The sequence below is a fragment of the Anaerococcoides asporogena genome (assembly GCF_029590275.1).
In the GTDB taxonomy this organism is placed as follows: Bacteria; Bacillota; Clostridia; order Clostridiales; family Clostridiaceae; genus JG1575.
In genome coordinates this window covers 1-230686 of record NZ_CP120965.1, presented here as the reverse complement: position 1 = coordinate 230686, position 230686 = coordinate 1, and the positions used below count along the sequence as shown (strand labels likewise).

The following is a 230686-nucleotide window of genomic DNA, read 5'->3' as shown; positions in this document are numbered from 1 at the left end:
CAACCCGCAACTTCTCCCCTCTGTCAGCCCCGGTGATCCGGGAGATCCTCTCCGACTTTACCGGCTGCATCATCAGCGTCTCCCATGACCGACTCTACATTGCCAACGTCTGCGACCGCCAGCTGAACCTCGCGGACCAGCATCTCACGGAGCTTCCCTGAAAAGGTATCCGATCTTCGTGTATTATGGCATCAGATCGGCTGTCGCGGTGGATCCGGCAACGATCTGTCATCACCCGGCAGTTCCCCAAGATGGATGGTGAAAAAAGTCATGGAGAAAAAAATAAAACCAGAAATGGTCTATCGAAGATCCGAAGCGGATTTTGATAGACCATTTTTGAACAGTTGGAGGGGACCTTGTTTGAATACATCCCGAGTGAAGAGGGCATTACTCCGGGGAGTAATCGATCGTTCCAGACATAAGGGCATTCTGAAAGTTCAGGATGGAATGTCCGGGTACGTTCCAGGTTGTGTAATCAGAAACATTGGTTCAAACGGTGAGAAAGGAGCTGCTGCTCCTCTAGTTTCCTAGTTTTGCAACAACTCCTGGTTGGCTCGGTCACGATCCTGACGACTGATCGCCGACAGGATTCGCTTCAGATTTTTTAGTATACTTTTTTTCGTTTGAAGGGATGGGGTTTGTCGGACTGGGGACGGCTGGATCTGGATTTCCGTTTTCCGCTGCCTTCCGCAATGTCCATGGCTGCCTTGCGGCCCAGAAGCTTCTTGCCGGAGCAGGCTTCGATGACCGGAGCGGCCAGATCTTCCTTGATTTCAAAGAAGCTGAACTTCTCCAGGATCTCGATGTCGCCGATGTCCCGTGAATCGACCTTCGTGTTACTCTGCAGGAACTTCAGGAGCTTGAGCGGATTCAGACCGTCCATTTTGCCAACGGTGATGAACACTCTGGCGTTGCGCTGAGCCTGTTCCAGTTTATTCTGGGTGTAATCGAAGGATACTTCATCGCGGTAGCGCATCATCATGAGTGCGGCGGCCACTTCTGCCAGGTTGTAATCCTCGTCCAGTGCGGTGACATGGGGAAGGAAGCGCTTATAGTCTTCTTTCTCCAGCTCTTCCCGAACATCGGTCAGGATATCAGCATACTTGGTTTCGAAAATATCTTCGACGGTCGGGATTTCCTTGCGGCGAATCTTGGAATGGGTCATCTTCTCGATCTGCTTGATGTCCATGTACTCCCGGGGAGTTACCAGGGAGAACGCGGTACCGGTACGTCCGGCCCGGCCAGTCCGGCCGATGCGGTGAACATAGGCTTCCAGATCCTGGGGCAGGTCGTAGTTGATGACATGGGAGATATTCTCCACATCGATGCCGCGGGCTGCTACATCAGTGGCTACCAGGAATTCGATGGTGCCTTCCTTGAACTTGGCCAGGGTACGCATCCGCTGAGCCTGGTTGATGTCGCCGTGCATGCCTTCCACATCGTAGCCCCGGCTCTTCAGGTGATCCGTCAGAGTATCGACGTTGCGCTTGGTGTTGCAGAAGATCAGAACCGTGGAATGGCTCGTGGCATCCAGAATCCGGCAAAGTGACTCAAACCGATCCTTGTGCTTGATTTCAAAGTAGTACTGTTCCACCGTATCAACGGTCAGACTTACTTTCTTGATGGTGATGTGCTCCGCGTCCGGCTTCAGGAACCGCTTGGTCAGATTCTTGATGGCGGGCGGCATGGTGGCGGAGAACAGCATGGTCTGACGATTGTCGGAGGCATGGCTGAGAATCTCCTCAACATCTTCGATAAAGCCCATATTCAGCATTTCATCCGCTTCATCCAGTACGAAGAACTCAATGTCTTCGACCATCAGTTTTTTGCGGTTGATCAGATCGATGACCCGTCCCGGAGTTCCGACTACGATATCGACCCCTTCCTTGAGGGCTCTCATCTGACGGTCAATGGGCGCGCCGCCGAAGACAGGCAGGATGCGCAGGTTTGTCTTGCTGGACAGGCGCGTCAGCTCATCACTGACCTGAACCGCCAGTTCACGGGTCGGAGCCAGCACCAGGCCGGATACCTTGCGCTTGGATTTCCTCAGAATGGAAATCATGGGTGCCCCAAAGGCCAGGGTTTTTCCGGTTCCCGTCTGTGCCTGCCCAATGGCATCGCTGCCTGACATCAGGGTAGGGATGATGGCAGCCTGAATCTGCGAGGGTTCTTCAAACCCCATGTCCTGGATGGCTTTCAGCACTTCCGGCGCCAGCCCCAGTCCGTCAAAGCTGTTCTGCTCCACGGTTTCAATCTGCTCTTCCACGTGTTCACTCGGATTTAAAATGGTTTCTTTCAATCAATTGCCTCACTTTATCTTGGATTTATTTATTAATTCGTATAATAAGACTCTGTATAAAAAATACAGAGTCCGGAATTTCTTCATGTATTAATCATATGCTAGTCCACACATCATTATAGCGTGCAATTTTTCAAATAACAACCCTCCACACAAAAAATATTTGCCGCCGAATGAGAAGGGTTGACCAAGGATACTGAACTGAACATGTAATTTCTAAAGTACATCGCGAAACTGGGAATTTATTGGCAGGTTAAGTGGGAGAGCTTGCGATGGTCTATGTTTCAGATGGGGGTTCCCTGCTCTGTCCATTCGATTCTTTCCGCAGAGGGCCTGGCTGTAGCGGGTTCAAGATCATACCGATCCGGTCCGAATGCTCTTTTTCTCTTGATCTGCCTGGGAATAGAGTATAATAGAAGTCAGAACCCTTTGATTAAGATACTGGAGGCACCTGATATGGAAGAAAAAATGAATTTCCTCGATTTTCGCAGCGACACAGTGACAAAGCCCACCAAAGCGATGTACGATGCCATGCTCGAAGCCGAACTGGGCGATGATGTCTATGGCGATGACCCCACGATCAACCGTCTGGAGGCCCTGGCCGCCGAAATCACCGGCATGGAAGCCGCCCTGTTTGTGCCCAGCGGAACATTCAGCAATCAGCTGGCCATCATGACCCATATCTCCCCGTCGGACGAAATCATCGTGGGCTCCGGCGCTCACATTATCCAGCATGAGTGCGGCGCCTGCGCCAGACTATCCGGCGCCATGGTCCGTGAAGTCGATGATGAAATGGGCTATATGAAGCCGGAAGATATCAAAGCCAAGCTTCGCACCGTCGAAGACATCCATTATCCCAAAACCGGCCTGATCTGCATGGAAACCGCTCATTCCAACGGACTGGTCGCGCCGCCTGAGATCATGCGCGAAACCTGGGAACTGGCCCGGGAGCATGGCATTCCGGTCCATACGGACGGAGCCCGTATTTTCAATGCGGCGGCCTATCTAAAAGTGGACGTGCGGGAACTGACGAGGTATACGGATACTCTGTCCTTCTGCCTGTCCAAGGGACTTTGCGCTCCGGTCGGGTCGGTGCTGTGCGGGCCGAAAGCCTTCATCGACAAGGCTCGGCGCAACCGGAAGCTGATGGGCGGCGGACTTCGCCAGGCCGGTATTCTCGCGGCCTGCGGCATTGTGGCTCTGAACGAAATGCGCCACCGATTGAGCGAAGACCACGAAAATGCCCTGTATCTGGGGGAACAGCTCAAAACCATCGAAGCCTTCCAGGTGTTCGAGTCCAATATCAAGATCAATATGGTCTTTGCCAGCCATAATGGACCCGATGACAGCCGGATGGACGGACTGCAGGACTTCCTGCGCGAGCGCGGCATCCTGACCAACGGCCATGAACATGGCGTTGTCCGCTTCGTCACGCACCACGGCATCACCCGCGAGGACTGCGATACCCTGGTCAACGCCCTGAAAGCCTATTTTTACGGAACCGACGAGGCCCTCCATTTTTAAGCGGAGTTCGTCGGATCCTCCCATCCAGCATCGCAATAACAGGGACTGCCTGACCAACGTCAGGCAGTCCCTGTTCAATGTGGAAATAAAAAACACTTCAGCCCCATAGCGTTTGATTCGCCCGATGTCATCCGGTTACAGATTTTCTTCGTTGAACGCCTCTTCCGGCGTCACCTGATCCCGAACCCAGACGGACACCTGCCCCGCATTGCAGCGGAAGAGGCCATTGCCATCCGGATCGATGGTGACTTTGTCGGTCCGGCTGCCGGTATAATCGGCGTAGACTGCCCCCTGATTGATGGAACCGACATTCATCAGCTTCTCCCCCTCTTCCCCATTGCTGAGGAGGACCGCGCAGCCGTACGGGTGTACTTCATCCCCCAGGCGAACCCAGCCGATGACATTGGGATGATCCAGATAATCGACCTGTTCGCCGTAGGCGTGCTGATTGCGCAGGTAGATCAGTTGATCGAGGATCGCCTGATGGCCCTCAATGGATTCCGGAGCCTTGATGCCGAAGTAATCCCCATAGAATATTTTCGGATAACCATCCTGGCGCAAAAGAATCATGGAATAGGCCAGGGGCTTGAACCAGGGTTCCACCCAGGACTGCAGCGCCTGAGTCGGCTGGGAATCGTGATTGTCGACAAAGGTGACGGCCATGGCCGGATGATTCTGAACCAGCGTACCGTCAAAAATGGTCGTCAGGTCATAGTCCGCCCCGGCCAGACTGGCATGATGGAAATTGAAATGCAGGCGCACATCGAACAGATCCATCTCATAATCCGTCTGGTCGAGGTAATTGTTGACCTCCTCCTCATCCTGATGCCAGTACTCGCCCACAGCATAAAAATCCTGGCGGTATTCACCCCGGATTTTCCGAACCAGATCGCGCAGGAAAAAGTCGTTGATGTGCTTGACCGCGTCGAAGCGGAAGCCGTCCACCTTCGTTTCATTCAGGAACCAGATGGCCCAGCTGCGAATTTCCTTCACCACGTCGGGATGCTTATAGTCAATGTCGTTGAACATCAGGTAGTCGAAATTTCCGTTTTCATAAGTAACGCCCTGGCACCAGCCCTTGTTGATCCCCTCAATCATGTAGACGGAGCGGCGGTTGTCCCTGGCATTGAAGTCTGTTCCGGTAAAATGACTCCAGTTCCATTGGAACGCGGAATACCGGTCACCACGGCCGGGAAAGGTAAATTTAGTCCAGGCTTCAATTTCGTAGGGTTCGGAGATGGGACTGGTGCGATCCGATGGATCAACCTCCCGGACCAGGAAGGTCTCTGTTTCATCGCCGTTGGCCTTATGGTTAAGCACCACGTCGGCATAGACCTGGATTCCATGTTCATGGAGCGCCGCGATGGCTGCCAGCAGCTCTTCTTTCGTGCCGTACTTGGTCTTCACGGATCCTTTCTGGTCAAATTCTCCCAGGTCATACAGATCATAGGTGCCGTAGCCGGTATCCAGGGGGGAAGTCGCCTTGAAGGCCGGCGGGATCCAGACGCTGGAAATGCCCAGACCGGCCAGGCGCGGGGCATCCTCCTTCAGCCGGATCCACAGATCATTCTGCAAATCCTGCATATACCACTCAAAATATTGGAACATGATGCCATTCTGACTCATTTGATTGCCCTGCCTTTCCCGATCCCTTCGGATCATTGCTTGTCTCTCGTTGAAAACCGCGACATCCTAAAACTGGGAAGCCGCGGTATTTTTCATTAGTATAGCCCGAGATTATGTTCTGACTCGAACCAGACTGCGAATATTCTATTAATTTTGAGGATGACACCTGCCAAAAGACCGGCCGGGAAGGAAAATCTGCCGAATTCGACTTTATTTGTACATGTCTGCCAGCTTATTGGCCCGGTCAAGCATCATCTTGGCCAGGGACTGGGGCGCAATCAGGCGCACGCCATCGCCCTGCCCCATGAGCCACATCAGAATGCCTTCCCCGAAGAGCTCCGCTTCCACCAGATATTCATAACCGTCTTTGTTCCAGGGACTGACTTTCGCCCCAGCCAATTTATCGCTGACTGCTTCCAGAGCGAAATCCCGAACCAGCAGGCGGACATGATGCAGCTTCCCACCGTACATAAACTGGATGCGCTTGCGGTATTCGCCTTCCTTAAACCGCTTGGCCTCGGACACCTGATACCGCTCATCCATCAGCTCCAGCTCCTGGATCCGGTCCAGCCGGTACATGGTTGGATTCTCATCGCCTTTGATCTGGAAGTGCTTGTCCTTGTCGATATTTTTAATATTTCCGGCCAGGTAGAAATAGAATTCACTGTAAATGATTCCCAGGGGCTCAATGATCCGTTCCACGGACCCGCCGCTGGATTTGCTGTAGGTCAGGCGCAGGATCCGCTGTTCCTTGATGGCTTTGGCCAATTCCAGAAGCTTTTCCAGGATCGGCTGCCCATGGCTGGGCTCCACGTAGTTATACCATTCATTGATCAAAAGATCCCGGATAAAGCGCTGATCCGCCTTGGAGACGGAAGATGCAATCAGTTTCTTCACGATGGGGTTCATCTCGGATTCAGACAGGCCGCGGGAGTCCATCAGAATCTTCACCACTGCCAGAATCTCAGCCCGGGACATGTAGTTGTTCTCCGCGTTCTTCAGCTGGAACTGAGCCTTGTCCCGCTTGGAGGTATTAGTATTGATAATGTTGAAGTTGTCGCTGCTGGCCAGGTTGTAGTCTGCCAGAAACAATTCAATCCGCTGAAAATCACGCTTGATGGATTTCTCGCTGACCTCGTACTTTTGGGCATACTCCGTCAGACTGACAGCCTCGCCGTTAAGCAGCGCAGTATAAATGTCCAGAATCCGATCCTCTTTTGTGCCAATTTTTCCCGTCAATTATCTCATACCCCTTTCCTGCCAATTCGTCTGACTTCAGTATAATTCTAAATTCAGTGAGATATCAACTACCTGACCGCCTTTCCTGGTAATCGATTGCATAAAATTGATTCCGTCATCTATTCACCTCCGTACTCCTCCACTCCGCCCAGGAAATAAATCACCCCGGAGCCAGCCGGCTCCGGGGTGGTTGGGATATTCGCTGCCAGTCAGGCGACACGGACAATCCGGTAAGATCACCCCTTCGTTTAGGGTCTTACTTCCAGAATGTCGAACTGTTCGCCTCTGGGATTGCCGAAGACTTTCAGGGTTTCGCCCGGCTTGACAAAGACCAGGGCTGAACCCAGCTGCTTGGCGGTGCCTACATAGATGGTGGTGTCATCCTTGGCCCGGATGAAGAAGATGGTGTTGCCGTCAATGACCACGTTCTGGACTTCGTCCACTACAATGGTCTTTTCGTTGGCATCAGCTCCGGGCTGGTTGGAAGTATCAGTCCGCAGATTATACTGGGCGATGACTTCCTGAACGGTATTGCCGACGATGACCTGCTGGTAGTTTTCCGCGTCGACCAGGGCAAACATCTTGGCCAGGCCGGAAGCGTCCTTCAGACCGATCAGGTACGTCGGCCGGTTCTTGATGTTCAGCAGCACCGGGAAGGCCGGTGTGTAGTTCTTCTCCTGAATCTGACCGGCGGCCGAATTCATGGCGGACACTTCATCGGCTGACGGTACCGAGAAGAACTTGGCTTCCTTGGTCCGCAGATTGACAAAGTAGAAGCCCAGGTTGGAGGAGTCGCTGCGGATTGAGGTGACGCCGGTGAACAGATAGATGTCATCATTGAGCGGCACGTAGTTGTAACCCTGAGTTGTCCGGGTGACATTGCGCTGACCAATGATGGAGTTGAAGAAGCCATTGGTGTACATTCCCCGGAAATCCAGCTGCTGGACAATCAAATCCGCCGGATAGACCCGGTCAACCCAGTTTGGCACGTTGGCGATGTCGTAGTACTGGGATTCTCCGTTGGCGCCGTTGGTAACAATGGCCCCCTTGACGTCCGTACCGCCAAAGAAGCCGATACGGCGGGTCAGAACGGAAGTGATGTAGTAGCCATTGCCATTGTCGTCCACTTCGAAATTGGTTTCCCCAAACATCTTGGTGGGATGATTGAACCGATTGTGGCGGGTGATGTCCCGCATCAGGATATCGCTCTTGGAATACTTGAGCGGATTGGCCAGCTTAATCAGATCCGCTTCCTGGGTGGCCATGTCGACTTTGACATAGTAAGGGATACCGTTTCCGGAATTAATGAAGTACTTGACGATGTCAGAGTACGCCAGCGGGGAAACCCGCACCGGGACGTTCTTGATGTTGATCTGGGTATAGTTTTCGTTGATCTCAAACTGCGAGACCACTTCCTGAACCGAACCCATCTGGCGCGCGCCGATAATGGCAGCCGCTTCGCGGTCCACCACCGGGACCTTGTCATAACTCATTTCCTTGACGGAATCGGCGAAGTTCGCATCCTCGACCTGGATCAGTGTGGCATAGCTTTTCGCCCGTAACAGCGGCTGGGAGAAGAAACCCAGGACAGCCGGAATGGCGATTAAAAGCGCAATGGCCACCGTGGAGATCCAGCCCGTACGAAACACCGGCAGCTTTCCGAACAGCAGATTCAGACCATTGAAGATCAGAACCGCGGTAATCAGGAAGGCATAAAATTCCGGAGCCATGAAGTTTAAAGCCGGCAGGGTCAGGAAAAAGTAGATGAACATGGCGATCAGTGTGAACAGAAGGATCAGAAGAGGGTTTAGACCCTTACGCTGATTATCCCACTTGCCGACCTTTCCCTTCAGCTCCTCGAGCCAGGCTTTGAATCCGCTTCGGGACCCCTGAGTCTTGTTTTTTTTGCCAAAATGTATGGTGTTGTTGAACCCTTGGTTATTTTGGTTAAAATTCATATTGAATCACCCCTTGTCTAGGTTATATCAAAACATTATTAACCAATGATTAAAGAAGATATCCCGCCGAATCTGACCTGGTGTCTTTCAACGGCTTTTCTTCTTGCTTTCACAATTACTCCCCTGCCGGCAGACACCTGAACCGCTCGATCTTCCATCGAATTTCCGACGAATTTCCGACGGATTTTCTAAACAAATCTTTTAACGTCATCGTTGTCATTAAGGTGACACTTATCTAAAAAATCACGATGATATGCTTTATCTATCAAATAGGAGGGTACGTGGAAATTGAAAAAGGATTCCGGTGAAAAACTTCTCAAGGTGATACTCTGCACGAACTTCGATGATCGAGTGGAACGTGTTGGTGCTGTTAGAGCATACCAATCCTCGGGCTATTAACGATGGAATTGATAGGGATTGCTCTTGTTGTGATTGCTTACTTCACTGAGTTTCGGATTACCAATGGAGTAACTCCAGCAGGTTTATCAGATGTCATATTTTATGTTTTTGTACTTCTGAGTATTCGATCGATCAGGGCAAAACATTAAATGATCGTATGGACAAGGGAGCAGCTCAAATTGAGCTGCTCCCTTGGTTTGCGAGTAACGAAGAAAGAAATTCTTCATGCTGTGATGGTGCCCCGGCATCCCGCAAGGAATACATTACGCGTTTTGCGTGATCCTGTATGGCAACAACCGCCGTCAACAGAACAGGAGCCGCCGGGCTCCTGTTCTGTTTCGGAATTGGTGAGGCTCCTTATTGTCCCAAGGAGGTACTAGAACACCCTGAAAAACATATTGCCAGTTATTATGGTTTCAGCTCAGCAGTGTAGAACCTGTCGTCAAAACTTACATTTTGCAAGAACCTGCCTGGTGCCGAGGGTGAGTCCAGCAGTCCCGGTTCATAAGTGTCCCCGGAAACGCCATAGAAGAACTGCCTTCCGGTTTCGAGCTTGTAAAAAACTCTGCCCTGAAAAGCGCAGGGATTCCCTTTTTCAGTAGACACATAGGCGCCGTTGAGAGAAACAATCTGGTCCGGTGTCCCCGTCGGATCAGAAAAGGATAAGCCGACATAGAATACCGGCGTCAGAGTATACCTTCTGAACCAGTTCGCAATGTGATAATCCTCCAATGCCAGCTTGTAGTACCTCACCTGGGCAGGAAAGGTGCCGGTTTCGCCTTGTGGCTCTTCGGGCTGATCATCCAGGGGCAGGCCAATCTTTTGCTTGTCCCAGATCATTTCGTCATAGCTTAACCCCTCGCCATAAGATGCATGCGGCAGCTGTTCGATGGTCACTGTCTGGTCAGGCACCGTTTCCTTCGGATCCGAAGAAGTCCACCAGGCAAACGAAACCAGCCCCAGAACCAGCACTGCAAATCCAACCGTCAATCGTCTGTTCATATCCCCCGCTCCCCTCTCTGCTTTGCGCTCCCTCTGTTTCGATGGAGCGTTTTTCACTTTCATTGCCTTCTTTCTGACGGATCAGAATTTTAGCTCTCGTTTCCATCATTTTTCCATTGGAAGCGAAAATTGTCAACGATCGCCTTCATCACCACCGCCTGGACCTGCGGCCGGCGTCATCCCCCCCGCTGGTGTGCCGATTCAGGATCCGGTACGGCGGAAAGCGGGAGTCTGCATTGCTGCCGGACTCCCGCTTTCTTATTTCTTATTTCTTGTTCTGTCCAAGCCCTGGCACGATCCGGATCGGTTGCGGTCCGAATGGCTGAACGGCCTGACTTTGTCTTAAATTCCCTCGCTTTGCAAGTGAGCCAAAGGATCAGTGAGCCGTTGTTCCCAGGTAGGCCTGCTTGACTTTTTCATCGCTGAGCAGCTCCTTTCCGGTGCCATGCATGGTCACGAGTCCTGTTTCCAGAACGTAGGCTTCGTGAGCGATCTTCAGGGCGGCATTGGCATTTTGTTCCACCAGGAGAATGGTCACGCCGGTCTGGTTGATCTCCTCGATAATCCGGAACATATCCCGGACAATAAGAGGAGCCAGTCCGAGGGAGGGTTCATCCATCATCAGAACCTTGGGCTTGGCCATGAGGCCGCGGGCGATGGCCAGCATCTGCTGCTCACCGCCGGACAGCGTTCCGGCTTCCTGCCAGGCTCGTTCCTTCAGACGGGGGAAGAGCTCGTAGCATTTGTCGATGTCTTCCTGAATGCCTTTGGCATCAGTCCGCAGGAAAGCGCCCATTTTCAGGTTTTCCAGTACGGACAGATTGGCAAATACCCGCCGGCCTTCCGGAACCAGGGAAATGCCCTTCTGGACGATTAGACCGGTTTTCGTTTTGACCAGATCCGCCCCGTCAAACTCAATGGAGCCGGACTTGGGCTTTACCAGATTCATGATGGCCTTGAGCGTGGTGGACTTGCCGGCGCCGTTGGCACCGATCAGGGTGACGATCTTGTGATCCGGGACTTCGAAGCTGACCCCGCGCAGGGCCTGGATGCCGCCGTAGGCGACCACCAGATCTTTCACTTTAAGCATCTTCATCCACCCCCAGATACGCAACGATGACTCGCTGATTGTTTTGAATTTCTTTGGCGTTGCCCTCGGCAATGGTGGTGCCATAGTCGAAGACATAGATTTTGTCGGAAATGCCCATGACCACCTGCATGTGGTGTTCAATCATGAAGATCGTCAGATTGAATTCATCCCGGATTTCCCGGATAAACTCCGTCAGATCGTCTGTTTCCTTTGGATTCATGCCGGCTGCCGGTTCGTCCAGCAGCAGGATCTGAGGCTCTGTGGCCAGGGCCCGGGCAATTTCCAGCCGGCGCTGCTTGCCGTAGGGCAGGGATCCGGCTTTTTCAGCCCGCAGTTCCCACAGTCCGACCCGTTTTAACAGCCGTTCGGTTTTCTCGCGGAAGTGAGCTTCTTCCTTGCGGTAGCCGGGAAGTCCGGCGGTGGCGGAAAGAAAACTGCTGCGAATGCGCAGGTGATTTCCGATCAGGACATTTTCATAAACGGTCAGGTCGCGGAACAGCCGGATATTCTGGAAGGTTCGGGCGATGCCCAGCCGGGTAATGGCATCGGGCTTCAGGTCGGTGATATCCTTGCCGTTGAACCAGACCCGGCCTTTCGTCGGCTTGTAGACGCCGGTAATCATGTTAAAGGCGGTAGTTTTGCCGGCTCCGTTGGGGCCGATCAGGGCAACAATCTGGCCTTTTTCCAGAACCAGGTTGAATTCATTGACGGCGGTCAGACCACCGAACTGCATGGTAATGGCCTCCGTTTTCAGAACGACTTCTCCCTGCGGCGGCTTCGGAGCGACCGGCGTCAGGCCAGTTGCTTCGTCCTCCGATCCGACTGGCTTGGCATAGCCTTCCAGGTCCGTCCGCAGAATGGCCGATTTGATATGAGAGTCGGTGATGTTGACCATGGCTCCCTCATCCGGTTTGATTCCGGGATCCAGGAACACATCCGGGTGCAGGTTCTTGTCAGGATGAGGCGTATTCGGCTCTTTTCCCATCTAGCTCACCTCCCCTTTCTTGCGGTTAAACAGTTTGGCCAGGGACTCCCAGGTAAGCTCTCTGGTTCCCATGATGCCGCGCCGGAAGAACAGCACGACCAGAATCAGCAGGATGGAGAATACCACCATGCGCAGGCCGGCAATTCCGGAAATATCATCCAGGATCCGCATCCGCTCCATGCCGAAGGCATACAGGAAGGACGCCAGGATCGAGCCGGTCAGTGAACCCATGCCGCCGATAACGACGATGAGCAGGATCTGATAGGTAAAGACAAACTTGAACTGGACAGGATTGATCGAGGTGCCCCAGGCGGCCAGCAGACCTCCGGCAATGGAGGCAAAGAAGGCGCCAACGGCAAAGGACAGCGTTTTGTGAAGCTGCAGGTTGATGCCCATAGCCTCGGCCGCGATTTCATCCTCCCGGATGGCTTTCAGCGCCCGGCCGTAGGAGGAATCGATGAGTTTACGCAGCAGCAGCAGCGTCAGAAGGAAGAACAGCATCGGCCAGAACGGGCTCATCGAGGCGGTCATGCCGGTCAGGTTTTTCAGTCCCGGAATTCGGGAGAGGCCGGTGGCCCCATTGGTAATGGTCGTCAGATTGGTAAAGATGATGACCAGGATCTCGGAGAATCCGAGGGACGCGACGGCCAGGTAGTCACCTTTGAGTTTCAGCACCGGCAGTCCGATGAGCAGAGCAAACAGGGCGGCGATGAGTCCGCCGATAATCAGGGCGACCCACAGGGGCGTGTTCAGGTTCAGCAAGGGACCGGCAATGGGCTCGATGATGAAGAGCTGCTGCTTATTGGCCGGGCTCAGGGTCAGGATAGCCGTAGTGTAGGCTCCGATGGCCATAAAGCCGGCGTGACCCAGCGAGAAGAGACCGGTAAACCCGTTGATCAGGTTCATGCTCATGGCGCCGATGGCGTAAATCAGGGACAGCGTCAGGAGGCGGATGGTGTCATTGGAGAACATATCCTGTGAGAAGTTCGCAAAGGTCAGAAGTCCTAAAGCAAGCATCAGATTCAGTGCGATTTTAACTTTCTTATCCATAGCTACACCTTCTCCGTGATCTTTTGGTTCGTGATGCCGCCCGGCCGGAACATCAGGATGACAATGAGGAGAATGAATGCGAAGGCATCCTTGTATCCGGATATATCAACCTTAGTAATAAAGCTCGAGGCAACAATGAAGATCTCGCCGAAACCGATGATGAGACCACCCAGAACAGCACCCTTGATGCTGCCGATTCCGCCGACAACGGCGGCGATGAAGCATTTGAGTCCGGGCAGAACGCCCATCAGCGGGATAATGGCAGGGTACTTAAGGCCCCACAGCATGGCACCGATGGCCGCCAGCGAGGAACCCACCGCAAATGTAAAGGAAATGGTCCGGTTCACGTTCACGCCCATCAGGGATGCCGTTTCCTGATCCTTGGACAGAGCACGCATGGCCATTCCCATTTTTGTCTTATCAATGAGATACACCAGAATAACCAGGAAAATTACAGTCACAACCGGGATGATGAAAGTCAGACGCTGGGTCCGCACCGGACCAAGCACCATGACGGTGTTGAATAGCGGAAGCTGCGGAATGCTTTTGGTGATGCCGCCGAATACGACGGTTCCCAATGTCTCCAAAAGGAACGAGGCTCCGATGGAGGAAATCAGCAGGGTAACTTTTGGCGCTTCGCGGATGGTTGAGTAAGCGACTTTCTCGACCGCCATACCCAGGATAGCCGTCAGGATGATGACGCCGAAGAAGGCGACATACCAGGGCAGCTGGAAACGGGTCAGGGCATAAAAGAAGAAATAGGTTGCCACCATGAAAATATCACCGTGGGCGAAGTTAATCAGCTTCAGAACGCCGTATACCATGGTGTAGCCGATGGCCAGAAGAGCATACAGACTGCCCAGGGCCAAAGCGTTGAGCAGGTTTTGCGACAGCCATTCGAACAGGGCTTGGGTACTCATGAAATCACCTCTCTAAAAAATATACTTCCCTCCTCATCAGGGGGTCCCCCCGATGAGGAAGGAAGTGATCGCCTGATGGTCAGGTGATTATTCCGGCTTAACGATATCCAAGAATGTGAACTTGCCGTCCTTGACGGTTTTCAGGACTGCGTCCTTGATCGCATTGCGGTTCGCGTCGAAATTGACGACTCCGGCTGCTCCCTGGAAGTCCTTGACTTTGCCCAGGGCTTCATGGATCTTGGCTGGATCAGCTGATCCGGCAGCTTCAATGGCTTTGTAAGCCATCAGGTAAGCATCGTAGCCCAGAGCGGATACTGCGGCGGGTTCTTTGCCGGGGTATTCTTTCTTCCACTCTTCGATAAACTTGGTGGTTTCTGCGGTCAGCGGGTGATCCTGATCAAAGAAGGTGGAGAATACGACGCCGTCCACTGCCGGTCCGCCGATTTCAACCATCTGAGGAGTCTCCCAGGTGTCGCCGCCGAGGAACGGAACGGTGATGCCCATTTCCTTGGCCTGTTTGATGATGAGGCCGGCTTCCGTGTAGTTGCTGGGAGCAAATACAACTTCTGCGCCGGAGCTCTTCAGGTTCGTCAGGATTGCGTTGAAGTCCTGGTCGCCTGTCTGGAAATTGAAGGTATTGACGATGGTTCCGCCCAGTTTCTTGTACTGTTCTTCGAAGAACTTGGCAAGACCCACGGAGTAGTCACTGTTGACTTCGCGCAGAATGACTGCTTTCTTCAGGCCCAGCTTGGTAAACGCGTAGTTTGCCATAACGGTTCCCTGGAAGGGATCGATGAAGCAGACGCGGAAGTAGTAAGGATTGCCTTCTGTAACCTGCGGGTTGGTCGCCGAGGTACCGATGGCCGGGATCTTGGCATTCTGGAAGGCGACGCCGCCAGCGATGGAGAGTGAGGATCCCCAGCTGCCCAGAACGACATTGACTTTGGCGTTGACCAGTGAAGAGGCGGCATTGGCAGCTTCCACACGGTCCGATTTGTTGTCAGCCTGGACCAGTTCGATCTGCTGTCCCAGAACGGATGGATACAGTTTGTGTGCCAGCTTGATGCCATCGAGTTCGAGCAGTCCGCCTGCTGCATTGGCGCCGGTCAGGGGTTCGAAGACACCGATCTTGATGGTGCCCCCGGCTGGAGCGGTTCCGCCGCTGGACGGGGTCGTTGTCGATCCGCCATTCGAGCATCCTGCTGCAAGTAGAACTGATGTCAACAATAGAGCGGTTAGTTTACTGACTGATTTTTTCATTGCTTCCCTCCTGTAGTTCCCTTCTGTTCATAGATATTCACAAAGATTGAATATTATAGAATGAGTTTAGAACCTGATTATGGGATTGTCAATGCAGTTTTTACAAAATTGGCAATCTAATGAAAAAGCCAATTTTGATTAACAAACCCATTCGCCCCATTCATGGGATTTAGTGTAAAATTATGGAATAGAAACGTTGATTTTACTGGACTTTCACGTTCTTTACATCTACGATTCCGCTTTCTGTAAAGGATTCCACCAGGTCGGCCATCTGTCCACCTGTAAAAGACACATTATTTATAAATTTATATTTGATTCGGATAATTGACGGTTTCAGGAAACACCTTGCATTTCCTGCACAGAAAATGGCTGCATCGACCGGAATTGTCCGGATGTGCTATTCTATAGGTATCAAGAATCAGAGGTTCTGCTTATGGAAATTTATCAGTTAGGCCTGAAGGACAGTACGACGCCATTGAATCTTTCGGCTCAGGATCTGGACAGCGCGTTTTTTGATAATCCCGCCGCTCAGCACCTGGTACTGCTCTCCCCGCGTGAATTTGCCGAGTTCAAGAGCGTTTTCCGCTTTCCCGAACGGGCTTTTGCCGAAACCCTGGATGCCAACCAGTCACCCAATGCCGAGTTCTACGATAATCTCCTGTTCCTGATTATCAACAATATCCTGAATGACCCATCCACTCAGGAAAACCTGATTGCCCGGGAAATTAACGTCTTCCTGGGGCAGTATAACGTCATGATCGTGTATCACGGCGACTTCGAGGAACTGAGCTATGCGTTGAACCGAATTGATAAAAGCTCAATTTACCGGGCCCTCTACACCTTCATCGACGCAGTCCTGGACAACGACAAACGATTGATCCTGCAATTGGAACAGCGTGCCCTGGAGCTCGAAAACCAGATCCTGGAAATCGTCCAGGTGGATGACGCGCAGAAGTACAGGCCGCGCCAGCTGCGGGATCCGGATCAGCATATGGACCTGCTGGTCCGGATGCGCAAGGAGCTGCAGTTCCTCAAAGGCTACATCGAGCCCACCCAGGACATTATCGAAATCCTGGAAATTGACGAGTCTGACCTGATTCCCGAACGGTACGACCGGTACTTCATGAAGCTGTCCCTCAAAGCCGACCGTCTCAGCTCGCAGCTCACCAACCTCCAGGATACCATTGCCCAGGTCCGGGAATCGTGGCAGGCACAGGTTGATCTGAGCTTCAACAAAACAGCCAAGCTGTTCACGGTGATCGCCTCCATCTTCCTGCCCCTGACGCTCATCGCCGGCTGGTACGGGATGAACTTTGAGTTTATGCCCGAGCTGAATCACCCGCAGGGTTATCTGGGCGTCATCTTCCTGTCCCTGATGGTTGTCTTTGGCAGCCTGTGGTGGTTCCGCCGCAAGCGCTACATTTAGAAGAATCCGTCTTCTGCCCGATCAGGGTCTGTGCAGCAAAGCCTCCCAGGAACCGGTCTTTCAAAAAATCCGGATTCGGGCTGACAGACCCTTCGTTTGAAAACATAGAGGAAGCAAAAAAAGTTCAGGGTCAGCGGACCCTGAACTTTTCTGCTTCCTGAACAAATCGCTGGAATATGGTCATGACATGGGGCTGGGATTTATGCATCATCTCCGGATGAAACTGGACGCCGAGAATAAACTGATCCGGATCCTGTAATTCAATGGCTTCCGCCGCTCCGTCCACTGCCCGGGCCGTTACCCGAAAATTCGGCGCGATCCGGTCCAGTGCCTGGTGGTGGTGGGAATTCACCTGGTTGTGATCTCCCAGAAGCTCCCGAATGAGGCTGTTTTCCTCCAGGTTCACGGAATGAGCCGGAACACCGGGCAAACCTCTAAAGTTATGCTGAATGTAAAAATCGGGGGACTCGGATAAATCCTGGAACAGACTGCCTCCGTAAAAACAGTTCAGGAGCTGGAAACCGCGGCAGATGCCAAGAATCGGCAGCTTTCTCTGCTTCGCCTCAGTCAGGATCATCCATTCGCTCCGGTCCCGCTCCATAATGGTCATCCCAAGTCGTTCCCGAGGCTCTTCCCCCAGCAGGATGGGGGAAATGTCGGAACCGCCGGACAGCAGCAGACCATCCAGCCGGCTCACCATTTCGCGGATCACCTCCGGATCCTGGGTCACCGGCAGAATAACCGGAATTCCGCCTCCGGCAGCTACTGCGTCCACATAGTCAAAACTCAGATAATTTCTCTTATAGCCAGAAAATGTCTCTTTGTCGGTTTCCCAGGTCACACTGGCAGTGATTCCAATCAATGGCTTCATTCATATTCTCCTCATGTTCCAGTTGATGCAGCAGCCGATGAGCTTCATTCCCATTGGATCGAATACTCTCATGCGCCACCCTCATTATAGCATTCCATGGAGCTGCATCCCGGACTGCCGGCGCAAAATCCGAACCTTTCATCGGATCGGCAGTTCCGTGATCAGAACAGATCATTATCAGAAATGAGATTTATCGGCGAGGTATAGAGTTTCTTTGCCAGCCAGGACTAGGACAAACGCATCAATTCAAACAACATAACCTTAAAGGAAACTGTCCCCTGGCCATTACAGGCCAGGGGACAGTTTCAGCTTGAAAGGTGATTTTGGAGCGCACTTTCCCCAAGGTTTTTGTCGCTTTCTCCAAGATCCCTATTTTTTATTCAAATTTGCATTTTCTAAAGCGTTTTTCAAGACATTCTCGTCAAAGGAATTGAGCAGCTTAGCCAGATTATCTTCGAATCCCCAGGAGAAATCCTTCCGGATCAGCCGGATACTGCTGTTCTTTTTCATCAGTGGCTGGACCAGTTTGAACAGGGACAAGGCCATCTTATTGAGGATGCTCAAATTGGTGAACGCCTGTCGATCCACTGTCGTGTTGTCGTCTTCGTGGAAGGTATAGTCCAGATGCCAGTGCAGCTGGTTTTCCACACTCCAATGCCCCCGGATCGCGTCTCCGCCGAGTTCAACATCATTGAGACTGGTGATATAGTATCGGATTTCAGTGCTCTCTTTGCCGGTTATTGTGCTGAATATCCTTTTCTCGTAACAGATGAAATTACGAAGCCCCTGCCACTCCTTATCCAGATCAATGGCCTTGGTCATATAGAACTGCCTGGTTTCAATCTGACTGTGAGATTTTTCAGTGGTCTCGAAATAATTCTTTCCAGCTTTTCGAATTCTGACTTTATTCTTCTCCGTGAAGGATTCAGCGGCAGCCAGTGCCAATTTTCCCTGATTACCCTTCAGGGCACCAACATAGTTTCCGCCTCGCTCCATGATGATTCCGATGGTTTTGGTCTGCGTGTGCAGAGCATCAAAGGTGACGATGGCATTTTTGAGTTGGAGCATTTTGAGTGCTTCCTGGGCAGCGGGGATCTCATTGGTTTTGCTGTCGATCTGATGAGAGACTATGCAGACGCCATTGGAGGCATCGTAGATATGCAGAGTCTGCAGATTACGGATCTCCTGATCAGTACCGGCTTTGCGTCCCGTACCGCGTTCTTCTTTCCCATCAATGCACAGTTGACGTACCGATGATTTGATGCCCAAAGACTTCCTGAGGACAGCCATATTCTCCATTAGAAACAGTACAGTAGCCTTTTCCAGCTGCTCCGGGGCAATCAGTGAGAAGACCCGGCGAAACGTGTCATGAGAAGGAATCCCATTGTTCAGCTTCAGGAATTTTTTCAGCCACTTGTGCTTGGCATTGCCAAACCGCTCGATCTCATTCCAACTCGAGGCATTGCCAAGCACCGCCAGAAAGGCGATCACCAGGATCTCCTCGAGCGGGTAGTCGGTCATCGCCTGGATCCTGACATCTTCGATCTCCTGGAACAGGCGAATAAAACGCTTCATGATCTTTTGGGGAGGGGTGTACTCGTCAATGGTTATGCCGGTGGCTTTGATGACTTCCCGGTATTCCAGGATGGGTCTGCAAATCTTGCTCATAGCTGGTCCTCCCACTTCAAGTTATATTTCAATCGTAGTTGTCTGGTGACCTCGGGTTCCGCGGAACGGTAAACCCGGTCATTGATGCTGACCATGTAGACCAGAGGAAAAAGGAGCATCACGGTTGGAAGATCCTCACCAAAGTGTCTAGCCATCGTGTCCCGGATCATCAATTGACTCCGCTGGATCCCAAACTCTTGGGGCTTGGTCAGAACCGCGTCAAAATCAAGGTCTGGGAAGCGCCTGGATAGATAGGATTGTTTGAACAGAAGAGAGTCGTAAGTTCCATACAAAAACGAGAGGATGGATGCTGCCATGACCAGGTCACCAGCTTTGGTGAAAGTACGGCGCAGGCCTTTGTGGATGTTCTCGCAGATGGTAAGAACCGTTGTGGACATGCCAAACTCCAAAACAACCGGTGGCTCATTCACTTTGTCCTTGGGCGGGATCAAGCCATCTTCCTCAGTGATCCGACCCAGATAACCATCACTGACCCGCCGAACTTTGTCTGTACCTTTGATCCGCTCCGAATGGGCGGCATACAGATAGTACTTACCTTTGACGACGTTGATGTAGGTACCTGGTTTCTTATGTTTAAGCACCCAATCGGGATAATCAGCCATGCCTTCACCACCCTTTGTATTACATAGTATGTAATACAATTATGTGCTAAAAACCGACAAATAACAAGGGGAAGTCATTTGTCGGTTAAAATGAAGGCTAATTGATGCGTTTATCCTAAGCCAGGACCCTGATCCATTGACAAATTCAGTGAATGGCCCTAATATTAAATAAGGGTTTAATTTATATTCAAAGATTAAAAAGGTTTACATTAAGCCTGTGCCCCATTCCATCCCGACCCTTCCGCAGGAGGAAAGAAACATGAAATTCCAATTCTATTTGGGATCCAGTAGAGTCGTGGATTTTGTATTTTTCCCCGCATTGGCTCTGTACGAGAAAAGTGAAAAGGCATTCGGCGCCTTGAATTATGAAATCATGGACCCGGCATCCACCGAACGGTGGACGCTGATCGCTGAAGAAATGTCCGGATTGAAAGATGAATTCGAACGCTTCAAGTTTTCCGGCTATTCCTATTACTTTGATCTGATGTATCAGTTTGACCTGCGCCAGCTCAAGGATGAGAATGATTTTTTAGCCAGCGTCAAAGCGCTGAGCAAGGACGCCTTAACCGCGCATCTGAGTTCCTTCCTTGACCGTAAGCTCGATCTGGTCATCCCGACGGCGGAAAAATCCCCCAATTACCTGATGGAAGCCTTCCAGATCCTGTCATCCAGCTCCCTGGAAACCAGTGATAAATGGAAGCTCCTGGAAATTCTGGAGGATCCCGAGCACGTCCGCGATGAATTTGTCGCCTTCATGGAACGGGTAAAGCCCATTTTTCACAAGTTTTACCAGGATGTGGAATATTCCATTTCTGGTTATGCCAAACAGCTGGAGCGGACTCTGGCCAGCGGCGATCACGCCCTGCTGGAGGCGATGATGGAACAGTATGTTTTTACTGAAACCATCGAAGCCCTTCGAAAAAGTGCAACCATCAATTTCTATCTGCTGGGACTGAGCGACTACAGTTTCAATCTGATCACCCATGCAGATTATACGGATATCTTCCTCGGAATCAATGTCCTGGATTATTACTTCCGTCTGACCGAGTTCAGACAACGCAGCAAAGAGGAACGAATCACGGTCTTCAAGAACCTGGCGGATAAAACCCGCTATGAAGTCCTGAAACTCATTGCCCAGGGTGATTCCTCCACGAAGGTCCTGGCTGAAAAGCTTGGAGTGACCAGCGCCGCGATTTCTTATCATTTGAAGCAGCTGACCAATGATCGGCTCATCCAGTTTGATGCCAACCGCCGCAAAAACGGCTACCGGATCAACGAGACTCGAATGAAAGACGCCATCGCAGGCCTCCTGGAGGACCTGAACATTAAATAGCCCCTTCGTTGCCGGCTGCTTGCAGACGGCTTTTTTTATTTGATAAACCTATGAAAAATCCAGTTCCAGTCGCAAAAATAAAGTTGCAGATGACACGGACCGGATGGCTTATGATGTCTTATAATAGAAGAATCACTGTTTTTAGAGAAACGCACAAAGGAGGACAACTATCGTGAAACGAAAGATCCCGGGGGAGATCATTCTGCTTTTGACCGCCATCATCTGGGGCTACGGTTTCGTCGCCGTGGCAAATTCCCTGGACAGCCTGACGCCCCTGCAGCTCCTGTTCCTGCGATTTTCCATCGCATCGCTGATTCTGGCGGGCGTTTTTCACAAGCGAGTGCCTCAGTTAAAAAAACGAACAGTCCACCGGGGAATCATCCTGGGTACATTGTTCTTTATCGGATTCGTGCTGCAGACCTTCGGCATGAAATACACCACGCCATCTAAAAACGCCTTCCTGACCGGCGTCAACGTCATCATTGTTCCCATCATCGCGTACTTTCTGTACAAGCGGAAACTGGCCAGACAGGAAGTATTCGGAGCAGTGCTGTCCATCATCGGCATCGGGCTTCTGACCCTGCGGACCGATGGTCAGGTAAACATCGGTGACCTTCTGACCCTTGGGTGTGCAGTGGCTTTTGCCTTTCACATTTTCTACACCACTCTCTATATGGAAAAAGAACACCCGGCGGATATCGCCATCATCCAGACCGTCACCTGCATGGTCCTGTCCGGGCTGGCTGCCGCCGCAGAAGGAACCCCCTTCGCTCCGTTCAACCAATCAGGACTGGTCTCCGTCCTCTACCTGGCCGTTTTTTCCACCAGCCTGACCACTCTGCTGCAGGCCTACGGGCAGAAATACACCAGTGAAACGCGCTCCGCGATCTTGCTTTCCACTGAATCCCTTTGGGGAACCCTGTTCTCCTTCCTGTTCCTCAATGAAACCATGACCGTACGGCTCATCGCCGGCGGACTCATTATCTTTTCCGCGATCCTGCTGGCAGAAATCAAGCCGGCGAAAAAGCCCGAGCCCGTTCAGGGAAACCATGCCTGATGCCGGGAAACCATGCCTGATGCCGGGAAACCATGCTTGATGCCGGGAAACCATGCTTGATGCCGGGAAACAGTTCATAACCACTGACTGAAACGAGCGAAATCGACACATCCTTCCGGGACGTGTCGATTTCGCTCGTTGTTGATTCAACCTTCATTGGATGACTTGCGCGGCACCGGAATCACCGCGGCACCCGAATCATCGCCGTACCTGGCTTCTGTCGATTCCTTGAATCTGCCGAAGGATCTCGGCTGTGCCGGTCATTCGCGGTACGGTTCAATCCGCAGCATCTTCCAGAACAGGACTTTACTGACGCTGATCCGGAACCTGAGGTCCTCGCCGAAGGTATTCTGCTTGTACATGGTCAGCCCGTCCAGATTCACCGGCGTGAACAGAATGGGCTTGCTGCGGGGTTTTCCCAATGAAACCATTGGTTGCTCAATCGCACCGCATCAGCCCTGGGCACGCATCAGATCCAGCGTGAATTCGCAGTTCCCTTTGGTTTCAATCAGTTCTCTTGCATCCGGGTCAATGATGATGTTCATCATGACACCTCCTCATCATTTGTTAACTATTAATTGTATTGTATCAAATTAATTGGGGAATACAACTCCCCTGCCATCGATTCAGTCCCAGTACAGAATCAGCGCTTGGACTTGGTAAAGGAATGAAGGATCGATTGGATGACTGAAATGACGATGGCGACCAGCAGGGCGGACAGGAAGCCGGAAACTTCCATTCCGGACATGAGCCGGGCCAGCAGGCTGATAATGATGCCATTAATCACAAAGGAAAACAGGCCGAGGGTTAGGAGCGTAATGGGAAATGACAGGATGTGCAGAATCGGCTTGATGGTCACATTCAGGATTCCCAGGACCAGGGCGGCAACAGCCGCGGTGGCTGCCGAATCGACATGGAAGCTTTGGGGCATCAGTTGGGAAGCTCCCAGGATCGCGAGCGTGGTCAAAAGCCAGGATTGTAACAGTTTCATATGGATTCCTCCCAGAATATTGATCTTTTTTTACTATAAAGAATTGGGATTAAGCGAATATTAAAGACCGGACTGACAACATACTCCAAGAGATGCGCCCAAATTCCCAATGATCCAATGAAATAGTTAACAATAGTTAAGCCATTCCATGGAATCATTCCCACATTGTTAAATCGTTGACGAATAAGCCTTGCTATACTATCATTAATCTATACATAAATATACAAATGTAGGAGGTCTTATCATGGAACAACTAGTAAACTTTATCACCCAAGCCAGTGATATGATGTGGTCCAGCGTACTGCTCATCATCCTGGTCTCCGTCGGAATCATTTATTCGGTTTATTTGGGATTCCCCCAGGTCCGTCATTTCGGAGAAGCGTTCAAGAACACCTTCGGCGGTCTTTTCAAAAAGAAAGAATCCGCTGAAGAAGGATCCATGTCATCCTTCCAGGCGCTGGCCACTGCGGTAGCGGCTCAGGTCGGCACCGGAAATGTCGCCGGTGTGGCAACCGCCATCATGTCCGGCGGTCCGGGAGCAATCTTCTGGATGTGGGTTTCCGGATTCCTCGGTATGGCCACCATCTTCGGGGAAGCCGTCCTGGCTCAGAAGTACCGCGAAGTGCGTGATGGCAACTATGTCGGAGGTCCTGCCTTCTACATCAGCAAGGGACTCAAGTCAAAGCCCCTGGCAGCCTTCTTCTCCGTTGCCCTGATCATTGCCCTGGGCTTTGTCGGCAACCTGGTTCAGTCCAACTCTATCTCCGCCTCGGTTACCGCCGCCACCGGTCTGAATCCCCTGATCATTGGACTCATCCTTGGCGTTGCCGCTGCTCTGGTCTTCATGGGCGGCATGAAGCGGATCGCCACCTTTGCTGAAATGGTCGTGCCCTTTATGGCCGTCCTTTACATTCTGGGAACCGTCGTTGTCATGATCCTGTTTGCGGATCAGGTCATTCCGGCCTTCCAGTCCATTTTCGTCGGTGCCTTCAATCCGCAGTCGGTCATGGGCGGAGCGCTCGGTGTAACCGTGCGTGAAGCTGTCCGGTTCGGTGTTGCCCGCGGCCTCTTCTCCAATGAAGCCGGTATGGGTTCCACCCCGCACGCTCATGCGGTTGCTGATGTCAAACATCCGGCCCAGCAGGGACTCGTTGCCATCGTCGGTGTCGTTATCGATACCATCGTCGTCTGCACCAGCACCGCCATGGTGATCCTGGTCACCGGCGCCCATAAGATGGGTCTGGCCGGCCCCCTGGTTACTCAGCAGGCCTTTACTACCGCCTTTGGCGGCTTCGGCACCAGTTTCCTCGCCATCTGCCTCACCTTCTTCGCCTTCACCACCATCATTGGCTGGTATTACTTCGGTGAGTCCAACATTCGCTATCTGTTCGGCAAGAAGGGGCTCCTGCCTTACCGCATTCTGGTCGTTGTCTTTATCATTCTGGGATCCGCTTTGACCCAGAAAGTCGACTTCGTCTGGACCCTGGCCGACTTCTTCAACGGCATCATGGTATTCCCGAACCTTGTCGCTCTTCTGTTCCTGGCCCCCCAGGTCAAGAAGATCCTCACGCACTACCGCTCCGGTCAGGAGTACCATGCCGAGGACTTCAAGTAATCGAACGGTAATCGAACGGAATATGTTCAAGCCTCCCGTGCCTGGCACGGGAGGCTTTCTTTTTCCGGCACGGAAGACTCTCAAAATCAGAGACGGAAGAACTATTGATGGTCTGACTGGAAAGAATGGCTGAACCCCGACGCGGAACAACTTCCCGATGCCCTGAACGGGAAGTTGCTTTGATGCCAGACAAAGAAAAAAGTAATACGGATGCACTGATTTTAAGCATAGATCCGTACCTGCCGTTGTATGTTCAAGCTCTTAGCATAAGCAGAATCCTCTGCGTCCCCGATCCATGAGGTTCGGGGACGCAGAGGATTCATTTGTTGATTCAGAAGATATCAAGGCCTTCGGCCTGAGTCTTTGTTTGTTCCTCCATTAGGTTCGCCTGCGGCAGCATCGGTTCAGTTGACAGCTCCGGAATCGGATTCCTGTTTTTCGCCCCATTTCTTCAGGAAGAAGGCCAGGAGCACGCCGCCGATCATCAGAATGATCCCGAAGCCGAGAAGGACCTTGCTCATGATGGTGACCGGATTGTTGCTGGCAAAGTCTGCGAACATACCGCCGGCCGGTTCCAGGGAAACGCCGGGGAAGTTATCGTCAAATGACCCGAAGGGATTGCTCAGCATTTTACCGGTTATGTAGAGTGCCAGGGCGCTGAGTCCGGTGATGGAAGCCCCGCTCACCGCCAGATGGACACCTGCCAGCCAGCCATAGGACCGGATCATTCTCTTGATCATGCCCGGGAGCGCATCGACCCATTGCGGTTGGGATGCGGTCAGGGTCGGAATTTGGACTGGATCAGGGTCACTCGGTTCAGCCGGCTCATCCGAAAGCAGCCAGTCGGCCGAAACGTCGAAGGCATCCGCCAAACTTTTCAATTTGATCAGTTCCGGCATGGCTTCCCCGGTTTCCCACTTGCTGACCGCCTGGCGCGATACCCCAATCTGTTCCGCCAGTGCTTCCTGAGACAGTCCTGCTTTTTTCCTGCAATACAGCAGCTTTTCATTCAAATTCATGATACCCTCCCCAAAAGTTTCTGTTCTTTCACCTGTAATATACCATTTTCCCTGGTTGCGAAACCATGCTTTCAAGCTGGAAATTGTGCAACCTGCCGTTGCAGCCCCGGCTGATGGCTGGTTTTCGTGCTGTCTGGGTTCCGGTTTCTGCTGCGGCTGCCTTCGTCGGTCGCAGAAAATGAACCGGGAGTCTCCTTCTGCGGAAGACTCCCGGAATGATCTTTAGAACAGGGATCTCGCTTTCTGCCTAACGCTCCTCGCGGAAGTACGGCAGACCCAGACTGGCCGGAGGTTGATTCTCCCGGCGCTTGCGCAGCGAGGTGAAAATCAGGACAGCGATGGTGACCAGGTAGGGCAGCATTTTATAGAGTTCAATGTCACGGCGTCCCAGATTCGGGATGACCAGATAAACCCAGAAGAGCAGGCCGAAGAGGTAGGATCCCCAGATGCTGTTGAGGGAGCGCCAGGTCGCGAAGATAACAAGCGCTACAGCCAGCCAGCCCAGGGACTCGATGGTTCCGTCATTGGCCCAGGTGCCCTTGATGTAATCCATGGTGTAGTAGAGACCGCCCAGACCGGAGATTCCAGCGCCCATGCAGGTAGCCAGGTATTTGTAGCGGGTGACATTGATGCCGGCCGCGTCTGCCGTAGCCGGGTTCTCACCAACGGACCGCAGATTGAGGCCTTTTCTGGTCCGGTTCAGGAACAGACTCATCAGAATGGCCAGGATGATGGCCAGATAGACCATAAAGCCATGACTCAGGAACAGGGAACCGATCACCCCAAGATTGGTGGCATCGGCGATATTGGCCCGGTAGATACCGCTGGTGACCGGTACGGAGATCTGTCCGACTCCGCCGGCCATTCGGCTCAGGTCGCCGCCGAAGAAGTTGGCGACTCCGCCGCCAAAGATGGTCAGGGTCAGACCGGTGACGTTCTGATTGGCCCTCAGGCTGATGGTGAGGAAACTGTAGATGAGTCCCCCCAGGGCAGCGGTCAGGAAGGCCGCCGCAAAACTGATGATGAGACAGATCAGGGCATTGGGCGCGGGATTGTTCAGTTCGTAGAAGAAAGATGCGGCCAGTCCGCCGATGCCGCCCAGGTACATGATGCCGGGGACACCCAGGTTCAGATTGCCCGATTTTTCCGTCAGGATTTCTCCGATGGCGCCATACATGATGACGGTTCCGAACGAAATGGCTGACAGCAGCAGCTGGATCAGTTGTGCGCTTGACATGATGCTAGGCCTCCTTCCCTGTTCTCAGGATCAGTCGGTAGTTGATAAAGAACTCGCTGCCCAGGATGAAGAACAGGATGATCCCGGTAATGATGCTGGACGCGTAGTCATTCAGATTGAACTGAGAAGCGATCTGGACGGAGCCCTTCTCCAGGAACACCAGGAGGAAGGAGATCAGTACCATCACGAAGCTGTTGAATTTGGACAGCCAGGCGACAATGATGGCGGTGAAGCCGCGGCCGCCGGCGGTGGCGGCGGAGATGGAGTGGCTGGCGCCGGCAACGGCGATGAAGCCGGCCAGGCCGCAGATTGCTCCGGAAATTGCCATGGTCCGGATCGTGACTTTTTTGACATTGATGCCGGCATAGCGGGCTGTATTCACGGAATCTCCGACGACGGAGATCTCATAGCCTTGCTTGGAGTACTTCAGATACAGATACATGCCAATCGCCAGGGCTGCGACAATCAGGACATTCAGGCCGTAGACCTGCCCGAAGACTGCCGGGAACCAGCCGTCCTTGGTCTGCTGATTGATGACGCCGACGGTATTGGAGCCAACCGGGTTCTCCCAGAGGGCGACCGCGTAGCTTGTCAGCTGGATCGCGACGTAGTTCATCATCAGGGTGAACAGGGTCTCATTGGTGTTCCAAAGCGCCTTGAACGTGGCGGGGATGACGCCCCAGAGTGCTCCCACCAGAAGGCTCAGGCAGGCCATGACGACCAGGAGAAGCGGGGTGGACAGGTCTCCGCCCAGAGCTCGCATCAGACCGGCTGTCACAATGGCTCCTACCAGGATCTGACCCTCGGCGCCGATGTTCCAGAATCTCATTTTGAAGGCGGGGGCCAGTCCGACGCCGATGCAAAGAAGCATCATGGCGTCACGGATGGTGACCCAGCTGCGCCGGTTGGTGCCAAAAGCGCCATTGAACATGGCCTCGAACACCTTGACCGGATCCAGTCTGGTAACAGCGAAGATGAACAGTCCGCTGACGGCCAGTGCCAGCAGCACGGCGGCAATCCGGATCGTGTAGGCTTTCGGAGCGGCGATGCTGTCCCGCTTCGCGATACGAAGGAGAGGTTCTTTTCTTGTTGTCATCATTCCTGTACAGCCTCCTTCTCAAAGCGTGTCATTAACAATCCCACTTCTTCCTTGGTGGTGGTCCGTCCGTCCACGATTCCGCTGACCTGGCCGCCGCACAGAACCATAATCCGGTCGGAAAGTTCCAGCAGAACATCCAGGTCTTCTCCGACATAGATGACGGCGACGCCTTTCATTTTCTGCTCGGTCAGCAGGTTGTAGATCGTATAGGAGGTGTTGATATCCAGGCCGCGAACGGCATAGGCCGTCATCAGAACCGACGGCATCTGGGCGATTTCCCGCCCGACCAGAACCTTCTGGACATTGCCGCCGGACAGGCGCCGCACCGGCGTATTGATGCCGGGGGTTACGACTTCCAGCTGCTGCATGACGTCTTCCGCCAGTTTCTTGGGTGCTTTGCGGTCAGTGAATCCGATGTGTCCCTTGCGGTACGTGCGCAAAAGCATATTGCCGGTCATGCCCATGGATCCGACCAGACCCATGCCCAGACGATCCTCCGGCACAAAGGCCAGGGAAATTCCGGCTTTCTTGATCTGAAGCGGTGTCTTCCCCACCAGATTGACGGGGGTTCCGTCAATGGGCGTATACCGGATGTGGGCGCCCGGGCTGATGGGCTGAAGGCCCGCAATGGCCTCCAGCAGTTCCCGCTGGCCCGAACCGGCAATGCCGGCAATGCCAAGAATCTCTCCGCCCATGGCGGTGAAGCTGACATTGTCCAGGCGCTTGACGCCCATGGCGTCATAAATGGTCAGATTCTGGACCTTGAGCCGCGGAACGGGATCCACCGGCAGCGGCCGGTCGATATTCAGGGCAACCGCATGACCCACCATCATTTCGGTGAGCTGCTGCGGATTGGTCTGGCTGGTGGCGACGTCTCCAATAAATTTGCCTTTGCGCAGAACGGCTACCCGGTCTGACACATCCATTACTTCGTTCAGCTTATGGGTAATGATGACCATGGCCTTGCCGTCGGCTTTCATGTTACGCATGACATCGAACAGCCGGTCCGTTTCCTGCGGGGTCAGAACGGCGGATGGTTCATCCAGGATCAGGATCTGCGCCCCGCGGTAGAGAACCTTGACGATTTCCACCGTCTGTTTTTCCGAAACGGACATATCATAGATTTTTTTATTGGGATCGATGTTGAACCCATATTTATCACAGATCGCCGTAATTTTGGCGGCTGCTTTCTTCAGGTCCAGCTTCCCTTCATCTTCCAACCCCAGCACGATGTTCTCAGCGGCGGTAAATACATCCACCAGCTTGAAATGCTGGTGAATCATGCCGATGCCGCAGGTGAAGGCATCCTTGGGCGAAGAAATGGTCACGGGTTTGCCGTCTACTTCGATATGGCCCTCATCCGGGAAATAGATTCCCGCCAGCATATTCATGAGGGTGGTCTTGCCGCTGCCATTTTCGCCCAGCAGTGACAGGATCTCCCCTTTCTTGATTTCCAGGGTTATGCCGTCGTTGGCGTTCACCGGCCCAAACCGCTTGGTAATATTTTTCATCAGGACTGCACTGGTTTGTTCCAAACTTATCATCCTTTCATGGGTGGATTTTTTCGCCAGCTGTTCACTGCGAACGGATTTCCCGTTTTCTGATCGAATACGGCCGGCAAAATTTTATGACGGTAAGGGCAAATCGATATTCATCTTTGCTCCTACCGTCATAAAATTTGCATTGTCTACTCCTGTTTCGGCATGCTGACAATTCATAGGGGTCTCATGGATCAAGAAATTGATCTGAAGAAATGACAAAGGGGCTGAAGCTGAGCGCCAGCCCCTTGATATCAATGTTGGTCTGAAACTAGTTGTTGTTGAGCTCCGTGATGGAATCAATGCGAAGCGAGAAGTAAGGTGCCGACCGCAGGGTCGATTCGATAAACGCTCCGTCCACGATGGCTTCTCCCGTGTCATTCACGAAATCACCGTTGCTGTCCAGGGCAAAACACTTGGTAACGTGTCCGTCGGCATCAATTTCATAGGTCGGGGTCTTGCCGGCTGCCTTGGTCTTGTCGAAATCTTTCTTCACGGTGTACTTCGAGGTGTCGAAGATCTTGAGGGAACCATCCTTAAGTCCGGCCCAGGCTGCGTCAACCGCTTCCTTGGTGCCTGCAGCGACTTTGTTTCCGAGTTCGGAAATCATGACGGCGCCGTCTTTGGATCCAGTGGCAAAGTCAACCGGGACTTCTTCGCCCTTGATGAACTTGTCCAGGGTGGCTTTGTACAATACGGCCCAGTTGTTCTGAGCGGAAGTCAGAGCCGCGTCCGGTGCGACTGAACGCATGTCGATGTTGTAACCAACGGAATAAGCGACTTTTCCGGAAGCCAGGGCTGCCTGAATCGCCGAGGGAGCTCCGGTGGAGTCCGCGTGCTGACCGATGATGACGGCGCCTCTGGCCATCAGAGCATTGGCGGCTTCGCCTTCAGCGACTGGATCATACCAGGAATTGGTGTACTGAACATCCATATGAGCTTCGGGAACGATGGACTGGATTCCCAGAAGGAACGCGGTGTAGCCGCTGACCACTTCCGCATAGGGGAATGCCCCGACATAACCGACATACGGATCTTTGACTTTTCCTTCGTCCATGAGTTCCTTCAGCTTCTTGCCGGCAACAACGCCGGAAACATAGCGGGATTCATAGGTATATGGGAAAATATTCTTCAGGTTGGTCAGTTTGGATGGAGCAGCCAGATCGCCTGTCGCTGCGACAAAGGTGATTTCCGGATACTCAGTGGCAGCACGCTGCATGTGCATCTGATGACCGTAAGAGTTGGAGAATATGATGGTACAGCCCTGTTCAGCCAGGTCCACTGCCGTGTCATAAGCTTTTTCATCTTCCGGAATATTGTATTTGAAAATAATCTGAGTGGCCGGATCAACGCCCAATTCCTTGGCGGCGTTGGTTACGCCTTCCAGATGAGCTGCGTCATAACCGGAGTTCGTGTCATGCAGTGCAATAAAGCCGATCTTGATGTTTGGCTTTTCTGCCGTTGTGGTGGTTGGGGTCGTTGCCGGAGTAGTTCCGGGCGTGGTAGCAGGAGTGGTAACGCTCGGGGTTGTAGTACCCGCGGGAGTCGTTGTCGGAGTGGCCGGTCCGCAGGCAGCCAGACTCGAGACCATAGCCAGTGTGAGAAGTGATGTAAAAACCTTCTTCATTTCTTATTTCCTCCTTCTTGCTTATGATCAGACAACTCCCCCTGGAAAAGCTCAAAAAATCCCACGCAAGGTGTTATCGTTATCATATGTATAATGATACAGGCTTTTTGTTAAAGACTCAACATTAATTTTAAAGAACTGTTTACATATCCTTTGATTTGGGTACAATCACCAATTCAAACTATAAAATTATCCACAAGTTGGACAAAAAAATTTTAAACTCGATTCCAAGAATCAGAATTATTGATAAAGTACCAGTCTGACTCCCTCTGAAATCAGAACTATCCAAAAGCCTCACAATTCGTCCGGCCTCCCTAAGAAGATAAAACAGCCGGTTTCAAGGCAGAGTGGCCCTCAGGCAGTAACTGCTCTCCTGACAGAGAAATGCCCTGACAAAATCATACCCCGACAGCTACTTCCCCACTTCGGAAATCGACTTGTTCAAAGTTCTCACTTCACTGCACTGTCATGAGCCTCATGATGCTGGTGACCTTCTTGACCTTCCTGGCCTTCGTTACCTTCGTTACCTTCCTGACCTTCGTTACCTTCGTTACCTTCATGGACTCTTGGACTTCATGGACTCTTGGACTTCATGGACTCTTGGATTTCATGGATTTCATGGATTTCATGGGCTTTTGAACTTCATGAGCTTTATCGCATTTATGTTTTTAGGATGGATCCAGTCTTAAGGTACTTGTATGAGGGTGAAATAATTCCATGAATTTCAAATAGAATGTATAGGGTAGTTTCCATAAATCACCCGGCGCATATTATTCTGTTATATCTCAACTGTTTTTTGATTTTCACTTGATAATTCCAATTCAATTGTTTAAAATTCATATTTTTATACACCCAAATTTTCCCGTATACTGACAATAATTAATAGAAAAAATCTGAGCATCTCCCATTTACATTCTTTTTTCCCTGGAAAATTCCCCTTCCAGTGAAGGAATCCGGCAATCCGCGGAGTTCAGCGATTCTCCGGTCTGATGGTTCGGATCAGACATCCCTTTACCCGGAAGCCGGCTGTGCTTTCAGCTGCCGGCTTGAACAGAGAACGGCCGGCGCTGATTCATCTGCTGCCAAATAATGGTTTGAACCGATTCTGAAGTATGCGAGGAGTGAAGAACATGAATAAACAACCTGCCCGATTCACAGCAGCCTTGGTGTTAAGCCTTATGCTAACTTCCTGTACGCCTGATACCCCCGGTATGACCACGCCCAACGCAACAGTATCCGACACCACGGCATCCGGCACCATGGCGTCCGAAACCACGTCTCCTGCCGCCGGCCCGCTCAGACCCATGTGACCAGTTCCGGCTCAACTGCTGACCCTGTTGTCCCTGCCGCAGATGTGACCGGCATCACCGAGGTAACCAACCAATACTATGACTCCCTGAATCGAAAGGACATCGCGACGTATAACGCCTCCGTTGCAAAGAAGCTGCAAATGGAAGAAACGAGTGAATCCTGGCAGTACATGAAGAAGACTCTGATCAGTGAGAAGGACATTTCACTGGATTTTTCGAAAGCTAAATGGCAAGGCAGCCGGATCATGGTTCCGGTGACTCACACGATCACCATGAGTGAAGATTATATCCCCTCCAATATTGAGCCGGGAGAGAACCTCATTGTGACAGAAATCTACTACGAGAAGAATTCCCAGGGTCACTTCATGATTTCGGACTGGGGCCACAGCATCATCCTGAAGAACCGGTCCAATCCCTGATTCACAGAAGCAAAAACTCAAAAATTCCGGGGGCATTTCCTCCGGTCAGTTCGCCTTCGGTGATTATGTCATCCGGCGATCAATCCGTCATATACGACATGAACGCCAAGGATGCCATTATTAAAAGGGCAATGCCAGTTCTCATGGAACTGCCATCGCCCTTTTTGTGTGCGGATCAAGAAAACCTCATTCAACCCATTCGACCGCCTGTTATGGTCTGGGAGGGGCGCAGTCCAGCAAGTGCAGCTCCATCAGGATGGACTGCTCCCCGTCCGGCTTTGCTCCGATAACTTTACTTGCTCAGATCAAACAGTTCCCGACATTCCAGACACCAGTAGATCTCGCCCCGGATCCTGCCCATGAGGGAGGTCTGTCACTCCGGACAGATCGCCGTCCCCTCAAATTCACCATATGTGACTGGGCCTGCCAGCTGCTTATATCGGGTGATGGTATTCAGGTTCACCAGGACAATCCGGCCTTCCGCCTGATACATCGGGTTTCCTGTCCGAAAATATTCATCGATTGCCGCTTTTAAAAAATCTTTTTCATTCATCTGTCTCACCTCGTCAGTTCGTACATACATTCTACAATGAAGTCCGGACAGAAAAAAAGTCCAGCCCGGAACTGGCGCTGGCTGTGAGTCCGAGGTTCGTTCTGCCGGATGGTATTGACTGACCCCTGGCGGAATGTCAGACGATGTCCGGTTAGCCATCGAATGGTTAATCAATGCCGGTTCTATGGATCTCACGACAAAATCGGTCATATCTTGAAAAAATATGAGCCAAAAGGGGTTGTCATCGATCAGAATCGCAGATATAATCACAACTAATGAACAAAATGCAAACATGAAGAGAAAAGTGCCAGGAAGTGTTTTCAGAGAGCTGATGGATGGTGAGAATCAGCAGGACTTCGGCATGCAATACTGGCTTCATGGCAGCCTGGCGGAAAATCGTGAGATGAGTAGGCCGGGACGGCGCCACCGTTATCAGGATACCGGATGCCTGTCCGGGAATGAGGCAGTTTTTTCTGTAAATTAGGGTGGTAACACGAAGATCCCTTCGTCCCTATGGTTCTGACCATAGGACGGGGGCATTTATTTTTTTTGAGGGGGAAACAAAAGACAATGGCAAAACGAATCTACTTTTTTGACACGACACTTCGTGATGGGGAGCAGTCACCTGGCTGCAGCATGAACAAACGGGAAAAACTCCTGCTGGCCCGCCAGCTGGAGAAAATGGGGGTAGACGTCATTGAGGCCGGTTTTGCCGCTGCCTCGCCCGGAGACTTCGAATCGGTGAAACTGATTGCGGATGAGATCAGGACCTCCACGGTCTGCGTTCTGGCCCGGACGGTGAAGGATGACATCGACAAAGCCTGGGCAGCCGTCCAGGGTGCGGCCCGGCCGAGGATCCATACCTTCATCGCCACATCGCCGATCCATATGGAGTACAAGCTTAAGATGTCCCCGGAGCAGGTGCTGGAACGGGCTGAGGCCATGGTTGGTTATGCCGCTTCGCTTTGCCCGGAGGTGGAGTTCTCTGCCGAGGATGCCACCCGGAGCGATGTGGATTTTCTGGCTCTGGTCTTTGACCGGGTCATTGCTGCCGGCGCTAAAATCATCAACATTCCCGACACCGTCGGCTATACGACACCGGACGAGTTCTATCACTTCATCCAAGCCCTTCGGGAGAAGTCCCGTCTCCTTGACACCGTCCGGATCTCCGTGCACTGCCACGATGACCTGGGACTGGGCGTCGCCAACAGCATCGCTGCCATCAGCGCCGGCGCTGCCCAGGTGGAATGCACAGTGAGCGGCATTGGCGAGCGGGCAGGCAACGCCGCCCTGGAAGAGATTGCCATGATCCTCAAGCTGCGCAGTGATCTCCTTGACACCGAGATCGGCATCGTCACCGAGGAGATCACCCGTACCAGCAGCCTGCTCTCCAGCATCACCGGCGTTCATGTCCAGCCCAACAAAGCCATCGTCGGCGCCAACGCCTTCGCCCATGAGTCCGGCATCCATCAGCACGGCGTCCTGGCCAACCGGGCGACCTATGAGATCATGACCCCGGAGTCTGTGGGTCTGGCGAAAAACAACATGGTGCTGGGCAAGCATTCCGGCCGGCACGCCTTCCGCAACAAAGCCCGGGAACTGGGTTACGATCTGTCACCGGATGAACTCAATGCCGTCTTTGAGGAATTCAAGGAACTGGCCGACCGCAAGAAAGAAATCTTCGACCGAGACATCGAGACCCTGCTCACCCAGGGAATGCAGGACCACCACGATTACTATAAGCTCAAGCGTTTCGTTGTCAACAGCGGCAACACCATCACCACCACTGCCTCGGTCGTCGTCGCCGCTGGGGGAGTCGAGCGGGAAGGCATCTCTTTCGCCCAGGGACCCATTGACGCGACCTTTCGTGCCATCGAGCAGGTCATCGATGTGGACGTTGCCCTGGAGGATTTTTCCCTTCAGTCCGTCACGGAAGGAACGGATGCCCTGGGTTACGCCACGGTGACCCTGCGCCACGGCGACCGTCATTTTATCGGCCGGGACGCCAGCATCAATGTGGTCCAGGCTTCCATCGGCGCCTGGCTCAATGCCATGAACAAAGTAATGCACGCGATCGAAACAGACAAGGGAGAATAAGCAATGGGAATGACAATGACACAGAAGATTCTGGCGGCTCATGCCGGGAAAGATCAGGTTCAGCCTGGGGATTTCATCATGGCGGATCTGGATCTGGTCCTGGGCAACGACATCACGACCCCGCCCGCCATCCGCGAGTTTAACAAGATGGGAGGGGGCAGCGTCTTTGATCGGGCAAAGATCGCCCTGGTTCCCGACCACTTTGCCCCCAACAAGGACATCCTGTCCGCCGGCCAGGCACGGATCATGCGCGAATTCGCCCGGGACCAGCAGATCATCCACTATTTTGAAGTCGGAGAAATGGGCATCGAGCATGCCCTTCTGCCCGAGAAAGGCCTGGTCACCGCCGGGGACGTCGTCATCGGCGCCGACTCCCACACCTGCACCTACGGTGCCCTGGGGGCTTTTTCCACCGGCGTGGGTTCCACCGACATGGCAGCAGGAATGGCCATTGGCCAGGCCTGGTTCCGGGTGCCCTCGGCCCTGTCCTTCCGCCTCAGCGGCAAGCTTTCTCGCTGGGTCAGCGGCAAGGACGCAATCCTCCACATCATCGGCCGGATCGGCGTGGATGGCGCCCGCTACCGCTCCATGGAGTTCTCCGGCGAAGGGGTAGCCAGCCTGTCCATGGATGACCGCTTCACCATGGCCAACATGGCCATCGAAGCCGGCGCCAAGAACGGCATCTTCCCGGTGGATGAGCGGACCCGGGAGTACCTGACATCCCATGGCGCTCAGCCGGCCAGAGTCTATGCCCCGGATCCGGATGCCGTCTATGACGAGGTTTACGACATCGATCTGTCACAGATCCAGTCGACGGTTTCCTTTCCACACAGCCCGGATCATACCTTCGAGGTCCAGGCCATCGACCGCATCGCCATCGACCAGGTGGTCATCGGCTCCTGCACCAACGGCCGGCTGAATGATCTGCGCGCAGCCGCTGAGATCATGGCCGGTAAAAAAGTCGCCCATGGACTGCGCGTCATTATCATTCCCGCCACCCAGCAGATTTACCTCGACGCCATGGAAGCCGGCTACCTGCGGACCTTTATCGAGGCCGGCGCCGTTGTCAGCACGCCTACCTGCGGACCCTGCCTGGGCGGACACATGGGCATCCTGGCGGAGGGCGAGCGGGCCGTGTCCACTACCAACCGGAACTTTGTCGGCCGCATGGGCCACGCCACCTCGGAAGTCTATCTGGCCAGTCCCGCTGTAGCAGCAGCCTCAGCCATCAAGGGCTATATCGCGCATCCCAGTGAATTGGAGGAAAGATAAATGAACGCAACAGGAACTGTCATCAAATTCGGCGATAACGTCGATACGGATATGATCATCCCGGCCCGGCATCTGTCAACGGCCGATCCAAAGGTCCTCCGTCACCATTTCATGGAGGATGTCGATCCGACCCTTGCCGGCAGAATCCAGCCTGGCGACATCCTGGTGGCCGGCCGCAACTACGGCTGCGGCTCCTCCCGGGAGCATGCCCCCATCGCCATCAAAGGCACCGGAGCCGCCTGCGTCATCGCCGAGAGCTTTGCCCGAATCTTCTACCGCAACGCCTTCAACATCGGCCTGCCCATCATCGAATGCCCTGAAGCCGCCCGCGCCATCGCCGACGGCGATCGCGTCGAGATCGATTTCGAAGCCGGCACAATCTATGATCATACCACCGGAGAAACCTTTCCCACTCCGCCTTTTCCCGAATTCATCCAGGGCATCATCAAATTTGGCGGCCTTGTCCAGTACGTCAGCGCGGGAGGTTCCTATCATGACGTATAAGATCATCACCGCCCCGGGCGATGGCGTCGGACCGGAGGTCACCGCAGCAGCGGTCCGGGTCCTGGATCGAGTCGGGGAAGTATTCGGTCATCAGTTCCAGTACGAGGAAATCCTGGTGGGCGGCGCTTCCATCGATGGAACAGGGGTGCCTCTGACCGAAAGTGCCATCACAGCCGCCCGCAGCGGCGATGCCGTTCTGTTTGGCGCGGTCGGCGGCAGCGCCTGGGATCAGCTGACTCCGCCGCTGCGGCCGGAAAAAGCCATTCTCGGCCTGCGCCAGGCCCTGGGCGCCTATATCAACCTCCGTCCCGGCATCCTCTTCCCGGCATTGCGGGAAGCCTCACCCATTAAGGACGAACTCCTGGGCAGGGGCTTCGATCTCATGGTGGTGCGCGAGCTCACCGGCGGCATCTATTTCGGAGAAAAAGGGACACGAGACGGCAAATACGGACCGGAAGCCTATGATGTGGAAGTCTATTCCGAGTTTGAGGTCCGCCGCATCGCGCAGAAAGCCTTCCAGCTGGCACAAACGCGCCGAAAAAAAGTAGTGTCCGTTGATAAGGCCAACGTCCTGGAGAGCTCCCGCCTGTGGCGTCGCATCGTGGAAGAAGTGGCAGCAGACTTCCCGGACGTGGAGCTGTCCCATATGTATGTCGACAATGCCGCCATGCAGGTCATCCGGGACCCCGGCCAGTTCGATGTGCTCCTGACTTCGAACCTGTTTGGCGACATTCTCTCCGATGAGATCAGCATGCTCACCGGCTCCATCGGCCTGTTGCCATCGGCCAGCCTGAGCAGCGGGACCACCGGCATCTACGAGCCCATCCACGGCTCGGCCCCGGATCTCGCCGGTCTGGACAAAGCCAATCCCATTGGCGCCATCCTCTCCGCCGTTATGCTCCTGGAGCATTCCCTGGGCCTGACCCGGGAAGCCCAGGCCATCCGGCAGGCAGTGGATGCCACATTGGAAGCGGGCCATCAGACCGGTGACATTCACCGCAGCGGCGCGACGATTCATGGCACCAGCGACCTTGCCTCCATCATCTGCCGCCGCATCACGAACTGACCGAAAGCACGAAAATCTTTTCTGGATATTTTGCAATCCTGTAAAGATTGGATACAGAATGAATAGGTTTTGTAAATAGACTCCTACAGTACCTGCTCACCCCTGGATTTCCTCTACAATTGATATATGCACTGTGTCCCTGCAGAATGTCCATCCCGTTCCCGAATCATTTGGCATTCGATCTGATCCCCGAACAACTATATTTTGTGGAGGAAGTTACCATGAGTGATGAAACAATGAAAAAAAATCTTGAAGTCGAAGAGATCAAGCCCCTTGGCATGGTCGACGGCATCATGAAGGACGAGACCCATCATGACGTCACCAATCAACGGGTGTCCCTGGACCCCACGACAAAAAATGACATCCTCCAGGAGGAACACGAAAAAAAGCCTGAACTGGAAACCGATTCAAAACAACCTGAAGTGTCCGACACGATGGTTGAACCTGAGATGAAACGCCCGAAGTTGAAGAGATCAAACCAGGCGGAATGGTTGACGGCATCATGAAGGATGAGACCCATTATGGAGTCACCAATCAGCGGGTGTCCCAGGACCCTGCGACAGAAAATGACATCCTGCAGGAGGAACACGAAAAAAAGATTTAACCGCCGCTTTGCCTGCCTGATCAAACGTTCCCACAGAATCCGGCAGATCTGCCGGATCAGTCCCAAAAGACCAAAGCTTGAAACTAGCTTTGGTCTTTTTGATTAGAGATATTGTTAAACCGCATTTTGAAAGATCAGGCCGGACACCTGAAATCGCTGTTTTCTAGTATGGAGGTAGTTGTAAAAAAGGCAGAAGATCAGTCGGATTGAATCAGCACTTTCGATAATGGAGCTGGATCGAGGCTTGAGTGGACTGGTTAAGAGAAGATTCTGGGACAGCTTTTGACAGGTGTCGGTAAAGGGTATCGATGAGATGACAGTTCAGGCGTTCATTGGCTATTCAACGAGATCCAAAAACACCCGTGAGATTAACACCCATCTGAGAAAAGATGATATCAAAGAAAAGATGCTGGAGGCTATCAAATAGCCTCCAGTTTTTATATCCTCTTATTTCTTTGCCTTAGCAGACATTTATTAGACATTTATTTCAACTAAAACAGGTTCCCGGAACATTCCGGGAACCTGTATGTTTGGTGCAGCCGACAAGATTCGAACTCGTGGCCCCTTGGTTCGTAGCCAAGTACTCTATCCAGCTGAGCTACGGCTGCATGTAACTTAATCATAATAGCATGGTTCTTAGTCGATTTCAAGACTGTTCCCGGATTTTTTCAGAGGATGGCGGGATTTTTTGCGGTTCTGACTGGCACTCCGGATCTTAGGCGCTTTCTCCGGAAAAAAATGACCTGAATTGCCATTTCTTTAAAACCCGTTAATATAATTGAGGTATTATATTAGTATTGATTTGATAGGAGCGTACTGCATCATGAATGAAATAACCAAAACGAAATTTGATTATCTCAACCGGGCGAACGGATCCACTTCGCTGCTGGCCTTGTTTGCCATTATTTCCGCGATTCCCGGAGGGATCCGGCTTTACCGGTTCATCCTGGATGCCCAGGATCTGAAAATCGAGCAGGCCAATCTGCTGGGGTTCAGCGACTTTTCCATCCCCTTTCTCAATGTCCAAGTCCGTGAACCCTATGTCAGCCTGTCCATCCTGATTCTGGCGGTAGTGATCCCCGTCCTGGTTCTCCTGCTTCTCCTGTTCAAGAAGAACAGTCTGAATCATGGGCGCACCGGAAGCGGACTCTACTGGCTGATCGCCCTGCTGGCAATCCTTGGAATTCTGATCGGAACCGGTCTGATGAAGAAGCTCTACTACAACGACCTGACCAACCTGACGGCGCTGAATACCGATCCGGAAAATCTGTTCCTCACCGGTGTTTCCGCCCTGTCTCTGATCCTGACCCTGGTTGCCATGACTCAGACACGAAAGGCGGCCAATGCTCCGGATACCCTGAGCGACGACCTCAGTGACGAGGATGCTGACCTGGAAATTGCGGATCGCGATCAGGAACCCGCCATGCCGGCTGAAGCCGCGGTGGCGTTCAACGAGGCCGAGACCTCGCGTCAGTTCGCGCCGGAAGCTGTTTTGACCGAGGACGAGGACCTGCCGTCGGATTCTCCGGACACCTTCCGAGTCAGAACAGCGAAGGAAAATCCGGCACTGCAGGAAGATTTCGCAGCCGTTCCGGTGCAGAAGGCCGGTCTGCCCGCAGCCGCTCCGAAAGTGACCGAACCCGTTTCAGCCAAAGTTTATGAAACACCGGTGAAAACCGAAAGCCGGCCGTCTGCCGCTGCAGCGTCTGCCGCCAAACCCGAGCGCACGATTCAGCGCAAGCTCCTGGCTTACCCCGGTGACGACACCAAGGTCATTGTGATCCTCCGGGAGTCGGTCAACGGCAAGTTCGTCCGGGAATGGTCCGAGATCCGGCTGAAATCCGATTTCACCCGCAAGCCTGCTCCGTCGGAGCGGGAATAGGTTCCATGGCAAGTCTGGGAACCATTCAGGTTCAACCCTCTCTGTGCGTCCTGTGCCGGCTGTGCGACATCAGTTGTCCCACCGGTGCGATTGCGGTGATTGTGGAACAGCGTACCTGGTCCATCCGTCCGGAAGTCTGCACCCACTGCGGCATCTGCCTGCGGGTATGTCCCCGCAGCGCCCTCGTTCTGGGTGAGGACCCGGAACCTGCCCTTTGCGCCCACATCCCGGAGCCGCGCCCAACCAAGCGCAAAGCCCGACTCAGCAGAAAATCGAATCCCGTCTAAAATCAGAACCCTCCGAACCTGGATCATCGTCCAGTTCCGGAGGGTTTTATTGTATGCCCGGTTTTATTCAGTCCAGGGTCAGGGTTCGATCTGCTCCAGCAGTACGATCCCCGACGGATCAGTGTCCACCTGAACCTGTCCCCCGCTCACACGGTAGCCCTTCATGGCATAGGCATCCCGGACCAGACTGCCGTCAGGGAACACCCCGCTGACATCCAGGATGGCAGCTGCAGGCTGATCCAGGGCAACCAGTACGGTATTTTTGATTCCGTCCGCTGCATAATCCCGCTGAAAAATCAGCGGCGACTTGGACCGTTCCGTGTGCGTGCCGGCTCCCACCGCCACATTTCTGGCCCGGAAGCTGCCCAGTTTCCGGAAATGCTCCAACACTGACGCATCCACGCTGTCCCAGTTCATGGAACCCCTGGTTCCCATCATCAGGTCCGATCCGGTATTAATATAGGGGCGGCCGGATTCATCGCCGTAGAATACTTCCACAGCGCCCGGCAGCAGCAGCAGGTAGGTCAGCCCGTCCTTCAGCTTTTTTCTCGGATACAGCCGGGTATCGTGGCTGGACAGGTAGGAGACGGCATTGGTGCCCTGTTCCTTCAGCGTGCCAGCATACCGCTGGAAGATCGATGACATCGTCTTGAGCTGATAGGCCGGTCCGTCCACCCGGTCACCCTGAAAGGAGAAATTCAGCAGAGCGTCAAAGCCGTGGTCATAGTACTCATTGCGCTCAATCCCCTTGCCCCAGACTTCCCCCATCATAAAGAAGGAATCCGAAAACTCGCTGCCCGGCTTGTCCGGATGATCCCGGCGCCAGTCCCGCAGGGCCTGGTCAGCCGAGGCCTTCAGGTTCTGCCAGATCGCGGGCTCGACATGCTTGGCGGTATCGATGCGAAAGCCATCGATGCCGAATTCCCGGACCCAGGCGTTGAGCCAGGCACTGATATAGCCGGCAGGCGGCAGATTCAGGTCCTGCCTCAGATTTGCCGCTGCTGTGATCCGGAAGGGAGCGAATTCCTCGCCGGCTTCCTGGGTCCATTTGGTTTTCAAAAGCGGCGGCAGGCTCACCGGATCCTTCGCTTCGGTGAGAACATCAGGCAGTCCGGCCAGGGTCATGGTGTAATCATCGGAGCCGCCCCTGGAATAGCCGGGCAGACCGGCGCGAACCCAGTCGCTTCCCCACCAGCGCTGCCAGGCTGCTTCCTCCTCATAGTCGATGAATTGCTGAAAGGCGTCGTAGCGCTCACTCTCACCCGGCTGCCAGTCCCCGTTGATGCCCTTCAGTTTGCCAAAGCCGTATTCGCTCATGTCCCTCAGCGTATGGTAGCCGGCATGATTGAGCACCACGTCCAGAATGATCCGGATGCCTTGGGCATGGGCAGCATCGATCAGCGCTTCAAACTCGGCCGCTGTCCCAAAGTTGCGGTCCGTCATGGTCCAGTTCAGGGGATAGTAGCCATGAAAGGCATAGTGGGCAAACTCGCCCTGGCCGCCGGCGACAAAGCCATGAATCTGCTCGTAGGGTGCGGTGATCCACAGGGCATTGACCCCCAGATCGGTGAAATACCCTGCTTCAATCTTCTGGGTGAGTCCCTGAAAATCACCGCCGTGGAAGGTGGCGTAGTCGAGTCCCTTGGCGTCCACTTTCTGCCGGCCGTAACTTTCGTCATTGGCCGGATTGCCATTGGCAAAGCGGTCGGTCATGGCATAGTAGATGGTCGCGTTCTTCCAGTCAAACTGCCCCTGAGCGGCAGGTCCGGCCCCTGCCGGAATTGGCTCCGTAAGCGGTCCGCTCTGTGTCGTGGTGCTGATGGCAGTACTCGCTGTGACAGGGACTGGTCCCAATGTCGCGGGATTGGCTGTCGGGGTGCACGAACTCAGCAGCAGAACCGTCAGAAGGGAGGCTGTCAATCGCTTCATTGGCTGACCTCCCCCCGGAATACCCGGAAAGCCATGGGCTCGAGCTCCAGACGATCTATCTGCCGGGCCGGCTGCTCCCGGTCCGGCGTCACTTCCGTCAGAACGCCGGGTGTCACACTCAGTGTGACCGGATGATCGGAATTGTTGAAGGCGCACAGAAAGATGTCATCCCCGGCCTGGCGCTGAAAAACCAGGGCATGGTCCTGGCGCAGAACTTCGCGGAAGGTTCCCTGGGAAAATGCCGGACTTGATTTGCGCAGCCGGATCAGGGCACGGTAGTGCTCCAGCATTTCCTGATCCTGCTCTTTCTCGTCCCAGATCATGCAGCGCCGGCAGTACGGATCATAGCCTCCGTCCAGTCCGATCTCGTCCCCGTAATAGATGTAGGGGGTGCCGATGTAGAGGAACTGGAAGGCCGATGCCAGCCGGAGTCGGTTGCGCTGCCCCTTGGCGGCCGTCAGGAAGCGGGCTGTATCATGACTGCCCAGAAGGTTCCACAGCTGCTGATTGATGGGATCCATATAGAGCATCCGGTTATGGGCCAGCACATCGAGGAACTGATGCGTATCGCTGACACGCCGGGCAAAGAAGTCCGTCATGGCGTACAGGAAGGGATAGTTCATGATGGAATCCAGCTCCCCGCCCCGCAGGAACGAGCTGGCTTCATGCATGATTTCCCCCACCAGGGCAGATCCCGGCTTTTCCTCATCGCAGGCCTGACGGAATCCGCGCCAGAACTCATGGTCCACTTCGTCACACACATCCAGGCGCCAGCCGTCGATGCCGACCTCCCGGATCCAGAAACGGCCGACCTCATAGAAATACCGGCGCACCTCGGGATGCTCCGTTCTCAGTTTGGGCATGTTGGAAATTCCATTGGCAAAGGTATAGTAATTGCCCGGCTCCAGGCTGACCGGAAGACTGTCCAGGTGGTACCAGCCCAGGTAATCGCTTTGTTCCTGGTTCTCCAGGATATCCCGAAAGGCAAAGAAGTCCGATCCAGTGTGGTTGAACACTGCGTCAAAGAAGACCCGGATCCCCAATGCGTGCGCTTTTCTGACCAGTTCTTTCGCCTCTTCCAGCGTTCCGAACTGAGGATCAATGGCATAATAATCCGAAATATTGTACTTATGGTTGGAAGCGGATTGGAATACCGGCGTCAGATAGAGCAGATTGATGCCCAGCTCCGCCAGGAAATCCAGGCGCCGGATGATCCCGGCCAGATCTCCGCCGAAGCTTCCCCGTCGGTGGGGAATGCCGCCCCAGGGACGGGTGTCCGGCGGATCATTGGCGGAATCTCCGTTGCAGAACCGCTCCGGAAAAATCTGATAGACAATGGCATCACGCAGCTGGTCTCTGCTGTGGTAGACATCCGCCGGTCCGAGAAAGGCGTACTGGAACGCGCTGCGCTCCCGGTCCCGGGTGCCGGAAATCTGGATTCCCCGCTCATCATAGGAAACGGCATGGCCGGTATGATCGGTCAGCTCGAAGAAGTAGCGGTAGCGGTCGCGGGGCAGCGCCAGATCCGCGGTCCAGAAAGCGAACAGGTCGGTTTGGGCCAGGAGGGTCATGTCTTTTCGGCACCAGGGCCCCGTCCAGTCGTAGCGATCCTTGAAGCAGACCGATACCTGATCCATCTCGCCCTGGGCGGTTCGCAGCCGCAGGGTCAGGGTATGCTCATCCCCGGGGTAGGCCCAGGGGAGATCGGGGATATGATATATTGCGTGTAAATTCATCATTCATCATCCTCTGCAGGAAGTAAGTAGGAGGAGGCATCCGTCCAGGCGTCTGATGTTCTCAGTCTCAGTCGGCCGAGGCTGAGAAGGGGCGGCGGCTGATGGCAAAACTGAGACCGGGGATGGAAAAAGCCCCGAAGGGCTTTTTGTCTCTCTGGTTTCGCACCAGTGGAGGCGACTCGACGCAGTTTCCGAGGGGGACCTATCCCAGGGTTGACTTGCGCTTGATCAGCTGATGTTCGATGATTTCGCTGCCGTCGCGCAGACCGTCCTCGATGGCTTTCATCAGCTGCTCCACGCTTTTCTGACCCAGGTCATAGGCTTTGATGTCCACCGTGGTGAGCTGACTGTCAGAGTAGCGGGAAAGAACGCTGTTGTTGAAGGAACCGATGGCGATGTCCTGTGGGATGCGGTAGCCCAGATTGGTCATGGCCCGGGACAGGCCGAAGGCGATGACATCGTCGGTGGCGACAACGGCATCCGGCTTCTGCGGACAGCGGAAGATTTCCTCGGCGATCCGCATACCGGTTTCCTCATCAAAGGCACCGGTAAAAATCTGGCTGTCCGTCAGGGGCAGGCCAGCTTCCGTCAGGGCCTGGCGGAACCCCGCCAGGCGGTCCTTGGTCACCTGAAGCTTCATGGAGCCGGAAGCGAAGCAGAGGCTGCGCTTACCCGTATCCAGGATGTGGCGCGTCAGTTCATACGCGGCCCGGACATTGTCGTTGTCCACGTGATTGACCGGGAAGCCGGCGCTGGATCCGATGACGGAAAAGGGAAAGTCCGTCTTCATCAGATATTTGATATTGGGATCATGCTCCCTGGAGCGCATCAGAACCAGACCGTCGACTTTGCCGCCGCCGATGAAATTCTTAATGTCGTCCAGTTCATCCTTGTTGATGGAATTGGTGGATAACAGCACATCATAATTGTGGCGCGACGCTTCCGTCACGATTCCGCGAAGTGCCTCCGGAAAGAACGGATTGAGCAGAATGTCAGTTTCCTTGGACGGCATGATGACGCCGATGATCCGGGTGCGGGAACGGGCCAGGGAGCGGGCAATGGCATTGGGCTGGTACTGCAGGGCTTCCATTTCTTCGAGTACCCTCTCCCGGGTAGCCTGAGAAATCCGGGGATTGTTGGAAATGACCCGGGAGACGGTGGAGGCGGATACCCCCGCCCGTCTGGCCACGTCTTTCACCGTGGGCTTGGCTTTTTTCATCATGCGGTCTCCTCCTGTGCTGTCAGCTGCATGGTCTAGTCCACCGGATGGATGGTTACATCCGCCGGGGTGCGCTCTTCGATCTGAGCGGCTTTGCGGATCAGCGTCTCATCGACCTGTCCCAGAATCTTGTCGGCCTCGGGATCGGACTTCAGCAGTTCCCGCTTCATATTCAGCAGGTCCTCATTCAGATTGATCCGCTCGCCGGTTTCTGTATCAAAGAAGTGCAGCGCGTCCAGGTCATAGCCGAAGGAATACGTTTTGTCCTCTTCGTAGTTGAGATGGCCGGGCACTCCGATGATGATGTCCTGTCCGCCCTCGAGCTTGGCATAAAGCAGCTTTTCCTTGCCCAGAATTTCAATGACATCCACGAAGGCCTTGAACGTATCGCCGATTTCTCCGCCGTACATGATGCGCTCGGGCCGGATTCCCATGGAGACCGCCTTGCCCTCGTAGGCTTTGAGGAATTCCAGGTCCGATGCCTTCGGCGTGACTTTCACCTTGCCGTTGAGACCGGTGAAGACGCCCTGTTCCATGGTACCCTTGATGATATTCATGGTCGGGGAACCGATGAATTTGGCGACAAAGACATTGGCCGGCATGTTGTACAGTTCCATGGGGGTGCCGAACTGCTGGATCTTGCCGTCATTCATCAGGACAATCTTGGTGGCCATGGTCATGGCTTCGGTCTGGTCATGAGTGACATAGATGGTGGTGGTACCCAGGTTCTTATGGATCCGGACCAGTTCCACCCGCATGTGTTCGCGCAGCTTGGCATCGAGGTTGGACAGCGGTTCGTCCATCAGGAAGACCTTGGGCTTGCGTACGATGGCCCGGCCCAGGGCGACGCGCTGGCGCTGTCCGCCGGAAATGTCGGAGGGCTTGGAATGCAGGTATTTCGTGATATCGAGAATCGACGCAGCTTCCTTGACCCGCTCGTCAATGACGGACTTGCGCTCATGGCGCATGTTCAGGGAGAACGCCATGTTGTCGTAAACCGTCATATGCGGATACAGGGCGTAGCTCTGGAATACCATGGCGATGTCGCGGTCCTTGGACGGCACCTCATTGACCCGGCGGCCTTCAAACAAAAGGTCCCCTTCGGTGATGGAGTTGAGTCCGGCGATCATGCGCAGCAAGGTGGTTTTTCCGCAGCCGGAGGGACCCAGGATGACACAGAAGTCGCGGCTGTCAATATCCAGGTTGATATGACGGATGGTAAATTCCTCGCGCCCTTCATATTTCTTTCCAATGTTGTTCAGTTGAACTTTCATAGTGGTTCCTCCCGATTATTTCACTGCGCCGGACGCCAGTCCGGACACCAGTTGTTTTTGCAGAGCCGTAAAGAGAATGACGATGGGGATGGCAGTCAGAAGACCGCCGGCGGCAAAGGCCGGTTCGTTGATATTGCGCAGGTCGGAGATCAGGAAGAACAGACCCGGCGCCAGTGTGTAGTCGGCCGGCGAGTTGAGCAATACCAGGGGCAGAAGGTAGTCCATGAACGGTCCGATGAAGGACCACAGGGCAATGATTGCCAGCATCGGCCGGGCGATGGGCATGATGACCAGCCGGTAGATCTGCATGTAGGACAGTCCGTCGATCTTGGCCGCATCATCCAGCTCCGTGGAGATGGAATCCAGGTAGCCCTTCAGGATGAAGGTATTGCCCGCGATGCCGCCCCCGGCGTAGATCAGGATGAGCATCATCTGGCGCGAGAAGAACGGCAGCTTGTCGCTGAGCAGCGTATACAGCGTGAAGTACGCCGTGATTCCGGCAAAGGCCGGGATGGTTTGCAGCAGCATGATCGTCATCAGGGAGGCTTTGCGGCCGGAGAACCGGAAGCGCGAATAAGCATAGCCGGTGAAGGAAACGAAGATCAGCGTCAGGATGGCCGTGGCCACGGCGATGAAGATCGTATTCTTGACCCAGGTCAGAAACAGCGTCTTCTGAAACAGGTGATCAAAGTGCACCGTGGAGAAAGTGAAGGGAGCGGACATGTTGAGGCGGGTGGACTGATTGCCGTTGAAGGCCGACTTCACCATCAGGAACAGAGGAACCACGATGGCCAGAACCCAGAGGATCAGGATCAGATAGTTCACGCCCAGCAGGATCTTGCCGCCAAAGGTCAGGGGCATCTTGTCGGACAAATTGAGTTTTTTATCTTTCTTTGCCATTACAGTCTCTCCTCCCGGAACGCCTTGGAGTTCCTGAATCCGATGAAAGTGAAGAACATCAGGGCAAGAGATACGATCATGGTGACCGCGGCACCCATGGCCTGGTAGTTCCTGGTCATGACCAGATTATAGATGTAGGTAATCAGCAGGTCGGAGGATCCGCCCAGGTTGCCGTAGGTCGCCGGGTCAAAGGGTCCGCCGTTGTTGAACAGCCGGATGACGGAGAAGTTGTTGAAGTTGAAGGTGTACTGGCCGACTAAAAGCGGCGCCGTCTGGAACAGCACCAGCGGAATCGTGATCTTGGAGATTCGCTGCCAGCCGGAAGCGCCGTCGATCTGAGCCGCTTCGTACAGGTCCTCGGGGATTGCCTGCAGAACGCCAGTGCTGAGCAGGAAGACATAAGCCGAACCCAGCCAGGTCTGCAGCAGAATCAGGGCAATCCGGGTATACAGCGCCGAGTTTTTGATCCGGATATCCCCGTCGCCGCCGAAGAACGTGGAAACGGAGTTCAGGACATTGGTGATGGCGCCGTTGGGGGCTACCATCAGGGAGAAGAACATGATGGTGATAAAAGCCGGAACCGCCCAGGGGAGCAGATATATGGTGCGGAAGAACGCCTTGCCCTTGATCCGGGGATTGTTGGTCAGAAGCGCCAGGGCAAATCCGGTCAGTATGGCCGATGTGGTGGCCACGAAGGTCCAGATCAGCGTCCAGCCCAGGATGGTGCCGAAGGCTTTGCCGACGGAGCCTTTTCCCTGGGCAATGGCGACATAGTTGTCAAAGCCGACCCAGGAGAATTTGGCCTGATGATTGGGATCCTGGTTGGTAAAGGACAGCAGGATAGTCGTGGACAGCGGCACGATGACGATGAAGAGCAGTGCCAGCAGCGCCGGCAGGCTGACCATGTAAGGGAAGCCTTCCGTCTGAATGCCGGTGCGGGTCTCGAACCAGCTTCGCTCGCGGATGCCTTTGATCCGACCGGTTTCGGTCCGGCGCGCGTCCAGAAAGCTGCCAATGAAGATCGCCAGGGCGATGGCCAGCAGCACCAGGGCGATAATCCCTTCAATCATGAAGATGATGGAGCGCTGCTGGCGGGTGCCGCCTTCTGCCAGGCTGAACAGCCCGAAGAGGCCCTTGCCCATGTAGTTGCCGAAGCCCAGGGCATAAGGCACTGCCGCTCCGTAGGTGAACAGCGTACCGAGAAAGAACAGGAGTGCCTTAACCGGCTGGTTCATCAGAAGCTGAGCCAGTCCCGGAATCGGAAGCGTCACCAGCGACAGCCAGGGAACCTGCTTTTCGGTTTCCACCGGGGTTCTGCGCCGCAGATCGGCAATGTCCTTCTTCATGACATTTTCCATGACCCCGGTTTGAGCTTTCAGCTCGTAGGTTCTGGTCTTGATGAACTCGGCATTGGCCTTCTCCGGATTGAGAAACTCCGCCACTTTCAGGCGGGCATTCATTTCCTTTTTCAGCATCTGCCGGCCGTTGGCCAGGGCCTTCTTCGAGATATTGCCCTCCTGGCGGTTTTTCTGAAGCTGGGCCACGCCGTTCTGGAAGGCCTGGCGGGCAGCCGCCGTCTCCGATTCGAGCCGGGTCTGGCCCTCCCGGATGGCCTCGGGGGTCAGCTTTTTGGCTTCGGCCTGGGCAGTCAGGATCTGCTCCTGCGTGTTCTGACGAAACTCAATGATGCGCGGCAGGTGATACAGCTCCAGCTTTGCCTGGTCAAAGGCCAGCTGTGCCTCATAGTCCAGTTCGGCATAGGTTTCATAGAAATCTGCCCGGGCCTGGGCAACGGCCAGTGCCTTGAGCAGGGCTTTGTTTTTCTCATCAAAGCCCCGGGCCGGATCCGGATCCGGCTGGATCGTACCGAGGGTTCGCTTGAATTCAGCTTCCTTGCTTTGAAACTGACTCAGCGCCTTCAGATACGGATGATCGTTGCGGGTTCTGGTCAGTTCAGTCAGCCGGCGGTTTAATTCCGCCTTGTCTCCCTCGCCTCTGGCAATGGCCCCCTGCAACTGTGCCAGTTCTGCCAGATACTGGTTTTTCCGGGGATATTCCCGACCGATATGGTCATACAGGACCGCATTGAATGACTTCATGCGCCTTCCTCCTTTTGGTTTTGTCGCGGCAGTCGGATCAGTAAAAATAATAAAATCAGATAAAAGAGCACCGTCAGATAATAGAAGATGCTGGTCAGTTCCAGCGTCAGCAGGTGGTAGGCCAGGGCGGCCAGCAGAAACACCGACCAGCTGAACACAAACAGGCGGTTGTAGCCGGTTTTGACAAAGGCAATCCAGGTGTTGAACGCCAGACCGGCCGGAATGATGATCTTGCCCAGGTAGGCAGCGATCAGGCTGGTGACGAATGTTTCGTAGCTGAGAGGGCTGCTGCCCTGCATGCTCAGCGACTGGTTGACGAACTCAAAGTAGTCCAGGTCCTTGGCTTTGGCCAGAACCTCCACGGAGGCCAACAGGATCAGCGCTCCGCACAAAATGATGATCCGGTAGAAATTCTTTTTCGACAGTCTGCCCAGTTGTTCCACACTGCTCTCCTTCCGGTAGATTGATGCCTTTTCCGATGACTGATTGATTCGATGAATCCCTTTTAACTTATCTTTTTCTGGATGAATCTTTTTTGTCTGTTTTTTCTGGATGAATCCCTTTTGTTTGATTTTATTATAAATATAGGAAAAGGCAAAATGCCTTTTCCTATATCCTTTAGTCCATTATGTTGTACGTTATGCTGCGAAAGGATACTTACTGACCGATATTGCCCATCATGGCCTTGAAGGAATCCTGCAGTGCCTTGTAGGCAGCTTCCGCGTTGGCGGGCTTGGAGCTGTTCCAGGAAATCATGGCATCCTGCCAGGTATTCCAGACCTGTCCCCATTCAGCGAACAGCGGACGATTTTCAGCCGTCTTGAAGGATTCAATCGTAGCGGAGATGGTTTTCTTTTCGATGTCAGCCAGTCCGGTAGCTTCGTAGGTTGCGGCCGGAACGTTGGGCATGATCTTGCCGGTTGCCTTGAAGAATGCTTCGGCGTTGGCGGGGTTGAGCAGTTCCTGGATGAATTCCTGAGCCAGGGTCATCTTGGCGGCATCGCCTTCATTTCTGGAGTTGATTCCGAGTCCCCAAAGTCCCTGCCAGTGCTTCAGCGGTGCGCCGTTAACGGTGATATGGGACAGCGGCAGAACATCAAGTCCAGGTACATCCTTGACCAGGTTCGGGGTAGCCCAGGGGCCGTCAATTCTCATGGCGACCTTTCCGCCATCCTTGAACATTTCGTTGATCTTTCCGCCGGCGGTCTGGGTATCCCAAAGTTCCGGGCTGTTGTCATAGACTCTCTTCCAGTAATTGTATAATTCTGTGATGACGCCCTGCTTTTCAGCTCCGAGGTCAGCCCAGTCCTTGATCATGTCAGAAGTAAAGGTGGTGCCGTCCTTGCCCAGAAGATCCAGGCCGACTGCGTTGGCAAATGCTACGCCAAACCAGGCGTTGTATGCTTCGACGGCCAGTTCGTTGCCTTTCTGGTCTTTGACTTCGAAGGGCTTGGTCAGATCGATTCCGAGGTCCTGTGCGTTCTTCGGGTTCACGAAGGTGATGAGGGTTTCAATGTTCATCGGGAACGCGAGGTAGTCATCGCCATCCTTGAGGATGCTGCCGTAGGTTTCGAAATTGTCGTATCCGCCGATGGCTGCGGCCATGTCGGCTGCCGGGATCGGCGTGAAGGCCTGCTTGTTGATCATGCTGGGGAGACGGTCAGCCGGTACTGCAAAGACGTCCGGAACCGCTTCGTTCATCGCGTCGGTGGTGTCAATAATGGTGAGGTTGTCCATCGCGCCGACTTCTACCAGAGTAACGGTGGAATCCGGGAATTTGGTCTTCATATTGGCAACGGCCTGTTCGTAGTACGGCTTCCAGCCGGCTTCTGCCTGAACGGTAATCGTAGCCTTGGGATCCGTGACCGATCCGGTGGTGGTCGTCGGGGTTGTAGCCGGAGTGGTTGTGCCGGCTGCCGTAGTCGACGGCGTCGTGGCGGGGGTTGTGCCGCCGGCGGTGGTGGTCGGAGTGGCCGGGGTACAGGATGCAACTGTCATTGCCAGCATTGAAGTGAGCAGCAGTGTCGCGATTTTCTTCATACAAAATCCTCCAAAAATAAAATAGTGTAGGTTATACGTTTACTTTCCTGTGCTGTGATATTCCGGCATCATCAGATGCCGGAACCAGCACTTGCCTCTTGGATATTTATTTATGCATCCGTTTGCACGAATGTATAAAACTACTTATATTATATTCAACCTGACGTTGCATTCTACCGAATCGTGCTTGATTTAAAACAAAGTTCAACTCTGGTTAACAACTACATCTGCTCCACATTCCAGATTTCCTGCGCATATTCATGTATTGTCCGGTCCGAGGAGAATTTTCCGGCATGGGCCATGTTGAGGAAGCACATCCGGGCAAACCGCATGGGCTCCTGCCATACATCGCAGACGTGGTTATGGGCTTTGCGGTAGGCATCAAAGTCCGCCAGCACAAAGTAGCTGTCCGGCTTTTCCCAGGTATGCCCTTCCAGCAGCGATTCGTACAAATCCTGGAAGGCTCCGGTGCCGTCATCGGAGAAGGTTCCGTCGATGAGGCTGTCTACCACCCGCTTGAGTCCGGGGACCTTGTTGTAGTAATCCTTCGGCTTGTAGGTTTTGCGCAGGGCTTCCACCTGATCGATTTCCAGACCGAAGATGAAGTTGTTCTCGGCGCCGGCTTCCTCGACAATCTCGACGTTGGCTCCGTCCAGAGTTCCGATGGTGGCCGCCCCGTTAAGCATGAATTTCATGTTGCCGGTGCCGGAGGCTTCCTTGCCGGTGGTGGAAATCTGCTCGGAGATGTCGGCGGCCGGGAACAGCAGCTCGGCATAGGATACATTGTAGTTCTCCACGAAGACGACTTCGAGGTACTTTTTCACCGTTTCGTCGTTGTCGATGAGGTGCTTGATTTCATTGATGAACTTGATGATGCCCTTGGCCCGGAAATAACCCGGAGCCGCCTTGGCACCAAAGATGAAAGTGCGTTTGCAGCTTGTGGTTTCCCCCTTTTCCTTGATCCGGTAATACAGATCCAGGATATGGAAGGCATTCATCAGCTGACGCTTGTATTCATGGAGCCGCTTGATCTGGATGTCGAAGATGGAGTCCAGATCCAGGGTGGTTCCTTCGTTGAATTTCACAAAATCGGCCAGCTGCCGCTTCTTTTCCTGCTTGATGGCCATGAACCGGGCGATCACTTCATCGTCGCCGGCAAAGGCCGTGAGACCCTCCAGCTGAGTCAGATCCGTAATCCAGGCATCGGAGCCCAGAAGTTCGGTGACAAAGGCGGCCATTTCCGGATTGGCTTTCAAAAACCAGCGGCGCTGGGTAATCCCGTTGGTTTTATTGTTGAACCGTTCCGGGTAGACCCTGTACCAGTTGTTGAGCTCTGTCTCCTTCAGGATATCCGTGTGCAGCTGCGCCACTCCGTTGGTGGAGTGGGTGCCGTAAATGGCCAGGTAGGCCATCCGGAGCACCTTCTGCTTTTTGTCGATGATCGCCAGGTTTTCGATCTCGTCCACGGTCAGCCGCTTCTGAGTCAACTCCAGGGTCAGCTTGTTCTGAATCTTTTCGATGATGGCATACACTTCGGGCAGTATTTCCTGGAAGAGAGCGATATCCCATTTTTCCAGCGCTTCCTGCAGGATGGTGTGATTGGTGTAGGCCAGGGTCTGCTGGGTAATGTCAAAGGCTTTGGAGAAGTCCAGGCCTTCCTTCATCAGAAGGCGGATCAGCTCCGGTACGGCCACGGAAGGGTGGGTGTCATTGAGCTGAACAGCGTGATACTTGAAGAAATCCTCGAAGTCGCGCCCCGCTGCCTTGTACTTTTTCACCAGATCCTGCAGCGCGGCACTGGTAAAGAAGTACTGCTGCTTCAGGCGAAGAATCTTGCCTTCCCGGGTGCTGTCATTGGGATAAAGAACCCGCGTGATGTTCTTGGCCTCGTTCTTCTCCTTCACAGCTTCCTGGTAGCGGCCGTTGTTGAAATCGTCGAAGTTGAAGTTTTTCAGAGGCTCGGCCACAAACAGGCGCAGGGTATTGATGGTCTTGCCGCCGTAGCCGATGACCGGAGTGTCATAGGGCACGGCATAAACGGTCTGGTCACCGAACTGAATGAGGGACCGTTCGCTTTCCCGGCGCAGGGCCCAGGGATCGGTCATGGCATTCCAGTCATCGCCTTCCTCCACCTGCTCGCCGTTGATGATCTGCTGCCGGAAAATGCCGTATTCATAGCGAATGCCGTAGCCGATCAGCGGATAGCCTAATGTCGCCGCTGAGTCCAGAAAACAGGCGGCCAGGCGGCCCAGTCCTCCATTGCCCAGGCCGGCATCGGCCTCGGCGGATTCTACACGGGCCAGGGAGGCTCCCATGTCCTGCAGAATTTGCCGGACATCGTCCTCAATCCGGAGATTGATCAGATTGTTGCCCAGCGCGCGTCCCATCAGGAACTCGGCAGACAGGTAATAAGCTTTCTTCTTCTCCTGGAAGAACGTTTCGGTTTCGAGCCATTGCGGAATGATGTGCTGCATCACCGCTTTGCTCACCACATGGTACTTCTCTTTATCGGTCAGCTGTTTGAATTCTTTTCCGTAATTCTGATAAGCTGTTTCGATGAGGCTGGCCGCATCGAATCTCTTGTCAGGCATAGTCTACCTCCTGTAGGTCTCGTTTAACCGGGCCAGGTCTGACCGCACTTTTTGAGTCAGCGCCCCTTTCTTCATTCGCCATTTCCAGTTGTCGCCAAGGGTCGACGGGGTATTGAACCGGGCTGAATCGTCCAGACCGAGCAGGTCCTGCATCGGCGCTACGGCCAGATAGGACACGGAGGCCCAGGCCCCTCGGACAAAGCCCAGCGCGGCGCCTTCCTTGTCATCCAGTTTGAGGTAGCGTCTGGCATATTCAACCTCGGATTCCGGCGCAGTCCGAAGATAGCCGGCCACCGTCTGGGTATCGTGATTCCCTGTATACACCACGGAGTTCCGGATGTAGTTATGGGGGAGATAATCCGAATCCTCCCGGGCATCAAAGGCAAAGACCAGGACATTCATGCCGGGGAAGCCGGTGTCCTCGATGAGGTCCACGACGTCCTGGGTGAGAAAACCGAGGTTTTCCGCCATGATGTCCAGTTCGCCCAGTTCCTCGCGGATAGCGCGGAACAGGCTCATGCCAGGTCCCTTGACCCAGCGGCCGGTACCGGCGGTGGCGGATCCGGCCGGGACTTCCCAGTAGGACTCAAAGCCGCGGAAATGGTCGATGCGCACGATGTCGTAAATGCGGAAACTTTCCCGGATTCGCTTGATCCACCAGGCATAGCCATCCTTCTTCATTTTCTTCCAGTCGTAGATGGGATTGCCCCAGAGCTGGCCGTCGGCGGAAAATGCATCAGGCGGAACTCCGGCAACGCATACCGGCGCCAGATCCTTATCCAGGCGGAACATCTCCGGATTGGCCCAGATATCGGATCCGTCCTCGGCCACATAGATCGGAATGTCCCCGATCAGCTGAATCCCGTGGCGGTTGGCGTACTGTTTCAGTCTGGTCCACTGCTTGAAAAAATAGAACTGGGTGAACACCCAAAAGTAAATATCATCCTCATGGTCCCGGGCAAACCGGGCCAGCGCCAGTTCATCGCGCCGTTTGAGCTCCTGCGGCCACATCTGCCAGGAAACCCCTTCGTGATGGTCTTTGATGGCCATGAACAGCGCAAAGTCCTTGAGCCAGTCCTCCCGCTTCAAAAATGCCTTGAGTTTTTGCTCCAGCTCCGGTCTGGCCTTGGCGTAGGCTGCCTTGAGCAGCGGCATTTTATGGTCATAGAGCTTGCCGTAATCCACCCGCTCCGGGTCCCTGCCCAGGTCAGCCCGGGCAATCTGGGCCCGGCTCAGATAACCGGCTTCCACAAATTCATCCAGGTCAATGAAGTAGGGATTGCCGGCGAACGCAGAAAAACTCTGGTAAGGCGAGTCGCCGTAACCAGTGATGCCCAGCGGCAGGATCTGCCAGGTCCGGGTTCCCGTTTCATTCAAAAAATCAGCAAATTCATAGGCCCCTTTGCCCAGATCTCCGATCCCGTAGGGCCCCGGCAGGGAGGAGATATGCATCAATATTCCACTGGCTCTCTCTCTCATGTCACATTCCTTTTCTGCGCAATCGCTTGCACAACTTATTTTCAATATACCACTCTTTTTCAAAAAGTGAAACCGTTCCAATTGTCAGATCTTTGACAGACGACTTCAGACATTAACACATTCTCTCTTTTTTTCGTCATTTCTTAGATATTTCGCTCTCAATTTACGAAACCTCTCAATTAATTGTTTCCAACCAATCAAAAAGTAACAAAACTCTAAAATTAAACTTTTCGTTAACCTGTCCCATCCTTCCCGCTAATCCCAGTACATATCTCCACCCCAGCACCTCATGCCACCGATCCTGATTCCCTGTTCTCACCGGGATTCCCGGCTCCCTCTCTGGCTCCTGTCCTCCCTCCCGGGCACTCAGTTCGTTCCTTGTCCTTCCTCCCGGGCACTCAGTTCGTTCCTTGTCCTGCCCTTACCACGGATCCTCCGTGCTTTATCTGCCAAAAAAGGAAACAGAAGGCCGATTCATCCTGTGATCTAACCCTCTGTTTTCGTTTCTGGTTGCTTTTCAATTTTCTTCTTTTCCATCCGGTTTCGCTGAATCCGTGCCGGGGAAGAGCGTGCTCGCTGATTCTAAACTTTGTACAGCATCCATTTGTGGGATTCCTTCTCGTAGCGGAATTCCGCCAGCGTCTGGCGTCCCTCCAGATCCACCAGACAGGTGAAGACATCCATCCGGTTGCCGCCAAATCGTTCCTCAAAGCGGTTCTGGACTTTGAGAACTTTCCCTTTAAAGGACTCATCTCCCAGCTGAAACCGAAAACTGACGGGATTCAGTTCACCGCGCAGGTCGAACCAGCCGATCATGTCAATGGGCAGGGCTCTGAGCTTCATGTCAGCGCCTCCTTTCAAACATACGTTCTATTTCTGTGATCTAATTATAGAACATTAGTTCGATTATTTCAACTTGTCGCCTGGGCTAAAAAGCGTCAGCCCGGGATCCAAAGAAAACCGGTTTCGGAACTGGTAAGGTTTACAGCATATGCGGTAGAATGGAAGCATGTATAAGGAGGGTTCTGATATGCCAAAAAAAGAACTGCTGCTGGACCTGGTGGACCTGTCCGTCCACAGTGCCGGAGGAAGGATCCGGGAACTGAATTTGTCTGCCGGCCGGGGCAGTCTGCTGCTGATCAGCGCGGAGGACCACCGCCGCCTTGCGTCGTTATTCCGTGTGATCAAGGGGCTGAACCAACCGCTGGACGGCGGCGTCAGCTACCGGGGCGAGCGGATCGGACTGGTTCTGGCGGAAGACGAGCTGCCGGACTACTCGACGCCCCGGCAGGAACTGGCTCTGTATGGCTCCCTCAACGGTCTGGCTATGCCCGAGCTGCTGGCTCAGCTGTCCCGCTGGGATCTGGAAGGCATCCATCATCTGGCCTGCCGATTCCTTTCGCCCTATGAAAAAGAAGCACTGCTGATTGCCATGGAGACCGCCGCACAGCCCGAGCTTCTGCTGTGCGAGGAACCCCTGGCCGGACTGACCCCAAAACAATGTCTCCGCATGCTGGAGGAACTCAGGCATTACGCGGCGGAGCATCTGGTGATCATCGGAACCGTCCAGCCCGATCATTATCCGAAGGATCTTCCCCGAATCAGTCTGGAACACCAGACCCCCGGCCGGGAATTCAGTCAGGCCTGGGTCAGGCAGACATCACCGGCACAATCGGGCAGTTTTGCGGCCAAGGAGCCGCCTGATTCAGCGTCCCTGATTCAGGAAAGTGTCCCAGCGGAATCCCTGCCGCCTGAGACAATGCCGCCGGAATCAGGATCTGTCCGACCGGTTCGGACCCGGAATCCCGCGAAAACCAAGCACCGCCCGATTCCTCAGCCCGGATTGGACGCCGGAATCGGACCCGGTCAGCCCGTCACCGTTCGAATCCGCCTGCCGGTCGACCCGGACACGGACTATCAGCTGCGCCGGATCAGTGAAATCAAGTATTTTCAGCCTTCACCGGATCACTCGGGTTATGAAGTCGATATCCTGGAAGCGGATCGGGAACAGCTGCCGCAACTGCTCAAAGGCCGCGGCCTGGTCATGGAACCGGCTGAGGAGGAACAAGCGTGATTGCCCTGTTTGTTTATAACCTCAAACAGCTGCTGAAAAGCAGCCTCATCTGGGCCGCCGCAGGAGTCTTCCTTCTGGGTGTACTGCTTGTTCTGAGAGTAGCTCCGGTTCAGCCGCCGGCTCCCATCGAAGAACCGCTTCTCACCGCGGTTACGATTCTGGATGAGCGGTTTGAAGCCGCGCCGGAGGAGCGCAGGGCCCTGCGGGAAGTTCGGGAACTGCTGGAGGAACCGCTTGCCTCCAATGAACGGCGCGGTTATGATGCGGACCCGGGCGTTGATCCCGGCCCGGCCGGTCAGATCTGGCGTCTGCTGGAACTGTCTCAGAGCGGTGTCCTGATTCTTCTGACCCTGGCTCTGGGTATGAGTCACGCCCGGTTCCCGTCCAGCCCGTCCTTTCGCCGGGCAGGGACGACGGCGTCTTTGACCGCCCGCTTTGCCGCGCTTCTGGTTGTCCTGCTCCTCCTCTTTGAGGTGCCCCGACTCACCGCCGGCCTCTGGCTGCAGCTGACAACGGGAGCTGAAAGCCTGTATCGCCTCATTCCCTGGAATCCCAGGGCCGGAATTTCCCTGCTGGAAGTCAGCGATAACCAGCTCGCCGGCTGGTCGGCCTACCGGGCCGTTGATGCTGCCGGCGTCGTCTCGCTGGGCGCAGCCTTCCATCTGGCCGTGCTGTATGAGGCCGCCCAGATCTTTTGCTGGCTCAGTCTGGGTCTGCTGCTGGGACAGTATGGGCGCAAGGCCCTTACGCTGACCGGAGCAGCCCTTGGCCTGCTCCTGCTGAAACATCCGCTTCTGGCCCCACTGGCGCTGCCGTTTCGCAGTTTTGCCTTTATCAGCTACCACGATGCCCTGCGCGATACCACTGGCAGCCCCCTGATGATGCGCGGCCTGGTTCTTCTGGAAAATCCGCTGGATTTCACCCTGGGCATCGCGATCCTTCTGGTCTCGGGAATCCTCCTGCTGTATCTGACGGATCTCCGGCTCAAGGGCCGACTGACGCTGAACCGGAAGGGAGGGACAGTCCTTGAAGAGTATTAAGTACTTCTGGCGACGGCTGCATCAGAGCGGCCTCACCTGGCTGATGGCGGTCATGCTGCTGCTGGCTGCGCTGCCGTCTTTGTTTGACCCGCTCCCCCTGTCCCTCCCCTTTGATCAGCCGATATTCGGGAATCCACTTACCCATCAATATCCGCTGCAGCGGGGATTCCCCCAGGAGCTGCGGCTGCCCTATCGGCAGACGGATTACCTGCGGGAACTGACGGGCTACCTGGCTCACCTGAGGCAGGAGCGTTCCTTATGGTCGCCCGAGGATCCGGATCCGATCCAGCGGTTCTACTATCATTTTCTGGCGGAGCAGGAATCCCTGCATCTGGCCCGGCTCAATGAGACCTATGGCAGCCCGGGGCAGGAAGCCTATTACTACGGGCGCTATGCCTTTGCCTGGGCATACGATCTGTTCCCCTGGAGCCAGGGCGAAGCAAAACAGGTGGATCTGCGTGCTCTCACTTTCTGGGAGCCGGCTTTGGAACAGGCGCGCCTGTCCGCTGATCCGGTGGTCCACGCCCTGGGCCGAAACCTGGAAAATCAGCTGCCCCTGACTCTGTCGGGTGATTCCGCTTCCCCGATTTTTCTCGGGCTCTTGGGACTGACCCGGCTGTGGCTGATTGTGCTTCCGCTGGCTGCATTCTTTATCCTGGCCGCTCCCCGGGACCGCAATCTCCGGGAACCGGGCAGCCGTATTCCCCTCCGGCGGAGCCTGGCGGTGTTCACAGCCAGCGCGCTTCTGCTGCTGGGCCAGCGCGGTCTGACGTTTCTGCTGCTGGTGCTGCATCATGGCGATGACCAGGGAGGCATGTACGTTGCCACCCCCTGGGGTCAGTCCATTCCGGGCATCTTTTCCGTGATGACCCTGCGGCAGAGCCTGCTCTGGATCAGCGCGGCGGATCTGGCCTTCCTGTTTCTGGTCTCGGCCCTGGCCGCCCTGTTCTTTGAACTGACCCGCCGGGCCGGTCACGCTGTCCTGGTCACCGCCGGCTGCCTGATTCTTCCGACTCTGGTCCGGCCTGAACTCCAGATCGGGCGCCTCCTGGGCTACACCGCCTGGAACATTTATCCCTCCAACCGGTCCCCTGGCTATCCCATCCTGCCGGAAGAGGCCATGCTGTGGTTCGCGGCAGGGGGACTGCTGTGTCTGGCGCTGATCCCGGGGCTGAGCCGGCTTCGGACGATAGCCGAAAACTGGTACAGAACGAAAAGCCATTCCGGGTAAATATGAAACAGAATTGTAAACTATGTGGTGAAACTGTAAATAAAGCGACAACATTGCCCACGTATTAATTAGTACACCGGATCCTGGGTTACAATGGGGAAAGCATTTGAAAATGAAAGGAGAACCCCATTATGACATCAGAAAAAACCTTTTATAAAATCGAAAAAAGGCAGGATCAAAAGCCCAGTGCTCTGCGCCGCTCCGGATTCATTCCGGGCGTAATCTATGGGGGCCGCCTCGAAAGCGGACAGCCCATTCAGATTTCGCGTCAGGTGGCGGCTGATCTGCTCAAGAACAATACCAAATCCTCGGTGATTGATGTGGACCTGGACGGGGATAAGGGTTCGGTCATTGTCCGCGAAGTTCAGCGCCATGGATCGACGGGTGACATCCTGCACATTGATCTGCAGGCTGTCCGAAAGGACGAGATCCTGACCCTGGAGGTTCCGCTGGTCATTCTCGGCGAAGAGGAGCTGGCTCACCGCCGCCTGATCGTCAATCAGAATCTCTCGCAGATTCAGATCAAGGGTCCGGCGGACCGGATCCCCGAGACCATTACCCTGGATCTGACCGGTCGAATGCCGGATGAGAAGCCCCTGGCCGGTGACATCGAACTGGCTGAAGGCGTCGAACTGGTAACGCCCGCAGACGAGCTTCTCGTCACCATTTCAGAATCCCGGATGTCCCAGGATCTGGAACAGCTGGAGGAAGCAGCTCCGGAACCGGAGACCGCCCCGACGGAAGCTCAGTCCGGCGATATTGCGCCCGAGGCTTAGTCTCGCACCTCCCCAAGCCGGCATACGACCAATCGTCTGATTCATGCGTAATTGCCGGAAGGCTTCGATGCAGAGCACCCCAGCCCCTGAAACCAGGGACTGGGGTGCTCTGTTATTAAAATCAGCCTGTGCTCTGTTGTCAAAATCAGCCTGCTCTCTGGCATGGATCGGGTGCTCCAATACCTCCTGGTCAGCGAAACGATTCGTTGCATGCTCAGGAGCCCACGCTTCCGCTGGTTCGGTCCTGCCTTCCGGGCGAAGGGTTCGGGTTCAATATTCAGGGTCTGTGGCTTGATTTGCCAGGACGATGCTGTGTGTTCCTCGTGTTGTCATTTGGATCTATGTTCCCTGGTTCCTTGTCCTTGTCATTTGGATCTGCGTCCTCGTCGCTGGATCCGGCGATGACTGCCTGGCTGCACCAAAGTTCAGCGCAGGCTCAGGCCGTAGTGAAGCTGGACTTTCAGAAGCGACAGAAATTCCCGCAGCATATATTTATAGAACAGTCCATCGGGACTGGGGGCCGGGATGCTGCGGGGCGACAGCCCGATGGTGCGGGCTATGGCCGAGGAACGGAAGGCGTGAAATTCGTTGGTGACGATGAGAATCTGGGCAGAGAGTCCATTGCTGGCCATCACGGCCTTCGAGTACTCGAAATTACGAATGGTGTCCTGTCCCTGCGGTTCTTCGAAAATCCGGGCCGGTGCAATACCCTGCCCCATCAGATAGCGCCGCATGACGGCGGCCTCGCTGTACTCATCGCCGGGCGCCCGCCGGCCGGACACCACAACCTGAATCCCGGGATACTGCTTCAGAACGGGCAGGGCCGCATCCAGACGGCTCTTCAGATAATAACCGGGCTGATCTCCGATGATTGCACTGCCCGGGATGATCATGGTTTCGGTGCCGGACACCCGGACCGGCTGGATCCGGTCCCGCACCATAAAGAGCAGGATGGCCGATTCCATGACCACCAGGTAGATCAGGCCCAGCAGCAGCACTCGGCGCAGCCAGCCCCAGGACACGTTTTGATTGATTCCCCACCAGAGCAGTCCCACCGGCAGCACCATCAGAAGGCTGGGAGAGGCCAGCACCGCCAGGAGAAAGAGCAGCAGAAACGCTGCGATGCGTCTCCCCTTTGACCGGCCCGGCCAGTCCGGGATTCGACGATGTTTTTCTTGAAGTGCCATTCCAGTCCTTCCTCCTGCTTTCGATCCGGCCTGAGCCAAAGAAAAAAGAGCAATCCCGAATCAGATCACTCTTACAATGCCATCCTTGATGTAGTCCAGAATGAGCAGCTCTCCCTCGATCTCCTTGGAGTCGGGCTTCATCCGGAACAAGCCCCGGAACAGATCATGCTCTCCTTCACCGAATCGGATGAGGATGGATTCTCTTTTCTTGAGATTTGTATAATCAACATGCTGGAGTTCCGAGGAAATCAGTTTGATCACTTCAAAGGGATCCGCATTGATTTTCTTCTCTTCCAAAGCATCCTTCACGGAATTATATACTTCGCGTTCAGTCATCTTCCACACCCCTTCTTTTATAAAGCCATTTTAACATAGAACGGGCAAGAATTGAATGCAGTATGAATTCAGCTGTGTGATGGTATAATAGAAATAACTGTACTGTAAACAATCACAAAGCGTTCAAAGCAAAACATTTAGATTCATTCTAATTTTCACACCTGCTTAACAATTCATTCACGTTTTGTTTACATCGGTTGGATACAATTAATAACGTTGAGGAGTACACAAATGAGTTACTTTATTGTTGCGGATTCCGCCTGCGATCTGCCGGAGGAACGACTGGCCCAGCTGAATGTCGGGCGCTGCCCCTTAACAGCCAATTTTCAGGATGGAACAGTACTGGAAGACAGCTTCCGGGAAATGGACGCCACCGCCTTCTTTGACGGCATGCGCAGCGGCGTTGTTTCCACCACCTCACAGGTCAATACTGCCGTATTTTACGACATGTTTCATAAAGCGCTGCAAACTCACGACCACGTTCTCTACATCGGATTCTCCAGCGGGCTGTCCGGTACCTATCAGGGTGCCATTCTGGCAAGAAACACCCTGGAGGAAGATGATCCGGGTCTGGCGGGCCGAGTGATCGCCATTGATACGAAATCCGCTTCCCTGGGCGTGGGCCTGCTTGTACTGGAAGCCTGCCGTATGCGGGACCAGGGGGCCTCGATCACGGAAGTGGCCGAACACATTGAGAATCAGAAAAATCACATCAATCAGTTCTTCACGGTGGAAGACCTGGTCTACCTCAAACGGGGCGGACGCATCTCCGCCATGAAGGCAGCTGTTGGCCAGCTGCTCAACATCAAACCCATCCTGTGCGTCAATCCGGAGGGTAAGCTGATCCCCATCGGGAAAGCCAAAGGCCGTAAAAAATCAATCCAGGCACTGATGGATCATTTCCGTGAAAATTATGATCCGGCGTATGGTAAAGATTTTGCCATCAGTCACGGGGACTGCCTGGAAGAGGCCAGACAGCTGGCGAATCTGATCAAGTCCGAATACGACATGAACGAACCGGTGATTCATCCGGTGGGCATGGTCATCGGCAGTCATTCGGGACCGGGAACCCTGGCACTGTTCTTCCCCGGAAAACCGCGGGAAGACTTCAATCCAGCTCTTTAACCTCCGGGTTTTAGAAATACAGAGATAAAAAGTGTAAAAGGAGAAACAGATTATGGACTTTAAAGACACCAGAACAGCGGGTAATCTTGCCAAAGCGTTTGCCGGAGAATCTCAGGCCAGAAACAGATATACTTACTATGCCGAGACGGCAAGAAAAGAGGGTCTTGAGCATGTAGCCAACATTTTTGAGGAAACCGCCGGGAACGAAAGAGCCCACGCTGAAATCTTCTTCAATCATCTGCTGGACAACATGGGCGAAGGCATGGGATTTGTTGAAGCAACCTATCCGGTGGGCAAGGCCGATACCGCTGCCAACCTGATGTATGCTGCCACGGGCGAACGCGAAGAATGGGAAGTTCTCTACAAGAACTTTGCGGACATTGCTGACGAAGAAGGCTTCAAGGCCATCGCCGTATCCTTCCGCCAGATCGCCAAAGTCGAAATGGAACACGAAAAGAGATACCTGGAACTCCACGAACTGGTCAAGAACAACAAGTTCTTCGCCAGAGACGAAGAAAAGGAATGGAAATGCATCAACTGCGGCTATGTTTATGTCGGCAAAGAACCGCTGAACATCTGCCCCACCTGCAAATATCCCAAGTCCTTCTGGGAAGTCAACGTCTGCGAACACTAAAATCAGCTGATCCAAGAGGCAGGTCCCTTCGACCTGGCCTCTTTTTTCGCGCAAAAAAGCACCAGTCGCCTGGTGCTTTGGTTTGACGCAGTGGCATGATTGCCCGGTGCTCAGTTCTGCGGATGGACTGCTACGGCCTGAGCTTGAAGGAACACAGCTCCTGCCAGGTGGGTTCCAGTTCGACCAGAGCCACCCGGTCGAATTCGCCGGCCAGCGGTTCAAATTCACTCAGAATCCGGCGGAAGGCTTCCAGCAGCTGCTCACCGTCGCTATAACGGGCCAGGGTCAGGTGCGGCTGCCAGTTTCCAAAGGCATACTGGTCAATATCGTCCTGGGCAAAATGGAAGGTTTCGTGCAGTTCCAGGTGGAAGCTGTACAGGAGCTCATTCAGAACCGGACACAGACAGATGGTACCCGGAGGAACAACACCGACGGACGGAAACCGGGCGGGGATCCGCTTGTGGCGGCGAACCAGCCGGGTCAGTTTTTCCTCGGCTTTGGCCTCATCGATCTGGTTGAACTTGCCCAGCGTCAGATGGAGGCGCCGCTTGCGCCCCAGGACTTCAACGGGCAGCTGTTCCGTCATGTTCTGAATCAGCTTTTCCAGGGTTTTGTCAGGATAGAGCTCAACGGCAACGATCATATCTTCTCCCTCCCTTCGCTGCGATGCGGCTGCGCCAGCTGATATCATTCCCGAAAAAACCGGGGGCTGAATCAGGCTTCGGCATTTTGAAAGTCATGCTCGCCATAAACGGCAATGAGATTCAGGATAACTTCCACTGCTTTCTCCATGCTCTGGACGGAGATGAACTCATACTCGCCGTGATAGTTTTCACCGCCGGTAAAGACGTTCGGGCAGGGCAGTCCCTTGTAGGACAGCTGCGCGCCGTCGGTTCCGCCGCGGACGGGGGAAATTTCCGGTGTGATGCCGGCCATTTCAAAGGCCCGTTTGGCATTCTCGACGATATACATATGCGGCGCAATCTTTTCTTTCATGTTGAAGTAGGAATCTTTCAGTTCGACGGTCACGGTGCCGGCGCCGTATTTTTCATTCAGTCGGGCGGCGGTGGATTCCATCAGGGCTTTGCGGGCCAGGAACTTGTCCATGTCATGGTCCCGGATGATGTAGTCGAGCCGGGTAGAGTCAACATTTCCTTCGATCTCATCCAAATGGAAGAATCCTTCATAATTCTCGGTATATTCGGGCCGCTCCGCTTTGGGCAGACCGTCGTTGAATTCCCAGGCAATGTGAATCGCGTTCTTCATTTTGTCCTTGGCGGAACCGGGATGAACGCTTCTGCCCCTGACCGTCACGCTGGCGGAGGCGGCGTTGAAGTTCTCATACTGCAGCTCGCCCAGCGGGCCGCCATCCAGGGTGTAGCCAAGATCGGCGCCGAACTTCTCCACATCGAACAAAGCCGGTCCCCGTCCGATTTCTTCATCGGGGGTGAACGCCACTTTGATCTCGCCATGGGGAATGGACGGCGTGTCCTTCAGGATGCGCAGCGCGGCCATGATTTCGGCGATGCCGGCCTTGTCATCGGCGCCCAGCAGCGTGGTGCCGTCGGTGACCACCAGGGTCTGACCGATGTAGTCGGCCAGTGCCGGAAAATCGTGGACGGTCATCACTTTGCCGTTGTCATTGAGGACGATGTCGCCGCCCTTGTACTCGACCAGGCGGGGGCTGATGTTCTCGGCGTTGAAATCAGCGGTGTCCAAATGGGCGAGAAAGGCTACGGTCGGGGCTTCATGAGTAAGGTTGGAAGGCAGGGTGCCAAACAGATAGGCATGCTCATCCAGCTCCGTCCGGAGACCCAGCTCCTCCAGTTCCTTCTGCAGCAGTCTGGCCAGATCCATCTGGCCGGGAGTGGATGGGGTGGTCTCGCTGCGGTGATCGCTGCGGGTGTTGATTCTGACATAGCGTAACAGATTGTCTAAGACGTTGCTCAAAGTGACGTTCCTCCTAAATGGTTTCTTCCTGATCAAATTCAGGGCGGTATACTCGTCTGCGGTCCAGGGAAAGAATGAAGTCCGAGAGGGTGCCCGGTTCCAGTTCTTCCTGAATTTTCTTCATGTCATACATGCGGGCATCAATCATATCGATGTGATGCAGCATCTCGGCTTCCGGGAACATGGGCCGTACCGGTGAACCGTATTCCGGCTCATAATGATGGGACAAAACCATGTGCTGAAGCAGCATGACCACTTCTTCGGAGGCTCCGACCTCCCGGCCGACCCGGCCGATCTGCTCCAGACCAATGCTGATGTGCCCCAGCAGCGTACCCGGAATGGTGTACTCCCGGACGATGCCGATGTCCGAGGCATCCATCTCCACCAGTTTGGCCATGTCATGCAGAATGATGCCCGACACCAGCAGATCATGATTGAGGAACGGATACACCTGGGTTATGACATCAGCCAGCTGCAGCATGGTCAGCACGTGATACAGCAGACCGCTGCGGATGGCGTGATGATTCCGCTTGGCCGCGGGATAATACATCAGTTTTTCTTCATTTTCGCGGAACAGGCGCTCCACGATCAGTTTCATATCGATATTTTCCAGTCCCTCGATGTATTTGGTCAGGATCTGGCCATACATATACTCGGGCTCCAGCGGAGCGGAGGGAACCAGATCCGCCGGATCCACGGGATCCTCATCGTTGCGCAGCCGGATCCGTTCAATCTTGAACTGCAGCTGATTCTGGTACAGATTGATCATGCCCCGGACCCGAACTACCATGTTGGCTTCAAAAAAGCCTTCCAGTTCCGGCGGAACTTCCCATAGCTTGGCGGTGATTTCGCCGGTGGCATCGCCCAGGATAAAATCCAGGTATTTCTTACCGTTGGAATTCGTGGTTTTCAGGTCGACCCGCTTGATGATCAGAAAACTGTCCACCCGCTCGCCCACCTGGTAATCGTTGATTTTCTTGTATAAAAGTTCCATTTTGACCTCCATTGTCTCTGTTTTTATTATACACGAGTTTTCCGGCCAGCCAGCCGCACCCGGGATTCGTTCAAGGAAATTTATCAGTACGCCAGCCAAAAAAGACCGCCGCGCTGGACCCGTGGCTCACTCTGCCGCCCGCTTCCTGAAAACCAGCATATCTTTGCTTTCGGGATCGTCTTCTGAGTTGCGGTCACTGCATGATACAGGCAGTAACCCTTATCCAGCGGTCTGGTCATTTCGATTTTTTTTATTCTCTTCGGACTGCCGGAACAGTCATATAGTCGGGTTTCTTAGATATTTCGGCCATTCTCTCCTTGAGACTGGAATACATCTTGCATCGTATGATCAAGACGACAAACTCAATAAATATCTTGGCCGGTGCAGATTCATTGCCGGATCCGTGCAGACTCTCATTTCCAAGATACGTTTTATAGACTTGAAAGATCTTTTCGGACGCATCCCGGCTCTTATCGAATGACAGTGCTTCGGCAGCGGTCGTTTTTCATGATATGACGACAATAAAACATCCGCAAAGGGCAGGTTCTTTTCGATTCTTTTGGTTTTTTTCTCTGCATTCAAAATGTGATTGCCCCGTCAGCTATTTCATACGTAAAAACATCAAAGCATCAACGAAAAGTATCGCCTAACGCAAGGTTTTTTCCTTCCTGCTTCCTCAGAAATTCACTCATCTTCCAGATTTTATTTTCAACCTACGGTCTCGAAATTTATAACGATGGCGGACTAATATCCAGTGACTGGAATAGCTCCTTCTGTATTTTTTTCATTTCACCGATGACTCTTCAAATTGATTAGCGGTAAATGACACCCATAATCTCACATTGTCGTTCTGATGATACTGTTTAACAGTGAATAACCCGCAAAATGCTGAAATCTGGTGGTTTTCAACACTTTGCGGGTTATTCATCGTTACATTGTCCGGGAACGCAGATACCATTTTTATTGGGTATTTTTGACATTCAGCCTACGTTCCCGGAATCTATAACGATGGTGGAGTTATTCCCAACGACAGGAATAGCTCCTTCTGTTTTTTTGTCACTTCACCAATGACTTTTCCGACCTCAGGTGCCTGAAACACTTCAATGAGGTCCACTTCATCCAGTACTCCCTGGAGCGTCCATCGATCGAATAGCTTCGCTTCCTGCATCTTCTTTTTCAAGTAGGACAAGTAGATTAATGCGATAAACCCTACAAATAGCTTGCCATCAAGGGCAAGTTCGGAAGAAACCTGCATTCGTCTGAAGTTTAGACGATCTTTCAAATTGCCGAATCCTTTCTCCACAATGTCTTTGCTGCGGTACAGACAGAGCGCTTCGAAGGGATCGCGAACATCGTTGGACAGCATCGCAAAATAGCCATAGTTGCGGATTTCAGCCTTCATGACGTCTTCCTTTGCCGTTACCTTGACTCCACGCTTTGGTGTTTCGACGACATCAAAGTATTTGGCATAATCTTTGGCGTGATAGTCTTTGCGTTCGTTATGGGTCAGTTCATAGTAGAGCTGCGTGTATAGTTCATTCTGGTCCACTCGGTCCTTTGCGGCTTTCTCATCGTTATAGAACAGGTGCAGGTATGCCCGGCGTTTTTCGGTCAATACGTCGCCCTTACGGGGACGATCCTGCGTATACTCCCATTCGATGGAACGGCAGATCCCATACGTGCCAAATTGAGGATCCAGGTTGCTCCAAAGCTGCAGATTGTCCCGTTCTTGTTCCAGGACCTCTTTCACGTAGTTCAGATTCAAGCGCAGGCCGATCAGAAACTTCTGATGGCTCTGATAGACCCAGTTGATGTTCTCTTTGCTGTAGAACCCCCGATCCAGGACCATGTTGACTTTCTGATACCCCATCACATCAAACTCCTCAATCAGTCGCTTGATGGTTTTCACATCCGTGATGTTACCGGGGAGTTTGCGGTAATAGAATGGTAATCCGGATTCCTCGCCAAACAGCAGAGCCAGGTTGAACTGAGGCAGTCGGTCGCCTTCCTTGTTCTTGCCCATCTTAACCTGCGCCAGGGTGTCTGAGTAACTGGAGATGGAGGTTGTATCAAATGCCCAATATTCCTTCTCGATTCGACGCTTGCCTTGTTTCTTGAAGAAGTTCATCCGCTGATCTTCTGTGATGCTCTGAAACAGCTCACTGGAGCGCTGTGAGGCAATATCTTTACCAAAGGGATGGCGATGCAGTCTGTGCCAATGACTGAACCGGGACAGGGAATTATTCTCCTCCATGATCAGATAGTAGGCCAAAGAGAGGATCTGTTTGTATTCGTTGGGAAAGCAAAGCTTCAAGTCTTCTTCCACACCAGTCTCCTTGCCAATTTGATCCAGCAAGTAGGAAGCCCCCATGAACTTTCGTTCGGTGTTCAAAACAGGAATAGGGCCCTGCTTGGGTTTTTCAGAAGGCTCAGCTGCCCGCTTGCGATAAGGGCGAGTCTGAACGATCTCACCGGTCACGGGGTCTACTTTACCAATCAATTTGCGGGTAGCTCGGGACTGTTTTTTCTCTGGATCCCAATATGGCTTGTTATCATACGCGTAGGTGATTCCAGTCTTCTGATTTTTGCTATAAATGATGCCCATAAGTTTCACCGCCTCGTTCTAATTATAATATGTAACGATGTTGAAGTCAAGAAAAAAGTGCCAAAAACCATTGATTTTCAACACTTCTAGGATTTTTCATCGTTACATAGTTCGGGAATGTAGGATTCAGCTCTGGAGCGAAGAGTACGCATGGTGGTATGCGAGGTCGACAGCTACATGAATCCGCTCCATCCTACCCGAGTATCAATCCCGGGAAGGTAGGCCGCAGTCAGTTATGGCAATAATGGCACCATTATCGATTTTGATAATCATGTCACATATTTCCAAGTCCTCCGGAGCATGACTTGCTATAATCATTGTTTTCCCGCGCTGTTTCTGGGCTTCGAAAATCTCGTAAATGCTTTTCGTGCTTTCTATATCCAGAGCCGATGTGGGTTCATCCAGAAGAAGGATATCGGGATCACGGAAGAAAGCCTGTGCCAATGCAAGCTTTTGTTTCATTCCCAGGCTAAAGGATCGAACTGTCTTTTTTGAGTTGGGGTCCAACCCAACATCTTTCAGCCATGTTATGCATTTTTCTTTTGTGGTTTTATTTGTAAAAGAATTAATGTATTCCAATGTTTCCAAAGCAGTTAGATGCGGCCAGAAATCCATGTTTTCAATGATTACTCCAACCGATTCAGGAAAACGATTTTTCGAATTTATCAACTCTCCATTGATCGCAATGCTCCCACTGGTTGGCAGGATTAAGCCAGCGACAGATCTCAATAACATTGTTTTCCCGGATCCATTTTTGCCAAGCAACCCTACAACGGTCCCGGATTGAATTTCGAGATTGATATTATTTAAAACTAAATTATTCTTGATTTTCTTAGTGTAATTAGTAAACACTATGCTCATACTTTATCCCCTTTGAGATAATCACTTGTGATGATTTTATAAAAAGCAGCTCCAACCAAACCAATACTAACTAATACTGAAATAAGGACATTATATTGAGATACACCGGGAAGAAATGAAGTTATATTAAGTTTACTCAATATCAAACATACACCAGTAACTATAGTTATGTACAAATATATCTCATTTCCCTTTACAAACCCAGCTATTAAATTCAACAGAAAATAAAAAGGCAGTAAACTAATTATCAATTGCCCAAGAAAAAGGGCTCAATCATAAATTCTGTGGGATGGTGGATTCCTTACGTACGTTTTACGACTCATATCGAATAACTTGAGGAAGAAGTATTCATCATCTGGATAGCCATACCCTTGTCGACGTAATGTCTTAATCTTGTTGTTGATCCCCTCGATTTGACCATTCGAAATACGGTAGGTCGCATAAGCTATAATCCCTTCAAAATGTCTGTCCATCAGGCGCCCAAACCACTGCAGGTGCTCATTCTCCGAGGCATAGCATACTTCCATGACCTCCGTGATCAGACTAGCCATTTCCGGCTCACTGGCGGCCTTGTACGCCTCCGAGAGCATCTCTTTGACGAGGTCAACTGTGAACAGAAGCTGGTTCTCCTGGATGAGCTGGTCGTACTTCTCCTCACTGCCAGGACGACGCGTGATCTCTGCCCTTTGGAAGAGCGTACCGCCCTTGGACAAGGGTTTGCCCTCCGCGGCCTCCCGGTCTTTGCGCTGCAGCGTCTCCCGAGAAGACATCAGGATATAGCGGGTCCTCTTGAGGGACTCAGCAGCTTTGTACTCACCCACCGCCTGAAGACGCCTCTGTTCGTCTTTGCGCACTTCAGCGACCACTTTGTCATTGAAATTCTTGATGATGTGGAAATGGTCGAAGACCGGCTGGATGTGGGGGCACTTTTCCTCAAAGGCTTCTTGGAAGTCTGAGTTCATGTCCGAGGCGACTGCTTCAACACCGTCCATCCACTCGAGACCGACGTGCTCAATGAAGTCATAGACGACCTGCTTGCGCTTGCCATGGGCGATCCAGAGGATATGGCCAGTCTCTATGTCGATGATGTGGGTGGCGTACTGGTGGCCTCGGTGAAGCTTGAATTCGTCGATACTGAGGTACTTTGCCTGCCTCTGGGGCTTGGTGAGCTTGCCGTCCAGGGTGTACATTTCCTCCAGGCGTTTCAAGTCGATCGCTTTGACTGTGTTCTTGCCAAGACCAGTAATCTCAGCGACTTGCTTGAGGTTGTAGGTTCCGATGGCGAGAAGATCCCTAGTGTATTGCAAAAGTGGTTGCGAGATCCGATGACCTTGTGCCTGAAAGGGCACCTGCTGGACTCTGGTGATCCCGCAGGTTGGGCACAGTAATTGATTCTTGTCGAATTCCAGGGAAGTATAAGTGTGCCCGAAGTTCAGGTGCCAAAGACTACATGAGGACGTATTGTTAATGTGCATGAAGCCCCCGCAGTTGGGGCAGGCGCGATCGGTGTCATCTAGCTTGAGGACTCCATGAAACTGAATCACACTTTTACCGGAAACGGCAGTATGCTGTGAACTATGCGTATTAGTAAACCCAATAAGAGACGAAGGGATGTGCAGATAATTTTGGGAATCAGTGATTGTATTAGCTTGTTCATCCTGTGTATAATTCATTCAGAGCCTCCGCTGTGCTTGGATTTGTACATCCGTCCAGATGCATTTCCATCATAGCGCGGGGCTCGTTCTATTATCAAATGTTATGCCGGTTTGGGGAATGGATCTAGTCGGTCAATCCCACAGAATTTGTGATTGACCCTTTTTCTTTGCACTTGAATGGATTATTCACTTACATTGCTCTTGGTCTTTGATTCGGCAATTATAAAACAAAAGCGGCAGAATTTTAATTTACAGAATATATATTCCGATAACTTGTACAGCATTCTCCAACCTTCGTACTCATTTCTAAAAATCCCAAAAAAAGAGGACCGTTTCCGGTCCTCAGATGATTGAACTTATTTACGTCTCATCTTTTTCCCAAAGGTCAGCGCCAGTCCACCAAGTGCAAATGCAGCTCCCAGGATGGGGAGTGCGGAGGCAGTTGTTCCGGTATTTGGCAGCTCGCCTGTCCAGGTATTTGTAATCACCATCTCTCGGATGGTTGTCTTGTAATCCTTGACCGGAGCTTCTGAAACGGTGTAGACAATTTCTTTGCCTTCCATCGTGAAGATTGGCACATCCTCAAATCGGTAGGATGTTGTGCCGTTCTTCAGTACAGCCTCTCTAACTTTAACTCCATCTGCCCACAGGTAGATGGTAATGTCAGGCTTCACTTCAGGTCCACCCTGCCAAATCTTGGTAACCACTATATCTCTCTGTCCAAGGACGAAAGTATTGGTTATGGTCATTCCTCTGATGAAGCTGGTGTATCCCTCTGCGTCGACTTCGTGGAGCGTGTACTCGATCATCGTTCCGTTCGAACGATAGATGGGAAGATCTTCGAAGGTATACTCAGTTGTTCCGTTATTCAAGGTAACTTCTCTGACCATTTCACCATCTGCGAGAAGATGAATCGTGATTGACGGTTTAATTGTCGGTCCACCGACCCAAACCTTGATGATCGGGATATCCTGGAGACCTTCATCAAAATCGTTGGTTACAACGAAGCCATCAATGGAGGTGATGTATCCAGGTACCGGATCCTCGGAGATCGTATAGACGATCGTTGAGCCGTCGGAGTTGTAAATTGGTACATCCTTAAAGGAATCAGAAAGCATGCCGTCAGATAGTACCTTATGGGCTACTTCGATGCCATCAGCCCACAGCCGGATTGTGATATCCGGTCTCGGGGTTGGGCCGTCGTCCCAGATCTTGCTGAACGGGATGTCCTTCTTGCCTTCATCAAAGTCGTTCGTCACGGTGAAGCCGTCGACTGAACTGAGGTAACCAGGAACCGGATCTTCCGAAATCGTATAAACGATGGTTGATCCATCCGAATTGTAGATCGGCTTGTCCTTAAAGGAATCAGCTACTGTCCCGTCCTCAAGAACTATGTGATCAACTTCCTGTCCATCTGCCCACAGGCGAATGGTGATGTCCGGTCTCGGACTTGGTCCGCCATCCCAGATTTTTTCAAACGGAATATCCTTCTTGCCTTCATCAAAGTCGTTCGTCACGGTGAAGTCGTCGACTGAACTGAGGTAACCAGGAACCGGATCTTCCGAAATCGTATAAACGATGGTTGATCCATCCGAATTGTAGATCGGCTTATCCTTGAAGGAATCAGCTACTGTACCGTCCTCGAGAACCATGTGGTCGACTTCCTGTCCATCTGCCCACAGGCGAATCGTGATGTCCGGTCTCGGACTTGGTCCGCCATCCCAGATCTTTTCAAACGGAATGTCTTTCTTGCCTTCATCAAAGTCGTTCGTCACGGTGAAGCCGTCGACTGAGCTGAGGTAGCCAGGAACCGGATCTTCCGAAATCGTATAAACGATGGTTGATCCATCCGAATTGTAGATCGGCTTGTCCTTGAACGAATCGGCTACTGTACCGTCCTCAAGAACCATGTGATCAACTTCCTGTCCATCTGCCCACAGGCGAATCGTGATGTCCGGTCTCGGACTCGGTCCGCCGTCCCAGATCTTTTCAAACGGGATGTCTTTCTTTCCTACATCGAACTCATTGGTTACATGGAGTCCTCTGGCAGTTGAAATATAATTGTCAGGTACTGTCGGCTCTTTCACGAAATAGGTGTAAACTTCACCTTTTTCATTCCTGAGCGGCAGATCCTTCCAGGTATAAACCCACTTGTTCATGCCGTCCGGTACAACCACCGGAGTAGCTACTACCTTCTCTTCATCTCCCATACCCACCTTGCGATACAGATCAAGGGTTACTGCCGACCAGTCCTCCGGATCTCCATTGATCCAGGTTTTGCTGCCGATCACGTCTCCCTTGGGAGATGTAAAAGTATTCGTAATGGTAAACGAGTAATTTCCGGATCCATCGACAGAATGCTTTGTATCTGGTGTAAAGAACTCCGGAATGCTGCTTTCTTTCACCTCATAAATCCAGGTTTCCCCGAATTCATTTACTCGTTCCCGACCGTTCCATGTGTGCTTCCAGGAATTTCCGGCATTCAGAAGTTCCGGTAAGCCAACATTTTCCGATGGTTCGCCATCGAGGTGCCGGGTCAGCTGAACAGTAATTTCTGCCCAAAGGCTGTCGCCATTGACCCATTTTTTCTCAACGGATACATCAATGGGTGAAGGAGTGTTAACCACTGTCGCAGCATGCTTGAAGAATTCCCTGGTAATGCCGCATGTTGTGGTTGTCACCTTCTCATCCGTCTGAACTGAGTTCACCGGAGCATTGGATTCGTATCCGGTAATTCCATTCTCAGTAATCTTGTAATGATTGTACATCTGTCCTGTATTGGTCGATACCGGGACATCAACTGTCACTGAAAGATCGGGATAGGTGATTGAGGCTTCTTTCAGTTTATAGTTTGCCGGCATACCATAGATGTTGAAGGTCACTTTTGTTCCGGCCGGAGGATTGATTCCCAGCCACTGCTTGGTGATCATCAGCTTCGTCTCAGGAATTGTCACTTCGATGGTATCAGTAACATCATGGCAGCCGCCGATTCCGTCAACATACATCATATTAGGTGATCCGATGTTGAATGTACTGATGGGCCAGGAATAAATGGTCCAGTGGCTGCCCTTGATGTTGCCGTTTAATCCGGTCAGATCCAGTTCATGTCGATCTACATGTACTTTAATCCAAGGTAGATAGAACTCTTCCAGTCTTCCATCAATGCCATTGACCTGTATATTATCCAAAAGGTGTGTAGACTTAACTGCTACGAATACTCTGCCCCCCTGGACCCACAGCCGTTCCGGTTCTGTGTGATTGTTGGTGGACTGATTTCCGAAGTAAGCACACAATGCAATGTACGAAATATCCGTCGTGTAATAACCTGGATTGGGGTTGCCTCCTGGTGTAACGGCCGTCGGTTCAACGGTGACTAATTGTGGAGCAACTACTGCAGGCTGCACGACTGGCAGTGGATCCTTCTCTTCGCCTTTCTCCGGCACGACCGGAGCTTCAGGCTCTGAAGTTACAGGAATATCTGGTGCAGTTGCTTCAGGAGCTTCAACTTCGGGGACTTCCACGATTTCAGGCTCCTTAACCGGTTTTGGTTCAGCGGGCGACAGCGGTTCTGCGATTGCAGGGACATCTTGGTGTTCCAGAGCACTTTCCGGTTCAGAAACAGGTTCTTTTTCTTCTTCTGGTTCGGACACGGTTGCCTCATTACTCTCTTCGGCAATTTCTTCTACTGGTGCTGAAGGCTCTGCTTCAGTACTGGCCGGCTCTTCTTTTTCTTCTGCAGGCACTTCTGTTGCTGCGTCGGACGAGATCGTTTCCGTAATCTCGGTTTCCGGGGCAGTTTGAACATCATTTACCTCTGCAAAGACTGGAGAAAAGTTTGTGAGAAGAAAAGCGAAAAGAAGAACCAGAGAAAGAAACCCTTTGCGAGACATCTTTTTCATAAGTTTTCTCCTTTTATTCAATATTTATCCGTTAGTGATGGCAAAATCAGAACCTCTGATTGGGTGGGTCCGACAGCAGTATGAGAGAAAGTTAATTGCTTAATTTGATTATACTATTTTAATAGTTGTGATTAACCATGAAACTCGTTAACTATTTTAGTCTAATTATTAATTTTATTCGTTCAATCTTAACACCTTCATTTTTAACAAAATGTTAAATTCTCAATTTGTCATAATAAGTATTATAGGAGTATCCGCAATTTTACTGGCTCAATCACTTTTTATGTGGGATTATGATTTTCCCTGTTTACACGGAGAGGTCGACGTGGTAGCCTGACTGGCCGACTAGCCCAGCATTTATGCAGCCTAGCGGCAAGGCTGGCGGAACCACGCCGACAGAGGCTCCATGTCAACTTGGGAAAATCCCACAGTTTTTGTGATTGACCCCCTATTATTGAAGGAAGTAAAAAAACAAAGGTGAAATTCTCAGTGAATACACTTACAGAAGATGGAGTTCTGGCAAATGGAACTGAGCCAATATAATAATACATATTGTTTACCGCATGATTATCAATTAAAAGGTTTGCTCGGGAGTATTCCAATACTGTTTGCATAACTCCTTGATATATAATCAGAGTAAAAAATATAAAAATGATAGAGATAAAAAAAATCCCACGCATCATACTCTTATTTTTTAAAAATTCCCATTTAAGAAATAACATTATGATAAATACCGCTTATCTGTAATTCCAAGTCCCTGCTGTTCGCTCACCGTTCCATATCGGAGATTTGATTTGTAGTTGAACTTTGTCACCAACTACGGCATCCAACTCAGTGAAAGCCCCAAGCCAATGCGCAGTGGAGGTATTCGTTGACAAATTTACTGAAGGAGAAAATTGGACGGTTTGGCCTGAATTCTTAAATAAAATATTTGTTTTTATACTTAGGAGATCACTTGAAGAAGTAGCAGTATTAAAAGTCAAGTAGCTGCCATTAGTGGTTGTATCTTTTGATTTCCAGTCAACTACCGTTCCCCAGTTTGACCACCATGGAAGACCGGAATTAAAATCAATACTACCCGAGAAGGCAGCTTTAGATGTTAATATTCCTGCAAATAATGCACATGTGAAAATCAAATTTCGACGTTTCATAGTAAAAAATCTCCTATAAGAAATAATTTTCTTAATATTAACATTATTTTCGCAACCGGTCAAGTTCAACGTATGAATTCCGCCAGAACTCCGAATTGTCCGAATTGCAACTTAAAGTGAAATACTTTTTAACTTAAATAAACATAAATGGAGTTTCATTCTGAATGGTGTCCTTCCCCTCGACGATTCCCTTCGGTCAGGGTTGTTACCCCGATCGGGCCTAACCTTGACCGGTGGGCTCCGTCGAAGGATGCTACATCCTGTCAGAATAATCCAGGGCATTTGCCTCGTTTGCTGTCAATCGGATTGGTGTATTGTCCATGGCCCTGAATGCGGCCCAATACAATAAAAAAAGTCCATCAAACATCTGGACGATTCAACATCAAATATTCTGAAGACAAACCTGAAGTAGACGAGATTCAGCATCCTTTAAAATGAAGACTGCGCCATCCAATTAATTGGCGAACAACACCCATTCATTAAACACCTTGTTTGAGTTGATCACCAGGGAAGTCTTCTCATACAGAGAACTGACAAATCGGAAAACTAGGTCAGCCTCTGCATTGGTGACGGACAAAAATTCCACCTCATCAATCACCCCCAGGTCGCAAGGTGGGTCCTGCCGACGCTGGGCAGCCCCAAAAACAATCGAATCTACTTCAAGGAGCGCTGGATCATGGAAAATGACTTGGATCAGCCTTTGGTCGTGACCTATTCCCCTAAATCCAAGCACTACCAAAAGAGCATTCGTGACCAGCAGGTCTTACGAGCCGAGAAGCTCATCAATTCCCCTTTAAGGTGAATCGAAAACGATCGAATGTGGAGGAATGAACTTTCAAAAACTGGTAAACACGGTATACATTCCTGCTTATACCAGAACAGATCTGACAGACCAACTCCATGAGATCACTGGTTTTCACACAGATCAGGAGAGAATCAGCTCAAATATGGAGAGAAATATTTTAGGAAAGGCCTGAAGGCAAGAAATTACGCAGAAAACCCCAAAAAATCTCTGCAGAATGTCTCATAAAGTCACTCTGCAAAGATTTTTCACTCAATTAAGTGTCACAGACGAGAGGATGCATGAGTTATCCGACCCGCCGCTGCGCCTGAGATTGATTCAAGAGAATAAATCAGGGAGGCAGCCTGCTAAAAGACCTGAATCCGAAACCCGCTTTTAGCATCTGCTGCCTGAATTTCAGAACCAAGCAGTCCACTGATAGTTAGTGTAAAGTTACTGTAGGTCGAAAATGAAAGAGAATAAGCCCAAGTGCTAGAATGTTAGTAACAACCAAAAACAAACTACACGAAAGGACTTATTCTCATGCCTATCTTAACAGATTTCAACTCAATGTTCACCTCTCTCAGACAAGGTTTTGATTCAAGAATGGCAAGCGGTACTCTCACCATGGATCAAGTGGTACAGGAGACTCACGAGCTGACGGATCGGATTGCCCGTGAGCAGATCCAGGATTATGTTCAGGTACTCGATGAGCGCCTGAGGAACTCACAGTTACGGAAAAAGGATTACTCCATCGAACGGCGTAATCAAACAAAAACCATCGCTACTACAGCCGGACCTGTGGTCTTTGACCGGACGTACTTTCGGGATAAAAAGACTAATCACCATGTGTGTCTGGTGGATCGTCTTCTGGGCCTTGAGCCCCATCAGAGAATCAGCCGGGAACTAGCCTCGTGTCTTCTCTCCAGTGCTAAAGATATTTCTTACCAGGGGACGGTGGAGCGCTATGCAAGTAGCGGAATTACCAGCCGCACTACGGTAATGAATCTGGTCCATCGACTGGGGAACATTGAGTCTTCTGAGGGACCCCTGCCTCAGAAAAAAGTGGTATCTCGGATCTATGGAAACGCTGATTAATTCTGTTTTCTGTAACTCTGAGGAACGCTCTCACGATATAATTTAAGTATTACGTTACCAGCGAGGTTTTTCTTATGAAGCAGCAGACTTTCAGTGATTTTGAATACGCACATCGCCGCAAGACTACAAAGAGAGAAGAGTTTCTTGATTCTATGGAAACTATCATTCCCTGGAAAGATTGGGTCGAGATGATTCGCCCCTACTATCCTCAGGGAAAACGCGGCAGAAAGCCCATCGAAATTGAAACAATGCTTCGGATGTACCTGATGCAAAATTGGTTTAACCTCTCCGATGTTGCAATGGAAGACGCCATCTATGACAGTTATGCCATGCGCAAATTCATGCGGCTGGACTTCATCTCGCAGCAAGTGCCTGACGCAACCACGCTTCTTCACTTTCGCCATTTAATGGAAAGCCATCTCTTGGGGGAGAAGATTTTTCATGATGTCACCAGACGCTTGGAATCTGCCGGACTAATGATGCATGGCGGCACCATCGTGGATGCCACCATTATTGCAGCCCCCAGTTCTACCAAGAACCAGACGGGAGAACGAGACCCTGAGATGCACCAGACAAAGAAAGGCAATCAGTGGTACTTTGGGATGAAGGTTCATACCGGAGTTTGCGCCGGCAGTGGGTATGTCCATACAGTCACAGGGACTGCGGCCAATGTCCATGACATAAACGAGACACACAAACTGATTCGTCCCGATGATGAAGTAGCTTACGGAGATTCCGGCTATAATGGAGTCGAGTCAAGAAAAGAATTCACCGAGGATCCGCACTTATCTACTATTGAATTTCGCAGCAATGTTCGCCCTTCCAAGATCAAGACCAATAAGAACTATCCCGGGATCCAGTGGGACCGGGCAATTGAACAACGCAAATCATCCATTCGAAGCAAAGTGGAGCACCCATTTTTGATCGTCAAACGGTTCTTTGGTTATGCCAAAGTAGTTTATCGGGGGATCAGCAAAAATTTGAATAGATTCAACATCTTGTTTGCCAGCGCCAATTTGTTGAATTGTATTCGTGCAAAACGAACGAAAGAATTCTGCATGGGATAAGTGCGCCCAAAATTGGGGGTTAGCCCACAAAACGGGCTGAAATCGCACTAAAATCCAGCATTTTTGTGCACCCATGAGCAAAAAAACAACATAATGACCGAACTGGGAAACGTTAACCTCAAATAATCAGTGTTTCCCTATATTGAGGCCGATGAGGATCATGTAGCTATGCAGGACGGTTCCAATCAGCAGATGCGGCTGATCTACGTCCATGAGGGGCAGCAGAGTGTCGGGAAGAGACGCAAGGCCTTGATGGGTGTACGTCGATTTGCAGGCTTTTACAAGGGCAACTCGGATGAACTGTGGTACGAAGTGTTCGATTACCTGAACTCGGCTTATGAGGTAGATAAGATCGAGGAAATCTCCTTATCAGGGGATGGGGCGACCTGGATCAAGATGGGTGCCCAGATTCTGCCTCGATGCAAGCTCTATCTGGATAAGTTCCACCTGGAAAAGGCCCTGCGCCAGGCGGCAACGCCGATTGATTCCTACAAAGGGACAAAGGATGAATATTACTGGTACCTCAAAGACGCCATCAGCATGGACTCCCTTGAGGACATCAACACATTCTTCGAATCAGCGGCGGGATTGCCGCTTAAAAAGACCCAGGAAAAGAAGTTAGGCGAGATGCAAACCTATCTTGTGTCCAACTGGGAATCGATCCAGAACGCGGCCAAGTCGGGCTATCAGGGCTGCAGTGCGGAAGGGCATGTCAGTCATGTGCTTTCCTCACGGTTATCTTCACGCCCGATGGGGTGGAGCACAGTAGGCGCTGAGAATATAGCGCGCATGCGAGTTTTCGTCCTCAATGGCGGGGATCTCATGGGCTACTTCGCTGCCAAAGAGAAAGAAAAGAAGAAGGAAGCCCGACTTGTGAGGCTGGAAAAACGGATCGTGAAGAAGAGCCGGGTCTACCCAGTAAAACAAGGTTCAATCAGCTATGCAACGCCTCATTTTGGGTGGTATAAATCGTAAAACCCGGGCTACTTGGAATCCGCACGGCAGGCTTATTCAGTTTTTGAACCGAAAGTAAGTTGACACTATCCCACTGATATGCGGATTTCCTTTGATCCCATCCAATGGAGTATAATCAAGGAAGAATCATTTGAGCAGCGGGGCAGTGATGCCCTGGCTGGATGTCGAATGCAACGACCTCAACGGAAAGGAGGGAACGGCAGATCCTCCCGCGACATCGCCCCGAAGCCTGACGCGGAGATATTCCTGCCTTGAAATAAGATGGAAATCAAACTGGATCAGGGCTCCCTGAAAATTATCGAAACCCTGCAGGCCAACGGCCATGAAGCCTACCTGGTGGGCGGCTCGGTCCGCAACGCCCTGCTTAATGGCCAGACAACGGATTATGACATCACGACCTCGGCAGAACCCGAAGTTCTGATGTCCCTGTTTTCCCATACCATTCCCACGGGTCTGGCTCACGGCACCGTCACGGTCGTCTTAAACCGGATCCCCTACGAAGTGACGACCTACCGGACCGAAGGAGAGTACCTGGACCGGCGCCACCCCGCTTCGGTTCAGTTCGTGCGGGAGCTGGCCCAGGATCTCAAGCGGCGGGATTTCACCATCAACGCCATGGCCTTCGATCCCACCTCCGGTCACCTGGTGGACCACTTCGGCGGCCAGGAGGATCTGAAGGCGCGGCTGATCCGGGCCGTCGGCAACCCGTCAGAACGCTTCCACGAGGATGCCCTGCGCATCATCCGCGGCATCCGCTTCGCCGCCCAGCTCAACTTCAACATTGAGGCGGAAACCTTCCGGGCCATGACAGAACTGTCCCGCCTGCTCGAGCATATCTCCCAGGAACGCATCTACGCGGAACTGTCACGGATCCTGTTAACCGAACGGCCGTCCGTGGGCATCGGTCTGCTCCTGTATTCGGGCGCCCTGAGCGTCATTCTGCCGGAACTTGTGCCCATGGCCGGATTTCAGCAGTTCTCCCCCTACCATGACAAGGACGTGTTTTTCCATACGATGCAGGTGCTGGACAATACCCGGCCCTACCTGCCGCTGCGCCTGGCCGCGCTGCTGCATGACGTAGGCAAGCCGCCGACCTTCTCCATGGATGAGTCGGGCAAGGGACATTTTTACGGGCATGAGCAGCTCTCGGAAGACCTGGCCCGTCAGATCATGCTCCGGCTGAAGGTGGACAACAGAACGAGGGAGCAAGCTTTGCTTTTAATCCGCCGGCACATGACGTCCATGGACATGAAAAAGCCGCTGAAACTCAAGCGGCTGATCCGGGATTTCGGGCCCGAGGATATTGATCTGTTCTTCGAATTCAAGCTGGCTGACCACTCTGGCAAAGCCGGCGGCGGCGGAATCGATCCCCGCTTCCATGCCATGCGCACCAAGGTGCGCCAGATTCTGGAGGACCATGAACCCCTGAATCTGTCCGATCTGGCCATCAAAGGCAACGACCTGCTCAGTCTGGGCATTCCCCGGGGTCCTCAGATCGGGCGCATCCTGGAGGAACTCCTGGACGATGTCCTGGCGAATCCAGACCTGAACACCCCCCAATACTTGCTTGACCGAGCCCTGCAGCTGAAGGAGAAGACAGATGAACCAAAACGGAATTGACGCCATCACCACCCTGTTTCTGATCATGGGACTCGGCTTTGTGCTGAAGAAGCGGCATCTCATGCAAAAAAGCAGTGAGGACTTCATCGTCATCCTGCTGCAAAAGGCAGCGATTCCCGGACTCATGCTGTACAATGCTTCCACTCAGTTTACTACGCAGTTCCTGAAGGACTATTATCCCGCCATTCTGGCTTCCTTCCTCGCCATCCTGGGCGCGGTCCTGGTCGGTCTTGTGACCGCCCGCCTCTTCTCCATCAGCGACAGGAACCAGGGCGTATTCACCGGAATGTTTGCCTTCTCCAACACCATCTTCATCGGCGTGCCCGTCATCACCGGAATTTTCGGGGAAAAGGGCATCCCCTACTTGATGCTGTATTACCTGATGAATACCCTGCTGTTCTGGACCGTCGGTTCCTGGCTGGTCGGCGGAGAACAGGGCAGCGGACTGCTCTCCCTGTCTTCCCTGAGCAAGATTTTCAACCCTGCCCTCCTGGCTTTCCTGCTGGGGCTTGGCCTGATGATGTATCACATCAGCCTGCCTGCTCCGGCCATGCGGAGCCTGAAATATCTGAGCGATCTGGTGACCCCGCTGTCGACCCTCTATATGGGATCCATCATCGCGGATCTGTCACTGAAAAAATTCCCCGGACTCAAGCCCACTCTGCTCATACTGACCGGCCGTTTCCTCATCTCCCCGCTCCTGGCCTACAGCATTCTGACCCTGTTCGGCTTCTCCGGCCTGTTGGTGGAAGTCCTGGTCATCGCCTCGGCTCTGCCGGTCATGACCCAGATGTCCGTTCTGGCCGGCTACTATGGCAAGGACAAGCAGTACACCGCTTTCATGACCGCCCTGTCCACCATCCTCTGCATCTTTGTCCTGCCCTTCTATCTGAGCTTTTTGCAGCGCTAGCGCCTAGTCCAGGAACAGACAGAATGGATGCCCGGCCGGATCAAACATGACCACAACCCCATCCAGTTCCTGAACGCTGGCTCTGACAGCCCCTGCCGCCTCGGCACGGGCTGCTGCCATTTCCAGGTCATCCACCAGAAAATCCAGGTGAATGGATTTGCCAGGCTGCCCCGGCACATCCGGCCAAACCGGCGGAACATAGCACGGTTCCGTCTGAAAAGACAGCCGGACACCCCCCGCCGGATTCCGGATAATCACAAAGTCGTCATCCGCCCAGTGCGGCACCCAGTCCAGCAGATTAAGATAAAACTCACTGAGCGCGTGGGCATCCGGACAGTCAATATTGATGGTTGCCAGTTCAATCTGTGCCATGGTCAGTTCCTCCTTGCCACAATCAAAGCGTTGCGCCATTCGTCTGTACTCATCGGGTCGGTTAATCATCGAAAGAGATTCGATTGCATCATTCAGCCTCCGGACAAATTTTTCCGGTTGAAAAATCTGGGGTTCAGGCTAATTGATTAGGACCTAAGGTCTATGGTTTCACGTTTCAGGTTATTTTAGCTCCGGAGGTTCCTTTGCGGAGCATTGGACCGGAATCAAAAGCAATTCATGCAAAGGATCCGGGAAGGCGTGCTTCCCGGATCCTTTTGCTGTTGGTTCAGCTTATGTAATGGAAGCCTCGTAGATGGCGTCGGTTGCTTCCTGGAGCATTGCGTTGAATTCATCATCCGTCTGATCCGCGGACAGTCCTTCGGAAAGGGCTCTGGAGAAGGATGCGATGAGGCCGTGGTTTTCAGCCAGCATCTTGTTGGAGTCTTCTCTGGAATAGCCGCCGGAAAGAGCGACTACACGCATGACTTTCGGATGGTTGATCAGTTCGGCATAGGCATTGGCATGGGTCGGGATGGTGAGCTTGAGCATGATCTGCTGGCCTTCCGGCAGCTTGTCGAGCTCTGCGAGGATCTCTTTTTTCAGGAGTTCTTCGATTTCAGGTTTCTTTTCGGAATGGATATCAACCTCAGGTTCGATGATGGGCATGAGTCCGGCAGCCAGAATCTGCTTGCCGACTTCGAACTGCTGAGCCACAACGGCCTTGACGCCTTCTTCGTTGAGTTCCTTGATGACCGATCTCATCTTGGTTCCAAAGATGTGTCTTTCATTGGCTCTGGCGAGCAGTGCATCCAGTTCCGGCATGGGTTTCATGAGCTGAACGCCGTTTTCCTGGTCGGCCAGTCCCTTGTCAACCTTAAGGAAAGGAACTACGCCCTTATTCTCCCAGAGGTAGTCTGCGGTTTTCTTGCCGTCAATGTCACGATCCATGGTCTGTTCAAACAGGATGGCTCCGAGGATGCGTTCCTGGCTGAATGCCGGGGACTTGATGATGCGGGTCCGCATCTGGTGGACCAGGTCAAACATTTCCTCTTCGGTGGAGTATTTGTCTTTGGAAATTCCATAAAGCGCAAGGGCTTTCGGGGTTGATCCGCCGGACTGATCCAGGGCGGCGATGAAACCTTTGCCTTCTCTCATGCGTTTTGCTTGGTTTTCGTTCATTCTTATACCTCTCCTTTATCACTTGTTTTCATGTCAAATCGATATTTAGATTATATCATGCTTTCCAAACGTCCCTGCAGTCCAATTTCACCGGCAGGAAAAATCTTAGTAGCTGAACCGGAATTTATCCTGGACGCCCAGATAGGCTTCGGTATTATGCGCCACCTTGGCAATTTCCTTTTCATTCAGGCGAATGCCTTCCCGATCCATCAGATAGTAAAGGATTTTGAGCTTTTCAAAGACTTCCATATTGGCCTGGGCGTCATTGGCGGCCCGGTGCCGGCCTTCCCAGGGAATCTGCAGGATCTCGGTCAGATGGGACAGTCCGCAGGTGCCCGGCATGAAGCGCCGCGCGAAATGGAGCGTATCAAACACCTGGTTGTCGAAGGAAATGCCCATGGCCTGACCAACCTGGAGCAGGTTCTTCATATCATTGTTGATGAGATCATGACCGACGATGATCCGCTCGCCCACAAACTGCTTGAGTTCGGGCAGCACCTGCCAGATGCTGCGCCGGCCCGACACCATCTTGTCGGAGATGCCGGTCAGCTGGACGATCTCCCGGGGGATTCGGATGCCCGGATTCACCAGCCGGGTGTAAACCCGCTCCTTACGGCCCTTTACCACCAGAACCGCTCCGATTTCAATGATGCGGTTCATGGGGCGGGACGTGGTCTCAATATCCAGACAGACATACGTGTCAAAAAACGGGTGCGAGACGATATTTTCTTTCCGAACGGTTTTTCTGATTGTGTCTTCCAATATAGCACCACCTTTCACAGGCGAAAAAACTTCCTCATGAGCCGGCCGTTCAACTACAGTATATCCTGTTTGGGCTGTAAATTCCAAAAGCCGGCCCCTGGGAGCCGACTTTTAACAAAGTGATAATAAATCGAGGGATTCGATTCAACGCTGCGTGACTCAGGCATCGACGCGCCGGGCGTGTCCGGTCAGATCCCGGGGCAGCACCAGCCAGCCGGTGAGGGCAAAGGCCGCGATGAGGCTGAGCAGAAATAAGCCGGTGAGGGCCAGGCCGTTCAGGAACGCGGGATCCGCCCCCTGAAACGGAGTGGTTTCCAGCGGGCGCAGGCGTAAGCGGTAAAGCAGGGTCAGGGTCACCGTTTCGAGGCCCAGCAGAATATTCTTGCGGCGGATGCGGCCGGCCAGTTCATCGGAAACCCGATAGAGGTCGGATCCGACCTTGAGGAGATGGGGTTCGCCTTTCACCATGACGCCTTTCAGCATCAGCTGTCCGCGGGTCAGCTGTTTCATATCAGTCATTCCTCCTGTTGTTCAGAATGTCGGGCTCCTAGTTTATCCAAGGCGGCGATCAGCTGCCCGGCGGTTCCCTCCTTGACGGCAATGCGCGCATAGCCCGGTCCCAGACCCGGCATATTCGACAGATCCCGGATCAGAATGCCTTCCTGGCGGAGCGCCTGGATCAGACGGGGCATGGCGGGATCAACCACCAGCAGGAAATTGGCGCCGGAGGGATAAATCCGCCGGAAATATCCGCCGGACTGGAGAAGATCAGCGAGTTCCTGCCGGGCCGCCCCATTTTCTTCCCGGGAGCGCCTGCTGAAGTCTTCGTCCTCCAGCAGGATGTGGGCAATGCCCTGGGCAAAGGCTCCCACATTCCAGGTGGTGAGCTGGTGCTGGATGCGCCGGCGCCGGGCATCATCCGCGGCAATCAGATAGCCCAGGCGAACGCCGGGCAGGCCGAAGAACTTGGTCAGCGCCTTGACGACCATCAGGTTATCGTATTCCAGGGTCAGAGGCAGCAGCATGGTGTCCTCTGCCAGATACTCCCCGAAGGTCTCATCCAGCAGGATGGCCACGCCCAGCTCCCGGCAGCTGCCGGCCAGCTCCCGGAAGGCCGATGGATCCCAGCGGGCGCCATCGGGATTGTTGGGATTGCACAGCACCAGGCCGTCCAGCGACCGGTCGGATTCCAGCCGGTCGAGAATGGCACGGGTCAGTTCCCGGCCAAGGATGCCGGTTTCGGACAGGGTCCGGTCCAGGGTCTGGCAGGGAATGCCGTGACGGAGAAAGGACAGCTCATACTCGGAAAAAGCCGGCCGCACCACCAGTCCGTGACGGAAGGCGGCAATGGCTTTATCCAGCAGCTCCACGGCCCCGTTGCCCGGAATGATCCAGTCCGGCGGGATGCTGACCCTGGCCAGGCGCGAAGCGTAGGCTGCCAGATCCCGGCGCAGAGCGCGGTACTCGATGTCCGGATAGGCCCGGGCCTGTTCCAGCAGGCGCGGCAGTTCCTCATACACTCGCGGCGGCAGCGGATGGGGATTGATGTTGGCGGACAAATCCAGGTAAGTGCGGCTGGGATCCGAATAGATGTCGCCGCCATGACCGGAGCGGGTCTTGTTTAATGAATCCATGGCAATCCTCCCATCCAGGCCGCCAGCACCAGGATCGCTGCAAAGGCCAGGACCAGCGCCTGCATCAGGCGGACGGACCGGCGGATGTCGGCGGCCTGAGCCGGCCGGCCTCCCCGGTTGATATAGGGCTTTGGTTCGGTCTTGCCCTCATAGGCGGCCGGACCGGCCAGCTCAATGCCGAGGGCGCCGGCAAAGGCCGCCTCGGGGTGGCCAGAATTGGGGCTGGCATGCTTTGAATGATCGCGAAAGTAGACGCCCAGGGCAGACGCAATGGTTCCGCCGGCAACGGGAGCCAAAAGAGCCCCCAGCAGTCCGGTGATCCGGGACGGCAGGAAGTTGAGGACGTCATCCGCCCGGGCGGAGGCCCGGCCAAAGTAGAGATACCGGTCATTGCGGTATCCGACCATGGAATCCAGGGTGTTGACGGCTTTGTAGACCATGGCTCCGGCGGGACCGAAGATTGCGCCGTAGAACATAGGCGCGATGATGCCATCCGAGGTACTCTCAGCCACGGATTCGATGCACGCCCGAATGATGCCCGGCCGGTCCAGGGATTCCGGATCCCGGCCCACGATGCGCCCGACCTGGCGCCTGGCCTGTGCCAGGGTGCCGTGCTCCACCTGATCCAGTACGCTCAGGGCTTCGCGTTTCATGGTTTCCATGGACAGGCACAGCCAGAAGATCACCACCGAGACCGCAAACCGGAGACTGCCGCGGGTGAGCTGCACCAGGAGCAGAGTCGGCAGGAGCGCCGCGGCGCACAGGCAGAGCAGCAGGCAGACCCCGCCGAGCAGCTGCCGGCGGGGTTCGGTCTGAGGCTGGCGCAGTTTCTTTTCAAGAATCCGGATGAGCCGGCCGAACCCCACCACCGGATGAGGCAGCCACAGGGGATCTCCCAGGATCCGGTCAAGCAGCAGAGCGGCCAGCAGGGCCAGACTGTTTTCAAGCAAGTTGGTCTCCTCCTTCCGTTAGCGGCACAGCCGCAGGTACAGGGGCAGGGCAATGGGATCCTGCCAGCCCTCGGACCACAGACAGACGGTCTTATCCGGACGGGTCAGGCAGCCCCGGACCAGGAGTCCGGGCTGATCCGGCTTTTGTCCCAGCGCCCTGGCCGCTTTCTTCCGGAACCGTTCTGCCCGGACTTCCAGGGACAGCAGTTCGATGGGTCCGGTGCGCGCCAGCAAATCCACCAGGGATCCGCGTGCGTCTTCCGCAGTCAGCGCCTCGGCCTGGGCCACCGGAATCCAGACCCGCTCAAACAGAGCGGGCCGGTCTTCCACATAACGCAGCCGGTCAATCCGCCAGCAGGTCACCGCCTCCTCCAGCTGATCGTTGAACCGGTCGGTCTCCACCGTCGTCTTGAAGGCAAGGACCTCGGTATAAACCCGCCGGCCCTGCCCCAGCAGGCGGGCGGACAGGGACAGCTCTTCCCGCAGGGATTCCCGGCGGCCCGTGGGGAAAGTGCCCCGACCCTTGTGGCGGAACAGGAATCCTTCGGCAACGAGCAGGTCCACTGCCTTGCGCGCCGTCATCCGGGATACGCCAAATTTTTCAGCCAGCTCATTTTCGGAAGGAATGGCCGCCCCTTCCGGATAGCGGCCCCCTTCGAGCTGTTTGAGAATCGATTCGTAGATCAGCCGGTAAGCAGGCTGTTCAGTCATTTATGCCATCTCCCTCAGGAATACTTTGTAAGCACGGTAGGTCTCATACAGATCGCCCTTGGAAATGACTTCCCACGGCGCATGCATGTTCTGAACCGCAACGCCGGCGTCAATGACGGTCATGCCCATGTTGCCCATGATGTAGGCAATGGTTCCGCCGCCGCCCTGGTCGACTTTGCCCAGTTCGGCTGTCTGCCAGGCGATCTCGTTCTTGTTCATGATGCCGCGGATCTGGGCGATGAATTCCGGATCGGCATCATTGCAGCCGCCCTTTCCGCCGGAACCGGTGTACTTGTTGAACACGATGCCGCGGTTGAAGTAGGCGGTGTTCTTCGGCTCATTGACGGACGGGTAGTTCGGGTCAAAGGCTGCCGAAACATCGGAGGACAGCATTTTGGAGTTCAGGATGACCTGGCGCAGTTCGCGGGCCGAGCCTTCTCCCTTGAGTTCCATCAGATCAGCCACCAGGTGACGGAAGAAGTCGGAATGCATGCCGGTCGCGCCCTGGCTGCCCACTTCCTCTTTGTCCACCAGAATGCAGCCGGTGGTGCGCTCCGGGTTCTCCACATCGAACAGAGCCAGCATGGAGGTGTAGGCGCAGACGCGGTCATCGTGGCCGTAGCCCATGACCATGGAGCGGTCCAGGCCGTAGTCGCGGGCCCGTCCGGCCGGTACGATCTGGAGTTCGGCGGAGACGAAGTCTTCCTCCACAATGCCGTATTTCTCGTGGAGCAGCTCCAGGATGTACTTCTTGGCGCGGTCCTTGTCATCTTTCTTGCCGGCCGGTCTGGAACCGATCAGAACATTGAGGTCCTCGCCCTTGACACCCTTGGCCAGGGTCTGTTCCATCTGTTCTCTGGACAGGTGGATCAGCAGGTCGGAGATTCCGATGACCGGATCCGACGGATCTTCGCCAATGGCTACATCCACCCGGGTGCCGTCCTCCTTGAAGATCACTCCGTGCAGTGCCATCGGCAGAGCGACCCACTGGTATTTCTTGACGCCGCCGTAGTAATGGGTCTCCATCAGGCACAGGTTGTTGTCCTCGTACAGCGGATTCTGTTTGATATCCAGCCGCGGGGAGTCGATGTGCGCTCCCAGCAGGTTCATTCCTTCCGCCATGGGTTTCTGACCGATGACAAACAGGAAGATGTTGCGGTCGCGGTTGATCGCGTAAACCTTGTCCCCCGCTTTGAGGCTCTCGAAGGTGGCCACGTTCCGGAAGCCCTTGGCTTCGGCGGCCGCGACGGAATCACGGACGAATTCCCGCTCCGTTTTGGCATCGCTTAAAAAGTCGATGTAGCCCTTGGCAAAGCTGTCGCATTCCTTGAGCTGTCCCTCAGTGTAGCGATCCCAGACCAGTGTAAATTCTCTTTCCAACATATTGCATCTCCTTGTATGGATAGATTTCTTGTGCCGCTTCGGCGATCATCTTATGTTGCAGCGGCGAAGTTCAAACTGCCGCGTCATGATTGGTATGGTTTTCCCAAACTTCATTATACATAAAAAAAACGGCTCTGTGCATAGTCACAGAATACCGTTTTGTACTGGACGGGCCCGGACGAGTCGATCCTGGTCGCCCGGGGCTTTGAGAAAATCCCGGATCGAATATTGGAAATCGGCTCCAGGCCTTATTTCTGCTTCAGTTTATTGCGAAAGTAGATATGCTGAACCTTGCTGTCCTTGCCCGGCGTGATGACATCCATATCGAAATCCCCCAGCGACTCAATAAACTGATTGAGCTTGCTGTAGCCGTAGTTTCTGACATCAAAATCCGGGAACCGCTTGGCCAGCTGATTTCCGATCTTGGACAGGGAAATCCAGCCCTCCTCGTTGGAGCCCTCGCTGATGATTGAACGCAGCGACCGGCGGATCGTGCTGAGTTTGGTCTGAGGTTCGGGGCGGGTCTGCTCAGCTCTGACTGGTTCCGCCTTAACCGATACGGATTTGGAGGCTTCCGGTTTGAGCGGTTCTGGCTTCACCGGTTCCAGCAGAACGGGCAGGATCTTTTCCGCATCCGGGAATTTCGATCCATTATTTACCGGGGGTTTGACTGCCTTGACCAGAGGTTTGCGCCGGGCAGATTTTACCGGGGTTTCTTTGACCAGTTCCCGGGGTTCCTTCTCTTTCTCCTCATAGGATGAGGCGTACAGGATATCCAGATACTTGAACTGGTTGCAGGCAGAAATAAAGGCGGAGGGCGTCTTGGATTCGCCCATGCCGATGACCCGCTTGCCCGATTCTCTCAGCCGGGAGGCCAGCCGGGTGAAATCCGAATCGCTGGACACCAGGCAGAAGCCCTCGACATTCCCGGAATACAGGATGTCCATGGCGTCAATGATCATGGCCGAGTCCGAGGCATTTTTCCCCTGGGTATAGCTGTACTGCTGAACCGGGTTGACCGAGTAATTCAGTAGAACATCCTTCCAGGCGGAATTGGCCGGATTGGTCCAGTCCCCGTAGATCCTCCGGTAGGTCGCCACGCCGTCATTGGACAGCTCATCCAGGATAATCTTAATGTACTTGCTGGAAATATTCTCGGCATCGATTAATAAGGCATAGGTCAGTTCTTCACTCATGTTGTTTTCCTTTCAGGCGGGCAGCCGATAGTTCTTCCTTCGTTCGCCTGATGACCGTCACACGGTTCAGGGCAGGCGACGAAAGTTACAGATCCCTTTGATCCTTCTCTGGTTTCATTATACCATCCGCCGCCCTCCAACGAAAAAAACAGCCGGAGAATCCGTGCTGTTTCTTTCTTCCTATATATAGTAGCCATTTAGGCCATGCCCCGGTGAGGCTCCGGACTGGTGAAGCTCCGGACCAACGAGGATCGGATCTGGGTGATGACCGGCACCGGGGATGCCCCGGATCGGTGAGGATCGGATCAGGCCACCGGTCAGGCGCGATGAGCCGGTTCTGAGCTATTTCTTCTGGTAGCCTTCCCAAACCGGGAACTGGGCTCCCTTGTATACTTCGAGCATGAGGTCGCCGATGGCCTGGGACTGGTATTCCTGAACGATCCGCTTGAAGACCGGGTTGTCCTTGTCTTCGGCCTGAGCCGCGATCAGGTTGAAGTACGGCTGGGAAGCATCGGTTACCGGTTCAAGGAAAATTGCGTCTTCTGCCGGGGAATAGCCTGCATCCACTGCCAGGTCGGTGTTGATGATGGCGGCGGCTACGTCCTTCAGGGAGCGGGCAGTCTGAGCGGCATTGAGTTCGGTAATGGTCAGGTTGAGTTTGTTTTCAGCAATGTCTGCCTGGGTCGGGGTGAGATTGGAAGCATCCTTGAGCTTGATCAGACCGGCGGATTCCAGAACCTTCAGCGCCCGTCCCAGATTGGTCGGATCGTCCGGAATGGCGATGGTGTCTCCGCTCTTGATCTCCGAGGGGGATTTATACTTCTCGGAGTACAGGCCGATGGGGGACAGGAAGGTGTCGCCGATGGATACCAGCTTGTTGCCGTTGGCATTGTTGAAGGAATCGAAGTAGATGTGGTGCTGGAAGGAGTTCAGATCCAGGTCTCCGTCATAGAGCGCCTGATTGACCGGTGTGTATTCGGTGAATTCCACAATCTCAATCTCAATGTTTTCCTTGGCCAGATTGGTTTTGATTTGATCCCACAGTTCGTGCTTGGAGCCGATGACCCCCAGCCTGACCTTGGTAACGGCTGCTGTCTGAGCAGTCGTTGTGGCCGGAGCAGTCCCGGAAGTGGAAGGCTGGGTAGCGGGAGCGGCCGGCGCGCAGGCGCTCAGGAAGAGCTGTCCGGTCAGAAGCAGGGCGGTTGCGAATAAATTAGTTCTTTTCATGATAATTCCTCACTTTTATTTTTATTATTTTTTATTTTTAGTTCTCTTATGGTTTTGGTTGATTGATTGCTGAGGCATGATCCGGTTCGATTCTGCCTTCATACCTGTTGTTTCGATTCTGCCTTCATCCGATCTGAGCTCCGATCGGATGGAGGCAGTCAATGGCTCATTGTTCTGTTTATTGTCTTTACTCTCTGATTGCGTACATTCCCCCTGTCGGCCTTGCCGTCGGCCGGATTGCTGTTTATTCCATAGGATCTAAGTTCGAACATTCCATTTGCTGATGGCTGTTTTGCTTATACTGATGAGGTTTGAATTTTTGATGTTAATGGGTTGTCCGGCGCTCCAGGAAATTGCCGATGATCTGAATGATGAAGACAATGACCAGGATCAGGACGGTGGAGACAAGGATGACATCATTCTGGAAGCGGTTATAGCCGATGGAGATGGCCATTTTCCCGAGTCCGCCTCCGCCGATGGCTCCGGCCATGGCGGTCAGGCCAAGAACGGAGATCAGGGTCAGGGTGGAGACACGGATCAGGGCCGGGGTGGATTCCGGCAGCCAGACCTTCCGGACGATTTCCAGCGGCCCCAGGCCCATGGCCCGGGCGGCTTCGATGACTCCCGGATTGACGGTTGCCATGGCCGCTTCGACCTGACGGGCGAAAAAGGGAGCGGATCCCACGACCAGCGGGACGATGGAGGCTTTGGTGCCGATGGTGGTGCCGACAATGACCCGGGTCATCGGAGAGATGATGGCCAGCATGATGATGAAGGGGACGGACCGGCCGATGTTGACGATTTTATCCAGGATGCCGTACACCCGCCGGTTGGCCAGCAAACTGTTCTCCCGGGTCAGTACCAGGACAATTCCCAGGATGAGCCCGAGGATCCCGGCGATCAGGCCGGTCCAGAACAGCATGTAGAGCGTGGCTCCGGTTTCGGTGATGAACTGCTCCTTCTGCCGGATGACATTTGTAAAATCCATTTTGTTTAATCCTCCTTCAAGCGGATGCGCTGTACTCTGACTCCGTCGGCTTCCATGATGGAAATGGCTTCGTTGATCTTTAAGCGGTCCCCTTCAAAAGCAACCAGCAGATTTCCAAAGGGCGTCTTATTGAGAAACTCGACGTTGCCGGACAGGATGTTGGTGGTAATGCCGTGATCTCGCTGCAGTGTGGCGATGAATGGTTCCCGGAAGCGGTCCCCGACAAAGGTCAGGATATAGATCTCATTGCCGCCCAGCCGGAAGGCTGCCTGGTTTTCCAGGACTTTGCTGACATCCTCGTCCATATTCGTTGCCGTGCGGACGAATTTTTCTGTCAGCGGATTCTTCGGATTGGAAAAGATTTCCACTACCGACCCTTCTTCGACGATGAGGCCGGAGTCCATGACGAACACCCGGGTGCACAGTTCTTTGACAACCTGCATTTCATGGGTGATAACAACCAGGGTCAGATTCAGCTTGCGGTTCAGATCCGCCAGAAGCTTGAGAATCGATTTGGTTGTCTCCGGATCCAGGGCGCTGGTGGCTTCGTCGCACAGCAGGATTTCCGGATTGTTTGCCAGAGCCCGGGCGATGGCCACACGCTGTTTCTGGCCGCCGGACAGTTCGGAAGGATAGGCCAGCTTTTTGCCGGATATTCCCACCAGCGCCAGAAGCTCGTCCACCCGCTGGTCCACCTGATTCTTATCCAGCGCCCCCAGTGCCAGGGCGATGTTGTCCCGCACCGTTCTGGAATTCATCAGGTTGAAGTGCTGAAAGATCATGCCGATCTTGCGCCGGCGGTCTCTCAGTTCCCGTTCACTCATGGCTGTCAGGTCTTCCCCGTTGACCAGTACCTGACCGGAAGTCGGCCGGGTCAGAAGATTTATGGTTCGCACCAGGGTGCTCTTGCCGGCGCCTGAGTAGCCGACAATCCCCACGATCTCCCCTTTTTCAATCGTCAGTGACGCATCGCTGACCGCGTGGAGCTGACCTGAGCCCTGACCAAAGGTCACTGCGACATTCCTTAATTCAATCATTTGCTTCCTCCCAATAAAAAAATCCCTCCGGGTTCCCTAGAACCGGAAGGACGAATCATCGTGTTACCACCTTGCCATCGGAAGACAGGTCACCCTGCATTCCCTCATGGAGTACTATCATACTCCGATGCTGTATCGGGCATTCCCGTTCCCGGTTCGAGAAACTCTCACCGGAATAAGCTCCGCGGCCATCTTCGTGCACCCCCTCATCCGCTGCTCTCACCCTAATGCAGCTTCTCTGTAGAATTACCTGATGCCTACTCACCGTTTCATCGCCTGAGTATTTGATTGTTCTGATGAAAACAAAAAAGCTTCCATCCTTGCCTGAAGGACGAAAACTTCAATTTCCGTGTTACCACCTTGATTTATCCAGACCTCACAGTCCGAACCTTGCGAAGTACGATCATACTTCCATGCTGTAACGTGCATCCACGTAAGAGCCTACTGATACGTTCAGCTCTTCCCTTCACAGGCCATCTTCACCGTTCTTCTCATCGTCCCTTTTCACCAGGCGGGACTCTCTGTCAGATTCAAAGGTTTCGGTTACTCTTCTGCTCAACAGGTTTGTCATTGGTATTACTATACTCAACCAAAAAAAGAAAGTCAAGGCACCGAAAACTTTTACATAAAAAATTCTTCATGTTTTTTTCGATTTTCTCATCAGATTGCTATGCATCCCTCGATATCCTTGCGTAAACTCAAATGATCGTTGCCCTGGAATAGTATTTACTGCTGAATGGAATCAATGAAATGATCAATCACTCCGTTCTCAATCTCGATCAGACGATCACAAACTTCAAGGTCTTCTTTTATGTGGCTTGCGATAACAACAGTACACCCCCGTTTTTTTTCTGACCGAATCAGCTCATAAAAATCAGACCGACTCGCTTTATCAAGAGAATTCGTCGGCTCATCGAATAAAAGTAAATCCGGTTTCTCGAAGATAGCTTGTGCAATGGCCAATTTCTGCTTCATCCCAAGACTAAATTTGAAAACTTTTCGTCTGTCTGCCGGATCCAGCCCACTTTTGACAAGAGCATGATCAATATCCTGCGAGGAAGCCTTTTTTCGGAATGAATTCAGATATTCCAATGTTTCCTTAGCGGTCATAAATGGCCAGAATTCTATATTTTCAATGATTATTCCCATGGAATCAGGAAAGCGGTGTCCCTGCTTGATTGTCTGTCCATTAACAGCAGCCGTGCCTGAAGTAGGTAAAATAAGTCCTGCCATAGCACGGAGCAACATCGTTTTACCTGAAGCATTACGTCCAAGAATACCGATACACTCACCTTTTGAGACACATAAATCAATGTTATTTAAAACAGTCTTTCCCCGGATAATCTTTGTATATTGGTTTAATCTGACCATCTTATCTTCTCCTCATAATATCTTTTGATTGAATCATGTTAAATTCAAGAAAAACTGCATTCACCGCTAAACAGAACAGAACAATGATTTCCCCCGGTGTAATAGTTGTTTTTTCCATTCTCCCATAAAGAAATTTAATGAAATAAAAAGCACTGAAAAATACTGTACTTTGGATCAGTAGGCTGTATTGCTCCGATTGGGTAAGACAAATCACATTTGACCATAAGATTATAACTAAAATAACCATCGTGTAAAAAACGCCGCTGATTATCCAATCAGAATGTGTGCTGCGAATAATGAAGATTTGAATCAAATAAGAAATCCCAACACAAATGACACTTAATATTAAGTGATCCAAAATCATTTCTCCCGGTTTCCGTCTTGTTACTACCGGAACTTTTTCGATATCATGGGAAAGCCGACGCCCTAAAAAAAGGATCAGCGGAAGGTGATAAGAAAGGAAGATAAAGTCTGCGAGATAGCTTCCGGCTTTGGAAATAAATATAGTATGGTATATCCCGTCAACCCCGTATAGAAAATTAAATACAAACAATAAATTTAATTGAATAATTATAATTAGCAAAGGTATGTATATGTATTTCAGATTTCCTTTCATAACCTCTTCAACACATCCTTGGATTCAAAGATGATTAATGAGTACCACAAACCGCATACCAGACCAATGATTAAAATACCCAAAACAACAATCGTCTTTTGATATGACTCAAAACCCAATATATATTTCAGAATAAGCGGCAGGGATTCAGGGATAAACATGACTAACATCATTTCAATTAATTCTCCCACATAACAGACCTTCCATGCCAAAATCATATCCCCCCAAAAGGTGACAATAAACCACATCAGTGAAATTATTAAGTAATAAAAACTTAAATACAAGACATTATGTTCGATCAATTGTCCAAATCTGAAATAATTAATTACGGTCAGGGGAACTGTCAACAGAAGTAAGTTAACCCCCAGGTTCCAACGGATTCTTTTCAACAAAGATTCTTCTCGAATCCGGGCAATCATCTTTTCTGATGCCAAATTATCCAGGCTATTCAATCCAAGCATACCTGGCAGGTAGACGAACATGAGGTGATAAATGTTATATGAAGGGAACACCACGTACATGAGCACAATCAGAAGAATGGGAGTTTTTGCGAGTATTCGAATCTTCATATTTCATCCTTAATTATGAACACCTTCATTCCAATCAAAAGCAGGCCAGTCAGGAAGAAGAATCCGATCATTATGTAATAGGTGCCGCTAAATGGAAAAATGGAGCCGTTTTCAATAAATGCCTGCCTGAGTGGTACCTTCCAGGGAACCAGAAAAACTGGAATTATTGTAAAGATTAACGGGATCGAATATACTGCCCCTTCGATGAAGGGCATCACAACTGCTACACCATAGGTAAAAAATAAGAGAGCGCTGTAATACAAGCTAATCCTGGTCGCTGAATGGATGATTGGTACAATCAATCTCAAAGGAATACCTGTTTTAGCTTCTAGTGGGTTAAAAAATTGCAGTACCCCATAGCCAATGATCGATTGCATGAGAATAGCCATCATAAAGAATCCAAAGATCAATATTGTTATGAAGATAGAATCCACAAGGTAATATTTCAACCTTCCTGTTCTGGTAGTTTGAAGATTGATCACCTTTCCCTTTCGGTCGTTTCGATATCTTCCCGCAAAAAACACTCCAATTAATATAGGAAATATAAACTCCGGCAATAAATTTTCCAGAACGCTCAGACCGGAAAAAACGGTACGACCATGGGGTCGCAGGCCAAAATAATATTGAATCTCTGGATATGTATCCGCTTTAAACAACATACCGGCTCGTCTGTACTCCAATACGGAATACTGTGCTCCCCAGTAATAAGTAAAGGTAAAAAGCCCCAGCATAAGCAGGATGATGAAGAAAAATTTGAATGTTCCTTCATATCTCATCTTTAATAGTATACTTTTCAAATTATGCTCCTCGTAACAATCCTAAGAGATACTTGTACACTCAATGAGTAATAAAATGTTCACCCAAAGCACTTAATTTAGGATAGCGAGGTCACTATTTGTAATCCCATTTTCCAGCGGCGCGATCTCCATTCCATGTGTCAGAGTTGAGAACCAATTGTACTTGATCATTGATATTTGCATTATACTCGCTATATGCTCCCAGCCAATTGTTAATGCCACTTGTGGTACTGATCTTAATCTTAGGAGAAAACTTAACACTTGTTCCACTATTTGAAAAGATGATTTTTGTATAGGCATATACGTATCCACTGCCAGTTGAGGCTGAGTTGAACAATACATTGCTTCCGTCAATACTTGTCGTTTTACGCTGATACGAAGTCGCATTAACTTCTTTGTTTAACCATGGCAAGGAAACATCAAAATCCTTGATACCAGCACTTGCAATCACAGCTAAAGATAGGAATAAAACCGCTCCACTTGCCATAATTTGTTTCTTCATTCTGTACCTCCTAAAATAATTTGTTGGTTAAAGATTAATTCTTTTCATATTTTGTGTCAAGATCTGAAATTTCCTACTTTTTATTAAATATCAATTATTTCTTGATTAAGTTCGATATAACGTCCTGGTAATGTTAATATTGTGGTATGGATATTATCTATTCTAATTTTTATTAATAATATAATCTTTGTCTCCTAATAAATTGATCTTTTTTTGTAACTATTTTGCGCTTCAAAGATACGCCAATCTAAATTCACTTTTTGGATTGCTTCCTGCCATACTGCCCTCAAAGGCTCACATCTTCCGAATCCTCATGCCATCATGCAGGTTCATTCCTATCCAAGCAGGCTGATCATTTCATGCAACATAAAGAGAATGAGGTTCTTAAGGCAAAAAGCAGAAAGACTGAGGCTTCCCTCAGTCTTTCTGCCGGTTATTTGGTTGGATCCACGCCTCGTTCCAGGATTTCGATCCAGTAGCCATCGGGGTCGCCGATGAAGTAGAGATCCATATCACGGTTCTCATAGATAATCACGCCCATTTCCGAGTGGAGCTGATAGGCTTCCTTTTTGTCTTCGACCGCGAAGGCCATGTGGATTTCATTGTCTCCCAGATTATAGGGCTCTGTCCGGTCATTGAGCCAGGTCAGCTCCAGCTCATAATCCGACGATCCGTCCCACAGGTAGACCAGGATAAAGTTGCCTTCGTTGACATAGCGCCGCTTCTCGGTCAGTCCCAGAGCCTTCTCGTAGAAAGCCAGCGATTTGTCCAGGTCCAGGACGTTGATGTTGTTGTGGAGAAATCTTCCTTTAACCATGAGGTTCCCTCCGTTTTCTTTTGATATGATTTTGATTTGATATTTGATTTTGATTTTATTTTAATTTTGATTTCTATGACTGATTGTTAGTTCTGTTCCAGCTCGTCCGTCAGTTTTTCCAGCTCGTCAATGAGGGAGCCGATGTAGCTGACTGTATCGCGCAGGGGTTTGTCGGTGGTGATGTCAACCCCGGCGGCCTTGGCGAATTCGACCGGGGTCAGGGTGCCGCCGGCGCTCAGGACGTTGCGCCAGTCATCTACGGCTGGCTGGCCTTCCTTGAGGATGCGCTGGGAAACCGCGGTGGAAATGGTCAGTCCGGCAGAATAGGTATAGGGGTATAATCCCATGTAGTAATGGGGCTGGCGCATCCAGGTCAGTTCGGCGCCTTCGGTCAGTTCCACGGTGTCCCCCCAGAATTTCTCCAGCGTTTCCCGGAAGATGCGGTGGAAGTCTTCGGTCTGAACGGCCGTTCCGGCATCGATAAGGCGGTAGACCTCTCTCTGGTAGTATCCTTCCAGGAAGTGGGTGACAAAGTTATGGTAATAGGTCCGGGCGATGATGCTGGCGATGACCCAGCGGCGGAACCGGGGTTCGTCACTGCTCTTCATCAGGTAATTGGCCATGAGCATTTCATTCATAGTGGACGGGGCTTCGATGGCGTACAGGGACAGATTGTCATTGAGCGGGGTCTGGCTGCGGTGGGTCAGGAAGCTGTGGCCGGCATGGCCGAGTTCATGAGCCAGCACGAACACTTCGCGCATTTTATAGGTCCAGCTGATCAGGATGTAGGGATGAACGCCGAAGGGCGAAGCGCAGAAGGCGCCGGTGGACTTTCCTTTGTTCTGGACAAAGTCAACCCAGCGGTTGTCCAGGGCTTCGCGCAGCATGCCAACATAGTCGTCACCCAGGATGGACAGGGCGTTGTAGATGTAATCCTTGGACTCCTCAATGGAGATGGACGGTTCGAAGGCCGGATCCAGATCCAGCTTGAGATCGGCGTAAGTCATTTTGTCCAGGCCGTGAACCCGCTGAATCAGCTTGGCATAGCGGCGCATATGGGGAGCCAGCTCCGCCATCAGGACATCCAGCTGACGGTCATACAGCGGGCGGTCGACCTTCTGGCGCATTAAGAGATAATCAAAAACGGAATCATAGTGCTTCAGCTCTGACAGGATCTTTTCCTGCCGGACATTGGAGGCATAGGCCGTTCCGATGGTGTACTGGTATTCCCTGAGTTTTTCGGAGAATGCCCGGAATGCATTGCGGCGCACATCCGTATCCTTGTCATATTCCAGCTCCCCTTCAAAGTTGATGAAGGTCAGCAGATGCTTTTCTCCGTTGGCTTCAAACTCCGGGAAGTTCAAATCCGCCAGCTTGGCTGCTTCGTACACGGAATAGGGGGCGTCAAAGACTTCGCCCAGCCGGGCCAGAACCATTTCGGATTCCGGGGACAGCGTGTGGGGCTTGTAGCGCAGAACATCCTTGAGGTAAAAACTGTAGTTGGGGTCTGCCGCCATGGCTTCGCTCAGGATGGCTTCCGGCACCTGGAGCAGCTCCGATTCAAAGAACGAGAGCTCGCCGACCAGGCCGCCCATCTTCGCCTGGAACTCCATCATGTTCTTCTGATAGAGTGGGTTGGTGCGATCCTCGCTAACATGCAGATGGGCGTAATTACCGCACTGTTCGGCCGTGATCAGGATCTGCTCATAGTCCCTGACCGCTGCGACAATGGCTGCGGCATCGCTGAGGTGACCCCGGTAGCGTCCGGTGAAGGCTGTAATGGCCTGTGCCAGTCGATCCTGGGCCTGATAGAATGCTTCGTCGGATGGGAAGATATCCTTCAGGTTCCAGGTATAGGCCGGATCGACTTCATCCCGCCGCAGTACTTTCTTTTCTTCGTTTGCTTGACTCATGATAACCCTCCGTTGAGTTTCGATTAAGCTGATTCTATCATTGAACGGTGCCTGTCCGATGGAACAGGCACTCGCTTTTTTTGAAAACCACAACAGAATCGCTAAATCAGCCGGATGGTTTCCTGTTTGGAGACCGAGTAAAGATACGCCTCCCGCACCGTCTGACCGGTGATGGCTTCCAGGGCGCGGGCATACAGATCAATCTGCGCCTGATACTTGCGGGCCAGGAAGTCCGGAACATCCGGGGGGATCGAGTCCGTCTTGTAATCGAGAAGAATCAGGCCGTCGCCTTCCCGGAAGAAGGCGTCGATGATTCCGATCAGCGTCATGGGATCGTCGGTGGCCCACTCCGGCCGCAGTGTGCGGGCCGGAACAATGCGGGTAAAGACTTCCTCCTTGTAGAGATCGCCCCGTTGGAAGGCCTCGCGGAAACGCTGGCCCAGGCTGCTTTGGAAAAAGCCCAGGACTCGTCTGGGATCCACCGCGGCCGCTTCCTGCGGCAGCAGGAGCTCCCGTTCCACCACCGACTGAATCTGGGCGCGGACCTCCTCTTCAGTCTGAACCAGGGGACTGATGTGGAGCATGACATTGTGGAAGGCGGTGCCCCGTTCCGCTCCGGTCAGTTCGCGCTGTCCCATCAGGAAGGCCGGCTTGGGCAGACGCTCCACCCGTTCATAGGTCTCTTCCATGATCGACGGGGCGGCCAGATCGGGCGTTTCCTCAATGACCTGCTTTTTGATGACGGAGACCGAAACCTTGGACGGCAGCCGGGTAGACAGTTCATGCGGGTACTCGTAGTCCAGCACCCGAATCAGCGCTTCGTCGGTGAGGGCTTCCCCCTTCCAGAACGGCTCGGTCCGTTCCCTGGCCTGGTCTGCCTGGGCCTGAGCCAGAGCATTGCGGGTGATCAGGGAAATGTCGAAGGATGCGCCGTCTCCCAGATGGTCAATGGTTTCATCGAAACTCTCCATGGCTCCCTGAATGCCGGCGGAGTTCAGCACCACCGGCATGATCCAGTCCAGATAGCTGGAATCCGCCAGCACCTTGCGCGGCCGGCAGGGCAGGTCACTGCCGCCGCGGAACCATTTGCCCATGGTCGAGTTCAGGTTGCGCAGGTTCCCGGTCAGAATCAGCTGCTCCTTCGCCCGGGTCATAGCCACATAGAGCACGCGCATTTCCTCGGAGATCGCCTCCGCGTTGATGCGGGCTTTCATGACCAGCCGGGGCAGGGTTTCCTCCACGGTCCCCCGGCGGAAGTCCCGGTGCTTCACCGCCATGCCCAGGGCTTCATGGAGAATCAGATCCCCCCCCTGGTCGCGGCGGTTGAATCGCTTGCCGCAGTTGGACACAAAGACCACGGGGAATTCCAGCCCCTTGGATTTGTGGATGCTCATGATGCGCACCACGTCCTCACTCTCGCCCATAATGCGGGCATCGCCATAATCGCCGGATTTCTCCCGCATGGCGTCGATGTAGCGGATGAAGCGGTACAGGCCCTTGAAGGCCGTCTTCTCATACTCTCCGGCCCGCTGGAACAGGATGCGCAGGTTGGCCTGACGCTGTATGCCGTTGGGCATGGCCCCGGCATACTCCAGGTAGGCGGTGTCGGTGTAGATTTTCCAGATGAACTCATCCAGCGGCCGGTGGACGGAGTCTTCCCGCCACTGGGCCAGCTGCTGCCAGAAGGCTTCGACCTTGCGGCACAGCTCCGGCGCCTGGCGCGCCAGCAGCACATCGGTTCGGGCCAGCTTCAGGCAATCCAGGAAGAGGGCTTCGCGGTCCAGTCCGCGCAGGCGCAGCAGCTCGTCCTCAGTAAAGGAGAACAGGGGGCTGCGCAGCGTCGCCAGGAGCGGGATATCCTGGCGCGGGTTGTCAACGGTTCGCAGCAGGCTCATCATGGTCCGGATTTCCAGGGACTCGAAATAGCCCGCGCCAGTATCAGTAAAGACCGGGATGGCCACCTCTTCCAGCGCCTGCTGGAAAATTCCGGCGGCGCTGGAGGTGGCCCGCAGCAGGATCACGATGTCGCGGTAGCGCAGCGGGCGCATCGTCTCGCCGTCGGTGACCCGGGTCTCCCCGCTGGTCACCATGTCCCGGATCCGGTTGGCCACGTAGCGGGCTTCCAGTTCGATGCCCGCCAGATCCTCCAGCTCCTCGGCTTCCTGAGCCGGTCCGTCCAGGGGCGTGTTGGATTCCACCAGGTGGATCTGGATGGGCTGCTTCTGCTCCGGATCATAAGCGGCGCCGAAAATTAGGGCCTCCTCTTGGGTGTAGTCCAGCTCGCCGGCCCGCTCGCTCATGATGGCGGAGAACACGGCATTGACGGAATCCAGCACTTCCGGGCGGGAGCGGAAATTGCGGTAGAGCAGAATTTTGCGCCCGGCGCAGTCCCGTTCATCCCCCACGGCGAGGAAACGGCGGTACTTGCCGAGGAATATGTCCGGCTTGGCCTGACGGAAGCGGTAGATGCTCTGCTTGACGTCCCCCACCATGAAGATGTTCTGTTCCTGCCGCGATACGGCAGTCAGGATGGCTTCCTGCACTTCATTGGAGTCCTGATATTCGTCGATCAGAACTTCCTCGAAGCACTGCTGATAGATCCGGGCGGTTTCCGTCGGACCGTCGCCGCTGCGCAGGATGCCCAGGGCGAAGTGCTCCAGATCGGCGAAATCAACCCGGTTGAGTTCCCGTTTTTTGCTCTGGAGGCGTTCATGGAAGGCCAGGGTGACCTCGGCCAGAGCGTTCATCACCGGAGCCATGGTCCGGATCAGGGTCAGGTGACTGGCCTCGTCCTGGCTCAGCAGCTCGCCGATGAGGCTGGTGTAGAGCTTCTTGTATTCGTCGCGCAGGCTGCCCACCCAGTCCTTGTAGGGGGTTTCACCCCGGATGGCGGGCTTGCGGGCGAAGGTCATGGACTTCATCAGGGATTGGAGCTGGGCATAGTCATCGCTTTGCTCCACCTCCCGGGCGATGCGGACCAGTTCTTCCAGCTCGCCGCGCAGGAAAGGTTCCAGCTTGGAGGCTGCCAGCTTATCGTCCAGGGAAGTCAGGCCGACAGCCTTCTGAGCCAGCTCCACCGCTTCCCCGGCTACTTCCCGGACTTCCCGTACAAGATACCGGAACCACTCTGTCTGCTTCCAGTCCTCCTTCGGGAAATCATAGGAAGCTCCCGCAGCCCGGATCCAGGCGCGGGGGTCAGTGCCGGAGCGGGAGAAGCGCCAGAGGCGCTGGATCAGGTCCTCCAGATTGTCATCGGAGCGGTCGCCGCCGAAGCGTTCCGCCAGTTCCAGGAAGGCCGGATCGCGTTTCTCATATGCTTCTTCCAGCACTTCAGCCAAGGCTTCGCTGATCAGCATGTTCAGTTCGTTCTCGTCCAGCAGCTGATAATCGGGATCCAGGTCTACCAGGTGGAAGTTTTCTTCAATGACTTTTTTGCAGAAGGCGTCGATGGTCATGATGCTGGCCTGATTGAGCAGGGCCAGCTGCCGGAGCAGGTTCTCATTTTCCGGTTGGGATTCCAGGGCCAGAGCAATCCGGTTGGCGATGCGCTCGCGCATTTCCGTGGCCGCCGCCCGGGTAAAGGTCACCACCAGCAGGCGGTCAATGTCCACCGGGGGATCCTGAGTCAGCATGGTGCAGATGCGTTCAACCAGAACGGCCGTTTTGCCGGAGCCGGCTGCCGCGGCCACCAGCAGGGACTGATCCCGGTAGATGATAGCCTGTTGCTGTTCATTCGTCCAATTGGGCATGGACCTCACCTCCTTGTTCGATGTGGAGCCAGGCTTGCTCCGGCTTGAGTTTGCGGACTCTGCGGTATTCGTTGCCCGGCTGACCCGGATCAAACTGGCAGATGCTGCGGTATTCACAGTAATCACAGGCGGTGCTCTTGTCGGTTTTCACCGGGGTAATGGAAATGTCCCCGTTGATCAGGGCCAGACTGATGCGCTTGATGGTGCTGGCGACGTAGTCGCGCAAAAGGTCAAACTGAGCCTGGTCGACCAGAAGCTCCTTCTGGTTGGTTCCCTCCGCCGTGACCTCCCCGTCCTTGAGTTTGGCCTGGATGACCAGGGAAATATCGGTCATCCCCTGATCCATGGACCGGACCAGGTGGACATCCTTCAGGATCAGGCCGCGCAGGCGCAGCTCCTTGAGAATGACGATCTTTAGGTCCTCGTCTGACATGGCCGCGCCGTTTTCCACGGTGGGCCGGTAAATCCGGTAATAGAGCACTGCGCCGGGCAGGGTCTCCCCGGCCAGAAAGCGGTGGGCGTTGCGCAGGACAACGTCCAGATAGACCAGGAGCTGAAGCTGCAGGCCATAGACGATGTCGGACAGGGTGAGTTCCTTCATCCCGGATTTGTAGTCGATGATGCGGATGTAGTTGCGGTCTTCCTGGCGCAGCACATCGACACGGTCGATCCGCCCCACGATATTGATTTCCCGGCCGCCGTCCAGATCCAGGACAATGGGCGGGATCATTTCGTTGGGTCCGAAGCCGACTTCGGAATACAGCGGTTCAAATTCCCCCCGGATGATCTGATTCTGAATGACATCAACCGAGGAAGCGATGATGTGCTTGAGCTTGCCGGTCATGTGCTGATAGCGCCGGCTGGAGGCAAGCACCGGGTTTTTCTGCTGGGACAGAGCTTCTTCCATCAGGTGATCCACCGCCTGACGGGTAAAGTCCGGGGTCAGGTCTTTCCAGTCCAGGGCTTCTTCCCGAATTTTCTTGGTAAAGCGGTCCAGGACATCATGCATCAGGGATCCCACATCGGGAGTGGACAGGATGAACTCCTTCCGTTCCTTGGCGCGGAGACCGTACTTGACGAAATAGGCAAAGGGACAGCGGGAGAAGGTTTCCAGCCGGGAAACGGTCAGATAGAGCTTTTTGCCGTAGAGGGCTTCCATGTGTTCGGCGCGCAGCTCAGCCGGGTAGTTCGTATAGCGCAGCCCTTCCTCGACGTGGCGGAGCCGGTCGCTGTAGTCGGGATGTTCCCGCAGGCGGGCATAGACCTCACGCCACACCGGGTCCACCGGCGCACCGTCATGATGGCGGCGCAGCTGGGCAATGAGCTCACGGAACGCTTCGCGTTCACAGGTAATGGTCTCGCGGCCGGGGCTGCCTTTTTCCAGATAGGACTGGCTGATCTCTTCCCGGAGGCCGGGGAACAGTTTTTTCAGCCGGCCGATGATCATGGAGGGGCGCAGGGCTTTGCCCTCGGCATCGGAGGTGGGGTAGGTCACCGTCAGGAAGTCGGTGCCGATGGTCAGGGCATTGTAGACGTAGAACTGCTCATAGAACGCCCGGGTGCGGGAGTCCTTGGACAGGTAGAGCTGGATCTCCTGGAGAGCTTCGCGGTCACTGTCGGTGAAAATGCCGACACTGGCCGGCGTCCGGGGCAGCACCCCGTCGTTGGTGCCGACGATGTAGATGCCGCGCACGGCGCCGGACCGGACCCGGGCGATGTCGCCCACAATGACCTGATCCAGGGTGGCGGGAATTAGGGAAATCCGGATGGAGGAGAGTCCCACCAGCAGCGTATTGCCAAAATCTTCCAGACCCATGGGTTCATCGCCCAAGGCCTCGACCATCTGGTCCAGGACCTGGAGCAGTGAATCCAGAATCTGGCTGTATTCCCGGTGCTGTTCGGAATCTGTCGTCTCCCGCTCGTCAATCCAGGCGGTAAAGGTGAGCAGGGCATGGGAATGAACCAGAAACTCATAGAACAGGGTGGCTTTCTCCCGGACGGTCGGGGCCTGCTCCATGGCCGCAAAGCATTCCTGCAGCGGATCAACGATGGCGTCGCGCAGCTCGTTGAGGTGATTCTTCAGGCGCTGTTCCTCCAGGCCTTCCTCGACCTGGGGGACGGGCCACTGCCAGATTTCCTCCAGCCATTTCCAGCCGGTGATGCCGTTGGCCAGACAGTAATTTTCCAGAAGGTCGATGTCTTCCCGGGGAATGGGAAGCAGGCTGGTCTTCAGATATTTAAAGACCGCCTCGAACTGGAAATTGCGCCGGTGAATTTCAAAGAAACCGCTGATAAAGGCTGCCAGGGGATTGGTGTCGATCTCCTTGCGGGCATCGATGAAGACGGGAATCTCGTACTGGGCCATGACGCTCTGCAAAATGGCGCCGTAGGTATCCAGATCCCGCAGCAGAATGGCCAGGTCCTGGAAGCGCAGCCCGTTGTCACGGACCTGCCGGACTATGTCCCGGGCCACCAGCTCCATTTCCTCATAGGGATTCTGCGCCCGCAGGATCCGGACGGAGGATACTTCGCCAGAGTACACTTCATTGGGATAGTGGTAGAATTCACGTTCCAGGTGAGCCAGCTCGGGATGACCCTGAAAGCGGCCGGTTCCGCGCAGGAAGACGGGTGCTTCCAGGCGGATGCCCTGTCGGGCAGCCATGTCCATGAGCGCCAGGTCCGTATCCACCGTCAGAGCGAACAGGCCCTTATGCTGCTTGTCGAGTCCTTCCTCAAAAGTCAGGGTGATATATACATTGCCCTTGCCCAGCAGCACTTCGATCATTTCCAGCTGACGGGGGGTGAAATCAGAGAACTCATCCACATAGAATTCACTGCCATTGAGATAATCGGAGGCTTTGAGCATCTGAATCGCGGTGTCCAGCTGGTCTTCCGGGTCCACAAAGTTTTGGTGGAGCTGGTCCTCGTAGCTTTGGTAGAGCAGCGCCACGTCCTCCAGCTTGTACCGGAGTTCGCCGTCCGGTAGATTCCCGGCCGCCGCCTGGAGTTCCTGAGGCGTGATCGCGTAGTTTTTCAGTTCCTTGATCGTCTGGCTGACCATCTGGGCAAAGCCGGCGTAGGCAGCGGATTTGCGGAACAGCTTGAGGTCGTTTTTCTGCTTCAGAGCCAGGGAACTGACCAGCATGGACTGGCCCACCGGACTGAGAACCGGCCGGCGGATGCCGCCCACCCGTTCCAGAACGCGCTGGCTCAGGGTCCGAAAGCCCACGACCTGGATCTTGAAGCCGTTCTCCTCGCCGAACTCTTCCAGGATTTTCTTTTCCATCATATACGTAAACTGATCCGGGACGATGACGTACCGCTTGCTGCGGATATCAGCTCCCGCCAGACCAGCTCTCAGCCTGCGAAACAGCTCCGTGGTTTTTCCGGAGCCCGAGCGGCCGTAGATCATTGCCAATGCCATGGCACTACCCTCCCTGTCGTTTAAGTCATTTCAATCGTGCTATCCCGATTATACCATTCTATCCCCCCACCCTGCCGAAGCCCGGCGGCCAAGCTCCCGCCTTTCCCCTCTCCCTCGGGCTGACCGGATCACTCCGTTTAAAAAAACGAAGTTGCATCAGCGCCTCGAAACCGGGAGTTCCCTCCGGCAAGTCTGACCGATGGGGTATCTCATCAGAGCCTGGGCTATGTGTTTATCCCTCAACTCAAATGATGTTTTTTCCCCTCAGTCTGCTAAATAGGTTTGATCCCTCAACCGGTTTTTTCATGTTTGATTCCTCACCCATCTTTCTGCATTTGATCACAGAACTCGAAACGACAGCATTTTGACTGAGCCTGGAGTATGTCGACTATTGATGGGATCTGGACGATCCGTTGAGTCTGAAACGCAAAAACAACGGAATTGAAATCCGTTGTTTTGCACAGTTATATTTATTGTTCAACGCTTCGTCTCAGTTTCAGACGGTATCTGGTGCCGGGCCGCCGCTCAGGTTTGAAGGGACGGACCGGACTTTCAGGAAGAAGGCCAGACCCAGGACAAACAGGATTCCCAGGGAGAGAATGCCATACTGGATATTGCCGGTGACCTGGGTGACAACCCCCATCAGCAGGGGGCCGAATATGGATGAGATCTTGCCAAAGATGTTGAATACGCCGAAGTACTCCGCACTTTTGGTTTTGGGAATGAGTTTTCCGAAGAAGGAACGGCTGAGGGCCTGAATTCCACCCTGGGCTGTGGCAACGAGGAAGGCCAGGATCATGAAGTCAAGGCGCGTATCAAGGAACAGACCGAAGATGGCAATACCTACATAAGTCAGAATACCGACCATGATCATGATTCGGGATCCTAACCGCTTGGACAACCAGCCGTAAAGGATGGCGAAGGGGAAGGCCACCAGCTGGATGACCAGCAGGATCATGAGCAGTTCTGTCTCGGTGAGGCCCAGTTTCAGGTCAATGGCAATGGGTGTCGCCATGGAGATGATGGTATGGACACCGTCGATGTAGAAGAAATAGGCAAGAAAGAACAACAGCAGATTTCGGTCCTGAAAGATCTCCCGGAAGGTTCCGGCCAGTTTTTGGAAAACTTTGGCAGCTTTGGGCGGCTTGCCTTCCAGCCAGTATTTCTGTTCGATGTTTTTAAAGAAGGGAATCGTGAATACCAGCCACCAGACAGCGGTAATAACGAAGGCGATTTTAGTGGCCAGGGAAGCCGGCATGCCGATGGAAGGCGCCAACAGGATCAGTCCCATGGACAGTCCGAAGCCGACGGTTCCTCCCAGGTATCCAAAGCCAAAGCCCTGACTGGAGATCATATCCATTTTCTCATCCGTGGTCACATCCGTCAGGAAAGCATCATAGAAGATGGAGGCGCCGGTGGAACCGAGCACCGTAATAATATAAATGAATAAGGCCAGCCGCCACTGGTTCTCGCCGATGAAGGACAGGGCAGCGGTGGAAAGGATGGCGAGGATCACAAAGAAATTGAAGAATTTCTTCTTGTATCCTTTATAGTCCGCCAGGTTTCCCAGAATAGGTGCCAGGATGACGATGAGAGCCGTTGCGAAGGAGTTGGCATAACCCCAAAAGGCTGTGGCATCGGTGGGATTTAATCCCTTGGCAGCGTACGTCTTGTAGAAGACGGGCAGCAAAGCCGTTGTAATCGCGATGGAATATGCGGAGTTTCCAAAATCCTGCAGGATCCAGCTTCGTTCTTCTCTTGTCATGGCAGTTTCTCCATTCACAAAATATTTGAAATAAGACCTTTGATTCATTATATCGTAAAAACAATCTGAGGCAGGCTGATTCCCGGCTGAACAAGAAAAAATAACATTCTTCGGCCTCGCTGTTCATTCGAACGCACGTTTGTTATAATGGAAGCAAATCTCAGATCCAGGTCGATTCTACAAGGAGGGTTTCCGATGCACGAAGTAGAGGTCAAGGGCATATTGTCTGCCCGAAACGGAATGAACCTGTACCGGGGCTGCAGTCACGGCTGCATTTATTGTGATTCCCGCAGCACGTGCTATCAGATGAATCATGTCTTTGAGGACATTGAGGTCAAGCGCAACTGCCTGGAAGTTCTCGAGTCAGAACTTCGGCGCAAGCGAACGAAATGCATGATCTCCACGGGGGCTATGTCGGATCCGTATCTGCCGCTGGAGAGGACATTGCAGTATACCCGAAAAAGTCTGGAGCTGATCAGGGATCTGGGCTTTGGAGCTACGGTCCTGACGAAATCGGATCTGGTTCTGCGGGATCTGGACGTCATTGAAGCCATCCACCGCTCCACCCGGTTTGTCCTGCAGATGACTCTGACGACCTATGATGAGTCACTGTGCGCCATTCTGGAACCTCATGTGGCGAGTACCCGGCGCCGGTTTGAAGTGCTGCAGCGCTTCCGGGAAGCCGGGATCCCGACGGTGGTCTGGCTCTCTCCCATCCTGCCTTTTATTAATGATACGAAAGAAAATCTGGAAGGAATTCTAACTTATTGCAATGATGCCGGTGTCAAAGGCATTATCTGCTTTGATATGGGGGTGACGCTGCGCAGCGGGGACCGCGAATATTTTTACGCCGCCCTGGATCGTCATTTCCCCGGACTGAAGGAGCGCTATATCCAAACTTATGGGAACGCCTACTCTCTGCTTAGTCCGAATCACCCCCAATTGATGGCGCAATTAAAATCCTTCTGCCGGGAAAACAATATGCTGTGCCGTCCGGATCAGGTGTTTGCCTATCTGTCTGAATTTGAAGAAAAAAACCGACCGGTTCAACTCAGTTTTTTCACTGAGTGAACCGGTCTTTCCCTGTAAGGTTCATGGTCTTATTTCAGAGCCGCGAATGTTTCTTCACTGTAAGGCTGACTGCCAACGAGCTCTCCCTGAACTATAATACGTGATTCTGGCTCTTTCAGGTTAAAGCAGGTGGAAAGAGTCAATATGGGTTTCCCGCGATCTTTGGCCACGGAGTCATAAATCACTTCGATTTCCGTCTCATGGACTTTCTTGCGGGTGTATACCCGATAGGTATAAATAGTTTCCTTATCAGTAATATACAGCATCTGCCCGGCTTTCAGCTCCGGAACCCGGTTGAAGAGAACGCCATAGGACTGAGTGTGGTGAGCTGCCAGGGGATAATTTCTCTGGCCCATGACCTGATCCGATCGCATCGTACCGGCTCCCATGTAGAGATTCCGGTTGAGCACCCCTTTCAAGATCCCCAGTTCCAATCGGATTGCCGGGATTTTAATGATGCCGATGATATATTTCTGAGAGTATTTCTTGAGTTCCGCCTTGGCCTGTTCTTCGGTCATGGTAGAGGTCGGCCCCTTGTTTCCTCCGGTTGTCCCGGGGTTCGTCACTGCGGTTCCCGTGCCAGGGACAGGCTTCTCCGGTTCCTGTGCCAGTACCTGATCCAGAAGGGACTGCCAGGATTCATTGATGTTAATTGCTTCCACCTGATCAAAATCAAAGCGCTCCTCCTCCAGAGGACCCGGAAGGGTTTGCTCAGTATTCTCCTTGATCTGAACCGGCGTAATCTCCATTGCTTCCTTTATGGTGTTCTTCGCCTGATAATTAATATATTGATCATTGATCCGATCAGAGAATATCAGAACAATGCCGACCAGGATCAAAACAACGGCTGCTATTTTTTTCCACATCATCATCGCCTCTTCTCATATTAGTGGCCTAATTGTACCATGAACGCCTGAAACCATCGTTTCAAAACAGTTAAGGTTTTGAAACAAATCCCAGTCATAATCATCAGAACCGTTCAAACTTAACCTATCACCCATCAGATGATCCAAAAAAATCCAGACAAATTGCCAATAACAGCAAATGGAATACCGAATAACAGGCCTCTTTCCCTGGATGACATGAAATACTGCCTGAAATCCAGCCGGCTGCTTCTCTTTTTATTGACTTGGGCGGGTCTGGTTGTTATAATAAAGTTCGTATCAATTTCATACTTTTTTAATTCGGAGATTTACTCAAGAGGCCGAAGAGGCGCCCCTGCTAAGGGCGTAGGTCGGGTAACCGGCGCGAGGGTTCAAATCCCTCAATCTCCGCCAATACAGTACCAAAGAAGAGCTGAAACCCTGTCATATCAATGACTTTTGGGATTCAGCTGTTTTTTATTTTTTGCTTTTACGTCTATGCTTACGTCTATGAGCCTAAAAACGCTGCAAATTTGAGTGCAGTCTCTTCTTTTTTCTGTTCAGTGACATGGGCGTAAATGTTCATTGTGGTTTTGATATCAGAATGTCCCAGACGGTCCTGGACGTCCTTCAGGGTGGCTCCCGCTTCAAACAGAATGCTGCAATGTGTATGCCGGAGTCCGTGCGGAGTGATGTATTTCACCCCGGAGCGCTGGCAATATTTGATCATCATCTGGCCGACCTTCTGAGGATTAATGAACTTGTTCTTCAGATTGGTGAACACCAGTTGATCCGGCTTATTGACATTGAAACCAAGTCCGATCATCTCTTCTGCCTGGATCCGCTTCCAGATCTTCAGCATCTCCATGGTGCCGGGATCGATGGAAACGGTTCTTTTGCTTTTTTTGGTTTTTGGAGTTTGAACGATCAACTTATTATCCAGGCCAATAGTTAAGGTCTTGCTGACTGAGATAGTCAACTTCTTGAAGTTGATATCATTCCAGGTCAAGGCCAGCGCTTCCCCTTTCCGGAAGCCGGAATATGCCAGGACCCGGAAGAAGGTTTTCCATTTTTGCGAGTCAATCCCCTCAAGGAATGTCAGCAGTTCGGCTTTACTGAAGAAGTTTTCAATATCATCCTCATCCTCTACCTGATCCAGCGTAACCGGCATTGTAACAAGTTCGGTTGGATTGCTGCTGATGATCCCCAGCTTCATAGCGTGACGAAATACCAGGCCGGCATAGCTGTTGACGATCCGGAAATTCTTCAGAACCTTGAACCAGTGGTTTACTGCTTCCTGGCAGTGTGTGATCTTGATCCGGTTGATATACATTTTCCCAAACTTTGGAAGGATATGGCAGCGGAATAGCGTCATTGTATTCTGCAGCGTGGATTCTTTGACCGTGTTCTGGTACTGCTGGATCCACAGGTCATAGACTTCCTGGAACGTATACTTGACTACTTTGTTGTTGAACTCCCCGGCTTCGAACTGCAGCTTCAGACGGTAATATTCCTTCTGACAGTCTTCTTCAGACTTAAAGCCGCGCCGTGTGACCCGGATTCGCTTTCCAGTGGCCGGATCTGTCCCGATATAACCTTGCATCTGGAAGAGTGTCTTCCCTTCCTGTTCGTATGTTGTAATTCTCAATTTTGTTTTCCTCCTAAAATCTCATGGGCAATGGCATTTTGGGAGGGTGGTTGGATCTTTAATCTTTGTGTTTATATCGCTTAGAAGATACAAGGTAGGCTGAATAATGAACCAGTTCCTGCTTCCCATCTGAATTTAACTGGTTGTAATTATTATTCAGAAGAGTTTTTAGTCCATTATTTTTTAATTCTGATAGCGACAATTCGCTCGTACTTTCAAAAAGTGTTTCCTTGTCATATAGACTTTCAGGAGTATTTTCAATTACTTCAAAATTATCTAATCCAGTTAATTCCGGTAGCGATACGTTGAAAATTTCACTCAAGATCTTCATTGCAGGGTATTTTGGTACATTAATGCCTTGTTCCCAGTTTCGAATGGTACCAAGTGAAACTCCTAGCTTATCTGCGAGTTGTTTTTGAGTCAAGTTTGCATCTTTCCGAAGGTTTTTTAGGTTAGAAGAGAAATTCAATGCCGTTACACCTCCTTCACTTTTTTTATTATAGTACGAGAAAATAGTATTGACAACTACTAGTAACTAGTTATAATAGTGAGTGAAGATACTAGAAACTAATACAAGGAGGCTAGCTATGAAAATCGACAGTTTAAAAATCCGGATGCTACACAGCGACAAAGGAATGAACCAAGCTGAATTAGCAGAAAAAGCTGGATTAAGCAGGCCGGCGCTTAATGTAATGCTCGGAAAAGGGTCATGTTACGCGATGAGCGCTTATAAAATTGCCAAGGCGCTGGATGTTCCGCTAGAACAGATCATCAAATCAGAATAGGAACCAATACTTTTCTGTGAGTACTAAGAAATTAGTTGTGCCTGAGGAGGTTTTTCAATCATGCCAAATAGACAGAAACAAAGAGAGAGACAGCGAGAAAATAGAAAAAAGAAATTCAACGAAGAACGTCTGAACGGTAAGACGGTATTCGGAATATCCGATCCGGTCCCAATGCTGGCCGTAGAAAATATCAGAAGAAAGGAACAGCAAGAATGGAAAAACAGCCCTTCTATAAAACAATAGAATTTTGGATGGAATTACTGCTGGCCGCTGGATTGATCGGCAGCATGTACCTGACATTCTTCATCTGCATCTTGCTGGAAGGAGTGTAAATGGAACTTATTAAATATCTAAAGAAAGAAAAAAAGAAGCTCGAAGAAGTGGCATCCAAGAACCACCGGCCGGAAATCAGGGACGCATGGCGAGGCAAGGCAGATCTGTATGGCTCAGTCATCGACTGGCTCAAGAACGGAACGGATCCGGCTGAGATCATCAGCATGCTGACAGCCATCGAGGATGATCTGCAGCGCCTAACTGTTATGTCATATAAGGATTTCTACTCTATCGGCAAACGGCAAGCAGTTGCATCACTGCTGAAGATTTTGAAGGAGGATTAAGTATGTCAATGATCTCAATCCCTGTTCCACAGGAAACAGAAAACCAGATCCGGCAGATGTTCGAGGGGATCGCAAGGGAAGTAATTCAGCATGCTGCTGAGAATGAGATGAATTCAAAAGATTTCATGAATTACAAAGAAACGGCCGCTTACCTCGGGATCTCATACGGGACGCTCCGGAGATGGATTGACGAAGAGGATCTACCACAGATAAAGATCTCTGGAATGAAACTGATCTCGAAGGACAGCCTGAAAAAGTGGCTCCATAGCCGGGAAGAAAGCCAATAAAAAAAGACCCTCCACAAGCATCGAGTTTCATTGGGCAATGGCATCTCGACGAGCTTATAAGGATCTTTTTCATGGACGAAATCACCGGACCTGATAAGGGGCATGGCGATTTATATTGATTTAATTATACACGAAAAGGGAGCTGGGGAGCAACCAATTGGAGGTAAAAGGCGTTAGTGCTCAAAAATGCAGACGGAGGAAATAATAATTGAATAAACAGATTTTGACCAATTTGGAGCACTATGAAGGCGCTGCAGATCTGGCCATAAAAATAGCAATCGGAAGCAATGCCCAATCAAAGAGCTGGACGACTGTACCGTTATCCTGGGCACAGCTGGTTAGTGCGTTCAAGATCCCGAAACGAACCAAAGAGACATTCGATGAATATATAAAGTCCGATAAAGCCACACAAGGGAAGATGAAAGACGTGGGCGGCTTTTTAGGGGGTGCATTATCTGGGGAAAGACGTCTTAAAAACGAAGTGACCGGGCGTGATCTTGTCACGCTGGACTTTGACGGCAGCGACGGAAACGGAATGTCCATGTCCCTGGGAGAGCTTCTAGAAACCTATAAAGAAAAATACAATAACGAAGCGTTTATTTATACCACTCATTCCCATCATAAAGACGCGCCGCGTGTCCGGCTTATCATTCCACTTTCCAGGACGCTCGCCCCTGCTGAATATGAGCCTGTGGCCAGAATGATTGCATCGGAGCTGGGCATTAATGAAGTGGATCCCGCATCTTTTGTGATCTCGCAGTTCATGTATTGGCCAAGCGCTGCCAAAGACGGGCACTATCAGCCTGTGCATGTTCCAGGTGTCATCATGGATCCTGACGAAGTACTAGATTGCTATGAGGATCCCACGGACAAATCAGAATGGCCATCAGCGAAACGTGAGGGGAAGGCTGCGCAACCATTGGACTGGGATGGGACCATTTCAGATAGTTCCACAAAAACTCAGTCCAGCATTCCAGACAGAGACGCGATTCGGGCGGTAAAGGACTGGGTAAAGCATGAATGGGATAACCTCCAGGATTATCAAAACTTTATTGCCGCTTTAATGGTGATCGCCAAGGCTGCCCAAGTGAAAGAGATCTCTCCCGAGGTAGGGCGCCAATGCGCTGCTCTTTTGGCTGGAGATCGGGCCGACTGGCAACAAAATAATATCGAAAAGTATGAGAAAGAACTGGCAAACTCTAGCATCATAACTGACTATTCATTCCGAAAAAAGTTTATGCACGATGTATCAACAGCAGCTGAGGACTTCGAGTTTGCTGAAGATGATCTTGTCTGCTATCGAGATATTGAACCAAAGGCCGTTGAATGGCTCTGGGATGGATATATTCCACTTGGTATGCTTACTACCATCCAGGGCGATCCAGGAGGCGGGAAAACATTCGTAAGCACCGGAATTACTGCTGGAATCACTAACGGAGTACTTCCACCCGATGTATTCGGCGTCCCCGGAACAACCGATCCCAGGAATGTACTTTTCATCAATGGTGAAGATTCTCCAGAACACACGATTCGACCACGATTGGATCTTGCAGGTGCAAATCCAGAGAAAGTTTTCACTCTGAAAATTGACAAAGATCCACTTGACTTCAGTCAGATCCGGCGAATTGAAGCAGCCATAAAAAAGATAAAACCGCTCCTAGTTGTTTTTGACCCAATTCAACAATTTTTAGGGGCCGGGGTTGATATGCACAGAGCCAATGAGATCCGGCCGGTCCTAGCAAGGCTCAAAGATCTAGCTGCCGAGTATTCGTTTGCTTGTGTCTTTGTGATGCATATGAACAAGCAATCTGGCGGAAAGGCGCAGTATAGAGGGCTTGGATCCATCGATATTTCCGCGATTATGAGGGCTCAACTCCTAGTTGGAGAAAACCGAAATGTGCCAGGAGGACGTCTGGTTATCCCGATAAAAAATAGCCTTGGTAAGCTGCAGCCAGCCCAAGGATTCACTATTACGAACATTGGTATGACGTGGACCGGACCTGACCTGAAGGCTACTGAAGAGGACGTACTACTGCAGGCAAGCGCAAAAGAAGGTACGGAACTGGATAACGCTATTAAATGGGTACGAGAACAACTTGAAGAAGCTCCATTATGGAGCAATGAATTAGAGGCTGCTGCTGAATCTGAGGGTATTTCTAAAGGGACACTAATTAGGGCGCGGCTTGAATTAAAAGACAAATGGGAAATTGATTGCAAGAAAGCACCAGGAATTAAAAAATGGTACTGGATTAAAACCCATCGAACGGTAATCTTCAAAGAAAATCAGGAACTGGCATATCAGCCTGAATCTGAACCATTTGATTAAATGCCAAAGTTGAGACAGTTGCGAAACATTGTCAAAGTTGAGAAACATGCAGTTGTTGATCGGCATTGTCAAACACAGAAAGTTGAGAAACATAGAAATACTCTAATCGGAATTTTAGAAAGTTAAGTTTCTCAACTTTTGCATGTTTTATATGTATGCGCAACTTATGCAAGTATGTCAATGCTGACCTATGGAGAGAAAGGAGAAAAATGAAAAAAATTATTGAGATCCACAGTTATGACTATGACTGGAACAACAGCACGTTTGTAGAAAAGGGACCCAGGTATATAAATAGCAGCGCTATTATCGAGATCAAACCTAGAAGATCCGGATTTACCTTGGTACTTTACCGGTCAGGAAGAGAGATAAAGGGTTTTTTCACTAAAGAACCCGCAGCAGAACTGGCAGGCCGTATCAACGGAAAGGAGTAAAACAATATGAAAGTATTTATCAAACCATTAGAAAAGCTAGTGGAAGTCACTAGAATGCCGTACATCGAATGTCACATTCTTGGGAATGGCTTCACTCCCGGTCATTACCAGGTGGAAGCTGTAGACGGCCAGATCTATGAAGTGCCGACTCTTCAGGATCTGATCCTTGTTTATGATAGCCAGGACGAACTGATCAGAGAACGCGATCAGAAGGAAGCGTACGAGGCAAAAGCAGCAGCTTACTTTGACTCTTACACAAAGTTCAGAAAAGAGCTCAAGATTACACCGGATGAATTCATGAAGGCAGTGCCTTTTGAAAAATTTTAAAAACCAGGAGGAATATTATGGAATACACGAACAACACACTACCAGCCAAAGATGAACTTGAAAAATGGTTTGATCAGAATCCAGCGGTCAAGTTAACGGATGCCATTTGGAAGCTCGAGAGCAATATCAATTTCATGGAAGATGGATTGTCCATCATGGAGGAATTGATGGAGCCGCTCACTATCGCACGTGCTAATCAATTGAACCTGATTGAGCTGACTCAGAACCAAGCCAGGGCACTATATGGATCACTGACCTATCTGCAGTTGATTCATGAGAAGCTCGCAGCTGACATTCGCATTGCTTATACAGCTTCAAACGATGCTCTGACAGAGGCAGCAGGCGTATCAAAGCCACAAATGACCGAGGCACAGAAGCACAGCGCCGAAGAGATTGAAAGACTCACCCTCTCGATGAGGAAGGCCATGGACAAACTGGAAAAAGAATAAGGTCCCATCCAAAAGGACAGGACCGAGGAGATTTTTATTCATCACCGGGACGACTTTCAAAGCACTTATCAAAGACATTATACCACATGTATAACCCCAGCTGTGGAAGTCTCCCTTCCCCTTCTGCCGACACCATCACCCAACAACTCTCAGAGGAGAATAAAGATGAACAATGTTTCGATCTAGAACATAAGAACCAGCACTGCCTATAACGATATCAATGTCGACTATACCAGGCTTAAGACCGCCATGGAAACGTTGACCGACCCCGTTTTGGACTACCAGAAGTTGGTGGACGACATCAAGACCCCGCCGCTGGACAAATAAACCAGGATGTCGCAGCGGGCATTTCGCCCCCGCGGATCCACGGAGATTAAAGGAGATTAATTATTATGGTGAGAGAAAAAGGATACATCAGGCACCTGAAGATGGGAAAAGGCTATGGCTTTATCGCTAAAGAGATGGAGGACCCTGCCGCCATCTTCTTCCATGCCAATGCATTGATGGAAGCAGAATTTAAGGACCTGAGAGAAGGTCAAACAGTAACATTTGTCAAAGTACCGGCTCCCAAAGGGACAAAAGCCATTGCAGTAAGAATTGAGAATAACGAGGAGAATGAAAATGAATAATCTTGAAGTAATTCAGAATCAGATTAACGACATCATCACCGCCGCCACCAGTGCCGCCGAGGACCTTCAGACTAAGATTGACAAAGCTACACTGGATCGAGGAGCGGCAACCGCCGCCATGCTCACCGCCCAGGGAAAGGGCAATCCGAAGGACTACTCCAAAGCAGCTTCCGAGGTAAGGACAATAGGAGATATCCTGGAACTGTATGCCACTCAGAAAGCACAGTTGGATGCTAAGCCGCTGATCAGTGCAGAAACCTATGAAACCATGGTAAACAACATCATGGTGGAACTCGATCAAATGACGGCCAATGCAAAGGCCGACGCAGCCAAACACCTGGAAGCCCTGAGGGACATCCGCCAAGAGACTCTCGACAATATCAACTTTGGCAACTCATTGCTCCATCAGGTCCAGCATGATCTGTTTAAGGACCCAGCCGAGATGATCACCGCGAATGGGAACCGTGTACACATCGAAGCCATGGAGAAACAATATAAAGACTATGCGCTGCCCGCAGCCATCGACAGAGCCATTGACACAATGAGCCATCTCTACCAGGAGGGTAAATAATATGGACTGGAAAGAGATTGGTTTTAACAGCGAAGAGGAAATGAAGGCCAGCATTGAAAGAGTGCAGCGCGCACGGAGAAACCCACCCAGTCCGATCCAGCAGGGACTTGATAACAAGAGCCGTCTCCAAGAAAACATGGATGAACACGGCCGGCTGGATCTCAATGCTATCTCTGAAGGTGCAAGGCTTGAAGAGCTGGACAAAGTAGTTGCAAGTAGACTTTACCAGGATGAACAGAGAGCCAAGGAACAAAAGAGAACTGACGCAATCAATGACCTGCTTAAGAAAGTAGCAGCAGCAACCAAGGCTGAAAACGAAGCGAAAGCACAAGCGGCCATTGATAAAGAAAAAGCTGAAGCAATCAAGGCTATTGAAGAAAAGCATAAAAAAGAGAATGGCGTTTTTGTGGATCCGCTGGACGATGCATACCGCGCCCTGCTGAAGTAACGGAGACCCGGGGGCCTACCCCCCTCTCCCTCCCCTGCTTGCCCTACAGACGCAATTACTGTACAGATTCTCACGCGTTGACCAAGCACCAAGAAACCATATCACTCATAAAGGAGCCGAAAGATGGCAGATAAACGTTGTCCAATATGTGGTAAGTCCTTCAATACACCTCTGACAAAGAAATACTGCTCTTCTGAATGCATGAAAGAAGGACAACGCCGCACCCGGAAGGATTGGGAAGAGCGGACCGGATACAAGGAGAAAAAACGCCAATGGACGAAGGACTACCGGACCAAACAAAGGGAAGTTAACCAAGGGATCATTGAAAAAGAAGATAAGAAAAGAGCTGCAGCACAAAAGCGGCAGGATACGATCCGGAGGAAGAAGGCCCAGAAAGAGCTGGAAGCTGCAGCAGCCAATGGAGACATTGACGCTCAGATGGATCTGGCCTTGGACCGGGATGACATGCGAACCTATTACACCTTGTACCGGGAGAGCATCATAAAAAATGATGATGAGTTTAACGTGAAGAACCGGTATGGCAGGCATATCATAGCCGGTGCTGATGTGTATGACCCCGACTTTGTAGAAAAGGCCGTTGCAATGGAGGACTACTATGACTCAAAAGACGAATGAGCCCGGGCGAAAAGAACGGCGCCCAGAGATCCAGAGGCCGGCTGGGAAGATCCGGGAAGAACAGACGAAGCGACCGCCTAAACTTTGGAAACAAAGCTAAAGCCTGACAGCAAAACAAAGGGGATGATCCGGGACTTGCTTACAATCGATCCAATGCAGCACACTGGACTTGTACACGCGGTGCTGAACACCCATACCTGGCTGTTCTCGAACAAATCACCCTGGACTTATGATGATGCCTACCAGGAGGGCATGCTGGCCCTCATTGAAGCTCTGCAGACCTATGACAGTGATCAGGGGACCGTTGGCACCTATTGCCTGCCCCGCATCAAGTGGGGGCTCTACAGGGCCCACAGGGAGCAGCAGGGACTGATTAAAAAGCCCGGCCACCTGCATGAGCTTCAGGCCAAATATAAAAAGATCCAGCTGGAATATATCAGATCAAAAAATAGCGAACCTGATGTCAAGTACATGGCCAAGAGGATGAAAATGACGGTCCCGGAGCTGCAGCGGTTCCTGGATCTTTTCTCTCCGGTCCGGTCCCTCGATGCTCCACTCTCAGAGGATGATGACCTCACCCTAGCAGATACGGTTAAAGATGAACGTGACCAATTCAACACTGTGGAGACCCATCTGCATATGGCCAAGCTCCGGAAAGATCTTCAGCGCATGATGGATGAGAGACTCACCGCGCCGGATCAGAAGTTGCTCAAGGAATATTATGCCTGGGACGGCGGAAAACAACCCACAATCAAGGCTTTGGCCGATAAAAACCACTTCAGCGTTGAGGTTACCCGGGGGAAGATCCAGCGGGCGCTCACTGGATTTAATAAGTTCCGCCCTGAGCTTGTCCGGCACTACCCTGACATCATCATGAGTCAGATCTATAAACAAAGTGCTAGTTCCATGGGGGAATTAAGACGGTTAGGCGGGGAAATGCTGCTTATATACCTAAAAATCGGGGATTTGATCCAGGTCAATGATAAGTATGGAGCTGTAATGGCAGTGCTGAACAGTGATAGCTGCTTTGAATTCCGCACCTGTGGACATACGACACGAATTTCAGTTAAGAACGTTTATGACTTTGAAATGAGGGATAACAAAATAACCCGAGTATATACAGTTCAAAAAGAAGCGTGATCCGGATTCAGCAAGTGGCGGCGGGCCCCCACTTCAGTAAAGTGAGGCGTCAGCAATAGAATCAAACAATCCAGGACACTCTTTAATCAGGAGTGTCTTTTTCTCATGCCTGCAGCGCTCCTGCAGAGCTTCCACAGCGGGCGCATAGTTAACTAATGGAATAATTCACCAGGACAGCATAAGCGCTACAGTGTGGCCACAGGATGGGCTGCAGAAACACCGTGGAAGCAGAACCCCGGTTGAACTCCGAGCGAACTCCGGATGAACTCCAAATGACTGGACGATATCCATAATCAGGCGCTGGATCCGTGTTACCAAACGAACAGAGAACGAACAGAGGAAGCAGCGCACCACCTGCGTGCCCTCCTGCGCTGTTCTTATCATTGATTCGAGATATATCCATTCGAACTATTAAAACGTTATATGACCTCCTGAAGCCACATAACAGGGGAAAGACCATTGACGGGATCAAGTTCACACCAGTTCGGGCGGCGCAACCTACAGAACGTTGACCGAGTGAAGCTGGCCATGAAGCTGGAGAGTGTCATAACGGAACAGGCCAGGAAGTATCAAGGGGCCAGAACAGACCTCGAGCAGAATTCTGACCGAGGTTCACAAAGAACAAATACGAAACTATCCGAAATCGCTGGCGTGTCACATGACACCATAGCAAGGTACAAGGATACCCCATAATCAGACTTCTTAATTGATTTATTTTGCAAAAATCATTCCAAGGAGCGAAAACCGATGGTATAATTAATCAAAAACGTTATAATCAAAATAAGGAGGATTATATGAAACCAACTAACTTCATCCCCGATTTGTTACCCATAGACTCTGATTTTTATGTTACTGGACCTATAATGTCCTTATCTCACAAAGCAACTACTCAAATGACGCTTCTGAATGATACATTAAAGAACAGTAAATTTAAATTACAATTGTTATTAACCCCGCTGATAACCGAAGAAGCGGCCTCTTCCACTAGAATTGAGGGAACTCAAGTAGTAGCGCAGGATGTATTTGAAGTCGAGGCATCAGGCAAGAAGAATAATAAGAATATACAAGAAGCAATCAATTATATTAAAGCAATTAGGCATGGAGAAGGCTCGATAAAGGACACCGGTCAAATAACTTCCTTTATGCTTCGTGAGATGCATAAAATCCTGATGTCTGAAGAGGTAAGGGGATCAAATAAAAAACCGGGCGAATTTAAAACTTCTGAAAATTTTATTGGAAAAGAAAATTCTAAACGGGAACAAGCTGATTTTATACCCCCAGGACCGGAACATACTGTAGCTTTTATTGATAACTTGATAGAATACATCAATAGTGAAACTAATGATGATTTCATACTAATAAAGCTAGCTGTCATCCATGCGCAATTCGAAACTATTCACCCTTTTATGGACGGAAACGGGCGCATTGGAAGAGTACTTATTCCACTCTTTTTATTCTTAAAGAAAGAAACTATTGGTCCTATTTTCTTTTTGAGTAGATATTTGGAGAAGAATCAATTCCAATATTATCAAAACCTTAACGAAACTAGGTGGCCCAAGAACTGGGGTAAATGGATTTCCTTTTTTCTCGAAAAAATAATTGAGCAATCTCAAAATACGATAATGATCATTAATGATGTTGAAAAATTATATGGTTTAGATCTTGATATATTACATAAATACCATAAGCATCATCAATGCTCGATTTTCTTGGATGCAATCTATGCGAACCCTATCTTTAAGATTGGAAAAATATCAGAATTGACAGGCATCAAATATGCAACGTGCCGAGAATATACAAAAACATTACTAGAAAATGATAGTATCTACAAAAATAATGTTGTCAGAAATGCGACATATTATAATTATAAATTATTAGATACAATCTCCGCTGCTAAATAAATTCAATCAACAGTCTTGTCCAAGAAAATCCTCGTCTTCCTTAGAGTCACTGATCGAGGGGCTTTTCTTTTTACCGTCATGTCATGATATGATATTTGTAACTTGAAACTCTCGATCCTGGCATTAAAAAAGCCACCGGAGATGATCCGGCAGCTGTATGCTGATGCCCATGAGATCCAAATATGGATTGAAATCTTACGTCTATTCTTACGTCTATTTGATTGTAGACGTATGTAATTATGTGGAATCAATTTTTCGAGAAAGCGAGTAAACAAGCCATTTTTCGAAGTGCGTACAGCCGTGTAAAATAGCCAAATTGCTACCCTCAATCTCCGCCAATCAAATACCTTAAAAATCTGAAACCTTTATCGAATGCACGATATGGTTTCAGATTTTTTTTGAGTCTTATGTCTATCATTATGTCAATGACCCCAAAAAAGTAGCGAGTTTGAGTGCCCCTTCCTCTTTTTTCTTCTGTTACATGAGCCTGGATATTCATCGTACTCTGGACGGGAGTTATTTAATCAACGAAACCGTTGCTCCCATGATCCGCATGGGGATCCCCTGAGGGTCACGCGGCGCTGGCTCAGGCAGCGATGTTGTCTGCCCTTCGAGACCGATCCGACCAATGACTGCCAGCACAAGAGCATCCAGCAGATCATCGGTCTTCCTGGCTAATTTAAGATAGAGCTCCTGAAAGGTTGTCAGGATCCTGGGCGACCGGGGCTCAACAACTGTCAGCAGTTCCAACCGGACGAGGGCCCCCGCAGAGGTCTGCTTGTTTTCAGCTATCGGCATCCCTTTATTCAGAAGGGAAAAACAGTACTCGGGATGGCTCTCCCAAAGACGATCTTTCCATTCAGGGTTCATCTCCAAAAACCGGTCCACCTCCTGGATCTTCGGCATGATGTTGAAGGTTTGGCGTGATAGCCCTTTCCCCAGGTATTTTCGATTCACTGCGCTGGCTGTCGAATGATCCGACTCATTCAGTGCCTGGCGGCAAGGTGCGTTGAAGACGGAGGATGCCTTGCCTTTGAGGTATCGCCGAAGCTCGGGCTCAGGCCGTCTGTCCGCTGGACTTTCCGCCAGTCCGATCGGCATATCAAGCAGAATGCGGTCTGTCTCCCTGAAAAAGGCGCAGATTTCACTGATGTGATCAAAGAGGTGAATGTGATAGGTCTGTTCGGATAACTCGATTCCGAGCCATTTGCCCTTGCAGCCGTCGATCCCGGCTGCAAGGAACTGCTGTACCTGACTCCCCGGAGTGCCGGACTGACTGCCGGGTCCGGATTCATTCCTAGCACTGAACTGCAGTTGAGTGCTTTTTTTCGGGGATCGTTGTTTTACCGGCTCGTGGGGGTTGCTGGAGCAAGGCACACCTGTTTCAGGAGTACCTTGATTCGGATCTCCGTAGATTGTGTTAATCATAAGTGAAGGATGCCCAGTCCAGTACCGCTTTCATGCTCGTACGCAGACTCTGGGTGGTCTTTTTGCCGCCTGGTTCCGTGACAGTGATAAAATGGAAGGGGATGGTTTCCGGATCGTTGTAAGTGATCTTGATGACCTCGTAATTCGAAGTGGTTTTCCAGTCGCGAATGACTTCTCCGGGGATCACGATGCGGTCATCGCCGGTCAGTTTGGCTTTGGCAACTTCCACTGTGGAGCCTTTGACTTTCGTTACCACCAGGAGTTTGGAGGGATAGGGATCCGTCGCGATATTCCAGGAAACAGTTGGGTTAAAGGCCGAAAACTTACCCAGATTGAAGGCAAAAACCAGACCGATGGAGGGTTTGTCCAGTTCCGCTTTCAACGCGGCGGTCTCATCCACTGCAACGTAATTTTTATAGATGTATCCGGTTTTGGTTCCCCAGGTGACTTTGTACCACCCCTTCACCGGACCGGCCAAAACGCGGACAGTTTCCCCTCTGGGGATCTTGGTGATGATGGTACCGGAGAGACTGCCCGAGGAGCGCAGGTTGACCCGACCGGTGATCCGGCCGGTGGAGGTAAACTTGATGTAAGCAGTGGAGATATAGCCGATTTCTCCGGAATCATTGATCTTGGACCATTTGGTGCCATGGCTGATGACATCCACGGGAGTCGTCCCAGGAAGTTTGCGGATGACGGAATAAGTGGTGGAAGGTCCCGTGCGGAAATTAACTCTGGCATTGGTGAGAGCCATGGCAGCCTCGGCAGGCAAAGCACTTACAAGGACGGAAGTGAAAAACAGCCCGGTCAAAAGAGTAAGTGCGGCCAATCTTCTGGCCGTATGTGACGACATTTTTCTTCTCATGACAGATCCTTCCTTTCCTGATTTCAAATCAGTGGTGTGAGTGATGGGCAACGTATTACGGCAAGTAGAGTGTTGCAACATTTACCAGGGCAGAGCTCAATTCATCCTGACGAGGATCAGTTCAATGTTTTCCAAAGCCATGGTGTACGCGACATAGTAGATCCTGCTTGCTATTTCACTGTCACAGGTACGATTAGTGATCAGCTGTTCATAGAGCTCATCGATCCCTTCAATATCATTGCTGTGTCTCCTGCGGATCTCCAGGAGGATGTCTTTGTCAGGCTTTTCCTTAAATAGAATCTTATAGTTCATCGGATCGCTCCCTTCTTTTTATTTTATCCATTGAAACGTTTGATCTCTTGGCTGCATTGAGAGATGGACAGATTTCTAAGAGCCGTCAATTTACTTTGCTTACGCCTCAATTATAGCAAAATGTCAGCATGATTTATTCCTGGAGCAGACGACTTGCAGCGCAGTCAACGGCAAATGAAATACCGCTCAGAATTTTCCGGTGGAACTTTCTGAGCGGTATTTCTTATTCGGCTGATATTGAAGCAGTATCACTGGCGAACGCCGTTCGGATCTTCTCAACTGCCTCATCCAGTTCCTCATAGGTGGTATTGAGGGGCGGAAGGATCCGCAGAACATTGGTTCCGGCGGAGAGGACCAGGAGTTTTTGCGCATGGACTTTTTTGACCATATCAGCGATGGGGATGTTGATCTCAATTCCGATGAGAAGTCCCTTGCCGCGGATGTCAACGACTTGCTCGCTGTCTTTCAGTGCTTCTTTGAGTCTGGCTCTGAAGTACTCGCCTTTTTCGGTGACCTCCCGCAGGAAATCCTCCTGGAAGATCGTATGGAGAACTTCATTGGCCGCAGCCATGGCGATGTAGTTGCCGCCGAAGGTGCTTCCGTGGCTTCCCGAGCCGAACGCATCGATGAAACGCTCATCGCCCAGCAGGGCTCCCACGGGCAGACCGTTGCCCAGGCCTTTGGCCAGGGTCAGGAGATCCGGCTTGATATCATAATGCTGAAAACTGAAGGCTTTTCCGGTGCGGCCGATTCCGGCCTGCACATCATCCACAATGAAGGCCGCGCCGGTCTGGCGACAAAGGTTCTCGATCTCCTTGAGGAATTCCTCACTGGCAGGGATGATTCCGCCTTCGCCCTGAACGGTCTCCACGATGACACCGGCGGTATCCTCGTCAATGTAGTCCTTGAGAATCTCCGGCTGATTGTAGGGGATGTGGAGAAATGTCCCCAGCATCTCACCGAAGCCTTTCTTGATTTTATCCTGCCCGGTGGCGGACATGGTGGCAAAGGTCCGGCCATGGAAGCTGTCCTGGAACGTAATGAATTTGCTCCGGCCGGTGAATTTTCGTGCCAGCTTGATGGCTGCTTCATTGGCCTCAGCGCCGCTGTTGCAGAAAAATACTCGGGTAAAATGAGCTGCACCAGTGAGCTGACTGGCGACGGAATCCTGAACGTCGCTGGGGAACAGATTGGACATATGCCAGAGCGTTTTCACCTGATCGATGACGGCTGCTTCGACATTGGCGGGACAATGTCCCAGGTTCAAAACCGCGATCCCGGCAACATAATCCAGGTACTTATCCCCCTTGTCATCCGTGATGTAGGATCCTTTGCCCTCTACCGGCTTGATATCGTATCTGCTGTAAGTCGGGAATAAATTGCTCATTTACAAATCCTCCGCTGTGATGGCAGTTCCGGAGAAGCTGCCGTTTTTCCAGATGGGTGCCAGGCCGGAACCAATCCGGACTGATTCGATGCCTGACTTCAGTGCATTGAGTGCTCCCTTGACTTTGGGGATCATCCCCCCGTAAATTGTCCCGTCTGCCAGCATCTGGTCAATCTCTTCTTTCGTGACAGAATCCAGGAGATCGCCGTTTTTCATGACCCCTGGCACATTGGTGACAAAGATCAGTTCCTCTGCCTGTAAGCCGATGGCTGCATGAGCGGCGGCAATGTCCGCGTTGATGTTGAGGTGCTCTCCGTTGGGTCCCTGAGCCAGTGGTGTTACCACCGGGATCAGCCCCAACTGCAGCAGTGCTTCCACAACCTTGGTTTCCACTCCGGTCATGATGCCCACCAGTCCGTACTTATCATAGTCCAGCAGGTCGGCCTGGAAAAAATGGTCCGGTCCCTGCATTCCGATGGCCGGAATTCCCTGAGACTTGAGCTTCTGGACGATGTGCCGGTTGGTTTTACCCGACAGCATGACCTCAACAGCAGAGAGGACCGCTTCATCGGTGTAGCGCAGACCGTCAACGAATTTCGTCTCAATGCCTTTGTCCTTGAGATAGCGGGTGATGTCGGGTCCGCCGCCGTGAATGATGAGGATGTGGTAGCCCGATCTCATCAGGTCTTTTATGCTGTCAAAAAAACCTGCCTCCAGTTCATCGGTGATACTCCCGCCGCATTTCAGCACGATTGTTTTCTTCATTTGCTGTTCCTCCTATGAACGGTAGCTGGCATTGATCTCAACATATTTGTAAGTCAGGTCGCAGCCCCAGGCTGTGGCGCTGCCGTCTCCCATATGGAAATCAACCTCGATGCGGACCACTTCGCCCTGGAGATATGCCTTGGCGATTTCTTCATCAAAAGGGACGACTTCACTGTTCTTAAGCATCACGGTATCGCCGATCATGACATCCACTTTGGTGGTGTCCAGGGGCACATTGGCATGGCCGGCGGCGGATACGATCCGTCCCCAGTTGGCATCATTGCCGTACACTGCGGTCTTGACCAGACTGGATCCCACGATCTGTTTGCTGAGGATCCTGGCTGCCTGATCCGTTGCGGCTCCTTTGACATGGACCTCGATGAGCTTCGTGGCGCCTTCTCCATCTCTTGCTATGGCTTTTGCCAGATCCTGTGCCGTCTGAGTCAGCATACTGGCAAAAACAGGCCACTGCGGATGGTCTTCGCTGAGGATCTCATTGCCCGCCATGCCATTGGCCAGCAGCAGCACCATATCATTGGTGGAGGTCTCGCCGTCCACTGTGATCTGATTGAAGGAAAGATCCGTGATAAGTGAAAAAACTTTTTTCAGGGCGTCCGAGTCAACCAGCGCATCGGTCGTGATGTATCCCAGCATCGTTGCCATATTGGGATGGATCATGCCCGAACCTTTGCAGCACCCTCCCATCGTCACTTTGACACCGTCGATCTCGGCTTCATAACCGGTGTACTTCTCAATGAGATCAGTGGTCATGATGGCCTTCTCATACCCTTTGGCCCCTTCCTGAGTCGCTTCCACCACGACGGCGGCAATGCCTTGTCTGATCTTTTCCATGTCAAGAAACTCCCCGATGACGCCCGTGGAGGCCACGGCAACGTAGTGTTCCGGGATGCCGAACTTCTCAGCGGCCAGCCTGCGCATGGTCAGGGCATCTTCCATGCCGCGGCTTCCGGTGCAGGCATTGGCGCAGGCACTGTTGGTGACCACAGCCTGGATCTTCTGCTCGACGGCGATGCTCTGCTTGGTGACCTGATTGGGTGCGGCGATGAACTGATTTAACGTGTGGACGGCCACGGCTGTGGCCGGCACCTGGGAGTAGATCATCCCGAGATCTTTTTTTGCATAGCGCAGTCCCGCGTGGACTCCTCCGGCCAGAAAACCCTTGGGGCTGGTGATGGATCCATTATCTAATTTGCTGATACTAAAATACATGATGCATTCCTCCTATCTTATGGGTACATGGGCACAAGTTCCAGCCCGGTGGCCGGATCCTGTCCTGTCCAGATATTGGCATTTTGGATCGCCTGTCCGGCTGCGCCCTTGACCAGATTGTCCAATACCGCCACGATGAGCGCTTTTCCGGTCCGCGGATTGACTGTTACGCCGATGTCGCAGTAATTCGAACCCTGAACCTCCTTGGTGGATGGGAACTCGCCCAGCGGGCGGACCCGGACAAAGGGAGCATTCTGATAGGTTTCGCTGTAAAGATCATGGAGCTCCCGGGCTGTCATGGGAGACACCAGTTCGACATATTCGGTGACCATGATCCCCCGGTTCATGGGGATCAGATGGGTCTCAAATGTGATCAGGCCGATGGCGGGATCCCACTTGTTGAGCTGCTGTTCGATCTCCGGGGTATGCTGGTGCTGACTGACTTTATATATTTTCAGATTGTCCGCCACCTCACAGAACAGCGAGCCAACGGAAGCACCCCGCCCTGCACCGGAAACACCGGACTTGGCATCGATGATGATGCTGCCGGGAAGGATGAGACCGTTGATGGCCAGGGGATATAGGCCCAGCAGCGATGCGGTCGGATAACAGCCGGGATTGGAAATGAATTCCGCCGTTTTGATGGCTTCAGCCGCCACATCGGCCAGGCCGAAGACCACGCCCTCCAGTTCTTCCGGGGCTATAGCGTCCTTCTTGTACCACGTTTCATATTCATCCGGATCTTCCAGTCGAAAATCCCCCGACAGATCCACAACTTTCAAACCCGCTTCTCTCAGTTTTTTTGACCAGTCTCGAGAAATGCCGGCCGGAACAGCCAGAAAGACCAGATCGGATTTCGCTTTGACCGCGGCCGGATCGATATCATCCATGATCAGTTCACACAGCCCAAGCAGATGAGGAAAATAACTTCGAATGCTTTCCCCGCCCTTTGAATGCGAATAAATGGCATTGAGTTTAAATACGGGATGCTGGTGCAACAGGCGGATCAGTTCCACGCCGCCGTAGCCCGTTGCCCCTACCAGGGATACATTCATTGTCTTCACTCCTGTCAAATAAAAAATTACTTAGTTGCAATTATAGGTTGTATATTTATAAAGTCAATTGTATTTTTATAAAAAATTTCAATCGCCGTTTTTTATTTGGGGCACTTACGGAATCCTTGATAATTCAGTAAAATCAATCGTTTACTTGATCAAAGCTCATATTTTTCAACAAACTTGGTCAAATTACTCCGTGTACCGATTTATTCCATCTAACCATTGGGATTTAATGCTTTATAGTGATACTTCTAAAAAACTCATCGTCCTGGATGATTATGTTTATTAATTGCATAATTATGCATTCCAACATTCACAGACCAGACCCTAACTTTAGTCTAAAGAAAGCTGAGCCTTAAGCCCTGATCCAAGGGGCTGGATCCATTGCGATTTCTTGACCCCTCTTCTGCGTCAAGCAAACATCAAAAAAGCTGAAGCCTTGATCGTATGTACGACAAGACTTCAGCTTTTTTCACTTTGGGAATTACTTTCTGTTGGCCGCTCTGGTTCAATGAACGAGTTATGATGGCAGTACGAAATTTGACAATTTATGTAGGTTTCATTGTTATATTGCACCGTGCCAAAAATAGTTTCAAATTAGATTGCTTGCTATTACTCTTTCAACCAGCCACTGGGACGATGAAGAACCATGAGAATCGCCGCGAATATCAAAAGCAAAACACCTCGGCCCACAAAGCGGGATTCAGACAAAATGAAATACAGCCCTCGGAATAGGAAGAATCCGCCAAGTAAAAAATTGAAAGTTTCATTGGCAATTCTTCTTGTTTTTTGTTTCTTCTTATACGCCTCTTCTTCTGTCATTTTTCAGATCCCCTCTTTCTATGTCCTGAGAACAATGCAGAGCTTTGTGTTAATGCTTTCCATTAAGAACAGCTTATCATAGATAGAGGTTATCTTGAGAATAGGATCCATAATGTTTACAAAATGATGGATCCTATTCGTCATGCTGTGAATCTGTATAAGTAACCACCATGAGGCTGAAATGGGTATGGTTCATCCGTCAAAGATCTATTGTTGCGAGGTTTTTTCCGTGTTATGATCAAACCAGCGTAATCCTTTTGTGGAGTGATGCCAGTTTAAAAGGTTTCTTCACGAATTCAAATCAAACCAGGTGGTGATCGACAGTGAATCAAACAAAAGCAACACCCAGGATAATCCTCAAGAGCCTCATTGATGAGACGGATTTCCGGCGAATCCAGGAACTGGAGCGAGTCTGTACAGACTTTGAACCCATCACGCTGAAGCTCGAACTGGAGTATAAGCTGGCGGATGCACAGATGAAGTCAGATCCGATTGGCATGGGTCCGATCCGTGAGCTGATGTATGAGATTGGCGATGAAATCATCGGATACCTAGGGATTTCAACTTTTGGAGGACAGGACTGGGAGGTCACGGGCATGGTTCATCCGGCGTGGCGCCGCAAGGGTATATTCAAGACGCTCTACCGCTTGATGTGTTCCGAATCAGCCTGCCAGAAACCCGGAGGAGTCCTGCTGCTGTGTGATCGGCATTCGCCGGGCGGAAGAGCGTTCCTGGCAACCACGGGAGCAGTTCTTGATCACTGTGAGCATGAGATGTTTCTGCGGCTGGACTTTCCGGATTCTGCTTTTCAAACACCCATCCGTTTGAGACAGGCAGACCGCTTCGATATCCCGGAAATTCAACGGCAGAACAAAATCTATTTTGACTTTGGGTCTGACCCGATCGACTCGGACAGCGATGTGACGGATCATGGAGACATCGTCCTGATTCCTGAGGAAGAAGAACTGCGCGGAATGACCATCTACATTGCTGAACTGGATCAAATTCCGGTGGGAAAAGTCCACATTCAGAGGGGGAGTGACTTTTGGGGGATCTACGGTCTTGGGGTGCTGCCTGAGTATCGCAGCCTCGGATATGGCCGGGCGATCCTGAGTCTGGCGGTGTCCCGGATGCGATCCCTGGGTGCGCCGGCAGTCATGCTGCAGGTGGATGCCGATAACGATCGTGCGCTTTCTCTGTATCAGTCCTGCGGCTTTGAATCAACTTCCACAATGGACTATTACCGGCTGTGAAGCTGCTTTGTGTGTCAAAACAAGAATTAACTCCGTGAAGAATATATTATTGAACAGGTTCTTAACTGACATTGAATCAAACGATCCTTGTCTCCGGATTTGAGGAAACTGCTTTCCCCTGGGGGCACTGATCCAACATCATACGGATGAAGAGGTGACCGAATGAAACGAGAAGAGTGGCTGGAAAAGCACAGTGAACTATTTGATGAGCGAAGGGCAACAGTGTTCGCAGACGCAAAATACCTTCCCGATGGATCCCATGGACTTTGTGTTCTGAGTGTAAAGGGCAACAATCTGACTGTACACGATGCGGATTTTAAATCACGTGTCGGTGACTTGATTCTGACGATCCCGCTGAGAGAGGTCAGTGATCTGAAAACAAGCTCGTTCCTCTTTAACTCATACCTCAAATTTAAGTACAAGGACTTTTCCTTTGTTTTTGCTGACTTTAAGAGCAAAGACTTCGTGGAGACGGTGAAAGTCGAAGCTGGCAAATAGCCAAAACACCTAAGCAATAATACTCAGACAGGATAGCTGAATTCATGTGGTTCACATGCCACGAGTTCAGCTATTCTTTTTGGGGTGATGCGGTATGCGCAGAGAGGCCGGAAAAATATTTTTTGATACTAACAGCGGCGGTCTGATTGCTCAATCCGAAAACATGCTGGTGCGTATCAAGATTAAATTTTAGATTTTAAACAATTATATCTTAACCAATTGTTGGTTTACTTATTAGTAACTAGATGTACATTGACTTAATATTATCAAGGTGTAATCTGTAACTAGCAGCTGCAAATATAATTATGAGACCAGCTATTTAATGTCAATAGGGATCGTCAAGAAAATTGAATGAGGTAGTGATTTTGAAAAGAAATTCCCCAAAAAGATTTATCTGGAAAATAAGTGCACGCCAACAAGACCCACAGGGATGTGGGCTATCGGAGAGTTATGATGGCTAACTTATGAGATGGTATCCAGATGAACCTCATACGGCTTATTAGCCTTCAGTACAGCGTGGATGGTGTACAGTAGTTTCCGTGATACAGCACCGATGGCAGTCCCATGGGACTTCCCTTCGGATCGTTTCTTCTCATAGAAGGCCTTGAAGACCGGATCATGCCTGGAAGCGGATACAGCAGCCATCCACACTGCCCGCCGAAGATAGGGTGAGCCCTTCTTCGAGAGTCGGTTGTGCAGTCCGGTGAAGTTGCCGGACTGCATCATGGTGGGATCCATTCCTGCAAATGCGACAAGCTTCTTTGGGGTAGAGAAGCGATTGATGTCTCCAATTTCCGCCAGGATCATAGCCCCAGTAGCAGCCCCGACACCAGGGATCGTCTGAATGACGGAGTTGATTTTCTTTAACTGCGTGTCAATCTTATTTTCGATTTCATGAAGCTGGCCTTCTGTGAACTCAATCTGCTCAATCAGGATCTTCAGCTGAAAGGCAAAGGCATCCGAGCAGATGGTAACGCCAACTGACCGGGATGCAGCCTCTTTGAGCTGCTCCGCTTTATCGGCGCTGTGACGACCTCTGCTGGCCTTATTAAGCAAATCAGCCAAAGAATCGGTGTCAACCTCCATCGCCTGTTCAGGAGTTCCATAAGTCTTTAGAAAGGCCTTGGAGCTTTGGCCAAACAGATTCGAGAAGAGCTTGTCATATTCCGGGAATACCTGATCCAGGACTGTGATAACTTGGCGTTTATAGTTTGCGCAGGAGTCTTTCAGAGATTCACGAAAACGAGCGAAATTGCGAAGGACCAGGATATCCTCATCCGCAAGGTGAGTTTCAGTGAACTTGCCAAAGCGGATGACTTCGGCCACCAAGAAGCAGTCCACCGCGTCAGTCTTCTGTTGACGGATGTGGAAGTTTCGAAGACTGTCGGATTGGATCGGATTGATCACGTGCAGAATATAGCCTTGTTCATGCAGAAATGAGTAAAGCGCCAGCCAGTAATGGCCGGTGGCTTCCATCCTACGTTCCCGGAATCTATAACGATGGTGGAGTTATTCCCAACGACAGGAATAGCTCCTTCTGTTTTTTTGTCACTTCACCAATGACTTTTCCGACCTCAGGTGCCTGAAACACTTCAATGAGGTCCACTTCATCCAGTACTCCCTGGAGCGTCCATCGATCGAATAGCTTCGCTTCCTGCATCTTCTTTTTCAAGTAGGACAAGTAGATTAATGCGATAAACCCTACAAATAGCTTGCCATCAAGGGCAAGTTCGGAAGAAACCTGCATTCGTCTGAAGTTTAGACGATCTTTCAAATTGCCGAATCCTTTCTCCACAATGTCTTTGCTGCGGTACAGACAGAGCGCTTCGAAGGGATCGCGAACATCGTTGGACGGCATCGCAAAATAGCCATAGTTGCGGATTTCAGCCTTCATGACGTCTTCCTTTGCCGTTACCTTGACTCCACGCTTTGGTGTTTCGACGACATCAAAGTATTTGGCATAATCTTTGGCGTGATAGTCTTTGCGTTCGTTATGGGTCAGTTCATAGTAGAGCTGCGTGTATAGTTCATTCTGGTCCACTCGGTCCTTTGCGGCTTTCTCATCGTTATAGAACAGGTGCAGGTATGCCCGGCGTTTTTCGGTCAATACGTCGCCCTTACGGGGACGATCCTGCGTATACTCCCATTCGATGGAACGGCAGATCCCATACGTGCCAAATTGAGGATCCAGGTTGCTCCAAAGCTGCAGATTGTCCCGTTCTTGTTCCAGGACCTCTTTCACGTAGTTCAGATTCAAGCGCAGGCCGATCAGAAACTTCTGATGGCTCTGATAGACCCAGTTGATGTTCTCTTTGCTGTAGAACCCCGATCCAGGACCATGTTGACTTTCTGATACCCCATCACATCAAACTCCTGCATCAGTCGCTTGATGGTTTTCACATCCGTGATGTTACCGGGGAGTTTGCGGTAATAGAATGGTAATCCGGATTCCTCGCCAAACAGCAGAGCCAGGTTGAACTGAGGCAGTCGGTCGCCTTCCTTGTTCTTGCCCATCTTAACCTGCGCCAGGGTGTCTGAGTAACTGGAGATGGAGGTTGTATCAAATGCCCAATATTCCTTCTCGATTCGACGCTTGCCTTGTTTCTTGAAGAAGTTCATCCGCTGATCTTCTGTGATGCTCTGAAACAGCTCACTGGAGCGCTGTGAGGCAATATCTTTACCGAAGGGATGGCGATGCAGTCTGTGCCAATGACTGAACCGGGACAGGGAATTATTCTCCTCCATGATCAGATAGTAGGCCAAAGAGAGGATCTGTTTGTATTCGTTGGGAAAGCAAAGCTTCAAGTCTTCTTCCACACCAGTCTCCTTGCCAATTTGATCCAGCAAGTAGGAAGCCCCCATGAACTTTCGTTCGGTGTTCAAAACAGGAATAGGGCCCTGCTTGGGTTTTTCAGAAGGCTCAGCTGCCCGCTTGCGATAAGGGCGAGTCTGAACGATCTCACCGGTCACGGGGTCTACTTTACCAATCAATTTGCGGGTAGCTCGGGACTGTTTTTTCTCTGGATCCCAATATGGCTTGTTATCATACGCGTAGGTGATTCCAGTCTTCTGATTTTTGCTATAAATGATGCCCATAAGTTTCACCGCCTCGTTCTAATTATAATGTGTAACGATGAAAAGGTCAAGAAAAAAGTGCCAAAAACCATTGATTTTCAACACTTCTAGGATTTTTCATCGTTACAGAGTTCGGGAACGTAGGTTCCATCCCGATGCAGAAGGTTTCATCCTGTGGGAGGCGATCCTGAATTAACTGGGTGAGCTTCTCGAAGCCCTCCTGGGTGTTTGTGAAGCGCAGAGACTTGCCCACATGGCTGCCATCCTCCCTGATGAAACCTGCTTCATGGTTGTTCTTGCCGATGTCAATGCCCAGATAGAACATAGATCACCTCTAAGATCAAGATTTACAGGGTGAACCCTCACGCTCCGGCGGCTCACAACCTCCTTGGACAGACGGAGAAGACCCAAAAGTCTCAACATCCAGCTCATTCGTGAACTGCCGCAAGAGGTGAGGCGCCACTCTCATAAACGAGGAAGAACCTCAAGGTGGGAGCCGGCGACACTCACTCTGCATGCTTATATTATGGCAGTTAATTACAGTTACGAAAAACCTATTAACTACTACAACATTATTCTAGCAACTATTGTCGCATTCAGCCTGTCTGTTCCAGTACTAGCTTCAGTCGGAGATCGATTGACACTGACAATTTACCCTGACAGCTGGGGAAAAACTTCCGGCTCAATTCAGCATGCCGATAAGGGTGATTTACGAATCAGCGGTCAAAATTACGGAACGAGCGATAACGATCTTTATTACGAGTTGCGGGAAGATTCTCTGTTAAAACCGGTTATTTTCGAGCGAAGAATGTACATCGGCAAATCCTTCGATTTCAATATTGGTCCTATTAGTACTTCAGCAGGTCATTATTTTGTTCTAAATCCTGCCGGTCCATTGGGAGGAGCATATGGATGGGGATCCATGAGTGACCCTGATTAGCATATTAAAATAAACTTAAATCGACGAATCAGGCAAAATTCTGATTCGTCGATATATTTCATTTACTATGGAGATTCTTATGACATTTATTCATTTAAAAGGGGTCAATCACAAAAACTGTGGGATTTTCCCAAGTTGACATGGAGCCTCTGTCGGCGTGGTTCCGCCAGCCTTGCCGCTATGCTGCATAAATGCTGGGCTAGTCGGCCAGTCAGGCTACCACGTCGACCTCTCCGTGTAAACAGGGAAAATCATAATCCCACATAAAAAGTGATTGAGCCTTTAAAAGAGTTAAACCGGACAAGGTGGATCTACGTATTTCTAGGGCTTGAATTGCTGTTTTATACTTATATTATGTACACAGAGCCGCTTTCGGCTCATGGAATCACATTGTTTCTTCAGGTCAGTTTCCTGTTAAACATGGTGTATGGCGCAAATTTTGCCTTCCGCATGACCAGTGAGGATTATCGTGATGCAATGGCAAGTCTGGGCACCCGGATGTATCGCTATATTTTCGCTTCCTTTCTCACGATTGTCCTGGTCAATCTCATTCATTTTTTTCTTTTAACCGGAATCAGTCTTGTGATGAGGCTTTCCGGGCATATCCCGCCCTGGCTCTTCAACGAAATATTCAGCCTGCATCTGATCTATATCTTCATCAACAATATTACCTGTGCTGTGATCGGATACCTGATTGGTTATTTAATTCAACACCGGATCAAATATCTTGCTCTCCTGTTCCTGTCCTTTACGGTTTCTCCGGTGAGCAAGATTGTATTACCCTATGTCAGCTTGTTCTCATGGCTCAATCTGGGACCCTACAGTGTAAACATTGCTCAAAATCCCCTGTATGGGTTCGATACCGAAGTTACTCGGCTCTTTAAATTCTTAACGATTCTGTTATCACTGCTCCTGTTGCTCACGCTTATCATTACTGCAAGAATCAAAAGCAAGAAATTTCTGCCAGTCACTCTGCTCCTTCTGGCTTCCGTGATCTTTTCCGCATGGCAATGGTCCCAGCCGGCCTGGCTGAGACGCCCCATGGGTTCAAACGGGGATCCGTTGGCAGAGAACAATTATAATTTCAAGTATTACAGTATGGCTCCGCTGCCAAACCCTGAGCTCTACCCCATTACCTACGAAATCAATCATATGAATATAAACGTCGAGTTATCCCGTCAGGCCGCCTTTGTAGTGGATATGACATTGACTGCTGTATCCGACACCACTGCGATCAATGGTTCGCTGTATCACGGCTTCCGCATTCGCGAAGTCCTGGCCGATTCTATGTCGATTCCATTTCACCAGGATGGAGAGGTGTTCAGCATTCCGCTTTCTCTGAAAGAGAGGGAGGTTAAAAAAATTACCCTGAAATATGATGGGCTTAATTCTCCTTATTTCCCGGGAAATTACAAGGCCGCTGCGTTTCCGGCATTCTTCAACTGGCTTCCCCTGGCCAGAATTCAGCCAGCTGCTTTTATTTATGATGGCTATTCGATCAATTTCAGCGCGGCCTATAATACGAATCCCATCGATTATGAGCTGACACTGCAGACCAAATCCGGGAAAGAGATTATTTCCAGCCTGGATCGTTCTTCCGATGGCGTATTCCGAGGGAAATCAAATATGGGGGTCAGTCTCTATTATGGCAATCTTCATCAGCTCGATGCCACTACTGCCTATGTCGCCTCGATTACTCCCACTGAGATCGACTTACTGACCTCTCAGGTTCAACAATCAAATGAAAAATTTCAGGCGGTGGCAGCTAAATATGGTTTGTCTCAGTCTGGAACAGACTATAAATTTCTACACGGTTTATGGCTCAGCACTTCTTACAATCATCTAATCGGATTCGAAGACTTTGGAACCGTCAAGGTTTCCGCACTTGTCAAAGATCAGAGCGAAGAAATGATCCTATACAGCTTGATTAATGGAAGTTTCGCGCTCAGGCGCCAGCCCATTGATGTTCAGGATGTGGTGTTTTATATGATTAGAGGATTGAATGTAACAATTGAGGATCAGGAATATGTGATGGAAACAGAAAAAGAATTAATGCCCTATTTCAAAAAATCGGTGTCTGAGCGAGAGCGCATCGTTCGCGAACTGATCAGCAGCATCCACCAAGGTATGATCAGTCTTGAGACCGTTCACCGGATCATAGGAGAAAGCTAACATGCTAAAAATTGATTCACTGACTAAGAAATATAAAGATAAAGCAGCCGTCCGGAATCTGTCTTTTCAATTCGAGAAAGGTTTGCTGGGGCTGCTGGGACCAAATGGTGCAGGAAAGACTACCTTAATGAAGTGCATCACCTCCCTGGTGGAATATGAAGGTACTATTACTTTTCAGGATCAGCCGATCTCAACGTTGAGAATCGGGTACCTGCCCCAGAAATTCAATTTTTTCGGGAATCTGACCGTGAAGGAAGGGGTCCAGTATGCGGCGATCATGAAGGATGAGCATCGAAATCTGAATTGGTCCCATCTGCTGGAGCAGGTGAATTTAGAAGAAGAAAAGGATCGACTGATCAAAACCCTTTCCGGAGGGATGCTGCGTCGCCTGGGCATTGCCTTTGCACTTATTGGGAAACCGGAACTAATTATTGTCGATGAACCCACAGCGGGGCTTGACCCCCTGGAGCGAGTATCCTTTACCGGATTGATCAAGTCCATTTCAGAAAACACCCCTGTTATTGTCTCAACTCATATCGTGGAAGATATTGAGGACACCGCTGATGTCATTGCAGTGATGAACCGCGGACAAATCGCCCATAGCGGATCTGCTCTTGCCTTGAAAGAGTCCATTGTCCCTCGATTATTCCACATCCCCCGGGGCATGTCCATCGAAGCCCCCCACTGGGTCATCACTCAGGATACCGATCCCATCAGCGGATCAACCAGTCAACGCGTCCTGTTCCAAAACCGCCCGAAGGAACTGAAGAACGAGTGGCGTCGAATTCATCCCACCATTCAGGATGTCTATTTTGACGCAGTCCGGAATGAGGCCGTGAATGAATCGGTTGATTAAGCAGGTAAGGTTTGAGTTCAAAGAGCTACGGGGACTTTGGCTTCTTCCCATCCTGCTGTTCGCCATCATGGCTGCTCTGTCGCCCAATCAGGCGTCCCGCGAATCCAAACGATATGTTATTATGGTCTACCAGCTGATTGCACCCCTGATCGTTTCACTGTCCGTTCTTTATGTCGCAAACAAGTTTTATGATACTCAGACCGGAGAGCTGATCCAGACCTTTCATCCCCAGCATCATCGAACAAAGGTGGAGGTCCTGATTTTCTTTTCAGGCTTTTATCTGATCTGTTCCCTGACGGCACTGCTTGTGATTACCCGGCGGCAGTCTCTGGTTTCGTATCCGGTGTTTCTTCAAGCGCTGTTGCAGCAAATCGTATTTATCGTCATCGGAATTACCGGACTCAAATACACCAAAGATCTTGTCGCTGGTATTTTCCTGGTGATGGGGATCCTTTCGATTCACATCATTGGCAACGTTCCTTTCCTTCTCTATACCCGTCCCGTCATGCTGTATCCCAGCGGATACCTGGAATGGAACCCGCTGCTGCTGCTCATCCTCAGTATGTATCTGCTCGCCCTGACGCTCGTAAATCGATTTCTTCCCAAACGCTGGTAAGTGACGAACTTCCTGGATCGAAATACCGCTGCACCCTGCTTGAAAATCAGCCTTCGAGCGAAGTCGACGTCTCGCATGCCATCCAACACCACCTGACTTCTCCATTCGTTGAGGAATCAGGTGGTGTTTTATTCTATAAAGAAACCATGTATGGTCTGATCGGTGTATTTCGCAGTTCCTGTTCCTGTCTGATCACCTTCAGATACCACTAGAATTCGAGGGTTTTCTTTGATCCAAAAGAACTGCTTAAAATATTATCCATCCATTTTAATTCTTTATTTATTATAATTTTCGAAGAGTGAGTCAACCGGATGAATTATGATGATGAATTCCGCGTCGAACCGATAATAACGGAAATAACAGGGCGGCACCATTTTTATAATAAAACAGATTTAAAGAACTTTATGTGCCGCTTTCGTATCGAAACATTACTTTCATTATCATTCATCCAGAAAAACAGTTTTACTTCTTTCTAATTACCCATCGTAAAATGGAACGTTTTTATCAAAATGATAATTTTAAACTTATTATTAATTTCACAAATTAATTCAGTTTCTGAAATGGTGGATCAAAAGGTTTACAAAAAATCCCCGCCTTAATCCTCAAAGTTATAAACTTGAAAATTAAATCGTTTGAGTTTATTGATTTTATACAATGTATGCTCTAAAGTTCTTATTATGATAAATAACGGTATGTAGAACCGACAGAAAAAGTGAGGTAGTCTTCATGAGTCAACGATCTCTCAACAATGAACTCTTCCGTCTCAACGGGAACCCAACCCTGGGCCAGGCATTCCCCCAGGCACTTCAGCATGTGCTGGCCATGCTGATCGGAAACATTACTCCTCCCATCATTATTGCCAATGCCATCGGATTGCCGGAAGCGGACAAAATCCTCCTGACGCAGGCAGCCATGATCATCGGCGGCCTCACCACATTGCTTCAACTGTATCCGGTCTTTGGATTCGGAATGGGTCTGCCCAATGTCATGGGTGTTGCCTTCGCTTATGTTCCGGTGCTTCTGACCATTGGCAAGACCTGGGGAATCGAAGCGATCTTCGGAGCCCAGATCTTTGGAGGACTGGCATCGATCCTGATCGGTTTGTTTATTGGAAAAATCCGTAAGTTCTTCCCGCCCATCGTCAGCGGTACCGTCGTTCTCGCCATTGGGCTGTCACTTTACGGAACCGCCATCAACTATATTGCCGGCGGGTCAGTCCAGGCGGAAGACTTCGGACTCCCCAAATACTGGCTGGTTGCAGTCATCACCTTGATTGTGACTTTGACCTGCAACCTACGGGGCAAAGGCTATATCCGGATCTCCGGTATGCTGATCGGTATTCTCAGCGGCTATGTCGTATCTGTATTCCTTCTTGGCATTAACTTTGGCAAGATCGGTTCTGCTTCCTGGTTTGCTGTTCCCTCCATCATGAAATGGGGTCTTGAGTTCAATCCCGGGGCCATCGTCCTGATGATCCTGATGTACATCGTCCAGGCCGTTCAGACCATCGGAGACGTCTCCTCAACCACCATCGGCGGCTTCGGCCGCCAGGCGAAGGATTCTGAGCTGGGCGGAGGAATCAAGGGCCAGGGTCTCATGGGCATCATCGGTGCCATCATGGGCGGCCTGCCGACCGACCCCTACAGCCAGAATGTCGGTCTGATTGTGACAACGAAAGTCGTTGCCAAGAAAGTCTTCACCGTCGTGGCTGCCGTCATCCTGATCGCCGGCTTTATTCCCAAATTCGGAGCCGTCATGACGACCATTCCTTACCCGGTTCTTGGCGGAGCAACCATTACCGTCTTTGCTGCCATTACCATGTCCGGTATTCAGCTGATCACCGAACAGCCCATGACCTACCGCAACAAAATGATTGTCGGCATCGCGCTGGCCATCGGCATGGGACTGTACATGCAGCCAAAATCCCTTCAGTTCTTCCCCCAGCTGGTCCGTGACATCATGGGCGGTTCACCCATCGTGGTCTGTTTCCTGATCGCCTTTACTCTGAATATCCTGTTCCCGGCAGGAGCAGAAGACCGCGAACCGGAAGAAGATCTGGTTCCCATTCCAGAGGCCTTTGCTATTGATGATGAGGCTATGGAGACCAGAGAAGAAACGGTTTAACGCCGGAAATCTGATGAAAATGAAAAGTGCACCCGCTCAGGGTGCACTTTTCGTTTTATATGTCAGATTCTGTAAAATGAATCCGGTTCTGCAACAAACAAAAATTGGCGGCCATCCAGCCGCCAATTCGATTCACTGGAGCTGGTGAAGGGAATCGAACCCCCAACCTGCGGTTTACGATACCGCTGCTCTACCATTGAGCCACACCAGCCTGTTCGCTTTTTATCGCGTTACAAATTATAGTCTATCATTTTTCCGGCGTATTGCAAAGAGGTAATTCAATTTTTTTGATTTTCTCCGATTCCAGAAATCACTCAAGGGGTTGCCTGGAGAAGCTGACTGGAGAAATTCGAAAGCCCTCCTTCGGATCACTGAAGGAGGGCTTTCGATTACTCTGTTTCTGACGTCCCGACTGTGTCGGATGGTTTCGAGCCGAGGGCAACATGGTAGGTATTACCCTGGGTCGATTCCATGGTCTGGATCAGGCGCAGTTTCAGGAGTTCGGGGTTCTTCTCCATCATGCGGGCCGTGTTCGCCAGGTTTCTCATGGTAGCCGCTTCTCCGCGGGCCCGTTCCAGGGCTGCCTGCCCTTCCTTGCGGGCTTTCACGACATCGGCATAGACCTTCTTCAAATCGGCCGGAAGCATGAGATCCTTGATTTCAACCGTCGTTACCTTGAGCCCTGGCATGAAGTCGGGTTTCAGGGCCAGGCTGATGGCCTGGGCAATTGAATTGCGGTCGTCCAGCGCTTCGTCCAGCTCCATCGTAGCCATAGTATCCCGAAGAGCAATTTGAAGATGGTGGTAGAGATGGTCATAGTAATCTTCATAGCCAGCCATCAGGATCCTGGGATCCTCGATCTGATACGTGGCCGATAAACTTACCTTAATCCCCACCTTGTCCCGGCACAGCACATCCTGTCCGCTGATCTGGAGCAGAATCGATCTCATATCGAACGACTCCATACGGGTGTTATGGGAAAAATACGAGTATCTGCCCGGTTCAAGCAGTTCCGGCGGTTGGCCGTTCACGTATTTAAGTCCGCGCTGGTAATCGAAAATGATTGTGGTCCGGCGATATCTGAGCCAGAGCAGTCCGATCACAAGGGCGGCGAGCAGAAGAAACACAATTGCAACGATCTGCCAGAAAATTTCGCTCATAACCTGGTACTCCTTTTTTAACTGTAATTATAAACCCACCCTCAGCAGAGCCGGGCAATGGAGGTTCTCCCTGCATGATTGCCGGGATCTGAATGCTGAAGGCGGGTTTACGCTGGGTTTCGAACCCATGGCCTATAAAAGGACCCTTGCCCTATGTAGACAGCGCAAACACGCGAAGTCGCCGGCTGACAGCAGGCGACGGCTGCACTCTGTCTGCCATTATTGTATCAGAATCATCGGACAGATTCACGCCAGGATTCGAAGCGGATGGATCTTTCTAGGATAAACGCATCAATTAGCCTTCATTTTAACCGACAAATGACTTCCCCTTGTTATTTGTCGGTTTTTAGCGCATAATTGTATTACATACTATGTAATACAAAAGGTGGTGGAGGAATGGCTGATTATCCCGATTGGGTGCTTAAACATAAGAAACCAGGTACCTACATCAACGTCGTCAAAGGTAAGTACTATCTGTATGCTGCCCATTCGGAGCGGATCAAAGGCACAGACAAAGTTCGCCGGGTCAGTGATGGTTATCTGGGTCGGATCACTGAGAAAGATGGCTTGATCCCGCCCAAGGACAAAGTGAATGAGCCACCGGTTGTTTTGGAGTTTGGCATGTCCACAACGGTTCTTACCATCTGCGAGAACATCCACAAAGGCCTGCGCCGTACTTTCACCAAAGCTGGTGACCTGGTCATGGCAGCATCCATCCTCTCGTTTTTGTATGGAACTTACGACTCTCTTCTGTTCAAACAATCCTATCTATCCAGGCGCTTCCCAGACCTTGATTTTGACGCGGTTCTGACCAAGCCCCAAGAGTTTGGGATCCAGCGGAGTCAATTGATGATCCGGGACACGATGGCTAGACACTTTGGTGAGGATCTTCCAACCGTGATGCTCCTTTTTCCTCTGGTCTACATGGTCAGCATCAATGACCGGATTTACCGTTCCGCGGAACCCGAGGTCACCAGACAACTACGATTGAAATATAACTTGAAGTGGGAGGACCAGCTATGAGCAAGATTTGCAGACCCATCCTGGAATACCGGGAAGTCATCAAAGCCACCGGCATAACCATTGACGAGTACACCCCTCCCCAAAAGATCATGAAGCGGTTTATTCGCCTGTTCCGGGAGATCGAAGATGTCAGGATCCAGGCGATGACCGACTACCCGCTCGAGGAGATCCTGGTGATCGCCTTTCTGGCGGTGCTTGGCAATGCCTCGAGTTGGAATGAGATCGAGCGGTTTGGCAATGCCAAGCACAAGTGGCTGAAAAAATTCCTGAAGCTGAACAATGGGATTCCTTCTCATGACACGTTTCGCCGGGTCTTCTCACTGATTGCCTCGGAGCAGCTGGAAAAGGCTACTGTACTGTTTCTAATGGAGAATATGGCTGTCCTCAGGAAGTCTTTGGGCATCAAATCATCGGTACGTCAACTGTGCATTGATGGGAAAGAAGAACGCGGTACGGGACGCAAAGCCGGTACTGATCAGGAGATCCGTAATCTGCAGACTCTGCATATCTACGATGCCTCCAATGGCGTCTGCATAGTCTCTCATCAGATCGACAGCAAAACCAATGAGATCCCCGCTGCCCAGGAAGCACTCAAAATGCTCCAACTCAAAAATGCCATCGTCACCTTTGATGCTCTGCACACGCAGACCAAAACCATCGGAATCATCATGGAGCGAGGCGGAAACTATGTTGGTGCCCTGAAGGGTAATCAGGGAAAATTGGCACTGGCTGCCGCTGAATCCTTCACGGAGAAGAATAAAGTCAGAATTCGAAAAGCTGGAAAGAATTATTTCGAGACCACTGAAAAATCTCACAGTCAGATTGAAACCAGGCAGTTCTATATGACCAAGGCCATTGATCTGGATAAGGAGTGGCAGGGGCTTCGTAATTTCATCTGTTACGAGAAAAGGATATTCAGCACAATAACCGGCAAAGAGAGCACTGAAATCCGATACTATATCACCAGTCTCAATGATGTTGAACTCGGCGGAGACGCGATCCGGGGGCATTGGAGTGTGGAAAACCAGCTGCACTGGCATCTGGACTATACCTTCCACGAAGACGACAACACGACAGTGGATCGACAGGCGTTCACCAATTTGAGCATCCTCAATAAGATGGCCTTGTCCCTGTTCAAACTGGTCCAGCCACTGATGAAAAAGAACAGCAGTATCCGGCTGATCCGGAAGGATTTCTCCTGGGGATTCGAAGATAATCTGGCTAAGCTGCTCAATTCCTTTGACGAGAATGTCTTGAAAAACGCTTTAGAAAATGCAAATTTGAATAAAAAATAGGGATCTTGGAGAAAACGACAAAAACCTTGGGGAAAGTGCGCTCCAAAATCACCTTTCAAGCTGAAACTGTCCCCTGGCCTGTAATGGCCAGGGGACAGTTTCCTTTAAGGTTATGTTGTTTGAATTGATGCGTTTGTCCTAGGATCTTTCTGATGTTATAAAAACATTTAACTTTTTCGGTGATACTCTTTTTCGGCGATACTCCTTTTCGACGATACTCGTTTTCGACAATACCCTTTTCGGCAGCGATGTTAAAAAAACCTTATCTTCCTCTTCATTTCTGTGTGATATCATCAGATAAACCGATTCCTCAAAACGCTGGCCTGCTGAAAGTCGCAGGCTGCGGCACTTGAATCGACAGAAAGAAGGTGAAGTCATTGAATGAATGGAAGGATCAACTTAAGCGCTGGGTCGTACTGCCCCTGGTCGGCTTTCTGTTCTTTTTTATGCTGATTGCAATCAATCAGAGCCTGCAGCTGATCAACTGGGGCTGGGCGATCCACCCCTGGTTGGGCGGTGGACTGACTGTACTGATCGTCGCCCTGTTCCTGGGTCTTCTGGTATACCCCCTGTTCTCGATACTGAGGTTCAGGGTCCAGCCTGAGCTGCCAAAGGACCGAACCTCCCCGGAGTACCTCCGGTACGTGGAAGATCTTCATAGGCTGATGCAGAACAATAAGCGGATCATCGCCTTTGGTCTGGCGCTGCCCGGGGACAATAAGGAAAGGGAGCTCCTGAAAGCCTATGAACTGCTGGATCAGGAATCAGACCGCCTCATTAAGAAGGAAGCCACCGATGTTTTTCTCACAACGGCAATTTCTCAGAATGGTTCGCTGGACGGATTGTTTGTGCTCGTATCCCTGGCGAAGCTGCTCTGGAAAATCGTGCACATGTATGAAGCCAGGCCGTCGCTGAAGCGGATCCTGACTCTGTACGGCAATGTTGCGGCCACTGTTCTGATTTCCCGCAGCCTGGAGGACGCCGATCTGATTGAGGATCAGATTGAACCCATCGTCTCCTCCCTGATCGGAGGCAGTGTAATGACCCTGATTCCCGGAGCGGTGCCCCTCACCACTCTGGTGGTCTCCTCCGTCACGGAGGGATCCATCAACGCCCTCCTGACCTTGCGCTGTGGCTGCATTGCTCAGCGCTATCTGTCAGCCCTCACCGAACCCGACCGAGGAAGCCTGCGGCGCAGTGCCAGCCTGGAGGCCACGGCCAAGCTGGGTGAGGTCATGAAAGAGAATACGCTGTTCATCGTCCGATCTTTTGCAGCCGCCACAAAAAATGCCGCGGCCAATGTCACGGTGAACCGGTTCCGCCGCAAACCGGCCGTTCCGGACATCACCGCTCCCTGAGAAGATTCTCCCCGTGCTCCAAAGTGATAATCCAAACAGCTCGGCAGGCCTGCGATTTGCAGGGCCTGCCGAGCTGTTGAGTGAATGGGCTGATCCAAATTCTGTTCAAATTGAAATCTGGAATTTCGATCTTCCTACTTGGTGATGGCCTCCTTGATCCGGCCGCTGCGGTAAGCATCCAGCAGCTGACACAGATCATTGATCTGACCTTTGAGCTCAGCTCCGATATCGGTATCGGCAATGAGCTGGCGCAGTCTTGTTTTTTCGACAATCGTTATGGTGGACAGAATGTCCTTTTCTTCGGAAATAGCGATCTGGGTGCTCTCAAAGGGTTCGTGCATGGCCAGATGCATCCCCTGGGAATTGTAGATCAGGGTGTAGCCGGCGATGCCGGTTTCCTTCTGATAGGCTTTGGCAAACCCGCCGTCAATGACAAACACTTTACCGTTGGCCTTGACCGGACTCTCACCCTTCTTCACCTTGACCGGCACATGGCCGTTGATGATATGGGCTGTTTCATACTTTAGGCCAAAGTCTTCAAAAATGTGACGCAGAACATCTTCCTGTTCTCTCAGGTCGAAGTAGGGATTCTTTTCTTCCACATGAGTCGTTTTGTCATCGACAAAGTACCGCTCGAATGTCGTCATCCGTTTCTTGCCGAAGAGCGGGGATTTTTCGCCGCACCACAGGTACCACATGATGTTGCGGCCCAGTTCGCGGTCCTCTTCCTTGCGCGAGAAATACGCCATGCGGGCCATCTGCTCAAATTTCTCAAAGGCAGCCTGACCGCGGTAGGATGTTCCCTCAATGTTCAGCGCCATGAACGTGCCGTCTTCATTGAGCGGCATGCAGCCATGGAACAGCAGATTGCCGTTGAAGGTCAGGAACATGGATCCCTTGGAAAACAGGAACCGAACATGCTCATCCAGCCGGTTGGAGTTGACGAAAGACTGGGTGATCTTCTTCATCGCCCACTCTTCCTCTTCCGTCAGCCGGTAGGGATCCGATGGATCCACCGTGGGGAAATCCGTATCATTCAAGGGATACTCTCCACCGGCCAGACGGACGGTGCCCTGTGCAAAGTCAATCTTGTCCAGCAGCAGCCGTTCCTCCATATGGAAGTCGGGATTGGCCAGAATCAGCTGCCCCTCCACCTTGAATTGGATGATGGAAATGGCTTTATGCATCTTCGCAATGAGGTCAATCTCCTTGGGACTCTTTTCCGCAATGGAATCTCCCCGGGGCATGAACTTTGCCAGATTCTGACCGTCATACACATCCATGGCCAGCTGAGCCAGCGGCATCAGATTGATGCCGTAGGAATCTTCCAGGACATCGAGATTGTCGTATCTGGCCTGAATGCGCACCACATTGGCGACGCAGCTCTCGGAGCCTGCCGCCGCCCCCATCCAGAGGATGTCGTGATTGCCCCAGGTGATATCCAGGGTATGGTAATCCATCATGGAATCCATGACCAGATCGGCTCCGGGTCCGCGGTCATAGATATCGCCCATGATATGGAGGCGGTCTACCGACAGCCGCTGAATCAGTTCAGAGATGGCCACAATAAAGGCCTTGGCACGATCCAGATCGATGATGGAATCGATGATGCCGTTATAGTACTCCGCCTTGTTCAGCCGGTTTTCATTTTCATGGATCAGCTCTTCCAGGATATAGGCAAAATCCTTAGGGAGAGCTTTACGTACCTTGGAACGGGTATATTTGGTCGATACCAGCTTGCAGACCTGAAGCAGGCGGAACAGAGTGATCCGGTACCAGTCCTTGGACATGGGGCCGTCTTTCTCAATTTCCTCGAGCTTTTCATCCGGATAGTAGATCAGCGTGGCCAGTGTTTTCTTCTCATGCGCCATCAGCGTATTCCCGAAGATATCGTCAATCTTGGTGCGGATAACGCCGGAGGCATTGCGCATGACGTGATTGAAGGATTCCCACTCGCCATGGATATCCGAAATAAAATGCTCGGTGCCCTTGGGCAGGTTCAGAATCGCCGACAGGTTGATGACTTCCGTGGACGCCGTGGCGATATTGGGGAACTGGCGGGACAGCAGCTTCAGATAATCTAAATCCCTGGTTTTCGTAATTTCATAAAGGTTCATTTGCTCTGACATCGGGAGCCTCCTCTGTATCCAACTTGGATTCTTACTCCTATTGTACTCTGTAAACCATTTTACGGGTATCATTTGGCCAAAACAAAACCGCCGGAATCGGCGGTTAAAACAGCTCTTTTATTTCCATTTCCAAGGCAGCAGCAATTTTTTCGAGAGTTTTCAACGAAGGATTCGTCCGTCCCACCTCGATATCCGACAAGTACGTATTGGAAATTCCGGCCCGTTCGGCCAGCTTGCGCTGCGAGATGTTTTTGTGTTGACGGATCGATTTGATATTGGCTCCGATTTCAAACAAGCAATCACCTTCTATTTCGCTTATAGCGTAATTTTCTGTATTAATTTCAATTATATCGAAATTCATCGTGAGAAAAAAGTCAAAATTACGCTCATTACGGAATTCTGCTATAATATATCCAATACGTTTTTTACGGAATATCAGGAAAGGAGAACGGCAGTACCCCGGGAAGCAAAAAACCGTCGGTGGAATGATTCCTGCCCGAAATGGATGAAAGTCGGACGAAAACTGAAAGAACTGAAACAACTGAAGAAGATGAAGCTGAAGGACATCGCCCAGTCCACTGGACTGTCCGTCTCCTATATCTCCGATATTCTGAACGAGAAGACCAATCCCTCCGTGGATACTCTGATGAAGCTGACGGAATCGTTTGGGGTTTCCCCGGCACTGGTAATGGAACCGGAGTCTCCAGCCTACCTCACCGGTGTGGAAGCCGAACTGCACGATCTGCTTCTGGATGTTGCCTTGTGGCCGCCGGCAGACCAGGAAGACCTTCTGGAATTCATCCGGGCGAAAAAGCAGCTTCTTCGCCTTCACGCCAAACAGCACATCAAGTAAATCAGACATCGGCAAATTAGATCACGACCCTTTTTTAATCGCCCACCGATCAAGGGAAAAGCTGCCTTCGGACCAGTGCCGAAAGCAGCTTTTCCCATTTCCACCGGTTGGCCCCGCCGGATCCGGGAAACCCCTAAACACACCGACCGCTCCCGCCGGCTTCCACCTTTTCCTGAACCCGCTGATACGGTATAGTAGAATCATATGAACCAGACCGCTGCGTCTACAGGAGGAGCCATGTCCATGAAAGTTCGAGAGATCCATGAGGAAGAAGTCCCCGTCATTCGGGTAGACCGTACCTTTTCCCTTCCCCCCGCCGCCCTGTGGGATTGGCTGACGCAGTCTGACCTGACTTCTCAGTGGATCGGTCCCTGGCAATATGTTGATCAAAACGAAATTGAAATCATTTGGAACTGGGAAAAGGGTTCCCCGGCGGAACCGGCCCGAATCCTGGAAGTCAACGAAGGTTGCGGCTACACCCTGCAGCTGAAGGGAATGCCCGAGCCCTGGCTCATTTTGGTCAGCATATCCGAACCAAGAGCCGGTTCCTCCCAGCTGACCATGATTCAGCCCATGGAATCAGAGGAACAGTACAAGCTGATTCAGGCCGGCTGGGAATATTATGCCGACTGTCTGAAGGCAGCGGTGGAAGGTCAGCCCTATCCCGATTTTTCCACTTACTGGAACACCAGTGACCCCGAGATTCAATAAGCCGAAAACCGGAGGATCCGAGCCATTGCTCGATCCTCCGGTTTTCCTAGGAGAAGAATTATTGTCATGTTCAGTTCAAGGGAGAGTTGCCGTTCGAATGCGCAGCGACGGTTGAACGGTTATGGCCGGTCCAAGAGTCAGCGCCGGTTCTGACCGACTGCTGGCGGCCTTCGCCGCTTTTAGTCTTTCAGGCTTTCCATGTAGAGCTGGTTAGTCAGATGATTCATCTTGCAGGGACCTGTCTCATAGGCTTTGAGTTTGCTTTCGTCCCCTTCGATCAGATCCTGAATGTACTGGATGTTGGTGAGGAGATCCGTTCGAGTCATCATCTCGCCATGACCCGGAATGATCGCCTCAAAGTCATAGGTGAGGTATTGCTTTAAAGAAGCCAGGTGCTCCTCCAGAAGGAACGGGTTGACGTAGCTTGGAATTGGTTTTTCGCAGTTATCGCCGGCGATCAGAATCCGATCCTTCTCATCATAGATGGTGATCGAATCAACGGAATGACCGGGCGAGTGGAACAGTTCCAGCCCCTCGCCCGACAGGTGAAGTCTGGAGTCAAACGTTATGTCGGGGAGTTTGATGTCCACTTCACCCATGGCGTATTTTTCCAGCTCCTGGAAACCCGGACTGTCCGGGAATTCCACCTGGTCCGAGAAATTGTCGTGGGCGATGACATGAGCGTTTCGGAACAGGGAATTGCCCCAGATATGATCCCAGTCACTGTGGGTGTTAATGACTGCCCAGACCGAATTGGGGTCCCGCTCCAGCGTGACCATGGTCTCTGCCATGATCTGCTCTCCCAGGAAGGTATCGATGACGATGCTGCCTTCCCGGCCTTTGATTACATATATATTGGTTGTACAGCCAAATTCGGTATCCACCAGATCCTGATAAGTTACCATTGTACCTCGCGAACCGACATTTTTTACATCCATCGTTACACCTTCTGCTTGTCTTTGGTTTTTTAGATTCAGCTTATTATATCAGTTTTCCCAATAGTTTTCTCATTTCAGTGGCTTCGATGGTTTGGTGGTCTTAGCGGCATGCTGGACGTTCGAAGGATCGGCTCATCTCTGGACGATCCTTCCGAAATATCTGATATCAACGAAAAATCAGCCGGGAGGCTCTATCTGCGAGGGCTTCCCGGCTTTTGTCTTTTGTATTTGGTTTCTTCCACTCGCCCCAGGGACCAACCGGCAGACGTGGGGGTGGAAATCCTGCGGGGCTGACCCTGATTGGCTGAGGGGCAGGAAATCAGGAATCAGGTCCTCTGGAAACCGGCAGCGAGGAACTCCCGGTGTACTTCTTCAAAAAAGGCATCCTCAGCGATGAGTGCCTGGGCGGTCTGACTCAGCCCCCGAATGATCCGTTCCATGGACTGATTGGCATAGGGGGTTAAAGTCGCATCGCGAAATTCCGGAGTATGGGTATTGCAGGTGCCTGATTCATCAATGGCGAAGAAGGGATTGATCGTGGGCACCGCGTGGGACACATCGCCCATGTCCATGGATCCCGGATTGGACGGATCCGATACCATGACAATGCCCTGATCAGCCATGATTTGGTTGAAGCGGGCGGACATCGTCTGGTTGGTCACCAGATCCTGATAGGGTTCCTCAAACTGTTCCATGGACAGGACGGCTCCGGTGGCCAGGGCTGCCCCCTGGGCCGCCTGGCGGACTCTGGCCGAGACTCCCTCAAGCTCATTCTGAGTTCTGGCTCTGACGTAGAACTCCGCCTCACAATGATCCGGAATGATGTTGGCCGCTTCCCCGCCCTTGGTGATGATCCCGTGAATTCGAACGGTTTCATGGAGCTGCTGGCGCAGCAGGGCAATGGAATTGAACAGAAGGATGATGCTGTCCAGGGCATTGATCCCTTCTTCGGGATGAGAGGCCGCATGGGCCGGCTTTCCCCGGTAAACAAACCGGATGGATTCCATGGCCATGGTCGTTCCGCTCTGGTACCAGGCCCGGTCGGGATGAGTACACAGCGCTGCGTCGACCTGCTGAAACGCTCCGGCCCGGGTCAGAGTGACTTTTGAACCGACGGTCTCCTCGGCCGGCGTGCCGAATACCTGGATCCGTCCCTGCTCGATGAGCCGGGAGGCGGCAATGCCTGAACCGGTGGTTGCCGCCCCCAGGATATTGTGGCCGCAGCCATGGCCAAGTCCCGGCAAGGCATCGTACTCGGAAAGGAAGGCTACGGTTCGCCCCGGCCGGCCTGTGTCGAAGGTGGCACAAAATGCAGTAGCCAGGCCCTTAAACGGCTGTTCCACCGTAAAGCCATATTTTTCAAGAAGCTCGATGTGAGCCCGGGAGGATTCCACTTCTTCCAGCCCCAGCTCCGGATGGTCATACACAAAGCGGGAGAGCCGGATCAGATCCGGCATCAGATCCGGCAGCACTTGCCGGGTCAGATGGTCATCCAGAGTCCGGCTCATCAGATCCGCTCCTCCAGATATTTTTTCAGGAACAGCTGCATTTCCTCGGAATCCGGGGAAGTAAAGATCTTCTCCGGGGGACCTTCCTCGCGCAGCATGCCATCCTTGAGGAATATGATGCGGTCTGAGATGTCTTTGGCAAACCGCATTTCGTGGGTCACGATGATTAAGGTAATGCCGGTCTGGGCCAGATCGCGGATGACCGCCAGCACTTCGTCCACCATCTGCGGATCCAGAGCACTGGTGGGCTCATCCAGCAGGATGACTTCCGGATCCATGGCCAGAGCCCGGGCAATGGCTACCCGCTGCATCTGTCCGCCGGAGAGCCGTTTCACCGACTGGTGCTCAAATTCGGCCATGCCGACTTTTTTGAGCATTTCCCGGGATTTGGCCGTCGCTTCCTCGCGGGTACGCCCGAGGACCTTGATCTGTCCGATGTTGAGATTTTCCAGGACATTCAGGTTGCCGAAGAGATTAAACCGCTGAAAGATCATGCCGACCTTCTGCCGGTAATGCTCCAGGGAAAAGGACCGGTCCTTGATGTTGGTTCCGTTGAACAGGATTTCTCCTTCCTCGTAGTCCTCCAGCAGATTGATGCAGCGCAGCAGGGTGCTCTTGCCGCCGCCGGATGGACCGATGAAGGTGAGGATCTCACCCTTTTGCACCGTCAGATCGACGCCTTTGATAATCTCCCGGCCGTCAAAATATTTATGGATGTTTTTCAGTTCAATCTGGTTCATTATTTCACTTCTCCTATGGGCACCGTCTGGCTTTGCAATGCCTGAACCGGCATATCGAGCCTCTTCTCAATCAGCATCAGAACCCGGGTGACCAGGAAGGTCAGGGCAAAGTAGATGATGGCGATGATCATCATGGATTCCGTAAACTTATAGGTTGTGCCGGCGACGGACATCCCCTGGAAGAACAGCTCCGTCAGTCCGATGACGTTCAGAACAGAGGTATCCTTGATATTGACGACAAACTCATTGCCGATGGAGGGGAACGCATTCTTGATGGCCTGGGGCAGTATGATCAGGCGGAAGGCCTGGCTCTCCGACATACCGATGGTCAGAGCGGCTTCCCGCTGCCCCGAATCCACCGACTGGATGCCGGACCGGATGATCTCCGCCATGTAGGCAGCGGTGTTGAATGAAACGATGATAACGGCCGCAACGGTTGGAGTCCACTGCAGGATCCTGTAAAAATAGTTGTAGAGGAACACACCCTGAACCATCATGGGCGTTCCCCGGACGAATTCAATGTAGGCAGCGCTGAAAAAGCGCAGCAGCCGCTTGATCAGTCTCATCACCAGCGGGTCCTTGTCTGTGATGCGGATCAGCCGCATCCCAGACAGGACAAATCCCAATACCAGTCCAAAAATGGTGCCGGTGAGGGCAACCAGGAGGGTCGTCTGGATGCCCTGCAGATACAGGCTCTGGTATTGGGTAAACAACTTTTGGATTGTTTGTCCCATTTATATTCTCCTTATGGCTGATTCTTGACGGCAGTTTCCATCAGGGCGTCGCGCTTGTCATTGGTAAAGGAAGCCAGGTACTCATTGATCTGAGTCTTGAGTTCTTCATTGCCCTTGGCCAGAGCGATGGAACAGGCAGTCGGGATTCCCGGGAGCGGCTGGAAGCCGTTTTCGGGTGTAAACTCCACCATGGCCAGATCCGGGTTGGCTAATGTGACGGAGATACCGACCGGCTTGTCCAGAACTGTGCCGTCGGCAACGCCGCTGGCAATGGCGTGGATGATAAGCGGAACGGTTCCCAGGGGAGTCTCATGCTTAACTTCTGGAATCTGCGGGATCACCCGGTCATAATTGGTGCCCTTCTGTCCGACAATCTTGGCGCCGGAGAAATCAGCCAGAGCCGTGGCGCTTTCATAGGGGCTGCCTTTCTTGACCAGCATGACGAACCGGGAATCATAGTAGGGATCGGTGAAATCAACGGATTCCAGACGCTCCGGGGTTTCGCTCATGCCGGCGATGATGAGATCAATCGCTCCGTTCTGAAGCGCCGGGATTAATCCTTCCCAGGCAATCTGCTTGATGACGAGATCCCGTCCCAGTACTGCGGCCAGTTCCTTGGCCACTTCCACATCAAAGCCTCCGGCATAGCCGGCCGTTCCGTCAATCTTGACGGCGCCATTGGCATCCGTCGGCTGATTCCAGTTATACGGGGCATAATTGGCTTCCATGCCGACAACCAGGGGGGCTTTCTGGGCCGTGGTCGTTGCCGGGGCGGAAGTTGTCTGGCCCTGAGTACCGGAAGCGGTGGTGGTCTGTGCCTGAGTCGTGGAAGGTGCGGCGGTGGTGGAAGGTGCCGGTGTGGCACAGCCGGTGATCAGCATCAGGCCGGTCATCAAAAGTGCTGAGATTTTCTTTGTCATGTTCATCGTCTCCTTGGACTGTATTTATTAAAAAAAAATAAGAGACCGTGCCAGACGATCTCGTTGTTACGTAAATCAAATCTAGCGCCCTTTCATTCGAAAGGAGTGTTGCAGGTCTTTCCTGCAACCCCACATAAGACCAGTGCCCTGTCTCTTATGTTCGGCGATGGTTACCTTTCCCTGGATTCATTGCCTGCCGGCTCCCCCAGATACTAATTTGCACCGCTACCTCTAAACTTCATCTTATTTTTTTTCAAGTTTAACACAGCCAGTCGGAATGTCAACTGTTAATTCATCAATACTGCATATTTATTCATTCATTTTCTTCGTCAACGTGGCCCTGAAGAGGACTTTTTTTCTTCAATTCTAAATATGCTTCGTTTTCAAAAAGCAAATGCAAAATATTGTCTGGCATTTTCCTTAAAAAACCGAAAAATCGGTCTTTTTCTATTTTTTGCATTTTCCCTGCGGGCACAATACATTTTCCGACCGGCAGTCCCGCTTCGCACCGCGGTGGCGCCGCACATTTTCAACTCCTGCGATCTTTGTATTTTATTCCAGATCTTCCATCATCTGATTCTGCAGCAGACATTGCCGAATGCGCGCTACATAATAATCCAGAGTTTCTCCGGATAAATCCGGCATGGTGGGGTAAACGCCAAACCGTTTGAGATACTCTTCTTCCAGCTGATACAGTTCCTCGTGAAAATCCGACAGGACTGCCTGCACCTGGGAAATGGCAAAATGATTCGAATCCATTGGGGGTTCCTCCAGTCATCTAAAAAATCATCGTGTGCAGCAATGACCCTGTGGCATCTTACCGGAAGGGTCCTCTGCACATTTCATTTCTTCCGATTATAATATAAGAGAAGAAAAACCAAAATAGGGAGAACCTTCCCGTGATTAAAATCTACCTCTATGAGACCAATTCAAAAAAAAGTGAGCTGACCCGCTCCGCTCAGGCTGAATATATGAAACGACTGTCCCGAATTGCCGCGGTTCGCTTCCGGAAACCGGAAGCAGCCCCACCGGAAGCCATCTATTTCCACCCCGCAGGCAAGTCCATTGACAGCCCCGGTCTGGCAGAGCTGTTTGCCCGTCAGCTTCAGAGCGCCAGTGAACTCCATCTGGTTCTGGGCTCTCCGCCGGCAGGAAGCCCGCCCGACGTACAGCTGGTATCCCTGCCCCTGTCCCCGGACATCGAGTCGATCCTGATCCTGGAACAGATCTACCGGGCATTCAAGATCAGCAGCGGGGAACCCTACCATAAATAGATCCTCCCTGCGTCATAAACGGCTTTGACCGCAGGCTAGATCCGGGATGATGCAGCGCCATGCCTCTGGGGATGCAGATTATCCGCCTCTCCCGAACTACCTGTGACCTGTAATCTCCCCGGTCGGTAAGAAGGCAAGACAGACAGCAGGCAAAGGAACGGACCGTCATCCGACGATCCGTTCCCGTTTTGTTTTATGATGTGATCCTGGCTGAATGGGTTTTGGGGCTACGGGTTTCAGGGTTTCACTGCATAACCGGCGTGTTGCGAGCTTGGGTTCCTGGTATTTGGACTAATTGCTCAATCGCTTGATTGCCATAGGTTCCGCTCATTCCATCAAAGGAAGCGATGGAGAGCATCCAGCAGGGCGATTCGGAACAGCTGATGGGGATAGGTCAGGCGGGAAAAGGAGATCCGGTGACGGGATTCGGCTTTGAGTGAGGGATCGATGCCGTGGGAACCGCCGATTAAGAGAACCAGATGGGTCTGGCCGGAGGCTTCCAGATCCTGCTTCAGTCCGGAAAAAAACTGGGAACTGGCCGGTTTTCCATCGATATCCAGGCAAATCAGCCGGGCCCGGGGCGGTATTTTCTCGCGGATCCGCTGTGCTTCCGCCTGCAGGGCCTGAGCAATCTGCAGCGGGGAGGCCGTTTCGGGCAGGGCTTCTTCCTTCAGTTCGATGAGGCGGCAGGAGGCAATGCCCGGTTTCTTCGAAAGAAAGCCCAGGAATTGCTCCTGGGCTTTCTTCAGATAATCTTCCTTCAGCGTGCCAAGGCAGATCAGATGGAGTTCCATCGGTCAACTAGGCCTCTTCGCCGTTGGCTTTGGCCCCGTGACATTTTTTGTATTTTTTGCCTGAGCCGCACGGACAGGGATCGTTGCGTCCGATTTTGCTGTCATTACGCACGATTTTCGTCTCGTTGTAGGCTCTGCGGATTTCTTTTCTCTTTTCATCGGAGAAAATGCCGTCCCACTGGGGCAGCTTGAAGAGGTACTCCGCTTTGGCATCGAGCATGTTGAAATACAGCTTTTCCAGATCGATGTCGAGCTGAACCTGGCTGTTTTCATCCAGTTCCTCCACCGGAAGGGCCTGTTTCAGGGATTCATTGATTCCATCAAGGAAGCCCATGACAAAGTGGGGCGTGGTATTCATTTCCTTGGCGAATTCACTGATATTGAAGGCAATGGCCTGGTCGTGACGGCCCAGGATGTTGCGGTAGATCCGCTCTTCCACGGAGGAATAATCCTCCCAGAAGGCCTGTTCCCCCTTCGTTTTCACATATTCAACGACCAGATCGGTCCACTCTTTATATAAGCTCATATCCTTGATTCCTTTCATTTGAAGTCATTGGGTCTGCGGGCAATCAGATTCCGGCAGAGCCAACTCAATTTTTACTTTATCAGATTACTGTTTTTTGAAGTCAGCGTCAAGCCGCTACTTGATTTCCGTATATGCGGAAGGCCGGATGCGCGAAGCCAGCTTCAGCTCCATCTCGCCGGTCTCACCAATTTCGATCCCGGCATCCTTCAGGATATTTTCAACGGTTTTAAAGGCCAGTTCCGGCACATTGTTTGTCCCCGAGAGGTGTCCCAGAATGATGCTCCGTCGGCGTCCGTCCAGAAAACTCAGGATGGCGGCAGCCGCGTCTTCATTGGACAGATGTCCCAGCTCCGACAGCACCCGCCGTTTCAGATCGTAGGGATACGGTCCGTACTTGAGCATCTCCACATCGTGGTTGGATTCCAGGAGGATCAGATCCGAATCTTTGATACCTTCCCGGATTTCATTGGTAAATACACCCATGTCGGTGACGGTGGACAGGATTCGTCCGGCCCGGTCCTCAATGGTAAAGCCGATGCAGGAAGCCGCGTCATGCGGTACGCGAAATGTCCTTACATTAAGATCATCAATGGAGGCTTCTCCATTGATGATCCGTTTATTATGCACGGCGATCTTGCCCAGGGAACGCTCCATGGCTGCCCAGGTCTTTTCGTTAGCGTAAATCGGAATGTTGAACTTTCTGGACATAACTCCGGCGCCGCAGATGTGGTCTGAATGCTCGTGACTGATCAGGATCGCCTTCACCTGAGCCGGGTCTTCCCCAATGGAATCCATGGCGCTCATGAGGGCTTTCCCCGTCAGGCCCGCATCCACCAGAATGCTGGTATCCTGGCTGGAGACGAACAGAGAGTTTCCGGAAGAACCGGAAAACAGGGAACAAAATTTCATTATTCTTCAACCCTTATAATGTCGGCTCCCAGGGCTTTGAACTTCTCCTCAATGTGAGGGTAGCCCCGATCAATGTGCTCAATGTCGTAGACTTCCGTCGTCCCCTGAGCCATCAGGCCGGCAATGACCAGAGCCGCTCCGGCTCTGAGATCGGTAGCCCGGACTTTGGCGCCTTGCAGGGAGGGCACGCCGATGATGGTGGCGATCCGGTCTGAGAACACTGCCAGCGCCCCCATTTTGTTCAGTTCATCCAGATGCATGAAGCGATTCTCGTAAATGCTCTCATTGACGGTGGATTTCCCCTGGGCGATGGTCATGACTGCTGTCATGGGCTGCTGCACATCCGTCGGAAAGCCGGGATACGGCAGAGTTTTCACGTTGCAGGCTTTCAGGCGCTTATCCGAACGCACGACGATGCTGTCATCAAACTCCTCGATCTGCGCCCCCATTTCGATGAGCTTGGCGCTGATGGATTCCAGATGTTTGGGGATCACGTTGGCGATTTCCACTTCCCCGCCGCAGCCTGCCGCTGCCAGCATATAGGTGGACGCTTCAATCTGATCGGGAATGACCGAATAGGTGCAGCCCTTGAGCTCGCGGACCCCGTTGATGCGGATGACGTCCGTTCCGGCCCCTTTGATGTCGGCTCCCATGGTATTGAGGAAGTTGGCCAGATCGACCACATGGGGTTCCCGGGCGGCATTTTCCAGAATGGTCTGTCCATCCGCCATGGTCGCTGCCAGCATCACATTGATGGTGGCGCCGACGGTGACTACGTCAAAGAAAACGTGAGCCCCTTTGAGATGTTCCGCGGAGGAAATGGTGGCGCCGTCTTCGATGGCGACGGTGGCGCCCAGGGATTCAAATCCCTTGATATGCTGATCAATGGGCCGCTCGCCGATGGGACAGCCGCCCTGAAGATCAACGGTAGCCTGGCCGAATCGGCCGAGGAGAGCGCCGATGAGGTAATAGGAACCGCGCATGGAACGGACTTCTTCCGTTCGGGCATCGGTTCGGTGAACCTGCGTCGGATCGATGGTGAGGGTCTTGCCATCCCTCTGCACCTGACATCCGAGGTGTTCCAGTATTTTAATATAGGAATTGACGTCTGCAATATCCGGCACATTCTCCAGAACACAGACACCGGAGGACATCAGGACACCCGGCAGGATGGCTACCGCGGCATTCTTTGCGCCGTTGATCTCCACTCTGCCCTGCAGTCTTTTTCCGCCGTTTATCACAAATTTTTTCATTTCATCACCTGTATCCAATCCTGATCCATGCTCTTCGCTTTGAATCGATTATTTATTATATCAAATTTAAAGAAACTATGTGTAACGAAGGGGTTTCACATCTGGAATATCCGTTCATAATTCGCCCGAAATAAGCGGCTTCCCGAAAATATTCTTAATAATTACGTTGCCTTTGATTGCTCTTGTCCATCCTGGATAGAACTTGAAGCAGGCTGTGCTCCCTGTGATATACTATGATATATAGAAACTTTGATACCGCGGGCAACTTCCCTCGGGAAAGGAAAAGGCAATGCGCTATTATCTGGTGGCTGTCCTGGACAAAAATTCCAATAAAGAACTGGAATCGATCCAACGGCCCTTACATAAAAAAGGCAAAAACTTCAAAAAATCACCCTACATTTCCATTCCCATCGATTCCATTGAGGATCCGGATCTCCGTCTGCTGGAGAATACGCTCAAGGATCTGTTGAAGCCCTACCGGTATTTCCACGTCAATATTACCGGAAAGTACATCAACCTGGCGGATGAGAAGATCACCGGCCTGCCAGTCAGCAATTTCGGTTACCTGAAAAAGATACAGCGACACCTCAATGAGTACATGCGGCTGCATGGCTTCAAGGTCGCCAAAGAGCGGGAAGACGAACAGGATTTCATTCTGTCCATGTCTCAGGAACGGATTCCCAAGGAACTCGAAAACTCCGCCAACTTATTCAGCGATCCGGACAATACCCGCAAGTTCCTGGTCGATCGCCTGGAACTGTGGAAGTCCCTGAATGCCAAGAAAGAATCCATCGTTTTCTCGATCCCCCTGAAAAACCCCAATATTATCAGCTGAATTTCCCATTAAGATTAATTTTTCACTCCCGGAAAATTTTTCTTTTTTGAAATCATTTACTGAACTTTTCAAAAAAACTTTTTGATACTATGATTAAATATAGTGGATAAAAACAACTTGAAAGGCGGCATTGAAATTGCAACTCAGGGAACTCTTTGCTGTTCAGAAGCAACTAAATGAACGGATCGTGCAGGAACACGGGCTGGACCCGGCCTCACTGAAAAACAAAAAATACCTGGCCCTGCTGACGGAACTGGGTGAACTCGCCAACGAGACCCGTTGTTTCAAATACTGGAGCACAAAACCCCCATCCCATCGCGACAAGATTCTGGAGGAATATGTGGACTGCCTCCACTTCATTCTGACCATTGGGCTGGATCATGGCTTTGAGGAAGTAGAGCCGGACGATTCGGTGGAAACCACCGACCTGACCTCCCACTTCATTGACCTGTTCCTGGCAGTCAACGAACTGGTCTCCTTTTCTTCCATGAATTCCTTCGAGGTCCTGCTGGAGGACTTCTTTGCCCTGGGACGCACCCTGGGCTTTACCCTCGAGGACATCCGCGAAGCCTACCTGGCCAAGAATCAAATCAATCATCAGCGGCAGGACAATCACTACTAAGAAACGGCTCCGGCCGTTTTTTTGTTTCCCCTTCAATGCTATAATAAAAGTAAGAAGCACACTCAAGGAGTAATTAATCAATGGGCAATATCACCATCGGGGGTATCCAGCAAATGACCTGGATCCCATCTTACATCATAAAGGAATTACTGCGGCAAACTCCGGGGGATGACTTCAAAGTCCTGACTGCGCTGTTCCACATCGCCCAGGAAGGCGGTTCGCTGGATACCGAGCAGCTGGCCGGACTGTGCGGGCTGACGGTGATCGATGTCATTTCAGCCTGTGAGTACTGGAATCAGCGCGGCGTACTGACGATTCGGCAGATGGACTCCTCCGGCAGCCTGGACCTGGTCATCAACAGCCAGAGCCATCGGACGGATGAGACGGGACAGATCGAGGCGGCGGCAGTCGATACCCAGGAACACCTGGGCGACCCGGCCTTCCGCGAACTGGTCAGCGCGCTGGAAATGGTCATGGGCAAGCCCATGTCGCCGTCCCTGCTGCGCTTTGTCATGGAACTCAAGGACTCCTATCATTTCGATGATGAAGTCATCATGCTGCTGTTCAGCTCCTGCCGCGGAAAAGAAAACCTCAATTACCTGGAAAAGGTAGCGCTGTCCTGGCGCAGGCAGTTCGTTCAGACCGGAGAGGAAGCTCACCAGGTCATTCGCCGCTACGAAGACCGCTGGCAGAATTACCGCGAGCTGTTCAAGTACATGGGCATGGACCCATCGGTCATTTCCGAGCCGCAGCAGGAGCAGATGGACCGCTGGTTTGACGATTACGGATTCGACCTGGTACTGATCAAGCATGCCGCCCAGCGCTGCATCAATCAGCTCGGGCGAGCCGACCTCAATTATATAGAAGGGATCCTCAAGCGCTGGAAAGCCGACGGGATCCAGACCGTGGCCGATGCCATCAAGAAGGACAAACCGCCCAAGGGCGGACGCAAAGGACCTCACCCCAAGGATGTCACTTCGTTCAACAACTACGAACAGCGCAACGTGGATTATGATTCTCTGGAAAAGAAGCTGTTAGGCTGGGAGGGTGATGATGAATAATCTCCATTCGAAAGTGATGGCCCGTTACGAGGCCATTCGAAAAGAAGAAGAGACCAGACAGAAGGAACGCAAGGCGGAAATCTATCAGCGGATTCCCCTCATTGCCGAGCTGGAAACGCAGATGTCGCTCAATTCCCTGAATGTTGCCAGGGTTCACCTGCGGGATCAGGACAATGCCGACCGCGAGATTGCCCGGCTGAAAGAGGAAAACCTGAACCTTCGGCAGAACAAGATGGAACTGCTGGTCAGCAACGGCTACCCCATGGACTATATGGATCTGAAGCATCATTGCCGCAAATGCAATGACTCGGGGTTCTTCCAGGGCAGGAAATGCACCTGCTACAACAATCTGCTGGCGGAAATTGTCTATGAGGAATCGGACTTTCATGAGATGCTCAATGACAATTCCTTCGAAACCTTCGACGAATCGCTGTTTGATGCCACAACGGTACATGCCGGCTCGAACAAGACGGCGCGGCAGCAGATGCGGGAAAACCTCGAGATCGCCAGAACCTATGTCCGGGATTTCCCGATCCATCTGGACAACCTGTATTTTTACGGTCCATCCGGCACGGGCAAAACGTTTCTGGCCACCAGCATCGCCAAGGCCCTGCTGCAGGAAGGACAGGTCGTCGTTTATCGGACGGCATCTCAGCTGATGGAAGACATCAAGGACATTAAGTTCCGGGACAACAAGGAACTCGAACAGCTCCTGACCGATTCGGACCTGCTCATCCTGGATGATCTGGGCACCGAAATGGTGACGGACCTGGCCAAAACCGAAGTGTTCAACCTGATCAACCTGAGGCTGCTCCATAAAAAGAAAATGCTCATTTCTTCGAATCTTTCCCTGGGAAGCATTCGGGACAAGTACTCGGAACGGCTGTCCTCACGGATCGCCGGCGAATTTATTCTGGTCGCCTTCTTTGGGGACGATTTGCGCAACGCCAAAGGCCAGCGCAAGATTCTGCGCTTTCGGCGCCGGATGAAATAATGCGGGAGGTATGGCGAATGGATCAGACAACCCTTTTTACCAGACAGCATGAAAATGCCCTGCGCATCCTGGATCAGGAAGGCGTATTCCGGATGAAGCCGGAATGGATTCGCCAGAAATACGGCGATATCTCGGCTTATTTCATGAAAAACTATGACTGGCTGTCCCAGGCTTCCGCCCGGCGCATCCCCCGTCCGCCGGGCGTCACCTACCCCATCTGGTGTTCCGTGGATGAAGGGTATATGCTGCGCGAGACACCCGGAGAAATCGTTCTGAAGCTGAGCATTCCCACTTCACAGATCATCTATTTTGACTCCGCCCGCTGGGATCTCATCTTGAACCATATGTATGTCCCGGCCGATCCGGAAGATGAAGCCGCCTTCTACCGGGAGCTGAAACTGCGGGGAATCAGAAATCCCTTCACCCTGCTGGATGATCCGGTGTCGCGCTTCCACCCGGACCTGGTACGCCGCATTCACGATTCCTGGGAGCGCGTCTTTGAAATCAAGGAATGGAACAAGTTCCTGGTCCAGGCCAATATCTGGGAATTCAATACCTCACACATCGTGGAGGTCCGAACATAATCCGGTCTGATCCCTGACTGGGGTTAAAAGGTGCCCGCTCGTCGATCCTCGTCATCAGAGAAGACTGCTGTATGATTCAGCAGTCTTTTTTTCTGTGGCGGCAACTTCTCCAGAGTCTGAAGTTTTTCCAAGGTCTGCCAGGCAGACTCTGGAGTCTGCCTGCTTGCTCCGGATGACCGAAGGACTATAGTCGCGTCAGTATATTGACCGATGAAACCCGGCGCTCCTGGCAGGCATAAACAACACCGGTGATCTTTACTCACCCACGCCAAAAACTGCAGAGCCAAATTGTAGAGCCAGAAAAATACTGCACCTGTTGAAAGACAAAGTAAAAAGCTGTCCTTTACAGAACAGCTTTCGTTAATGGCGACCCAGAAGGGACTCGAACCCTCGACCTCCGGCGTGACAGGCCGGCACTCTAACCAACTGAGCCACTGGGCCGTATTATGGTGGGAACAATAGGGATCGAACCTATGACCCTCTGCTTGTAAGGCAGATGCTCTCCCAGCTGAGCTATGCTCCCAAAATACGAATAAGATATTGAATTAAGAAAAATGGTGACCCCTAGGAGAATCGAACTCCTGTTACCACCGTGAAAGGGTGGTGTCTTAACCGCTTGACCAAGGGGCCATATGTGGCGACCCAGAAGGGACTCGAACCCTCGACCTCCGGCGTGACAGGCCGGCACTCTAACCAACTGAGCCACTGGGCCGTATTATGGTGGGAACAATAGGGATCGAACCTATGACCCTCTGCTTGTAAGGCAGATGCTCTCCCAGCTGAGCTATGCTCCCAAAATACGAATAACGTATTCAATTAAGATAGTGGTGACCCCTAGGAGAATCGAACTCCTGTTACCACCGTGAAAGGGTGGTGTCTTAACCGCTTGACCAAGGGGCCATATTTGATCTTCATCGAGCAATTCCGGGAATTATGAACACCCCCAAAACGCTGACATAGACTATAATAACCTAACCCGCCGGAAGGTGTCAACAGTTTTTTTTCGGAAAAGCGGATTTTTTATCCGGCTGCTGGTTCCGCTTCCATCCGTGGACTCATTATATCAGTCAGGGACGCCGGGTGCAAACCGGAATCGGGGAAAGCTCCTGTGAAATTTTTCAACTTATCCCAGCTTCGATTATCCCCGCAATCCAATCAGGAGATCCGGGATGGATTTCCCGGCTGGTGCGTGCGGCAATCAGCGTCTGGCGCCCGGAAACAATCCGGGCGCAAGACCTGAAGTCAGACTTACCCGTCTGCCCTGGCGGCTTTCTGCAGCTCCACCAGGACACAGCTTTCCAGATACTCCATGTCATGGGCGGCGCAGTAAGCGCGGATTTCTTCGCTTCGGGCACCTGGCTGCGCCAGGACGCGGGGGATGCCGATCTTTTGGGCTTCCTGAACAATTTCGAGGCCTGCCGCTGGATTGACGACCAGATCCAGGACATCAATGGTAAAGGGGATTTCCGTCAGATGACGATACACCCCCGAGCCTTCCTCGGCCTTGGGGTGATAACCCACTGCCAGGTAATCATTCTGCTGCAGCGCCTGCAAAATTTTGTAGGCGTACTTTTCTTCATTGGTGACATTGCCACAGACCACCCAGTTTTTGTGGTTCATAAACTCATGAGCTGCCATTGAATTCTCCTTTTCTTGCTATAATAACTTTATCGGGCAGGCCGGTTCTCTCCGGTCAGTGGACCCGATGGGCACCGATTGCCCATTGAACTATAAAAGCATGGTATCACACACAAACCAACCAATCATCACCAAATAAACAATAAATTGTTAAGGAATTGCGCCATGAAACACTACGAGGTTCTCATCGTCGGCGGCGGAGCCGCCGGCTGTATCGCTGCCCTGAGCCTGAAAGCGGCCGGGGTGGATGCTGCCATTGCGGAAGGGTCCGACCGCCTGTTGAAAAAACTGCTGGTCACAGGCAACGGCCGCTGCAACATTACCAATCAGAAACTGATTGAACCCGAGAATGCGTCCGCAGTCTCGCCCTATTTCACCTGCCATGATCCCTCGTTCGGCTTTGATCCGCTGCTTGCCTACGACGCCGGGCGGATCATCGGGTTGTTCGGGGAGCTGGGGCTGCCCCTGACGACGCTGGAGGAAGGCAAGATGTACCCCAAATCCCTCCAGGCCTCTTCGGTATCGGACTTGATCCGGCTCCGTCTGGAAGAACTGGGCGTCCCGGTCTGGCTGAACTGTCGGGTGAAAAGCATCTCCCGCTCGAACCATGGATTCTCGGTGGTGACACCGACCGAGTCATTCACCGCCAGGTCTGTGCTGATTGCCACCGGCGGCCAGGCCATGCCAGCCACCGGGTCGGACGGCTCGGGCTATAAGCTGGCCCGCAGTCTGGGTCATACGGTGATTCCCCCCCTGCCGGCTCTGGTTCAGCTTAAGACCGACTTCCCACAGGCCCGGGCTCTGGCCGGGGTCAAAACAGAATGCCGTCTGGACCTGTGGACCGAGGGTCGGCTGGCGGCGGCCGAAGCCGGTGAGCTCCTGTTCACGGAATACGGAGTATCCGGTCCCCCCATCCTTCAGCTCTCCCGGTTTGCCTCGGATGCCCTGGCAAAGGGACAGGAAGTCATTCTGGCCATCAACCTCTTTCCGGAACTGTCGGCCGAAAAAGTCCGAGAACTGATTGAGCATCAGCGCCAGCTGTTCTCGCACCGGGAAGCCCAAACGCTGTTCAACGGCATTTTGCACAAGAAGCTCATTCCGGTGCTGCTGCGTCTGGCCGGGCTCGACAAAATGAACCGGTCGGCCCGGGAGGTTGACCAGGCGGTATACGACGCCCTGACCGGCCTCCTGACGGACTGGCGGATGAGAGTATCCGATACCAACGGATTTGCCAACAGCCAGAGCACCCTGGGCGGAGTGGATCTGCGTGAGGTCCATCCCGCTTCTCTCTCCTCCAAAAAGGTTTCCGGCCTCTATTTCGCCGGTGAAATCCTGGATGTCTGCGGAGCCTGCGGCGGCTATAACCTGCAGTGGGCCTGGTCCTCCGCCCTGGCCGCCGCCAGCGCCATCCGCCGGGACCTGGGCAAATAAGGAGCCCCCTGACAGGAGACTCCTTAGCGAGGGATGAACCGCCCAATCGTCCCTCCAGCAGATTGTTCCGATGAAACCCTGGATTGAACCGCTGGATGGGCCTGCTGGAATGATGATCTGCCGCTTTGGCATCTTAGGTTCTCAGAACAGCGGCAAAGTCATAGTCGGTATAATCACCCAGAGATACATCCTTGTCACTCCAGCCCAGCTCAATCAGGGTGAGCAGGTTGTCCTCATTGTCCCAGATTTCATGATAGGAAGTGGTTCCCTCCAGGCGGACTTTCGAACGAACGATGCCGCCGGGGGCCTTTTCTTTCTTGTAGACCACATTGATGGTACTGGGGTATTTCCCTTCCAGCCAGGCTGGATCCATCGCATGGATGGTTTCTGTGGCCCAGCGGGCATAGATGGCATTATTGACATGCTGGTTGGAATCAACGTCGGAGTATAAAACGGGAATCTCCAGTTCAAACGGAAACTCCACGCTTCTTTTGCGAAGGGGCGCCACATCAACCCCCAGGATCCGGTCGCGGATGGATTCGGATACCTCCCCCTGCTGGATGATCTCACTGACCGGTTCAGGAATCCGGCCGATCCGGCGCTTGTTCATGTCAACCGCCACCCACTGGGATACCGCCCGGGCCACTTCATTGCCCTGAAGATCCTTCACCAGGAAATAGCGGTAGCAGTACATATCTTTTTTTAATACGGCCACCGTGTGAACCGTTAATTTCCGGGCATACTGCTTGGGTCGAAGAACTTCAATCTTCCACTGATAAAGAATCCAGGCCATATCCCATTCCATCATGTACCCGGGACGAAGCTTCATCCCCAGGACCTCATGATGGGTGGAGACCGTGCCGAACATCTGCATCAGCGCTTCCGCCTTCAGGTCGTGGCAGCGGTCCACATCGCGAAAGTCGACAATATAATCCATGGTATAGTATTGCAAATTGATCACCTCTTGTTCCTCTCATTATACACCCTCCGGTTTTGCCTGACCTCCGGTAACTTTACACCAACCGTCCCGGTCCGATGATTGGGGACTGGCCTTTCCTGAAAAATGGTAAATAAAAAGCTGAGCCGCTCCCCGTCAACGGACGGGTAAGCAGCTCAGCTTTTATTCCGGGTCTAGCGTTCGATGGTCTCATCCCGGCCGGGACCGACCGAGATGGTTTTCACCGGAACACCGGTCACTTCTTCGATGCAGGTGAGGTAGTCGATTATTTCAGCGGGCAGATCCCTGGCATCCCGGATCTGCGCGACGGATTCATCCCAGCCCTTGAAGTCGCGGTAAACCGGTTGGCATTGAGCCAGATCCTTCAGGGAAGCCGGAACATAGTCGATGATCGTGCCGTTGAACTCATATCCGGTGCAGACCCGGATGGGGTCAATGCCGGCCATGGTATCCAGCTTGGTGACGACAAAGGAGGTAAGTCCCGAGACTCTGGCCGAGGTTTTGAGGATGACCAGGTCCAGCCAGCCGCAGCGGCGGGAGCGTCCGGTCACTGTTCCGAACTCATGGCCCACCTGGCGGATGTGCTCACCGATCTCATTATCCAGTTCGGTGGGGAACGGTCCTTTTCCGACCCGGGTGGTATAGGCTTTGGCTACACCGACCACTTCCCGGATGCGGTTAGGTCCGATGCCCGCGCCGGCAGCGACGCCGCCGGCTGTCGTATTGCTGGACGTAACATAGGGATAGGTGCCGTAATCGATGTCCAGCAGCATTCCCTGGGCGCCTTCAAACAGGACGTTCTTTCCCGCGTGGATCGCCTGATCGATGAGGACAGAAGTATCCTTGACAAAGGGTCTGAGCCGTTCGGCATATTCCAGATACTGCTGCTCCATAGCTGCCGCGTCCATGGCCTCGCCGTTGAGGACCAGGGTGATGTAGCGGTTTTTTTCCTCGAGATTTCGGTTCAGCTTTTCGGAGAACGTATCCCGGTCCATCAGATCGCACATCCGAATGCCGGAGCGTTCGTACTTATCGGTGTAGCAGGGGCCGATTCCTTTTTTGGTGGTGCCGATGTCCTGGCTGCCGCGGGCCAGTTCCTTCAGCCGGTCCAGTTCGATGTGGTAAGGCAGGATCAGATTGACCCGGTCAGAGATTGCCAGTACCTCTGGAGTAACCAGGATTCCGGCCTGAGCCAGGGTATCAGCTTCCCGGAAGAAGGCTGCCGGATCAAACGCAACTCCGTTGCCGATGACGTTCATGCGGCCTCCGTAAATGATTCCGGAAGGAATCAGCTGAAGCTTGTACTGTTTTCCGTCCACCTCGATGGTGTGGCCGGCGTTGTTCCCGCCCTGGAAACGAACAATCAGGTCCGAGCCTTCGGCCAGATAATCCGTCACTTTGCCCTTGCCTTCATCGCCCCATTGGGCTCCTACGACTACTTTTGTATTCATACGAACATCTCCTTGTTCTTGTCATCGAATCGTACGCCTTATTGCGAACACTTGTTTTTTTACACGCATTATTATACGCCCGACACATCGATCCGTATAGCTGTTTCCAAAAAATTTTCAGGGATTGGCTCACTTTTGTGAAACATTACCAAATCCGAATCATCGAAGCGGGGAAAAGATCAGAAATCCGATAAGCAAACGTTCTCACTAATGATATAATCAGAGAAAGAGGAGGTTGTACCGATGAGCATCCCGAATATCATTTCCATTTTCCGGATCCTTCTGATCCCCCTGTTCATTTATACATTCGTGACGGGAACCGGAGACGGGCGGATTATCTACCCGATCATCATCTTTATCATCTCAGGAATCTCCGATGTTCTGGACGGATACATCGCAAGGACCTACCATATGGAAACCAAGCTGGGCGCAGTCCTGGATCCCCTGGCGGATAAACTCATGCTGATCACGGCCCTGATCTGTTTTGCGGTCTATGACTACATTCCCTACTGGATCGTCATACTGGTCGCGCTGAAGGAACTGTTCATGATCGGCGGAGGAATTATTGCCTATCAGCGAGGCATCGTCAACCGGGCCAATGCCTGGGGAAAAATGGCGACCTTCCTGTTCCATATCTCCATTGTGATGTTCCTGGTCTCCAAAACCCTGGCGTTCCTGCTGCTGATTGTCTCCATCGTCATCTCGTTTTCTGCCCTGTTCACCTATGTGCGGCTCACCCTGGAAAAGAAGAAAAAAATGGATGGACCCGCCTGATTCCAGGCAGAATCCTCAAAGACCGGCGAAACAACTGAAGTTTGTTTCGCCGGTCTCTTGTTTTTGTCAGGCTTCCCGATCGGTCCTGTCCGATGATGCATTTTCCTGCGCTTCCACAAAAGCTTGGGCTTTATCCAGCAGCCGGCGATTCGAGTCAAAGGTCAGACGCTGCCTGGCCGCCTCATAGGGCAAAAAGACATAATCACTGACTTCCTCGGCCTGAAGTTCCACCCGCCCGCTGCCCGGGGCTCCGAGGAAGTAGACCACTTCCTTGGGGATCCGGCCGCGAATCAGGTAGTTTACTGTTTCCCGGAATCCCGGCCAGATGGCAGCCGTGAGGCCGGTTTCTTCCAGTACTTCCCGCAGAGCGGTTTCTTCTTCCGTCTCTCCTGCCTCCACGTGGCCCTTGGGAAAATCCCAATGCCCGGCCAGATGACGGATGATCAGATATTCCTTGTTGTCATTGCGCAGGATGATCCCGCATGATTTTTCCGGTTTTTTCATAGCTAAGCTCCATGGATGGTATCGGCGATGCCGAATTTACTGAATTTACCGATCCAGGCCAGATCAACGGTTCCGACAGGACCGTTACGCTGCTTGGCGATAATGCATTCCGCCGTTCCCGGCTTTTCCGTATCCTTATTATAATACTCGTCCCGATACAGGAACATGACAAGATCGGCGTCCTGCTCGATGGATCCGGACTCACGCAAGTCAGACAGCATGGGGCGGTGATCCTGACGCTGTTCCGGAGCCCGGGACAGCTGAGACAGGGTGAGCACGGGCACCTCCAGTTCCTTGGCCAGAACCTTGATCGAACGGGAAATCTCGGAGACTTCCTGCTGGCGATTCTCGCCCTTGCCCGTCATCAGCTGCAGGTAGTCAATGACGATGAGGTCCAGGCCATGTTCCAGCTTGAGCCGTCTGGCCTTGCTCTTCATCTCCATGACCGAGATGCCGGCCGTGTCATCGATGAAGATTTTAGCCTTGGACAGCGGTCCGGTGGCCCGGGCAATATTGTCCCAGTCGGTCTCATCCAGGTCGCCCAGACGCATCTTGTTCATGTCAACGCCGGCCTCTGAGCACAGCAGCTTATAGGACAGCTGATCCGTACTCATTTCCAGACTGAAAATCGCCACGGATTTTCCTTCCCGCAGAGCGGCATGTTCGGCCAGATTCAGGGCGAACGTGGTTTTTCCCATGGAGGGGCGGGCAGCGATCAGAACCATGTCCCCCTTCTGGAAACCGGCCGTCATTTCATCCAGCCGGGGGAAGGGGCTGCGGATTCCGGTAAACTGACCCTTGTTGATGTACATGTTCTCAATGTTGATCAGGCCGCGTTCCACGGCCTGATTCATCGGCACAAAGTCCTTTGCCTGACGCTTTTCCGAAATCTGGAAAATCCGGCGCTCCGCATCTTCCAGCACCATTTCGGGCTCATCCTGCTTGTCGTAGGAATCCCGCTGAATCTCATCGGCGGCCTTGATCAGGCGGCGCAGCAGCGACTTCTCCGCCACCGAATCCATGTACGAGTCCAGCAGCGCTGAACTGTATTCCAATGCAGCCAGGCGCGACAGATAGGCCAGACCTCCGACTTTTTCCAGCTGACCCTTGGAATGAAGATAATCCTGGAGCAGGACGATATCAAAGGGGGTATCCCTGCCGAACAGCTCCACGGCGGCGTCAAAGATCAGACGGTGGGAATCCTGATAGAAGTCCTCCGAGGTCAGGCGCTCAAATACTTTGGGTATATTCTTTTCATCGTAGAACATGATGGCCAATATGCTCTGTTCTGCCTGAACATTGGCCGGCATGGTCCGTATGATGTTGTTTTCCATTGTTTACTCCTTGTTGTACATCAGATCCCGGACTTCCTCAATGGAGGCGCAGGGACACACCGTAATTCCAGTCAGGCCGGACGGGACTTCTTTTGCATTGTCGGATGGGATGATGACGCGTTGAATTCCTTTGCGGATCGCGCCGTAGATCTTTTCATGGATTCCGCCGACGGGCTTGAGCCGTCCGCCCAATGAAATTTCGCCGGTGATGGCCGTATCCTGCCGGACCGGCCGGTTTTCGATGGCACTGAGCAGCGCCAGAGTGATGGCCGCTCCGGCGGAGGGTCCGTCGATGTTCGCCCCGCCGACCACATTGACATGGATATCATAGTCCATCATAGCCCGGCCGGTCACTTTGCGAATGACCGAGGCGGCATTGAAGACGGAGTCCTTTGCCATGGAACCGGCCGTTTCATTGAACCGGATGGTGCCCTTGCCCTTTTCTCTGGCTTCATAAGCCATGGCCTCAATCTCCACGGTGGAACCGATGAAGCCGGATACCGCCAGGCCGTAGGCATGGCCGATCTCCCAGCCGGATACATTGTCCAGCATCTCATAGGCTGTTATCCGGGAGGTTCCGATGGCCTCCTTGACCTGTTCCAGGGAAATGGTGATTCCCTTCAGGCTGGTCTTGCGGTACACAGCCAGGCTGTAGGCGTCAGACAGGATGTTGATGGCTTTGCGCCCTTCGATGGTATGGCGGGCGATCAGCTCGGCAACCCCCGGTTCCAGGCTGGCTTTCAGCTTCCGCGCGGCATCGGTCACGATCTGATGGATATGGTCCGGGGTCAGCGGCTCGAAGAACACCGCGGTGCAGCGGGATTTCAGAGCCGGGCTGATGTCCTGGGGCTCCCGGGTGGTTGCTCCGATCAGAGTGAAATCCGCCGGCGCGCCTTTATCAAAGAGATAGCGGATGTACTGGGGTACATTCTCATCATCGGGATCATAATAGGACGAGGAAAATTCCACCCGCTTGTCCTCGAGCACTTTCAGCAGCTTGTTCTGCAGGATGGTGTCGAGCTCCCCGATTTCATCAATAAACAGAATGCCGCCATGCGCGTCGGTGACCAGGCCGGTCTTCGGTTCCGGAATGCCGGTGTCCGCCAGGTCTCGCTTGGAACCTTGGTAGATCGGATCGTGGACCGACCCCAGCAGGGGGTTCGCGATTTCGCGGGGGTCCCAGCGCAGGGTGGTTCCGTCGACTTCGACAAAACGCGCTTTCTCCCCGTAGGGCGTGAATTTCAGCTTTTTGGCCTCTTCGAGGGCAATCCGGGCCGCTGTGGTTTTGCCGACGCCGGGAGGTCCGTACAGGATGATGTGCTGGGGATAGGGCGAGGCAATCTTGGAGATCAGTGATCGGATGGCCCGTTCCTGGCCGATGATTTCGTTGAACTCCTGAGGACGGAGCTGGTTGAGAATATTGCGGGACAGATGAATCTGATCCAGATCCACCAGATCCTGATACTTCTTTCTGGTTTTTGAGTTTTCCGGTCCCTTCTCCTTGCGGATGACATTCATCCGCATTTCCTCGATGTATTCGTCCTGGCGGTCGATCAGCGCTTCCTGCACCTTTTCCTCGATCCGGTTCTGGACAAAATTCCGGGCAATCTGTTCTGAAATCAGACGGAAAGTCGACTCCATCACCTGATTCAGATCCTGCGCGGCCGGAATCTGTGCGAGATTTACTTGGGCGATCACCCGGTTGAGTGCCCGGGCTTTCTTCAGGGCATCCGGTGAATTGATGTCCTTGCTCAGCTTCAGCCGCTTGATGCGCTGGGTTACTTCTTTCGTCCCCAGGATGTTATGTATGATTTCTTCCTGGATTTTTAATTGTGTTGTCAGATCATCCGGTCGATCCATTATAAAATCAGAATCATTCAATCGATCCATAGTTTCCTCCTGTGGGGGCTAAAAAAGATTCGGTAATCTTTATTATAGCATCTCCCTCTGATATTACACGGTCCAAATCAGCCCTTGCGTCGGGATTCCACCAGCGAGATCCGGGGGCAAACTCCGCCATGATTTTCTATTCTTAATGATCTCAAACAGAACAGGACAGGCGCTGCCAGTTCGGTGGCGTTGCCTGTCCTGTTTCAATCTGGGTCTTGGCCTGCGGCCGGATCCGATCCGGTTCGCCGGAATGATTACTCCGCTTCGACCAGAACTTTGAGCTTGCCCGTCACTTCAGGGTAAAGCTTGATCTCGGCCTCGTACAGACCGGTCCCCTTGATGGTGTCCAGCATGATTTTTTTCTTGTCAATGTCATAGCCGAGCTGATTTTTGATCTCGCCGGCCAAGTCCTTGGAGGTGATGGCTCCGAAGAGACGTCCGCCTTCGCCGGTCTTGACCTTGATCCGGATCTGCTTTTCCTTGAGCTCGGCCGCCAGGGCATGAGCTTTTTCCAGGTCCTTCTGCTTTTGCTTGCGTTCGGCATCCTGCTTGGCCTGGGCTGTATTGAGATTTCCCGTGGTGGCTTCCTGAGCCAGCTTCTTCGGGAACAGGAAATTTCTGGCATAGCCGTCGCTGGCGTTGACTATTTCACCTTTCTTACCGACGTTCTTGACGTCCTGTAGCAGTATCACTTTCATCGTCTTCTTCCTCCCTGATGGTGGTATTCAAAATTTTCTTGATGTTATCCTTGACTTCCTCGGCGGTGGCATCCTTGACCCGGGCACCTGACATCGTCATGTGTCCGCCGCCGCCGAATTTCTCCATGATGACCTGAACATTGACTGTGCCGTTGCTGCGGGCTGAAATCACCACATCCGGGCCATCCTGAGCCAGAACAAAGGAGGTGGTGATCCCCTTCAGATTCAGGAACTCATCGGCTGCCTGAGCGGCAATCAGGGGATCCTTGATCCCGGCCGGACAGACCGCGATGGCAACACCCTTTTCTACCTCGCCGGTCTTGACGATGGCAGCCTTGAGCAAATACAGTTCCTTATCATAGGACAACAGGTTGCGGATGTCAAGGGTGTTGGCTCCGGCCTTGCGCAGGAACGAAGCCGCTTCAAAGGTCCGGGAGCCGGTTTTGTAAATGAAGTACTTGGTGTCGACCATGATCCCTGCCAGCAGGGCATCGGCTTCCACTTTGAGCAGATGGGGCTTCTCCACGATGTACTGGATCAGTTCCGTCACCAGTTCGGAGGTGGAGGAGGCATAGGTCTCGATATAGCTCAGCGTGGCGCCGGTAATGGCATCGGGCGCCCGCCGGTGATGGTCAATAACCACTTTGTTGATGCCGGCCGTGGCTACCTGACGGTTCAGGACATACCCCAGGGAATGAACGTCCACTACGATCAGCAGATCGTTGGGTTTCAGTTCGCTCAGAACGGCGTCCGAAGGCAGGAACACATCGGCATAGGACTCTTCCGCCTTGATCAGCTGAAGAATGTCAGCGACATTGCGGTAAGGCTCGTCCATCAGAATGAAGGCCGGCTTGCCCAGCGACCGGGCAATGGCCGTGATGCCCACCGCGGCTCCCAGGCAGTCCAGATCGGGATTGGCATGGCCCATGATGAAGATGCTGCCGCTCTCATTGATCAGATCACGTAGCGCGTGGGCGATGACACGGGAACGAACCCGGGATTTCTTTTCCACTTCACGGGAGTTTCCGCCGAAGAAGGTCAGCTTTTCTCCCCGCTTGATGACCGCCTGATCGCCGCCCCGGCCCAGTGCCAGTTCCTTGGCCTGTTCTGCCGCCAGTCCGTCCGTCATCAGATAGTCGTTGTCATAGGAGACGCCGATGGACAGAGTCGGTTCAATGGTATTGCCCAGGTTGATGGACTTGATCTGATCCAGGATGGGGAATTTCTTTTTCACTTCATCCCGGAATATTTCATAGGGAGCCATCAGGATGCTTTTGCTATTGGAGTAGCGCTTCATGAATCCCTTCAGCTGAGTGGCATAATCCAGAAGCTGCTTTTCGATGGCGGCGGAGATCAGCGGCCGGCGCGATTCCGGCGCGGAGTTGAGAACCTCGCTGAGATTGTCGACCTCCACCAGCATGGTGATGATCTTGCGATCCTCCGCCCGTTTCACTTCGGTGACGTCGATGAGAAACAGAAAGAGCAGATCCTCCTCAAATTCGCCGTGGGCGGCGGTATACTTCACCGGCGTGATTTTATAGACCCTGTTCTGGAAATTCAGGAATTCCGGTACTTCCCCTTTCCAGAGCTTTTCCGGATCCAGATCAAGTACTTCATCAATATCACGGATGGTGTCCTTGGCAGCGATTTCTCTGAATTTTCGGTTATACCAGCTAATCTGGCCATCCCGGGTAAAGGAGACCAGGGGAAATTCCATCTTCTCCACGGCTTCCACCATGGAAGGTTTCAGCTTCCGGATGGAATCATTGGTGAACTTGTCCCACTCCTTGCGCTTGAACAGATGAAGCTGGTTCAACAGGGCAAAGATCAGGAGCAGCAGCAGGGCGATGACTCCCGCTGCCAGAAACTGGCGCAGATACACCAGCCACAGGATGGCTGCCGCGTTCACAACGATGTAGAGAACCTGTTCCCGCTTGAAACGAGAGTATTTGTCCATGTGCTATTCCCCTTTCCCAGCCCTTGCCGTCAACTGATAGGTCATCCAGCGCCACAGGCTGTGGCCCGAGGCATTCCGGAAGTCCAGCACCGAATCGATAATCGCTGCCAGGATCATCCATTCCCCTGGCAAATAGAACAGAGCCAGAAGCGTCAATAACATTTTAGGAAAGCGCCGGCGCATCCGAAAGTTCACGGACAGACTCCACCAGATGAAGGTCAGTGAGCCGGTCATCCCAAGAAAGAGGGTGACGCCATAGCCGGTATTGAAGAGGAGACTGCCCCAGCGCGGGCTGGAGGCAGCCATCAGGTATCCGCCCATCGCCAGAGAGATGAACCCCATCAGGAGGACGGGGTGGATCCGCAGCATGGCAAACCACGGGACGGACTGCCTGACCGGGAGTGCGGACGGGAGATAGCGGCGGGCAAAGCGCAGCGTCAGATAGCCCCCGATCAGAGACCAGCAGATCAGCAGGGTTGGAATCAGGTCCTGGACCAGTTCCGGAGTCACCGACGCTTTCAGCTGTTCAATCAGCTGCTGCTGGGCCAATGGGATTTCGTAGCCCGAGGCCGCCAGAGCGTTGGTCAGTTCGTTCCGGACATTCTCTGCCACGGATGAGGTTACCCGGAGGATATCCGATCCGCTGATCAGGTAGATGCTGACAAAGGCATTCAGCAACAGTCCGATCAATAACGCCAGGGAAGCTGCCAGGATGGACCACCGCCAGCTCAGCTGGCGCTGCCAGATCAGGTAGACTGCCCCCAGCATGATCAGAACCGGAACCATCAGGGCAAAGCCACTGCTGATTCCCCCCAGCACCAGATACGGCAGGGCGGACGCCAGGGCAGCTGCCAGAAAGCCGCTGCGGCCGGTCTGATGGAGCACATGCAGCAGCAGCACCGGCAGGATGACCGGGGCGATGCTGAACGCCAGCGGACTCATTACCGTCACACTATTCAGGATTAGGAAGAACAGGAAGGTACTCAGGGGATCCCTCAGCCATACCGGTCTTCTGTTTTGATTATTCATGCTATTCCTTCTTTACCTATCACCAGAGGTGATTCATTTGGATCAGAGTGATTCTATTTGATCAGAATGATTTTCGATCAGAATGATTCATTTTTGATCAGAGTGACCCATTATGCTTTATTTTATCGGGTCAGGCCCGCTTATGCAAACAGGGCGCCCAAAGAGAACAGAAACGGACTGTTTCCGGCGAATCACCGGCAACAGTCCGCTGGATTTCTAGATCTGCCATTCTCCATCGGCCAGAAGCACGACACGGGTTCCGTCGGCCTTGACGCCGGTAACCGTGACATCCTTGCCTCCCACCATGAAATCATAGTGGATCAGAGAGTCGTTCATGCCTTCCTTCTGCTTTTCCTCATCGGTCAGGTTTTCCCCGTTTTCGATATTTTCGGAATAGGCAGCTCCCACGGCAAAGTGGCAGGAAGCATTTTCGTCAAACAGGGTGTTCTGGAACAGAATTCCGGTATTGGATATCGGAGAGTTATGAGCCACCAGGGCAACTTCCCCCAGGCGCCGCGATCCCTCATCCGAATCGAGGATCTTTTCAAAGACAGCCTGCTCTTTGTCCGCCCGGAATTCTGTAATCACTCCGTCCTTGAAAACAAATGTCAGTCCTTCCACCAGTTTTCCCATGACGGCCAGAGGCATCGTCGCGCGCAGCGTTCCGTTGACTCTTGCCCGGTCAGGCATGGTAAAGACTTCCTCGGTCGGAATATTGGCGAAGAAGCGATCGCCCTTTTGGGAGTAGCCGGATCCGCCTTTCCAGATATGCTTTCCTGCCAGGTAAACTTCCAGATCGGTTCCGGGTCCCTGATAGAGCAGCTTTTCGAAATGGGCTTCATTCAGGTAATCCTCATGCAGCTTCAGCTGCCGGTCATGTTCTTCCCAGGCGGCTACCGGATCATCCAGGTCCACTCGGGTTGCCATGAAGATATTCTTCCACAGCTTTTCCATGGCCGCATCCGGTTCAAGTCCCGGGAATACGGAAGAAGCCCAGGTCGGATTGGGCACCGCAACGATGCACCACTTGATGAAATTGCTCATGCTGTATTCCATGACTTTCTTCGTCTTCAGATCTTTGGCTTTCTGAGCCGCGGTAATCCGGTCGGAATCAATGCTCTTGAGCAGAGCCGGATTGGCGGCGTGAATCACCAGGCGATGGTAGTTGTGTTCGGCCTGTTCTTCCAGGTAACGCGCCTTGAAGTCCGGGAAATAGGTCACATCTTTGGCTTTTCTGTAATAGGACAGCTGATGTTCCTCATCCGTGAAGTTCAGGATGACATCCCCCACTCCCAGCTCATAGGCCTTGTCAGCCACCAGCCGGGCCAGTTCCAGGCCCCAGATGTTGAAGCTGATCTGCAGGTTGTCCCCTTCCTTCAGGTTCAGACCGATCCTGGTGATCAGGTCTGCGTACTTGGTCAGGTTCTGTTTTAAATCCATAATAATCCTCCCCATTTGGATCTTGGCGGGCATACCCGCACTCTTCTATTATATATCACCGGAGCAGGTCTCCGGAAACCGACTTGCAGTTGGGTTTTGATATTTCCGGGTCCGGTTCGATCTTGCTCTGCTTCATCTGGCCTTCTCCCGGTCAGTCCGGTAATGCGACAGGATGATTCCGGTGATCCGCTGGCCTTCCTGCGGCAGTGAAAAGGCTCCGTCATTCATGGCCCAGTCAAAGGTATGTCCCCGAATCGAACGGATCAGCAGGTTGGTGATTTCTAGAGGATCCCCTGACAGAAAGCCTTGTTCCACAGCCTGTTCGACACATTCAGCCAATATGCTGCGCATGATGTTTCGCAGGGGTGAAGAATCCTTGATTTCCAGCTGATTGCGCAAAAACACGCTGCGATAGGCGGGGCCATTGGCAATAATCGCTTCCAGGTATTTTTCAATCACGCGTTCAATGGTGATCAGGGGCGTGGTATCCAATGATTTCAGATATTGCCGCAGCTCTTTTTCGAAATGCAGGTAGCTTTCATTGAACAAATGCCCCTTGCTGGGAAAGTAATGATAAAACACACCCACACTGACGCCGGCTTGCTCACAGATATCGGCGATTTTGACTTCGTCATACGGACGCCGCTTGAATAGCTCAACGGCGCTTCGATAAATTTTTTGCCGGGTGTCCCATGCCTGTTTCTGGCGGCTGGTCCGCTGTTCTTCCATCAGGTACTCCATTTCAACCTGGGCCTTGCCCGATTGATCCTCCGACATCCGGCCAGGTTCTGACACGGCCTAAGACAAATTCAGGCCGCAGTTACAGTTTCTATTAATAATCTACCAAACTTTCCGGCAGATTCATATCTTGATCAGGGTCCATCCGTTCCGAATCCTCCTGATGTTCTCTCAGCCGAAGTCGTCACGGCCGACCTGAATTTGCTGAAATGATGAAAAATCATGACTTCAACATAAATATTCATAATGAAATCCCCCCCGATGTTAAAACAATTGACTGAATGTTCTCTCTTACTATAAAATCGATTCAACGAGTCAATTCACTGAATTGATTCAATTAATCTATGCCGCCACCTGAGTCAGTGGGGCGAGGAGGAACTATGAGCATTTATGAACAGGCAACCGCCCTGGCAGAGGATATCATCCGCGACAGGCGCAAAATTCACAGCCAGCCGGAATTAGGCTTTGAGACCGTTCAGACGGCAGCCTATGTCATGGAGCGATTGAAAGAAATGGGCTATGAGCCAACTCAGATCTCGCGGAATTCCGTTGTTGCGACCGTTGGTCAGGGCGGCAAAACCATCCTGTTGCGGGCAGATATGGACGCGCTGCCAATGACCGAACTGACCGGGCTGGACTTTGCTTCGACCAACGGAAACAGTCATTCCTGCGGACACGATGCTCATACCGCCATGCTGCTGGGAGCGGCCAGGCTCCTGAAGGATCAGGAAAGCTCGCTGAAGGGAACAGTCAAGCTGATGTTCCAGCCGGCGGAGGAGCTTCTGACTGGGGCTAAGGAAATGATCGATGCCGGCGTATTGAAGAATCCTGATGTGGACTGCGCCATGATGTGCCATGTCAACAGCACCGCTCCCAGGGGAGTTTACATTGGCAGCGGCCCGGGTACAACCGCCAGCTACAACTTCCGCATCACGGTCAAAGGCAACGGCTGCCACGGCGCCATGCCGGAAACCGGAGTGGATCCGGTATTGACCGGAGCACACATTCTGATCGGTCTGCAGGAAATTCTCTCCCGGGAAGTATCCTTCCCCAAAGGAGCGGTTCTGACCATGGGGCATTTCAAGGCCGGCAGCGCACCCAACATTATTCCCGGGGAAGCCATCCTGGAAGGCACCATGAGGACCTTCGACTCTGAAACTCAAGCCTACGTCATGACCCGGATTAGTGAGATTGCAGCCCAGATTGCCCGCACCTACCGCTGCGAAGCAACGGTGGAAGACCTGTCGGCAGTCCCTGTTTCGCTGAACGATCCTCAGTTCACCTCGGATGTCATCCGCTATATTGAAGAGATTCGCGGCAATGAGTTTGAAGTTTATCCGGCAGTGCCGGCCACTGGTTCAGAAGATTTCGCCTGGATCAGTCAGGAAGTACCGTCGTGCATGTTCTCCTTGTCGGCTCCGGTTGAAGGCTCGGAGATCCTGTATCCCCTGCATCACCCCAAAATGGTGCTGGACGAGTCGGCATTTCCCATCGGCAGCGCCATTTTTGCAAAATGCGCCATTCAATGGCTGGAGGAACACAGCCAGGAGGCCTAAGGCCGGATCTCAGGATCGGTTTTCAGGCTCTGCTGCCTGAAGCAGCATACCTGAAAAAATCAATAAGCCACTCCCTCCCCCTTCTGCTTTACTGCATCGGGCGTACTCAGGGAATTCATTCAGCCAGACGGCCGCCGCATACAGCAGACGGCTTTCTGGCTGATTTAACAGGAAAGGGCAATGTATGAACAATCCAAAGAGAAATAAGCTGCATCCGGCCTGGAGGATGGTAGGGGCATCGTTCATGATTATGGCGGTGGCCTGGGGCAGCGTCTACAACTGTGCCGGCATTTTCGTTCAGCCGGTCTCCGCTGACCTTGGATTTACCCGTTCTGAAATCAACGCCACGATGACCATCCGGGCCATCTGCCAACTGGTGATTTCCCTGCTGACCGGAAAAATCTTCAAGTCCTCCAACATCATGAAGATCATGAAGGTCGCCACCGTCATTTTAATTGTTTCCTTCTTTTCTTATTCCAAAGCCAGTTCTCTGATGACCTTTTATATACTTACCGCCATCAGCAGCCTCTGCATCAGCCTGATGGCCATTCTGCCCCTGTCGATTATTCTGAGCAACTGGTTTGAAACCAGCCGGGCCAGCGCGATCGGAATGGCTTTCATGGGCAGCGGTGTCGGCGGCATGGTTCTCAGCGCGCTGACCGGTGTATGGCTCGAGTCCTACGGCTGGCGCATATCCTATCAGATCCTGTCCCTGCTGATGCTGGTCCTGGTCACACCCTGCGTGTTCTTCATTCTTAAGGTCCATCCCCGGGAGGCTGGGCTTCAAGCCTACGGAGCAGCTGAGCCGACACCGGATCCATCCGTTGTACCGGCAAATGAAGGTATGATGCTTTCGCAGGCGATGCGCTCAGGAACCTTCTGGGTGATTACCATCTCCTCGTTATTTCTCGTCATTGCCATCAATGGCTTAATGATGAACGTGGCGCCCCACCTGGCCAATATCGGCTACTCCATTTCCTTCAGTGCGAACGTCGTGGCGCTGACCATGGGATCCCTGGCCTTCGGGAAAGTTGCATTGGGCAAGCTGTTTGACCGGATTGGCGTGAAAAAGGCAGTACTGATTGCCTGTCTTGCCACCACGATTGCGACATTCGGCATGCTGTTCGCCACCTCGCTGTTCGGTCTGATCCTGACCATTGTCTTTGTCGGCATCGGCTGCGCCTATGCCACTGTCGCCAATACGGTCCTGACCATTGAGTTTTTTGGCAAAAAAGACTATAACTCGATTTTCGGTGTCCTGACAGCCATCGGTGCCCTGGGCAGCATGATCAGTCCGATCATTACCGGAATTCTCTTTGACCAGACGGGCAGCTATACCAACAGCTACCAGATATCGCTGGTTCTGAGCTTTCTTGCCACACTGATGTTCATCGGCCTGTTCATGCAGCAAAAAAAGAGTATCGCTGTCTCGCGGAGCCTTGTATAACGAACGGATCTTTTGATCTAAGAATTAATTGCAATCCTTTCCTGCCATGAACCGAAGCTTGCTTGCAACATTAAATCAAAAAAATCAAAAAATTGAAGCAGCCTGCATCAGTTGATGCAGGCTGCTGAATTTCAATTAATCCGTTGTGAACGGAAGCAATGCGATGTTTCTTGATCTCTTGATCGCCTCAGTGAGAACTCTCTGATGTTTGGCACAGGTTCCGGAAATTCTTCTGGGAAGAATCTTGCCTCTCTCTGTGATGAATTTTCTCAGCTTTGGTACATCCTTGTAATCAATGGAATCAACCTTGTCGACACAGAACTGGCAAACTTTCCGTCTGGAACGTCTGACTCTGGGGTTGGCTCTTCTGAAATCGCCTCTGCCATCTCTCTGGCCGGGTCTTGATTCTCTGTTTTCGCTTGATGCGTGATTTTCTCTAGCCATTGTTATCCTCCTTTCATGGGTTCCCTGTTGGGATTATCGGATGAATAACCGTTGGCAGGGTCTCTGCCGGGTTGCGGTTTGGTTTAGAATGGGATATCTCCCTCATCCACAGGAGTCATATCCTCGAATCCTGAGCCAAAGTCGCTTCCAGTGTCAAATCCATTACCGGCGGAACGGGCAGAACCGCTATTGCCTCTTGGTCCGTCTCCCCATTCGAGGAACTGGACTTCTTCTGCAATGACTTCGGTGACATAACGCTTGGAACCATCCTTGGCATCATAGGATCTGACCTGAATTCTTCCGGCTATCCCGATCAATTTCCCTTTGGTGACATACTGGGCAGTCGTTTCCGCCTGCTTGCCCCAGATGACCACGGGAATGAAATCAGCCTCGCGCTGTCCTTCTTTGGAGAATCTCCGGTCGACGGCCAGGGTAAGGGTTGTGACGGCAGTGCCGGCACCGGGTGTGTAGCGCAGTTCAGGATCTTTTGTCAGTCTTCCTATTAATGTTACTTTGTTCATTTTACACCATCCTTATTTTTCTAATACGACGATGATGTGGCGCAAAACTCCATCCGTAATTCTGTAGATACGGTCGAGTTCTTTCGGCAATGCTGATTCACTTTCAAAGTTCATCAGTACATAAGTACCTTCGTTCACTTTGCTGATTTCGTAAGCAAGTCTTCTCTTACCCCATAAATCAACATTAGCGACGGTACCTCCGCCATTTTCGATTACACCCTTGAACCGTTCGATCAGGCCGTTAACGCCTTCCTCGTCGAATGACGGATGTGCAATGAATATGGTTTCATACTTTCTCATAATGTCACCTCCTCCCCCCGGACAAATGGTCATACATTTCGCATGACAGGGATTGCAATTACTAATGCTATCACATTTTCTCCGACATTACAAATTTTTTTTTTCGCCTGTACTGATTACTTTCTTCGCGTCCTTTTCAAACTTGCTTCTTGGCAGCATTACCATACGGCCACATCCGGTACATTTGATCTTGATATCCGCACCCAGTCGGATGACTTCCCATTGCCAGGAACCGCACGGGTGCTGTTTTTTCATTTGGACAATCGTTCCCAGTTCATACTCGCTGATCATTTTGCCATGCCTCCTTCGGAAAACATCCGGACACCTGTTTTTATCCCTGCCTGTGCGAAGCGTTGAAGAATATCCCGTCTCAGGTCATTTTCATAAATCCAGTGATAGACATACTCCGCCCGGCCCTGAACACGCAGGGTTGCTCCCACATCCCGGATGTTGACAACACCCACATAAGCGGGTCCGTCCAGCAGCTGGTCATGGGTTTTCTTGAACTCCTCACTCACTTCCTGCAAAAGGACAGCCGCCTGCTCGACGGCGCCGGTATCGGGGATGAGCACTTCCACCATGAACCGCCGGTCCCCCCGGGATACATTGGTGACTTCCTGAATGTTGCCATTCGGAATGATGTGCATATCGCCGTTAAAATCACGCAGCACCGTTGTGCGCAGACCGATATCCTCTACGATGCCCTGGCGTCCGCCAATGGTGACATACTCCCCGATTTTAAACTTGTTCTCCATCAGAATGAAAATGCCGGCAATGATGTCTTTGACGAAGCTCTGAGCCCCAAAGCCGAGGGCTACGCCGCCGATGGATGTCAGAGTCAGGCCCAGCGGGCCGACAAACAACGTGATGATATAGAGGATTGCGAAAATATAGAGACCGTACGTGGTCAGGCTCTTCAGAATCGAGCGGAGTGTTTTTGTTCGGATATTCTGGGTTACCAGATCCAGTTTCATAAACTTGACGTCCAGGGTTCGATCGATCAGATAATGCAGCAGCTTGATGATCAAGGTTACGGTCAGCAGTACTGCCAGAGAGGCAACCAGTTTCCCGGGAATGGCTGCCAAACCAGGTTTCATGCTGATCCATATTTCTTCCAGATTCATAGGATCCTCCGTCGGAAACAAACTTATTATTCATGCTTCCCTGTTTGTTATACATCTCTTATTATATCTTAATTTGTCCCCGCCCCGGGACAGTTTTCACTCTTGTTCGGGTAATTCATCCTAATTTCAGCAATCCGCTGGTCACTTGATACGCACATCAAAAAACCGAAACCGGCTATCCGGAAATAAAACTTCGCCACTCCCCCCAAAGGGAGCCGCATCATGAGAAATCGTAGCCAGCAAAGGATCTCCGTGTACTGTGATGCAATCCTGTTGATCTGCGGACAAGCAAAAAACGGGATTTCATCCCGTTTTCTGTTTGAATTATTAGTTTTTGGGTGCCAGGATATTGTTTGCCACCACAGCGGCGATCATCCCCGGAAGGGTTGGTTTTTTAGCCGGCTCCGGAATCTTGCTGGGCTTGTCCGACATCGCGATTTCCAGCGCCTCCTTTTCTTCCAGCGACAGGAGGAAGTCTGACTTGCCATCCTTGATCGGCTTGGAATAAACGGAGCAGTTGGATCCGCCGAAGATATTGGTAATGATTACGCCGTCTTTATGAGCATCGAGCAGTGCCAGGGAGAAGGACAGTTCCGGTCCCATATCCTTGAAGGCTCTGTATCGAACCATGCCGACATTCTGAATTGCACGGGCCATATCTGATTCGAGCTTTTCCATTTTAGCTGCAACTTCCTTGGAAACCGTAGAAGCCTCTTCCATTATCTGGAGATTCTCCGCAATCAGATCTTCCAGGATTTTTCCCCGTCCCACCCGGAACGTTCTGCGGTAAGCCGTCTCAATCTTGTTCAGTTTATTATACATTTTATACGATAGAACGCTCAGTCCAATAACAGCAGCCAACAAGAAAACCAATGCCACCGCCACGACCGGTCCCATTTGATTTAATAAATTCATTTTCTCCCCTTATTCCTCTGCCTTCAGTAAGTCGAGAATTCGCTCCAGGTCTTCCTGGTTGTAGTACTCGATTTCGATCTTGCCCCTGTTTTTGGTTTTCTGCCGAAATGTCACTTTCGTGCCGAAATAACCGCCGATTTGCTTCTCCAGATCCGCCAGGAAAATATCCTTTTTCCGTTCTCTGGATCGAAGGTCTTTCATTTTGTCATAATTCTTTATGTAATTTTCGGCATCCCGGACTGACATGCCTTCGTCAATGATCTTCTGACAGATCTTGTACTGCAGATCCGGATCATCGACCCCGAGCAACGCCCGGCCATGTCCTTCAAAAATAACGCCGTCGGCCAGATAATCCAGCACTCTGGAATCCAGCTGAAGAAGTCGAATGGTGTTGGAAATCGCTGCTCGCGACTTTCCCACCCGCTGACTGATCGCTTCCTGCGTCATTTTGAAATCATCCATTAGTTTCTTAAACGCGCCGGCTTCTTCAATCGGATTGAGATCCTGACGCTGAATGTTTTCAATGAGAGATACTTCCATTAGTTCCTGATTGGTCAGATCCATTTCTACGACCGGAACTTCCTTGAGGCCGGCCTTTTTCGCCGCTCTCCATCTGCGTTCTCCCGCTACAATGATATAATCGCTTCCGGCCTTATCCCTGGTAACCAGGATCGGCTGAATGACTCCGTGTTCTTTGATGGACTCGGTCAGTTCAAGCAGCCTTGTCTCATCAAAATGTTTTCTTGGCTGTTCCTTATTGGGTTTCAGTTGGTTGATGCTTACTTTATCCGAAGGCTTAACGGCGGATTCTGTCTTCTTCGCCGGGTCTTCCGTTGGCAATAAGGAATCCAGTCCTTTTCCCAGACCGAATTTTTTGCTCATTATTTCTCCTTATTCTTTTTCAGGAACTCTTTTACCAGATCCTCAAAGGCTTCTGCCCCTTTGCAGCGGGCATCGAACTGATAGATGGGCAACCCAAAACTGGGTGCCTCTGCCAGACGGACATTCTGAGGAATCGTACAGCGGTATACGAGCGCACCGAAATGTTTTTTCAATTCTTTAGCTACTTCCAGATGAAGATTTTTGCGTGGGTCGTACATCGTAAGGAGAACTCCTTCGATTGCCAGATCTTTATTCAAGCCTTTATTGACCCTTTGAATGGTATCAAGCAGATGACTGATTCCCTCCAAAGCATAAAATTCACTTTGCATGGGAATAATCACAGAGTCGGATGCCGTCAGCGCATTGATGCTGAGCAGTCCCAGTGAGGGTGGGCAATCCAAAAAAATATAATCAAACTGACGAGTCTCAATTTCTTTTAAACGTTCAGCCAGAACTTTTTCCCGGTCTTTGATTTGCGAAAGCTCAATATCCGCTCCAGCCAGGTGCATGCTGGCAGGAATTATATAGAGCCCCGGGACAGTTTCAACAGGCTGAATCAGGTCACTGACCGGGATATCTCCCAGCAGCAGATCATAAGTAGAGAGGGTTTGTTCCCGCTTATCGATGCCTAGTCCGGATGTTGTGTTTCCCTGCGGATCCATGTCGATGGTCAGTACCTTTTTCTTCTTCAACGCCAGACCCGCGGCCAGATTGATGTTGGTAGTGGTTTTGCCAACGCCGCCCTTCTGGTTGAATATACTGATTACTTTCAAATGGCATTCTCCCTTACTTTAATTTATTATAACCAAAAGCCGTCCGTCTGAGTGGCTGTGAAAAGCATTTCAGCGAACTTTACAAATGTCGTACAAGTCCATTTTTTTATTTCCAAATCAAGTAAATTTTGAATCTTTTTTTTAGGCATATCCTATTTATCCACTGAATCAGTTGATTATTTTGTCAATATTCCTTCGAAGAAGTTGATAAATCATTATCCCACTCTCGAACATTGATTCGATCTTCATAATCAGTTTGATCAATTCGGAAATTTGGGCTAAAATTTTGTGCTCATAACATGTTTCACGTGAAACATTTGAACCTTTGCTCTACTAATTTTACCATAAATACCAAGTTATTTATGCATCTATCCCGATAAATCGAAAAGAATTTCCAACAGTTCCATTCATGCTTTGGGCTAAATTAGCCCAGCTGTGAAATTACCTGTTCTTCCACTCTTTAAATACTATTCACAGTATGGCCGAATGAATGTTTCACGTGAAACATCCTCGCTCCCCGGGGCTTCTTAATCTACCAATTGACCTGGATTTACTGGATTAGTATTCAATTTAATTCGGGCTTTTTTATCAGTTTTAAGGGATTGTAACAAACTTTAAGAAAAAATGTTTCACGTGAAACATCTTCTTCCATTTTAGCAGGTGTCATAGCTAAAGCCTGGACTTTTGCTGATGACCAGGAATCTTATCAGTATGATTAAGTTCGTTCTAATAATCAATAGTCGTGCTTCTTCACAAAAATTATGCGACCAAATGTTTCACATGAAACATTTGGTCGCTTTCAAAGAACCAATGCAGGTATACTATGATTTATTATTTCATTCCTGGATCCGTACAATGGCTCCTGCATCGGATCATAATTTTGCTGCCTGCCAGTACAATAATAATATGCCCGTCAATTGGTTTTTACCTCTGAGTTTAGCACCTCATACAGCTTTCATTTCCAGTTCATCTCCAAGTTCGATGGAAGATCGTTCATGTGGACTAGATATTTACATTCATTGCGTGTTTTTGTGGATACCTTTACCCATCAATTGATTTTGCTTTGTACTTCAATCAAATAAATGCTCTTTTTTATCATGTTATCCACACCAGTTGGTTTCACGTTGAACTTATATTCTTCCTCATTCCATTATTAAGCAGAAATGAAGATGTGTTATCCACAATGAGAACTTAAAATTGTGGATAACACATAATAGTAACCAAAACAAAACGTTATAATCATTTTTTTCTTCAGAAAACATGTGTGTATCCTGTTGATAAGTACGTTTCCAACGAAGTATTTTAGGGCATTTTTATTAATATTAACAACTTTTCTGAGTAATCCACCGACTTATCCACATTATATGGACCATTTGGGGATAAATCAGTGGATTATTTTGGGAATAGTTTCTAATTGACTCAGATGCTCATAAACCAATGAAAATCATGGACTTATGCACAGATCAAGAATTCGATTCTTGATTACTTCCATTATTCAATGGATAACCTGAAATTATTGTCCAGACAATCTACAAGACTCCTATTATAAAGCGATCAGACTCGAGTTGTCTTCAACTCATATATGATCCGATCTTAGAAAGACGGATCACAAAAAATAGATTACAAAGATGAATTATAACCCAAATTCCCGGGAATTCTATAGTCTACACTTCAAAGTGGAGAATGGTTTGAAGAAATTCCTCCGGTTCGATGGCGAACGCGCTAAGAATGTCCTTTTGTTTCCTGGTCAGTGGCTGGAGCAAACTGCAGCCTGATCCATAATCGGTCCGCTTGATCGTTCCCATCTGTTTGACCAACCGGTTGATGGATTTCTCCCCGCTGTTTTTCCCATGATTGGTCAAATCCGACCACAGAATAAGACTCAAAAAGGCGACAAAGGCTTTCCCTTCTGTCGTCTTTTCTGTGTGCGTCAGAAAGCGGTCATAGTCGATGCTGTTTTTTAAATTCTGGAAGGCCTTCTCCACCGTGTCCCGTCGCCCATAAAGTCGTAGTGCCTCCTCTGCGCTCTTATCCTGGGTATTGCTCAGCAGGCAGAACATGCCGGCCAGCTCAATCATCTCGGTGATCTTCTCGTGATTGCGTTCGTACTCCTCAATCGGTGATGCATTGCGTGTCACATCATAATACTTGTTATACCGAGTAATACTGATGGGCTTCATCTGATTTTGCAGCTCTTCCTCGAGACGATCAACATGCTGGTAGATCCGGGCTTCTTCATCCGCCGCACTGGATGTGTTCAGGTAGATGTGGAGGGTATAGGGCAACTCATTGATCTGGATCACTTTGGACAGTCCATAGCAGCTGGTCTGGGGGATGTGATAACGAGAGTGACGGATCACCGCGGTTGCCTCGATTAATGCCTGACGATAGATTTTCTGGGATTTGGGAGCAGCCATCAGGAAATTGAGTTGGTTCTGGGCCATGAAGCTCAGATTGTCTAGGGTGAGAAAGCCTCGATCCATGATGTAGAACAAATCATTGAGACCGACCAATTCGCCCAATTCCATCATATAGGGGAAAAAGGCCTTGTCCACGATACTTCCGCTGTAGATCTCATAGCAAAGCGGGAGGGCTGTCTTGGTGCCATAAAGCATGCCGATGTTGAGTTGCGGTAGGGTTTCCTGATCCCGATTATAGCCGTACTCTGCCATTTGGATCTCCGCATAGGTCGATATGCTCGTCACATCATAAGCCAGGGTCTGTTCCTCGTCTTTGTGGAAAGCACTCCAGAGCTTAAAAACCGAAAGCGCTGCTCTTCGCTGATCTGTGCAAACAGTTCGCTGCTGCGCTGGGAATTCAGACTGAGCCTTGTAGAAAGTAGGCTCTCCCGGATGAACAGATCCAGATTCATCATGACATTGCCTTCGCAGACCATATAGATGGCCATCGCCAAAAGCTCTTGTGCCTGCAAGGGAAATACCTGTTGTAAAGCCTTGGTCAATCCAATAGCCTCAGCTCGCTGCCACAACAGAGCGATATGACCAGCCGCCAGAACCTCTTGAGGCGGGGTCAGGGAAATGGCATCGACTGGCAGCGGATAGAACTCAGTGAATCGTTCATTGGGGATCATCCAACCGGGACGAGTAGGATCCTCTTTGCCAATGGCAACTTCCTTGGCTGTAGGGGTACCCAATGCGTTTCTGTAGCGTTTTTCGACATGATAGACGCGTCTGGGCTTATCCGGGCCATCTTTTTTGTAGGTGATGCGCTCGGTGGGAATTGGGATTGAAATATTGAGCATTGCCATAATATCCCTCCTCTGTAGACTACTTATATTATAGTCTACAGAGGGGTAATAAGCAAGATAAAAATAAATTAAGTCACAGAGCCATCTCATATGAAATCGGCTCTGTGACTTAATTCGAGGAAAATCCAACATCTATGTCACCCAATTGGGGGATCAAACCGAAGGTGTAGACTATACTATTTCCGGGAATTGGGGTTATAAAACGGCAGCAATGTTTCACGTGAAACATTGCTGCCGTGGAGAATGTTTTTCTGAGTACTGTCTACAGAGAATTAGTTGGATTTTAACTTTTGCCCAGAAGGGTCTTGTATCGTTCCGTGTCTTTTTTAATTTGGGCGAATTTTCTTGGAAAATTCGAGCTGGTTGCGTTGGATTTTTTGATCAATACGAGGTTGTGCTCGTATTCATCTAAATCAGGCACCTGTTCAATTTTGACAAGACTTGAAGACAATTCATGAAACAGCTTGGGATTCAGTTTAACCTCAGCTTCAATACCCGGACCCTTCATAGCGACGAAATAATGATTCGGTGCGACGAAGGGCAAGCAGAATTCCATCAGTGTGGGAAGTACTGCCACCGCTCTGGATACCGCCAAATCATAGTGATCGCGATGAGATGTTTCACGTGAAACATCTTCAGCTCGACCATGAATGAAATGAACACCCGCTAAACCAAGCTGATTCGTTACTTCCTTTAGAAAGATCAGTCGTTTATTCAGTGGATCCAGGCAAGTCAGTTCAATCGAATTATCCAGGATTTTCATCGGAAGGCCGGGGAATCCGGCCCCCGTACCAACGTCAATGACAGATTTCGATTGTTTGACCTCATTCAAGCGGAAAATAGTGATCGAATCTGCGAAATGTTTCAGGAAAATTCCGTCATCATCGATAATTGCTGTCAGGTTCAGGTGTTGGTTCCATTCCTGCAGCAGATTTTTATAAAGAACAAATCGCTCAAATGTTTCACGTGAAACATCCATTTCCATTGGTTCAGCGATCCGTCGGAGCATATCATAGTGCTGGTTCATATTACCTCCTGGATTCCAGATAAATTAAAAGGACATTGATATCAGCAGGGGAGACTCCCGAGATTCGAGATGCCTGGCCCAGGTTCAGCGGTCGTAATTGATCCAGCTTCAGCTGTGCTTCCTTGCGCAGTCCTTTGATTGTTAAATAGTTAACCTCATCCGGAATCAACCGATTTTCCATCTTGCGGAACTGATTGATTTTCTCCTGTTCCTTTTGAATGTATCCTTCGTATTTGATTTGAATATTAATTTCGTCCCGGATATCCTTCCTCAATGGCATGCGGTTCGGATCCAGGGGCGACAGTTTGTCATAATCCAGTTCTGGGCGCTTGATCAGGTCATACAGGCTCGTGGCTTTCTTAATCTCAGTGCTGCCCAGTTTAATCATGACTTCGTTTTGGTCCGCCTTGCCGGTAAGGACCTCTTCCTTCAGCCGGTGTTTCTCCCGACCGATGGCTTCCTTGCGCTCCATATACCGGGCCCAGCGCTCATCATTGACCAAACCAACTTGTCGGCCAAGTTCCGTCAGCCGAAGATCCGCATTGTCCTGTCTTAACTCCAGACGATATTCCGATCGGGCCGTCATCATTCGATAGGGTTCATTGGTCCCCTTGGTGACCAGATCGTCCACCAGTACGCCGATATACCCCTGAGAACGGTCGATCATCACGGGCTCCCGATGCTGTATGGCCAATGCGGCATTGATGCCAGCCAGAATTCCCTGACCGGCAGCTTCCTCATAGCCAGAGGTTCCATTGATCTGGCCGGCACTGAACAAGTTTCGGATTGTTTTGAATTCAAGGGTCGGTTTCAACTGCAGGGGATCAATGCAGTCATATTCAATGGCGTATCCCGGACGGGTGATTTCCGCCTGCTCCAAACCAGGTACAGAACGGAGGAATTCAATTTGGACATCCTCCGGCAGCGATGATGACATACCTTGTATATACATCTCTTGGCTGGATTCACTTTCCGGTTCAATAAAGATCTGATGACGTTCTTTATCCGGAAATTTCATCAGCTTGTCCTCGATCGAAGGGCAGTAGCGCGGCCCGACCCCCTCGATGGATCCATTGTAGAGAGGGGAGCGATGGATATTCCGGCGGATTATTTCATGGGTCAGGGGAGCGGTATAGGTCAGGTGGCAGCTGACCTGGTCCACCCGGTCCAGCGTTTCGGTCAGGAACGAGAACGGGTAAATCTCGGAATCACCGGTCTGCTCCTCCATGACGGAAAAGTCGATGCTTCGCTTATGGACCCGGGCAGGGGTACCGGTTTTAAACCGTCTCAGGGCAATGCCCAGGTCGAGCAGATTCTGGGAGAGGTCCCGAGCCGGCTGAAGTCCGCTGGGGCCAGACTCATAACTGGTTTCTCCAATAATGATTTTTCCTTTCAGATACGTTCCGGTGCACAGGATGACGGCTTTTGCCGGAAGGTATGCCCCGTTCTTGGTGGTGACGCCCTGAATGACTCCGTCTGTCACATTCAAAGCGGTTGCCTCTACCTGATAGAGGGTCAAACCGTCCTGAGCTTCCAGCGTCTTGATCATTTCTTCCTGGTAGCGTTTCTTGTCAGCCTGGGCCCGCAGTGAATGAACTGCGGGACCCCGGGATGTATTGAGCATCCGGGACTGGATAAAAGTCTTATCAATATTCAGGCCCATCTGTCCGCCCAGAGCATCCACTTCCCGGACCAGATGACCCTTGGCTGTTCCTCCGATGTTTGGATTGCAGGGGAGGAAGGCAATAGAATCGATGTTCATGGTCAGCAGGATGGTTTTCATCCCCAGGCGGGCACTGGCCAGAGCAGCTTCCGCTCCCGCATGGCCGCCGCCGATCACGATCACATCGTATGATTGTCCTTGATATGGCATTATTTCACCTACTTTCCGATACAGAAGCCGGAGAAGATCTTGTCAACCAGATCCTCCTGCAGCGTATCACCTGTTATTTCGCCCAGACTGGACCAGGCTGCATGAACATCGATGGTTACAAGATCCATCGGCACAGCCAGCTCGATGGCAGCAACCGCATCCATAAGGGCCTGCTGGGCCTGCATCAGTGCTTCCTTATGTCTGGCTGAGGTAACCAGTGTTTCATCAAAGCCGGAGGCATCCTCCAGGCTCATGGCATGAATGCGCTCCCGCAGCCGGTCCAGCCCATAATTGTTCAGCGCCGAGGATCACAGTGGCATCTTGGAAGGATGTCCTCCGGAATTTCAGCCACCTTGGGCAGGTCTTCCTTATTAAGCAGCAGGATTCGTTTGCGGCCGGCCGTCTGCTCCAGCAGTTCATGATCTTCCTCACTTAAGTGTCTGGACAGGTCCAGCACCAGGATAATGAGATCCGCTTCTTCCAGGCTGCGGCGGGATCGCTCCACACCGATGGATTCCACCAGATCCTGAGTCTCGCGGATCCCTGCCGTGTCGGTCAGACGGATCGGAATCCTCCAGATTGATGTATTCTTCAATGACATCGCGCGTCGTTCCCGGAATTTCGGTGACGATGGCCCGCTGTTCCTCCAGCAGCGCGTTGAGCAGAGAGGACTTACCGACATTCGGCTTGCCGGCAATGACCACCTTGATGCCCTCGCGCAGCAGCTTGCCTTTTTCTGCAGTGGCCAGAAGCTGTTCAATTTCGGTGTAGATTGCCTCCAGTTCCTGCGCCAGCTTCAGATCGGAGGACCGATCCAGGTCATCATCCGGAAAGTCCAGCGTAACTTCAATTTTGGCCATGACGTTCATCAGTTCATCCCTCAGTTCCAGGATGCGCCGGGACAGCTTGCCCCGGCTCTGATCGTTGGCTGAGCGCAGAGCGGCATCGGTCCGGGACTGAATGATGTCCATGACTGCTTCCGCCTGGGAGAGGTCAATCCGCCCATTTAAAAATGCCCGTTTGGTAAATTCTCCGGGCTGAGCCAGTCGAACGCCCTGCTCCAGAATTCGTTCCAGAATGCGGCGGACGGGGAGGGGACCGCCATGGCAGGAAATCTCGATGACATCCTCTCCGGTGTAGCTTCTGGGTCCTTTGAAGTAGCTGACCAGAACCTCGTCAATCACACTGCCGTCTTGTTGAAGAATGTGGCCGTAGCGAATGGAAAACGGCCTGATGTCCGTCAGCTGCCGTCCCCGAATGCCCCGGAAAATCCGGCTCGCAACGGGCAGAGCCGCCTCCCGGATAACCGGATCACGCTGATGGAACTTAAACTGGCCGAAGTGGCTACTCCCACTATGGTCTTATTATCTATCATTACTGTTCACCATATCTTTCTGCCGGTCCCTCGACTCGATGAAGCACGTTCCGGCCGGCTGTTGCTGAGGTTGCCGCGGTGATCCCTGATCGGACCGGCGGTTGACCGTGTATTTTCCACTGTTGGGACTGCTGCATGAACTGCAGCGATCACCCAGAGGAAACTGTTCTTTATCATTATATCTGATCTGTCAAAAAAACGAATGACACCGGCCGTCATTTCTTCCAGGCATAGAACAAAGACATCATCCGGCAGGATAATGTCTTTGTTTTATGCTTCCATTCAGTTGGTTATTTCTGGTCAAGTTCCACAACAACCTTCCGGTAAGGCTCTTCCCCTTCGGAATGGGTTTTAACATTCGGATAATCCTGCAGTCTGGAGTGGATGATTCGACGCTCGTAGGGATTCATTGGATCGAGTTTGATGCTCTTGCCGTACTTGGTGACTTTCCAGGCGGTTTTCTCAGCCAGATGCTTGAGGGTTTCTTCCCGCTTTTCACGATAACCTTCGGTATCAATGATGACTCGGGTGTATTCCTCACGGCTCCGTTCCTTGTTGATTGCCAGGTTCGTCAGATACTGGAGCGCATCCAGCGTTTCCCCGCGGTAGCCGATGATCAGGCCCATCTTGGGTCCGGCCAGGTTGACACGGATATTGCCGTCTTCTTCGCGTACTCTGATCTCCGCCATCAGTCCCATCTTATCAAGGATGGAGCGGATGAAGTGTTTTGCCTTGTCGGTCAGGGGTTCCGCTTTGCGGGTCGCCTGAACGATGAATGGTTTGGCGCCGAATCCGAGGATCCCTTTGGAGCCTTCTTCAAGCACCTGATATTCCATCTGGTCCAATGTGCAGCCTAAGCTGGCTCTGGCAGCTTCTACAGCTTCTTCCAGTGTTTTTCCTGTTGCTTTCAATGCTTCCATTATTTTCTGATCACCTTATTTCTTTTCCTTTTCTTTTCCGGTTCCGGAAGGTCAGGGACGATCACAGGGTTTGGTTCATTCCCTGAACTTTGTTCATGATGAGCTGCTGGAAAATCCGGAAAATGTTTCCGGTGATCCAGTACAGTCCCAGAGCAGCGGGGAGGACCAGGTGAACCAGCCGATCATGAGTGCCATGACGTAGTTCATGGTATTCATCTGCTTGGCCTGAGCCTTTGCTTCGGCTGACATGTTCTTCTCATTGGCTTTCTGAGTAATCCAGGTTGAGAGGAGCATGGTAAGAACGGTCAGAATGGTCAGTGGCAGATTATTGTTGTCTGCCAGATCATTAATCAAGGGTCTGAGGAATCCCATCCCACCGATGGTTCCATCCTTCGCCAGCTGATTAAAGACGTTGAACAGCGCAATGAACAGGGGCCACTGAATCAACATGGGCAGGCATCCACCCCACATGCTGACGTTGTTTTCCTTCATCAGCTTGGACTGTGCTTCCTGAAGCTTGGCAGGATCATTCTTGAAACGCTCCTGGATCTTCTTCAGCTCCGGCTGGATCATGCTCATTTTCTTCGAACTCACCATGGCTTTCCAGTTCAGCGGAAAGACGATGATGTTGAAAAGAACTGTGAAAAGCACAATGGACAATCCCCATCGTGTTCCGGGATCAGCGATATAGCTGCCCAAAAATTGATTCAGGATGTCAAAAACTGTCCTGAACACATTGTTAATACTCTGTTGCAACGGAATTCCTCCTAGTCTTTATCAACCGGATCATAAATGGCTCCCCGATAAAAGGGATGACACCGCAATATCCGTTTCACGGCCATCCAGGAACCCTTGAGAGCTCCATACTTTTCGATCGCTTCCAGGGAATACTGGGAGCAAGTGGGGATGAACCGGCAGCTGGGTCGTGTATTCGGAGAAATATTTCTCTGATAAAACTTAACCAGGCTGATTAGTACTTTTTTCATGTTTAATTCCCGCTTTCTTATACAAATAGCGGACCGATGACAGCACTTCATGATAAGTTTTGCCAACGATGGGGTTTCTGGCGACGAATACCAGGTCAAATCCTTGGACTGTATCTTCCCTGGAAAGTCGTGCGGCCTCCTGGATCAGCCGTTTTACACGGCTTCGGGTAACGCTGTTTCCAACTTTCTTGCTGACGGAGATCCCAATTCGGTTGAACGGTTCTCCATTCAGAACATTTCGTGGATTCTTCAGTTTGTAGAGCACCAGCATATCACTGGCACAAGACCTGCCTCTTCTGTATACGTTCCGGAACTCCTGGTTTTTCCTGAGTCTTTCATGTTTCACAGAAGTGTTCCTCTTCCTTACAGAAAAAGGCCACATAATGCGGCCCTTAAGCTGTTAATCTTTTTCTGCCCTTAAGTTTTCTTCTCTTAAGTACATTTCTTCCATTCTTGGTTGCCATTCTCTTTCTGAAGCCGTGTTCTTTCTTTCTCTGCTTCTTCTTTGGCTGATACGTCATGAACATATATCTACACCTCCTCCGGGTCTATTCGCAATTAATGCATTTTAAGTGATACTAGATTATTATACTCATGTGTTTTTAGTGTGTCAAGAAAGTTATGCCCAAGTGGTCCAGGGTATTTTAGCCCAGATTTCTGTGGATAACTTATTGTTTTAGTAAACCCAACTATGTTATCATTAAAACACGAAAACTGCGGAACCCATTGGAATCACTAGATTCTCAGCGGGTCCTCATTTTATTTTATCCCCATTATATCACAAGATCCTGTGGATAACTTCGGGCCTGTGATTAACTTGTGGATAACATGTGAAATTACTTTGGAGAAAATTTAAGCCACACGACATAAAAATCAAGCATCGCAAAGATGCAGCGGTCATCCGGCCAGTGGAAAAGCATCATGGGTTCCCTGTGCATAGATTCCGAAGAACGAACGCGACCGTAACATTATACACAGCTGTGGATTGAACTTATCAACATAAGATCAAAGGAGACTATCGAACATGAGGGACAATCTGGAAGGCATCTGGCAGGATGTGCTAAAGATTATTGAAGATGAAATAATGGCCCCGGTCAGTTTCAAAACCTGGTTTTTACCGATTCGGCCGGAGAAAATCGCAGACCGAAAACTCACATTAAGTGTACCAAACAAGATGATCCGCGAGATCATTGAGCAAAAATATATGGATCTGCTGAAAAACTCCGTGGCCCATGTAACCAGGCAGGATTTAGCCATCGATATCATCATCGGTGATCTTCCCGATTCTGAGTTGTCCGTCGAGGAGAAAAAAAGCAAGGAAGAAGCCAGACCCCAAAAACCGACAGCAGGCAATGGAAACGGCAGCGATGCAGGCAATCTCAATCCGAAATACACGTTTGAGACCTTCGTCATCGGTAATTCCAACCGGTTCGCCCATGCGGCCTGCCTGGCTGTTGCCGATTCACCCAATGAAACCTATAATCCACTGTTCATATACGGCGGAGTCGGGCTGGGTAAGACCCATCTGATGCATGCCATTGGCCACCGCATCAAGGAAAAGAATCGAAATGCCCGCGTTGTGTATGTCTCCTCGGAAAAATTCATGAATGAAATGATCCATTCCATCCAGAATAACTCCAACGAGGCCTTCCGGGAAAAATACCGCAAAAATGTTGATGTGATCCTGATCGATGACATCCAATTTATTGCGGGCAAGGAAAGCACGCAGCAGGAACTGTTCCATACCTTCAACGAACTGAAGGATTCCAACAAGCAAATCATCCTGTCCTCGGACCGCCCGCCCAATGAAATCCCCACGTTGGAAGACCGGCTTCGCACCCGGTTTGCTTCAGGGCTCATCGCCGATATCGAAGCACCGGATTTTGAAACACGAGTCGCTATATTAAAGAAGAAAGCCGAAGCAGACAAGATTAGTGTACCGGATGATATCCTTATATACATCGCCACCAAAATCAAATCCAACATCCGTGAACTGGAAGGCGCCCTGATCCGGGTCATGGCCTACGCGCGTCTGACGGATGAAGCGATCACGGTGGATCTGGCGACAGAAGCGCTGAAGGATCTAGTCTCCGAGTCACGAAACAGAGAACTTTCTGTTGAACTGATTCAGGAAGTAGTTGCCAATTATTATAATTTATCCGTTGATGACCTGAAGGGGCAGCGCCGTACCAGAAATGTGGCCATGCCGCGCCAGATCGCAATGTATCTTTCCCGTACCCTGACATCCACCTCCCTGCCAAAAATCGGCGAGGAATTCAATAAGGACCACACCACGGTCATGCATGCCTACACGAAGATCCACGAAGCACTGGCAAGTGATTCATCCTTAAAAACCACAGTGGACAACATCACCAAAAGCTCAGCAATTAATCCACAAAACTACGCATAGCCCGCTGTGCATTCCCTGTGGATGGTCTGACAGTCTTTCCAGCCTGTTGATAACCCCCTGTTTTATCCTTCGGTTATCCGAAGCGTCATCCACGGGCCAAAGCCTTGCGCCAGGCCGATAATAACCACATATCAACAAATTCACAGCCCCTACTACAAACTACTGTTTTAGAACAATAAATAATCAATAAAAAAGGGTCAACCCGACACCTGTTGATAACCAAGCGATGGAGGAAAAACAATGATTCTCAAGGTGAATAAAAAAGATCTGGTCGATGCCGTCAATGTTGTCCAAAAGCTGTTGCAGCCAAATCTCCCATTCCGATCCTGGAAGGCATCCTGGTGGAAGCCAAGGGAGGCACATTGACTCTGCGGGGAACCGATGTCGATGTCTCCATGGAGACATCCTTTCCCACGGAAATTCATGAGGAAGGCCGCATCGTCGTGGACTCACGCATGTTCGGAGACATCATCCGCAAGCTACCCAACAACATCATCACCCTGGAAACAGCTGACAACAACACGGTCACCATTTCAGCCGAAAAATCAGTCCTGAATCTGCTCTACATGGATCCCACTGATTTCCCGGTTTTCCCGGAGGTCGAGGAAACCACTTCACTGTCCCTGACTCAGAGCGGACTCAAGAACATGGTTCGTAAAGTCCTGTCCTCCGTAGCCACAGAAGACACCCGGCCGATTCTTATGGGCATGCTGTTTGAAGCAGCCGATGGCAAACTGAACATGGTTGGGCTGGATGGTTATCGCATGGCTATGGTCACGGAAGAACTCGAGACTCCGGTGGAGATCAAGCGGGTTATATCCGGCAAGACCTTACGGGACCTGTTATCCGTGATTCAGGATTCCGACGAGGAAGTCCGGCTTTCCTTCACGGACAATCACGTCCTGTTTGAGCTGGGTAAAACCCGGATTATATCCCGTCTGCTCCAGGGCGACTACCTGAAGTACCAGAACATGATCCCCGATTACTCCAAACTCAGCGTCGTCATAGACAAGAATGAGTTCCGCGATGCGACGGAGCGGGCTTCGGTTATGGCCAATGAAGGCACCTCAAACCTGATTAAATTCCTGTTTGAAGACAATACCCTGGTCATCACCTCCAACTCAAAACTGGGAAAACTCCGGGAAGAAGTCTACGGCGAAATGACCGGGGAATCACTGGAAATTGCCTTTAACGCCAAATACATTATCGACATCCTGAAAACCATGGATGAGGACAAGATCGTGATGGAGATGACCTCCAACATCTCGCCCTGCATTGTTCGGCCGGAAGACAACGACAAGAGCCTGTATCTTGTGCTCCCGGTTCGGATCGCCCGGTAATGGCCATGATCGAAATCAAAATCGATACGGAGTTTATCCGGCTGGATTCTCTGCTGAAACTGGCGGGTCTGGCATCCATGGGCGGTGAAGCCAAGCATTTTATCCAGGATGGGCTGGTCCGGCTCAACGGTACGGTCTGTACTGAGCGCTCCAAAAAGATTCGTCCTGGTGATGTCGTGGAATTCAGCGGACAGAAAGTCACGGTGAAATAGCCCCGGGGTTTTTAGCCCAAAAAAGGCTCAATCACTTTTTATGTGGGATTATGATTTTCCTGTTTACACGGAGAGGTCGACGTGGTAGCCTGACTGGCCGACTAGCCCAGCATTTATGCAGCATAGCGGCAAGGCTGGCGGAACCACGCCGACAGAGGCTCCATGTCAACTTGGGAAAATCCCACAGTTTTTGTGATTGACCCCCAAAAAACACAATTTATTTTTTAGCGCCTTATTTCCTGGACAAAACGCTGACATTCCCTGGTATTCCCAGACATTTCTCTGTGGGTGAGCAGGGGACTGTCTCGCTTTGACATCAGAAAAAAACTGAATTTGACTTAGCCCAGGTTCACAGCTTTTCCAGAGGCCAGGGAATTCGAATGACCATCGAATGATCTGCTCGGCTTGATGTGAACTCCTAATCAGGCAGGTCAGATCACCGTAAGATAACTAGCCTGGTTTATCGAGGATTGCAGGTCAGTGATCTGACCCGGCCTCGGCCGCCGACCTTCTCTTGATCTGCCCCTGATTTCGAAGATCGGCTTTTGGAGATTCTTGCGGGAAATCCGTACGACCCCGCAGACCGATCGACCTCGCGGATCACAACCGAATGATTCCTGGGCTACATCATTGGGTGAGGCTTTCGCCATCCATCCCGGTCACCCTGACAAGGTTCACGGCCGGGTCCGACGACGCTCCTGGCTGATGAAGGTGACACTGGTTTACTGAATCCACCCAGGATAATGTTTTTCTGGCTGTGGCCAGACTCCGTCTGTGCGACCGCAGGATCCGCAAAGGATTCGATGCATCGGTGTCATGGGCTGGCAGCTCCCGAACTGCTCCAGCCCTGACAGGACAATCCGGGGAATCATTCGAACCTCGCCGAGCTTCTCGCCTCTCAGCCAAGCGAGGCAAGAAGCCGAGCACTCCTGTCGGTGCCATGTGTCCGGATAAAGAACAGCTCACGGAAGACTCTTCTTCCGTGAGCTGTCTATAGCCCTATTTAATTTCTATCTCGCGGACATTGGTTTCCGGTTCCTTTTCTTTCTTGGGGAGGGTGATCCGAAGGATGCCGTTGTCCAGGGCTGCAGTAATTTCATCGGCTTTGACATTTTCCAGGATGATCTGACGCTTGCTGGAAGAGGAGTAGCGCTCTCTCATCATGTACCGCTTTTCCTCGTTTTCCTCTTTTTTCTCTTCCGTCTTTTCGGTCTGAATGGTCAGGACATTGTCTTTGTAGTGGATTTTGATATTTTCCTTGGCAATGCCAGGCATGTCAGCTTCCAGAAGGAAATGGTCGCCTTCGTCCTTCAGGTCGATGGCCAGTGAGTTTTTATGATCGGTCAGACTGTCAAAGAATTTTCGGAAGAAGCGGTCTTCCGGCATCAGCGACGGACCGGTCAGCATAGGGAATAAATCAGCCATTTTCTTAACCTCCGTTCCATAAAATTCAAAGCAGGTTCGGCCTGTTCCTAACTTCAATATAGGACGGACTGCCCATGAATGAAATGAGAATCAGGGGATTTTGAAGGCATCTGAACCAGCTGACAGCAGATCTGGGTATAATAGCTGACAAAAGCTTATATTCTCTAAGCAAGGCTTTGATTCTCTAAGTACTTTGACTGGAGACCTGATACAGGGTTGGAAAAAGCAGAAGTCCGGCGACTCTCCAAAAAATGGCAATAAAAATTCGCTTTTGATAGAAAACAACTGGAATTTGCAGCTGTATACTAAGTGGAATGATAAATTTTAAGTCTTTTACAGGATGATTTATCAATGATTTTCAGAGGTCTGAATATGGGCTGACTGCAAGGCTTGCGGGGGTTGATGAAACTGTCCCAAGGAAGACCAAACCACCTCAAACCCTTGCCATATCTGAACTTTCTGCCATTTTATGGTATAATTTTAAGGTAGAGGTTCGTATGTATATTGAAAATTTGGAATTAAAAAACTTTCGAAATTATGAAAAGCTGAATATTGAGCCGGTCCAAGGAGTAAACATCCTTACCGGAGACAATGCCCAGGGAAAGACCAATATACTTGAGGCAGTATTTTTGTGCCTACGGACGGAGCCACCGGACCACCCGGGATAAGGAAATGCAGCGGTTTGACGCGCCGTTTACCCAGGTTTCGGTAAAAGTTAAGCGGGAACCGGTGGACAAGCAAATTGTCCTCCGCTTCAACAGCGAGGGCCGCAAGTTCATTGAGGTCAACGGCCGCAAGATCACGCGGATTCCCGATCTCCTGGGAAACCTGTACGTCATTATGTTCTCGCCGGAGGATCTGAAGATCGTCAAGGAGACTCCCGGAACCAGGCGCCGCTTTCTCGACATGGAGATCAGCGCCCTGGATAAATTCTATTATCACGACCTGGTGAGCTACAACAAAGTGATCCAGGAGCGAAATAATCTGCTTAAGATGCGATCGGTCGACCGGACGGTGCTGGATGTCTATGACACCAACGCCGCCCAGTACGGAGCGCGCATTATCCAGCGCCGGCTGGAATATATCGAACAACTCAATACCAAGGCCCGCCCGATCCATCACGAGATTACCGGGGGCAAAGAGGAAATTGAGATTGTATACCGGACCAGCCTGGATCCGGCGAAGCCTCTGGAAGCTTCGCTGAAACAGCTGCTGACAGAGCACCGGCGCCAGGATATGGAGCGCGCCGCAACCTCCGTTGGGCCGCATCGCGACGATTTCGCCATACTCATTAACGGCGCCGACGCCAGAACCTTCGGTTCCCAGGGGCAGCAGCGCACCGTCATTCTGACTCTGAAATTTGCCTCGCTCTGGATCATCCGCGAGCTGACCGGTGAATTTCCGGTCCTGCTGCTGGATGACGTGCTCAGCGAACTGGATCTGTCCCGGCAGAATTTCATTCTGTCATCCATCGAGGGCATACAGACCATCATTACGATGACAGGTTATGAAAACATAGAAAAACGTCTGATCGAAGGGGCCAGGGTGTTCCAGATCAAGGAAGGCACAGCAGCCATGGAGGTAATCGGATGATCCTGCATTTGGGAGAAAATATATCGGTCCAGCTTCGGGAGATCATCGGGATCTTTAATCTGGAAAACAACGGCAATTCCTCAGACAATCTGTCTTTTTAAAGACAGCCGGTGATGAGGGCTTTATCCACCAGATTTCGGATGATCCGCCCAAGTCCTTTGTGGTGGCCGAGAAGGATCATAAATCCATCGTATACCTGTCACCCATTTCGACACAGACTTTAATCCGGCGGGCTCAGTCCGCCTTCGATCAGGAGGAGACCAATCATGGAAGATAAAACGTTAATGGAACGGGCCGGTCAGTATGACGACAGCCAGATCCAGGTCCTGGAGGGACTGGAGGCCGTCCGTAAGCGCCCCGGTATGTATATTGGTTCCACCTCGCTGGTGGGGCTGCACCATCTGGTTACGGAAATCGTAGATAATTCCATCGATGAAGCCCTGGCTGGATTTGCTACGCACATTGAAGTCTATATCCACCCCGACAATTCGGTTACAGTCCAGGATGATGGCCGCGGCATGCCCGTGGGCATGAATCAGAAACTGGGAAAATCCACCGTTGAAGTCATCCATACCGTGCTCCATGCCGGCGGCAAGTTCGGCGGCGGGGGATACAAGGTATCCGGCGGCCTTCACGGCGTCGGCGCTTCGGTCGTCAATGCCCTGTCTCAGTACATGCGGGTGGAAGTATCCCGCGACGGCCATGTCCACATGCAGGAATTCCGGCGAGGATTCCCGGTGGAACCTCTCCAGGTGATTGGAACCACGACGGGTCATGGCACGAAAACCACCTTCAAGGCGGATGACCAGATTTTGAGGAACGGGTCTACGATTATGATATTCTGGTTGCCCGGCTGCGCGAACTGGCCTTCCTGAACAAGGGTCTGCGCATTACAGTCACGGACGAACGGGAAGACAGCCCGGTCAGCGAGTCCTTCCACTACGAAGGCGGAATCCGGGAATACGTGGAATACATGAACCGGAACAAGGTTCCGCTGCATCAGGAAATTATCTATGTGGATGAGAAATTTGACACCATGGAAGTGGAACTGGCCCTCCAGTACACGGACAGCTATGTGGAAAACATCTCATCCTATGCCAATAACATCGTCACCAAAGAGGGCGGCATGCACCTGGAAGGCTTCCGGCGCGCCCTGACCAAGGTTATCAATGACTACGGCAAGCGCTTCGGCTATGTCAAGGATGGCGAGAAACTGACCGGCGAGGACGTCCGGGAAGGACTCACCGCCATCATTTCCGTCAAGCTGGAAGAGCCTCAGTTCGAGGGACAGACCAAGCAGAAGCTGGGTAACTCCGAAGCCAGAACCGCGGTGGACCAGATTACCACAGCCCAGCTGGCAGAGTACCTGGAGGAAAATCCCCAAATCGGCCGGCTGATTCTGGACAAGAGCTTAATGGCGGCCCGCGCCCGCGAAGCGGCGCGCAAAGCCCGGGAGATTTCCCGAAAAAGCGTTCTGGAATCCACCACGCTGCCGGGAAAACTGGCAGACTGCCGCTCCAAGGATCCCAAGGAATGTGAGATCTACATCGTCGAAGGAGATTCCGCCGGCGGTACTGCCAAGACCGGACGGGATTCCCGCTTCCAGGCCATCCTGCCGCTGCGGGGCAAGATTCTCAATGTCGAGAAGCAGCGCCTGGACCGCATCCTCAGCTCGGGAACCATCCAGAACATGGTTGCTGCCTTTGGCGCCGGCATCGGCAATGATTTTGACCGCAGCAAGCTCCGCTATGACCGGATTATCATCATGACTGATGCCGATGTCGACGGGGCCCATATCCGGACACTGCTCCTGACCTTCTTCTACCGCTATATGCGTCCTCTGGTTGACGAAGGACACGTCTTCATGGCCATGCCGCCGCTGTATAAGGTATCCAAGGGCAAGACGTATCGCTATGCCTATGACGATGCTGAAAAGGATCAGATCCTGGAAGAAATGGGTGGCAAGGAAACCCAGTTTGAAATCCAGCGTTACAAAGGTCTTGGAGAAATGTCCGAGCACCAGCTCTGGGAGACGACCATGGATCCCGAGCGCAGAACACTGAAGCGCGCCAATGTCGACGATGCCAAGGTGGCCGATGAGATCCTGACCATCCTGATGGGTGAGAAGGTCGAACCGCGCAAGGAATTTATCGAAAAAACGCGAACAAAGCCGACATCGACTTATAGGAGGTAGGGAATGAGCGAATTTGAAAATAACCAGGGTCATATCGAGGATATTGAGCTATCCCAGGAAATGAAAAAAAGCTTCATCGACTACTCCATGAGTGTCATCGTCGACCGGGCACTGCCCGATGTCCGCGACGGACTGAAGCCCGTCCATAAACGCATCCTGTTCGGAATGCACGAAGCCGGCATGTATCCGGACAAGTCCTACAAGAAATGCGCCCGTATCGTCGGTGACGTCATGGGTAAATACCATCCCCACGGCGACTCCTCCATCTACGACGCACTGGTACGTATGGCCCAGCCGTTCTCGTTCCGCTATCCTCTGGTCGACGGCCAGGGCAACTTCGGTTCCATTGACGGCGACGGCGCGGCGGCTCAGCGTTATACCGAGTGCCGCATGGACAAGCTGGCGGTGGAAATGGTCCGCGACATTGAAAAGCAGACGGTTGATTTTCGGCCCAATTACGACGGCAATGAGAAAGAGCCCGTCGTGCTTCCGTCCCGCTACCCCAACCTTCTGGTCAACGGCGCCGTCGGCATTGCCGTCGGCATGGCGACAAATATTCCGTCGCACAACCTGGGTGAGACCATCGACGGCGTCATCGCCATGATCGATCAGCCCGACATCAGCGTGCTGGAACTGCTGCATTACATCAAGGGACCGGATTTCCCACCGGTGGTATCATTCACGGTACTACCGGCATCCGGGAAGCCTATGAAACCGGCCGCGGCAAACTGGTGGTCCGGGCAAGAGCTGAGATTGTCGAGGAAAAGAACGGCAGAAGCCGAATTGAAGTAACGGAACTGCCCTATCAGGTCAACAAGGCCAAACTGGTGCAGAGCATTGCCGAGATGGTAAAGGAAAAACGGATCGTCGACATTTCGAACATCGAAGATCTGTCCGACGGGAATGGTCTCCTGATTTCTGTTGAAATCAAGCGGGATGCCAATCCCCATATTGTCCTGAATCAGCTGTACAAGCATACCAAGCTGCAGGATACCTTCGGCGTCAACATGCTGGCTCTGGTTGACATGCGGCCCAAGCTGCTGAACCTGAAGCAGATGCTCTATCATTATCTTGAATTCCAGAAAGAGGTCGTCACCCGCCGCACTCCAGTATGATCTGGCCAAAGCCAGGGAACGGGCTCATATCCTGGAAGGCTTGCTGATCGCCCTGAATCATATCGATGAAGTGATCCGGATCATCCGGGCTTCCACCAGCACCGAAGCTGCCAAGTCAGAGCTGATCGAACGGTTTGAACTCAGTGATATTCAGGCCGTGGCGATCCTGGACACAGGCTGCGCCGGCTTTCTCAGCTGGAAGGCGGCAAAATCCAGCAGGAATTTGACGAACTGCAACGGGAAATGACCCGCCTCATGGGAATCCTGGAAGACAAGGCGATCCTGCTGAATGTCATCCGCACCGAACTGCTCGAGATCAAGGAAAAATACGGCGATCCCCGCCGGACCTCCATCGAAATGCAGGAAAATGAGATTGACTATGAAGACCTCATCAACGAGGAAGACGTCGTCATTACCCTGACCGCTTCGGGCTACATCAAGCGGATCACCACGGACGCCTACTCGGCGCAGCGCCGCGGCGGCAAGGGCATTCAGGCCATGAACATGAAAGAGGATGACCTTATCACCAATGTGTTCATCACCTCGACCCACCGCCATCTGCTCTTCTTCACCAACCGGGGCAAGGTCTACCGGCTGAAGGCCTATGAGATTCCGGATGCCGGACGCAGTGCCAAGGGCATGAACATCATCAATCTGCTGCCCCTGGAAGCGGACGAACGCATTCAGTGCGTGCTCTCCATCGGTTCCATCAAGGACGGCAGCTTCCTGGTCATGGGAACGAAGCTGGGCATCATCAAGAAAACGCCGCTGAAGGATTTCGCCAACCTCAGAAAGAACGGCCTGATTGCCATTCGCCTGCGGGATGAGGATGAACTGCTCCACGTCAAGGCAACCAAGGGATCAGCCGAGCTGATTTTCGTCACGAAAAACGGCATGGCCATCCGCTTCAATGAAAAGAATGTCCGGCCCATGGGACGGAATTCCTCCGGTGTTCGCGCCATTCGCCTGCGCAAGGGCGATGAAGCCGTAACGATGGATATTGCGGTGGAAGGTGAAAAGCTGCTGCTGGTATCCGAAAAAGGTCTGGGAAAACGTACGCCCATCAGCTTGTTCCGCCAGCAGACCCGCGGCGGACTCGGCACCAAAGCCTACAAAGTCACCAGCCGCTCTGGAAAGGTCGCCGCGGCCCGCATCATCAACGATGAGGATGAAGTAATGCTGGTCAACTCCGATGGCGTGGCCATCCGGATCAAAGCCAGCGACATCGCGGTCACCTCCCGCGATGCCACCGGCGTCATCCTGATGAAGAACATCAATGAAACTACCGTCGTCTCCATGGCTAAAATCAAGAAGGCCCAGGAGAGCGAGGAAGAAGTGGATGTCGAGGAAATTGACTCCGAAGAACTGCTGGATCGCGATGAGCGGCACTTTGACAACGAGGAACTGACGGATATGGATGAATTTGAAGACCAGGATCCGCAGGACGATTTCCTCTCCCTCGAAGAAGATGAGCTGGAAGAGGATGCCGACAGCCTGATTGACGACCTGTTCGACGAAGAAGATTCCGACGAAGAATCCGACGAAGAAGACTCAGAACCAGAGAATCCGGAAGAATAATCTATCAGGAATCCTTTCCATAACAAGGCACAACGTGCTTCAACCATAAGAAAAATCAAAACCCTGGCTTCGCAAGATTTGCGAAGCCAGGGTTTTGCAGTCTGATCAACATGATCATTTTTCAGCAATGACCGATCATAGAAACTGTTCATGGCTAAAGCAACCAGAACAAAAAATCTAAAACCGATTAATCTTTTCAGCAGCCACTTTATAGTTAATTAATATAATTGTCACAGTCTGAAAAAAACACCCAAAAATAGCATATTCATGGAAAACTGATACTATGGAGATATGTGCAACATCAATAATGTCATTCAACATGGGATCCGGGAGTGGGAACTTGAGATGCGATATTACCATAATGATATGCTGCAGCCAATTCAGTTGATGGCAAGGCATACAGCTCAGGAAGTGGATTAATGAAGCAGCTGATATTTTAGTATGTGAGGCGGTAATTAGATGGATCGAACAAAAAGACGATTGAAAATAGGTAAAATTACCCTTCTTGTTTTGCTGGCTCTTTTAATAGCTGGCGATGTGTGGAATCATATGAAACCAGCGGCTACATTACTGGATCTGACAGGAATGAATGCTTCCGAGATTGTTAAAATAGAGCTATATAATGGCCATAAATTGGTTAATGCAATTGAGGATGAAGCTTCTAAAAGTGAAGTCATAAATTATCTTCAGCAATCAAAGTTCAAGTATTCATCCGCTCGACCAAAAGGTTACTTTGGTTTCCCATATGAAATGATATTTTATTCAAGTAAATCGAAAAGTGGATTCTGTTTATGCCGGAACCAATCGTCCTATAGTAGCCAGCCTTGCCTGTCCGTAAATAGACGGATATAATGTCCATAATAATATTGTGGAGGACAAAGAGATCCTCCCTGACTCTATGGTTAGCGCCGAGTCATCAGGGAGGATCCTTACTAAGTTATTAGCATGATCAGTATATCAAAATACGTTTTAGAATGGAATCCCGATCAGGTGTTTTGTTCGGAGTATGGAGAAAAGCATATGTCCCATCTGTCATCAGTCGCTTAAGGTCATTGGCTCCCGCAGGAGATCAGTGATCGACGAGAATGGGGATGTCATGATCCTGGTGCTTCGTCGCCTGCGCTGTACCAACCCCGGTTGCGGGAAGATTCATCACGAACTTCCGGATCTCTTAACTCCCTATAAGCGGCAGACCACAACGATCCTGGAGCAGATCATCACCGGTCAACATGAAGCGGTGCCCGTTGAGAATTCGACCATTCGGCGGGTCCGAGCCTGGTTCAACTCCAGAGCCCACGCTTTAGTCGGTGCTCTGCTCAGTACATATGCTACAGTCACTCAGGACTATGGGGTCGACTTTTCCGATCTGCCTCAGTCCATACTCGAGAGGATTTTCTTCTTTGTAGGCGAGCCTGCGGGCTGGCTGAAAAAGGTTGTCCGGATTTTAGTCAACAATCACCGATGGCCACATACCCAGTTGGCATAGGTGTCCACCGAGGAGTCTCTAAAATCATGTCATCACTGAAATTGAATGGAGGCATGACATGAAGGACAAGGAAAAAGCACAGGAAATAGCGACGCAACGGGCGATTCTACTGGCGCCCCTTCTTTCCCATGACTTGGACAAGGGGCAGATCCGGTGCTTAAGGAGCAGATCTGCCGCGAGGCTGGGATTTCCGAGCGGACCTTACGGCGATATCTGGAATAGTTATCTGCAGAAGGGGTTTTCCGGACTGATGCCGCAGGCGAGGGTATCGCAGGATTCAAGAGCCATCCCGGCGCTGGTGTTGGACGAAGCCGTGCGGCTGCGCAAAGAGATCCCGTCCAGAAGTGTGGCTGAGATCATTCGAATCATGGAATGGGAAGGCCTCACCGAAGCTGGCGCGATCAAGCGAAGCAGCCTGCAGGAGAAATTGCAGGAGAAGGGCTACAGCGGGAAGCATATGGCCATCTATGCCGCTGGCGGGGTAGCTACCCGCCGATTTCAAAAACGCACCCGCAACAAACTGTGGCATTCGGATATCAAGTATGGCTGTTACCTGCCGATCGGTCCTGGAAACAAGCCGCAGCAGGTCTATCTGGTGGCGTTTTTGGACGACGCTACCCGGATGATCCTCCATGCCCAGTTCTACTCGAACCTGAGCAGAGCATCGTTGAGGATTGCTTCCGCAAAGCCATCCTCAAGTGGGGAATTCCAGAGCAGGCATACTTCGATAACGGCCGCCAGTTTAAAAATAAGTGGATGTCCAGAGCCTGCGCAAAGTTTGGCATCCGGCTGATCTTCGCAAAGCCCTACTCTCCGGAAGGCACCGGAAAAAATAGAAAAATTCAATCAGAATATCGATCGGTTTCTCGATGAGTATAAATTCGATAACTCGGAACGATCCCTCGAGGTTATGAATGAGCGGTTCTGGATCTGGTTGGAAGAATGCTACCAGAACAAACCGCATACCGCACTCAATGGAACGACCCCGCATCAGGCGTATAATCTGGATCCCAGGCCCTTGAAATATCTGCCGGCGGAGAAGGTCGCCAACGCCTTTTTGCACGCCGAGACCAGAAAAGTCGACAAGAGTGGCTGCATCAACTTTGGCGGCGCGAAGTATGAAGTTGGGCTACCCTATGTGGCTCGCAGCGTGGAAGTGGTCTATGACCCCAGTAACACCGAGGAACTGAGCATTGAGTATCAGGATGACAAACCCTTTGTGGTGAGAAAGCTGGTCATTGGGGAGCGGGTGGCGCCCAAGCCTCAGCTGCCGGAGTTCCTGACTCCAGTCAAGCCAACCTCTTCCCGGTTACTCGATGGTGCCCAAAAGCAGAATCAGAAGCGAAAAGACAAACAGCAGTCTACGGCCATCTCTTTCAAAGACATAAGAAAAGGGGGTGGCAGTGATGTTTGAAGCGTTTTATGGCTTCAAGAAAACTCCATTCTGTCGGGATCTGCCGACGACGGAACTATTCCCCTCCAATACGCTGGAGGAGTCCCTGAGCAGATTATCCTATGTCGCCGAACGGCAACTCTTCTGTGTACTCACCGGAGAGTGCGGCACTGGTAAGACGACCACCATTCGCCGATTCCGCGATCAACTGGATGACACCAGATACACCCTGATCTATCTGGCAGACTCGAAAATGACGCCGAGAAATTTCTACAAAGGGATGCTGGATCAGCTGGGGGCCGAATCAAGATTCTATCGAGGGGATGCCAAACGCCAGCTGCATAAAGAGATCGAGCTGATGAAAGGGCTCCACAATAAGCGTCCGGTGGTCGTTGTCGATGAGGCGCATCTGTTGGATCGAGAAATGCTTGAAGAGGTACGTTTTCTCCTCAACTTCCGGATGGATGCCGTCAGTCCCATGGCACTGGTACTGGTGGGCCAGGTCGAGCTATGGGAGAAGCTCCAGATGCAGTCCTATACGGCGATCCGGCAACGGATCGACATCCAGTGCAAAATGCAATTGATGGACCACTCACAGGTGAAGGGATACATGAAACGCCACCTGGAATATGCCGGGATCGACCATGAGCTCTTCTCAGATGAGGCTACTGGAGGCGATCTATCGATATTCCGGTGGATCCGCCAGGCTAGTCAACCAAGTGTGTACCAGCACCCTGATTTTTGGTTACCAAAGTGGAAAGCGAATCATTGACGACCACATGGTCAAACTGGTCATCAATGGTGAACTGAGCTAAACAAAATGGCAAGTTGAAATTTCTCTCAACTTGCCATTCTTTCCAGCAATTCCCGGACAAGAAATACCATCAACTTCTGGACAAGGAACAATAGCAGTAACAGGATTCTTCTTGGAGCAGATCGATTCGATTGTAACGGAAGACAGTATTTACCTAAAATCTTCTGGAGTATACGATCTTAATACATTGATTTCCTTTTTAAGTAAGTAAATTGCTCCAGCATAAATAGTACAGCCCTGACTTGGCGGTATTGTTCAAGTTGTTTTGGACACACTATTTTCAAAGTAGATCTCTATTTCATGAGTCTGGGAATAAAAATGGCAAAGCCCTTTGAATTCACTTATTTTGAGTGAATCAAGGATTATTTTGTCCTGCTATTTCAAGTTTTTCTATCAAAAAAACTCTTGTTATACTATGGAATTTGGACAAGGCTATATTTTATCCAAGGTTATTGTTCCAGGATCCGTTGCAGGTTCAGGTAAGTATTGATCCTCTTGATGGGAGTCAAGATGGTTTTATACAGGGGTGTTTGATCAAGTTACTTTGGACGCGTTGTTCTCGAAGTAGTTTTGTAAGGGAAAGCCATCTAAAATATATAAGTTCAACAAAAACATAAGTCTCACTCGACTTCGAGTGAGACTTATGTTTTTGTTGATTATTTGAAATCCAGGTCTGGAAATTGACCAGTATCTAAGTCAATGGATCTGCTTTACTTGTAGAAGAAGTTATAGACTTGATTGGCCAGTTTTTGACAGTTCCTGCTGGAAAGCGGGGTTAATGATTTTTTTGACATCACCTGCATGGGAGATGAAGCCGATTTCCGTCAGGATGGATCTGCTGTTGGTATTGCGGAGCATGTAGAGCGAACCGCCGGACATGTCCTTGTCCCGATAAGCGCCGCGGTAGCCCATGCCTGAACTGGAATAAGCAGAGCTCATCATTTCGGATAATTTGCTTTCGCTGAAGGCGGCCTGGGTCGAAGGATTGGCTTTCGCCGAGGGGTAAAGGGTCATCCCGCCGGATACCGTGCTGGAACCGGCGTTGTGATGGACAGAAAACAGCAGGTCGGCATCGGAGCGGTTGGACAGCGAGGCCCGGTCGGCCCGGGGCACGTCATAATCAGTGGTGCGGGTCATCACAACCCGGAAACCGAGCTTGATCAGTTCATCGCGCAGATTGCTGGCGAACTTGATGTCATAATCTTTTTCGTAGATTGACTTGCCGTTGAGACTGCCGACTGCTCCGGAATCACGTCCGCCGTGTCCGGCATCCACCACGATGGTGGGAACCTTGGTCACGGTGAAGGTGCTGGTCTGATAGAGGAGGCCGCCGGGGTCGCAACCTGGATTCTCAGGTCGTTCCTGCCGGGACGGGTCACATTGGACGGAATGGTGTAGTTGAAGGACTGACCGCTGAGGCGTCCAGGATTCAGGTACGTGCCATTCAGGAATACGCTGACTTTGGTCGCGCTGGTATTCTTCACGGAACCGCTGATTTTGATGTCAGTATCCTTGTATTTTGTTGTGGCTGATTTTCACCTGGTCGGACCGGTGCCGCCCAGGGTCTGGACATTGGGGGTGACGGAGCCGGAGCCGCCGGAACCTGAACCGGAACCGCTGCTGCCGGGAGAAGTATACCCTGGGGCTTTTGAGGTGCTTCATGTGGATATAGCCGTCCTTGCCCTGGTAGCTTACCTTGACGAAGTAGCCCCAGTCGTTCAGGACCGTGACTTCCGTTCCTTTGGGCAGGGTCGCCTTCGACTTGAAGTCCGTGTTGGGACCTGCCAGCAGCTTCACCGACTGTTTGGTGGACATGATATGGACGCCGCGGTAGCTGTCCTGCGAAGAGCCGGATCCTTGGGAGGAACCGCTGCCGGAGGTTGAGGAACTGCTTTTGGTATAATCGGTCAGATCTGATTTTTTCACCCAGCTGTAGGATTTGTTGTAGCGGACTTTATACCAGCCGTCCTTCAGATCGATGATCAGAAAATCGGTTCCCTCGGACACGGTGGTCCGGGTCTTGTATGAGGAACCGGCTCCCTGCTTCAGTACTGTCTGGCGTTTGGCGTACATATGGTAGCCATCGGACTGGATGGACTGGCCTTTGCCCGAATCAGACTGGCCTTCACCGGTTGAAGGTTTCTTCTCCGATGAGGAGTCCTTCTGATCGGATCGGTTTGCTGCCAGCGCCTTGTCAGCGGCTGACGTTCCGTAATCCGCCAGGTTTTTTTTATGGACATAGCCATAGCGTTTGTTGACATATACTTTCAGCCAGTCGCCCTTCCGGGAAATGATGAGAACATCGCTCCCGCCGGGGAGACTACCCAGCCTCCGGCTGTCAGCGGAAGCCTCTGACCGGAAATTGACTGTTCCTGATGTGACCATATGGTAGCCGTCACTCTTCACAGACTGGGCGGAACTAGAAGTTTTTTTCGAAGTGGATTCCTTCGCGGACTGACTGGTTTCGGATTTGTTTCCAGTCTTGCTGTAGTCCCGGGCTGAACTGACTGGGATCCAGCCATAGCGTTTGTTGACGTAGATCTTATAGTAGGAGCCTTTTCGATCGATGAGAAGGAAATCGGTTCCCGGTTTCAGCACCGTCAGTTTTTCCGAGGAAGAGGAAGCTGATGTTCGAAGGGTCACGGACTCCGCCGTAAACATGTGGTATCCGTCCGAGCGGACAGAAGAACCGGATTTCGGTGAGGCAGCGGCGGAAGATCCTGAACTTTGGGCCTTGGTCAGATACATCGTGCGGATATAGCCGGTCCGGTTGTTCCAACGCACTTTTGCCCAGGCGCCATTCTGATAGACGCCCAGGATATCGACGGCCTGACGGGAGGGTATTTTGACAATCAGCGTCTCATCATTGCGCATACCGCGGCGCATGCTCGTGGTCACGGTGGTTTTATAGACCGTCTGCGCGTAAACGATGCTGTTTTGCGGTTCGATCTGTGCGCCGACCAGGTACCCTGCACCGGAGACGGAACAAACAAGAGCCGTTTTTAATATGATTTCCTGTGCTCTCTTGTTAAACATCATATACTCCTCCTAATTATCGCTTCAATACTATACTGAAAGCAGTATTATGTTAATGTCAATTGATAAAATGACTGTTTCATAATTGATAACAATTCATCTTAATATTTTTAGCCCATTTTGGATGATAGAACGTAAATTCGAAAATCAAAAATAGAGTAAAAAACGTCGTTTTAAGGATTTCTAGTTTTATAATGATTTTCTTCAAAGAATAACGTATTGCAAGGGTTTTAACCGTTTTGTTACTATTTGCATGACCATTCCCAGGATGTGGATAAAAGATCGCTAAGCTGGGATACAGGCCTGTTATAGCCGTTTTCCTTTCTGTATCAGGGTTAATTTTCATTATTTTAGCCCAAATTCAAAGCGTGAATCCAGTGTTTTCAACGGTTCATGGGGGTGGTTGACATAGTACCGGACAATTGTCTGAAATTTCTATCTAACAAGTTTATCCACAGTTTTTGTGGATAAGAGGAGATAATTGTTCATAACCTTTTATGAAATCGTTAGAGGCCACTTTTTGAACAAAGTTATCCACAGGCCAGGGGTCAGAATTGTGGAACGTTTGTCCGGCTGCGGCTGTGGTAAAATGAAAGAAACGGGAAAAGGAGATATTATGTCCAGAGTCAGGCAGTTTTTCATGGATCTGGCAGCGCCGGTTCGACCGCTGAACGAAGTTTATTTGAAGCAATACCTGATAGAACCGGAACGGCAGGCCGTTGGACAACTGCGTCGAGCCGAGCTGTTGCACACCATTGCAACGGCACAGACGCTGGAACAGCTGCTCCCCGTCGCTGTCACCGGAGAGCGGAAACGACAGCTGCTCCGCGCCGCCCTCCTGCATGATGTCGGCAAAATCCGCTACGGCGCCGGGCCGATCCAGAAAACACTGGTGGTTCTCCTGGCAGGCATTATTCGCCGCGTTCCGGCGGTGGCCGGTCATTGGAAAGCTTGGGACATCTATCAGCATCACCCCGAATACGGCTATGCCATGGTGACTGCCTGGGACAGCTTTGCGTCCGATCCGTTTCTGTACGACCTGATCCGCTTTCATCATGATCCCGAATTGTTTGAGCGGCGGTACGAAGCGAGGGAACGCGACCTTTTCCGATTATTCTGTCAGGCCGATGAAATGAACTAACCAGCACGATGAACCAAGAGAGGGACGAAAGATGGATTATGATGTAGTCATTCTGGGCGGCGGTCTCGCCGGCTGCAGTGTTGCCGCGGCACTTGCCCGCTATAATCTGAATATTGCTGTCATCGAGCGCAATTTCGACATTGCGGAAGATGTAGCCCAGTTCATTACAACCTTTGTAACCGACGGGACGGATGTCATGGATGATTCGGTCTATGAACTGCTCCGGGATTCCCATATTCCACTGCTGGAGTACAGCCGGAAAGGCAATTTCTACTACGAGAAAGAGCCATCCTTGTCGATTTATGACGAGAAGAAGGACTTTGAGGCCGCCCTGGAGAGGATCCACCGCCGGGGCATCCAGGGAGCCCGCCCGGTCAGCCGGGAAGAGGCCGCTGCCTGGACACCGCAAATCAAAGACAGCTATCAATGGATCATCCGCCATGAGAACACCGGTATTATTTCTCCCTATGACATGGCCACCGCTCTGGGAGAGATCGCCTCAGAAAATGGAGTCCGCATTCGCCTCGAAGAAGAAGTAACCGCCATCGAACGAATCGCCCATGACGAGGTTCGCTACCACGAATAAATCCAAATATACCTGCCGGGTAGTGGTCATCACGGCGTTCAACGATCTGTACCTGGGCGGCGGGGAATACCGCCGGGCCACGCGGATGTCCCGCTGCAGACGATGCTGCTGGAGAAAAATTACCAACAGGATATCGGGCTCATGCTGAACGTATTTCATGCTGACGGCCATGCTTCCTCCATCATGCCGACTTTTTCAGGAAAGGCAGTGGCTGCCATTGAAGCCTCCCAACGCATGGATTACAAGGGCGTCAAGCACCGGGTGGAAGAGCTCATCGGACCGTTTCCTCCGAGCGGGTGGACCCTGTTAACCGTCAATAATTACTATGATGTGCCCATCGTTATCAGTGATCTGCTGGAAGAAAAGGCTACATTAACCTGGAGGTTAAGAACCATCAACTGCCTGCTCTGCTGCCCCGGGTCACACAGATTGTGTCGGACCTGGTGGTCAGCAATTTCAAGACAGCTGAGAATCCGGACTATGTATTCAAACGGCGGGATTATTTCCGGTTCCGCGATCTGTCGGACAAGGAACGCAATGAAGCCATTGCCTTTGATCCCCGCTTTGGCCATATGATCTGCACCTGTTCCCAGGTGACGGAAGGAGAAATCGTCAACTCCATCCGGCGGCCGCTGGGAGCCTCGTACCGTGGAAGGCGTCAAGCGCCGCACCGGCATCTCCTTCGGCAGCTGTCAGGATCTTACTGCATGAATCGGATCCTGAAAATTCTGGCCAAGGAGCTGGACAAAAAGCCCGAGGAAATTCCTCAATGACTCCAAGCGAATCCCCGCATTCTGACTGCCCGAATCAAAGAATTCGAAAGCATATAGGAGGTCTGGCCATGAAAGCCTATTTTACATCCCTCATTCGCTGCAAGGACTCCGGACGAATTGAAGTGGTGCCGGTGAAAAGCACCCAACCAGTGGAGATGGAAATGTTCCTGCCGATTTCCCGGGTACTCTCCCGCATTTATGTTGGAAAGCCCGTCCGCCGGGGCGACGTGATCTGCCTCAATGTACTCAACCAGGGCATTAACATTGTCGCCACCAAAACCGTCGAGTAGTCCTCCATAGAATCAGAATCTGGTCCAGGCTCCATCCGGTCAAACACCAGTCACCACAAACCAGCTCAGAAGAGCGCTCCTCCGATAATAAGATCGGACCAGACAGAACCAAAGAGCATAACAGACCTCTGCCCAGAAGTGACAAACAGACAGATCAACAGACTGGCAGACTGCATTGGGTTGATACAGACCGAAACAGCCAGAGACAGACCGAGTGCACTAAACGGACCGGACCAGCCCGAAACAAACCGAGAAAGCTGATAATACACAGAGGATCAGAACCATTTATGGATGAAGCATCTGTCATGGATGAAGCATCTGTCAAAGAAGTAAAAAGAATTTATCATAACAACGCTGTGAGGAGATGGTCATATGCCACAGGACAAGCTGAAGCTGAACGTTCGCCAGACCCTGCTGATCGGATTGGGATTTTTTGCCAGCTCATTGTTATGGAGCCTGTACAACAGTTTCGTACCCTTGATTCTTCAGGACTTCATTGCCTCCACCGCCACCGTCGGTCTGATCATGACCATCGACAACGTCTTCGGGGTGATTTTTCAGCCGTATTTCGGTGCCAGAAGCGACAAAACCCGCACCCGGTTCGGCCGGCGCATGCCCTATATCCTGATTGGCGCACCGATCTGCGCCGTGCTGTTCGCCTTCATTCCTCAGATGAAAGTGCTATGGCTTCTGATGCTGGTTATTATTATCTTTAATTTCATCATGTCCATCTGGCGGGCTCCCATGATTGCATTGATGCCGGATTTGACACTGGACCCCCTGCGCAGCAAGGCCAACGGACTGATTAATCTGATGCGGGCGGCGCTGCCTCCATCATCGCCTTTCTGGTGGGGGACGCATCGCCCACAGCCAGCTGGCCGCGGCGCCACTTTCCTTATGGGGTCCGTCATCATGCTGCTGGCCGTTGGCCTGCTCTTTGTCCTGATCAAGGAAAACCGGCTCAATCCCAGACTGATGACTCCGCCGGATACCCAGGAGGAATCTGGTGATCAGTCATTCTTTGACTGGGGGCTTCCGCAAGCTGTCGTCCGATTCCCGGCGCAGCCTGTTCTTTCTGCTTCTGGCGATTTTTTCTGGTTTTGTGCCTACAACGCGGTGGAAACATTCTTCACCAGCTATGCCACGACGGTCCTGGGACAGAGTGAGGGACAGGCAGCCATGCTGCTGGCATTTTTCTCCGTTTCCTTTGTCATTTTCGCCGTACCTCGGGGATCATTGCCGATCGGATCGGCCGGCGCCGAACGATCCTCCTGGGTCTGATCGGACTGGTGGCGGTGTTCATTCCGCTTCTGTTTGTGGAATCATTATGGGGCATCCGGCGCTGCTGCTTCTGGGCGGTATGTTCTGGGCCGGGATTAACATCAATTCCCTGCCCATGGTGCTGGAGATGGCGGGAGAGAATGAACTGGGAACATTCACCGGTTACTACTATTTCTTTTCCTTCTCTGCATCCATTGCCAGCCCCATCCTGTTCGGACTGGTCCGGGACCTGTCCGGCAGCTTCCGCTCCCTGTTTGTTTACGCGCCCATTGCCTTCGCGCTGGCGCTCCTGGCGATTCTGCAGGTGACGCACGCCTGGGAGAAAAACGCAGCCCGGAGATTCAGGAAACCAGTAAGTCACCCGGCACTCATTCCAGGAAGAACAGCCTCTGACCGATCACTGGACTGGATGAATCAGGCAGCGAAAAGACCGCTTCGGCGGTCTTTTGCTTTGATCCAATTGGTTTCGTCAAATCGAACGGCAATTTTTTGAGCATTTCATCGCCGAGCACCGATGAATGGTGATAAAACGTGAAATAAACCCCGGGTTTGATTTCCTTCTTTCTATTTGAAGCAGAAAGTGATATCATCGTAATGATAAATCTTTAAAAAGGTTCTCGAGAAACCGTAAGATAACAAATGGGATAACTGTGCGATCTTGCGGCGAGCAGGATTTTTTTATTGCAAAAAATTGGAGGTATTATTCATGACCAACAAGGTACACGGCTATCTGCCGGATGAGACGCCAAGGCCCCTGGAATTATTATTCTTTGCACTCCAACAAATCATCGTCATGTTCCCCGCGACGGTTCTGGTCGCTCTGCTGACCGGATTCAACGTATCCACCACCATCTTCGCCTCAGGGCTGGCAACGCTTTGCTTTATCCTGGTGACCGGACGCAAGATTCCGCTCTACTACGGTTCCAGCTTCTCCTACATCGCGGCCATTACCTCCATTACCATGGGATCAACCTATGCCCATCTGCCCATGAATGAAAGAATCTCCATTGCTCAGTTCGGTATCATGATGTCCGGATTCGTGTCGATCATTGCCGGTTTCATCATCCGCCGGTACGGCCGCAAGCTCATTGATCGCCTGCTGCCCGCCAGCGTCACCGGACCCATTGCCATCATCATCGGTCTGTCCCTGGCTGGTTCGGCCATGTCCAACGCCACCGCTGTGCCGGCCTCCGTGGATCCCGCCTGGGGAATGAACTGGGCCTGGGTGATCGCCATCGCGACCCTGCTCTCCACCATCCTTTACTCAGTTTATCTGAAGGGACGATTCAGCCAGCTGCCGATCCTGTTCGGACTCCTGACCGGCTATGGCGTTGCCATCATCGTTCAGATGGTTACGAAAATTCCGTTCATCAGCTTTGATACTCATTCAGGGAGCCATGCTTCAGCTGCCGGTCATCACGCTGCCCAAGCCGACCTTTGTTGCAGTGGCTGCTATTATGCCCATCGCGCTGGCCACCATCCCGGAATCGACGGCCCACATCTTCCAGCTGCACATCTATGTCAACAATCTGGGCAAAGAAGAAGGGTTCCACTAAGGTCTACGACCTGGAGAACCGCCTGGGCGACAACCTCATCGGTGACGGGAATCGGCGACATCGTTTCCGCAGCCATCGGCGGACCGGCCGGCACCAACTATGGCGAAAACATTTCCGCCATGGCCATTTCCAAGAACTTCTCAGTCAACGTGCCGGATTACGGCGGCAATCCCGACTCATGGTGATCTCCAGCTTCACCCCCCTGGTCAACGCGGTTCATTCCATTCCGGCAGCCGCTCATCGGCGGACTGTCCATCTACCTGTTCGGTGTCATTGCCGCTCAGGGAATCGCCATCATCATTGAGAAGCAGGTGGATATGTTCAGCTCCAAGAATCTTGCGATCATCTCCTCGTGATCCTCATCAATATTCTGGGCGGCAGCTTTCTACTTCCCGGAATCCATGATTCCATTCTTTCGGCGTGCGTTTCCCCGGCCATTGCCACCGCCGCCATCGTCGGAATTCCTTCCCCAACCTCCTGCTGAGCCCGGCAATCAGGAAGAACCCGTTATCGTCGATGAGGATGTCGATCTGGCATAGTCCGGATCAAGCAACAGACTTTAACCACCAAAGATTCACTGAATGTGAAACATCCGTCAGATGCGAGTCTGACTGGTCAATAACAACAGAGATCAGAAACTCCCTGCCAGGCAGAGCGAACAGCTCGGATTGCTCCGACAGGGAGTTTTGTCATGAACGGATTCAGGCGGAGGGCAGGATATGAACCGGAAAGGAAGCGCACCGGTTGGTGATCAAAAATAGTACTTCCCCGGGATACAGCATCACGCAGGCTGAAAATTTTGGTACAATTTCGGAGAACAAACCAGGCGATACTTCGGCCAGAGCGATGGTTGAAGCAGATGTCAGTGAATGCCGAGATTTCAGGATGCCGTCCGTTGATGACAATATTTCAGGGTCATCAGGGGGAAGCATCCTGCTGACGCTGGCTTCGCTCCCCGAAGCGAAAGCGAACCATTATGAATCAAATCAGACCACGCCTCCTCATTGCCGGAACCGGCAGCGGGAGCGGGAAAAACGACGATGACCTCAGCCATTCTGTCTGCCCTGAAGCTGCTGGGCAAATCACCCATTGCCTTCAAGTGCGGTCCCGATTTCCATCGATCTCATGTTTCACCGGGAGGTCACGGGGATTCCCTGCCGCAATCTGATCTGTTTCTGATGAAGGAAGCCACGGTCCGATCCACCTTGCATAATCACGGTTGTCAGTCCTTTGATCTGTCATTGATTGAGGGGGTGATGGGGCTCTATGACTGGCATTTCGATGATGAGGGAACAGCTTCTGCCAATGCCGTGTCCCTGGTCACGGGCACGCCAGGTGTTCCTGGTGGTCATCGTCCATGGAAAAGGTTTGTCCGTCTGTGCCGAAATCTTTGGCTTCTCTGGAAGTTCATGCCCAACCGGTGTGCAGTGTGGGCATTCTGCTCAACCACTGCCCGGATGGCCTGGTGGCGTATTACCGGTCGATGATCCAGGAGCGTCTGGAGCTGCCGGTGGTGGGCGCGCTGCCCGCCATTCCGGAAGCGGAGATCGGATCCCGTCACTTGGGCCTGATCACAGCGGCGGAGATCAGCGATCTCCGCCAGAAGCTGGACCGCCTGGGGCAGGCGGCCTTACAGGGAGTCAACTGGGATCTTTTCTGCGATTGCCGCCGGAGCGGATCGCTTGGACCCGCGGGAAACGATGATACGAAACGGAGCCGATCCTGCCGGAGGGAAGGGATCGAAGCGGAGTCGGATCCGGCACCACGAACAGTACGGAGACGATCCAGTATCCGCTGAGGGGGACCGGACCGCTGCGGATCGGCATTTCCAGGATGAAGCCTTCTGCTTCTACTATCAGGACAACCTGGACCTCCTTGAAACCATGGGAGCCCAGCTGGTGTTTTTCTCCCTGCTGCACGAACCGGCTCTGCTGGACCATCTGGATGGCCTGATCCTGTGGGGCGGCTATCCGAACTGCATGCCCGGACTCTGTCCGAAAATCAGGGGATGCTCCAAGCCCTCCGGACAGGCTCACAGTCGGGGCTGCCAATTCTATGCGCCGAGTGCGGCGGCTTTATGGTGCTGCACAAAGCCATCCGGACACCATCGGGAGAGAGGAAAGTACCCGATGGCGGGCGTTTTCCCGGAATCACCCGGATGACCGATTCGCTCCAGGATTTCGGATATGCCAGGCTGACCGCCAACGCAGACAATCTTGCTCTTGCCCCGGGGAGCCGTCATCCCGGCTAGCACAGCTTCCATCACTCCGTCAGTGACGATCCCGGCGACCGCTTCACCGCCGTTAAAGCCGGCAGCGGCAGATCCTATCCGGCCTTCCGCCAGACCAGGCAAACCCTGGCGGGTTACCCGCACCTGCTTTGGTCCGATAATCCGGAAGCGGTGAGCCGGTTTCTGGCGGCCTGCCGGGTCTATCAGACCGAGCAGGCGCCATTCAGGGCTTCGGCCGCAGCGACAGCCGCAGCTCATTCTCATTCTTGAGCGGGAGAGCAATCAGGAAGGAATTGAGATAATGCCAGAACCGCAGGTGACGCCCTTTTTCTTCCCACAGGCGATAGCCCTGGTGACGCTGCGTGGATCCCGCAGCAGCAGATGCAGGGTTCCGGAGAAATAGGCTCCGGGTCACTTCCGCCGCGCGAATTCACGCCATTCTTCGAATCACCTCCGGTTCGCTGAGGGAAGGATCCTGGAGCAGATCAGCACCGGTCTTCAGCGCTGAAATCCCGTAAAAGTACTCGACTGGAGAAAGCCTCTAAAATCCATCAGATTAGGGTCAGCCACACTCCTTCGGCCGGCGGCCCAGCCGGACACGTTCAGCGATTCGGTCCGGTATTGCAGGACCAGTTCCTCATCAATGGCCTTCACATGAGCCATTAAATGAGGAAACGCCGACAACGCCCCGGTGGCAGTTTCGTTGAGACCTCCCGGAGTTAGAGCCAGGTGCTTGCAGATGGATATGACCGGACAGATTCAGCCGATCCGATACTTATCGAGAACCTGCATCAGCTCCAGATGGTTGTCGATGATGAATCCCCTGGTGAACTTTTTCATTATGGACCAGGAATATTTTGATGGGTCGCCGTCAGGAATGGTTTCAAGCCTCTGAGCGGAAGCTTTCCCCCCCCAGGGACCGGTCCAGCCATTCCAGCGTTGCCGGAGAAATCCTGCCCGGTGCCAGGCGGGTGTTGGTATCAATCAAAAGCCAGCCGCAGCCCGTCATTCAGTTCCAGGATATAGCTGAAGGAAGCCGGATCCCGCCAGCGGGCCCGGTCATAGCCGAAGGCCCGGTACAGCTCCAGGAATTCTGGCTCACTGATGGACGGCGCCGACCGGATGCTTCCCTTCAGGAAATGCGGCCGCCGAAGCGATGGCGATATCGTGATTCCCGGGAATCAGCGCTACCGGAATTCCCCCGGACTGAATCCGGTGCGAAGCTGTTCCGCACCACATCCAGATGGCTCTCCAATTCCCCGTTGGAAAGTCAGATCGCCGCTGATGACCAATAGATCCGGTTTCTGGCGGAGCACATACCAGGTGAACGCCTCCACGATTTCCGCTGAATAGGGCAGAACTTTTTGCCGTCACCCTGCAGACTGATGCGGTGCAGGGCATCGCCTTTGTCATGAGAGACGGGCGGACAGCAGATGCAGATCGGCAACGTGAAGAATGTTGAGAGGCAATTTATAATTCATGAAAGTCTTCCTTTTTGAGCAAACTGGAACAGCAGTCCGGCCTGTTACTTCCGGGCGGAACGCCGGAGCTGTTGAACCAAGCTGGTCCGGCCAACGCCGCTATCTGGAGGGAAGGGTGCGAAATTAAGCGGGATGTTCCCTAAGCTTCAAGAATAAATACCATATGCGCCGGATTCGATGTATAGTAGGGGGTATATGTAGAAGACAAGACTTTGAGCCGGAAGACCAGCACCCGAACCACACTGCACAAGCGGGAGGATGTCCCATGTCAAAAATCCGAGCGCAGAACCTCTCTCTCCTGATCGGAGCCGCCATGACTCTGATCGCGGGAATCTACCTCAAAACCCTGAACAGGATCCGAAAAAGAAATCTCCATCTGTGAATCACCCGGCAGCTAAACCCACCGATCAGGGCAAAATACGGCATCCTCGCATCCCCGCCGCAGTCTGATTTGGCAGGAGGACGTATGGTAAACACTGCCGTCCGGTTCCCTCTCACCCTGATGTGTTCCATGATTTCAGATTCTAAGGCTCAGAACTTACGCCAGAACTTGAGTCATAACATAGTTCAGACAAAAACGACCTGTTCCTGGTCCATGTCAGTCCGGAACAGGTCGTTTACATTGCAGGCGGTTCTCTTCTGTCAGGCACGTCCTGGGTGAAGGGTACCGTGGATCCGGATTTGTGAGGGGATGGCCTACGCTTCTGACGGATCCTGGATTCGGGATATGTATGAGGGGGAGTCCCTGGTACTCGATGACCAGGAGGTAGGGGCGATCCAGGGTGAACTCAATCTTATTGTCCCCGGGGAGGGAGGTTTTGCCGACGCCGATTTCAGTGACGGCAGCGGCCTTGAAGCCTTTTTCATCCAGCTGCAGTTTGGTTTTCTGCTTGATTTCGGTGACGGAAGCCGTCACGCCGCTGAGCATGTTCGACAGGTCCGCGGACAGGAACATGTTGGTGTAGCCTTTGTCGATCAGGAGTTTCTTCAGGGACAGGTTCTCGCCATTGATATCCAGGGCGGGAGCCTTTGAAATCCACCAGCGGCCGGGGACCCTTCGGACAGAATCGAGGCCAGCTCTGGAATCAGATCCAGCGGTTCGGCTTCTCCCCTGGGCAGGAGGAACCAGACCCGGATGCCCTGTTCGCCGGGGAAGGCGACCGCCTGGGCTTTGGCATGATCCACATAGCGTCCGTCCCATCGGCCAGTCGGCCCACAAAGGGAACCTGGACGTCACCGGAGGGAGCGTGGAAGGTCTGATTTTGAAGCTTCTGGCGGAACCAGCCACAAGATCGGTCAGGTAGAGCACGTTATAGATATTGAGAATGGCAGAGCCATCGGTCTCAAAGGTCGCTTCATAATCCTCCATGCAGGGTCCGTCTTGTCACTGACCCATTGCCGGATGATTTCCTTTGGTTTCCTTTTCTTTGGTGAAGTCGACCTGAGCGGTTTCCGCGCTCCAGACGGAGGCGGCGGTTTCGAAATACTGGGATTTGATGTTGGCGGCATATAGCGTGAATCGAAAAAGATTCCGTTGGTCAGGCGTATGCCGTACTTGGATTCATCCGGCTTTGTCCCGGAGCAATTTCGATGCCGTCATGAAACAGAGGCTTCTGGTCAGGTCCGGAATGACCTTCGAGGAATCAAAACCAGCCGGCAGCTTCATCAGGCGGTTCAGTTCCGCCAGCGTTTCCCCGGCCGCGCCTTCCCGCAGAACACCTGGGCCGTCCACAGGGACAGCGGGGAAAAGATCTGATTTTTCTTCTCCGAGGCCGCGAAATAGGCCGGGGTACTCCCCCTCCGCCAGCTCATACAGACTGGAACGGATCTCGGAAGGGACTCGGAACTGCAGTTCGGGCTGAATTCACCGGAACCTGCTTTAAGAACACCGAAGCCGGCGTGACCGGCGCACAGCCGTAATAGCAGGGACAGCCCCAGAATCACTTGGAATGGTGGATCGTTTCATCTGGATTCCTCCGTTTTCAAACGTGGTGAGTGAGGCTATGAAAATTTCTGACGGCTGCTTGATCTGAGCGATTAAAACAGAGGCAGGCCCTGGTATTCAATGACGATGAGATAGGGCTGGTCGACGGTGATTTC

209 protein-coding genes, 9 tRNA genes, 6 pseudogenes, 1 riboswitch and 1 other annotated feature (1 of these 226 cut by a window edge) are annotated in these 230686 nt (G+C 51.8%); of the genes and pseudogenes, 85 read left to right on the top strand and 139 right to left on the bottom strand.

Annotation, left to right across the window (positions count from 1 at the left end):
• A protein-coding gene (locus P6M73_RS01125) for an ATP-binding cassette domain-containing protein (RefSeq protein WP_277854343.1) crosses the window boundary here: on the top strand, positions 1-161 show its end. The gene continues 1378 nt to the left of window position 1, outside the view; the window shows 161 of its 1539 coding nt (coding positions 1379-1539); the start codon falls outside the window, past its left edge; its stop codon occupies positions 159-161.
• A gap of 443 nt (positions 162-604) precedes the next feature.
• Here P6M73_RS01125 and P6M73_RS01120 read toward each other — a convergent pair whose 3' ends face one another.
• Positions 605-2245 carry a DEAD/DEAH box helicase gene (locus tag P6M73_RS01120; RefSeq protein ID WP_277855709.1) on the bottom strand — a complete coding sequence of 547 codons (1641 nt, stop codon included), beginning with the start codon at positions 2243-2245 and terminating at the stop codon, positions 605-607.
• A gap of 510 nt (positions 2246-2755) precedes the next feature.
• Between P6M73_RS01120 and ltaE the strand changes: the two genes are divergently transcribed.
• On the top strand, positions 2756-3823 hold the full coding sequence (gene ltaE, locus P6M73_RS01115; RefSeq protein WP_277854342.1) for a low-specificity L-threonine aldolase: 1068 nt from the start codon (positions 2756-2758) through the stop codon (positions 3821-3823).
• Between the two features lie 135 nt (positions 3824-3958).
• Here ltaE and P6M73_RS01110 read toward each other — a convergent pair whose 3' ends face one another.
• The 9 genes from P6M73_RS01110 to P6M73_RS01070 all read right to left on the bottom strand — a co-directional run bounded on the left by P6M73_RS01110 (position 3959) and on the right by P6M73_RS01070 (position 15352).
• Positions 3959-5449, bottom strand: coding sequence for an alpha-amylase (locus P6M73_RS01110; protein WP_277854341.1), 1491 nt, complete (start codon positions 5447-5449; stop codon positions 3959-3961).
• Between the two features lie 210 nt (positions 5450-5659).
• Complete coding sequence (locus P6M73_RS01105) at positions 5660-6688, bottom strand: helix-turn-helix transcriptional regulator (protein ID WP_277854340.1); 1029 nt, start codon at positions 6686-6688, stop codon at positions 5660-5662.
• A 248-nt stretch (positions 6689-6936) separates the two neighbouring features.
• Positions 6937-8646 carry a hypothetical protein gene (locus tag P6M73_RS01100; RefSeq protein ID WP_277854339.1) on the bottom strand — a complete coding sequence of 570 codons (1710 nt, stop codon included), beginning with the start codon at positions 8644-8646 and terminating at the stop codon, positions 6937-6939.
• Between the two features lie 807 nt (positions 8647-9453).
• Positions 9454-10047, bottom strand: a complete 594-nt coding sequence (locus P6M73_RS01095; RefSeq protein WP_277854338.1) for a hypothetical protein — start codon at positions 10045-10047, stop codon at positions 9454-9456.
• Between the two features lie 376 nt (positions 10048-10423).
• Entirely contained in the window at positions 10424-11137 is a 714-nt protein-coding gene (locus tag P6M73_RS01090) for an ABC transporter ATP-binding protein (RefSeq protein ID WP_277854337.1), read from the bottom strand.
• Positions 11130-11870: an ABC transporter ATP-binding protein gene (locus P6M73_RS01085; protein WP_277855708.1), complete on the bottom strand. Its 741-nt coding sequence runs from the start codon at positions 11868-11870 to the stop codon at positions 11130-11132. Before P6M73_RS01085 ends, P6M73_RS01090 begins: the two co-directional genes overlap by 8 nt.
• Positions 11871-12122: 252 nt before the next feature.
• Positions 12123-13172 carry a branched-chain amino acid ABC transporter permease gene (locus tag P6M73_RS01080; RefSeq protein ID WP_277854336.1) on the bottom strand — a complete coding sequence of 350 codons (1050 nt, stop codon included), beginning with the start codon at positions 13170-13172 and terminating at the stop codon, positions 12123-12125.
• Between the two features lie 2 nt (positions 13173-13174).
• On the bottom strand, positions 13175-14092 hold the full coding sequence (locus P6M73_RS01075) for a branched-chain amino acid ABC transporter permease (RefSeq protein WP_277854335.1): 918 nt from the start codon (positions 14090-14092) through the stop codon (positions 13175-13177).
• 87 nt (positions 14093-14179) lie between these two features.
• On the bottom strand, positions 14180-15352 hold the full coding sequence (locus tag P6M73_RS01070; RefSeq protein WP_277854334.1) for an ABC transporter substrate-binding protein: 1173 nt from the start codon (positions 15350-15352) through the stop codon (positions 14180-14182).
• A 433-nt stretch (positions 15353-15785) separates the two neighbouring features.
• On the opposite strand from P6M73_RS01070, the gene P6M73_RS01065 reads away from it, so the two are divergent.
• Positions 15786-16778: a CorA family divalent cation transporter gene (locus tag P6M73_RS01065; protein ID WP_277854333.1), complete on the top strand. Its 993-nt coding sequence runs from the start codon at positions 15786-15788 to the stop codon at positions 16776-16778.
• Positions 16779-16908: 130 nt separating this feature from the next.
• Here the strand turns inward: P6M73_RS01065 and P6M73_RS01060 are convergent, their stop codons facing one another.
• The 3 genes from P6M73_RS01060 to P6M73_RS01050 all read right to left on the bottom strand — a co-directional run bounded on the left by P6M73_RS01060 (position 16909) and on the right by P6M73_RS01050 (position 19940).
• Entirely contained in the window at positions 16909-17649 is a 741-nt protein-coding gene (locus tag P6M73_RS01060) for a gamma-glutamyl-gamma-aminobutyrate hydrolase family protein (RefSeq protein ID WP_277854332.1), read from the bottom strand.
• Positions 17650-18018: 369 nt separating this feature from the next.
• Positions 18019-19317, bottom strand: a complete 1299-nt coding sequence (locus P6M73_RS01055) for an ISAs1 family transposase (protein WP_277854331.1) — start codon at positions 19315-19317, stop codon at positions 18019-18021.
• Positions 19314-19940, bottom strand: a complete 627-nt coding sequence (locus tag P6M73_RS01050; protein ID WP_277854330.1) for a hypothetical protein — start codon at positions 19938-19940, stop codon at positions 19314-19316. Before P6M73_RS01050 ends, P6M73_RS01055 begins: the two co-directional genes overlap by 4 nt.
• 259 nt (positions 19941-20199) lie before the next feature.
• Between P6M73_RS01050 and P6M73_RS01045 the strand changes: the two genes are divergently transcribed.
• Positions 20200-21273, top strand: coding sequence for an ArsR/SmtB family transcription factor (locus tag P6M73_RS01045; protein WP_277854329.1), 1074 nt, complete (start codon positions 20200-20202; stop codon positions 21271-21273).
• Between the two features lie 172 nt (positions 21274-21445).
• Complete coding sequence (locus P6M73_RS01040; RefSeq protein ID WP_277854328.1) at positions 21446-22330, top strand: DMT family transporter; 885 nt, start codon at positions 21446-21448, stop codon at positions 22328-22330.
• Between the two features lie 260 nt (positions 22331-22590).
• Here the strand turns inward: P6M73_RS01040 and P6M73_RS01035 are convergent, their stop codons facing one another.
• Both P6M73_RS01035 and P6M73_RS01030 read right to left on the bottom strand, forming a co-directional pair.
• On the bottom strand, positions 22591-22773 hold the full coding sequence (locus P6M73_RS01035; RefSeq protein ID WP_489666480.1) for a hypothetical protein: 183 nt from the start codon (positions 22771-22773) through the stop codon (positions 22591-22593).
• Between the two features lie 200 nt (positions 22774-22973).
• A complete protein-coding gene (locus P6M73_RS01030; protein WP_277854326.1) occupies positions 22974-23321 on the bottom strand; it encodes a phage holin family protein in 348 nt (115 codons plus the stop codon).
• 244 nt (positions 23322-23565) lie between these two features.
• Here P6M73_RS01030 and P6M73_RS01025 point away from each other — a divergent pair, with 244 nt between their 5' ends.
• A complete protein-coding gene (locus tag P6M73_RS01025; RefSeq protein WP_277854325.1) occupies positions 23566-24936 on the top strand; it encodes an alanine/glycine:cation symporter family protein in 1371 nt (456 codons plus the stop codon).
• Positions 24937-25340: 404 nt separating this feature from the next.
• Here P6M73_RS01025 and P6M73_RS01020 read toward each other — a convergent pair whose 3' ends face one another.
• The 5 genes from P6M73_RS01020 to P6M73_RS01000 form a co-directional block, all read right to left on the bottom strand.
• Entirely contained in the window at positions 25341-25955 is a 615-nt protein-coding gene (locus P6M73_RS01020) for a helix-turn-helix domain-containing protein (protein ID WP_277854324.1), read from the bottom strand.
• A 247-nt stretch (positions 25956-26202) separates the two neighbouring features.
• The gene (locus P6M73_RS01015; protein WP_277854323.1) at positions 26203-27192 is read right to left on the bottom strand and encodes an ABC transporter permease; all 990 of its coding nucleotides are present in this window, start codon (positions 27190-27192) and stop codon (positions 26203-26205) included.
• 4 nt (positions 27193-27196) lie between these two features.
• Positions 27197-28291 (bottom strand): ABC transporter permease, encoded by a 1095-nt coding sequence (locus tag P6M73_RS01010; RefSeq protein ID WP_347276308.1) that lies wholly within the window; start codon positions 28289-28291, stop codon positions 27197-27199.
• The gene (locus P6M73_RS01005) at positions 28288-29826 is read right to left on the bottom strand and encodes an ABC transporter ATP-binding protein (RefSeq protein WP_277854322.1); all 1539 of its coding nucleotides are present in this window, start codon (positions 29824-29826) and stop codon (positions 28288-28290) included. The genes P6M73_RS01010 and P6M73_RS01005 overlap by 4 nt, the downstream gene beginning before the upstream one ends.
• Positions 29827-30100: 274 nt before the next feature.
• Positions 30101-31456 (bottom strand): BMP family ABC transporter substrate-binding protein, encoded by a 1356-nt coding sequence (locus P6M73_RS01000; protein ID WP_277854321.1) that lies wholly within the window; start codon positions 31454-31456, stop codon positions 30101-30103.
• 1130 nt (positions 31457-32586) lie between these two features.
• Between P6M73_RS01000 and P6M73_RS00995 the strand changes: the two genes are divergently transcribed.
• Complete coding sequence (locus P6M73_RS00995; RefSeq protein WP_277854320.1) at positions 32587-32766, top strand: hypothetical protein; 180 nt, start codon at positions 32587-32589, stop codon at positions 32764-32766.
• Positions 32763-33185, top strand: coding sequence for a hypothetical protein (locus tag P6M73_RS00990; protein ID WP_277854319.1), 423 nt, complete (start codon positions 32763-32765; stop codon positions 33183-33185). Before P6M73_RS00995 ends, P6M73_RS00990 begins: the two co-directional genes overlap by 4 nt.
• Before the next feature lie 373 nt (positions 33186-33558).
• Here the strand turns inward: P6M73_RS00990 and P6M73_RS00985 are convergent, their stop codons facing one another.
• Positions 33559-33738: a hypothetical protein gene (locus P6M73_RS00985; protein WP_277854318.1), complete on the bottom strand. Its 180-nt coding sequence runs from the start codon at positions 33736-33738 to the stop codon at positions 33559-33561.
• 570 nt (positions 33739-34308) lie between these two features.
• On the opposite strand from P6M73_RS00985, the gene P6M73_RS00980 reads away from it, so the two are divergent.
• From P6M73_RS00980 to P6M73_RS00960, 5 genes are all read left to right on the top strand, one after another.
• On the top strand, positions 34309-35835 hold the full coding sequence (locus P6M73_RS00980; RefSeq protein WP_277854317.1) for a 2-isopropylmalate synthase: 1527 nt from the start codon (positions 34309-34311) through the stop codon (positions 35833-35835).
• 3 nt (positions 35836-35838) lie between these two features.
• Positions 35839-37107, top strand: coding sequence for a 3-isopropylmalate dehydratase large subunit (gene leuC / locus P6M73_RS00975; protein WP_277854316.1), 1269 nt, complete (start codon positions 35839-35841; stop codon positions 37105-37107).
• Positions 37108-37611, top strand: coding sequence for a 3-isopropylmalate dehydratase small subunit (locus P6M73_RS00970; RefSeq protein ID WP_277854315.1), 504 nt, complete (start codon positions 37108-37110; stop codon positions 37609-37611).
• Positions 37601-38677: a 3-isopropylmalate dehydrogenase gene (gene leuB, locus P6M73_RS00965; RefSeq protein ID WP_277854314.1), complete on the top strand. Its 1077-nt coding sequence runs from the start codon at positions 37601-37603 to the stop codon at positions 38675-38677. The genes P6M73_RS00970 and leuB overlap by 11 nt, the downstream gene beginning before the upstream one ends.
• A gap of 221 nt (positions 38678-38898) precedes the next feature.
• On the top strand, positions 38899-39183 hold the full coding sequence (locus P6M73_RS00960; protein WP_277854313.1) for a hypothetical protein: 285 nt from the start codon (positions 38899-38901) through the stop codon (positions 39181-39183).
• A 629-nt stretch (positions 39184-39812) separates the two neighbouring features.
• Here P6M73_RS00960 and P6M73_RS00955 read toward each other — a convergent pair.
• Positions 39813-39889 (bottom strand) — tRNA-Arg (locus tag P6M73_RS00955).
• Between the two features lie 215 nt (positions 39890-40104).
• Between P6M73_RS00955 and P6M73_RS00950 the strand changes: the two genes are divergently transcribed.
• Together P6M73_RS00950 and P6M73_RS00945 are read left to right on the top strand one after the other, a co-directional pair.
• Positions 40105-41163, top strand: a complete 1059-nt coding sequence (locus tag P6M73_RS00950) for a hypothetical protein (RefSeq protein WP_277854312.1) — start codon at positions 40105-40107, stop codon at positions 41161-41163.
• Positions 41164-41168: 5 nt separating this feature from the next.
• A complete protein-coding gene (locus tag P6M73_RS00945) occupies positions 41169-41450 on the top strand; it encodes an ATP-binding protein (protein ID WP_277854311.1) in 282 nt (93 codons plus the stop codon).
• A 78-nt stretch (positions 41451-41528) separates the two neighbouring features.
• On the opposite strand, the gene P6M73_RS00940 is transcribed toward P6M73_RS00945, so the two are convergent.
• From P6M73_RS00940 to P6M73_RS00890, 11 genes are all read right to left on the bottom strand, one after another.
• A complete protein-coding gene (locus tag P6M73_RS00940) occupies positions 41529-43379 on the bottom strand; it encodes an alpha-amylase family glycosyl hydrolase (RefSeq protein ID WP_277854310.1) in 1851 nt (616 codons plus the stop codon).
• On the bottom strand, positions 43376-45118 hold the full coding sequence (locus P6M73_RS00935; RefSeq protein ID WP_277854309.1) for a glycoside hydrolase family 13 protein: 1743 nt from the start codon (positions 45116-45118) through the stop codon (positions 43376-43378). The genes P6M73_RS00940 and P6M73_RS00935 overlap by 4 nt, the downstream gene beginning before the upstream one ends.
• A gap of 199 nt (positions 45119-45317) precedes the next feature.
• Complete coding sequence (locus tag P6M73_RS00930; RefSeq protein ID WP_277854308.1) at positions 45318-46337, bottom strand: LacI family DNA-binding transcriptional regulator; 1020 nt, start codon at positions 46335-46337, stop codon at positions 45318-45320.
• 32 nt (positions 46338-46369) lie between these two features.
• On the bottom strand, positions 46370-47608 hold the full coding sequence (locus P6M73_RS00925) for an ABC transporter ATP-binding protein (RefSeq protein WP_277854307.1): 1239 nt from the start codon (positions 47606-47608) through the stop codon (positions 46370-46372).
• Positions 47609-47623: 15 nt separating this feature from the next.
• A complete protein-coding gene (locus P6M73_RS00920; RefSeq protein ID WP_277854306.1) occupies positions 47624-48508 on the bottom strand; it encodes a sugar ABC transporter permease in 885 nt (294 codons plus the stop codon).
• Positions 48508-50607: a carbohydrate ABC transporter permease gene (locus P6M73_RS00915; RefSeq protein WP_277854305.1), complete on the bottom strand. Its 2100-nt coding sequence runs from the start codon at positions 50605-50607 to the stop codon at positions 48508-48510. Before P6M73_RS00915 ends, P6M73_RS00920 begins: the two co-directional genes overlap by 1 nt.
• A complete protein-coding gene (locus P6M73_RS00910) occupies positions 50604-51050 on the bottom strand; it encodes a hypothetical protein (protein WP_277854304.1) in 447 nt (148 codons plus the stop codon). Before P6M73_RS00910 ends, P6M73_RS00915 begins: the two co-directional genes overlap by 4 nt.
• 214 nt (positions 51051-51264) lie before the next feature.
• Positions 51265-52647, bottom strand: a complete 1383-nt coding sequence (locus P6M73_RS00905; protein ID WP_277854303.1) for a sugar ABC transporter substrate-binding protein — start codon at positions 52645-52647, stop codon at positions 51265-51267.
• A gap of 221 nt (positions 52648-52868) precedes the next feature.
• The gene (locus P6M73_RS00900; RefSeq protein WP_277854302.1) at positions 52869-55238 is read right to left on the bottom strand and encodes a glycogen/starch/alpha-glucan phosphorylase; all 2370 of its coding nucleotides are present in this window, start codon (positions 55236-55238) and stop codon (positions 52869-52871) included.
• 3 nt (positions 55239-55241) lie between these two features.
• Complete coding sequence (gene malQ / locus P6M73_RS00895) at positions 55242-56756, bottom strand: 4-alpha-glucanotransferase (RefSeq protein ID WP_277855706.1); 1515 nt, start codon at positions 56754-56756, stop codon at positions 55242-55244.
• Positions 56757-57299: 543 nt separating this feature from the next.
• Positions 57300-57560 (bottom strand): hypothetical protein, encoded by a 261-nt coding sequence (locus tag P6M73_RS00890; protein ID WP_277854301.1) that lies wholly within the window; start codon positions 57558-57560, stop codon positions 57300-57302.
• Positions 57561-57747: 187 nt separating this feature from the next.
• On the opposite strand from P6M73_RS00890, the gene P6M73_RS00885 reads away from it, so the two are divergent.
• The 4 genes from P6M73_RS00885 (at position 57748) to P6M73_RS00870 (ending at position 61838) form a co-directional block, all read left to right on the top strand.
• Positions 57748-58791, top strand: a complete 1044-nt coding sequence (locus P6M73_RS00885) for a hypothetical protein (RefSeq protein WP_277854300.1) — start codon at positions 57748-57750, stop codon at positions 58789-58791.
• Positions 58788-59831, top strand: a complete 1044-nt coding sequence (locus tag P6M73_RS00880) for a hypothetical protein (protein ID WP_277854299.1) — start codon at positions 58788-58790, stop codon at positions 59829-59831. The genes P6M73_RS00885 and P6M73_RS00880 overlap by 4 nt, the downstream gene beginning before the upstream one ends.
• Positions 59818-61062, top strand: a complete 1245-nt coding sequence (locus P6M73_RS00875; protein ID WP_277854298.1) for a hypothetical protein — start codon at positions 59818-59820, stop codon at positions 61060-61062. The genes P6M73_RS00880 and P6M73_RS00875 overlap by 14 nt, the downstream gene beginning before the upstream one ends.
• A gap of 131 nt (positions 61063-61193) precedes the next feature.
• A complete protein-coding gene (locus P6M73_RS00870; RefSeq protein WP_277854297.1) occupies positions 61194-61838 on the top strand; it encodes a 50S ribosomal protein L25 in 645 nt (214 codons plus the stop codon).
• A gap of 425 nt (positions 61839-62263) precedes the next feature.
• Here the strand turns inward: P6M73_RS00870 and P6M73_RS00865 are convergent, their stop codons facing one another.
• Both P6M73_RS00865 and P6M73_RS00860 read right to left on the bottom strand, forming a co-directional pair.
• Entirely contained in the window at positions 62264-63025 is a 762-nt protein-coding gene (locus P6M73_RS00865) for a YdcF family protein (protein ID WP_277854296.1), read from the bottom strand.
• A 60-nt stretch (positions 63026-63085) separates the two neighbouring features.
• On the bottom strand, positions 63086-63361 hold the full coding sequence (locus P6M73_RS00860) for a hypothetical protein (protein WP_277854295.1): 276 nt from the start codon (positions 63359-63361) through the stop codon (positions 63086-63088).
• 231 nt (positions 63362-63592) lie between these two features.
• Here P6M73_RS00860 and P6M73_RS00855 point away from each other — a divergent pair, with 231 nt between their 5' ends.
• Together P6M73_RS00855 and rbr are read left to right on the top strand one after the other, a co-directional pair.
• Positions 63593-64486 carry a DegV family protein gene (locus tag P6M73_RS00855; RefSeq protein ID WP_277854294.1) on the top strand — a complete coding sequence of 298 codons (894 nt, stop codon included), beginning with the start codon at positions 63593-63595 and terminating at the stop codon, positions 64484-64486.
• Between the two features lie 49 nt (positions 64487-64535).
• Positions 64536-65120, top strand: a complete 585-nt coding sequence (rbr, locus tag P6M73_RS00850; RefSeq protein ID WP_277855705.1) for a rubrerythrin — start codon at positions 64536-64538, stop codon at positions 65118-65120.
• Between the two features lie 130 nt (positions 65121-65250).
• On the opposite strand, the gene P6M73_RS00845 is transcribed toward rbr, so the two are convergent.
• The 9 genes from P6M73_RS00845 to P6M73_RS16885 form a co-directional block, all read right to left on the bottom strand.
• A complete protein-coding gene (locus P6M73_RS00845) occupies positions 65251-65763 on the bottom strand; it encodes a 2'-5' RNA ligase family protein (RefSeq protein ID WP_277854293.1) in 513 nt (170 codons plus the stop codon).
• A 71-nt stretch (positions 65764-65834) separates the two neighbouring features.
• Positions 65835-67070: a peptidase T gene (gene pepT, locus P6M73_RS00840; protein WP_277854292.1), complete on the bottom strand. Its 1236-nt coding sequence runs from the start codon at positions 67068-67070 to the stop codon at positions 65835-65837.
• Positions 67071-67083: 13 nt separating this feature from the next.
• Positions 67084-68064, bottom strand: coding sequence for a 3'-5' exoribonuclease YhaM family protein (locus tag P6M73_RS00835; protein ID WP_277854291.1), 981 nt, complete (start codon positions 68062-68064; stop codon positions 67084-67086).
• 1000 nt (positions 68065-69064) lie between these two features.
• Positions 69065-70669, bottom strand: a complete 1605-nt coding sequence (locus P6M73_RS00830) for an IS1634 family transposase (RefSeq protein ID WP_277854290.1) — start codon at positions 70667-70669, stop codon at positions 69065-69067.
• A gap of 204 nt (positions 70670-70873) precedes the next feature.
• Positions 70874-71530, bottom strand: a complete 657-nt coding sequence (locus P6M73_RS00825; protein ID WP_277854289.1) for an ABC transporter ATP-binding protein — start codon at positions 71528-71530, stop codon at positions 70874-70876.
• Positions 71531-71799: 269 nt separating this feature from the next.
• The gene (locus tag P6M73_RS00820; protein ID WP_277853566.1) at positions 71800-73203 is read right to left on the bottom strand and encodes an ISL3 family transposase; all 1404 of its coding nucleotides are present in this window, start codon (positions 73201-73203) and stop codon (positions 71800-71802) included.
• Positions 73204-73541: 338 nt separating this feature from the next.
• The gene (locus P6M73_RS00815; protein WP_277854288.1) at positions 73542-77084 is read right to left on the bottom strand and encodes a Cna B-type domain-containing protein; all 3543 of its coding nucleotides are present in this window, start codon (positions 77082-77084) and stop codon (positions 73542-73544) included.
• Positions 77085-77821: 737 nt separating this feature from the next.
• Positions 77822-78235, bottom strand: coding sequence for a hypothetical protein (locus P6M73_RS00810; protein WP_277854287.1), 414 nt, complete (start codon positions 78233-78235; stop codon positions 77822-77824).
• A 454-nt stretch (positions 78236-78689) separates the two neighbouring features.
• Entirely contained in the window at positions 78690-78833 is a 144-nt protein-coding gene (locus P6M73_RS16885) for an ATP-binding protein (protein ID WP_489666479.1), read from the bottom strand.
• 810 nt (positions 78834-79643) lie between these two features.
• Between P6M73_RS16885 and P6M73_RS00805 the strand changes: the two genes are divergently transcribed.
• The 5 genes from P6M73_RS00805 (at position 79644) to P6M73_RS00785 (ending at position 84686) form a co-directional block, all read left to right on the top strand.
• Positions 79644-80114: a UPF0236 family transposase-like protein gene (locus tag P6M73_RS00805; protein ID WP_347276307.1), complete on the top strand. Its 471-nt coding sequence runs from the start codon at positions 79644-79646 to the stop codon at positions 80112-80114.
• 74 nt (positions 80115-80188) lie between these two features.
• Positions 80189-81181 (top strand): IS5 family transposase, encoded by a 993-nt coding sequence (locus P6M73_RS00800; protein ID WP_277853549.1) that lies wholly within the window; start codon positions 80189-80191, stop codon positions 81179-81181.
• 129 nt (positions 81182-81310) lie between these two features.
• On the top strand, positions 81311-82156 hold the full coding sequence (locus tag P6M73_RS00795; protein ID WP_277854285.1) for a UPF0236 family transposase-like protein: 846 nt from the start codon (positions 81311-81313) through the stop codon (positions 82154-82156).
• A gap of 261 nt (positions 82157-82417) precedes the next feature.
• Positions 82418-83776 (top strand): CCA tRNA nucleotidyltransferase, encoded by a 1359-nt coding sequence (locus tag P6M73_RS00790; protein ID WP_277854284.1) that lies wholly within the window; start codon positions 82418-82420, stop codon positions 83774-83776.
• Positions 83757-84686: an AEC family transporter gene (locus tag P6M73_RS00785; protein ID WP_277854283.1), complete on the top strand. Its 930-nt coding sequence runs from the start codon at positions 83757-83759 to the stop codon at positions 84684-84686. The genes P6M73_RS00790 and P6M73_RS00785 overlap by 20 nt, the downstream gene beginning before the upstream one ends.
• 3 nt (positions 84687-84689) lie before the next feature.
• Here P6M73_RS00785 and P6M73_RS00780 read toward each other — a convergent pair whose 3' ends face one another.
• From P6M73_RS00780 to P6M73_RS00675, 22 genes are all read right to left on the bottom strand, one after another.
• Positions 84690-85058: a VOC family protein gene (locus P6M73_RS00780; RefSeq protein WP_277854282.1), complete on the bottom strand. Its 369-nt coding sequence runs from the start codon at positions 85056-85058 to the stop codon at positions 84690-84692.
• A gap of 291 nt (positions 85059-85349) precedes the next feature.
• Positions 85350-86237 (bottom strand): fructose bisphosphate aldolase, encoded by an 888-nt coding sequence (locus tag P6M73_RS00775; protein ID WP_277854281.1) that lies wholly within the window; start codon positions 86235-86237, stop codon positions 85350-85352.
• A 105-nt stretch (positions 86238-86342) separates the two neighbouring features.
• A complete protein-coding gene (locus tag P6M73_RS00770; protein ID WP_277854280.1) occupies positions 86343-86999 on the bottom strand; it encodes a 3'-5' exonuclease in 657 nt (218 codons plus the stop codon).
• 159 nt (positions 87000-87158) lie between these two features.
• On the bottom strand, positions 87159-87509 hold the full coding sequence (locus P6M73_RS00765) for a hypothetical protein (protein ID WP_277854279.1): 351 nt from the start codon (positions 87507-87509) through the stop codon (positions 87159-87161).
• A gap of 5 nt (positions 87510-87514) precedes the next feature.
• Complete coding sequence (locus P6M73_RS00760) at positions 87515-88633, bottom strand: pyridoxal phosphate-dependent aminotransferase (protein WP_277854278.1); 1119 nt, start codon at positions 88631-88633, stop codon at positions 87515-87517.
• Positions 88621-89583, bottom strand: coding sequence for an adenosylcobinamide-phosphate synthase CbiB (cbiB, locus tag P6M73_RS00755; protein ID WP_277854277.1), 963 nt, complete (start codon positions 89581-89583; stop codon positions 88621-88623). The genes P6M73_RS00760 and cbiB overlap by 13 nt, the downstream gene beginning before the upstream one ends.
• Positions 89584-89601: 18 nt before the next feature.
• Positions 89602-90294 (bottom strand): GntR family transcriptional regulator, encoded by a 693-nt coding sequence (locus tag P6M73_RS00750; RefSeq protein WP_277854276.1) that lies wholly within the window; start codon positions 90292-90294, stop codon positions 89602-89604.
• Positions 90295-91677, bottom strand: a complete 1383-nt coding sequence (locus P6M73_RS00745; RefSeq protein WP_277854275.1) for an aminopeptidase — start codon at positions 91675-91677, stop codon at positions 90295-90297. It lies immediately after the preceding gene.
• A gap of 248 nt (positions 91678-91925) precedes the next feature.
• Positions 91926-92873, bottom strand: coding sequence for an NYN domain-containing protein (locus tag P6M73_RS00740; RefSeq protein WP_277854274.1), 948 nt, complete (start codon positions 92871-92873; stop codon positions 91926-91928).
• A 342-nt stretch (positions 92874-93215) separates the two neighbouring features.
• Positions 93216-94100 (bottom strand): MetQ/NlpA family ABC transporter substrate-binding protein, encoded by an 885-nt coding sequence (locus P6M73_RS00735; protein WP_277854273.1) that lies wholly within the window; start codon positions 94098-94100, stop codon positions 93216-93218.
• 325 nt (positions 94101-94425) lie between these two features.
• On the bottom strand, positions 94426-95088 hold the full coding sequence (locus tag P6M73_RS00730; RefSeq protein ID WP_277854272.1) for a methionine ABC transporter permease: 663 nt from the start codon (positions 95086-95088) through the stop codon (positions 94426-94428).
• 5 nt (positions 95089-95093) lie between these two features.
• Positions 95094-96125 (bottom strand): methionine ABC transporter ATP-binding protein, encoded by a 1032-nt coding sequence (locus P6M73_RS00725; protein ID WP_277854271.1) that lies wholly within the window; start codon positions 96123-96125, stop codon positions 95094-95096.
• A gap of 324 nt (positions 96126-96449) precedes the next feature.
• Positions 96450-96693: a binding site (T-box leader), on the bottom strand.
• A gap of 158 nt (positions 96694-96851) precedes the next feature.
• Positions 96852-97496 carry an ABC transporter ATP-binding protein gene (locus P6M73_RS00720; RefSeq protein WP_277854270.1) on the bottom strand — a complete coding sequence of 215 codons (645 nt, stop codon included), beginning with the start codon at positions 97494-97496 and terminating at the stop codon, positions 96852-96854.
• A gap of 1 nt (position 97497) precedes the next feature.
• Complete coding sequence (locus tag P6M73_RS00715) at positions 97498-98112, bottom strand: hypothetical protein (protein ID WP_277854269.1); 615 nt, start codon at positions 98110-98112, stop codon at positions 97498-97500.
• Positions 98109-98681: a hypothetical protein gene (locus P6M73_RS00710; RefSeq protein ID WP_277854268.1), complete on the bottom strand. Its 573-nt coding sequence runs from the start codon at positions 98679-98681 to the stop codon at positions 98109-98111. The genes P6M73_RS00715 and P6M73_RS00710 overlap by 4 nt, the downstream gene beginning before the upstream one ends.
• Entirely contained in the window at positions 98678-99478 is an 801-nt protein-coding gene (locus tag P6M73_RS00705) for a hypothetical protein (RefSeq protein WP_277854267.1), read from the bottom strand. The genes P6M73_RS00710 and P6M73_RS00705 overlap by 4 nt, the downstream gene beginning before the upstream one ends.
• Before the next feature lie 94 nt (positions 99479-99572).
• Positions 99573-99980, bottom strand: a complete 408-nt coding sequence (locus P6M73_RS00700; protein ID WP_277854266.1) for a hypothetical protein — start codon at positions 99978-99980, stop codon at positions 99573-99575.
• A gap of 433 nt (positions 99981-100413) precedes the next feature.
• Positions 100414-100797 carry a VOC family protein gene (locus P6M73_RS00695; protein WP_277854265.1) on the bottom strand — a complete coding sequence of 128 codons (384 nt, stop codon included), beginning with the start codon at positions 100795-100797 and terminating at the stop codon, positions 100414-100416.
• Between the two features lie 86 nt (positions 100798-100883).
• Positions 100884-102710 carry an oligoendopeptidase F gene (gene pepF / locus P6M73_RS00690; protein ID WP_277854264.1) on the bottom strand — a complete coding sequence of 609 codons (1827 nt, stop codon included), beginning with the start codon at positions 102708-102710 and terminating at the stop codon, positions 100884-100886.
• Positions 102711-102811: 101 nt separating this feature from the next.
• Entirely contained in the window at positions 102812-106459 is a 3648-nt protein-coding gene (addA, locus tag P6M73_RS00685; protein ID WP_277854263.1) for a helicase-exonuclease AddAB subunit AddA, read from the bottom strand.
• Entirely contained in the window at positions 106440-109883 is a 3444-nt protein-coding gene (addB, locus tag P6M73_RS00680; RefSeq protein ID WP_277854262.1) for a helicase-exonuclease AddAB subunit AddB, read from the bottom strand. Before addB ends, addA begins: the two co-directional genes overlap by 20 nt.
• A gap of 496 nt (positions 109884-110379) precedes the next feature.
• Positions 110380-111648: an MFS transporter gene (locus tag P6M73_RS00675; protein WP_277854261.1), complete on the bottom strand. Its 1269-nt coding sequence runs from the start codon at positions 111646-111648 to the stop codon at positions 110380-110382.
• Positions 111649-111843: 195 nt separating this feature from the next.
• Between P6M73_RS00675 and P6M73_RS00670 the strand changes: the two genes are divergently transcribed.
• Positions 111844-112719 (top strand): SPL family radical SAM protein, encoded by an 876-nt coding sequence (locus tag P6M73_RS00670; RefSeq protein ID WP_277854260.1) that lies wholly within the window; start codon positions 111844-111846, stop codon positions 112717-112719.
• A 29-nt stretch (positions 112720-112748) separates the two neighbouring features.
• Here P6M73_RS00670 and P6M73_RS00665 read toward each other — a convergent pair whose 3' ends face one another.
• On the bottom strand, positions 112749-113591 hold the full coding sequence (locus tag P6M73_RS00665) for a class A sortase (RefSeq protein WP_277854259.1): 843 nt from the start codon (positions 113589-113591) through the stop codon (positions 112749-112751).
• Positions 113592-113905: 314 nt separating this feature from the next.
• On the opposite strand from P6M73_RS00665, the gene P6M73_RS00660 reads away from it, so the two are divergent.
• A tRNA-Ser gene (locus P6M73_RS00660) sits at positions 113906-113996 on the top strand.
• 94 nt (positions 113997-114090) lie between these two features.
• Here the strand turns inward: P6M73_RS00660 and P6M73_RS00655 are convergent.
• Positions 114091-115230 carry a site-specific integrase gene (locus P6M73_RS00655; protein ID WP_277854258.1) on the bottom strand — a complete coding sequence of 380 codons (1140 nt, stop codon included), beginning with the start codon at positions 115228-115230 and terminating at the stop codon, positions 114091-114093.
• A gap of 58 nt (positions 115231-115288) precedes the next feature.
• On the bottom strand, positions 115289-115699 hold the full coding sequence (locus P6M73_RS00650) for a helix-turn-helix domain-containing protein (protein WP_277854257.1): 411 nt from the start codon (positions 115697-115699) through the stop codon (positions 115289-115291).
• Positions 115700-115817: 118 nt separating this feature from the next.
• On the opposite strand from P6M73_RS00650, the gene P6M73_RS00645 reads away from it, so the two are divergent.
• The 14 genes from P6M73_RS00645 (at position 115818) to P6M73_RS00580 (ending at position 125777) form a co-directional block, all read left to right on the top strand.
• Complete coding sequence (locus P6M73_RS00645) at positions 115818-116015, top strand: helix-turn-helix transcriptional regulator (protein WP_277854256.1); 198 nt, start codon at positions 115818-115820, stop codon at positions 116013-116015.
• 60 nt (positions 116016-116075) lie between these two features.
• The gene (locus tag P6M73_RS00640) at positions 116076-116258 is read left to right on the top strand and encodes a hypothetical protein (RefSeq protein ID WP_277854255.1); all 183 of its coding nucleotides are present in this window, start codon (positions 116076-116078) and stop codon (positions 116256-116258) included.
• An 89-nt stretch (positions 116259-116347) separates the two neighbouring features.
• On the top strand, positions 116348-116632 hold the full coding sequence (locus P6M73_RS00635) for a hypothetical protein (protein ID WP_277854254.1): 285 nt from the start codon (positions 116348-116350) through the stop codon (positions 116630-116632).
• Positions 116633-116634: 2 nt separating this feature from the next.
• Positions 116635-116919 (top strand): helix-turn-helix domain-containing protein, encoded by a 285-nt coding sequence (locus P6M73_RS00630; protein ID WP_277854253.1) that lies wholly within the window; start codon positions 116635-116637, stop codon positions 116917-116919.
• Positions 116920-117127: 208 nt separating this feature from the next.
• Positions 117128-119245 (top strand): AAA family ATPase, encoded by a 2118-nt coding sequence (locus P6M73_RS00625; RefSeq protein WP_277854252.1) that lies wholly within the window; start codon positions 117128-117130, stop codon positions 119243-119245.
• 209 nt (positions 119246-119454) lie between these two features.
• Positions 119455-119676, top strand: coding sequence for a hypothetical protein (locus P6M73_RS00620; protein WP_277854251.1), 222 nt, complete (start codon positions 119455-119457; stop codon positions 119674-119676).
• Between the two features lie 6 nt (positions 119677-119682).
• The gene (locus tag P6M73_RS00615) at positions 119683-120003 is read left to right on the top strand and encodes a hypothetical protein (protein WP_277854250.1); all 321 of its coding nucleotides are present in this window, start codon (positions 119683-119685) and stop codon (positions 120001-120003) included.
• A 17-nt stretch (positions 120004-120020) separates the two neighbouring features.
• Entirely contained in the window at positions 120021-120452 is a 432-nt protein-coding gene (locus tag P6M73_RS00610; protein ID WP_277854249.1) for a hypothetical protein, read from the top strand.
• Positions 120453-120844: 392 nt separating this feature from the next.
• A complete protein-coding gene (locus tag P6M73_RS00605; RefSeq protein ID WP_277854248.1) occupies positions 120845-121081 on the top strand; it encodes a cold-shock protein in 237 nt (78 codons plus the stop codon).
• On the top strand, positions 121074-121652 hold the full coding sequence (locus P6M73_RS00600; RefSeq protein WP_277854247.1) for a hypothetical protein: 579 nt from the start codon (positions 121074-121076) through the stop codon (positions 121650-121652). Before P6M73_RS00605 ends, P6M73_RS00600 begins: the two co-directional genes overlap by 8 nt.
• A gap of 1 nt (position 121653) precedes the next feature.
• A complete protein-coding gene (locus tag P6M73_RS00595; RefSeq protein WP_277854246.1) occupies positions 121654-122100 on the top strand; it encodes a hypothetical protein in 447 nt (148 codons plus the stop codon).
• A 123-nt stretch (positions 122101-122223) separates the two neighbouring features.
• On the top strand, positions 122224-122736 hold the full coding sequence (locus P6M73_RS00590; protein WP_277854245.1) for a hypothetical protein: 513 nt from the start codon (positions 122224-122226) through the stop codon (positions 122734-122736).
• Between the two features lie 135 nt (positions 122737-122871).
• Complete coding sequence (locus P6M73_RS00585; RefSeq protein ID WP_277854244.1) at positions 122872-123876, top strand: sigma-70 family RNA polymerase sigma factor; 1005 nt, start codon at positions 122872-122874, stop codon at positions 123874-123876.
• 794 nt (positions 123877-124670) lie between these two features.
• On the top strand, positions 124671-125777 hold the full coding sequence (locus P6M73_RS00580; protein ID WP_277854243.1) for a Fic family protein: 1107 nt from the start codon (positions 124671-124673) through the stop codon (positions 125775-125777).
• A gap of 516 nt (positions 125778-126293) precedes the next feature.
• Here P6M73_RS00580 and P6M73_RS00575 read toward each other — a convergent pair.
• From P6M73_RS00575 to P6M73_RS00540, 8 genes are all read right to left on the bottom strand, one after another.
• Positions 126294-127205, bottom strand: coding sequence for a DUF429 domain-containing protein (locus tag P6M73_RS00575; protein WP_277854242.1), 912 nt, complete (start codon positions 127203-127205; stop codon positions 126294-126296).
• Positions 127198-128070: an SH3 domain-containing protein gene (locus tag P6M73_RS00570; protein WP_277854241.1), complete on the bottom strand. Its 873-nt coding sequence runs from the start codon at positions 128068-128070 to the stop codon at positions 127198-127200. Before P6M73_RS00570 ends, P6M73_RS00575 begins: the two co-directional genes overlap by 8 nt.
• Positions 128071-128166: 96 nt before the next feature.
• The gene (locus tag P6M73_RS00565; protein ID WP_277854240.1) at positions 128167-128382 is read right to left on the bottom strand and encodes a hypothetical protein; all 216 of its coding nucleotides are present in this window, start codon (positions 128380-128382) and stop codon (positions 128167-128169) included.
• 223 nt (positions 128383-128605) lie between these two features.
• A complete protein-coding gene (gene argD, locus P6M73_RS00560) occupies positions 128606-129769 on the bottom strand; it encodes an acetylornithine transaminase (RefSeq protein ID WP_277854239.1) in 1164 nt (387 codons plus the stop codon).
• Positions 129770-130534 (bottom strand): acetylglutamate kinase, encoded by a 765-nt coding sequence (gene argB, locus P6M73_RS00555; RefSeq protein WP_277854238.1) that lies wholly within the window; start codon positions 130532-130534, stop codon positions 129770-129772.
• A 12-nt stretch (positions 130535-130546) separates the two neighbouring features.
• Positions 130547-131764, bottom strand: coding sequence for a bifunctional ornithine acetyltransferase/N-acetylglutamate synthase (argJ, locus tag P6M73_RS00550; protein WP_277854237.1), 1218 nt, complete (start codon positions 131762-131764; stop codon positions 130547-130549).
• A 17-nt stretch (positions 131765-131781) separates the two neighbouring features.
• On the bottom strand, positions 131782-132819 hold the full coding sequence (argC, locus tag P6M73_RS00545; RefSeq protein WP_277854236.1) for an N-acetyl-gamma-glutamyl-phosphate reductase: 1038 nt from the start codon (positions 132817-132819) through the stop codon (positions 131782-131784).
• A gap of 615 nt (positions 132820-133434) precedes the next feature.
• Positions 133435-133644, bottom strand: coding sequence for a hypothetical protein (locus tag P6M73_RS00540; protein WP_277854235.1), 210 nt, complete (start codon positions 133642-133644; stop codon positions 133435-133437).
• 323 nt (positions 133645-133967) lie between these two features.
• On the opposite strand from P6M73_RS00540, the gene P6M73_RS00535 reads away from it, so the two are divergent.
• Both P6M73_RS00535 and P6M73_RS00530 read left to right on the top strand, forming a co-directional pair.
• Complete coding sequence (locus tag P6M73_RS00535; protein WP_277854234.1) at positions 133968-134897, top strand: GNAT family N-acetyltransferase; 930 nt, start codon at positions 133968-133970, stop codon at positions 134895-134897.
• Positions 134898-135059: 162 nt separating this feature from the next.
• Positions 135060-135395: a hypothetical protein gene (locus tag P6M73_RS00530; protein WP_277854233.1), complete on the top strand. Its 336-nt coding sequence runs from the start codon at positions 135060-135062 to the stop codon at positions 135393-135395.
• Between the two features lie 462 nt (positions 135396-135857).
• Here the strand turns inward: P6M73_RS00530 and P6M73_RS00525 are convergent, their stop codons facing one another.
• The 3 genes and pseudogenes from P6M73_RS00525 to P6M73_RS00510 form a co-directional block, all read right to left on the bottom strand.
• Positions 135858-136871 (bottom strand): IS110 family RNA-guided transposase, encoded by a 1014-nt coding sequence (locus P6M73_RS00525; RefSeq protein WP_277854232.1) that lies wholly within the window; start codon positions 136869-136871, stop codon positions 135858-135860.
• A gap of 16 nt (positions 136872-136887) precedes the next feature.
• Positions 136888-138491 (bottom strand): annotated as a pseudogene (locus P6M73_RS16880) (IS1634 family transposase).
• Between the two features lie 46 nt (positions 138492-138537).
• The gene (locus tag P6M73_RS00510; protein WP_277854229.1) at positions 138538-138795 is read right to left on the bottom strand and encodes an IS110 family transposase; all 258 of its coding nucleotides are present in this window, start codon (positions 138793-138795) and stop codon (positions 138538-138540) included.
• A gap of 201 nt (positions 138796-138996) precedes the next feature.
• Between P6M73_RS00510 and P6M73_RS00505 the strand changes: the two genes are divergently transcribed.
• The 5 genes from P6M73_RS00505 (at position 138997) to P6M73_RS00485 (ending at position 145178) form a co-directional block, all read left to right on the top strand.
• On the top strand, positions 138997-139410 hold the full coding sequence (locus P6M73_RS00505; RefSeq protein ID WP_277854228.1) for a hypothetical protein: 414 nt from the start codon (positions 138997-138999) through the stop codon (positions 139408-139410).
• Positions 139411-139887: 477 nt separating this feature from the next.
• The gene (locus tag P6M73_RS00500; RefSeq protein ID WP_277854227.1) at positions 139888-141582 is read left to right on the top strand and encodes a hypothetical protein; all 1695 of its coding nucleotides are present in this window, start codon (positions 139888-139890) and stop codon (positions 141580-141582) included.
• 1 nt (position 141583) lies between these two features.
• Complete coding sequence (locus tag P6M73_RS00495; RefSeq protein ID WP_277854226.1) at positions 141584-142438, top strand: ATP-binding cassette domain-containing protein; 855 nt, start codon at positions 141584-141586, stop codon at positions 142436-142438.
• Positions 142422-143054 carry a hypothetical protein gene (locus tag P6M73_RS00490; protein ID WP_277854225.1) on the top strand — a complete coding sequence of 211 codons (633 nt, stop codon included), beginning with the start codon at positions 142422-142424 and terminating at the stop codon, positions 143052-143054. Before P6M73_RS00495 ends, P6M73_RS00490 begins: the two co-directional genes overlap by 17 nt.
• Before the next feature lie 726 nt (positions 143055-143780).
• Positions 143781-145178, top strand: a complete 1398-nt coding sequence (locus tag P6M73_RS00485) for a uracil-xanthine permease family protein (RefSeq protein WP_277854224.1) — start codon at positions 143781-143783, stop codon at positions 145176-145178.
• Positions 145179-145314: 136 nt separating this feature from the next.
• On the opposite strand, the gene P6M73_RS00480 is transcribed toward P6M73_RS00485, so the two are convergent.
• Positions 145315-145389 (bottom strand) — tRNA-Thr (locus P6M73_RS00480).
• A 178-nt stretch (positions 145390-145567) separates the two neighbouring features.
• The gene (locus P6M73_RS00475) at positions 145568-146338 is read right to left on the bottom strand and encodes a slipin family protein (RefSeq protein ID WP_277854223.1); all 771 of its coding nucleotides are present in this window, start codon (positions 146336-146338) and stop codon (positions 145568-145570) included.
• A gap of 396 nt (positions 146339-146734) precedes the next feature.
• Between P6M73_RS00475 and P6M73_RS00470 the strand changes: the two genes are divergently transcribed.
• The 3 genes from P6M73_RS00470 (at position 146735) to P6M73_RS00460 (ending at position 150014) form a co-directional block, all read left to right on the top strand.
• Positions 146735-147361, top strand: coding sequence for a hypothetical protein (locus tag P6M73_RS00470; RefSeq protein ID WP_277854222.1), 627 nt, complete (start codon positions 146735-146737; stop codon positions 147359-147361).
• Entirely contained in the window at positions 147358-148656 is a 1299-nt protein-coding gene (locus tag P6M73_RS00465) for an ISAs1 family transposase (protein WP_277852793.1), read from the top strand. The genes P6M73_RS00470 and P6M73_RS00465 overlap by 4 nt, the downstream gene beginning before the upstream one ends.
• A gap of 377 nt (positions 148657-149033) precedes the next feature.
• Complete coding sequence (locus P6M73_RS00460; RefSeq protein ID WP_277854221.1) at positions 149034-150014, top strand: DUF697 domain-containing protein; 981 nt, start codon at positions 149034-149036, stop codon at positions 150012-150014.
• A gap of 134 nt (positions 150015-150148) precedes the next feature.
• On the opposite strand, the gene P6M73_RS00455 is transcribed toward P6M73_RS00460, so the two are convergent.
• Together P6M73_RS00455 and P6M73_RS00450 are read right to left on the bottom strand one after the other, a co-directional pair.
• Positions 150149-152143 (bottom strand): fructose-1,6-bisphosphatase, encoded by a 1995-nt coding sequence (locus P6M73_RS00455; protein WP_277854220.1) that lies wholly within the window; start codon positions 152141-152143, stop codon positions 150149-150151.
• A gap of 103 nt (positions 152144-152246) precedes the next feature.
• On the bottom strand, positions 152247-152438 hold the full coding sequence (locus P6M73_RS00450) for a helix-turn-helix domain-containing protein (protein ID WP_277854219.1): 192 nt from the start codon (positions 152436-152438) through the stop codon (positions 152247-152249).
• Positions 152439-152648: 210 nt separating this feature from the next.
• Between P6M73_RS00450 and P6M73_RS00445 the strand changes: the two genes are divergently transcribed.
• Together P6M73_RS00445 and P6M73_RS00440 are read left to right on the top strand one after the other, a co-directional pair.
• A complete protein-coding gene (locus P6M73_RS00445) occupies positions 152649-152996 on the top strand; it encodes a helix-turn-helix domain-containing protein (protein ID WP_277854218.1) in 348 nt (115 codons plus the stop codon).
• 237 nt (positions 152997-153233) lie between these two features.
• On the top strand, positions 153234-153707 hold the full coding sequence (locus tag P6M73_RS00440) for an SRPBCC family protein (protein WP_277854217.1): 474 nt from the start codon (positions 153234-153236) through the stop codon (positions 153705-153707).
• A 179-nt stretch (positions 153708-153886) separates the two neighbouring features.
• Here P6M73_RS00440 and P6M73_RS00435 read toward each other — a convergent pair whose 3' ends face one another.
• The 7 genes from P6M73_RS00435 to P6M73_RS00405 all read right to left on the bottom strand — a co-directional run bounded on the left by P6M73_RS00435 (position 153887) and on the right by P6M73_RS00405 (position 159306).
• Positions 153887-154645 carry an MBL fold metallo-hydrolase gene (locus P6M73_RS00435; protein ID WP_277854216.1) on the bottom strand — a complete coding sequence of 253 codons (759 nt, stop codon included), beginning with the start codon at positions 154643-154645 and terminating at the stop codon, positions 153887-153889.
• Positions 154646-154971: 326 nt separating this feature from the next.
• Complete coding sequence (locus tag P6M73_RS00430) at positions 154972-156153, bottom strand: M20 family metallopeptidase (protein WP_277854215.1); 1182 nt, start codon at positions 156151-156153, stop codon at positions 154972-154974.
• Complete coding sequence (locus tag P6M73_RS00425) at positions 156153-156893, bottom strand: amino acid ABC transporter ATP-binding protein (RefSeq protein ID WP_347276306.1); 741 nt, start codon at positions 156891-156893, stop codon at positions 156153-156155. Before P6M73_RS00425 ends, P6M73_RS00430 begins: the two co-directional genes overlap by 1 nt.
• Complete coding sequence (locus P6M73_RS00420; RefSeq protein ID WP_277854214.1) at positions 156893-157627, bottom strand: amino acid ABC transporter permease; 735 nt, start codon at positions 157625-157627, stop codon at positions 156893-156895. The genes P6M73_RS00425 and P6M73_RS00420 overlap by 1 nt, the downstream gene beginning before the upstream one ends.
• A gap of 11 nt (positions 157628-157638) precedes the next feature.
• Positions 157639-158547, bottom strand: coding sequence for a transporter substrate-binding domain-containing protein (locus tag P6M73_RS00415; protein WP_277854213.1), 909 nt, complete (start codon positions 158545-158547; stop codon positions 157639-157641).
• Positions 158548-158621: 74 nt separating this feature from the next.
• Positions 158622-158789: riboswitch (Lysine riboswitch) on the bottom strand.
• Between the two features lie 71 nt (positions 158790-158860).
• The gene (locus P6M73_RS00410; RefSeq protein ID WP_277854212.1) at positions 158861-159007 is read right to left on the bottom strand and encodes a hypothetical protein; all 147 of its coding nucleotides are present in this window, start codon (positions 159005-159007) and stop codon (positions 158861-158863) included.
• Between the two features lie 92 nt (positions 159008-159099).
• Positions 159100-159306 carry a hypothetical protein gene (locus tag P6M73_RS00405; RefSeq protein ID WP_277854211.1) on the bottom strand — a complete coding sequence of 69 codons (207 nt, stop codon included), beginning with the start codon at positions 159304-159306 and terminating at the stop codon, positions 159100-159102.
• A gap of 140 nt (positions 159307-159446) precedes the next feature.
• On the opposite strand from P6M73_RS00405, the gene P6M73_RS00400 reads away from it, so the two are divergent.
• Positions 159447-159821 (top strand): 23S rRNA (pseudouridine(1915)-N(3))-methyltransferase RlmH, encoded by a 375-nt coding sequence (locus P6M73_RS00400; RefSeq protein WP_277854210.1) that lies wholly within the window; start codon positions 159447-159449, stop codon positions 159819-159821.
• Between the two features lie 335 nt (positions 159822-160156).
• On the opposite strand, the gene P6M73_RS00395 is transcribed toward P6M73_RS00400, so the two are convergent.
• From P6M73_RS00395 to murA, 4 genes are all read right to left on the bottom strand, one after another.
• A complete protein-coding gene (locus tag P6M73_RS00395; RefSeq protein WP_277854209.1) occupies positions 160157-160615 on the bottom strand; it encodes a 23S rRNA (pseudouridine(1915)-N(3))-methyltransferase RlmH in 459 nt (152 codons plus the stop codon).
• Between the two features lie 7 nt (positions 160616-160622).
• Entirely contained in the window at positions 160623-161141 is a 519-nt protein-coding gene (locus tag P6M73_RS00390) for an SEC-C metal-binding domain-containing protein (RefSeq protein ID WP_277854208.1), read from the bottom strand.
• A 114-nt stretch (positions 161142-161255) separates the two neighbouring features.
• The gene (locus P6M73_RS00385; RefSeq protein WP_277854207.1) at positions 161256-162050 is read right to left on the bottom strand and encodes an MBL fold metallo-hydrolase; all 795 of its coding nucleotides are present in this window, start codon (positions 162048-162050) and stop codon (positions 161256-161258) included.
• Complete coding sequence (gene murA, locus P6M73_RS00380) at positions 162050-163303, bottom strand: UDP-N-acetylglucosamine 1-carboxyvinyltransferase (protein WP_277854206.1); 1254 nt, start codon at positions 163301-163303, stop codon at positions 162050-162052. Before murA ends, P6M73_RS00385 begins: the two co-directional genes overlap by 1 nt.
• Positions 163304-163592: 289 nt before the next feature.
• On the opposite strand from murA, the gene P6M73_RS00375 reads away from it, so the two are divergent.
• The 5 genes from P6M73_RS00375 (at position 163593) to P6M73_RS00355 (ending at position 167399) form a co-directional block, all read left to right on the top strand.
• Positions 163593-164138 (top strand): hypothetical protein, encoded by a 546-nt coding sequence (locus tag P6M73_RS00375; RefSeq protein ID WP_277854205.1) that lies wholly within the window; start codon positions 163593-163595, stop codon positions 164136-164138.
• Between the two features lie 136 nt (positions 164139-164274).
• Positions 164275-164760 (top strand): dUTP diphosphatase, encoded by a 486-nt coding sequence (locus tag P6M73_RS00370; protein WP_277854204.1) that lies wholly within the window; start codon positions 164275-164277, stop codon positions 164758-164760.
• An 80-nt stretch (positions 164761-164840) separates the two neighbouring features.
• The gene (locus P6M73_RS00365) at positions 164841-165821 is read left to right on the top strand and encodes a DnaD domain protein (RefSeq protein WP_277854203.1); all 981 of its coding nucleotides are present in this window, start codon (positions 164841-164843) and stop codon (positions 165819-165821) included.
• Positions 165811-166815, top strand: a complete 1005-nt coding sequence (locus tag P6M73_RS00360) for an ATP-binding protein (RefSeq protein ID WP_277854202.1) — start codon at positions 165811-165813, stop codon at positions 166813-166815. Before P6M73_RS00365 ends, P6M73_RS00360 begins: the two co-directional genes overlap by 11 nt.
• A 17-nt stretch (positions 166816-166832) precedes the next feature.
• Complete coding sequence (locus P6M73_RS00355) at positions 166833-167399, top strand: DUF3841 domain-containing protein (protein WP_277854201.1); 567 nt, start codon at positions 166833-166835, stop codon at positions 167397-167399.
• Positions 167400-167763: 364 nt separating this feature from the next.
• Here P6M73_RS00355 and P6M73_RS00350 read toward each other — a convergent pair.
• The 7 genes from P6M73_RS00350 to P6M73_RS00320 all read right to left on the bottom strand — a co-directional run bounded on the left by P6M73_RS00350 (position 167764) and on the right by P6M73_RS00320 (position 169037).
• Positions 167764-167840, bottom strand: a tRNA-Asp gene (locus tag P6M73_RS00350).
• A 6-nt stretch (positions 167841-167846) separates the two neighbouring features.
• Positions 167847-167922: transfer RNA gene (locus P6M73_RS00345), tRNA-Val, on the bottom strand.
• Between the two features lie 32 nt (positions 167923-167954).
• A tRNA-Glu gene (locus P6M73_RS00340) sits at positions 167955-168029 on the bottom strand.
• Positions 168030-168034: 5 nt separating this feature from the next.
• Positions 168035-168111 (bottom strand) — tRNA-Asp (locus tag P6M73_RS00335).
• Positions 168112-168117: 6 nt separating this feature from the next.
• Positions 168118-168193, bottom strand: a tRNA-Val gene (locus tag P6M73_RS00330).
• A gap of 31 nt (positions 168194-168224) precedes the next feature.
• Positions 168225-168299 (bottom strand) — tRNA-Glu (locus tag P6M73_RS00325).
• A 348-nt stretch (positions 168300-168647) separates the two neighbouring features.
• On the bottom strand, positions 168648-169037 hold the full coding sequence (locus P6M73_RS00320) for a CoA-binding protein (protein WP_277854200.1): 390 nt from the start codon (positions 169035-169037) through the stop codon (positions 168648-168650).
• A 165-nt stretch (positions 169038-169202) separates the two neighbouring features.
• On the opposite strand from P6M73_RS00320, the gene P6M73_RS00315 reads away from it, so the two are divergent.
• Positions 169203-170468, top strand: coding sequence for an aminoacetone oxidase family FAD-binding enzyme (locus P6M73_RS00315; protein ID WP_277854199.1), 1266 nt, complete (start codon positions 169203-169205; stop codon positions 170466-170468).
• Positions 170469-170601: 133 nt separating this feature from the next.
• On the opposite strand, the gene P6M73_RS00310 is transcribed toward P6M73_RS00315, so the two are convergent.
• Positions 170602-171429: an acyl-[acyl-carrier-protein] thioesterase gene (locus tag P6M73_RS00310; RefSeq protein WP_277854198.1), complete on the bottom strand. Its 828-nt coding sequence runs from the start codon at positions 171427-171429 to the stop codon at positions 170602-170604.
• A 170-nt stretch (positions 171430-171599) separates the two neighbouring features.
• Positions 171600-172877: an adenylosuccinate synthase gene (locus P6M73_RS00305; RefSeq protein WP_277854197.1), complete on the bottom strand. Its 1278-nt coding sequence runs from the start codon at positions 172875-172877 to the stop codon at positions 171600-171602.
• A gap of 243 nt (positions 172878-173120) precedes the next feature.
• Between P6M73_RS00305 and pgsA the strand changes: the two genes are divergently transcribed.
• A complete protein-coding gene (gene pgsA / locus P6M73_RS00300; RefSeq protein ID WP_277854196.1) occupies positions 173121-173651 on the top strand; it encodes a CDP-diacylglycerol--glycerol-3-phosphate 3-phosphatidyltransferase in 531 nt (176 codons plus the stop codon).
• A gap of 66 nt (positions 173652-173717) precedes the next feature.
• Here the strand turns inward: pgsA and P6M73_RS00295 are convergent, their stop codons facing one another.
• The 8 genes from P6M73_RS00295 to P6M73_RS00260 form a co-directional block, all read right to left on the bottom strand.
• The gene (locus P6M73_RS00295; RefSeq protein WP_277854195.1) at positions 173718-174155 is read right to left on the bottom strand and encodes a bis(5'-nucleosyl)-tetraphosphatase; all 438 of its coding nucleotides are present in this window, start codon (positions 174153-174155) and stop codon (positions 173718-173720) included.
• A 2-nt stretch (positions 174156-174157) separates the two neighbouring features.
• Positions 174158-175489: a replicative DNA helicase gene (gene dnaB / locus P6M73_RS00290; RefSeq protein ID WP_277854194.1), complete on the bottom strand. Its 1332-nt coding sequence runs from the start codon at positions 175487-175489 to the stop codon at positions 174158-174160.
• Positions 175490-175492: 3 nt separating this feature from the next.
• A complete protein-coding gene (gene lonC / locus P6M73_RS00285) occupies positions 175493-177379 on the bottom strand; it encodes a Lon family ATP-dependent protease (protein WP_277854193.1) in 1887 nt (628 codons plus the stop codon).
• Positions 177380-177633: 254 nt separating this feature from the next.
• Positions 177634-178077 carry a 50S ribosomal protein L9 gene (gene rplI / locus P6M73_RS00280; protein ID WP_277854192.1) on the bottom strand — a complete coding sequence of 148 codons (444 nt, stop codon included), beginning with the start codon at positions 178075-178077 and terminating at the stop codon, positions 177634-177636.
• A complete protein-coding gene (locus P6M73_RS00275; protein ID WP_277854191.1) occupies positions 178037-180034 on the bottom strand; it encodes a DHH family phosphoesterase in 1998 nt (665 codons plus the stop codon). The genes rplI and P6M73_RS00275 overlap by 41 nt, the downstream gene beginning before the upstream one ends.
• Positions 180035-180037: 3 nt before the next feature.
• Complete coding sequence (locus P6M73_RS00270) at positions 180038-181063, bottom strand: DUF2232 domain-containing protein (protein ID WP_277854190.1); 1026 nt, start codon at positions 181061-181063, stop codon at positions 180038-180040.
• A gap of 216 nt (positions 181064-181279) precedes the next feature.
• Positions 181280-182503, bottom strand: a complete 1224-nt coding sequence (locus P6M73_RS00265; protein ID WP_277854189.1) for an aminopeptidase — start codon at positions 182501-182503, stop codon at positions 181280-181282.
• A gap of 132 nt (positions 182504-182635) precedes the next feature.
• On the bottom strand, positions 182636-183280 hold the full coding sequence (locus tag P6M73_RS00260; protein WP_277854188.1) for a TetR/AcrR family transcriptional regulator: 645 nt from the start codon (positions 183278-183280) through the stop codon (positions 182636-182638).
• 341 nt (positions 183281-183621) lie between these two features.
• On the opposite strand from P6M73_RS00260, the gene P6M73_RS00255 reads away from it, so the two are divergent.
• Positions 183622-184797, top strand: coding sequence for a M20 metallopeptidase family protein (locus P6M73_RS00255; protein WP_277854187.1), 1176 nt, complete (start codon positions 183622-183624; stop codon positions 184795-184797).
• 184 nt (positions 184798-184981) lie between these two features.
• Positions 184982-186244, top strand: a complete 1263-nt coding sequence (locus tag P6M73_RS00250) for an MFS transporter (RefSeq protein WP_277854186.1) — start codon at positions 184982-184984, stop codon at positions 186242-186244.
• A gap of 135 nt (positions 186245-186379) precedes the next feature.
• Here P6M73_RS00250 and rpsR read toward each other — a convergent pair whose 3' ends face one another.
• The 19 genes and pseudogenes from rpsR to rpmH form a co-directional block, all read right to left on the bottom strand.
• The gene (gene rpsR / locus P6M73_RS00245) at positions 186380-186688 is read right to left on the bottom strand and encodes a 30S ribosomal protein S18 (protein ID WP_277854185.1); all 309 of its coding nucleotides are present in this window, start codon (positions 186686-186688) and stop codon (positions 186380-186382) included.
• A gap of 83 nt (positions 186689-186771) precedes the next feature.
• Entirely contained in the window at positions 186772-187209 is a 438-nt protein-coding gene (locus P6M73_RS00240; RefSeq protein ID WP_277854184.1) for a single-stranded DNA-binding protein, read from the bottom strand.
• Between the two features lie 12 nt (positions 187210-187221).
• On the bottom strand, positions 187222-187509 hold the full coding sequence (gene rpsF / locus P6M73_RS00235; RefSeq protein WP_277854183.1) for a 30S ribosomal protein S6: 288 nt from the start codon (positions 187507-187509) through the stop codon (positions 187222-187224).
• An 87-nt stretch (positions 187510-187596) separates the two neighbouring features.
• The gene (locus tag P6M73_RS00230) at positions 187597-187800 is read right to left on the bottom strand and encodes a DUF951 domain-containing protein (protein WP_277854182.1); all 204 of its coding nucleotides are present in this window, start codon (positions 187798-187800) and stop codon (positions 187597-187599) included.
• Positions 187797-188633 carry a mechanosensitive ion channel family protein gene (locus P6M73_RS00225; protein ID WP_277854181.1) on the bottom strand — a complete coding sequence of 279 codons (837 nt, stop codon included), beginning with the start codon at positions 188631-188633 and terminating at the stop codon, positions 187797-187799. Before P6M73_RS00225 ends, P6M73_RS00230 begins: the two co-directional genes overlap by 4 nt.
• A 327-nt stretch (positions 188634-188960) precedes the next feature.
• On the bottom strand, positions 188961-189548 hold the full coding sequence (locus P6M73_RS00220; RefSeq protein WP_277854180.1) for a DUF4446 family protein: 588 nt from the start codon (positions 189546-189548) through the stop codon (positions 188961-188963).
• A 9-nt stretch (positions 189549-189557) separates the two neighbouring features.
• A complete protein-coding gene (locus P6M73_RS00215; RefSeq protein ID WP_277854179.1) occupies positions 189558-190430 on the bottom strand; it encodes a ParB/RepB/Spo0J family partition protein in 873 nt (290 codons plus the stop codon).
• Complete coding sequence (locus P6M73_RS00210; protein WP_277854178.1) at positions 190430-191203, bottom strand: ParA family protein; 774 nt, start codon at positions 191201-191203, stop codon at positions 190430-190432. Before P6M73_RS00210 ends, P6M73_RS00215 begins: the two co-directional genes overlap by 1 nt.
• Positions 191204-192867: 1664 nt before the next feature.
• The gene (locus P6M73_RS00205; protein ID WP_489666461.1) at positions 192868-193908 is read right to left on the bottom strand and encodes an IS1634 family transposase; all 1041 of its coding nucleotides are present in this window, start codon (positions 193906-193908) and stop codon (positions 192868-192870) included.
• Complete coding sequence (locus P6M73_RS00200) at positions 193905-194471, bottom strand: hypothetical protein (protein WP_277853159.1); 567 nt, start codon at positions 194469-194471, stop codon at positions 193905-193907. Before P6M73_RS00200 ends, P6M73_RS00205 begins: the two co-directional genes overlap by 4 nt.
• A gap of 283 nt (positions 194472-194754) precedes the next feature.
• Positions 194755-195498, bottom strand: a complete 744-nt coding sequence (rsmG, locus tag P6M73_RS00195) for a 16S rRNA (guanine(527)-N(7))-methyltransferase RsmG (RefSeq protein WP_277854176.1) — start codon at positions 195496-195498, stop codon at positions 194755-194757.
• 1 nt (position 195499) lies between these two features.
• Entirely contained in the window at positions 195500-197371 is a 1872-nt protein-coding gene (gene mnmG / locus P6M73_RS00190) for a tRNA uridine-5-carboxymethylaminomethyl(34) synthesis enzyme MnmG (RefSeq protein WP_277854145.1), read from the bottom strand.
• A gap of 8 nt (positions 197372-197379) precedes the next feature.
• Positions 197380-197625: a hypothetical protein gene (locus tag P6M73_RS00185; protein WP_277854175.1), complete on the bottom strand. Its 246-nt coding sequence runs from the start codon at positions 197623-197625 to the stop codon at positions 197380-197382.
• A gap of 41 nt (positions 197626-197666) precedes the next feature.
• Positions 197667-198606, bottom strand: a pseudogene (mnmE, locus tag P6M73_RS00180) (tRNA uridine-5-carboxymethylaminomethyl(34) synthesis GTPase MnmE).
• 430 nt (positions 198607-199036) lie between these two features.
• Positions 199037-199666 carry an RNA-binding cell elongation regulator Jag/EloR gene (gene jag, locus P6M73_RS00175; RefSeq protein ID WP_277854143.1) on the bottom strand — a complete coding sequence of 210 codons (630 nt, stop codon included), beginning with the start codon at positions 199664-199666 and terminating at the stop codon, positions 199037-199039.
• Positions 199667-199759: 93 nt separating this feature from the next.
• Positions 199760-200422, bottom strand: a complete 663-nt coding sequence (yidC, locus tag P6M73_RS00170) for a membrane protein insertase YidC (protein ID WP_277854174.1) — start codon at positions 200420-200422, stop codon at positions 199760-199762.
• A gap of 11 nt (positions 200423-200433) precedes the next feature.
• Positions 200434-200652, bottom strand: coding sequence for a membrane protein insertion efficiency factor YidD (gene yidD / locus P6M73_RS00165; protein ID WP_277854173.1), 219 nt, complete (start codon positions 200650-200652; stop codon positions 200434-200436).
• Positions 200624-200998 carry a ribonuclease P protein component gene (gene rnpA / locus P6M73_RS00160; protein WP_277854172.1) on the bottom strand — a complete coding sequence of 125 codons (375 nt, stop codon included), beginning with the start codon at positions 200996-200998 and terminating at the stop codon, positions 200624-200626. The genes yidD and rnpA overlap by 29 nt, the downstream gene beginning before the upstream one ends.
• A gap of 46 nt (positions 200999-201044) precedes the next feature.
• Positions 201045-201179, bottom strand: a complete 135-nt coding sequence (gene rpmH, locus P6M73_RS00155; RefSeq protein WP_277854141.1) for a 50S ribosomal protein L34 — start codon at positions 201177-201179, stop codon at positions 201045-201047.
• 497 nt (positions 201180-201676) lie between these two features.
• Between rpmH and dnaA the strand changes: the two genes are divergently transcribed.
• The 3 genes and pseudogenes from dnaA to P6M73_RS00140 all read left to right on the top strand — a co-directional run bounded on the left by dnaA (position 201677) and on the right by P6M73_RS00140 (position 204614).
• Positions 201677-203062, top strand: coding sequence for a chromosomal replication initiator protein DnaA (gene dnaA, locus P6M73_RS00150; RefSeq protein ID WP_277854171.1), 1386 nt, complete (start codon positions 201677-201679; stop codon positions 203060-203062).
• Between the two features lie 305 nt (positions 203063-203367).
• Positions 203368-204402: pseudogene (dnaN, locus tag P6M73_RS00145) on the top strand (DNA polymerase III subunit beta); the annotation flags it as partial.
• On the top strand, positions 204402-204614 hold the full coding sequence (locus tag P6M73_RS00140) for an RNA-binding S4 domain-containing protein (RefSeq protein WP_489666458.1): 213 nt from the start codon (positions 204402-204404) through the stop codon (positions 204612-204614). The pseudogene dnaN and the gene P6M73_RS00140, both read left to right, overlap by 1 nt.
• Before the next feature lie 999 nt (positions 204615-205613).
• On the opposite strand, the gene P6M73_RS00135 is transcribed toward P6M73_RS00140, so the two are convergent.
• Positions 205614-206039 carry an Hsp20/alpha crystallin family protein gene (locus tag P6M73_RS00135; protein WP_277854139.1) on the bottom strand — a complete coding sequence of 142 codons (426 nt, stop codon included), beginning with the start codon at positions 206037-206039 and terminating at the stop codon, positions 205614-205616.
• A 497-nt stretch (positions 206040-206536) separates the two neighbouring features.
• On the opposite strand from P6M73_RS00135, the pseudogene recF reads away from it, so the two are divergent.
• The 8 genes and pseudogenes from recF to P6M73_RS00090 all read left to right on the top strand — a co-directional run bounded on the left by recF (position 206537) and on the right by P6M73_RS00090 (position 216170).
• Positions 206537-207632: pseudogene (recF, locus tag P6M73_RS00130) on the top strand (DNA replication/repair protein RecF).
• A gap of 284 nt (positions 207633-207916) precedes the next feature.
• Positions 207917-209826: pseudogene (gyrB, locus tag P6M73_RS00120) on the top strand (DNA topoisomerase (ATP-hydrolyzing) subunit B).
• A gap of 3 nt (positions 209827-209829) precedes the next feature.
• Positions 209830-212330: pseudogene (gene gyrA, locus P6M73_RS00115) on the top strand (DNA gyrase subunit A); the annotation flags it as partial.
• 648 nt (positions 212331-212978) lie between these two features.
• On the top strand, positions 212979-213371 hold the full coding sequence (locus P6M73_RS00110) for a hypothetical protein (protein ID WP_277854170.1): 393 nt from the start codon (positions 212979-212981) through the stop codon (positions 213369-213371).
• Positions 213372-213525: 154 nt separating this feature from the next.
• A complete protein-coding gene (locus P6M73_RS00105; protein WP_277854134.1) occupies positions 213526-214005 on the top strand; it encodes a DUF6431 domain-containing protein in 480 nt (159 codons plus the stop codon).
• 58 nt (positions 214006-214063) lie between these two features.
• Positions 214064-214798 (top strand): hypothetical protein, encoded by a 735-nt coding sequence (locus P6M73_RS00100; protein ID WP_277854169.1) that lies wholly within the window; start codon positions 214064-214066, stop codon positions 214796-214798.
• A gap of 117 nt (positions 214799-214915) precedes the next feature.
• Positions 214916-215419 carry a Mu transposase C-terminal domain-containing protein gene (locus P6M73_RS00095; protein WP_277854168.1) on the top strand — a complete coding sequence of 168 codons (504 nt, stop codon included), beginning with the start codon at positions 214916-214918 and terminating at the stop codon, positions 215417-215419.
• The gene (locus P6M73_RS00090) at positions 215412-216170 is read left to right on the top strand and encodes an ExeA family protein (RefSeq protein ID WP_277854167.1); all 759 of its coding nucleotides are present in this window, start codon (positions 215412-215414) and stop codon (positions 216168-216170) included. The genes P6M73_RS00095 and P6M73_RS00090 overlap by 8 nt, the downstream gene beginning before the upstream one ends.
• 768 nt (positions 216171-216938) lie before the next feature.
• Here P6M73_RS00090 and P6M73_RS00085 read toward each other — a convergent pair.
• From P6M73_RS00085 to P6M73_RS00075, 3 genes are read right to left on the bottom strand one after another with little or no spacing between them, the layout of a single operon-like run.
• Entirely contained in the window at positions 216939-217511 is a 573-nt protein-coding gene (locus P6M73_RS00085; RefSeq protein ID WP_277854166.1) for an N-acetylmuramoyl-L-alanine amidase, read from the bottom strand.
• Positions 217508-217696, bottom strand: a complete 189-nt coding sequence (locus P6M73_RS00080; RefSeq protein ID WP_277854165.1) for a hypothetical protein — start codon at positions 217694-217696, stop codon at positions 217508-217510. Before P6M73_RS00080 ends, P6M73_RS00085 begins: the two co-directional genes overlap by 4 nt.
• A gap of 19 nt (positions 217697-217715) precedes the next feature.
• Positions 217716-219251 carry an SH3 domain-containing protein gene (locus P6M73_RS00075; protein ID WP_277854164.1) on the bottom strand — a complete coding sequence of 512 codons (1536 nt, stop codon included), beginning with the start codon at positions 219249-219251 and terminating at the stop codon, positions 217716-217718.
• Positions 219252-219864: 613 nt separating this feature from the next.
• Between P6M73_RS00075 and P6M73_RS00070 the strand changes: the two genes are divergently transcribed.
• The 10 genes from P6M73_RS00070 (at position 219865) to P6M73_RS16875 (ending at position 227126) form a co-directional block, all read left to right on the top strand.
• A complete protein-coding gene (locus tag P6M73_RS00070) occupies positions 219865-220389 on the top strand; it encodes an HD domain-containing protein (protein ID WP_277854131.1) in 525 nt (174 codons plus the stop codon).
• Between the two features lie 31 nt (positions 220390-220420).
• On the top strand, positions 220421-220975 hold the full coding sequence (locus P6M73_RS00065) for an FAD-dependent oxidoreductase (protein WP_277854163.1): 555 nt from the start codon (positions 220421-220423) through the stop codon (positions 220973-220975).
• Positions 220976-221406: 431 nt separating this feature from the next.
• Positions 221407-221748, top strand: a complete 342-nt coding sequence (locus tag P6M73_RS00060) for a bacterioferritin-associated ferredoxin (RefSeq protein ID WP_277854162.1) — start codon at positions 221407-221409, stop codon at positions 221746-221748.
• A gap of 68 nt (positions 221749-221816) precedes the next feature.
• Entirely contained in the window at positions 221817-222038 is a 222-nt protein-coding gene (locus P6M73_RS00055; protein ID WP_277854129.1) for a DUF1667 domain-containing protein, read from the top strand.
• Between the two features lie 372 nt (positions 222039-222410).
• Positions 222411-223319: an MFS transporter gene (locus tag P6M73_RS00050; protein WP_277854161.1), complete on the top strand. Its 909-nt coding sequence runs from the start codon at positions 222411-222413 to the stop codon at positions 223317-223319.
• A gap of 46 nt (positions 223320-223365) precedes the next feature.
• On the top strand, positions 223366-223812 hold the full coding sequence (locus P6M73_RS00045; RefSeq protein WP_277854160.1) for a hypothetical protein: 447 nt from the start codon (positions 223366-223368) through the stop codon (positions 223810-223812).
• Positions 223813-224025: 213 nt separating this feature from the next.
• Positions 224026-225060: a solute carrier family 23 protein gene (locus P6M73_RS00040; RefSeq protein WP_277854159.1), complete on the top strand. Its 1035-nt coding sequence runs from the start codon at positions 224026-224028 to the stop codon at positions 225058-225060.
• A gap of 855 nt (positions 225061-225915) precedes the next feature.
• On the top strand, positions 225916-226362 hold the full coding sequence (locus P6M73_RS00035; protein WP_277854158.1) for a hypothetical protein: 447 nt from the start codon (positions 225916-225918) through the stop codon (positions 226360-226362).
• A complete protein-coding gene (locus P6M73_RS00030) occupies positions 226341-226673 on the top strand; it encodes a hypothetical protein (RefSeq protein ID WP_277854157.1) in 333 nt (110 codons plus the stop codon). The genes P6M73_RS00035 and P6M73_RS00030 overlap by 22 nt, the downstream gene beginning before the upstream one ends.
• A 210-nt stretch (positions 226674-226883) precedes the next feature.
• A complete protein-coding gene (locus P6M73_RS16875; protein WP_489666513.1) occupies positions 226884-227126 on the top strand; it encodes a hypothetical protein in 243 nt (80 codons plus the stop codon).
• Positions 227127-227864: 738 nt separating this feature from the next.
• On the opposite strand, the gene P6M73_RS00020 is transcribed toward P6M73_RS16875, so the two are convergent.
• The 4 genes from P6M73_RS00020 to P6M73_RS00005 form a co-directional block, all read right to left on the bottom strand.
• Positions 227865-228089, bottom strand: a complete 225-nt coding sequence (locus tag P6M73_RS00020) for a hypothetical protein (RefSeq protein WP_277854155.1) — start codon at positions 228087-228089, stop codon at positions 227865-227867.
• Between the two features lie 114 nt (positions 228090-228203).
• Positions 228204-228344, bottom strand: a complete 141-nt coding sequence (locus tag P6M73_RS00015) for a hypothetical protein (RefSeq protein ID WP_277854154.1) — start codon at positions 228342-228344, stop codon at positions 228204-228206.
• Positions 228345-229184: 840 nt separating this feature from the next.
• Positions 229185-229955 carry a serpin family protein gene (locus P6M73_RS00010; protein ID WP_277854153.1) on the bottom strand — a complete coding sequence of 257 codons (771 nt, stop codon included), beginning with the start codon at positions 229953-229955 and terminating at the stop codon, positions 229185-229187.
• 192 nt (positions 229956-230147) lie between these two features.
• Positions 230148-230318, bottom strand: a complete 171-nt coding sequence (locus P6M73_RS00005; RefSeq protein WP_277854152.1) for a hypothetical protein — start codon at positions 230316-230318, stop codon at positions 230148-230150.
• Positions 230319-230686: the final 368 nt, after the last annotated feature.

Coding starts and splice junctions, on each gene's coding strand:
- ltaE (WP_277854342.1), top strand. CDS start 2,756: ATGGAAGAAAAAATGAATTTCCTCGATTTTCGCAGCGACACAGTGACA.
- P6M73_RS01110 (WP_277854341.1), bottom strand. CDS start 5,449: ATGAGTCAGAATGGCATCATGTTCCAATATTTTGAGTGGTATATGCAG.
- P6M73_RS01100 (WP_277854339.1), bottom strand. CDS start 8,646: ATGAATTTTAACCAAAATAACCAAGGGTTCAACAACACCATACATTTT.
- P6M73_RS01095 (WP_277854338.1), bottom strand. CDS start 10,047: ATGAACAGACGATTGACGGTTGGATTTGCAGTGCTGGTTCTGGGGCTG.
- P6M73_RS01090 (WP_277854337.1), bottom strand. CDS start 11,137: ATGCTTAAAGTGAAAGATCTGGTGGTCGCCTACGGCGGCATCCAGGCC.
- P6M73_RS01085 (WP_277855708.1), bottom strand. CDS start 11,870: ATGCAGTTCGGTGGTCTGACCGCCGTCAATGAATTCAACCTGGTTCTG.
- P6M73_RS01080 (WP_277854336.1), bottom strand. CDS start 13,172: ATGGATAAGAAAGTTAAAATCGCACTGAATCTGATGCTTGCTTTAGGA.
- P6M73_RS01075 (WP_277854335.1), bottom strand. CDS start 14,092: ATGAGTACCCAAGCCCTGTTCGAATGGCTGTCGCAAAACCTGCTCAAC.
- P6M73_RS01070 (WP_277854334.1), bottom strand. CDS start 15,352: ATGAAAAAATCAGTCAGTAAACTAACCGCTCTATTGTTGACATCAGTT.
- P6M73_RS01065 (WP_277854333.1), top strand. CDS start 15,786: ATGGAAATTTATCAGTTAGGCCTGAAGGACAGTACGACGCCATTGAAT.
- P6M73_RS01060 (WP_277854332.1), bottom strand. CDS start 17,649: ATGAAGCCATTGATTGGAATCACTGCCAGTGTGACCTGGGAAACCGAC.
- P6M73_RS01055 (WP_277854331.1), bottom strand. CDS start 19,317: ATGAGCAAGATTTGCAGACCCATCCTGGAATACCGGGAAGTCATCAAA.
- P6M73_RS01050 (WP_277854330.1), bottom strand. CDS start 19,940: ATGGCTGATTATCCCGATTGGGTGCTTAAACATAAGAAACCAGGTACC.
- P6M73_RS01045 (WP_277854329.1), top strand. CDS start 20,200: ATGAAATTCCAATTCTATTTGGGATCCAGTAGAGTCGTGGATTTTGTA.
- P6M73_RS01030 (WP_277854326.1), bottom strand. CDS start 23,321: ATGAAACTGTTACAATCCTGGCTTTTGACCACGCTCGCGATCCTGGGA.
- P6M73_RS01025 (WP_277854325.1), top strand. CDS start 23,566: ATGGAACAACTAGTAAACTTTATCACCCAAGCCAGTGATATGATGTGG.
- P6M73_RS01020 (WP_277854324.1), bottom strand. CDS start 25,955: ATGAATTTGAATGAAAAGCTGCTGTATTGCAGGAAAAAAGCAGGACTG.
- P6M73_RS01015 (WP_277854323.1), bottom strand. CDS start 27,192: ATGTCAAGCGCACAACTGATCCAGCTGCTGCTGTCAGCCATTTCGTTC.
- P6M73_RS01010 (WP_347276308.1), bottom strand. CDS start 28,291: ATGATGACAACAAGAAAAGAACCTCTCCTTCGTATCGCGAAGCGGGAC.
- P6M73_RS01000 (WP_277854321.1), bottom strand. CDS start 31,456: ATGAAGAAGGTTTTTACATCACTTCTCACACTGGCTATGGTCTCGAGT.
- P6M73_RS00995 (WP_277854320.1), top strand. CDS start 32,587: ATGAATAAACAACCTGCCCGATTCACAGCAGCCTTGGTGTTAAGCCTT.
- P6M73_RS00985 (WP_277854318.1), bottom strand. CDS start 33,738: ATGAATGAAAAAGATTTTTTAAAAGCGGCAATCGATGAATATTTTCGG.
- P6M73_RS00980 (WP_277854317.1), top strand. CDS start 34,309: ATGGCAAAACGAATCTACTTTTTTGACACGACACTTCGTGATGGGGAG.
- leuC (WP_277854316.1), top strand. CDS start 35,839: ATGGGAATGACAATGACACAGAAGATTCTGGCGGCTCATGCCGGGAAA.
- P6M73_RS00970 (WP_277854315.1), top strand. CDS start 37,108: ATGAACGCAACAGGAACTGTCATCAAATTCGGCGATAACGTCGATACG.
- leuB (WP_277854314.1), top strand. CDS start 37,601: ATGACGTATAAGATCATCACCGCCCCGGGCGATGGCGTCGGACCGGAG.
- P6M73_RS00960 (WP_277854313.1), top strand. CDS start 38,899: ATGAGTGATGAAACAATGAAAAAAAATCTTGAAGTCGAAGAGATCAAG.
- P6M73_RS00950 (WP_277854312.1), top strand. CDS start 40,105: ATGAATGAAATAACCAAAACGAAATTTGATTATCTCAACCGGGCGAAC.
- P6M73_RS00945 (WP_277854311.1), top strand. CDS start 41,169: ATGGCAAGTCTGGGAACCATTCAGGTTCAACCCTCTCTGTGCGTCCTG.
- P6M73_RS00940 (WP_277854310.1), bottom strand. CDS start 43,379: ATGAAGCGATTGACAGCCTCCCTTCTGACGGTTCTGCTGCTGAGTTCG.
- P6M73_RS00935 (WP_277854309.1), bottom strand. CDS start 45,118: ATGATGAATTTACACGCAATATATCATATCCCCGATCTCCCCTGGGCC.
- P6M73_RS00930 (WP_277854308.1), bottom strand. CDS start 46,337: ATGATGAAAAAAGCCAAGCCCACGGTGAAAGACGTGGCCAGACGGGCG.
- P6M73_RS00925 (WP_277854307.1), bottom strand. CDS start 47,608: ATGAAAGTTCAACTGAACAACATTGGAAAGAAATATGAAGGGCGCGAG.
- P6M73_RS00920 (WP_277854306.1), bottom strand. CDS start 48,508: ATGGCAAAGAAAGATAAAAAACTCAATTTGTCCGACAAGATGCCCCTG.
- P6M73_RS00915 (WP_277854305.1), bottom strand. CDS start 50,607: ATGAAGTCATTCAATGCGGTCCTGTATGACCATATCGGTCGGGAATAT.
- P6M73_RS00905 (WP_277854303.1), bottom strand. CDS start 52,647: ATGAAGAAAATCGCGACACTGCTGCTCACTTCAATGCTGGCAATGACA.
- P6M73_RS00900 (WP_277854302.1), bottom strand. CDS start 55,238: ATGCCTGACAAGAGATTCGATGCGGCCAGCCTCATCGAAACAGCTTAT.
- P6M73_RS00890 (WP_277854301.1), bottom strand. CDS start 57,560: ATGAAGCTCAGAGCCCTGCCCATTGACATGATCGGCTGGTTCGACCTG.
- P6M73_RS00885 (WP_277854300.1), top strand. CDS start 57,748: ATGCCAAAAAAAGAACTGCTGCTGGACCTGGTGGACCTGTCCGTCCAC.
- P6M73_RS00870 (WP_277854297.1), top strand. CDS start 61,194: ATGACATCAGAAAAAACCTTTTATAAAATCGAAAAAAGGCAGGATCAA.
- P6M73_RS00865 (WP_277854296.1), bottom strand. CDS start 63,025: ATGGCACTTCAAGAAAAACATCGTCGAATCCCGGACTGGCCGGGCCGG.
- P6M73_RS00860 (WP_277854295.1), bottom strand. CDS start 63,361: ATGACTGAACGCGAAGTATATAATTCCGTGAAGGATGCTTTGGAAGAG.
- P6M73_RS00855 (WP_277854294.1), top strand. CDS start 63,593: ATGAGTTACTTTATTGTTGCGGATTCCGCCTGCGATCTGCCGGAGGAA.
- P6M73_RS00845 (WP_277854293.1), bottom strand. CDS start 65,763: ATGATCGTTGCCGTTGAGCTCTATCCTGACAAAACCCTGGAAAAGCTG.
- P6M73_RS00835 (WP_277854291.1), bottom strand. CDS start 68,064: ATGGAACTTTTATACAAGAAAATCAACGATTACCAGGTGGGCGAGCGG.
- P6M73_RS00830 (WP_277854290.1), bottom strand. CDS start 70,669: ATGGGCATCATTTATAGCAAAAATCAGAAGACTGGAATCACCTACGCG.
- P6M73_RS00825 (WP_277854289.1), bottom strand. CDS start 71,530: ATGAGCATAGTGTTTACTAATTACACTAAGAAAATCAAGAATAATTTA.
- P6M73_RS00820 (WP_277853566.1), bottom strand. CDS start 73,203: ATGAATTATACACAGGATGAACAAGCTAATACAATCACTGATTCCCAA.
- P6M73_RS00815 (WP_277854288.1), bottom strand. CDS start 77,084: ATGAAAAAGATGTCTCGCAAAGGGTTTCTTTCTCTGGTTCTTCTTTTC.
- P6M73_RS00810 (WP_277854287.1), bottom strand. CDS start 78,235: ATGAAACGTCGAAATTTGATTTTCACATGTGCATTATTTGCAGGAATA.
- P6M73_RS00805 (WP_347276307.1), top strand. CDS start 79,644: ATGGATCAAGTGGTACAGGAGACTCACGAGCTGACGGATCGGATTGCC.
- P6M73_RS00800 (WP_277853549.1), top strand. CDS start 80,189: ATGAAGCAGCAGACTTTCAGTGATTTTGAATACGCACATCGCCGCAAG.
- P6M73_RS00790 (WP_277854284.1), top strand. CDS start 82,418: ATGGAAATCAAACTGGATCAGGGCTCCCTGAAAATTATCGAAACCCTG.
- P6M73_RS00785 (WP_277854283.1), top strand. CDS start 83,757: ATGAACCAAAACGGAATTGACGCCATCACCACCCTGTTTCTGATCATG.
- P6M73_RS00780 (WP_277854282.1), bottom strand. CDS start 85,058: ATGGCACAGATTGAACTGGCAACCATCAATATTGACTGTCCGGATGCC.
- P6M73_RS00775 (WP_277854281.1), bottom strand. CDS start 86,237: ATGAACGAAAACCAAGCAAAACGCATGAGAGAAGGCAAAGGTTTCATC.
- P6M73_RS00765 (WP_277854279.1), bottom strand. CDS start 87,509: ATGAAACAGCTGACCCGCGGACAGCTGATGCTGAAAGGCGTCATGGTG.
- P6M73_RS00760 (WP_277854278.1), bottom strand. CDS start 88,633: ATGGATTCATTAAACAAGACCCGCTCCGGTCATGGCGGCGACATCTAT.
- P6M73_RS00750 (WP_277854276.1), bottom strand. CDS start 90,294: ATGACTGAACAGCCTGCTTACCGGCTGATCTACGAATCGATTCTCAAA.
- P6M73_RS00745 (WP_277854275.1), bottom strand. CDS start 91,677: ATGTTGGAAAGAGAATTTACACTGGTCTGGGATCGCTACACTGAGGGA.
- P6M73_RS00740 (WP_277854274.1), bottom strand. CDS start 92,873: ATGAGTGAAGAACTGACCTATGCCTTATTAATCGATGCCGAGAATATT.
- P6M73_RS00735 (WP_277854273.1), bottom strand. CDS start 94,100: ATGAAAAGAACTAATTTATTCGCAACCGCCCTGCTTCTGACCGGACAG.
- P6M73_RS00730 (WP_277854272.1), bottom strand. CDS start 95,088: ATGGATTTTACAAATGTCATCCGGCAGAAGGAGCAGTTCATCACCGAA.
- P6M73_RS00725 (WP_277854271.1), bottom strand. CDS start 96,125: ATGATTGAATTAAGGAATGTCGCAGTGACCTTTGGTCAGGGCTCAGGT.
- P6M73_RS00720 (WP_277854270.1), bottom strand. CDS start 97,496: ATGGTCAGATTAAACCAATATACAAAGATTATCCGGGGAAAGACTGTT.
- P6M73_RS00715 (WP_277854269.1), bottom strand. CDS start 98,112: ATGAAAGGAAATCTGAAATACATATACATACCTTTGCTAATTATAATT.
- P6M73_RS00710 (WP_277854268.1), bottom strand. CDS start 98,681: ATGAAGATTCGAATACTCGCAAAAACTCCCATTCTTCTGATTGTGCTC.
- P6M73_RS00700 (WP_277854266.1), bottom strand. CDS start 99,980: ATGAAGAAACAAATTATGGCAAGTGGAGCGGTTTTATTCCTATCTTTA.
- P6M73_RS00695 (WP_277854265.1), bottom strand. CDS start 100,797: ATGGTTAAAGGAAGATTTCTCCACAACAACATCAACGTCCTGGACCTG.
- pepF (WP_277854264.1), bottom strand. CDS start 102,710: ATGAGTCAAGCAAACGAAGAAAAGAAAGTACTGCGGCGGGATGAAGTC.
- addA (WP_277854263.1), bottom strand. CDS start 106,459: ATGCCCAATTGGACGAATGAACAGCAACAGGCTATCATCTACCGGGAT.
- addB (WP_277854262.1), bottom strand. CDS start 109,883: ATGGCATTGGCAATGATCTACGGCCGCTCGGGCTCCGGAAAAACCACG.
- P6M73_RS00675 (WP_277854261.1), bottom strand. CDS start 111,648: ATGACAAGAGAAGAACGAAGCTGGATCCTGCAGGATTTTGGAAACTCC.
- P6M73_RS00670 (WP_277854260.1), top strand. CDS start 111,844: ATGCACGAAGTAGAGGTCAAGGGCATATTGTCTGCCCGAAACGGAATG.
- P6M73_RS00665 (WP_277854259.1), bottom strand. CDS start 113,591: ATGATGATGTGGAAAAAAATAGCAGCCGTTGTTTTGATCCTGGTCGGC.
- P6M73_RS00645 (WP_277854256.1), top strand. CDS start 115,818: ATGAAAATCGACAGTTTAAAAATCCGGATGCTACACAGCGACAAAGGA.
- P6M73_RS00640 (WP_277854255.1), top strand. CDS start 116,076: ATGCCAAATAGACAGAAACAAAGAGAGAGACAGCGAGAAAATAGAAAA.
- P6M73_RS00635 (WP_277854254.1), top strand. CDS start 116,348: ATGGAACTTATTAAATATCTAAAGAAAGAAAAAAAGAAGCTCGAAGAA.
- P6M73_RS00630 (WP_277854253.1), top strand. CDS start 116,635: ATGTCAATGATCTCAATCCCTGTTCCACAGGAAACAGAAAACCAGATC.
- P6M73_RS00620 (WP_277854251.1), top strand. CDS start 119,455: ATGAAAAAAATTATTGAGATCCACAGTTATGACTATGACTGGAACAAC.
- P6M73_RS00615 (WP_277854250.1), top strand. CDS start 119,683: ATGAAAGTATTTATCAAACCATTAGAAAAGCTAGTGGAAGTCACTAGA.
- P6M73_RS00610 (WP_277854249.1), top strand. CDS start 120,021: ATGGAATACACGAACAACACACTACCAGCCAAAGATGAACTTGAAAAA.
- P6M73_RS00605 (WP_277854248.1), top strand. CDS start 120,845: ATGGTGAGAGAAAAAGGATACATCAGGCACCTGAAGATGGGAAAAGGC.
- P6M73_RS00600 (WP_277854247.1), top strand. CDS start 121,074: ATGAATAATCTTGAAGTAATTCAGAATCAGATTAACGACATCATCACC.
- P6M73_RS00595 (WP_277854246.1), top strand. CDS start 121,654: ATGGACTGGAAAGAGATTGGTTTTAACAGCGAAGAGGAAATGAAGGCC.
- P6M73_RS00590 (WP_277854245.1), top strand. CDS start 122,224: ATGGCAGATAAACGTTGTCCAATATGTGGTAAGTCCTTCAATACACCT.
- P6M73_RS00580 (WP_277854243.1), top strand. CDS start 124,671: ATGAAACCAACTAACTTCATCCCCGATTTGTTACCCATAGACTCTGAT.
- P6M73_RS00575 (WP_277854242.1), bottom strand. CDS start 127,205: ATGATTAACACAATCTACGGAGATCCGAATCAAGGTACTCCTGAAACA.
- P6M73_RS00570 (WP_277854241.1), bottom strand. CDS start 128,070: ATGAGAAGAAAAATGTCGTCACATACGGCCAGAAGATTGGCCGCACTT.
- P6M73_RS00565 (WP_277854240.1), bottom strand. CDS start 128,382: ATGAACTATAAGATTCTATTTAAGGAAAAGCCTGACAAAGACATCCTC.
- argD (WP_277854239.1), bottom strand. CDS start 129,769: ATGAGCAATTTATTCCCGACTTACAGCAGATACGATATCAAGCCGGTA.
- argB (WP_277854238.1), bottom strand. CDS start 130,534: ATGAAGAAAACAATCGTGCTGAAATGCGGCGGGAGTATCACCGATGAA.
- argJ (WP_277854237.1), bottom strand. CDS start 131,764: ATGTATTTTAGTATCAGCAAATTAGATAATGGATCCATCACCAGCCCC.
- argC (WP_277854236.1), bottom strand. CDS start 132,819: ATGAATGTATCCCTGGTAGGGGCAACGGGCTACGGCGGCGTGGAACTG.
- P6M73_RS00540 (WP_277854235.1), bottom strand. CDS start 133,644: ATGACAGAAGAAGAGGCGTATAAGAAGAAACAAAAAACAAGAAGAATT.
- P6M73_RS00530 (WP_277854233.1), top strand. CDS start 135,060: ATGAAACGAGAAGAGTGGCTGGAAAAGCACAGTGAACTATTTGATGAG.
- P6M73_RS00525 (WP_277854232.1), bottom strand. CDS start 136,871: ATGGAAGCCACCGGCCATTACTGGCTGGCGCTTTACTCATTTCTGCAT.
- P6M73_RS00510 (WP_277854229.1), bottom strand. CDS start 138,795: ATGTTCTATCTGGGCATTGACATCGGCAAGAACAACCATGAAGCAGGT.
- P6M73_RS00505 (WP_277854228.1), top strand. CDS start 138,997: ATGGCAGTTAATTACAGTTACGAAAAACCTATTAACTACTACAACATT.
- P6M73_RS00500 (WP_277854227.1), top strand. CDS start 139,888: ATGGCAAGTCTGGGCACCCGGATGTATCGCTATATTTTCGCTTCCTTT.
- P6M73_RS00495 (WP_277854226.1), top strand. CDS start 141,584: ATGCTAAAAATTGATTCACTGACTAAGAAATATAAAGATAAAGCAGCC.
- P6M73_RS00490 (WP_277854225.1), top strand. CDS start 142,422: ATGAATCGGTTGATTAAGCAGGTAAGGTTTGAGTTCAAAGAGCTACGG.
- P6M73_RS00485 (WP_277854224.1), top strand. CDS start 143,781: ATGAGTCAACGATCTCTCAACAATGAACTCTTCCGTCTCAACGGGAAC.
- P6M73_RS00475 (WP_277854223.1), bottom strand. CDS start 146,338: ATGAGCGAAATTTTCTGGCAGATCGTTGCAATTGTGTTTCTTCTGCTC.
- P6M73_RS00470 (WP_277854222.1), top strand. CDS start 146,735: ATGGCTGATTATCCCGATTGGGTGCTTAAACATAAGAAACCAGGTACC.
- P6M73_RS00465 (WP_277852793.1), top strand. CDS start 147,358: ATGAGCAAGATTTGCAGACCCATCCTGGAATACCGGGAAGTCATCAAA.
- P6M73_RS00455 (WP_277854220.1), bottom strand. CDS start 152,143: ATGTCAGAGCAAATGAACCTTTATGAAATTACGAAAACCAGGGATTTA.
- P6M73_RS00445 (WP_277854218.1), top strand. CDS start 152,649: ATGAAAGTCGGACGAAAACTGAAAGAACTGAAACAACTGAAGAAGATG.
- P6M73_RS00440 (WP_277854217.1), top strand. CDS start 153,234: ATGTCCATGAAAGTTCGAGAGATCCATGAGGAAGAAGTCCCCGTCATT.
- P6M73_RS00435 (WP_277854216.1), bottom strand. CDS start 154,645: ATGGATGTAAAAAATGTCGGTTCGCGAGGTACAATGGTAACTTATCAG.
- P6M73_RS00430 (WP_277854215.1), bottom strand. CDS start 156,153: ATGAGCCGGACTCTGGATGACCATCTGACCCGGCAAGTGCTGCCGGAT.
- P6M73_RS00425 (WP_347276306.1), bottom strand. CDS start 156,893: ATGAACCAGATTGAACTGAAAAACATCCATAAATATTTTGACGGCCGG.
- P6M73_RS00420 (WP_277854214.1), bottom strand. CDS start 157,627: ATGGGACAAACAATCCAAAAGTTGTTTACCCAATACCAGAGCCTGTAT.
- P6M73_RS00415 (WP_277854213.1), bottom strand. CDS start 158,547: ATGACAAAGAAAATCTCAGCACTTTTGATGACCGGCCTGATGCTGATC.
- P6M73_RS00410 (WP_277854212.1), bottom strand. CDS start 159,007: ATGCAAAAAATAGAAAAAGACCGATTTTTCGGTTTTTTAAGGAAAATG.
- P6M73_RS00405 (WP_277854211.1), bottom strand. CDS start 159,306: ATGGATTCGAATCATTTTGCCATTTCCCAGGTGCAGGCAGTCCTGTCG.
- P6M73_RS00395 (WP_277854209.1), bottom strand. CDS start 160,615: ATGGAACTCCATCTGATCTGCCTTGGCACGCTGAAGGAAGATTATCTG.
- P6M73_RS00390 (WP_277854208.1), bottom strand. CDS start 161,141: ATGAGCTTATATAAAGAGTGGACCGATCTGGTCGTTGAATATGTGAAA.
- P6M73_RS00385 (WP_277854207.1), bottom strand. CDS start 162,050: ATGAAATTTTGTTCCCTGTTTTCCGGTTCTTCCGGAAACTCTCTGTTC.
- murA (WP_277854206.1), bottom strand. CDS start 163,303: ATGAAAAAATTTGTGATAAACGGCGGAAAAAGACTGCAGGGCAGAGTG.
- P6M73_RS00375 (WP_277854205.1), top strand. CDS start 163,593: ATGCGCTATTATCTGGTGGCTGTCCTGGACAAAAATTCCAATAAAGAA.
- P6M73_RS00365 (WP_277854203.1), top strand. CDS start 164,841: ATGGGCAATATCACCATCGGGGGTATCCAGCAAATGACCTGGATCCCA.
- P6M73_RS00360 (WP_277854202.1), top strand. CDS start 165,811: ATGATGAATAATCTCCATTCGAAAGTGATGGCCCGTTACGAGGCCATT.
- P6M73_RS00355 (WP_277854201.1), top strand. CDS start 166,833: ATGGATCAGACAACCCTTTTTACCAGACAGCATGAAAATGCCCTGCGC.
- P6M73_RS00320 (WP_277854200.1), bottom strand. CDS start 169,037: ATGGCAGCTCATGAGTTTATGAACCACAAAAACTGGGTGGTCTGTGGC.
- P6M73_RS00315 (WP_277854199.1), top strand. CDS start 169,203: ATGAAACACTACGAGGTTCTCATCGTCGGCGGCGGAGCCGCCGGCTGT.
- P6M73_RS00305 (WP_277854197.1), bottom strand. CDS start 172,877: ATGAATACAAAAGTAGTCGTAGGAGCCCAATGGGGCGATGAAGGCAAG.
- pgsA (WP_277854196.1), top strand. CDS start 173,121: ATGAGCATCCCGAATATCATTTCCATTTTCCGGATCCTTCTGATCCCC.
- P6M73_RS00295 (WP_277854195.1), bottom strand. CDS start 174,155: ATGAAAAAACCGGAAAAATCATGCGGGATCATCCTGCGCAATGACAAC.
- dnaB (WP_277854194.1), bottom strand. CDS start 175,489: ATGGAAAACAACATCATACGGACCATGCCGGCCAATGTTCAGGCAGAA.
- lonC (WP_277854193.1), bottom strand. CDS start 177,379: ATGGATCGATTGAATGATTCTGATTTTATAATGGATCGACCGGATGAT.
- rplI (WP_277854192.1), bottom strand. CDS start 178,077: ATGAAAGTGATACTGCTACAGGACGTCAAGAACGTCGGTAAGAAAGGT.
- P6M73_RS00275 (WP_277854191.1), bottom strand. CDS start 180,034: ATGGACAAATACTCTCGTTTCAAGCGGGAACAGGTTCTCTACATCGTT.
- P6M73_RS00270 (WP_277854190.1), bottom strand. CDS start 181,063: ATGAATAATCAAAACAGAAGACCGGTATGGCTGAGGGATCCCCTGAGT.
- P6M73_RS00265 (WP_277854189.1), bottom strand. CDS start 182,503: ATGGATTTAAAACAGAACCTGACCAAGTACGCAGACCTGATCACCAGG.
- P6M73_RS00260 (WP_277854188.1), bottom strand. CDS start 183,280: ATGTCGGAGGATCAATCGGGCAAGGCCCAGGTTGAAATGGAGTACCTG.
- P6M73_RS00255 (WP_277854187.1), top strand. CDS start 183,622: ATGAGCATTTATGAACAGGCAACCGCCCTGGCAGAGGATATCATCCGC.
- P6M73_RS00250 (WP_277854186.1), top strand. CDS start 184,982: ATGAACAATCCAAAGAGAAATAAGCTGCATCCGGCCTGGAGGATGGTA.
- rpsR (WP_277854185.1), bottom strand. CDS start 186,688: ATGGCTAGAGAAAATCACGCATCAAGCGAAAACAGAGAATCAAGACCC.
- P6M73_RS00240 (WP_277854184.1), bottom strand. CDS start 187,209: ATGAACAAAGTAACATTAATAGGAAGACTGACAAAAGATCCTGAACTG.
- rpsF (WP_277854183.1), bottom strand. CDS start 187,509: ATGAGAAAGTATGAAACCATATTCATTGCACATCCGTCATTCGACGAG.
- P6M73_RS00230 (WP_277854182.1), bottom strand. CDS start 187,800: ATGATCAGCGAGTATGAACTGGGAACGATTGTCCAAATGAAAAAACAG.
- P6M73_RS00225 (WP_277854181.1), bottom strand. CDS start 188,633: ATGAATCTGGAAGAAATATGGATCAGCATGAAACCTGGTTTGGCAGCC.
- P6M73_RS00220 (WP_277854180.1), bottom strand. CDS start 189,548: ATGAATTTATTAAATCAAATGGGACCGGTCGTGGCGGTGGCATTGGTT.
- P6M73_RS00215 (WP_277854179.1), bottom strand. CDS start 190,430: ATGAGCAAAAAATTCGGTCTGGGAAAAGGACTGGATTCCTTATTGCCA.
- P6M73_RS00200 (WP_277853159.1), bottom strand. CDS start 194,471: ATGGCAATGCTCAATATTTCAATCCCAATTCCCACCGAGCGCATCACC.
- rsmG (WP_277854176.1), bottom strand. CDS start 195,498: ATGAACCAGCACTATGATATGCTCCGACGGATCGCTGAACCAATGGAA.
- mnmG (WP_277854145.1), bottom strand. CDS start 197,371: ATGCCATATCAAGGACAATCATACGATGTGATCGTGATCGGCGGCGGC.
- P6M73_RS00185 (WP_277854175.1), bottom strand. CDS start 197,625: ATGAGCCTGGAGGATGCCTCCGGCTTTGATGAAACACTGGTTACCTCA.
- jag (WP_277854143.1), bottom strand. CDS start 199,666: ATGGAAGCATTGAAAGCAACAGGAAAAACACTGGAAGAAGCTGTAGAA.
- yidD (WP_277854173.1), bottom strand. CDS start 200,652: ATGAAAAAAGTACTAATCAGCCTGGTTAAGTTTTATCAGAGAAATATT.
- rpmH (WP_277854141.1), bottom strand. CDS start 201,179: ATGTTCATGACGTATCAGCCAAAGAAGAAGCAGAGAAAGAAAGAACAC.
- dnaA (WP_277854171.1), top strand. CDS start 201,677: ATGAGGGACAATCTGGAAGGCATCTGGCAGGATGTGCTAAAGATTATT.
- P6M73_RS00140 (WP_489666458.1), top strand. CDS start 204,402: ATGGCCATGATCGAAATCAAAATCGATACGGAGTTTATCCGGCTGGAT.
- P6M73_RS00135 (WP_277854139.1), bottom strand. CDS start 206,039: ATGGCTGATTTATTCCCTATGCTGACCGGTCCGTCGCTGATGCCGGAA.
- P6M73_RS00110 (WP_277854170.1), top strand. CDS start 212,979: ATGGATCGAACAAAAAGACGATTGAAAATAGGTAAAATTACCCTTCTT.
- P6M73_RS00105 (WP_277854134.1), top strand. CDS start 213,526: ATGGAGAAAAGCATATGTCCCATCTGTCATCAGTCGCTTAAGGTCATT.
- P6M73_RS00100 (WP_277854169.1), top strand. CDS start 214,064: ATGAAGGACAAGGAAAAAGCACAGGAAATAGCGACGCAACGGGCGATT.
- P6M73_RS00095 (WP_277854168.1), top strand. CDS start 214,916: ATGAATGAGCGGTTCTGGATCTGGTTGGAAGAATGCTACCAGAACAAA.
- P6M73_RS00090 (WP_277854167.1), top strand. CDS start 215,412: ATGTTTGAAGCGTTTTATGGCTTCAAGAAAACTCCATTCTGTCGGGAT.
- P6M73_RS00075 (WP_277854164.1), bottom strand. CDS start 219,251: ATGATGTTTAACAAGAGAGCACAGGAAATCATATTAAAAACGGCTCTT.
- P6M73_RS00070 (WP_277854131.1), top strand. CDS start 219,865: ATGTCCAGAGTCAGGCAGTTTTTCATGGATCTGGCAGCGCCGGTTCGA.
- P6M73_RS00065 (WP_277854163.1), top strand. CDS start 220,421: ATGGATTATGATGTAGTCATTCTGGGCGGCGGTCTCGCCGGCTGCAGT.
- P6M73_RS00055 (WP_277854129.1), top strand. CDS start 221,817: ATGAAAGCCTATTTTACATCCCTCATTCGCTGCAAGGACTCCGGACGA.
- P6M73_RS00050 (WP_277854161.1), top strand. CDS start 222,411: ATGCCACAGGACAAGCTGAAGCTGAACGTTCGCCAGACCCTGCTGATC.
- P6M73_RS00045 (WP_277854160.1), top strand. CDS start 223,366: ATGGGGCATCCGGCGCTGCTGCTTCTGGGCGGTATGTTCTGGGCCGGG.
- P6M73_RS00040 (WP_277854159.1), top strand. CDS start 224,026: ATGACCAACAAGGTACACGGCTATCTGCCGGATGAGACGCCAAGGCCC.
- P6M73_RS00035 (WP_277854158.1), top strand. CDS start 225,916: ATGACCTCAGCCATTCTGTCTGCCCTGAAGCTGCTGGGCAAATCACCC.
- P6M73_RS16875 (WP_489666513.1), top strand. CDS start 226,884: ATGCTCCAAGCCCTCCGGACAGGCTCACAGTCGGGGCTGCCAATTCTA.
- P6M73_RS00015 (WP_277854154.1), bottom strand. CDS start 228,344: ATGTGGTGCGGAACAGCTTCGCACCGGATTCAGTCCGGGGGAATTCCG.
- P6M73_RS00010 (WP_277854153.1), bottom strand. CDS start 229,955: ATGGAGGATTATGAAGCGACCTTTGAGACCGATGGCTCTGCCATTCTC.